Annotated in this window: 171 protein-coding genes and 4 pseudogenes; 74 read left to right on the top strand and 101 right to left on the bottom strand. The window is 70.2% G+C overall.

Translation table 11 applies throughout. From position 1 onward, the window contains the following. Nucleotides 1-56: 56 nt before the first annotated feature. Complete coding sequence (locus ACFWSK_RS09655) at nt 57-1,424, top strand: FAD-dependent oxidoreductase (protein ID WP_383783352.1); 1,368 nt, start codon at nt 57-59, stop codon at nt 1,422-1,424. 21 nt (nt 1,425-1,445) lie between these two features. On the opposite strand, the gene hemE is transcribed toward ACFWSK_RS09655, so the two are convergent. Continuing rightward, nucleotides 1,446-2,519, bottom strand: a complete 1,074-nt coding sequence (hemE, locus tag ACFWSK_RS09650; protein ID WP_383783314.1) for a uroporphyrinogen decarboxylase — start codon at nt 2,517-2,519, stop codon at nt 1,446-1,448. Nucleotides 2,520-2,610: 91 nt separating this feature from the next. Between hemE and ACFWSK_RS09645 the strand changes: the two genes are divergently transcribed. From ACFWSK_RS09645 to ACFWSK_RS09625, 5 genes are all read left to right on the top strand, one after another. Continuing rightward, complete coding sequence (locus tag ACFWSK_RS09645) at nt 2,611-3,270, top strand: DUF3000 domain-containing protein (RefSeq protein ID WP_383783313.1); 660 nt, start codon at nt 2,611-2,613, stop codon at nt 3,268-3,270. Between the two features lie 208 nt (nt 3,271-3,478). After that, entirely contained in the window at nt 3,479-4,141 is a 663-nt protein-coding gene (locus tag ACFWSK_RS09640; RefSeq protein ID WP_185297704.1) for a response regulator transcription factor, read from the top strand. Between the two features lie 119 nt (nt 4,142-4,260). Continuing rightward, nucleotides 4,261-5,535 (top strand): HRDC domain-containing protein, encoded by a 1,275-nt coding sequence (locus ACFWSK_RS09635; protein ID WP_383783312.1) that lies wholly within the window; start codon nt 4,261-4,263, stop codon nt 5,533-5,535. A 317-nt stretch (nt 5,536-5,852) separates the two neighbouring features. After that, nucleotides 5,853-7,073: an acetyl-CoA C-acyltransferase gene (locus ACFWSK_RS09630; protein ID WP_328906474.1), complete on the top strand. Its 1,221-nt coding sequence runs from the start codon at nt 5,853-5,855 to the stop codon at nt 7,071-7,073. Then, nucleotides 7,070-9,199 (top strand): 3-hydroxyacyl-CoA dehydrogenase NAD-binding domain-containing protein, encoded by a 2,130-nt coding sequence (locus ACFWSK_RS09625; protein WP_383783311.1) that lies wholly within the window; start codon nt 7,070-7,072, stop codon nt 9,197-9,199. The genes ACFWSK_RS09630 and ACFWSK_RS09625 overlap by 4 nt, the downstream gene beginning before the upstream one ends. A gap of 106 nt (nt 9,200-9,305) precedes the next feature. Here ACFWSK_RS09625 and ACFWSK_RS09620 read toward each other — a convergent pair whose 3' ends face one another. The 7 genes from ACFWSK_RS09620 to galE all read right to left on the bottom strand — a co-directional run bounded on the left by ACFWSK_RS09620 (nt 9,306) and on the right by galE (nt 20,736). Then, nucleotides 9,306-10,061, bottom strand: coding sequence for an Ig-like domain-containing protein (locus ACFWSK_RS09620; RefSeq protein WP_383783310.1), 756 nt, complete (start codon nt 10,059-10,061; stop codon nt 9,306-9,308). A gap of 13 nt (nt 10,062-10,074) precedes the next feature. Further along, nucleotides 10,075-10,872: a rhamnogalacturonan acetylesterase gene (locus tag ACFWSK_RS09615; protein WP_383783309.1), complete on the bottom strand. Its 798-nt coding sequence runs from the start codon at nt 10,870-10,872 to the stop codon at nt 10,075-10,077. Further along, nucleotides 10,862-15,415 (bottom strand): glycosyltransferase, encoded by a 4,554-nt coding sequence (locus ACFWSK_RS09610; RefSeq protein WP_383783308.1) that lies wholly within the window; start codon nt 15,413-15,415, stop codon nt 10,862-10,864. The genes ACFWSK_RS09615 and ACFWSK_RS09610 overlap by 11 nt, the downstream gene beginning before the upstream one ends. Continuing rightward, complete coding sequence (locus ACFWSK_RS09605; RefSeq protein WP_383783307.1) at nt 15,412-16,584, bottom strand: CDP-alcohol phosphatidyltransferase family protein; 1,173 nt, start codon at nt 16,582-16,584, stop codon at nt 15,412-15,414. Before ACFWSK_RS09605 ends, ACFWSK_RS09610 begins: the two co-directional genes overlap by 4 nt. A 300-nt stretch (nt 16,585-16,884) precedes the next feature. Beyond that, nucleotides 16,885-18,468, bottom strand: coding sequence for a hypothetical protein (locus tag ACFWSK_RS09600; protein ID WP_383783306.1), 1,584 nt, complete (start codon nt 18,466-18,468; stop codon nt 16,885-16,887). A gap of 40 nt (nt 18,469-18,508) precedes the next feature. Then, nucleotides 18,509-19,609 carry a hypothetical protein gene (locus ACFWSK_RS09595; RefSeq protein WP_383783305.1) on the bottom strand — a complete coding sequence of 367 codons (1,101 nt, stop codon included), beginning with the start codon at nt 19,607-19,609 and terminating at the stop codon, nt 18,509-18,511. 140 nt (nt 19,610-19,749) lie between these two features. After that, on the bottom strand, nt 19,750-20,736 hold the full coding sequence (gene galE / locus ACFWSK_RS09590) for a UDP-glucose 4-epimerase GalE (protein WP_383783304.1): 987 nt from the start codon (nt 20,734-20,736) through the stop codon (nt 19,750-19,752). A gap of 181 nt (nt 20,737-20,917) precedes the next feature. Here galE and ACFWSK_RS09585 point away from each other — a divergent pair, with 181 nt between their 5' ends. Both ACFWSK_RS09585 and ACFWSK_RS09580 read left to right on the top strand, forming a co-directional pair. After that, entirely contained in the window at nt 20,918-22,033 is a 1,116-nt protein-coding gene (locus ACFWSK_RS09585) for an LCP family protein (protein WP_383783303.1), read from the top strand. Nucleotides 22,034-22,081: 48 nt separating this feature from the next. Continuing rightward, the gene (locus tag ACFWSK_RS09580) at nt 22,082-22,498 is read left to right on the top strand and encodes an NTP pyrophosphohydrolase (RefSeq protein WP_383783302.1); all 417 of its coding nucleotides are present in this window, start codon (nt 22,082-22,084) and stop codon (nt 22,496-22,498) included. Here ACFWSK_RS09580 and ACFWSK_RS09575 read toward each other — a convergent pair. The 9 genes from ACFWSK_RS09575 to ngcE all read right to left on the bottom strand — a co-directional run bounded on the left by ACFWSK_RS09575 (nt 22,491) and on the right by ngcE (nt 34,768). Beyond that, nucleotides 22,491-23,972: an amino acid permease gene (locus ACFWSK_RS09575; RefSeq protein ID WP_383783351.1), complete on the bottom strand. Its 1,482-nt coding sequence runs from the start codon at nt 23,970-23,972 to the stop codon at nt 22,491-22,493. The genes ACFWSK_RS09580 and ACFWSK_RS09575 overlap by 8 nt on opposite strands. Nucleotides 23,973-24,245: 273 nt before the next feature. After that, entirely contained in the window at nt 24,246-26,174 is a 1,929-nt protein-coding gene (gene dxs / locus ACFWSK_RS09570; RefSeq protein ID WP_383783301.1) for a 1-deoxy-D-xylulose-5-phosphate synthase, read from the bottom strand. Nucleotides 26,175-26,377: 203 nt separating this feature from the next. Next, nucleotides 26,378-27,667, bottom strand: a complete 1,290-nt coding sequence (locus ACFWSK_RS09565) for a sugar ABC transporter permease (RefSeq protein ID WP_383783300.1) — start codon at nt 27,665-27,667, stop codon at nt 26,378-26,380. Next, the gene (locus tag ACFWSK_RS09560) at nt 27,664-28,452 is read right to left on the bottom strand and encodes an ATP-binding cassette domain-containing protein (RefSeq protein ID WP_383783299.1); all 789 of its coding nucleotides are present in this window, start codon (nt 28,450-28,452) and stop codon (nt 27,664-27,666) included. Before ACFWSK_RS09560 ends, ACFWSK_RS09565 begins: the two co-directional genes overlap by 4 nt. 282 nt (nt 28,453-28,734) lie before the next feature. Continuing rightward, nucleotides 28,735-29,847 (bottom strand): substrate-binding domain-containing protein, encoded by a 1,113-nt coding sequence (locus ACFWSK_RS09555; protein WP_383783298.1) that lies wholly within the window; start codon nt 29,845-29,847, stop codon nt 28,735-28,737. A gap of 120 nt (nt 29,848-29,967) precedes the next feature. Continuing rightward, the gene (locus ACFWSK_RS09550) at nt 29,968-31,167 is read right to left on the bottom strand and encodes an ROK family protein (RefSeq protein WP_383783297.1); all 1,200 of its coding nucleotides are present in this window, start codon (nt 31,165-31,167) and stop codon (nt 29,968-29,970) included. Between the two features lie 184 nt (nt 31,168-31,351). Next, entirely contained in the window at nt 31,352-32,278 is a 927-nt protein-coding gene (locus ACFWSK_RS09545; RefSeq protein WP_383783350.1) for a carbohydrate ABC transporter permease, read from the bottom strand. Nucleotides 32,279-32,296: 18 nt separating this feature from the next. Next, nucleotides 32,297-33,220, bottom strand: a complete 924-nt coding sequence (locus ACFWSK_RS09540; RefSeq protein WP_383783296.1) for a carbohydrate ABC transporter permease — start codon at nt 33,218-33,220, stop codon at nt 32,297-32,299. Between the two features lie 96 nt (nt 33,221-33,316). Continuing rightward, the gene (ngcE, locus tag ACFWSK_RS09535; RefSeq protein ID WP_383783295.1) at nt 33,317-34,768 is read right to left on the bottom strand and encodes an N-acetylglucosamine/diacetylchitobiose ABC transporter substrate-binding protein; all 1,452 of its coding nucleotides are present in this window, start codon (nt 34,766-34,768) and stop codon (nt 33,317-33,319) included. Nucleotides 34,769-35,299: 531 nt separating this feature from the next. Here ngcE and ACFWSK_RS09530 point away from each other — a divergent pair. The 3 genes from ACFWSK_RS09530 (at nt 35,300) to ACFWSK_RS09520 (ending at nt 40,758) form a co-directional block, all read left to right on the top strand. Then, entirely contained in the window at nt 35,300-39,160 is a 3,861-nt protein-coding gene (locus tag ACFWSK_RS09530; RefSeq protein ID WP_383783349.1) for a GH92 family glycosyl hydrolase, read from the top strand. Between the two features lie 229 nt (nt 39,161-39,389). Continuing rightward, nucleotides 39,390-40,055 carry a hypothetical protein gene (locus ACFWSK_RS09525; RefSeq protein WP_383783294.1) on the top strand — a complete coding sequence of 222 codons (666 nt, stop codon included), beginning with the start codon at nt 39,390-39,392 and terminating at the stop codon, nt 40,053-40,055. Between the two features lie 55 nt (nt 40,056-40,110). After that, on the top strand, nt 40,111-40,758 hold the full coding sequence (locus ACFWSK_RS09520; RefSeq protein ID WP_383783293.1) for a class F sortase: 648 nt from the start codon (nt 40,111-40,113) through the stop codon (nt 40,756-40,758). Nucleotides 40,759-40,839: 81 nt separating this feature from the next. On the opposite strand, the gene ACFWSK_RS09515 is transcribed toward ACFWSK_RS09520, so the two are convergent. Continuing rightward, a complete protein-coding gene (locus tag ACFWSK_RS09515) occupies nt 40,840-41,466 on the bottom strand; it encodes a histidine phosphatase family protein (RefSeq protein WP_383783292.1) in 627 nt (208 codons plus the stop codon). Between the two features lie 177 nt (nt 41,467-41,643). Between ACFWSK_RS09515 and ACFWSK_RS09510 the strand changes: the two genes are divergently transcribed. Next, nucleotides 41,644-42,216, top strand: a complete 573-nt coding sequence (locus ACFWSK_RS09510; protein ID WP_383783291.1) for a hypothetical protein — start codon at nt 41,644-41,646, stop codon at nt 42,214-42,216. Nucleotides 42,217-42,315: 99 nt separating this feature from the next. On the opposite strand, the gene acnA is transcribed toward ACFWSK_RS09510, so the two are convergent. Then, on the bottom strand, nt 42,316-45,039 hold the full coding sequence (acnA, locus tag ACFWSK_RS09505) for an aconitate hydratase AcnA (protein WP_383783290.1): 2,724 nt from the start codon (nt 45,037-45,039) through the stop codon (nt 42,316-42,318). A gap of 315 nt (nt 45,040-45,354) precedes the next feature. Here acnA and ACFWSK_RS09500 point away from each other — a divergent pair. From ACFWSK_RS09500 to ACFWSK_RS09490, 3 genes and pseudogenes are all read left to right on the top strand, one after another. Then, a pseudogene (locus tag ACFWSK_RS09500) lies at nt 45,355-46,029 on the top strand (TnsA-like heteromeric transposase endonuclease subunit); the annotation flags it as partial. Beyond that, the gene (locus tag ACFWSK_RS09495; protein WP_383783348.1) at nt 46,017-47,027 is read left to right on the top strand and encodes a TniB family NTP-binding protein; all 1,011 of its coding nucleotides are present in this window, start codon (nt 46,017-46,019) and stop codon (nt 47,025-47,027) included. The pseudogene ACFWSK_RS09500 and the gene ACFWSK_RS09495, both read left to right, overlap by 13 nt. Further along, a complete protein-coding gene (locus tag ACFWSK_RS09490; protein ID WP_383783289.1) occupies nt 47,024-47,725 on the top strand; it encodes a hypothetical protein in 702 nt (233 codons plus the stop codon). Before ACFWSK_RS09495 ends, ACFWSK_RS09490 begins: the two co-directional genes overlap by 4 nt. Before the next feature lie 571 nt (nt 47,726-48,296). Here ACFWSK_RS09490 and ACFWSK_RS09485 read toward each other — a convergent pair. Further along, nucleotides 48,297-49,127 carry a hypothetical protein gene (locus ACFWSK_RS09485; RefSeq protein ID WP_383783288.1) on the bottom strand — a complete coding sequence of 277 codons (831 nt, stop codon included), beginning with the start codon at nt 49,125-49,127 and terminating at the stop codon, nt 48,297-48,299. Between the two features lie 968 nt (nt 49,128-50,095). Here ACFWSK_RS09485 and ACFWSK_RS09480 point away from each other — a divergent pair. The 5 genes from ACFWSK_RS09480 to ACFWSK_RS09460 all read left to right on the top strand — a co-directional run bounded on the left by ACFWSK_RS09480 (nt 50,096) and on the right by ACFWSK_RS09460 (nt 54,054). After that, nucleotides 50,096-50,506: a VOC family protein gene (locus ACFWSK_RS09480; RefSeq protein WP_383783287.1), complete on the top strand. Its 411-nt coding sequence runs from the start codon at nt 50,096-50,098 to the stop codon at nt 50,504-50,506. Nucleotides 50,507-50,713: 207 nt separating this feature from the next. Further along, a complete protein-coding gene (locus ACFWSK_RS09475) occupies nt 50,714-51,181 on the top strand; it encodes a helix-turn-helix transcriptional regulator (protein ID WP_383783286.1) in 468 nt (155 codons plus the stop codon). A gap of 2 nt (nt 51,182-51,183) precedes the next feature. Next, nucleotides 51,184-51,816: a glyoxalase gene (locus ACFWSK_RS09470; RefSeq protein ID WP_383783285.1), complete on the top strand. Its 633-nt coding sequence runs from the start codon at nt 51,184-51,186 to the stop codon at nt 51,814-51,816. Nucleotides 51,817-51,908: 92 nt separating this feature from the next. Next, on the top strand, nt 51,909-52,367 hold the full coding sequence (locus ACFWSK_RS09465) for a pyridoxamine 5'-phosphate oxidase family protein (RefSeq protein ID WP_383783284.1): 459 nt from the start codon (nt 51,909-51,911) through the stop codon (nt 52,365-52,367). A 157-nt stretch (nt 52,368-52,524) separates the two neighbouring features. Beyond that, entirely contained in the window at nt 52,525-54,054 is a 1,530-nt protein-coding gene (locus ACFWSK_RS09460; RefSeq protein ID WP_383783283.1) for a helix-turn-helix domain-containing protein, read from the top strand. A 276-nt stretch (nt 54,055-54,330) separates the two neighbouring features. Here the strand turns inward: ACFWSK_RS09460 and ACFWSK_RS09455 are convergent. Next, a pseudogene (locus ACFWSK_RS09455) lies at nt 54,331-54,521 on the bottom strand (IS982 family transposase); the annotation flags it as partial. Nucleotides 54,522-55,507: 986 nt separating this feature from the next. Here ACFWSK_RS09455 and ACFWSK_RS09450 point away from each other — a divergent pair. The 5 genes from ACFWSK_RS09450 to ACFWSK_RS09430 all read left to right on the top strand — a co-directional run bounded on the left by ACFWSK_RS09450 (nt 55,508) and on the right by ACFWSK_RS09430 (nt 58,512). Further along, a complete protein-coding gene (locus ACFWSK_RS09450; RefSeq protein WP_383783347.1) occupies nt 55,508-55,987 on the top strand; it encodes a hypothetical protein in 480 nt (159 codons plus the stop codon). Between the two features lie 14 nt (nt 55,988-56,001). Next, entirely contained in the window at nt 56,002-56,649 is a 648-nt protein-coding gene (locus tag ACFWSK_RS09445) for a hypothetical protein (RefSeq protein ID WP_383783282.1), read from the top strand. Nucleotides 56,650-56,703: 54 nt separating this feature from the next. Beyond that, complete coding sequence (locus ACFWSK_RS09440; protein ID WP_383783281.1) at nt 56,704-57,501, top strand: hypothetical protein; 798 nt, start codon at nt 56,704-56,706, stop codon at nt 57,499-57,501. Nucleotides 57,502-57,509: 8 nt separating this feature from the next. Beyond that, nucleotides 57,510-58,145: a hypothetical protein gene (locus ACFWSK_RS09435; protein WP_383783280.1), complete on the top strand. Its 636-nt coding sequence runs from the start codon at nt 57,510-57,512 to the stop codon at nt 58,143-58,145. 184 nt (nt 58,146-58,329) lie between these two features. After that, a complete protein-coding gene (locus ACFWSK_RS09430) occupies nt 58,330-58,512 on the top strand; it encodes a hypothetical protein (RefSeq protein WP_383783279.1) in 183 nt (60 codons plus the stop codon). Between the two features lie 227 nt (nt 58,513-58,739). Here ACFWSK_RS09430 and ACFWSK_RS09425 read toward each other — a convergent pair whose 3' ends face one another. After that, nucleotides 58,740-59,039: a hypothetical protein gene (locus ACFWSK_RS09425; protein WP_383783278.1), complete on the bottom strand. Its 300-nt coding sequence runs from the start codon at nt 59,037-59,039 to the stop codon at nt 58,740-58,742. A gap of 230 nt (nt 59,040-59,269) precedes the next feature. Here ACFWSK_RS09425 and ACFWSK_RS09420 point away from each other — a divergent pair, with 230 nt between their 5' ends. Continuing rightward, nucleotides 59,270-60,064: an inositol monophosphatase family protein gene (locus ACFWSK_RS09420; RefSeq protein WP_383783346.1), complete on the top strand. Its 795-nt coding sequence runs from the start codon at nt 59,270-59,272 to the stop codon at nt 60,062-60,064. Between the two features lie 22 nt (nt 60,065-60,086). On the opposite strand, the pseudogene ACFWSK_RS09415 reads toward ACFWSK_RS09420, so the two are convergent. After that, nucleotides 60,087-60,502, bottom strand: a pseudogene (locus ACFWSK_RS09415) (M15 family metallopeptidase). A gap of 307 nt (nt 60,503-60,809) precedes the next feature. Between ACFWSK_RS09415 and ACFWSK_RS09410 the strand changes: the two are divergent. Then, complete coding sequence (locus ACFWSK_RS09410; RefSeq protein WP_037908938.1) at nt 60,810-61,013, top strand: cold-shock protein; 204 nt, start codon at nt 60,810-60,812, stop codon at nt 61,011-61,013. A gap of 56 nt (nt 61,014-61,069) precedes the next feature. Here ACFWSK_RS09410 and ACFWSK_RS09405 read toward each other — a convergent pair whose 3' ends face one another. From ACFWSK_RS09405 to ACFWSK_RS09395, 3 genes are all read right to left on the bottom strand, one after another. Continuing rightward, nucleotides 61,070-61,336: a hypothetical protein gene (locus tag ACFWSK_RS09405; protein WP_383783277.1), complete on the bottom strand. Its 267-nt coding sequence runs from the start codon at nt 61,334-61,336 to the stop codon at nt 61,070-61,072. A gap of 71 nt (nt 61,337-61,407) precedes the next feature. Further along, nucleotides 61,408-61,551: a hypothetical protein gene (locus ACFWSK_RS09400; protein ID WP_383783276.1), complete on the bottom strand. Its 144-nt coding sequence runs from the start codon at nt 61,549-61,551 to the stop codon at nt 61,408-61,410. 78 nt (nt 61,552-61,629) lie between these two features. Further along, nucleotides 61,630-63,687 carry a phosphocholine-specific phospholipase C gene (locus ACFWSK_RS09395; protein WP_383783275.1) on the bottom strand — a complete coding sequence of 686 codons (2,058 nt, stop codon included), beginning with the start codon at nt 63,685-63,687 and terminating at the stop codon, nt 61,630-61,632. Between the two features lie 826 nt (nt 63,688-64,513). Here ACFWSK_RS09395 and ACFWSK_RS09390 point away from each other — a divergent pair. From ACFWSK_RS09390 to ACFWSK_RS09350, 9 genes are all read left to right on the top strand, one after another. After that, nucleotides 64,514-65,680 (top strand): glycosyltransferase family 4 protein, encoded by a 1,167-nt coding sequence (locus ACFWSK_RS09390; protein ID WP_383783274.1) that lies wholly within the window; start codon nt 64,514-64,516, stop codon nt 65,678-65,680. After that, nucleotides 65,677-67,173, top strand: coding sequence for an exopolysaccharide biosynthesis polyprenyl glycosylphosphotransferase (locus tag ACFWSK_RS09385; RefSeq protein WP_383783273.1), 1,497 nt, complete (start codon nt 65,677-65,679; stop codon nt 67,171-67,173). The genes ACFWSK_RS09390 and ACFWSK_RS09385 overlap by 4 nt, the downstream gene beginning before the upstream one ends. 68 nt (nt 67,174-67,241) lie before the next feature. Then, the gene (locus ACFWSK_RS09380) at nt 67,242-68,561 is read left to right on the top strand and encodes an O-antigen ligase family protein (RefSeq protein ID WP_383783345.1); all 1,320 of its coding nucleotides are present in this window, start codon (nt 67,242-67,244) and stop codon (nt 68,559-68,561) included. Further along, nucleotides 68,558-70,348 (top strand): murein biosynthesis integral membrane protein MurJ, encoded by a 1,791-nt coding sequence (gene murJ / locus ACFWSK_RS09375; RefSeq protein WP_383783272.1) that lies wholly within the window; start codon nt 68,558-68,560, stop codon nt 70,346-70,348. Before ACFWSK_RS09380 ends, murJ begins: the two co-directional genes overlap by 4 nt. Then, on the top strand, nt 70,338-71,150 hold the full coding sequence (locus tag ACFWSK_RS09370; protein WP_383783271.1) for a polysaccharide deacetylase family protein: 813 nt from the start codon (nt 70,338-70,340) through the stop codon (nt 71,148-71,150). Before murJ ends, ACFWSK_RS09370 begins: the two co-directional genes overlap by 11 nt. Further along, the gene (locus ACFWSK_RS09365) at nt 71,147-72,259 is read left to right on the top strand and encodes a glycosyltransferase (RefSeq protein WP_383783270.1); all 1,113 of its coding nucleotides are present in this window, start codon (nt 71,147-71,149) and stop codon (nt 72,257-72,259) included. The genes ACFWSK_RS09370 and ACFWSK_RS09365 overlap by 4 nt, the downstream gene beginning before the upstream one ends. Before the next feature lie 64 nt (nt 72,260-72,323). After that, entirely contained in the window at nt 72,324-72,986 is a 663-nt protein-coding gene (locus tag ACFWSK_RS09360) for a lipopolysaccharide biosynthesis protein (protein WP_383783269.1), read from the top strand. After that, on the top strand, nt 72,986-74,134 hold the full coding sequence (locus ACFWSK_RS09355) for a GNAT family N-acetyltransferase (RefSeq protein ID WP_383783268.1): 1,149 nt from the start codon (nt 72,986-72,988) through the stop codon (nt 74,132-74,134). Before ACFWSK_RS09360 ends, ACFWSK_RS09355 begins: the two co-directional genes overlap by 1 nt. Before the next feature lie 116 nt (nt 74,135-74,250). Next, entirely contained in the window at nt 74,251-74,547 is a 297-nt protein-coding gene (locus tag ACFWSK_RS09350) for a chaplin (RefSeq protein WP_383783267.1), read from the top strand. 75 nt (nt 74,548-74,622) lie between these two features. Here the strand turns inward: ACFWSK_RS09350 and ACFWSK_RS09345 are convergent, their stop codons facing one another. Then, nucleotides 74,623-75,483, bottom strand: coding sequence for a tyrosinase family protein (locus ACFWSK_RS09345; protein ID WP_383783266.1), 861 nt, complete (start codon nt 75,481-75,483; stop codon nt 74,623-74,625). Nucleotides 75,484-75,502: 19 nt separating this feature from the next. Next, nucleotides 75,503-75,988: a tyrosinase family oxidase copper chaperone gene (locus ACFWSK_RS09340; RefSeq protein WP_383783265.1), complete on the bottom strand. Its 486-nt coding sequence runs from the start codon at nt 75,986-75,988 to the stop codon at nt 75,503-75,505. A gap of 161 nt (nt 75,989-76,149) precedes the next feature. On the opposite strand from ACFWSK_RS09340, the gene ACFWSK_RS09335 reads away from it, so the two are divergent. From ACFWSK_RS09335 to ACFWSK_RS09325, 3 genes are all read left to right on the top strand, one after another. Continuing rightward, nucleotides 76,150-77,421: a cytochrome P450 gene (locus ACFWSK_RS09335; protein WP_383783264.1), complete on the top strand. Its 1,272-nt coding sequence runs from the start codon at nt 76,150-76,152 to the stop codon at nt 77,419-77,421. A gap of 154 nt (nt 77,422-77,575) precedes the next feature. Then, nucleotides 77,576-78,766, top strand: a complete 1,191-nt coding sequence (locus tag ACFWSK_RS09330; protein WP_383783263.1) for a glycoside hydrolase family 26 protein — start codon at nt 77,576-77,578, stop codon at nt 78,764-78,766. Nucleotides 78,767-79,110: 344 nt separating this feature from the next. Continuing rightward, nucleotides 79,111-80,658: a sugar transferase gene (locus ACFWSK_RS09325; RefSeq protein ID WP_383783262.1), complete on the top strand. Its 1,548-nt coding sequence runs from the start codon at nt 79,111-79,113 to the stop codon at nt 80,656-80,658. A 58-nt stretch (nt 80,659-80,716) separates the two neighbouring features. Here the strand turns inward: ACFWSK_RS09325 and ACFWSK_RS09320 are convergent, their stop codons facing one another. After that, nucleotides 80,717-81,700: a GDP-L-fucose synthase family protein gene (locus tag ACFWSK_RS09320; RefSeq protein ID WP_383783261.1), complete on the bottom strand. Its 984-nt coding sequence runs from the start codon at nt 81,698-81,700 to the stop codon at nt 80,717-80,719. A 110-nt stretch (nt 81,701-81,810) separates the two neighbouring features. Here ACFWSK_RS09320 and gmd point away from each other — a divergent pair, with 110 nt between their 5' ends. The 5 genes from gmd to ACFWSK_RS09295 are packed head-to-tail and all read left to right on the top strand — an operon-like array spanning nt 81,811 to nt 89,387. Then, a complete protein-coding gene (gene gmd, locus ACFWSK_RS09315) occupies nt 81,811-82,824 on the top strand; it encodes a GDP-mannose 4,6-dehydratase (protein WP_383783260.1) in 1,014 nt (337 codons plus the stop codon). Beyond that, nucleotides 82,821-85,610 carry a LamG-like jellyroll fold domain-containing protein gene (locus ACFWSK_RS09310; protein WP_383783259.1) on the top strand — a complete coding sequence of 930 codons (2,790 nt, stop codon included), beginning with the start codon at nt 82,821-82,823 and terminating at the stop codon, nt 85,608-85,610. Before gmd ends, ACFWSK_RS09310 begins: the two co-directional genes overlap by 4 nt. Then, complete coding sequence (locus ACFWSK_RS09305; protein ID WP_383783258.1) at nt 85,607-87,862, top strand: LamG-like jellyroll fold domain-containing protein; 2,256 nt, start codon at nt 85,607-85,609, stop codon at nt 87,860-87,862. The genes ACFWSK_RS09310 and ACFWSK_RS09305 overlap by 4 nt, the downstream gene beginning before the upstream one ends. After that, nucleotides 87,862-88,563 (top strand): hypothetical protein, encoded by a 702-nt coding sequence (locus ACFWSK_RS09300; RefSeq protein ID WP_383783257.1) that lies wholly within the window; start codon nt 87,862-87,864, stop codon nt 88,561-88,563. Before ACFWSK_RS09305 ends, ACFWSK_RS09300 begins: the two co-directional genes overlap by 1 nt. Continuing rightward, nucleotides 88,560-89,387: a glycosyltransferase family 2 protein gene (locus ACFWSK_RS09295; RefSeq protein WP_383783256.1), complete on the top strand. Its 828-nt coding sequence runs from the start codon at nt 88,560-88,562 to the stop codon at nt 89,385-89,387. The genes ACFWSK_RS09300 and ACFWSK_RS09295 overlap by 4 nt, the downstream gene beginning before the upstream one ends. 1 nt (nt 89,388) lies before the next feature. On the opposite strand, the gene ACFWSK_RS09290 is transcribed toward ACFWSK_RS09295, so the two are convergent. After that, the gene (locus tag ACFWSK_RS09290; protein WP_383783255.1) at nt 89,389-90,549 is read right to left on the bottom strand and encodes a glycosyltransferase; all 1,161 of its coding nucleotides are present in this window, start codon (nt 90,547-90,549) and stop codon (nt 89,389-89,391) included. Between the two features lie 109 nt (nt 90,550-90,658). Here ACFWSK_RS09290 and ACFWSK_RS09285 point away from each other — a divergent pair, with 109 nt between their 5' ends. Next, nucleotides 90,659-92,122: a hypothetical protein gene (locus ACFWSK_RS09285; protein WP_383783254.1), complete on the top strand. Its 1,464-nt coding sequence runs from the start codon at nt 90,659-90,661 to the stop codon at nt 92,120-92,122. Here the strand turns inward: ACFWSK_RS09285 and ACFWSK_RS09280 are convergent. Genes ACFWSK_RS09280 through ACFWSK_RS09270 form a run of 3 tightly spaced genes read right to left on the bottom strand, consistent with a single transcriptional unit; the run spans nt 92,091 to nt 96,267 of the window. After that, complete coding sequence (locus tag ACFWSK_RS09280) at nt 92,091-93,335, bottom strand: hypothetical protein (RefSeq protein WP_383783253.1); 1,245 nt, start codon at nt 93,333-93,335, stop codon at nt 92,091-92,093. The genes ACFWSK_RS09285 and ACFWSK_RS09280 overlap by 32 nt on opposite strands. Further along, nucleotides 93,332-95,008 carry a lipopolysaccharide biosynthesis protein gene (locus ACFWSK_RS09275; protein ID WP_383783252.1) on the bottom strand — a complete coding sequence of 559 codons (1,677 nt, stop codon included), beginning with the start codon at nt 95,006-95,008 and terminating at the stop codon, nt 93,332-93,334. The genes ACFWSK_RS09280 and ACFWSK_RS09275 overlap by 4 nt, the downstream gene beginning before the upstream one ends. Next, a complete protein-coding gene (locus ACFWSK_RS09270; RefSeq protein WP_383783251.1) occupies nt 95,005-96,267 on the bottom strand; it encodes a glycosyltransferase in 1,263 nt (420 codons plus the stop codon). Before ACFWSK_RS09270 ends, ACFWSK_RS09275 begins: the two co-directional genes overlap by 4 nt. A 155-nt stretch (nt 96,268-96,422) precedes the next feature. Here ACFWSK_RS09270 and ACFWSK_RS09265 point away from each other — a divergent pair, with 155 nt between their 5' ends. Continuing rightward, the gene (locus ACFWSK_RS09265; protein WP_185297793.1) at nt 96,423-96,869 is read left to right on the top strand and encodes an adenylyltransferase/cytidyltransferase family protein; all 447 of its coding nucleotides are present in this window, start codon (nt 96,423-96,425) and stop codon (nt 96,867-96,869) included. Here ACFWSK_RS09265 and ACFWSK_RS09260 read toward each other — a convergent pair. The 9 genes from ACFWSK_RS09260 to ACFWSK_RS09220 form a co-directional block, all read right to left on the bottom strand. Beyond that, the gene (locus ACFWSK_RS09260) at nt 96,838-97,572 is read right to left on the bottom strand and encodes a CDP-alcohol phosphatidyltransferase family protein (protein ID WP_383783250.1); all 735 of its coding nucleotides are present in this window, start codon (nt 97,570-97,572) and stop codon (nt 96,838-96,840) included. The genes ACFWSK_RS09265 and ACFWSK_RS09260 overlap by 32 nt on opposite strands. 111 nt (nt 97,573-97,683) lie before the next feature. Next, on the bottom strand, nt 97,684-98,037 hold the full coding sequence (gene mnhG / locus ACFWSK_RS09255; RefSeq protein ID WP_383783249.1) for a monovalent cation/H(+) antiporter subunit G: 354 nt from the start codon (nt 98,035-98,037) through the stop codon (nt 97,684-97,686). Next, a complete protein-coding gene (locus ACFWSK_RS09250) occupies nt 98,034-98,375 on the bottom strand; it encodes a monovalent cation/H+ antiporter complex subunit F (protein ID WP_383783248.1) in 342 nt (113 codons plus the stop codon). The genes mnhG and ACFWSK_RS09250 overlap by 4 nt, the downstream gene beginning before the upstream one ends. After that, nucleotides 98,372-99,001 carry a Na+/H+ antiporter subunit E gene (locus ACFWSK_RS09245; protein WP_383783247.1) on the bottom strand — a complete coding sequence of 210 codons (630 nt, stop codon included), beginning with the start codon at nt 98,999-99,001 and terminating at the stop codon, nt 98,372-98,374. The genes ACFWSK_RS09250 and ACFWSK_RS09245 overlap by 4 nt, the downstream gene beginning before the upstream one ends. Then, nucleotides 98,998-100,647 carry a Na+/H+ antiporter subunit D gene (locus ACFWSK_RS09240; protein WP_383783246.1) on the bottom strand — a complete coding sequence of 550 codons (1,650 nt, stop codon included), beginning with the start codon at nt 100,645-100,647 and terminating at the stop codon, nt 98,998-99,000. The genes ACFWSK_RS09245 and ACFWSK_RS09240 overlap by 4 nt, the downstream gene beginning before the upstream one ends. Beyond that, on the bottom strand, nt 100,644-101,255 hold the full coding sequence (locus ACFWSK_RS09235; RefSeq protein WP_383783245.1) for a Na(+)/H(+) antiporter subunit C: 612 nt from the start codon (nt 101,253-101,255) through the stop codon (nt 100,644-100,646). Before ACFWSK_RS09235 ends, ACFWSK_RS09240 begins: the two co-directional genes overlap by 4 nt. After that, nucleotides 101,252-104,152: a Na+/H+ antiporter subunit A gene (locus tag ACFWSK_RS09230; RefSeq protein ID WP_383783244.1), complete on the bottom strand. Its 2,901-nt coding sequence runs from the start codon at nt 104,150-104,152 to the stop codon at nt 101,252-101,254. The genes ACFWSK_RS09235 and ACFWSK_RS09230 overlap by 4 nt, the downstream gene beginning before the upstream one ends. 368 nt (nt 104,153-104,520) lie before the next feature. After that, nucleotides 104,521-104,922 (bottom strand): RidA family protein, encoded by a 402-nt coding sequence (locus ACFWSK_RS09225; RefSeq protein WP_383783243.1) that lies wholly within the window; start codon nt 104,920-104,922, stop codon nt 104,521-104,523. Further along, entirely contained in the window at nt 104,919-106,046 is a 1,128-nt protein-coding gene (locus ACFWSK_RS09220; protein ID WP_383783242.1) for an acyl-CoA dehydrogenase family protein, read from the bottom strand. The genes ACFWSK_RS09225 and ACFWSK_RS09220 overlap by 4 nt, the downstream gene beginning before the upstream one ends. Nucleotides 106,047-106,137: 91 nt before the next feature. On the opposite strand from ACFWSK_RS09220, the gene ACFWSK_RS09215 reads away from it, so the two are divergent. From ACFWSK_RS09215 to ACFWSK_RS09200, 4 genes are read left to right on the top strand one after another with little or no spacing between them, the layout of a single operon-like run. Further along, nucleotides 106,138-107,796, top strand: coding sequence for an AMP-binding protein (locus tag ACFWSK_RS09215; protein ID WP_383783241.1), 1,659 nt, complete (start codon nt 106,138-106,140; stop codon nt 107,794-107,796). Between the two features lie 9 nt (nt 107,797-107,805). Continuing rightward, nucleotides 107,806-108,624: a PaaX family transcriptional regulator C-terminal domain-containing protein gene (locus ACFWSK_RS09210; protein WP_383783240.1), complete on the top strand. Its 819-nt coding sequence runs from the start codon at nt 107,806-107,808 to the stop codon at nt 108,622-108,624. Nucleotides 108,625-108,677: 53 nt separating this feature from the next. Further along, nucleotides 108,678-109,502 carry a GNAT family N-acetyltransferase gene (locus tag ACFWSK_RS09205; RefSeq protein ID WP_383783239.1) on the top strand — a complete coding sequence of 275 codons (825 nt, stop codon included), beginning with the start codon at nt 108,678-108,680 and terminating at the stop codon, nt 109,500-109,502. Next, entirely contained in the window at nt 109,499-109,984 is a 486-nt protein-coding gene (locus ACFWSK_RS09200) for a hypothetical protein (RefSeq protein ID WP_383783238.1), read from the top strand. Before ACFWSK_RS09205 ends, ACFWSK_RS09200 begins: the two co-directional genes overlap by 4 nt. Here the strand turns inward: ACFWSK_RS09200 and ACFWSK_RS09195 are convergent. Then, nucleotides 109,971-112,253 carry a bifunctional salicylyl-CoA 5-hydroxylase/oxidoreductase gene (locus tag ACFWSK_RS09195; RefSeq protein ID WP_383783237.1) on the bottom strand — a complete coding sequence of 761 codons (2,283 nt, stop codon included), beginning with the start codon at nt 112,251-112,253 and terminating at the stop codon, nt 109,971-109,973. The two genes, ACFWSK_RS09200 and ACFWSK_RS09195, sit on opposite strands and share 14 nt — an antisense overlap. Nucleotides 112,254-112,257: 4 nt before the next feature. Then, complete coding sequence (locus tag ACFWSK_RS09190) at nt 112,258-113,085, bottom strand: enoyl-CoA hydratase family protein (protein ID WP_383783236.1); 828 nt, start codon at nt 113,083-113,085, stop codon at nt 112,258-112,260. Between the two features lie 245 nt (nt 113,086-113,330). On the opposite strand from ACFWSK_RS09190, the gene ACFWSK_RS09185 reads away from it, so the two are divergent. Then, nucleotides 113,331-113,795 (top strand): ATP-binding protein, encoded by a 465-nt coding sequence (locus tag ACFWSK_RS09185; RefSeq protein WP_383783235.1) that lies wholly within the window; start codon nt 113,331-113,333, stop codon nt 113,793-113,795. A 1-nt stretch (nt 113,796) separates the two neighbouring features. Here the strand turns inward: ACFWSK_RS09185 and argF are convergent, their stop codons facing one another. From argF to ACFWSK_RS09135, 10 genes are all read right to left on the bottom strand, one after another. Next, nucleotides 113,797-114,813, bottom strand: coding sequence for an ornithine carbamoyltransferase (gene argF, locus ACFWSK_RS09180; RefSeq protein ID WP_383783234.1), 1,017 nt, complete (start codon nt 114,811-114,813; stop codon nt 113,797-113,799). Nucleotides 114,814-114,895: 82 nt separating this feature from the next. Next, on the bottom strand, nt 114,896-116,128 hold the full coding sequence (locus ACFWSK_RS09175; protein WP_383783233.1) for an arginine deiminase: 1,233 nt from the start codon (nt 116,126-116,128) through the stop codon (nt 114,896-114,898). 56 nt (nt 116,129-116,184) lie between these two features. Next, nucleotides 116,185-118,752: a polynucleotide kinase-phosphatase gene (locus ACFWSK_RS09170; protein WP_383783232.1), complete on the bottom strand. Its 2,568-nt coding sequence runs from the start codon at nt 118,750-118,752 to the stop codon at nt 116,185-116,187. Next, entirely contained in the window at nt 118,749-120,245 is a 1,497-nt protein-coding gene (locus ACFWSK_RS09165) for a 3' terminal RNA ribose 2'-O-methyltransferase Hen1 (protein WP_383783231.1), read from the bottom strand. Before ACFWSK_RS09165 ends, ACFWSK_RS09170 begins: the two co-directional genes overlap by 4 nt. 43 nt (nt 120,246-120,288) lie before the next feature. Then, on the bottom strand, nt 120,289-121,236 hold the full coding sequence (gene mmuM / locus ACFWSK_RS09160; RefSeq protein WP_383783230.1) for a homocysteine S-methyltransferase: 948 nt from the start codon (nt 121,234-121,236) through the stop codon (nt 120,289-120,291). Between the two features lie 105 nt (nt 121,237-121,341). Then, on the bottom strand, nt 121,342-122,265 hold the full coding sequence (locus tag ACFWSK_RS09155; RefSeq protein WP_383783229.1) for an LLM class F420-dependent oxidoreductase: 924 nt from the start codon (nt 122,263-122,265) through the stop codon (nt 121,342-121,344). Between the two features lie 92 nt (nt 122,266-122,357). Then, complete coding sequence (locus ACFWSK_RS09150; RefSeq protein ID WP_383783228.1) at nt 122,358-122,876, bottom strand: DUF6099 family protein; 519 nt, start codon at nt 122,874-122,876, stop codon at nt 122,358-122,360. Nucleotides 122,877-123,000: 124 nt separating this feature from the next. Then, complete coding sequence (locus ACFWSK_RS09145; protein ID WP_383783227.1) at nt 123,001-123,360, bottom strand: nucleotide pyrophosphohydrolase; 360 nt, start codon at nt 123,358-123,360, stop codon at nt 123,001-123,003. A 104-nt stretch (nt 123,361-123,464) separates the two neighbouring features. Next, nucleotides 123,465-123,869, bottom strand: a complete 405-nt coding sequence (locus tag ACFWSK_RS09140) for a cell division protein SepF (RefSeq protein ID WP_383783226.1) — start codon at nt 123,867-123,869, stop codon at nt 123,465-123,467. Between the two features lie 115 nt (nt 123,870-123,984). Next, complete coding sequence (locus ACFWSK_RS09135; protein ID WP_383783225.1) at nt 123,985-124,785, bottom strand: DeoR/GlpR family DNA-binding transcription regulator; 801 nt, start codon at nt 124,783-124,785, stop codon at nt 123,985-123,987. 203 nt (nt 124,786-124,988) lie between these two features. Here ACFWSK_RS09135 and ACFWSK_RS09130 point away from each other — a divergent pair, with 203 nt between their 5' ends. After that, entirely contained in the window at nt 124,989-125,873 is an 885-nt protein-coding gene (locus ACFWSK_RS09130) for an SIS domain-containing protein (RefSeq protein ID WP_383783224.1), read from the top strand. Between the two features lie 122 nt (nt 125,874-125,995). Here ACFWSK_RS09130 and ACFWSK_RS09125 read toward each other — a convergent pair whose 3' ends face one another. The 8 genes from ACFWSK_RS09125 to ACFWSK_RS09090 all read right to left on the bottom strand — a co-directional run bounded on the left by ACFWSK_RS09125 (nt 125,996) and on the right by ACFWSK_RS09090 (nt 133,315). Beyond that, nucleotides 125,996-126,535, bottom strand: coding sequence for a hypothetical protein (locus ACFWSK_RS09125; protein ID WP_383783223.1), 540 nt, complete (start codon nt 126,533-126,535; stop codon nt 125,996-125,998). A 65-nt stretch (nt 126,536-126,600) separates the two neighbouring features. Then, a complete protein-coding gene (locus ACFWSK_RS09120) occupies nt 126,601-127,665 on the bottom strand; it encodes a FecCD family ABC transporter permease (RefSeq protein WP_383783222.1) in 1,065 nt (354 codons plus the stop codon). Then, nucleotides 127,662-128,699: a FecCD family ABC transporter permease gene (locus ACFWSK_RS09115; protein ID WP_383783221.1), complete on the bottom strand. Its 1,038-nt coding sequence runs from the start codon at nt 128,697-128,699 to the stop codon at nt 127,662-127,664. The genes ACFWSK_RS09120 and ACFWSK_RS09115 overlap by 4 nt, the downstream gene beginning before the upstream one ends. 35 nt (nt 128,700-128,734) lie before the next feature. Next, entirely contained in the window at nt 128,735-129,784 is a 1,050-nt protein-coding gene (locus ACFWSK_RS09110; RefSeq protein WP_383783220.1) for an iron-siderophore ABC transporter substrate-binding protein, read from the bottom strand. Between the two features lie 139 nt (nt 129,785-129,923). Then, complete coding sequence (locus ACFWSK_RS09105; RefSeq protein WP_383783219.1) at nt 129,924-130,871, bottom strand: amino acid ABC transporter permease; 948 nt, start codon at nt 130,869-130,871, stop codon at nt 129,924-129,926. Beyond that, complete coding sequence (locus ACFWSK_RS09100) at nt 130,868-131,533, bottom strand: amino acid ABC transporter permease (RefSeq protein WP_383783218.1); 666 nt, start codon at nt 131,531-131,533, stop codon at nt 130,868-130,870. Before ACFWSK_RS09100 ends, ACFWSK_RS09105 begins: the two co-directional genes overlap by 4 nt. A gap of 92 nt (nt 131,534-131,625) precedes the next feature. Then, entirely contained in the window at nt 131,626-132,477 is an 852-nt protein-coding gene (locus ACFWSK_RS09095) for a glutamate ABC transporter substrate-binding protein (RefSeq protein WP_383783217.1), read from the bottom strand. A gap of 58 nt (nt 132,478-132,535) precedes the next feature. Then, nucleotides 132,536-133,315 carry an amino acid ABC transporter ATP-binding protein gene (locus ACFWSK_RS09090; protein ID WP_383783216.1) on the bottom strand — a complete coding sequence of 260 codons (780 nt, stop codon included), beginning with the start codon at nt 133,313-133,315 and terminating at the stop codon, nt 132,536-132,538. A gap of 352 nt (nt 133,316-133,667) precedes the next feature. Between ACFWSK_RS09090 and ACFWSK_RS09085 the strand changes: the two genes are divergently transcribed. Beyond that, nucleotides 133,668-134,915: an esterase/lipase family protein gene (locus tag ACFWSK_RS09085; RefSeq protein WP_383783215.1), complete on the top strand. Its 1,248-nt coding sequence runs from the start codon at nt 133,668-133,670 to the stop codon at nt 134,913-134,915. Nucleotides 134,916-134,999: 84 nt separating this feature from the next. Continuing rightward, on the top strand, nt 135,000-135,158 hold the full coding sequence (locus ACFWSK_RS09080; protein ID WP_383783214.1) for a hypothetical protein: 159 nt from the start codon (nt 135,000-135,002) through the stop codon (nt 135,156-135,158). 22 nt (nt 135,159-135,180) lie between these two features. On the opposite strand, the gene ACFWSK_RS09075 is transcribed toward ACFWSK_RS09080, so the two are convergent. After that, on the bottom strand, nt 135,181-136,161 hold the full coding sequence (locus ACFWSK_RS09075; protein WP_383783213.1) for a GlxA family transcriptional regulator: 981 nt from the start codon (nt 136,159-136,161) through the stop codon (nt 135,181-135,183). A 123-nt stretch (nt 136,162-136,284) separates the two neighbouring features. On the opposite strand from ACFWSK_RS09075, the gene ACFWSK_RS09070 reads away from it, so the two are divergent. Further along, a complete protein-coding gene (locus tag ACFWSK_RS09070; protein WP_383783212.1) occupies nt 136,285-137,217 on the top strand; it encodes an NADP-dependent oxidoreductase in 933 nt (310 codons plus the stop codon). Between the two features lie 47 nt (nt 137,218-137,264). Here the strand turns inward: ACFWSK_RS09070 and ACFWSK_RS09065 are convergent, their stop codons facing one another. The 12 genes from ACFWSK_RS09065 to ACFWSK_RS09010 form a co-directional block, all read right to left on the bottom strand. Further along, complete coding sequence (locus tag ACFWSK_RS09065) at nt 137,265-137,561, bottom strand: hypothetical protein (RefSeq protein ID WP_383783211.1); 297 nt, start codon at nt 137,559-137,561, stop codon at nt 137,265-137,267. 298 nt (nt 137,562-137,859) lie between these two features. Further along, complete coding sequence (locus ACFWSK_RS09060; RefSeq protein WP_383783210.1) at nt 137,860-139,614, bottom strand: ABC transporter ATP-binding protein; 1,755 nt, start codon at nt 139,612-139,614, stop codon at nt 137,860-137,862. After that, nucleotides 139,611-141,350, bottom strand: coding sequence for an ABC transporter ATP-binding protein/permease (locus ACFWSK_RS09055; RefSeq protein ID WP_383783209.1), 1,740 nt, complete (start codon nt 141,348-141,350; stop codon nt 139,611-139,613). Before ACFWSK_RS09055 ends, ACFWSK_RS09060 begins: the two co-directional genes overlap by 4 nt. Continuing rightward, nucleotides 141,347-142,666 carry a nitroreductase gene (locus tag ACFWSK_RS09050; RefSeq protein WP_383783208.1) on the bottom strand — a complete coding sequence of 440 codons (1,320 nt, stop codon included), beginning with the start codon at nt 142,664-142,666 and terminating at the stop codon, nt 141,347-141,349. The genes ACFWSK_RS09055 and ACFWSK_RS09050 overlap by 4 nt, the downstream gene beginning before the upstream one ends. 9 nt (nt 142,667-142,675) lie before the next feature. Continuing rightward, on the bottom strand, nt 142,676-144,067 hold the full coding sequence (locus ACFWSK_RS09045; protein ID WP_383783344.1) for a YcaO-like family protein: 1,392 nt from the start codon (nt 144,065-144,067) through the stop codon (nt 142,676-142,678). Further along, nucleotides 144,058-145,581 (bottom strand): CocE/NonD family hydrolase, encoded by a 1,524-nt coding sequence (locus tag ACFWSK_RS09040; protein WP_383783207.1) that lies wholly within the window; start codon nt 145,579-145,581, stop codon nt 144,058-144,060. Before ACFWSK_RS09040 ends, ACFWSK_RS09045 begins: the two co-directional genes overlap by 10 nt. Then, complete coding sequence (locus ACFWSK_RS09035; protein ID WP_383783206.1) at nt 145,578-146,420, bottom strand: hypothetical protein; 843 nt, start codon at nt 146,418-146,420, stop codon at nt 145,578-145,580. The genes ACFWSK_RS09040 and ACFWSK_RS09035 overlap by 4 nt, the downstream gene beginning before the upstream one ends. A 79-nt stretch (nt 146,421-146,499) precedes the next feature. Then, on the bottom strand, nt 146,500-146,631 hold the full coding sequence (amiA, locus tag ACFWSK_RS09030) for a streptamidine family RiPP (RefSeq protein WP_383783205.1): 132 nt from the start codon (nt 146,629-146,631) through the stop codon (nt 146,500-146,502). 58 nt (nt 146,632-146,689) lie between these two features. After that, complete coding sequence (locus ACFWSK_RS09025) at nt 146,690-147,592, bottom strand: ABC transporter ATP-binding protein (RefSeq protein ID WP_383783204.1); 903 nt, start codon at nt 147,590-147,592, stop codon at nt 146,690-146,692. A gap of 41 nt (nt 147,593-147,633) precedes the next feature. Then, on the bottom strand, nt 147,634-148,623 hold the full coding sequence (locus ACFWSK_RS09020) for a FecCD family ABC transporter permease (protein WP_383783343.1): 990 nt from the start codon (nt 148,621-148,623) through the stop codon (nt 147,634-147,636). An 80-nt stretch (nt 148,624-148,703) separates the two neighbouring features. Beyond that, nucleotides 148,704-149,687 carry a FecCD family ABC transporter permease gene (locus ACFWSK_RS09015; RefSeq protein WP_383783203.1) on the bottom strand — a complete coding sequence of 328 codons (984 nt, stop codon included), beginning with the start codon at nt 149,685-149,687 and terminating at the stop codon, nt 148,704-148,706. A 65-nt stretch (nt 149,688-149,752) separates the two neighbouring features. Continuing rightward, entirely contained in the window at nt 149,753-150,733 is a 981-nt protein-coding gene (locus tag ACFWSK_RS09010) for an ABC transporter substrate-binding protein (RefSeq protein ID WP_383783202.1), read from the bottom strand. A gap of 151 nt (nt 150,734-150,884) precedes the next feature. On the opposite strand from ACFWSK_RS09010, the gene ACFWSK_RS09005 reads away from it, so the two are divergent. Beyond that, entirely contained in the window at nt 150,885-152,132 is a 1,248-nt protein-coding gene (locus ACFWSK_RS09005) for a hypothetical protein (RefSeq protein WP_383783201.1), read from the top strand. 66 nt (nt 152,133-152,198) lie between these two features. Here the strand turns inward: ACFWSK_RS09005 and rpsN are convergent, their stop codons facing one another. Next, entirely contained in the window at nt 152,199-152,504 is a 306-nt protein-coding gene (gene rpsN / locus ACFWSK_RS09000) for a 30S ribosomal protein S14 (protein ID WP_383783200.1), read from the bottom strand. Then, complete coding sequence (gene rpmB, locus ACFWSK_RS08995) at nt 152,504-152,740, bottom strand: 50S ribosomal protein L28 (protein ID WP_383783199.1); 237 nt, start codon at nt 152,738-152,740, stop codon at nt 152,504-152,506. Before rpmB ends, rpsN begins: the two co-directional genes overlap by 1 nt. 298 nt (nt 152,741-153,038) lie before the next feature. On the opposite strand from rpmB, the gene ACFWSK_RS08990 reads away from it, so the two are divergent. Together ACFWSK_RS08990 and ACFWSK_RS08985 are read left to right on the top strand one after the other, a co-directional pair. Next, a complete protein-coding gene (locus tag ACFWSK_RS08990; protein WP_383783198.1) occupies nt 153,039-154,121 on the top strand; it encodes an endo-1,4-beta-xylanase in 1,083 nt (360 codons plus the stop codon). Nucleotides 154,122-154,171: 50 nt separating this feature from the next. Further along, nucleotides 154,172-155,560 carry an endo-1,4-beta-xylanase gene (locus tag ACFWSK_RS08985; RefSeq protein ID WP_383783197.1) on the top strand — a complete coding sequence of 463 codons (1,389 nt, stop codon included), beginning with the start codon at nt 154,172-154,174 and terminating at the stop codon, nt 155,558-155,560. Between the two features lie 85 nt (nt 155,561-155,645). Here the strand turns inward: ACFWSK_RS08985 and ACFWSK_RS08980 are convergent, their stop codons facing one another. Genes ACFWSK_RS08980 through ACFWSK_RS08965 form a run of 4 tightly spaced genes read right to left on the bottom strand, consistent with a single transcriptional unit; the run spans nt 155,646 to nt 161,222 of the window. After that, complete coding sequence (locus ACFWSK_RS08980) at nt 155,646-158,123, bottom strand: beta-glucosidase (protein ID WP_383783196.1); 2,478 nt, start codon at nt 158,121-158,123, stop codon at nt 155,646-155,648. Further along, entirely contained in the window at nt 158,120-158,941 is an 822-nt protein-coding gene (locus ACFWSK_RS08975) for a carbohydrate ABC transporter permease (protein WP_383783195.1), read from the bottom strand. Before ACFWSK_RS08975 ends, ACFWSK_RS08980 begins: the two co-directional genes overlap by 4 nt. Further along, entirely contained in the window at nt 158,938-159,885 is a 948-nt protein-coding gene (locus ACFWSK_RS08970) for a carbohydrate ABC transporter permease (RefSeq protein ID WP_383783194.1), read from the bottom strand. The genes ACFWSK_RS08975 and ACFWSK_RS08970 overlap by 4 nt, the downstream gene beginning before the upstream one ends. A 32-nt stretch (nt 159,886-159,917) precedes the next feature. After that, nucleotides 159,918-161,222: an ABC transporter substrate-binding protein gene (locus ACFWSK_RS08965; RefSeq protein WP_383783193.1), complete on the bottom strand. Its 1,305-nt coding sequence runs from the start codon at nt 161,220-161,222 to the stop codon at nt 159,918-159,920. A 140-nt stretch (nt 161,223-161,362) separates the two neighbouring features. Between ACFWSK_RS08965 and ACFWSK_RS08960 the strand changes: the two genes are divergently transcribed. The 4 genes from ACFWSK_RS08960 (at nt 161,363) to ACFWSK_RS08945 (ending at nt 165,191) form a co-directional block, all read left to right on the top strand. Next, nucleotides 161,363-162,397 (top strand): LacI family DNA-binding transcriptional regulator, encoded by a 1,035-nt coding sequence (locus ACFWSK_RS08960; protein ID WP_383783192.1) that lies wholly within the window; start codon nt 161,363-161,365, stop codon nt 162,395-162,397. A 112-nt stretch (nt 162,398-162,509) separates the two neighbouring features. Beyond that, nucleotides 162,510-162,983 (top strand): MarR family winged helix-turn-helix transcriptional regulator, encoded by a 474-nt coding sequence (locus ACFWSK_RS08955; protein ID WP_383783191.1) that lies wholly within the window; start codon nt 162,510-162,512, stop codon nt 162,981-162,983. Between the two features lie 67 nt (nt 162,984-163,050). Next, nucleotides 163,051-164,643, top strand: a complete 1,593-nt coding sequence (locus ACFWSK_RS08950) for an MFS transporter (RefSeq protein WP_383783190.1) — start codon at nt 163,051-163,053, stop codon at nt 164,641-164,643. Nucleotides 164,644-164,906: 263 nt separating this feature from the next. Beyond that, nucleotides 164,907-165,191, top strand: a complete 285-nt coding sequence (locus ACFWSK_RS08945; RefSeq protein ID WP_383783189.1) for a hypothetical protein — start codon at nt 164,907-164,909, stop codon at nt 165,189-165,191. 13 nt (nt 165,192-165,204) lie between these two features. Here ACFWSK_RS08945 and ACFWSK_RS08940 read toward each other — a convergent pair whose 3' ends face one another. From ACFWSK_RS08940 to ACFWSK_RS08930, 3 genes are all read right to left on the bottom strand, one after another. After that, nucleotides 165,205-166,269: an NlpC/P60 family protein gene (locus ACFWSK_RS08940; RefSeq protein WP_383783188.1), complete on the bottom strand. Its 1,065-nt coding sequence runs from the start codon at nt 166,267-166,269 to the stop codon at nt 165,205-165,207. 160 nt (nt 166,270-166,429) lie between these two features. After that, entirely contained in the window at nt 166,430-169,366 is a 2,937-nt protein-coding gene (locus ACFWSK_RS08935) for a BTAD domain-containing putative transcriptional regulator (protein ID WP_383783187.1), read from the bottom strand. 202 nt (nt 169,367-169,568) lie between these two features. After that, entirely contained in the window at nt 169,569-170,516 is a 948-nt protein-coding gene (locus ACFWSK_RS08930; protein ID WP_383783186.1) for a hypothetical protein, read from the bottom strand. A 213-nt stretch (nt 170,517-170,729) separates the two neighbouring features. On the opposite strand from ACFWSK_RS08930, the gene ACFWSK_RS08925 reads away from it, so the two are divergent. Both ACFWSK_RS08925 and ACFWSK_RS08920 read left to right on the top strand, forming a co-directional pair. Then, the gene (locus ACFWSK_RS08925; protein ID WP_383783185.1) at nt 170,730-171,242 is read left to right on the top strand and encodes a hypothetical protein; all 513 of its coding nucleotides are present in this window, start codon (nt 170,730-170,732) and stop codon (nt 171,240-171,242) included. A gap of 8 nt (nt 171,243-171,250) precedes the next feature. Next, the gene (locus ACFWSK_RS08920; RefSeq protein WP_383783184.1) at nt 171,251-172,456 is read left to right on the top strand and encodes a DUF418 domain-containing protein; all 1,206 of its coding nucleotides are present in this window, start codon (nt 171,251-171,253) and stop codon (nt 172,454-172,456) included. Nucleotides 172,457-172,468: 12 nt separating this feature from the next. Here the strand turns inward: ACFWSK_RS08920 and ACFWSK_RS08915 are convergent, their stop codons facing one another. After that, on the bottom strand, nt 172,469-172,876 hold the full coding sequence (locus ACFWSK_RS08915) for a DUF4913 domain-containing protein (RefSeq protein WP_383783183.1): 408 nt from the start codon (nt 172,874-172,876) through the stop codon (nt 172,469-172,471). A gap of 290 nt (nt 172,877-173,166) precedes the next feature. On the opposite strand from ACFWSK_RS08915, the gene ACFWSK_RS08910 reads away from it, so the two are divergent. Then, a complete protein-coding gene (locus tag ACFWSK_RS08910) occupies nt 173,167-173,985 on the top strand; it encodes a hypothetical protein (RefSeq protein WP_383783182.1) in 819 nt (272 codons plus the stop codon). Nucleotides 173,986-174,079: 94 nt separating this feature from the next. Here ACFWSK_RS08910 and ACFWSK_RS08905 read toward each other — a convergent pair whose 3' ends face one another. From ACFWSK_RS08905 to ACFWSK_RS08870, 8 genes are all read right to left on the bottom strand, one after another. Then, nucleotides 174,080-175,885 (bottom strand): type IV secretory system conjugative DNA transfer family protein, encoded by a 1,806-nt coding sequence (locus tag ACFWSK_RS08905; RefSeq protein ID WP_383783181.1) that lies wholly within the window; start codon nt 175,883-175,885, stop codon nt 174,080-174,082. Continuing rightward, complete coding sequence (locus ACFWSK_RS08900) at nt 175,882-177,732, bottom strand: ATP/GTP-binding protein (protein ID WP_383783180.1); 1,851 nt, start codon at nt 177,730-177,732, stop codon at nt 175,882-175,884. The genes ACFWSK_RS08905 and ACFWSK_RS08900 overlap by 4 nt, the downstream gene beginning before the upstream one ends. Next, entirely contained in the window at nt 177,729-179,222 is a 1,494-nt protein-coding gene (locus tag ACFWSK_RS08895; RefSeq protein WP_383783179.1) for an SCO6880 family protein, read from the bottom strand. Before ACFWSK_RS08895 ends, ACFWSK_RS08900 begins: the two co-directional genes overlap by 4 nt. A gap of 84 nt (nt 179,223-179,306) precedes the next feature. Further along, entirely contained in the window at nt 179,307-180,539 is a 1,233-nt protein-coding gene (locus ACFWSK_RS08890) for a hypothetical protein (protein WP_383783178.1), read from the bottom strand. Nucleotides 180,540-180,570: 31 nt separating this feature from the next. Next, nucleotides 180,571-181,374 (bottom strand): hypothetical protein, encoded by an 804-nt coding sequence (locus ACFWSK_RS08885; protein WP_383783177.1) that lies wholly within the window; start codon nt 181,372-181,374, stop codon nt 180,571-180,573. Between the two features lie 20 nt (nt 181,375-181,394). Then, on the bottom strand, nt 181,395-181,676 hold the full coding sequence (locus ACFWSK_RS08880) for a hypothetical protein (protein ID WP_383783176.1): 282 nt from the start codon (nt 181,674-181,676) through the stop codon (nt 181,395-181,397). Nucleotides 181,677-181,794: 118 nt separating this feature from the next. Continuing rightward, nucleotides 181,795-182,070: a hypothetical protein gene (locus tag ACFWSK_RS08875; RefSeq protein WP_383783175.1), complete on the bottom strand. Its 276-nt coding sequence runs from the start codon at nt 182,068-182,070 to the stop codon at nt 181,795-181,797. Further along, nucleotides 182,067-182,705, bottom strand: a complete 639-nt coding sequence (locus ACFWSK_RS08870) for a DUF6668 family protein (RefSeq protein ID WP_383783174.1) — start codon at nt 182,703-182,705, stop codon at nt 182,067-182,069. Before ACFWSK_RS08870 ends, ACFWSK_RS08875 begins: the two co-directional genes overlap by 4 nt. Nucleotides 182,706-182,911: 206 nt before the next feature. On the opposite strand from ACFWSK_RS08870, the gene ACFWSK_RS08865 reads away from it, so the two are divergent. The 3 genes from ACFWSK_RS08865 (at nt 182,912) to ACFWSK_RS08855 (ending at nt 185,969) form a co-directional block, all read left to right on the top strand. Next, entirely contained in the window at nt 182,912-183,733 is an 822-nt protein-coding gene (locus ACFWSK_RS08865; RefSeq protein WP_383783173.1) for a transglycosylase SLT domain-containing protein, read from the top strand. A gap of 121 nt (nt 183,734-183,854) precedes the next feature. Next, the gene (locus ACFWSK_RS08860) at nt 183,855-184,451 is read left to right on the top strand and encodes a sigma-70 family RNA polymerase sigma factor (RefSeq protein WP_383783172.1); all 597 of its coding nucleotides are present in this window, start codon (nt 183,855-183,857) and stop codon (nt 184,449-184,451) included. Between the two features lie 279 nt (nt 184,452-184,730). Beyond that, nucleotides 184,731-185,969 carry a PP2C family protein-serine/threonine phosphatase gene (locus tag ACFWSK_RS08855; protein ID WP_383783342.1) on the top strand — a complete coding sequence of 413 codons (1,239 nt, stop codon included), beginning with the start codon at nt 184,731-184,733 and terminating at the stop codon, nt 185,967-185,969. A 202-nt stretch (nt 185,970-186,171) separates the two neighbouring features. On the opposite strand, the gene ACFWSK_RS08850 is transcribed toward ACFWSK_RS08855, so the two are convergent. From ACFWSK_RS08850 to ACFWSK_RS08830, 5 genes are all read right to left on the bottom strand, one after another. Beyond that, on the bottom strand, nt 186,172-186,525 hold the full coding sequence (locus ACFWSK_RS08850; RefSeq protein WP_383783171.1) for an STAS domain-containing protein: 354 nt from the start codon (nt 186,523-186,525) through the stop codon (nt 186,172-186,174). 1 nt (nt 186,526) lies between these two features. Next, entirely contained in the window at nt 186,527-187,798 is a 1,272-nt protein-coding gene (locus tag ACFWSK_RS08845; protein ID WP_383783170.1) for a PP2C family protein-serine/threonine phosphatase, read from the bottom strand. After that, nucleotides 187,798-188,658 carry an alpha/beta fold hydrolase gene (locus tag ACFWSK_RS08840; protein WP_383783169.1) on the bottom strand — a complete coding sequence of 287 codons (861 nt, stop codon included), beginning with the start codon at nt 188,656-188,658 and terminating at the stop codon, nt 187,798-187,800. Before ACFWSK_RS08840 ends, ACFWSK_RS08845 begins: the two co-directional genes overlap by 1 nt. 327 nt (nt 188,659-188,985) lie before the next feature. Beyond that, nucleotides 188,986-189,189, bottom strand: a complete 204-nt coding sequence (locus ACFWSK_RS08835) for a cold-shock protein (RefSeq protein ID WP_056786685.1) — start codon at nt 189,187-189,189, stop codon at nt 188,986-188,988. Between the two features lie 403 nt (nt 189,190-189,592). Further along, nucleotides 189,593-189,928, bottom strand: coding sequence for a MerR family transcriptional regulator (locus ACFWSK_RS08830; RefSeq protein ID WP_383783168.1), 336 nt, complete (start codon nt 189,926-189,928; stop codon nt 189,593-189,595). Nucleotides 189,929-190,821: 893 nt separating this feature from the next. Here ACFWSK_RS08830 and ACFWSK_RS08825 point away from each other — a divergent pair. Continuing rightward, the gene (locus ACFWSK_RS08825) at nt 190,822-191,214 is read left to right on the top strand and encodes an ATP-binding protein (protein WP_383783167.1); all 393 of its coding nucleotides are present in this window, start codon (nt 190,822-190,824) and stop codon (nt 191,212-191,214) included. Between the two features lie 309 nt (nt 191,215-191,523). On the opposite strand, the gene ACFWSK_RS08820 is transcribed toward ACFWSK_RS08825, so the two are convergent. The 3 genes and pseudogenes from ACFWSK_RS08820 to ACFWSK_RS08810 form a co-directional block, all read right to left on the bottom strand. Continuing rightward, entirely contained in the window at nt 191,524-191,697 is a 174-nt protein-coding gene (locus tag ACFWSK_RS08820) for a hypothetical protein (RefSeq protein WP_383783166.1), read from the bottom strand. Between the two features lie 327 nt (nt 191,698-192,024). Then, nucleotides 192,025-192,165: pseudogene (locus tag ACFWSK_RS08815) on the bottom strand (LuxR C-terminal-related transcriptional regulator); the annotation flags it as partial. Between the two features lie 359 nt (nt 192,166-192,524). Continuing rightward, a complete protein-coding gene (locus ACFWSK_RS08810) occupies nt 192,525-193,136 on the bottom strand; it encodes a TetR/AcrR family transcriptional regulator (RefSeq protein ID WP_383783165.1) in 612 nt (203 codons plus the stop codon). A 66-nt stretch (nt 193,137-193,202) separates the two neighbouring features. Between ACFWSK_RS08810 and ACFWSK_RS08805 the strand changes: the two genes are divergently transcribed. From ACFWSK_RS08805 to ACFWSK_RS08785, 5 genes are all read left to right on the top strand, one after another. Beyond that, a complete protein-coding gene (locus ACFWSK_RS08805; RefSeq protein WP_383783164.1) occupies nt 193,203-194,639 on the top strand; it encodes a DHA2 family efflux MFS transporter permease subunit in 1,437 nt (478 codons plus the stop codon). Then, nucleotides 194,636-195,376, top strand: a complete 741-nt coding sequence (locus ACFWSK_RS08800) for an SGNH/GDSL hydrolase family protein (protein ID WP_383783163.1) — start codon at nt 194,636-194,638, stop codon at nt 195,374-195,376. Before ACFWSK_RS08805 ends, ACFWSK_RS08800 begins: the two co-directional genes overlap by 4 nt. Before the next feature lie 430 nt (nt 195,377-195,806). Next, a complete protein-coding gene (locus ACFWSK_RS08795) occupies nt 195,807-197,123 on the top strand; it encodes an RHS repeat-associated core domain-containing protein (protein ID WP_383783162.1) in 1,317 nt (438 codons plus the stop codon). Continuing rightward, nucleotides 197,104-197,490 (top strand): hypothetical protein, encoded by a 387-nt coding sequence (locus ACFWSK_RS08790; protein ID WP_383783161.1) that lies wholly within the window; start codon nt 197,104-197,106, stop codon nt 197,488-197,490. Before ACFWSK_RS08795 ends, ACFWSK_RS08790 begins: the two co-directional genes overlap by 20 nt. Before the next feature lie 60 nt (nt 197,491-197,550). Further along, a partial coding sequence (locus ACFWSK_RS08785; protein WP_383783160.1) for a transposase occupies nt 197,551-197,882 on the top strand: 332 nt, incomplete at its 3' end.

Below are 197,882 nucleotides of genomic sequence, written 5' to 3'. Positions count from 1 at the left end.
TTGGGGGGGGCCCCCTGACCCGCTCGGTGTGGGCACCCGGTTGGGCAGGGGCGCTAGTGGTCGCCTGGGGGGGCGCGGGGGCGGGCATGTCCGCCGCGTCGCAGGCCCGCAGGCTCAAGGGGCCCCACGAGCTGAGCATCGTCGTCTTCGAGCGGGGCCACTTCACCTCGTACTCCGCCTGCGGCATCCCGTACTGGGTGGGCGGGGACGTCGAGCAGCGGGACGACCTCATCGCCCGTACGCCCGAGGAGCACCGGGCCCGCGCCATCGATCTGCGGATGCGCACCGAGGTGACGGAGATCGACGTCACGGGACAGCGGGTGCGCGCCGTGGACCGGGACAGCGGCGAGGCGTCCTGGACGGGCTTCGACAAACTGGTGATCGCGACGGGCGCCCGCCCGGTCCGCCCGGATCTTCCGGGGATGGACTCCGCCGGTATCCACGGGGTGCAGACCCTGGACGACGGGCAGGCGCTGCTGGACTCCCTGGACCGGGCGCGGGGCCGGCGCGCGGTCGTCGTCGGCGCGGGTTACATCGGTGTCGAGATGGCGGAGGCGCTGCTGAACCGCGGCTTCGAGGTCACGGTGCTCAACCGCGGGGCTCAGCCGATGGCGACGCTCGACCCGGACATGGGCCGTCTCGTGCACGAGGCGATGGACGGGCTCGGCATCACGACGGTGAGCGGCGCCGCGGTCACCGAGATCCTCACCGGCCCCGACGGCAGGGTCACGGGCGTCGCCACGGACGCGGAGACCTACCCGGCCGATGTGGTGGTGCTGGGGATCGGCGTCACGCCGGAGACGACGCTGGCCGGTTCGGCGGGCCTCCCGCTCGGCGTCCACGGCGGCCTGCTGACGGACCCGTCGATGCGTGTCACTGGCTACGACAACATCTGGGCTGGCGGCGACTGCGTAGAGGTCCTGGACCTGGTCTCGGGACGCCTGCGCCACATCGCGCTCGGCACCCACGCCAACAAGCACGGCCAGGTCATCGGGGCGAACGTGGGCGGCGGCTACGGGACGTTCCCCGGAGTCGTCGGTACGGCGGTGAGCAAGGTCTGCGACCTGGAGATCGCCAGGACCGGGCTGCGCGAGAAGGACGCGAAGGCGGTCGGGCTGCGGTTCGTCACGGCGACGATCGAGTCGACCGGCCGGGCGGGCTACTACCCGGGGGCGCAGTCGATGACCGTGAAGATGCTCGCGGAGTACCGCACGGGCCGGCTGCTCGGCGTGCAGATCGTGGGCCGCGAGGGGGCGGCGAAGCGCGTGGACATCGCGGCGGTGGCGCTCACCGCGCGGATGACCGTGGACCAGATGACGGCACTCGACCTCGGCTACGCCCCGCCGTTCTCACCGGTCTGGGACCCCGTCCTGGTGGCGGCCCGCAAGGCGAACGCGGCGGTACGGGCGGCAGGCTCCGCCTGACGTACCGCCGCGCGAACGCGGTCAGCGCGCCGTCTGCGTGTGCACGTACTCCACGAGGCGGGTCAGCGAGTCCGGGTCGGTCGTCGGCATGACGCCGTGGCCGAGGTTGAAGACATGGCCTTCGAGACCGGCGGCGGCGTCGAGCACCTCGCGGGCCTTGGCCTCCACCGTCTCGGTGGGCGCGAAGAGGACCGCGGGGTCGAGGTTGCCCTGGAGCGCCTTGCCGGGGCCGACCCGGCGTGCGCCCTCGTCCATGGGGACCCGCCAGTCGACACCGACGACGTCCGCGCCGGCCTCGCCCATCAGGCCGAGGAGCTCACCGGTGCCGACGCCGAAGTGGATGCGGGGCACGCCGTACGGGGCGACGGCGTCGAAGACCTTCGCCGAGGCCGGCATGACCGAGCGCCGGTAGTCGGCGGGGGCCAGGGCGCCCACCCAGGAGTCGAAGAGCTGGACCGCGGACGCCCCCGCCTCGATCTGGACCTTCAGGAAGGCGCCGGTGATCTCCGCGAGCCGGTCGAGCAGGTCGGCCCAGAGCTCCGGGTCGCCGTACATCATCGCCTTGGTGCGCTCGTGGTTGCGGGACGGGCCGCCCTCCACGAGGTAGCTCGCGAGAGTGAACGGTGCTCCGGCGAAACCGATGAGCGGAGTGGACCCCAGCTCGGCGGTGAGCATGCCCATGGCCTCGGTGACGTACGGGACGTCCTCGGGCGTGAGATCGCGCAGCCGGGCCAGATCGGCGCGGGTACGGATCGGCTCGGCGATCACCGGGCCGACGCCGGGCCTGATGTCGAGGTCGATGCCGATGGCCTTGAGCGGGACGACGATGTCGCTGAAGAAGATCGCGGCGTCGACCTTGTGGCGGCGGACGGGCTGCAGCGTGATCTCGGTGACGAGCTCCGGCATCATGCAGGAGTCGAGCATCGCGATGCCCTCGCGGACCTTCAGGTACTCGGGAAGCGAGCGCCCCGCCTGGCGCATGAACCAGACCGGGGTGTGCGGCACGGGCTCGCGTCGGCACGCCTTGAGGAACGCCGACTCATGGGTGGCGGATGACTTCGTCTGCTGGCCCGAGGGGCGATCGTTGGCACTCACGTCAAGAATCTTCGCACGAAGCCGTAAGGAGCTTGTGCCGCCCGGGTGTCCCTCCCTGCGCGAGGCTCCGGTTCCGCCTACTCTTCCCCGCATGGCTCCGGCTCAGGGACAATATTCCGATCATTCCGATGGCGCTGACAGCAAGGACAGTACGGAGGAGGCATCCGTCCCGCCCGCGTTCCGGTCGGCGGTCGACGCGTTGCGCTCCGCGCGGCTGCGCCCAGAACTCGAGGTCGAGCCGACGAAGCCGCCTCAGCGTCTCGCTCCGCACGCGTACGCCCTGGAGGCGGCGGTCGTCGACGGCGAGGACGATCTCGCCGACGGCCGTCTCGTACTCCTTCACGATCCGTCGGGACACGACGCCTGGCAGGGCACCTTCCGTCTGGTGACGCTCGTGCGGGCTGAGCTCGAGCCGGAGATGGCGGCCGACCCGCTGCTGCCCGAGGTGTGCTGGTCCTGGCTGACGGGGGCCCTGGACGCGCGCGGGCTGTCGTACGGGGAGGCAGGCGGCACCGTGACACGTTCCGGATCGCACTACTTCGGCGCGCTCTCCTCGCGCCGGCCCGAGACCCAGATCGAGATCAGGGCCTCCTGGACGCCCCGTGAGGGGCGAGGCGGGGCGCCGGACGCGGCGGCGCACCTGGTGGCGTGGGGGGATCTGCTCTGCCAGATCGCCGGACTGCCGCCGTCGGGAATGTCCGACGCGACGGTGGTGACACTGCCTCAGCGACGCGGACCCCAGGTTTCGTAACACTGCGTCACATTGCTCGCACATGCACCGGCTCTCTTTTCGTACAATCGATCGCGCGTCCTATTTGCCCGAATTGTTACTCACCAAATCGTGATCTTCCTCTAAAGGAGGACGGGTCTGCTGCCGAAGAGGTCAATGACCCTTCAAGCACGGTTCGCCCCGGCTTCATCCCCGAGCCGGCCCGTCCCGCCACTCCCCAGGAGGCCTGGTGTCCGTTCTCCTCGAGCAGCCCGCAAGCCTGGTCGCCTACCGCCCGAACAAGCCGACGGCCATGGTCGTCGTCGCCGACCCCCGTGTCCGTTCCACCGTCACCCGGCACCTGTGGGCACTCGGAGTTCGTGACGTCATCGAGGCGTCATCCATCGCGGAGGCCCGTCCCCGAATCGGCAACCCGCGCGACATCTGCGTTGCCGACGTCCACCTGCCCGATGGTTCCGGGCTGACCCTGCTGTCCGAGACCCGAGCCGCGGGCTGGCCGAACGGCCTTGCCCTCTCCGCCGCCGACGACATCGGTGCCGTACGCAACGCCCTCGCGGGCGGCGTGAAGGGCTATGTCGTCACCGGCACCCGTACGAACATCGGCCACCCCACCCGCCCCGGCGTCGCACCGATCGGAGCCAATGCCGCCCGTATGCACCGTCGGCCTCCCGGTTCCCCGAGCCACCCGGGCGGCTACCGCGAACTGTCAGGCCGCGAGGTGGAGGTGCTCCGCCTGGTCGCCGAAGGCCAGTCCAACAAGGCCATCGGCGTCTCGATGGGCCTCTCCGCCCTGACCGTCAAGTCCCATCTCGCCCGCATCGCCCGCAAGCTCGGCACCGGAGACCGCGCAGGAATGGTCGCCGTGGCCCTGCGAACGGGCATCATCCACTGACCGCCACTCCCCCGGCCGCCACGTGCACGGATGCGGCCCCGGCTGGAATACGTGCATCAGCGCCCGTCGACGGATCATTCCGTCGACGGGCGCTGTGCATACACAGATACCCTTGACATGTGACCGACGCCCAAGAGACCGCAGAAGACACTTCACTGCGAACCACCGGGGGCGCTCCCCCGGACGACGTCGCCCCGGCGCCGATCCCCTTGCTCGAACCGCGCGAGGGCATTCCCCCGGTGGTGGCGTCCGACGACGCCCTCGCCCAGGTGGTCTCCGCCTTCGCCGCGGGCACCGGCCCCGTGGCCGTCGACGCCGAGCGTGCCTCCGGGTACCGCTACGGCCAGCGCGCCTACCTCGTACAGCTGCGCCGCGAGGGCGCGGGCAGCGCCCTGATCGACCCGGTCGGCTGCCCGGACCTGTCCGGGCTCGGCGCCGCCCTGTCCGACAGCGAGTGGATTCTGCACGCCGCGACCCAGGACCTCCCCTGTCTGCGCGAAATAGGCATGGTCCCGACCGGGCTCTTCGACACCGAGCTCGCCGGCCGGCTGGCGGGATTCCCCCGCGTCGGCCTCGGCGCGATGGTCGAGAGCGTGCTGGGTTACGCGCTGGAGAAGGGGCACTCCGCCGTCGACTGGTCCACCCGCCCCCTTCCCGACCCCTGGCTGCGCTACGCCGCTCTCGATGTCGAGCTGCTGATCGATCTGCGCGACGCCCTGGAGGAGGAGCTCGACCAGCAGGGCAAGCTGGATTGGGCGCGGGAGGAGTTCGAGGCGATCGCCTCGGCGCCGCCCGCGCCCCCGCGCAAGGACCCGTGGCGTCGTACGTCCGGTATGCACAAGGTGCGCCGCCGCCGTCAGATGGCCGTCGTGCGGGAGCTGTGGAACACCCGGGACCAGGTCGCGCAGCGCCGTGACATCTCCCCCGGCAAGATCCTCGGCGACGGCGCGATCGTGGAGGCGGCGCTGGCGCTCCCGCTCACCGTGCAGGCCCTGACCGCCCTGCCGGGCTTCGGCCACCGCATGGGCCGCCGTCAGCTGGAGCAGTGGCAGGCCGCCATCGACCGGGCCAGGGCACTGCCCGAGTCCGAGCTCCCGCAGCCGGGCCAGCAGCTCGCGGGCCCGCCGCCGCCCCGCTCCTGGGCGGACAAGGACCCGGTGGCCGCGGCCCGTCTGTCGGCGGCCCGTGCCGCGGTGACGGAGCTCGCCGAGCGGCTGAACATGCCGCAGGAGAACCTGATCACGCCGGACACCGTGCGCCGGGTCTGCTGGGAGCCGCCCCAGAGCATGACGCCGTCCTCGCTGGAGGACACGCTCGCCGGTTACGGGGCGCGACGCTGGCAGATCGGACAGGTCGCCCCGCTCCTGTTCCGGGCGCTGAGCACCGAAGCCTGATCCCGCCCCTCCTCGAACACCGACACCCCCGGCCGGCCGGCCGGGGGTGTTCCGCTGTCCCGGGTGGACACGGGAGGGGCAGGACCACCGTCGCAGAGGATCGAAATCACGCCAGGTTGACGGCGTCGCGTGCTTGCGGACGGACGGGCGGGATGATCACTGCCCGTGACCGCCGAACGCGTCCGGGCGTGTGACGTTCACCGCTCCGGTGGTGGGGGGTGGGCAGTCTGGTTACCCGCAAGTAGCATGTGGGAGGCGGCGCACTTCCCGAGCGCGCCCCGCAGCAGTGCCACCCCGCACCCTGGAGGAGAGCCACCGTGCCTCGTACCATCCGGGACGTCGTCTTCGTCGATGGCGTCCGCACCCCGTTCGGCAAAGCGGGCCCCAAGGGCATCTACCACGAGACCCGCGCCGACGATCTCGTCGTGAAGGCCATCCGGGAGCTGCTGCGACGCAACCCGGATCTGGACCCCGCGAAGATCGACGAGGTCGCCATCGCGGCGACCACGCAGATCGGCGACCAGGGCCTGACGCTCGGCCGTACCGCCGGAATCCTGGCCGGTCTGCCGCAGTCCGTCCCCGGTTACTCGATCGACCGCATGTGCGCGGGCGCGCTGACCGCCGTCACCTCGACGGCCGGCTCCATCGCCTTCGGCGCGTACGACGTCGTCGTCGCCGGTGGTGTCGAGCACATGGGCCGCCACCCGATGGGCGAGGGCGTGGACCCGAACCCGCGCTTCGTATCGGAGAAGCTGGTCGACGAGTCCGCCCTGTTCATGGGCATGACCGCCGAGAACCTGCACGACCGGTACCCCACGATCACCAAGCAGCGCGCCGACGAGTACGCGGTGCGTTCGCAGGAGAAGGCCGCCAAGGCGTACGCCGACGGCAAGATCCAGCAGGACCTGGTGCCGGTCTCCGTGCGCCGCACCAACGCCGAGGCCGGTGAGACGGGCTGGGGCCTGGTCACCGCCGACGAGCCGATGCGTCCGGGCACCACGATGGAGTCCCTGGCCGGTCTGAAGACCCCGTTCCGCGCCCACGGCCGCGTGACGGCCGGTAACGCCGCAGGTCTCAACGACGGCGCCACCGCCTCGCTGCTCGCCGCCGAGGACGTCGCCCGCGAGCTGGGCCTCCCGGTCAAGATGCGCCTCGTCTCGTACGCCTTCGCGGGCGTCGAGCCGGAGGTCATGGGCTACGGCCCGATCCCGGCGACCGAGAAGGCCCTGTCCAAGGCGGGCCTCTCCATCTCCGACATCGGTCTCTTCGAGATCAACGAGGCGTTCGCCGTGCAGGTGCTCGCCTTCCTGGAGCACTACGGCATCGCCGACGACGACGCCCGCGTGAACCAGTACGGCGGAGCGATCGCCTACGGTCACCCGCTGGCCTCCTCCGGTGTGCGTCTGATGACTCAGCTGGCCCGCCAGTTCGAGGAGCAGCCGGAGGTCCGCTACGGCCTGACGACGATGTGCGTCGGCTTCGGCATGGGCGCGACGGTCGTCTGGGAGAACCCGAACTTCAACGGAGGCAACAAGTGAGCTCCACCACTGAGCTTCTGAAGGGTGCGGCCGAGCTGTTCCCCGGCGAGGTCGTCACCCAGGCGCACGTGCGCCACCTCGACCTCCCGGCGGGCGCCGGCAGGTTCGCGCTGATCACGCTGGACAACGGCCTGGACCACACCAAGCCGACCACCTTCGGACCGCAGTCGCTGGCGAACCTGAACGCCGCCATCGACCAGGTCGAGAAGGAGGCCGCGGACGGCGCGATCACCGGTATCGGCATCACCGGCAAGCCGTTCATCTTCGCGGTCGGCGCCGACCTCAAGGGCGTCGAGCTCCTCAAGGAGCACAAGGACGCGCTGGCCATCGGCAAGGGCGGCCACGACGTCTTCCGCCGGCTCTCCGGTCTCGCGGTCCCGACGTTCGCCTATTACAACGGCGCCGCCATGGGCGGCGGTGTCGAGGTCGGTCTGCACTGCTCGTACCGCACCGTCTCCAAGGCGCTCCCCGCCTTCTCGCTGCCCGAGGTCTTCCTCGGTCTGGTCCCCGGCTGGGGCGGCTGCGCGCTGCTTCCCAACCTGATCGGCGCCGACCGCGCCGTCACGGTGATCATCGAGAACTCGCTCAACCAGAACCGCCAGCTCAAGGGCAAGCAGGTCTTCGAGCTCGGGATCGCCGACGCCCTCTTCGACGGCGCCGACTTCCTGGAGCAGTCGCTGATCTGGACCGCGTCCGTGCTCAACGGCACGGTCACGGTGGAGCGCCCCGACGTCGACCGCGGTGACGCCTGGGACCAGGCCGTCGCCCGCGGCCGGGCCATCGCCGACTCCAAGGTGCACGGGGCGGCCCCGGCCGCGTACCGCGCGCTGGACATCATCGCCGCGGCCAAGGACGGCGACCTGAGCGCCGGCTTCGACGCCGAGGACCAGGCCCTCGCGGACCTGATCATGGGCGGCGAGCTGCGCTCCGGCATCTACGCCTTCAACCTGGTGCAGAAGCGCGCCAAGCGCCCGGCCGGTGCCCCGGACAAGGCGCTGGCCCGTCCGGTCACCAAGGTCGGCGTCGTCGGCGCGGGCCTGATGGCCTCGCAGCTGGCGCTGCTGTTCCTGCGCCGCCTGGAGGTCCCGGTCGTCCTCACGGACATCGACCAGGCGCGGGTCGACAAGGGTGTGGGCTACGTCCACGCCGAGATCGAGAAGCTGCTCGGCAAGGGCCGCATCAACCAGGACAAGGCCAACCGCCTCAAGGGCCTGGTCTCCGGTGTGCTGGACAAGGCCGAGGGCTTCTCCGACGCCGACTTCATCATCGAGGCCGTCTTCGAGGAGATCGGCGTCAAGCAGCAGGTGTTCGCGGAGGTCGAGGCGGTCGCTCCGGCGCACGCGATCCTCGCCACCAACACCTCGTCCCTCTCGGTCACCGAGATGGCGTCGAAGCTGAAGAACCCCGAGCGGGTCGTCGGCTTCCACTTCTTCAACCCGGTCGCGATCCTGCCGCTGCTGGAGATCGTCCGCGGCGAGCAGACCGACGACGCCTCGCTGGCCACGGCCTTCGGTGTCGCGCGCAAGCTGAAGAAGACCGCGGTGCTGGTGAAGGACGCCCCGGCGTTCGTCGTCAACCGCATCCTGACCCGCTTCATGGGCGAGATCCAGAACGTCATCGACGAGGGCACCCCGGTCGCCGTCGCCGAGAAGGCCGTCGAGCCCCTCGGTCTGCCGATGTCCCCGCTGGTCCTCCTGGAGCTGGTCGGCCCGGCCATCGGCCTCCACGTCTCCGAGACCCTGAACCGCGCCTTCCCGGAGCGCTTCACGGTCTCCGAGAACCTGGCCGCGGTCGTCAAGGCCGGCAAGCGCGGCTTCTACGTCTACGACTCCGGCAAGCCGGAGCTGGACCCCGAGGTCGCCGCACTCCTGAAGCAGGGCGATGTCGTCCTGACCGAGGAGCAGGCCCGTGACCGCGTCCTGGACGCGGTGGCGCAGGAGATCGGCCTGATGCTGGACGAGGGCGTCGTCGCCGAGGCCCAGGACATCGACCTCTGCCTGATCACCGGCGCGGGCTGGCCCTTCCACCTGGGCGGCATCACGCCGTACCTGGACCGGGCGGGCATCTCCGAGCGCGTCAACGGCAAGAAGTTCCTGGCACCGGGCGTGGCGAGCGTTCCCGCGTAACGTCCCTGGCGCCAGCAGGAACGGATACGCGAGCGGGCCGTACGGGAATCCTCCCGTACGGCCCGCTTCCGTCTGCCCTGAACTACGACGCGTGAAGGGTGGCATGTCACATGCCGGGCACCCAGGCCGCTCCCAGGATGCCTGGTATGACTCCCAGGTCGCCTACGTGGACGGTCACCCGGCCGGAGGCCAGCCGGCCCTCTCCGGCGTCCAGTACGTAGTCGAACCAGTCGTAACCGAGATGGTCGCGGAACGGGCTGTACGTCACCGCGCCGTCCGCCTCGGCACTGGTCACCCCGTGCCTCGCCGGACCGACACCGACCAGTCGCACCCCGTCCCCGAGGCCGTCGGTGAGGCTCCGCAGCACGCCGCGCTGCCCCGGCATCACGGCCATGCTGCGGCCCAGCGGTGGCAGCGCGGCGATCCGGAAACCGTGGTTCTTCAACGAGAACGTGGTGGAGGTGAGACTTTTGCCGCCGTCGGCGATGATGCCCGCTCGCAGGACCGGCACGAGGAAGGCGTCGGGAGCCGCGTGCTTGTGCACTTCGAGAGTGAATCTGGCGATGCGCTCGGTGCCCGGACCGGTGGAGGTGGCGTACCGTCCGCCGCCCGGCAACAGGCTCATGCCGGTCATCCGCCCCATCACGGCTACCTGGTCGAACGAGTTGGCCATGAGGTATCCGTAGTACCGCGTGCCCTCGCCCTCAGGGGTGAGGAGCAACTCGAAGCCGATCTGCTGTCCCGGCCGGACGGGCCGGCGCGGGTCCGCGTCGGCCCGGAGCTCCAGGTGGCAGACCATCGAGGGATTGTCTTCCTGGATGCTCCGCATACGGGCGATGGTGAAGGAACTCGTACCGCTCATACTCATCCGACTCTCAGTTCTGACCGACGGTTCGCGCCTCGGTCAGCGCGGCGTGGGTTTCGTCGTCGAGCCAGACCACCCATTCCGGAGGAAATTCCGCACGGTCGAGGTTGACGGCCCAGTGCGGCGGAATGATCTTCTGCGCCACCAGCGAGTAGGCGACATAGCGGGCGCAGGCGATGGCGCCGGCCGGTACGAGATGGCCCGGATCGTGAAACCCCTCCGGGTAGTTCGGGTGCTCATTCGGTTCGAGATGGACGAAGAAGGGCCGGATTCCTTCGGGTCCCAGCTCCTGCCACCAGGCGAGACTCTGGTCGTAGAGATTGATGTACGGAACACTCGCCTCGACCGAGAGGTCTCGCATGGCCATCGCGTACTCGGTGATGCTGCGCGGAAGATTGCCGTGCACATCATGGGTGTCCCGCTCGTGCGGACTGACCAGGACCGGGTGCGCGTTCCGCTCGCGCGCACCGTCGACGAACTTCCGGAGGTGATGAGGGAAGTCTCCGTATGCCTCCATACGGAGCCATTTCTCTGGCTTCGAGTCATTCGTCCCGAAGGAGGCGAGGAGATAGTCACCGGGACGGATGTTCTCCAGGATCCACTCCAAGCGGCCACGCTCACTGAACGTTCGGGCGCTCGCTCCGGCACGGGCACAGTTGACTATTTCGACCTCGGGCCCGAAGAAGAAATGAAACACCTGCCCCCAGCCGGCCATGGGGGCCTTGCTCTGCTCCCGGTGGACAACCTCCGAACCGCCCGCCAGGAAGATGCGGCACGGGCCCCGTTCGCCGGTGACGTCAGACTGCACGTTCCCACCCTCCGTCACGCATACCGCTTCCGTCCGGCATCTCCGCGCGGTCGTTGCCCGGAAGCACCTGCGCGGGGACGCTCCGAGCACCCCCGGCGGATACCGGCAGCGCGGCCACCGGTCCCCTCGGCCCCAACTGGGCGGCACTCGACCTGCCGAGCGCGTCGATGGCTTCGTACACGCGCCGGCAGTTCCCGTCGCCCCGGTGGGCGAAGAAGTGCTCGGCACGTTCACGGTACGGGCTCTCCACCGTGAACTTCCTGCTCATGGCAGCGATGATCTCGTCGACCGCCCGGTCGACGGTCCGGCAGACCGGCCCGAAGCCGTGCTCGGCGAGGTTGAAATAGCCGCGCTTGTAATGGCGGCCGTAGAAGTCCTCCTCGTCGAAGGGCACATAGACGAGCGGTATGCCCATGTACGCCACGTCGAAGAACACCGAGGAGTAGTCGGTCACCATGAGGGAGCACTCCTTCATGGCGTCCTGCACATTCCTCCCCTTCGGGTCCGCGACCTTGATGACCGAGGACTCGATCCGGAAGTTGTGCAGATAGGGGCGAATCTCGTAGTGCGGGAAGAATTCGAGATCGACCCCGTAGTGCTCCAGCGCCGCGACAAGCCTGCGGTCGGAAAGAAGGGACCGGTAGAACCTGAAGTACTCGGACTGCGTGAACGCCGTCTTGGCCGGGCCCGAGGACTTCTTGTACGAGGCTGTCACGATCCACTGCCGCCACGTCGGCATGAGCAGGATGCGAGGCCGCTCCGTCCGCTCCCGGTGCAGCGCGTCGAACCGGGGCAGCCCGGCCAGCACCGCGCGGTCGCCGAAGCCCGCCTCCTGCGCCAGGTACTCACGCTCCTGACGTCCGGTGGTGACGATCATGTCGTAACTGGTGATCCGCTGGTCCACGCCGGTGGTCACGTCGTTGTAGATGATTCCGTGCTGCAGGAAGACGCGCTGATACTTCAGCAGTTCGCCGAAGCGATGCAGGAACAGAACCTTCCGGTAGCCCTCGGGCAGGAGGTAGGACTCCGAGTCGTACGAGCCGATGAGCTTGGTCGCGTGCAAGAGGTACATGCGGTGCTTGAACGACCCGAGCTTGATCACTCTGCCGTAACGCGCGACCTTCGCGTAGTCCGGGGCGTTCCTGTCGATGACGTAGTAAGCCTTGCGCCGCTTGCGCTGAGTCCGCATCCACTTGAAGAAGTGGTAGGAGTTGTCCTGCGCGGTGTCCGAGCGCTCACCGATGAGCCAGATCTCGCGGGAGTTGAGGAACGGGTAGACCAGCCAGTAGGCCAGGCGCATCCGCCAGCCCGGGTTCCGCGTTTTGAGAATGCGCACCTCCCGGGCGAAGCGCCACACCGCGTGTTTGACCCTCGCGCCGACCGTCCGGTCGACGAGGCGCAGGTGCAGCGCCTCCTGACCTCCGATGGTGAGCATGTAGGGGTGGCCGGCTATGCGGCCGGGGCCCTTCAGCCGGTGCAGCGGCAGTCGCGCCTTCATGACCACGTTGCGCTGCCGGGAACCGTCCTCACGATGGACGCGGAGCCGGAAGTCGCCCACTCCGAATCCCCCGCGTGCCAGGTCGGCGACCGGAATCTCCGCATACCATCCGGCGTACAGATCCCGTTCGTTACGGGCGTTCCACAGGTCGCGGCGGGCGACCTGCCTCAGCGGGACGGCGATCTTGGCGCGAGCGGTCTGGTAGACGAACTCCAGACCGTTGCGCAGCGGACCGCTCACGTCCATGCCGGGGAATGCCAGACAGCCCTCAACGACCAGGACATCGCCTCGCGTGCGTACCGACTCCACCACGACATTGGGATCGTTGACACGCGCCGTACGAGTCTCGACGAACCCTCCGTCGAAGGTTCGGTAGAAACCCTCGTCGTCGATCTCCAGAACCAGTTCCGCGTTCTCCAGGGCGGGTGCCGGGTTGCAGAAGAGCTCGAAGTTGCCGCTCTTGGCGGCGTAGTGATCGAGCTGCTGGACCGAGTTGGTCGCGTATTCCAGGATGACGTCGTCAGGGATCTGAGCGTAGTGGCTGCGGAGGTCCGGGAACATCTCCGCCAGCTGGGATCTGGCCATCACGTTACGGGCGTTGCACAGGAATCCCTTGTACGTGCGCGTGACGTAGCGGTGGAACATGCGCTGGATATCCGCACGTTCTCCCGCCGTGTAGTTCAGCAGGAAGTGGTTGAGCCTCAGATGGTCACGGTAGTTCGCCGGCTTGCTCCACAGGGAGTCCATGATGGAGGAGCCGTCCGGGCGGCCGCGGTAGTAATAGACCGGCTCGTCGACAATGCTGATCGCGTTCGCCCGCAGCATGGTCGGAAGCGTCACCCAGGAGTCCTCGAAGTGGACTCCCTCGCCGAAGCGCACTCCCAGCCGCCTCAGCAGACCGGTGCTGAACAGCTTGTTGCAGGCGGAGCCACTGAAGATGAGATCCGGAACGGTGGCGAGGTCGCGGATGACCTGGTCGCCCTTGCCGAAGTACTGCTTCCACGGGCCGTACGGACGATCGGGGAAGTTCACCAGGTCCCCGACGACCACTTCGGACTCGTCCCGCCACGCTGCCTGAAGCATTTTCGACAGCGCGTCCTCGCCCAGGATGTCGTCCGAGTCGAGGAAGGTGACGTAGGGCGCGGTGACCTGGTCGAGGCCGTTGTTGCGCGCGTTCCCGAGGCCACCGTTCTGCTGGTGGACCACGGTCACGTTGGCGTAGTACTCGGCGAAGCGGTCGAGGATCTGGGGCGTCTCGTCGGTCGCGCCGTCGTCGACCAGGATGACCTGCGTCGCCGCGAAGCCCCGCTGCGCCGCGATGGAGCCGAGACAGTCGTCCAGATACTTCGCCACGTTGTAACACGGCACGACGACAGCCATCTCGAAGGCGTAGTCGAGCGTGGCGATGGGCGGGTGAAGCAGGTTCCGCCACCACATCCACGGTGCGTTCGGGTCGTTCTGCGCGGTCTCGAAGGTCCGGCGGCCCGCTATCGCACACCTCAGCGCGAGGTTTCCGCTGACGGTGCGGTAGCCCTCGAGCTCCTCGTCCTGCGCCTCGAACGTCAGCCCGGAGAGCTCGATGTCCCGTACGTTGAGCGGCGAGCGGGACCGGCTCCGGTTCCACTCGACGATGACCGACACGTTCCAGACGGTGCTGTCGGAGAACGTCTTCCCGAGCACGGTCGAGAGGTCCACCGTGCCGTCGAAACTGATGAAGCGCTCGTCGACGTCCGAACGGGGGATCGGTACCGTGACGTCCTGCTTGGAGTGCCGGTTCCGCACGGCCAGCGTGAGTTTGAGATCGTGCCCCGGGTCGATCCAGCCGAACCTGTTGACGAGCCGTCCCTCGAACCGGAGCTTCACCCCGTTGACCGACCAGCTGTCGAGCTGTGCGAAGAGGGGCACCTGCGAGAGCTTCGCCGCCGAAAGCCCGAGCTCCGTGACGTCGAGCATGCGCCGGGCGTCCGGCAGATGCAGATGATCTCCGGACCAGTACACGCGCCCGTCTTCCTCGACGAGGAAGGACGAGAGCATGCTCTTGCGCTGGGCGTAGTCGAGGGTCGTGAGGGCGGCTTCGGTCTCCTGATACATCAGGAGATAGGCGCGTACCCGGTCGATCGGGTCGCACAGCTCGAACGCCTCTTCACTGATCGTGAAGAGATAGCTGCTGGCGATCTCCGCGAAGCCCTGCTGGAACTGCGGGTCGCCCTCCGCCAGGGCCCGCATGTACAGACGCAGGTCGTGAGCGAGGAACTTGGAGTCCTTGCGGACCTTGAGCGCCCACAGGCCCCGCTCCAGGAGGAAGGCGTCGGTGGCACGGTGCACGGCGACGCGGTCCGTAATGCTTCGCAGTTCGCCGGTGCGGCCCGTGATCGAGTCGCCCTCGGGTTCCCACATCCACCGGTACACGGGGTCCGTGATGACGGTGATCCCGTCGGCGAGGCAGCCGGCGACGGTCGAGAAGTAGGTGTCCTCGTAGAACACGCCTTCCGGGAACCAGACCCCGCCGTCCCGGAGGAAGTCGACGCGGTACAGCTTCGCGGCGGCGATGGGGTCGGTGAGCATCAGCGGGAACTCCGCGAGACCGGTCACCGTGCGCCGCATGGCGTAGACCTCGGGTGCCCAGCCCTCGGTCTCGCTGGTGGCCCGGTTGACCCGCACGGCCTTGCCCGCGGTGATGTCGCTGCCTGTCTCCAAGGCACTCGTCAGCAGCAGCTCACAGGCGCGCGGGGGCAGTTCGTCGTCGGAGTCCAGGAACATCACGTACCGGCCGGCCGCCTGGGCTATGCCCATGTTGCGGGGCGCGCCGACACCACCACTGTTGGTTGGGCGGCGCAGCACGCGCACGCGCCCGTTGTTACCGGCGAAGCTCTCGACGATGTCCAGCGTGTTGTCCGTCGAGGCATCGTCGACGATGACGACCTCGACCCGCTCGTACGTCTGGTTGACAGCGGACTGGAGAGCCTTTCCGATCGTCGTCGCCGCGTTGTAGGCGGGAATGACGATCGTCACCCATACATCAGGGGTGTCCTGTTCAAGCCTCATCGGTTGCCTTCTCGGTCGCCCAGGTATCCGTTCTGCTCCGGCAGGGGGGCGTGGGGGGCGGCGTACAGCCGCTGGCCCTGATCCGGATATCCGTAGGTCCGGCCCGTCTGCTGATACGTTCCGGCAGACGGCCATTCCTCGTGCTGCGCGTACTGCTCATTCGGCGTGTAGGCCGGGAACGGCTGCGGGTAGGGCTGGAAGCCCAGATCCTCGTCGGGCTGCTGCTCCAGCAGCCGCTGCGCCTCGAGCAGCCCTTCTTCGACGCCTCGACGGTGACGTCCCCGGTGCAGATGGGGGGAGATCGTGCCGGCCGTGGAGGGAGCCACGCTCAGACCGGCCATCACCGCGGTGAAGTCACGGGTGGAGAGCCAGAACTTGTACATGATGATCAGCTCGAAGATGCCGAGCAGAACCGCGGAGACCACCGTCGTCCACAGGATCTGACCAATCAGCGGCCCGACGATGAAGACGAACATCTGGAACTCGATGCCGCTGATCAGGTGCGGTCGGATGCGACTGCGCAGCAGGGCGTGCCTCACCCGCTGGTACCACGGGAAGCGGTGGCGGAACTGCGCATGCAGGTCGACGACATGGGCGGCTTCGGCCTGTTGCTTGAGTGTCTCCGCCTCGGCCTCCGGGTTCTCCCGGAGCAGATCCTCCATGAACCGGATCTGCTTCCCCGGCGGCTCGGCCGGCACCTGACCCGCTGCCGCGTACGCCGCGGCGGCCTCCGCCGCGGCCGCGCTTTCGGCCTCCTGCTTCTCCTGCGTGACCTTCTCGATCTTCGCGCGCATCGACATGCGCATCTTGTAGATCTGCAGGGCATCGACGTAGCGCAGCATGTCGAGGAAGACGACCATCAGAGCAGCGAGGAGATAGCGCTCGTCTCCGTCGCGCAGATACTGACCGCCCATCAGGGCGAGGGCGCAGAACAGCACTCGGATGCGGTCGAAGACGTAGTCGAGCCATCCGCCGAACACGGTGCCGTTGCCCTTGAGCCGGGCAAGCTTTCCGTCGATGCAGTCGAGGATGAAGCTCAGGTGGTACAGAGCCGCGCCGATGGCAAGGGACAGCATGTCGCCCTTGAGGAAGAACCCGGCGGAGCCGAGTCCCACGAACAGCGCGGCCCACGTCACACGGTTGGGCGTGATGAAACGGAACCGTGCCATGACGATCAGCATGCGGGTCGCGACGGGGTCCACCAGGACCACCGTCCACCAAGCGTCACGCTTCTTGCATGTCAGTTTCTGAACAGCACGCAGGGACAGCTTGGCCATAACCCCTCAGTCACGAGAACACCAGCAAACAGCCCTCGCTCATGCATGGGCAGACACGAGGCGCCTCCATGTTCACGAGGTACCCCCCGGTCCTTCACATGAAAGATTCACAGACTTTATCAAGAGATGAACTGACCAAGAGCAGCTTCGCTATCATTCCGAACCTCTTGGATCATCCCCGGCCAAGAAATGTCACGCTGTGTACCAGGAACCGAATTCGAAACCGCCGGTTCGTGACTCTCGGTGCGCGATCGCCAACTGCGCTCCGGCCGTGAGGGACGCCAATGTGACCATCCCGGTACGGGCCCGCAGAGCAGCGGCCGTGAGTGGAGAGCTCGCACCTGCTTCGTTCCACCACACACCCTGATCGGGGCGCCCTTCGGCATACGCCCCGACCACGCCCATGCCGCCCGGCCCACCCCTGACAAGGAGCGTGTAGGCCCAGCCGTCCACCTCGACTCCGGGGGCGCCGCCCAGAGGGCCCTCACCCTCCGATCCGCCTAGCGGCACGGGTGCGGGAGCTCCCGGCCACCAGATACCGGGCTCGTTCGTCAGCAGATCCCTGAAGAGGACAGTGCCGGGCTCGGGTCCGGCCGCCATGGAGCCCGGCCGGGGCGAGAAGGGAACGTTCCGGTCCTCTGTCCAGTCCCCGTCCGGGCCGGAGCGGTACCAGCGCACCACAGCCCCGGATTCGCGGGTACGGGCCAGGAGTTCGACCTCACCCTGCGGCGTGGTGACCGCGACGAGGTCGTCCGCGACCCGCTGGCCTCGCAGGTGTTGCCAGGGGGTGGTCCATACCCCGTCGGGCGCCTGGCGGCGATAACTCACGCTGTGGCCGAAGTTGCGCACGAAGACGAAGAAGTTTCCCGCCCGGTCGAAACCGGCCGCCGGGAAACCGACCTCTCTGCTCTTGTACCGGTCTCCGGGGTTCGGGGAGCCGAGCGAGTGCCACGGTGTCAGTGGCCGTCCGGTGCCGTACTGCGCGGCATGCACGATCTCCACGTCGTCACCGCCGTCCTTGCGCGCGGTCCGGCGCAGGGCGAGCAGGTGCACGAACCCGTGGAGATCCCGCACCACGGACAGACCGGGCATCAGCCGCGGGCCCGGCAGGAGCTCCGGCCCCTGCCATTCCGGCCTGCCGGCCTCCGGCTGGAACCATCGCACCACGCCTGCGGCCGACGGCAGGAACGCGGAGAGCCGCCCGTCGAATCCCTCGGTCAGCCAGTTCGCCGTACGGGGATAGCGTGACGCCGACGCGGCACCGAGTTTCTCGTCCGCCGCCGCCCTGCGGCAGTCGACGAAGACCGGGACGCCCGACTCCAGCTGATGCGTACGCGCCGCCGCCAGAGCGTCCAGTGCCGCAGCCGCCAGTCGAGGAGGCTCATCGTGTACCGGTATGCCCGTTTCCGGGTCGTATGTGGCACGCTCCGGGTCGGGGTCCGTCAACCGCACCCACCTCGGGCGCAGTTCCCTGAGCTCTCTCACCAGGGCTTCGCGGCAGTCGCCGCCCTCACCGCGGAGGAAGACGGGACTGCCGCCGGCCCGGCATCCGCGCCGGACCGCGTCGTCCAGCGCGCGGTCCAGTACGGCGCGGTCCTCCTTGCCCCCCTCGCCCACGCAAATGACGCTGATCTCCGCCCCTGCCACCTCGGCCGAGACGAGAAGCGCGGCGTCGCGCGGCGTGGCGGCGATGACCGCCACGCTCTGGAGGTCGTCCCGCGCGGCTCCGCCGGCCTGAGCCTTCCTCACCGAGTCGCCATCCGTCCTGCGGGCCATGTCTTCCCGTCCTTCCGAGGCACACCGGGCGCCACTGTGCTCATATCCGGCGCCAGTCGCTGAGGGCCAGGCCCTGACCGTCCACCTGTCGCGCGACCGCCGGACGGCCGTCCTGGCCGATGACCGCCACGCCCATCCGTCCAGCCCCGTCGACGGCGAGCGAAGGGTCGCCCGCACAGCGCATACCGGTGTCGGTCCACCACACGCCGGCCTGCTCCCCCTCCGTCGCACAGGCGCCCAGAGTGAGGGTCCCGCCCGCGCCCCTGAACGCCAGCACCGTGCAGTCGAGTCCGTCCAGCATCGTGCGCACGGCGCTGATGGCCCCGTCCCCCGGCTCGCCCCCCAGGGGCACCGGCCAGTGACCCGCCCGGAAAGCCGCGACACCCCCGCCCCGCACATCGGTGAGGTAGTACGTCAGCCGGCCGGGGGCCGTCTCCAGGGAAGTCACCGAGCCCGGCAGGGGGACAGCGCCCACCTCGTAGCCGGGCACGAGAGGCCCGGCCGGCTCCTGCTGGCACAGGTGGAGCGCGCCCGTGCGCGTCGGAACCAGCACCTCGACGAGACCCGACGAGGTCACGGCGGGTGCGGGGCGGTCGGTGACACCCGCAGCCGGAAGCTTCCGCCACGCCTCCCACTGACCACGCTTGTCCTCACGACGCAGCGCGAGGCCACCCAGTCCCGTAGGGACGCACACGTGGAGGGCGCCGTCCGGGGTCACGGCCGCGGCGGGGGCGCCGGCCTCCGCACCCTGGCCGACGTCCTTGGACGGATTCCCCAGCGAACGCCACGCCGTCACCGGACGACCGGTCTGGAACTGGGTCGCGTGCATGATGTCCACCGCGGACCGGTCCTCGCCGTGCGGCCGTTCCCGGCGCCCCAGGATGTGGGCGTAGCGGTTGCGGCCCTGGACCACGGTGAGGTGCGTGATCCCCGTGGCCGAAACGGCATCCGGACCTGCCCAACGGCCGGAGCCGGTGGCCTCCTCCGTCCAGCGAAGGACCTCACCCTCCTGGTGCACGTACACCGTCAGCCGGCCGTCGTGGCCGGTCAGCAGCCAGGGCCCGCCGAGCACCCGGCCGGACTGCCGCCGCGCGGCGGACGCGCGCGTCGGTTCCGCTTCGGACGGGAAGGCGCCTCGCATGGTGTGTTGTCACCCTCCCAACGGATGAGGCCCCCATCGAGTGAGGGTGTAGGACCGAGACATCATAGACAGCGACAGAAACGTTGATGCGGGGAGAAATCCGTTGATGCGGGGAGGAATCGACGGGCCGGTGGCCGCTCTCAGCGACGCGCACCCGGGTGCCGCAGGCACCATCCGTCCCACGCCGAGGCCACCATCTCGCGAGCGTCGTGCCGGGCGGACCAGCCCAGCTCTTCGCGAATCCGGTCCGCGGACGCGACGACCCGGGCCGGGTCCCCCGCCCTGCGGGCGCCGTGCACGGGAGTGGCCGCGGCTCCGTAGCCCGTGACCTCCGCGATGAGGTCGATCATCTCCCGCACCGAGACGCCCTGCCCCCGGCCGATGTTGAGGGTCAGATCCGTCCCCGGCCCGCGCTCGGCCAGCGACCTGGCCGCTGCCAGATGCGCCGAAGCGATGTCGTCGACGTGGATGAAGTCACGTACGCAGGTGCCGTCCACGGTGTCGTAGTCGTCGCCGAAGACCACGGGAGCCGTGCCCTCGGTCAGTTTCTCGAAGACCATGGGGACGAGGTTGAAGACACCGGTGTCGGCGAGCTGGGGCGTGGCCGCCCCCGCCACGTTGAAGTAGCGCAGGGACGCGGTGGCGATGCCGTGGGCACGGCCCGTCGCGCGCACCATCCACTCGCCGGCCAGCTTGGTCTCGCCGTAGGGATTGATCGGGGCGCACGGAGTGTCCTCGGTCACAAGACCGACGTCGGGCATGCCGTACACAGCGGCCGATGAGGAGAAAAGGAAAGTCCCGACTCCGCTGTCGACCGTGGCGTCCAGAAGGGTCCGGAGACCGTCCACGTTCTCGCGGTAGTAGTACAGCGGCTGTTCGACCGACTCGGCCACCTGCTTCTTGGCCGCCAGGTGAACCACGCCGCGCACCGACAGCTCTCGCATGGTGCTTCGCAGGTGGGCGCCGTCCAGCGTGGATCCCCGCACGAACGGGACATCCTCCGGGACCCGCGCGCGGTCCCCGGTGGAGAGGTCGTCGTACACCGCGACCGGCTCACCGGCCTCCCGCATCGCCCGGAGCACGTGCGCTCCGATGAACCCCGCCCCACCCGTGATCAACCAAGTCATGAACGAATAGTAGTTCGAGGCGGACAGGGCTCGAACCCAGGTATCAGAACGTACACTCCCACGATTAGCTGTTCTATAGTGCTCGGTCAGTCATGCATTCACGGACCGGTCACACCCCCCACCCGAGTCCCACGCACTCCGCCGCCCGTCCCGGGCAATGAGATATGAGGACTCGAGCAGGATGAGCCACGACGCCATGACACCGGGCACGCCCAGCAGCCATGCCGCTCCGCGTGGAGGGGGGCGCAAGCGCAAGCGCAACGAAGGCGCCCCGCGCAAGCCGCGTCGCGGACTCAAGATCGCCCTCGGGATCTTCCTCGTACTCCTGCTCGCCGGCGGCGGCACCGTCTACTGGATGTACAGCAGCCTCGACGGCAACATCAAGGGCGTCGACATCGACAAGGCCCTCGGTGAGGACCGCCCCGAGAAGCTCCCGACCACGGGGCAGAACCTCCTCGTCCTCGGTTCGGACTCACGGGCCGGTGCCGAGAACAAGGAGCTCGGCGGGGGCGGCAGTGTCGGCGGAGCGCGTTCCGACACCGCGATGGTGGTGCACATACCCGAAGGCCGTACGAAGGCCGTCGCCGTGTCCATCCCCCGCGACACCCTGGTGACCCGGCCCGAGTGCACCAAGCCCGACGGTTCGACGACGTCGTCCGCGAACCGCGTGATGTTCAACTCCGTCTACTCGCTGGCCGGTCCCGCCTGTGTGGTCAAGACCGTCGAGAAGATGTCCGGCGTCCGGATCGACCACTACCTGGAGATCAACTTCGCCGGGTTCAAGGACCTGGTCGACGCCATCGGCGGCGTCACGGTCGACGTCCCCCAGGACATCAACGACAAGGCGTCCGGCCTGAGCCTGACCGCCGGCCCGCACAAGCTCGACGGCACCGAGTCGCTCGCCTACGTCCGTACGCGGCACGGCATCGGTGACGGCAGCGACCTCGGGCGCATCGGGCTCCAGCAGCAGTTCATGATGGCGCTGCTGAGCGAGATCAAGTCGCAGGACCTGCTGGGCAGCCCGACGACGACGTACAAGATCGCCAGTTCCGCCACCAAGTCGCTGACGACCGACGAGGGTCTCGCCTCGCTCAAGTCGCTCAGCGACTTCGCGCGTTCGATGAACGGCGTCGACCCGGCCTCGATGGAAACGATCATGCTGCCGGTCGCGTACGACAAGCAGGACCCGAACCGGGTGGTGGCCGCTCAGCCGCAGGCCGACACCCTCTGGAAGGCGCTCCGCGAGGACACCTCGATCCCGGAGTCCGCGAAGAAGTCCCCCGCCACCGGCGGCTGACGGACCGTGAGCGGCGGCGGCCCGTGGCATTCTGCCAGGATGCCCGGGATGCCGACCGAGAAGACGCTGCCGCTGGTGATCGTCGACGCCGCCAACGTGGTGGGGTCGGTACCGGACGGCTGGTGGCGGGACCGGCGCGGGGCGGCCGAGCGGCTGCGGGACTCGCTCGTCCCCTACGCCAAGGACGGCCTGGCCACGGCCCCCGGCCCCGTCGAGCTGGTGCTGGTCGTCGAAGGCGCGGCGCGCGGCACCGGTCCGGTGCCCGGCGTACGCGTGGAGACGGCGCCCGGCAGCGGTGACGACCTGATCGCCGGACTCGTCGCGACAGAGGCGGCCCGGTCTCCGGGCCGCCTCTGCCTCGTGGTCACTGCGGACCGGGGACTGCGGCAGCGGGTCGAGGCGCACGGGGCGAGGTGCGTGGGACCCCGTGCCGTACGCCCCGCACCGCCGGCCGGGCTCAACTGACCTGCTTGCGCTCCCCGCTCTCGGTAACGCGGCTGTGCCTCTGCCCGTACAGGAAGTAGATGGCGATACCGATCGCCATCCAGACCCCGAACCGCACCCAGGTCTCGGCCGGCAGGTTCAGCATCAGCCAGACCGAGGCGGCCACCGAGAGGATCGGGACCAGCGGGACCCACGGGGTGCGGAAGGCGCGGTGCAGATCGGGCCGGGTGCGGCGCAGGACGATCACGCCCAGGGCGACGACGACGAACGCGAAGAGCGTGCCGATGTTCACCAGCGTCGCCAGTTCGTTGATGCTGGTGAAGCCCGCGATGATCGCGATGAGCACGCCCAGCAGGATCGTCGGCCGGTACGGCGTGCCGAACTTCGGGTGCGTCACGGAGAAGAACCGCGGCAGCAGCCCGTCCCGGCTCATCGCGAAGAACACCCGGGTCTGGCCGAGCAGCAGGATCATGCAGACCGTGGTGAGGCCGACGGCGGCACCGAAGCTGATGACGCCCGCGTAGAACGGGTGCCCGACGGACTTGAAGGCGTCGGCGAGCGGGGCGCTCACCGACAGTTCGCTGTAGTGCTGCATGCCGGTGACGACGATGGACACGGCCACGTAGAGCACGGTGCAGATCAGGAGCGAGCCGAGGATGCCGCGCGGCATGTCCCGCTGCGGGATCTTGGTCTCCTCCGCTGCGGTGGCGACGACGTCGAAGCCGATGAAGGCGAAGAAGACGACGGAGGCAGCGGTGAAGATGCCCATGATGCCGAAGTTCGTGGGTTCGTAACCGAACATCAGCTGGACCAGCGGTGCGTCCAGGCCCGCACCGGCGGGCTGCCTCACGGCGTCGGGGATGAACGGCGAGTAGTTGTCCGCGTTGATGAAGAAGGAGCCCGCGATGATCACGATGAGGACCACCGTCACCTTGATGGCGACGACGATCGCGGTGACGCGTGCGGAGAGCTTCATGCCGAGCACCAGGATGACGGTGAGCAGCAGGACCAGCACGAAGGCCAGGATGTCGAAGCCGAACCCTTCGGCCACATCGGGCCCGGAGAGCGCGTCGGGCATGGTCCAGCCGACATTGTCCATCAGCGAGCGGACGTAGCCGGACCAGCCGACCGCCACCACGGCCGTGCCCAGCGTGAATTCCAGGATCAGGTCCCAGCCGATGGTCCAGGCGACCAGTTCGCCGAGTGAGGCGTACGAGAAGGTGTACGCGGATCCGGCCACCGGGACCGTCGAGGCGAACTCCGCGTAGCAGAGCGCGGCCAGCGCGCAGACGATGCCCGCGGCGACGAAGGCGAGGGCCGTGGCGGGCCCCGCCGTCTCCTTCGCCACCTTGCCCGTGAGGACGAAGATGCCGGTGCCGATGATGACTCCGACGCCGAAGACCGTGAGGTCCAGCGCCGAGAGGGATTTCTTGAGTTTGTGCTCCGGTTCTTCCGTGTCCCTGATCGACTGTTCGACCGTTTTCGTCCGGAACATTGTGCTCACCGGTCTGCCTCCGTGATCGTTCGTCTCGTCCGTCGCCGGGGCCCTCGCGTTACCCGAATCACGGCCATGATCGAGAGGGCGCGCGGCATGCGGGCGGTCGAGCGGGGCGATTCACCCGATGGGGCCCGGGAGAGGGAAGCCCACTGGGCCGTACGGAGTAGAGGGGAGCCCCCTGGCGTCGCCGGACGGCCGGAGCGCGGGACACGACTGCGCCCCCCGGTCCGGTGGGACCGAGGGGCGCGGACGGGTGACGCGGTGGTGCGGTCAGTCGCGTGCGGGCTCCACCGGACGCGGCTCGGCGTCCCGGCTCTCGTACCGGCCGTCGAGCTTGGCCACCAGACCCGTGACCTGACGGGCGATGTCCGGGGCGGTCAGCCCGATCTCGGCCATGACCTCCTTGCGCGAGGCGTGGTCGAGGAAGACCGGCGGGATACCGAAGTCCCGCAGCGGTACGTCGACACCGGCGTCGCGCAGCGCCTGGGCGATGGCGGAGCCGACGCCGCCCGCGCGGCTGTTGTCCTCGACGGTGACGACCACCCGGTGCTGCTCGGCGAGCGGGGCCATGGCCTCGTCGACGGGCTTGACCCAGCGGGGGTCGACCACAGTGGTCGAGATGCCCTGGGCCTCCAGCAGCGTGGCGATCTCCAGGCACATCGGGGCGAGCGCTCCGACGGACACCAGCAGCACGTCGGGCCGCTTGGTGCCGGCCTCGCGCAGGACGTCCATCCCGCCGGCCTTGCCGACGGCCTTGACCGCCGGGCCGACCGCGCCCTTGGAGAAGCGGACCACGGTCGGGGCGTCGTCGACGTCGACCGCTTCGCGCAGCTGGGCGCGGACCTGGTCGGCGTCGCGCGGGGCGGCGATCCGGAGGGTCGGCACGCACTGGAGGATCGACATGTCCCACATGCCGTTGTGCGAGGCGCCGTCCGTACCGGTGACTCCGGCGCGGTCCAGGACGAAGGTGACCCCGCACTTGTGCAGGGCGACATCCATCAGGACCTGGTCGAAGGCGCGGTTGAGGAAGGTCGCGTAGACCGCGAAGACAGGGTGCAGTCCGCCGGTGGCGAGGCCAGCCGCGGAGACCGCGCCGTGCTGCTCGGCGATGCCGACGTCGTAGATCCGGTCCGGGAACGCCTCCTCGAACCTGCCGAGGCCGACCGGCTGGAGCATGGCCGCGGTGATCGCGACGATGTCCTTGCGCTCCTTGCCGAGCTTGACCATCTCCTCGCCGAAGACCGAGGTCCAGTCGAGGCCGGAGGTGGAGATCGGCAGGCCGGTGTCCGGGTGGATCTTGCCGACCGCGTGGAAGCGGTCGGCCTCGTCCTCGAGGGCCGGGGTGTAACCGCGGCCCTTCTCCGTGAGGCAGTGGACGATGACGGGGCCGCCGAAGCGCTTGGCCCGCTGGAGCGCGGACTCCAGGGCCTCGATGTCGTGGCCGTCGATCGGGCCCACGTACTTCAGGCCGAGGTCCTCGAACATGCCCTGGGGGGCGATGAAGTCCTTGAGGCCCTTCTTGGCGCCGTGCAGGGTCTCGTACAGCGGCTTCCCGACGACGGGAGTGCGCTCCAGGAGGTCCTTGCCGCGGGCCAGGAACCGCTCGTACCCGTCCGTCGTGCGGAGGGTGGCGAGGTGGTTCGCGAGGCCGCCGATGGTCGGGGCGTACGAGCGCTCGTTGTCGTTCACCACGATGACCAGGGGGCGGTCCTTGGCGGCGGCGATGTTGTTCAGCGCCTCCCAGGCCATCCCGCCGGTGAGGGCACCGTCTCCGATGACCGCGACGACGTGGTCGTCCTTCTCCAGTACCTCGTTGGCCTTGGCGAGGCCGTCGGCCCAGCCGAGGACGGTCGAGGCGTGCGAGTTCTCGATGATGTCGTGCTCGGACTCGGCCCGGGAGGGGTAGCCGGAGAGGCCGCCCTTGCTCTTGAGCTTCGAGAAGTCCTGGCGGCCTGTGAGCAGCTTGTGCACATAGCTCTGGTGGCCGGTGTCGAAGAGGACCTTGTCCCGTGGCGACTCGAACACCCGGTGCAGGGCGATGGTCAGCTCGACCACACCCAGGTTGGGTCCGAGGTGTCCACCGGTCTTGGACACCGCGTCGACGAGGAACGTACGGATCTCCCCGGCGAGCTGCTCCAGCTGCTCAAGGCTGAGCCGGTCCAGGTCGCGCGGTCCCCCGATGCGGGTCAGCAGATCCACCCGTGCCTCCTTGCGTTTGAGCTGGTCGAGCGTGCCGATCCGATGAGTCTAATGTTCCGCCCGCGTGCGCCGTCAGCGGGCGGTGCATTCTGCGCCACCCGATCGGATGACGTATGACATCGCACACCTGTGCGCACCATGGGAACGCGGACACGCACGAGCCCGGCACCTCGGAGGATGCCGGGCGGGTGCGTGGTCGGGGGTCAGGCGCGACCGGCCGACTTCTGGGTCTTGCGTGTGACGGAGTCGATGACGACCGTGATGAGGAGGACGCCGCCGGTGATCATGTAGTTGATCGGGGTGGCGATGCCTTCCAGGGACAGTCCGTACTGGATCGAGACGATGACCATGACGCCGAGGAGCGCGTTCCAGGTCCGGCCGCGTCCGCCGAAGAGGCTGGTGCCACCGATGACGGCCGCCGCGATGACGTTCATCAGCAGGTCGCCGGTGCCGGAGCCCTGGTTGACCGCCGCGATCTTGGAGGCCCAGAACAGACCGCCGATCGCCGCGAAGGTACCCGCGATGGCGAAGACCGAGACCCGGATCGCCGTGACGTTGATGCCCGCGCGGCGGGACGCCTCGACGCTGCCGCCGAGCGCGAAGATCTTCCGGCCGTAGGCCGTGCGGCGCAGGACGAAGTCCGTCGCCACCAGGACCACGAGGAAGAGGACCAGGGCCAGGGGCAGGCCCCGGTACTGGTTGAACATGATCGCGGCGGCGAAGGCGAACACCGCGAGCACGACGGTGCGCACCACGATGTCGGTGAGCGGCCGGGCCGGGATGCCCGCGGCCTCGCGGCGGCGGCTGTCCAGGAACGCGGAGAGGAAGTAGCCCACGACGGCCACCGCGGCGAGGCCGTACGCGGCCGCGACATCGGAGAAGTAGTACGTGGTGAGGTGACCGACGACGCCGTCGCCGTCAAGGTTGATCGTGCCGGTGTCACCGAGCAGCTGGAGCATGAAGCCCAGCCAGAACAGCAGGCCGGCGAGGGTGACGGCGAAGGCGGGCGCGCCTATCCGGGCGAAGAAGAAGCCGTGGATCGCGCCGATGACCGCACCGCTGACGATCGCGATGAGGACGGCCAGCCACTCGTTCATGCCCTGGGTGACGCTCAGTACGGCCACCAGCGCGCCGGAGACGCCGCTGACCGAGCCGACCGACAGGTCGATCTCGCCGAGCAGCAGGACGAAGATGATGCCGACGGCCATCATGCCGGTGGCGACCATCGCGACGGCGATGTCGCTGAGGTTCTTCGCGGAGAGGAACTCCGAGTTCAGGCTCTGGAAGACCACGCAGATGATGACCAGGCCGATGATCACGGGGATCGAGCCGAGGTCACCCGCGCTCATCTTGCGCTTGAACTCGGTGAGGTATCCGCCGAGGCCCTGCTCGCGCACGAGCAGCCGGGGGTCGACCGCGGTGGCCGCGCCCTTGGCGGCGTCCGGGTTCACCACGGGAGCGCCGGCGGGGGCGGCCGTCTTGTCGGTGTTCACTTCTGAACCTCCGCGTTGCGCGCCGCACGACGGGTCACGGCGTTTTCCGTGGCGCCGGTGATGGCGGAGATGATCTCTTCCTGCGAGGTGGTCTTCACGTCGAAGACCCCGTTGTTGCGGCCCAGCCTGAGCACCGCCACCTTGTCGGCGACGGCCTTCACATCGGCCATGTTGTGGCTGATGAGGATGACCGCGTGGCCGCGCTCGCGCAGCCGCTCGACGAGGTCGAGGACCTGGGCGGTCTGCTCGACACCGAGGGCCGCTGTGGGCTCGTCGAGGATGACGAGCTTGGGCTCACCGAGCATCGACCGGGCGATGGCCACGGTCTGGCGCTGACCGCCGGAGAGCGAGGCGATCGGGATGCGGACGCTGGGAATGCGGATCGACAGCGTGCTGAGGAGCTCGAGGGAGCGGCGCTCCATCTCGACCTCGTTGAGCACGCCGAACTTGCGGAGTTCCCGGCCGAGGTAGAGGTTCCCGACGACATCGATGTTGTCGCACAGCGCGAGGTCCTGATAGACGGTCGCGATGCCCAGGTTCTGGGCGTCGTGCGGCTTGTTGATCTGGACGGCGTCGCCTTCCCACTCGATGACTCCGTCATCGATCGGGTGGACACCGGCAATCGTCTTGACCAGCGTTGATTTACCGGCGCCGTTGTCGCCGACCAGGGCGACCACCTCGCCGGCGTGGACCTCAAGCTGTACATCGGTGAGCGCCTGGACGGCACCGAATCGCTTGGAGACCCCTCGCAACGCCAACACGGGCGTAGCGGACACGTGAACCATCTCCTTCGCCGCCTGACCGGCGGGGATGCCGCGCCTGGGGGAAGGCGCGGTGGGTCGAGCAGAAGAGAACAAGGGGGGCGCGGCAGAGGCCGCGGGGAAGTGTTCCATCCGGTGCCCCGCCCGGCAGCGGGACAGTTGGTGGGCGGGGCACCGGACAGGCTTCGTGGGCGCAAGTCGCTTGTACGTCAGCGGACTTGCTGCCGGTGGACGGCCGTCGCACCGTGCGATCACGGTGGCCGGCCGGCCGCGGGTCCGGCCGGGTGCGGCCGGACCCTCGACGGACTACTTGAGGCCGAGCTTGTCGCAGGCGGCCTTGTACTTGGCCGTGCAGATCTCGTCGACCGTGTAGATGCCGTCCTTCAGGACGGTGTCCTGGATGTTGGCCTGGGTCAGCGAGACGACCGGGACCAGGACGGTGGGAACGCCCTTCTGGGTGGGGCTGTCCACCGTGGACGTGGCGATCGAGTCGAGCTTCTCGCCCTTGGCCAGCGCGACGGCCATCTCGGCCGCGGCCGCACCCTCGGGGGCGTACGGCTTGTAGACGCTCATGAACTGCTCACCGGCGACGATGCGCTGCACACCGGCGAGTTCGGCGTCCTGGCCGGTGACCGGCGGGAGCTTGGAGAGACCGGCGGCCTTGAGGGCGGTGATGATGCCGCCCGCCATGCCGTCGTTGGCGGAGTAGACGCCGACGATCTTGTCCTTGCCGAGAGCCGTGATCGCCGCCTCCATGTTGGCGTTGGCGTTCTCCGGCTTCCACTCCTTGGTGTCGTACTCCTTGCCGTACTTGACCTTGCCGTCGAGCTCGGCCTTGGCGCCCTTCTTGAAGAGGGCGGCGTTCGGGTCGGTGATCGCGCCGTTCATCATCACGATCGTGCCGCCGTCGGCCTTGTCGCCGAGGGCCTCCAGCAGGGCCTTGCCCTGGACGTGGCCGACCTCTTCGTTGTCGAAGGAGGTGTAGGCGTCGATCGGGCCCTCGGCGAGGCGGTCGAAGGCGACGACGGGGATGCCGGCGTCCTTGGCCTTCTTCACGCCGTTGGCGATGGCCTTGGAGTCCACCGCGTCGATGATCAGCGCGTCGACTTTGTTGGTGATCATGGTCTCGACCTGCTGCGACTGCAGTGTGGCGTCCTGCTTGGCGTTGGCGTAGATGACCTTCGCCTTGCCGTTGGTGAGCTCGCTGACCTTCTCTTCGATGAGCGGCTTGTCGAACTTCTCGTACCGGGCCGTCTGATTCTCGGGAAGGAGCAGACCTATCTTGAGGTCGTCGCCCTTCTTCGCCGAGCTCTTTTCGGCCTTGTCGCCGGACTCCTTGGCACTGCCGCAAGCGGCAAGCGAGACAGCCATGGCGGTGGCGGCAACGGCAACGGCGGCACGACGCATACGCGTGTTCATTCTCGAACCTCCCTGACGAGGCCGCGACGTTGCGGCCGAGGTGGCTGGAAGTCAACTCGGCCGCGACGTCAGCGTCAAGGAGTAAATCCTTAACGAGATGACAACGGTGCCATTCGTTATCTAAGTGAAGGCAGGGGTCGCCGTGGAGAGCGTGCTCTCCAAAAGGGTTGAATCACCCATCTCGTTCAGTACGAGGGCCAGCGCGCCCAGCACTTCCGCCCGGCCGCCGAGGGCTCCGGGCAGCACCGACAACTGCCGTGCGGCGCTCGGAATGGCATACCGGGAGACCGAGTCGCGGATCGGTCCCAGCACCAGCTCCCCCGCCTCCGCGAGGGACCCGCCGAGCACCACCCGGCTCGGGTTCAGCAGGTTGCACAGGTTGGCGACACCGCTGCCGATGTGCCGCCCGACGTCCCCGATCACCCGACGGCAGCCCGGATCGCCCTCACGGGCCAGCTGGACCACGCGTTCCATGGTCAGATCGGCCCCGTGGCTGGGCTGGAGCAGGGGCAGGACGTACCGGGCGGCGGCGAAGGTCTCCAGGCAGCCGCGGTTGCCGCAGCGGCACACGGGGCCCGACTCGTCGAGCGTGATGTGCCCGATCTCGCCGGCCGTGCCACCGGGGCCCCGGTAGATGGAGCCGTCGATCACCAGACCGGCGCCGACACCGCTCGCGACCTTGATGTACGCGAGGTCCTTGACCCCCCGCCCGCTCCCCCAGACCAGCTCGCCCAGCGCCCCGAGGTTGGCGTCGTTGTCGACGTACACCGGCACCCCCAGGCGTCCGGCCAGTTCCTCGCTGGGGTTGATGCCCGTCCAGCCCGGCAGGATCGAGGTGGAGCCCAGCGTGCCGGACTCCACGTCGATCGGTCCGGGCACGCCGAGCCCGACACCGATCACCTTGTCCGGAGCGATCCCGGTGGCCTCGATCAGCCGGTTCACCAGCTGTTCCGCCCGGCCGAAGCCCTGCGCCGACGAGGCGTCGACGTCCAGCGGCTCGGACTCCTCGGCAAGCACCTGGTGGGCCAGGTTGCCGACGGCCACCCTGAGGTGCGTATGGCCGAAGTCCACGCCGACCACGATGCCCGCGTCGCCGCTGAGCGACACGCTGCGCGCCCTGCGGCCGCCGGCCGATGTCGGCGTGACCTCGACCGTGCCGCTGTCCTTCAGCTCGCGAACGATATTGGAGACGGTGGCCGCGGAGAGGCCAGTGCCCCTGGCGATCTCCGCCTGGGTGAGCGATCCCGCCATTCGTACGGCCCGTACGACGCGCTCAAGATTGGCCCGATGCAGAGATGTCTGCGACCCCGGAGTCTCCATCGACTCTCTCACTCCTGCCGTTTTCTCTAACATGTGAACTCTAAGCAGAGTCTTAGGGACCACCTCCCGTCAAGACCTGAGCGGGGAGGGCCTCGGTTGAGCGGGCCAGCGGGAAACGCGGAACGCCCGGGTCCCGCCGCTTGAAGCAGCTGGACCCGGGCGTTGCCGGAGCGGACGTGGCGTACTACTTCATGGCGCCCGCCGTCAGACCGGCCTGGACCTGGCGCTGGAAGATGAAGTAGACGACCAGGACGGGCAGCATGGCGATCATCATGCCCGCCATCAGTGCGCCCCAGTCGTTCTCGTAACCCTGCTGCAGGGCGATCATCGCGAGGCCCTGGGTCAGCACGTAGTCCTTCTCCTCCTGGTTCAGCACCATGGGCAGCAGGTACTGGTTCCACTGCCCGAGGAAGTTGAAGATGCCGATGCTGATCAGGCCGGGCTTGGCCATCGGCAGCATGACCTGGAAGAACGTCCGGGTGTGCGAGGCCCCGTCGATCATCGCCGCCTCGGCCACCGAGGTCGGCAGCGTCCGGAAGAACGCCGTCATGAAGAAGACGGTGAACGGCAGCGAATAGGCGATGTAGACCAGGATCATGCCCTGGTACGTGGTGAGCAGCGACCCGGTCGGGAAGTCCCGCATGACGAAGAAGAGCGGGATCACCAGCATGAAGACGGGGAAGGACATGCCCGCCACGAACAGGTAGTAGATGAAGCGGTTGCCCGGGAACTGGAAGCGGGCCAGGACGTACGCGGCCATCGAGCCCAGCACCATCGTGCCGATGACCGAACCGCCCACGACGATCACCGTGTTGATGAAGTACTGGCCCATGTTCGCCTTGTTCCAGGCGTTGGACCAGTTCTCCCAGTGAAGGGTGGTGGGCAGGCCCCACGGCTCGGTGAGGATGCCGTTACTTGTCTTGAAGGAGCTCCACAGCACCCACAGGAGCGGGACTCCCACCATCAGCGCCCAGACGACCAGCATGCCGTGGGAGAAGACGTTGAGTACGCCGCCCTCCTTGCCGCCCTTGCCGCTCTTGGCGCCCTTGGGGGAGCTCGGCTTCCTCGCGCCGGGTACGACGCCCTGCGTCGGTGTCTCGTCGGTCTTGATCGTCATCCGCCCGTACCCCTAGAACTCGATCCGCTCACGCCGCGCAAAGCGCATGGTGAGCACTGCGAACGTCATGGTCACGACGAGCATCGCGACGCCCATCGCCGAGGCGTAGCCGAACTGGCTGTCGCGGAAGGCCGTCTGGTAGAGCCTCAGCGGCATGACGTCCGTGGCGCCGTCCGGTCCGCCCATGTTCACCGACATGATCTGGACCAGGGCGAACGCGTCGAGGGCGCAGATGCCCATGTAGACCCAGCCGGTCTGGACGGTGTCCCACAGCAGCGGCAGGGTGATCCTGAAGAAGGTGTGGATGCGGTTGGCCCCGTCGAGCAGGGACGCCTCGTAGATCTCCCGCGGGATGGATGCCATCGCCGCGGAGAAGAGCACCACGTAGAAGCCGACATTGGACCAGACCATGACGGCGCTGATGCAGATGAGCGCCAGGCTCTTCTCGCCCAGCCAGGCGTTCTGCAGGCTTTCGAGACCCACCGCTCCCAGGAGGGAGTTGAGCATGCCGTCCTGGGGGTCGGGGTTGTAGATGTTGAACCAGATGACCGCGATGATCGTGATGGAGATGACCTGCGGGAAGAAGAAGATGAGCTTGTAGAACTTCGACCCCGTGACACCGCCGACCACTTCGTTCTTCTTGCGCCGGCCGCCGACGTTGAGCATGAAGGCGAAGAAGAGCCCCATGCCGAGGGTGACGACCGGGATCGCGGCCAGCATGTAGATGTTGTGACGCAGCGCGTTCCAGAAGTCCTCGCTGTGCCAGAGCCGCTCGAAGTTGTCCAGGCCGACGAACTTCGAGGTGCCGACCAGTCCCGACCAGTCGGTCATCGAGATCTGGAACGCCTGGATGAACGGTGAGATCACGAAGATCGCGTAGATGATCAGAGGCAGGGCCAGGAAGCCCGCTATGAATCGGTATTTGCCGTGTTGCATGGTGCTTCCCGGCCCTTCCCCTCGTCGGTCTTCTACTGCCAGGTGCGGAAACGGAACCGTGGACTCATGAACCGCGGTTCACGACACGCGGGCACGTCAGGCCGTGCGCTTGAACTTCTTGACCGAGCTGTCCCGTGCGACGTCGTCGCAGTACTTCTGGGTCTTCTTGATCCAGTCGGCGGCCTTCAGGTCGCCCGTGAGGAGCTGGCCCGTGAGGCCGCCGATCTTCTCGTCGGTCAGCGCCGGGTACCACTCCTGCAGCTGGAGGCTGATGAGGTTGTCACCGGCCTCGCCGAAGACCTTGCTGGCCGAGGCGAGACCCGGGGAGAGGGTCATGCCGTCGGTGGCGCCGGTGACACAGGTCAGCGACTTCACCTTGGTGGCGAAGTTCTGCGCGTGCTTCTTCGAGAGCATGATGCGCAGCAGCTCCATGCCGCCCGCCGGGTTCTTGCCCTTGCTCGGGACGATGAACGGCTCACTGGGCTCGGCGCGCAGCGAGGCGGTCGGCATCTTGTCGCCCGCACCCCCGTCGAAGAGCGCGCCGACGGCCATGCCGAAGTCCTTGGGCGTGGTCGTGGCGGCCTCGTTCTCGACCCACGAACCGTTCGGGATGAACGCGGCCTTGCCCTTGGTCCAGGCGGTCTGCGACTGGATGTGGGTCAGGCCCTGGCTGCCTTCCAGGAAGTACTTCTTGGCGGCCAGCTCCTCGTAGTGCTCGACGACGACCTTGACCGCGTCGTTCTTGGCCCAGGCGTTCGGCTCGAGGTTGTCGATCTCGATCCACCCCGGCATGCCGCCGATCTTGGCGATCTGCGCGAAGAGGTTGAAGTGGACGTAGTACGGGAACTTGCCCGCGTACGTCCAGGGCGCGATGCCCGCCTTCTTGATCTCGGCGCAGGTCGCGACCATCTCGTCGAGGGTCTTGGGGTACGCCCAGCCCTTGTCCGCCAGCAGCTTCTGGGAGTACCAGGTGCCGTAGATGGTGAAGGCGTAGTACAGGACGTCGAAGACGTCGCCGTGCATGCCCTTTTCGAGCGTGCTCGGGTGAATGGTGTCGCGGATCTTCTTGGCCGGGTCGTCCATCGACGCCGCGTCCAGAAGGACACCGAGGTCCTGCAGCTGGCCCTGGGTGGACAGCTTGTTCATGTCCAGGTGGTCGGCACCGGAGTTGTCGATGACGTCCGGCGGGTTGCCGCCGGCGAAGCGCGGGGTCAGCTTGGGGCCGACCTGCTGCGTGCCGGTGTGCTTGACCGTGGCGCCGTAGGTCGCCTTGTAGTCGGTCTCCGCGTCGATGGCGTACTGGTCGCCCAGACCGCCCTTGAAGATGAACGCCTCCAGCGGGGCGCCCTTCTTGACGCCGAGCGGGTTCTTCGCCGACTTCTGGCCCTCGGGCTTCTTGGTGCCCTTGTCTTCGGTGCCGCCACCGCCGGTGGCGCAGGCGGAGAGGAAGCTCATCGTCGGAATGGTGACCAGACCGAGTGCGGCAGACCGCTTGATCAGACTACGACGGCCAAGGCCCTCATTGTTGTGGGCGGAGGTGGATCCCATGCTCAAGTCCTCGCCTTCTTCAGGACTCAGGCGGTGTACCGGTCACCCGTCGATATCGCCTCAGGCGAAGGGCCCCGCCACCGCGGTCAGTTGCGCTTGGGTCATGCGAATTTCCGAAAACTACTGTGCAGTGGGGGTGTCGGGAGACCGTACAGCTTCGGACGCCCCAGGCGTCTCCCGCGGCCATCCCCCGTGCCCCCGAGTGCGCAGCCGCGTGAAGCGGCCGTGCAGATGCCGACAGGTATAGTCCACTTGTCGCCAACTGAGCAAGATCGAGTGCATGTTTGCACGGCAGTCTTTCCCGAGTTGAGACCTCACGGATACCTGGGCTCTCCCCGTTCGGATCGCGCCGGACCCCGCGCACCACCGCCGCGCGGTATCAATTTCCCCAAGACGGTCGAATCCGGTGCGGTTTCTCGCGCAACACCCTTGACACCACTGTCCCCTTACATCCCTACTGGACCCTGCGAATCATGAATGACAACGTTGTCTATCGCCCTTCCAGGGGAGGAATCGCTCGGGATGCTCCGGATGATCGGGATCAAGAGAGTCCATGCGGTCGCCACAAGAGTCCATACGAGAGCCCACGTGGCGGCCTTGGTGGCGGCCGCTTCGCTTCTTGTCGTGACGGCCCCTTCCGCCGCCATCGCCCGGCCCGCCGCTCCGGACCAACCGGCCAAGGGCGGACAGGAGTTCAGCACCTCGTTCGAAGCGGACGAAAGGCAGCCGGACTGGCGCAACACCGTCGAAGAGGGGTCTGACGGCAACAAAAGGTCGTCCGGCGTCGATGGCGGATTCTCCGCCGGAATACCGGGCAATGTCACCGACAAGGTGACCGACCTGCGTGCCAGCGGCGAGAACACCGGCGGCGGAGAGGTCAAGGAGAATCTCGTCGATGTCGAGTCCGGCACGAAGTGGCTGACCTTCGCACCGTCCGGATGGGTCGAATTCGACCTCGCCGAACCGGTCAAGGTCGTGACTTACGCGTTGACTTCGGCCAACGACCACGACGAGCGCGACCCCCGCGACTGGACGCTGAAGGGCTCCGCCGACGGCACCACGTGGAAGGACCTGGACACCCGGACCGGCCAGACCTTCGCCGAACGTTTCCAGACCAAGTCGTACGATTTCACGGCGGACACGGCCTACCGCCACTTCCGTCTGGAGATCACGAAGAACAACGGCGCGTCGGACGCCCTCCAGCTCGCCGACGTCCAGTTCTCCGACGGTGACACCTCCGCACCCACCCCGGACGAGATGCGCAGCCAGGCCGACCGCGGCCCGTCCGGCTCCCCCACCGCGAAGTCGGGCGCGGGGTTCAGCGGGAAGAAGGCGCTGCGCTACGCCGGTACGCACAAGCCGGACGGCCGCGCCTACTCGTACAACAAGGTCTTCGACGTCGACACGGCCGTCACGAAGGACACCGAGCTCTCCTACCTCGTCTACCCGCAGATGGGCGAGACGGACCTCGACTACCCTGCGACGCACATCGCGGTCGACCTCGCCTTCACCGACGGTACGTACCTCAGCGGACTCAAGGCGACCGACAGCCACGGCGGCGCGCTGACCCCGCAGGGCCAGGCCGACGCCAAGCGGCTGTACGTGAACCAGTGGAACAAGGTCGCCTCGCGCATCGGCACGGTGGCGGCGGGCAAGACCGTCGACCGCATCCTGGTGGCGTACGACTCCCCCAAGGGCCCGTCGAAGTTCCAGGGCTGGATCGACGACGTCAGGATCGCGCCGAAGGCCCCCGAGAAGCGCAAGGCCCACCTCGCGGACTACGCGCTGACCACGCGCGGCACCCACTCCAGTGGAGGGTTCTCGCGCGGCAACAACATACCGGCCACCGCGGTCCCCCATGGCTTCAACTTCTGGACGCCGGTGACCAACGCCGGCTCGACGAGCTGGCTGTACGACTACGCCCGGGGCAACAACGAGGACAACCTGCCCGAGATCCAGGCGTTCAGCGCCAGTCACGAGCCGAGCCCCTGGATGGGTGACCGCCAGACCTTCCAGATGATGCCGTCGGCGGCCGAGGGCACCCCGGACGCCTCGCGCTCGGCGCGGGCGCTGCCGTTCCACCACGAGAACGAGACAGCGAAGCCGCACTACTACGGTGTGACATTTGACAGCGGCCTCAAGGCCGAGATGACGCCCACCGACCACGCGGCGCGCATGCGGTTCACCTACCCCGGTGACGACGCGACCATGGTCTTCGACAACATCTCCAACGCGGGCGGGCTGACCCTCGACGCGAAGTCCGGTTCGTTCACCGGCTTCTCCGACGTGAAGAGCGGCCTCTCGACCGGAGCCACCCGGCTCTTCGTATACGGCGTATTCGACGCTCCCGTCACCGGCAGCGGCAAGCTGAGCGGCGGTGGCGGCGCCGACGTGACCGGCTACTTCCGCTTCGACGCAGGGGCGGACCGTACGGTCGGGCTGCGCCTCGCGACCTCCCTCATCAGCGTGGACCAGGCGAAGCAGAACCTCGCCGACGAGCTCCCGGAGTCGGCCTCCTTCGAGCAGATCAGGGACCGGGCGCGGAGTGCCTGGGACCGCATCCTGGGCAAGGTGGAGGTCGAGGGAGCCAATGCGGACCAGCTGACCACGCTCTACTCCAGCCTCTACCGGCTCTACCTGTACCCGAATTCGGGCTTCGAGGAGGTCGAGGGGAAGAGCAAGTACGCCAGCCCCTTCTCCCCGAAGACGGGCCCCGACACCCCGACCCGCACCGGCGCGAAGATCGTCGACGGCGAGGTGTACGTCAACAACGGCTTCTGGGACACCTACCGGACGACGTGGCCCGCCTACTCCTTCCTCACCCCGAAGAAGGCCGGCGAGATGGTGGACGGCTTCGTCCAGCAGTACAAGGACGGCGGCTGGGTCTCCCGCTGGTCGTCCCCGGGTTACGCGGACCTGATGACCGGCACCAGTTCGGACGTGGCGTTCGCCGACGCGTACGTCAAGGGCGTGAAGTTCGACGCGAAGGCGGCGTACGAGGCGGCGCTGAAGAACGCCACCGTGGTTCCGCCGTCCTCCGGCGTCGGCCGCAAGGGCATGGAGACCTCACCCTTCACCGGATACGCGAACACGTCGACGCACGAGGGGCTTTCCTGGTCGCTGGAGGGCTACCTCAACGACTACGGCATCGCGCAGATGGGCAAGGCCCTCTACAAGAAGACGAAGAACGCGCGCTACAAGGAGGAGTCCGACTACTTCCTGAACCGCGCCCGCAACTACGTCAAGCTCTTCGACGACAAGGCCGGCTTCTTCCAGGGCAGGAACGCCAAGGGCGACTGGCGGGTCCGTTCGGACCAGTACGACCCGCGGGTCTGGGGCTACGACTACACCGAGACCAACGGCTGGGGATACGCCTTCACTGCCCCGCAGGACAGCCGCGGCCTGGCCAACCTCTACGGCGGGCGTGACGGCCTCGCCGAGAAGCTGGACACGTACTTCGCCACACCGGAGACCGCGGGACCGGAGTTCGTCGGTTCGTACGGGGGCGTCATCCACGAGATGACGGAGGCCCGCGACGTACGGATGGGCATGTACGGCCACAGCAACCAGGTCGCCCACCACGCCACGTACATGTACGACGCGGCCTCGCAGCCCTGGAAGACGCAGGAGAAGGTCCGCGAGGTCCTCGGCCGCCTCTACACGGGCAGCGAGATCGGACAGGGCTACCACGGCGACGAGGACAACGGCGAGCAGTCGGCCTGGTTCCTCTTCTCCTCGCTGGGCTTCTACCCGCTGGTGATGGGCAGTGGCGAGTACGCGATCGGCTCGCCGCTCTTCACGAAGACCACGGTGCACCTGGAGAACGGCCAGGACCTCGTGGTGAAGGCCCCGAAGAACAGCGCGAAGAACATCTACGTTCAGGGCTTGAAGGTCAACGGCAAGAAGTGGAAGTCCACTTCACTGCCGCACGACCTGCTGGCCAAGGGCGGCGTGCTGGAGTTCGACATGGGTTCCAAGCCCTCCGCCTGGGGCACCGGCAAGAACGCGGCGCCGGTCTCGATCACCCAGGTCGACGAGGTGCCGAACCCGAAGGCCGACGCGCTGAAGGGCGAGGGAGCCCTCTTCGACAACACCTCGGCCACGAAGGCCACGGTCGATTCGGTGGACCTGCCGGTGGCCTCGGCCACCAAGGCACTGCAGTACACCCTGACCTCCTCCGCGGCGGACGAGGCCCCGGCCGGCTGGGTCCTCCAGGGCTCGTCGGACGGCACGACGTGGACGGACCTCGACAAGCGGTCCGCCCAGTCGTTCGCCTGGGACAAGCAGACGCGGGTGTTCTCGGTCGACCGGCCGGGCTCGTACGCGACGTACCGGCTGGTTGTCGACGGCACGGCGACGCTGGCGGAGATCGAGCTGCTCAGCCAGAAGTAGTGGGTTGAACGCTCAACTGATGTGAGGGGTGCCCCTTTCGGCGAGGTCCGCCGGGAGGGGCACCCCTCTGTTCTGGTCCGTACGCGCGGTTTCCACTCCTGCGGCATCAGCCGATCAGGGAACTTCTGACACGTTCTCGTGTCTTATCTGACTTTTACGACAATTCATGGCATCTCTTAGGCGATCAGGTGGTCAGTACGACAATCATCTCGGCTTGAAGGAGCCCTTTATGCGTATCTCCGCGTCCGTCCGCTCCCGCAGCGTCCGCACAGGCACCACGGTGGCCGCCGCTGTCGCCGTCGCCGGCGCCACCCTGGCCGGAGCACCTGCCGCCTACGCCCTCCCCGGTGACAGCGGCGACATCGACATCCGTTCGGTCAGCTGGCACTCGCGCGGCGACCGTGACGGGGTCGAGGTCTGCAAGTTCGTGCTCGTGGCGAACAACTTCGAGTCGTTCCCCTCGGTCCCCTGGACGATCACCGAGCAGCCCCCGACCACGCCCCCGGGCAACACACTGCTCGCGACCCTGCCGCTCGTGGACGGCAATGCGCGCAGCCAGGCGTATGTGCTCCCGGAGGGTACGTACAAGCTGGTGTGGATCGTCCCGGCGGGCCCGAAGCAGAAGAGCTTCAAGGTCGAGTGCCCCGAGCGCGGTCAGGACCGGGGTCAGGGTCAGGGCCAGGGCCAGGAGCAGGGCCAGGGCGGCAGCAAGCACTACAAGCCGTCCGGCGCGGTGCCCGCCGGCGGCGGCGGCGTCCCGGACATGGAGCCCATCAGCTCCGAGAGCGGCTCGAACGCCGGGACCGCCGCGGCACTGGTCGCCGGGGCGGCCGGAGTCGCGGGCCTGATCATGGTTCGCCGGTCCGCACGTCGCCGTGCCCGTGGCGAGGCGTAACGCCCGCTGCCGACGGCGACGACGACGAGGACCGACGCGCGCATGCCGTCTCACCATGACGCTGTTCGTGACGTTCTCACTGGTGACCGGCATCGTCTGGGTGTCCTCGGACTCCTCCGAGGACACCCCGTCGGTCGCCGCCGCCCGCGGCAGCGACGCCGCGGGCGGCGGGCCGGCGCCGTTCCAACGGGCGCCGCACACACCCCAGGAGAAAGTGCCCGCCTCGCACGCCCCCCTGGTCCCGTCCCGCCCCCTGAAGGTGGCCATTCCCGCCATCTTCATCGAGGCGGCGGTCACCGGCCTCGGTCTCGACACGAAGGGCCGGCTCGAGGCCCCGCCGCTGAGCAAGCCCAAGCTGACGGGCTGGTACGAGAAGGGGCCGTCACCCGGTGAGAACGGAACGGCCCTGCTCGTGGGCCACCGGGACACGAAGACCGGCCCCGCGATCTTCCTCAACCTCAACGCGCTGCGCCGGGGCGACAGGGTCAACGTGGTGCGCGCGGACCGCAGGACCGCGGTGTTCACGGTCGATGCCGTGAACACGTACACGAAGGACAAGTTCCCCGACGACAAGGTGTACGGGGCGACCGGGCGGCCCGAACTCCGGTTGCTGACCTGCGGCGGGCGCTTCGACGAGAAGGCCGGCTACTCGGCGAACGTGGTGGTCTTCGCCCACCTCACCTCGCTGAAGAAGGCGGCCTGACTCCGCCCATGGGCTCCGGCCGGTACCTCGGGGGCGAGGTACCGGCCGTCCGTACGGCCGGGGGCCCGGCGAGCAGCGCGCTCAGACCTGCACCGCCCTGAACAGCCTTTCCGGCAGGGCCATGTTGAGCGCCGTGATGACGGGCTTGCCATGTTCCTTGCCGAGCCGGGAGACCGCCCCCGTGGCGAGCTGGAACAGCTCACCGCTCGCGGGGCTCAGCCGCAGATAGCGGGCGGTGAGCACACGCAGGAAATGGGAGTGCGCCACCAGGGCGATGTCGGCGTCCCCGAGGTGCGACGCCGCTGCCGCCACCTCCGCGAGCACCCGGTCCGCCCGGGCGCCCACCTCCTGCGGGGTCTCTCCCGGGTGTTCGGCAGGTCCGGGGGCCACGCCGTCGGTCCAGAGGTTCCAGTCGGGGCGGGTGCGGCGGATATCGACCGTGGTCACACCCTCGTACGCCCCGTACTCCCACTCGTGCAGGTCGGGCGTCTCGCGGGGTGCGGGCAGCTCGGCCAGTTCGGCGGTGCGGCGGGCACGGATGTACGGACTGGTCAGGGTGAGACCGATGTGACGCTCGGCGAGCAGCGGAACGAGCGCCTTCGCCTGACGCTCCCCGAGCTCCGTCAGGGGCAGATCGGTATAACTCGTGTGCTGCCCGGAACGGGACCACTCGGTCTCTCCGTGCCGGATCAGGATCAGCTCACCCATGGTGCTTCCGCTCTCTTGTATCGGTTGCGCGGCAGTCGCAGGTGCGAGCGCGCGGGCCCACGATCGCACTTACGGACGGGCGTTGCCCGATCACCCCCTGCGGCACCCCGTTCCTGCTACGTGCCCGTGCGCCTACCGTAGGGGTCCTGCCTGCACGTTTTCCCGAGGGGGGACCTCATGCCCGACAGCTTTCCGCCGCCACCGCCGCCCCATCAGCAACAGCAGCAGCAGCCGTGGGGGACGCCGCCCGGATGGGGCGGGCCGCCGCCGCGCAAGAGTAATACCGGGCTGATCGTCGGGCTGTCCGTCGGGGGCGCGCTGCTTGTCCTGGCCCTCATGGGCGGGTTGCTGTACGTCCTGGGCAAGGCCGTTACGGACTCCGCGGGACCGCGTGCGACTCCGTCGGCCGAGGCGATGCCCGACCAGGAACGGTCGGTCACGCCCACACCGACGCCCGCCGGCACGGACGCGGAGGAGGACGTCCGGATCGCCGGGTGCGCGGTGGACTCGCTGACCTCGTGGCCGGCCGCCCGGATGGAGATAGTGAACGGCTCCGGGAGCGCGGCGGACTACTACGTGACCGTGGGGTTCGTGGACAGGGACGGCGCCCGGGTGGCGGACGGGATCGTCGGGGTGGTCGGTCTCGCGCCGGGCCAGACCGCGAAGAAGGAGGCGCAGGGGCTCGACGCGGCCCCGAGCGACATGAAGTGCCGGATCACCGAGGTGCGGCGCACCCCGTCGGTCGGCTGACCCTCTCCGCAAGCACCGGCACAGACCGGGGCACCGGAACAGACCGAAGGGCCGCACCCCGTACGACGGGGTGCGGCCCTCAGTGGTGTGCGGTGCGCTCTAGTTGCGGATCAGGCTGCGGAGCACGTACTGCAGGATGCCGCCGTTGCGGTAGTAGTCCGCCTCGCCGGGGGTGTCGATGCGGACGACCCCGTCGAACTCCACACCGGTGTCGGTGGTGACCTTCACCGTGCGCGGCGTGGTGCCGTCGTTCAGCTCGGTCACGCCGGTGAAGGAGAAGGCCTCCTCGCCGGTCAGGCCGAGGGACGCGGCCGTCTGGCCCTCCGGGAACTGGAGCGGCAGGACGCCCATGCCGATGAGGTTCGAGCGGTGGATGCGCTCGTAGGACTCGGCGATGACGGCCTTGACGCCCAGGAGCGCGGTGCCCTTGGCCGCCCAGTCGCGGGACGAGCCGGAGCCGTACTCCTTGCCCGCCAGGATGACGAGCGGGGTGCCCGCGGCCTGGTAGTTCTGCGAGGCGTCGTAGATGAACGACACCGGCGCACCTTCATCGGACCGGGTGAAGTCGCGGGTGAAGCCGCCCTCGGTGCCCGGCGCGATCTGGTTGCGCAGGCGGATGTTGGCGAACGTGCCGCGGATCATGACCTCGTGGTTACCACGGCGCGAGCCGTAGGAGTTGAAGTCACGGCGCTCGATGCCGTGCTCCGTGAGGTACTTGCCGGCCGGGGTGTCGGCCTTGATCGCACCGGCCGGGGAGATGTGGTCGGTGGTGACCGAGTCGCCGAGCTTGGCCAGCACGCGGGCGCCCGTGATGTCCTCGACCGGGGTCGTCTCCATCGTCATGCCCTCGAAGTACGGGGGCTTCCGGACGTAGGTGGACTCGGCGTCCCACTCGAAGGTGTTGCCGGTGGGGATCGACAGCGCCTGCCACTGGGCGTCGCCCGCGAAGACGTCCTGGTAGGACTTGTTGAACATGTCCTCGCCGATGGAGTTGGCGACGACGTCGTTCACCTCGGCCTCGGAGGGCCAGATGTCCTGGAGGAAGACGGGCTTGCCGTCCTGGTCGACGCCGAGGGCGTCCTTGGTGATGTCGACCTTCATCGAACCGGCGATGGCGTACGCGACGACCAGCGGCGGGGACGCCAGGTAGTTCATCTTGACGTCGGGGTTGATCCGGCCCTCGAAGTTACGGTTGCCCGAGAGCACCGAGGTCACGGCCAGGTCGTGCTCGTTGACCGCCTTGGAGACCTCGTCCGGCAGCGGGCCGGAGTTGCCGATGCAGGTGGTGCAGCCGTAGCCGACGAGGTTGAAGCCGACCTTGTCGAGGTACGGGGTGAGGCCCGCCTTGTCGAAGTAGTCGGTGACGACCTTCGAGCCCGGGGCGAGGGTGGTCTTGACCCACGGCTTGCGGGTCAGGCCCTTCTCCACGGCCTTCTTCGCGACGAGCGCGGCGGCGACCATGACGTACGGGTTCGAGGTGTTGGTGCACGAGGTGATCGCGGCGACGGTGACGGCGCCGTGGTCGAGCTCGTACGTCGTGCCGTCGGGGGCGGTCACGGTGACCGGGTTCGACGGGACGCCGTCGGGGGACACGGCCGGGGAGTCGGAGGCCGGGAAGGACTCCTTGCTCGCCTCCATGTCGTCCACGACGTAGTTGCGGACGTCCTGGGCGAACTGCTCCTTGGCGTTCGCGAGGACGATGCGGTCCTGCGGGCGCTTCGGACCGGCGATGGAGGGGACGACCGTGGAGAGGTCGAGCTCCAGCTTCTCGGAGAAGTCCGGCTCGGCGGCCGGGTCCAGCCAGAGGCCCTGCTCCTTGGCGTACGCCTCGACGAGCGCGACCTGCTGGGCGTCGCGGCCGGTCAGACGGAGGTACTTCAGCGTCTCGTCGTCGATCGGGAAGATCGCGGCGGTGGAGCCGAACTCCGGCGACATGTTGCCGATGGTGGCGCGGTTCGCGAGGGAGGTGGCGGAGACGCCCTCACCGTAGAACTCGACGAACTTGCCGACGACGCCGTGCTTGCGGAGCATCTCGGTGATGGTCAGCACGAGGTCGGTGGCGGTGGTGCCGGCCGGGAGCTCGCCGGTCAGCTTGAAGCCGACGACGCGCGGGATGAGCATGGAGACCGGCTGGCCGAGCATCGCGGCCTCGGCCTCGATGCCGCCGACGCCCCAGCCCAGCACGCCGAGGCCGTTGACCATCGTGGTGTGCGAGTCGGTGCCGACGAGGGTGTCGGGGTACGCCTGGCCGTTGCGGACCATGACCGTACGGGCCAGGTGCTCGATGTTGACCTGGTGGACGATGCCGGTGCCCGGGGGGACGACCTTGAACTCGTCGAAGGCGGTCTGGCCCCAGCGCAGGAACTGGTAGCGCTCCTTGTTGCGGCCGTACTCCAGCTCGACGTTCTGCGCGAACGCCTCGTTGGTGCCGAACTTGTCGGCGATGACGGAGTGATCGATGACCAGCTCGGCCGGGGCCAGCGGGTTGATCTTCGCCGGGTCGCCGCCCAGCTCCTTCACGGCCTCACGCATGGTCGCGAGGTCCACGACGCAGGGAACGCCCGTGAAGTCCTGCATGATCACGCGGGCCGGCGTGAACTGGATCTCCTGGCTGGGCTGGGCCTGCGAGTCCCATCCACCCAGCGCCCGGATGTGGTCGGCGGTGATGTTCGCGCCGTCCTCGGTGCGGAGCAGGTTCTCCAGCAGAACCTTCAGGCTGTAAGGGAGGCGCGCGGAGCCCTCGACCTTGTCCAGCTTGAAGATCTCGTACGACTCGTCGCCCACGCGCAGCGTGCTGCGGGCGTCGAAGCTGTTCGCCGACACGACAGTCTCCTTCTTCAATGTGCGCGTACTACCGCGCCGCGCCTCATTGGCGGCCGGCGCCGCGTGGTGCCGCCTACGGCCCCCACCATCCGCTAAGGTAAGGATTAGTTAGGTAACCCTTACCGAGCGGCGGCTGCGGTACGCCTCGGCAGATATCTCGATGTCGAGATAACTCTAGTACATCGCCGCCGCGCGGTCATGCCCGGGCGCCGTTGTCCTCTGTCATCCAATCGAGTCGTTTGACAGCGAACCCAGTCGTTTCGGCTTCCTTGCCAGCGAACCTAGTCGTACGAGGTAACGCGCTGGGGGTGCTGGGTGGCCGTACCGGTCGGGGTGAATCTTGCAGAGCCGTACATCGAGCTGTCGTACGTGGATGCTGTACGCAAGCGTCGGCGGCGTCCGTTGCTGGACTGTGTGACGGCCCGGTTCGAGGACGTCCCCGCGGTACGGCCGTTTCGCTGGTCGCGTGGTGAGCGTCACTTCTCCAGCTGGTACTGGGCGGCAACGACCCGGCAGCACGTCGGTTTCGAATCGTGGCTGGAGCGGGACCGGCTTTCGCTGATGGACTTCGATCCTGAGGTGGTGGGGATCGCCTCGCAACCGTTCTGGCTGCACTGGCACGACGGCGAGCGGGAGCGTCGGCACGCTCCGGACTACTTCGTGCGCCGCACGGACGGCTCGGCGGTGGTCGTCGATGTCCGCGCCGATGAACGGATCGAGCCGCAGGACGCGGAGGCGTTCGAGGTGACGCGCCTGGCCTGCGCTCAGGCCGGATGGGGGTTCGAGCGGGTGGGAGTCCCGGAGGCAGTGCTGCTGGCGAATGTCCGTTGGCTGTCGCGCTACCGGCACCCACGATGCCTGCACGGCCCGGCCGCGGACCGGCTGCGGGAGGTCTTCGCGACGCCGGGCCCGCTGCTGGCTGGAGCCGATGCAGCCGGGGAACGGCTCGCGACGCTACCCGCGCTGTTTCATCTGCTCTGGCTCCAGGAGCTGGCGGCCGAGGGGAACTCACCACCCTGGACGGGTGGCGAAGGTTCGTCGACGGCCCACCCAAGCCCCCGACGTTGTTGTCCCCCGGTGGTCTGCGACGACTGTCCACGACCGACCGGGCCCTCTACGACGAGGACCGGCTCGACCATCACGCCCGCATGCTCGTGGTCGCCACCTCGTTCGTCGAGAAGACGGTGGTCTGCGGCCGCAGGCTGGTCCTGCTCAACCGGCATGCGATCAGCGCCCGCCGCGGTCTAATGGTTTCCGGACTTCCCGGCACGGGCAAGACCAGCGCCATCGCCCAACTCGGACTCGCCCACGAACTCCTTGACCGAGCTCGCCACCCGAACGTCCACGACCGCATCCCGGCGCTCTACATCACCGTCCCGCCCGCAGCGACCGCCCGCATGGTCGCCGCGGAGTTCGCCCGTTTCCTCGGCCTGCCAGTCCGGGCCCGGTCGAACATGACAGACATCATCGAGGCTGTGGTCGGTGTCTGCATCGACACTCGAACCGGCCTCGTGCTCGTCGATGAAATTCACAACATCTCGCAGATCACCCGGGCTGGCGCCGAAGTCTCCGACACGCTGAAGTACTTCTCTGAGCGCATCCCCGCGACGTTTGTCTACGCGGGCATCGACATCGAACACAGCGAGCTCCTGGCCGGCACCCGGGGTGCCCAAATCGCGGGCCGCTTCACCCTCGTCCCCACCCGCCCGTTCCCCTACGGCGACGAGTGGAAAGGACTGGTCGCGACCATGGAGGACACCTTGCTCCTGCACGATCATCCGCCGGGCAGCCTGGTCAAGTGGGACCGCTACCTCCACAACCGGGCCGACGGCATGATCGGAGCGTTGTCTCACGCCATCCGAGGGGCCGCGATCGACGCGATCCTCAACGGCACCGAACGCGTGACCAAGGAAGGGCTCGACGCGATCCCCCTGGACCACGCCGCGGAAACCCCAAAGACGCCGCTGAGGAAGGCGGCCACACGGTGACCGAAGCGCTCCCGGGACGGCTGGCCCGGCTCCCCATCCAGGTCTCACCCCGGCTCGGTGAGGGAACCGACTCCTTCATCCGACGCCTGGCTCGCGCCAACCACCTCAGGCCCAGCTATCTGCACGGATACCTCTGCGGACCGCCGCTCTGGTTCGGCAAGCCCCACGTTGAACGCCTCGCGGACGCCACCGGACGCACCACTTCGCAGCTGGAACGGGCCCTGTTCGACGTGAGCACGCCGCGACTTCGCTACCGGACCGGGTCAGGTCGATCCCACCTCGCGCACAGACAGCCGGACCTCTACGTCCAGCTGCAGAACGCCGCCCGCGACGAGGGCCTGACCGTCCGCGATCTCGCCCATCGCCACGACATTCCGATATGGCTCGTCCGGTGCGCTCTCGTCAGCAACAAGCCCCTGCCCCGAGACCTTCCCGCCCGTCAAGCACCTGTCACCCGTCCGATTGCGCCTCTGATCGACTCGATGCTGCATGCCGGCCTCGGGACCCGAGAGATCTGGACCGCGCTGATGGACCAGCACAACAGTTCGGTGTCCTCCGGAACGCTCAGCCTCTACATCTCCAAGAGACGTCGCGAATCGGAATGGCAGTCCGAGCACTACAGGCTCCTGCGAAAAGCCTCTCCTGGAACTCCGCGCTCGTTCCAGCGGTGTCGCTGCGGTTTGTGCCGCGGAACCTAGTCGGCACAGTTCAGAAGGCTTGATTGCCCGACCGACTGTCGCATGATCCGGCAGACTTCCGCCATGGACTCAGCATGGCCCACGGTGATCGGATCAATAGCAAGCGGGGGACTCGTCGGCGTTACAGCCCTCATAGCCGCATACTGGACCAAGCAGAGCCAAAAGGTGCAGCTCGACGCACAGATCGAGCAAGTCAAGCTCCAGATCAAGGCCCAAGCCTTGGAGCAACGCCGGGAGCCGCAGTCGCCACTACGCCGAGTTCGTCAACGGCATCGACATGCTGCTGGAGCACCTTGACGATCACTGGCTCGGAACTAACATGCCCGCGGGTGCGGACGAACTGGCGACTGGCTGCATAGGGCATAAGCAGGAACGATTGGTTGCGGATTTGAAAAACGACCAGGCGGGTGTTGGCCTGTAAATGTTGGTGAGAAGTAGGAACAGCAGGACGCTGTGTCTCACGATGCGTCGTCTGGATGCGTCGGGGCTCCGGGCTTTGCCCATGCGGGATGAGCGCCCCTCATGGACAAAGGGCACCTGTGGCAGTTCGACCGAACCCGCTCGGGCGAATTCACGCAGTGACGAGCACCATGATCAAGGCGAAGGTGAAGCCAAGGCCCAAGCACAAGCAGCCCAGGGAGAGGACGATGTACCCGACAGTACGAAGCCCTGAGCGGCGAACGACCACGTTACCCGGATTCTGCGGGTCGTAGGCGACGTGAATGGTCCAGGCGCCGGCGCTGCCGGACACAGTGCGGCTCACGCCCACAGTGTCCGTGTAGACGTACGTACCCGAGGCGCGGAGCTTGCCGGGTGCACCGGCGGTCCTCTCCGCCTCGACGGTGATGCCGTGCCGGGTCACGTGCCACCCCCTGCACGCCGACCACAGCCCCGCAGCGCCGCCCGCGGTGGTCACCGAGGCCATCGTGCCGCCGAACAGGGTGGTGACTGCCAGCATGAAGCCGTCAATCCCGCCTTCACGGATCCCGAAGGTCACGGCCAGGGCGACGATCACCAAGGCAGCGGTGAGCGCTCCCCGCTTGAAGAGGCGCTGTCTCCTCTCCGCCGGGGATTCGGTCAGGACGTGCGTGATGACCAGCCCGGAGCCGTCGACCGCCACGTCCTCTTCGGCACGCTCGGGCAGCGCACGGTTCACGGCATCCGCGAAAGCTCTGGCGGCTGCCTCGCTCACACCGCCGACCCGGCGGACGGCCGGCGTCGCCCCGCCCGCGGCAGTCAGCTCGACGGCTACGGACCGGCCCTCGGCGCGTACCCGTTCGATCGCCATCAGAGGAATGCGCAGCTCCTCGTGCGGGCGGCTCAGGAGCAGTGCCCTGCCGTCGGAACGCAGAACAGTGTTCTTGCTTCCCTGCAGGACGGGTATGGGCGATGTGATCGACATGATCGCGATCGTAGAGCGCATCCCGCAGCTTCGGGTACCGCCGATATCGGGGCCCTCCGTGAGGACTCGGAGTCGATGCCGTACTTCGGCATGAGCAACGGCAGAGACATGCCGGTGGCGAGGCACGGCAGACCGCGGCGTTCAGATTCGGCAGCATGGGCGCTCTCCCGCCGTGCAGAGCACAACCGTGGTCCCGGAGCAAGCACCGAGGTGTTCCCGAAACTCAGCGACATCACTCCCCCGAGGAACAGCACGTTCCTACCACTAAGCAACAGACGTTCCCGAGAATCCCCTACAAAGCCAGGCGACAGTGCGCGAAGAAGTTCGGCGCCAAGAACGCGAGCTCCACCGAGTGTGGTCCAGAGTTGCGGTGGAAGGAACCGCCAGCGCCGCGACCGCCGGGGCAGAGGCGCTCGAGGCCATCGGGAGGATCACCAGGTGCCTTGGACGCGACCTACGTGGACGACGTGCTGATCCCCCGGAGGACGTGACACCGCGCCTGACCCGGCGAGAGTTGTGGAACGCGGTGGAGGAGTCACAGGACGCATTCATCACCGCGGCCCGACGCAGTCTCCAGGACGACGGAGTCCGCAGAATCCGGCGGACTCTGCCGGCTGAGCGCCATCCCGATCAGGACTGAAGGCACTCATCAGACGATCGCTTGCCATCCAATCCAGTCGATGCAGGTCAAGGCGAGCCAAGCGACTAACTTCGCTGTCAAGGGACAGCCGTCGATATGCCGCGGCGTGTTCGGCCCGCGCTTCAACTTGGCCTCCGCCCCGCGCGCCGCCGGGTTCGCCGTCGACGAGACCGTCGGCCTTCCGCCGGCCTCCCGCAGGCCGACGAGGCGCTCTTCACAGATGACATGAGGACGTGATCCACCGGTAGGCAGCCCCCTGGGAAATCAGGTCGCGGATCGGTCAGGAATCAAGAAGCGCGGCCTACGGGCCACGCCTAGCATGATCGTCATGGACATCACCATTCACACGACCGCGCTCCCGCACGACGACCCGGACGCGTCCCTGGCCTTCTACCGCGACGCCCTCGGCTTCGAGGTCCGCAGTGACGTCGGACAGGGCAAGATGCGCTGGATCACGGTCGGTCCCGTCGGCCAGCCCGGCACGTCCATCCTGCTGGCGCCGCCGGCCGCCGACCCCGGGGTCACCGATGACGAGCGCCGCACCATCGCCGAGATGATGGCCAAGGGCACCTACGGCTGGATTCTGCTTGCCACGCCGGACCTCGACGGAGTGTTCGAGAAGGTACAGGCCGGCGACGCCGAGGTCGTCCAGGAGCCGACCGAGCAGCCGTACGGCATCCGCGACTGCGCCTTCCGCGACCCCGCGGGCAACCTGATCCGCATCCAGGAGCTCCGCTGACCGGTCAGGTCACCCGTCCCGGGCGTCGACGCAGCCCTTGACGGCCGGTCGCTACCACCTGCGCACCGTGCGACGGCCAGGGCTTCCGGGCCGCCGCCCCGACCGGCTCTTCGACTCCGAGGAGCCGGTCATCGCCATTGAGCGCCCCGCCGCCCCCTCTCCCTGCGACCCGGGTGCTCACGGACATCGACGAAGAGGAGTTCCCGCATGTGTCACCCCGCGTGGGGCCGAGCCCGCGCCGCGGCGCAACGTCTGAGCGACTTCGCGCGACTGCGCCGCGTCCGCGACCGGATCGACCGCGAGTACGCGCGGCCGCTGAACGTCGAGGCGCTGGCCCGCGACGCGAACATGTCCGCCGGGTACCTCAGCCGCCAGTTCCGGCTGGCCTACGGCACGTCGCCGTACGCGTACCTGATGACACGTCGCATCGAGCGCGCGGCAGCCCTGCTGCGCCGTGGCGACCTCAGCGTCACCGAGGTCTGTTCCGAGGTCGGCTGCTCCTCACTGAACACCTTCAGCACGCGCTTCACCGAGCTCGTCGGCATATCACCCAGCGCCTGCCGGCGCGGTGCGACGGGCACTGCGGCGGGGATGCCGCCGTGCGTGGCCAAGCAGGCGACAGGACCGGTCAGGAATCGAGAAGCGCCGGTCCCCGCACCCCAACTAGCGTCATGACCATGGCATCCATCGAAACCATCACCCTCGACGTGGCCGACCCGACGGCCGCCGCGCACTTCTACTCGACGGCCTTCGGCCTGGACTCGCAGATCCGTCTGCGGGCCTCCGACGCACCCACCACCGGCTTCCGCGGGTTCACACTGTCCCTCACGGTGTCCCAGCCGTCCACCGTCAACAGCCTCATCGAGTCCGCCCTCGACGCCGGCGCCACGACGGTGAAGCCTGCCGCGAAGTCGCTCTGGGGCTACGGCGGTGTCGTCCAGGCCCCGGACGGGACGATCTGGAAGATCGCGACCACGGCGAAGAAGGACACCGGGCCCGCCACCCGGCAGATCGACGACATCGTGCTCCTGCTGGGCGTCGCGGACGTGACCGCCAGCAAGCGGTTCTACGTCGGCCAGGGCCTGGTCGTGGAGAAGAGCTTCGGCCGCATGTACGTGGAGTTCGCCGTGGGGTCGAGCCCCGTCAAGCTGGCGCTGTACCGGCGCCGCGCCCTCGCGAAGGACGCCGGGGTCTCCCCCGACGGCACCGGATCGCACCGGCTCGCGATCGGCGGCGACGGCGGGCCGTTCACCGACCCCGACGGCTTCGCCTGGGAAGCCACCGCACCCTCGCCCGCGCCCGCGACCTGAGACGCCGGCCCTCGGCCCCGGCACACCGACGGATGACCGGACGGAGCCCCTCCTTCCCGGGAGGGGCCCGCCCCGAAATGACTGGAGGAAGCATGACGGACGCACCGCCGCGTGGACTTGAGGAGCGCCTGCGGGACACGCGCGCGAGGCTGGAGAGCGATGTCGACCTCTGGGTCGCCACCTCGGGCACCCCCGGCGGGGTCCACCTCATCCCGCTCTCGTTCCTCTGGGACGGCACCGCGTTCCTCGTCTCGACGCCACGCACCTCGGTCACAAGCCGCAACCTCCTGGCGGACGACCGGGTACGGCTCAGCCTCGGGCCGACCCGCGACGTGGTCGTGGTCGACGCCACCGCCGAACCGGTGGACCTCGCCGACCTCGCCCCCCGGACGGGCGAGGCGTTCGCGAACAAGACCGGTTTCGACCCGCGCGAATCCGACGAGCAGGACTACCAGTTCTTCCTGATCCGCCCGCGGCGCATCCAGGCATGGCGCGAGGCGAACGAGCTGCGGGGGCGCCACCTCATGCGCGACGGCCGCTGGCTCGGCTGACCGCCGCCACCTGAACGGACGCACTCGGCGTGCCGCTCCCCCGAACCCGACAGAGGATGCGGATGGAGATGCGGAAGGGGCGGGACCGCGGCCATCGGTTTCGCGACACCCCACCCCCGCCGCGATCTTCATCTCATATTTGAGATAACGTGCGGGCATGGAAGACGACTACCTCGTACGCATCGGCAAGCTCATCCGTGACGCCCGTCAGCACCGGGGCTGGACACAGACGCAGCTGGCCGACGCGCTCGGCACAAGTCAGAGCGCGGTCAACCGGATCGAGCGCGGCAACCAGAACATCAGCCTTGAGATGATCGCCCGTATCGGCGAGGCTCTCGACAGCGAGATCGTGTCCCTCGGGTACGCCGGCCCCATGCACCTCCGCGTGGTGGGCGGTCGCCGGCTCTCCGGCTCCATCGACGTCAAGACGAGCAAGAACGCGTGCGTCGCGCTGCTCTGCGCCACGCTCCTCAACAAGGGCCGTACGGTGCTGCGCCGGGTGGCGCGCATCGAAGAGGTCTTCCGACTGCTGGAGGTGCTGAACTCCATCGGGGTCCGCACCCGCTGGATCAACGACGGCGTGGACCTGGAGATCGTCCCGCCCGCGCAGCTCGACCTCGCGTCCATCGACGCGGACGCCGCGCGCCGGACCCGGTCCATCATCATGTTCCTCGGTCCGCTGCTGCACCGGGTCGACCAGTTCACCCTCCCGTACGCGGGCGGCTGCGACCTCGGTACCCGCACCATCGAGCCCCACATGATCGCGCTGCGCCGGTTCGGTCTGGAGATCGCGGCGACGGACGGGCTCTACCACGCGCAGGTCGACCACTCGGTCGCCCCCGACCGCCCCATCGTGCTGACCGAACGCGGCGACACGGTGACCGAGAACGCGCTGCTGGCCGCCGCCCGGCACGACGGCACCACCATCATCCGCAACGCGTCCTCCAACTACATGGTCCAGGACCTGTGCTTCTTCCTGGAGGCCCTGGGCGTCAAGGTCGAGGGCATCGGAACGACGACGCTGACCGTACACGGCGTCCCGCAGATCGATGTGGACGTCGACTACTTCCCGTCCGAGGACCCGGTCGAGGCGATGAGCCTGCTTGCCGCCGCGGTGGTGACGGAGTCCGAGCTGACGATCCGCCGGGTACCGATCGAGTTCCTGGAGATCGAGCTCGCGGTGCTGGAGGAGATGGGCGTCGACTGCGACCGCACGACGGAGTACGCCGCCGACAACGGCCGCACCCGGCTGGTGGACCTGACCGTCCGGCCCTCCAAACTGGAGGCGCCGATCGACAAGATCCACCCGATGCCGTTCCCCGGCCTCAACATCGACAACGTGCCGTTCTTCGCCGCCATCGCGGCCTCCGCGCACGGCCAGACCCTGATCCACGACTGGGTCTACGACAACCGGGCGATCTACCTCACGGACCTCAACCGCCTCGGCGGCAGGCTCCAACTCCTCGACCCCCACCGTGTTCTGGTCGAGGGCCCGACCCGCTGGCGCGCCGCGGAAATGATGTGCCCGCCCGCACTCCGGCCGGCCGTGGTGGTCCTGCTCGCGATGATGGCGGCGGAGGGCACGTCGGTCCTGCGCAACGTCTACGTGATCAACCGCGGCTACGAGGACCTGGCGGAGCGCCTCAACTCGGTGGGCGCGCAGATCGAGATCTTCCGCGACATCTGACCGGCGGGGTGTTGTGCCCCTCGGGCCCAAGGGGCACAACACCGCAACATGCAATCCGACCTGCGAATACTCACCTTCACGGCCCTTCACTGATCACTGTTGCTTTTCAGCACCTTGTGCAACGCACGTGCAAGATGATCTTGAATGACTGACGGTACGTCAGAGACGTCTGGGTACCCGTCAGCCTTCACGGAGGGTCGTCGCCGAGGTGGCCTCGCAACGTCCGATGTCGGTCGTGTCACGCCGACCGCGTCTGGTCGACGAGGTGAGCCGCTATCCGCCGCGGCCGGTGAGCAGGCCGGGCTGGACCTCGAACAGCGCCAGCAGCGTCTCGCGCTTGTCGGCTTTCGCGCCGGTCAGCGCGAAAGCGTCGGGCAGGCCGCGCAGAGTGCACACCAGGTGCAGCCGCAGCCCCAGAAGAACCGCGAGTGACTGGGGCAGTAGCCGTACTCAGCCCATCCGGGGATTCGTCACGCCCGCTCCCACCTGCTTCATCTATTGCCGTACCTGCCGAACAGCCCGGCTACAACAAGCGGCTGCGGAAGGCTGACGCCCGCCCAGACTGGTGGGCAGGGCGGACGTCGGTCAGTGACGGGTCAGGAGGCAATGGCAATGCGGCCGTCGTGGCCACGGTCGCCGGACTGAGCGGGCCCCAGGGCAGCACCGCCGTCGCCCGTTCCTGTGGGACAGGGCGGTGTCGGCGTGTCGGCTGCCGCCCCCACCCTTGCCGGCAGAGCCATCTCCGAAGACCTTGCTCGATTGACCATTGCCTCCCTCGATGCGAGGAGCACCACCAGCGCACCGGGCGTGGCGGGTCAGACAGGCGACGACGATCGGCTGGGCGCATGTCAGGCCGAAGCCGACGTTCGTGGGGCGACGCCTGGTCGTGGACAGGCCGTCCGGGAAGCCGTACGACAGCCGGACGGCGTCCGTGCCCTCGATGGGCGTGGCCTGCAGGTCCACGCCGGGGCAGAGGTCGCCCATCCAGGCGTTGACCTGGTCGAGAGGCCGATGCGAGGCCGCCTTCGGATGGCGCATCGGACCGTCGGAAACGTCGTCGCGGGCGTGGTGCCGGGAAAATTTGACGGTGTGTTCCCCCGTACGCCGAGGAACTCTCGCCCGATCACCATGTGGTGCTCCCGGGGCTAACACTCGGACGGGATGATCCGGTCGGCGTGGAGGTACTGGAAGCCGCCGGTGAAGTAGCCGGGGACGGGAGCTGAAGCGCTGGGTGAACGTGCGGGCGGCACGCAGTGGCAGGCCGCTGGGAGCCGTGGGGGTGACGAGGGTGGTCATGAAGGCCACGGTGGCGCGGACCGGCGCGGGTCTCCAGATCAGCGGGTCGTACGGTGAGCGGGCGTACGGATGCGTGCCGGGTGCAGAGCTCGAACGCTCCGACGCGTCAGCAACTCCTTTCATAGACTGTGTGGTTCACACCGGAACAGGGGGAACGGTGACATTCGAAGACGAGTGGGTGCAGCTCACATCAGATGCACGGGATCGCCGGTCCGCACAGATGCGACTCAATGCAGCCGGGACAACACCGGGTGGGTCCGGAACCTACGGGGACCTGGTGGTCCACCAGGACGACCTGGGCGCTGTCGGCAATGAGGCGTTTCGGGTCCATGGAGCACTGCAGAAGAGCGCCGATATCGCCGGAGCCGGGATGGACAAGGCGGGCGCCGGGACGACGGCCCGCGCCGCGGCGGAGTTGCAGAGTCGGAATTTTGACGTGGGCACCGAGCTGTACACCACGCTCGAGGTTTGGACCTCGCAGGTCAAGACCGTGCTGCAGATGTGCGCACACATCTCCAACCACTTGGACTACTCGAAGAAAAGTCACGCCAAGGACGAGGCGGAGATCGCCGCCGCCTTCACGCGGAGGGACGGCTCCGCAGTCCCGGTGTCCGAGCTGCTCAAGTACGTGAAGTGAGCGGGTCGGACCCCATGGGAACGTTCAGCTATACAGATCTCGTCGAAGTCGACCTCAGGAAGCTGAGTACCGCCGCCTCCGACTGGAAGTCCACGGCCGCGAGCCTGGAGAAGCTGAGGGCCGAGGTCTACAGCGGTCTTCTCCTGCTGTCGGACGGGGCTCAGTGGGCGGGCCTGAATGCCTCGGTCACCAAGGAGTTCGTCCGGAAGACGGCGAAGGAGGTCGCGGATCTGCACCTGGAAGCCACCAGCATCTCCGCTGTGCTAGAAGACGCCCACGCCGAGCTGACACAGATCCAGAGGAAGGCCCAAGATCTTTCCGCGGAAGCACGTCGGGGAAATCCCACTCGCCAAGCGGGCCCGGATCCAGGCCAGGTGGTGACGGACGGCCCCAACGGCACGGTAAAGGTGACAGAGGCCTTCTGCGATGCAGATGGAACCTCACAGCGGACCAAGGACTTGATGCAGTGGTACGCGGATACCCTCACAGGGTTTGTGGCCCATGCGGCCGAGGTCGACGCAGCGGTGACTCGCGCACTGAAGCGCAGCCACGGCGGTGACCCGCACAACGCAGGGCATGCGACATACACCTCGCTGGACGAGGACCAGTTGCCCCGTGCCACGAAACTCGCGTCGCTCGGCGACGACGCGAACACCGCGTAGCGTGCCGAGCTACGGCGGCTGTGGACGTCTTTGAGTCCCCGGGCTCGCGGGGAGTTGTGGGCAGGACACAAGGACGACCTTCTGGCCGCCGGGTTGCTCGCTCCGTCGGTCAAGCAAGCCGCTGCCGACCGGGGCTCCGGCCCGTACGCCGTCGAGGAGCCGGGCGCGGAGGAGCGCAGGAACCGGGAGAAGATGAACCTGGTTGCCGAGCTGGCCGACTGGAAGGGTGACAACGACGCCGCCCGGCACATGGCTCACTACTTGGGCAACAGCGGAACGGACATGGACCTGCCCATCGACAAGATGATGTCCGAGGTACCCGAATTCCGCTCGCACATCGACCGCACTGTCACGGATCACCAGGACGCATGGCGTGACCAGGCACTGGCAGAGTTCAGGAGGAACGGTGGGCAGCCGGTGTCGATACCCGTGGAGACCGAAAACCGGGACTTCAGCTTCACCCCGGATGTCAATGAGAACTGGTTCTACGCGGTGGGTTCGACCAGGTCGAACGTGACCGGAGTCGTCACGGTCGAGCCTGATGCGAACGGAAAGCCCGTGGTCGACCTCGACTATCAGGCCAACGCGTGGGATCGCTACAACTGGGACGAGGACAAGGGAGTGACAATCCCCGTTCCGGGAGTCGACGACATGAGCATCCCGGATGGTCAGATGGCACGCTTCCACACCACCGGCATTGCCCGCGAATTCGACATGGCAGGCAGCAGTTCGGTCAAGCACTACGATCTGGGCGTGTCCGCCCCGCACCAGGGCCCGCTGCCGCAGCCCGACGAGCCGGGACGTGCAGGCGATCGCACAGATCCCGGTCGTGAGCAACAGGAAGGGCGATAGAGACTCCTATGAACGGTCCCGGTCATGAGGTCGAGGGTGGACAGCCCAAGCCTCCACGTCGCCTGTGGGTCCCACTCGCCATTGTCGCTCTGGTGTTCTGCGTCGGTGGCGCGGCCGTGGCCGGCGGGTTGTGGTGGGTGACCGACCGCGCGGAGTCGGATCTGCTGGCCCAGGAGATGAACTGCTGCTGGGAGGAGGGGGCGACCCCGGCCTGGATGAGCGAACAAATGGGCATCCGCTTCCCGGAGCAGGCATCGGACCGGCGCGCGGGCTACAAGGTCGGGCAGCGCTACGACACGGGACTGCTTTCCTTCGTGCTGCCGAGTGAAGAAGCTCAGACGTACACGGACCGGCTCGTCCCGGATGACATCAAGATGTCTGGAAACACCCTCATCAAGGGGAAGGACTACCGCCCTGCGGCTACCTTCACTCATCTCGGGCTGCCGGAGCCGGAAACGTTCATCCAGGATCTTCGGAGGACCAGCCTCTGCCCCGAAGGGCTCGACACCCCTGAAGGCGCACAGCTTCAGCGCTGCATCGACCTGTTCGTCCACGAGTACAAGCCGGGCACGACGCGGATATACGTCCGGTCGACCATCGAACCTTCCGTGACGCCGCCGCCGGCGGCGGGCAACGGGCAGTAGGTGTGCGCACACCCCTGAGCAACGCTTAGGACACGGGGCAGCACCCTCCGGCCTCGGCTCTTCGGAGGTGAGTCGTCCGGTAGATCCGGGCCCATTTCTCGAGCAGGCCGAGATCCGTCAGGATATCCCGATCGACCGAGTGCGATACGTCCGAGCAGCGGCCACACAGGACAGAAACGCGCGCTTGGCGATCGACCTCATCACGCGTGACGAGAACTTCCGGTGGCTCTTCCACGCCGACATTTCGACAACACTCAAGTGGACTCGCTGGCCGCCACGCTCGCCGAGTGGTGGCGATCCGGACGTCGAGCGCGCTGAGCTTCAACAACGGCCCTTCGCCTCCATCGAGGCGGGCGGGAAGAGCTGACTCGCACGCAGGTACGAGGAATGACAGTCCCCCGTAGGCAGGCCGTGCTAGCCAGTCAAACATCGTGATCAACGGCCACCGCAGGGAATGCAGTTTGATCGATTTGACTATGCGTCACGGCGCCTACCAACGTTCTGCATCTCGGAACAACCGGGAACAACTCGGGGGTTGGCAATGGACGTCATTACACCGCGTCGAAAAGTCGTGCGCAGGGGCGAGACGGATGGTCAGTGTTCTTCCGGCACCCGAGTCGACTTGATCCGGCGACCGGTAAACAGGGGCGGCGTGTCCGACGAGGACTGGGAACGAGCGTCGACGAGGAGGCCGACGCCCTCGTCGACCAACTGAATCAGATCCTTCAGGACGAAGGACTGTGGGAGTCGCAGGCCTGGTCCAATGCAATCGCGCTGTACGACCAGCGGATCGTCGATGTCTTCTACGACGGGCTCGAAGCCACCCGCACAGACTTCAGAGGACTGCGCGAAGAATTTCTGCCTCTGCCGACCCTTGCTGATGGATACCCCCATGTCTTTGCCGTCATCCGCACGCCCTGGAGGTCGCGCCGGGCCGCGGTCACGCCTGATGGCCGCCCTGGTCGTCGCCGACGCAGTGCAAGCTGCCCGCAGCGCCGCACTCTCCACACTCGCGCCCTGCCCGAGCGGCGGAGACCGGCCGGCGAAGGAAGGTACGACGGAGGACTGAGCCGGTGCCGGTGCGCACCATGGGCACCGGCCGCTCCGCCGATACTCTGTACGGCGTGATCAACTCGTATGCGGGCCTTGACGATACCGAGGTGGCGATAGCCGCCGCACGCGCCGGCGCCGACGTGGTGCGCGGGATGTACGGGCGGCGGCTCGCCCGTATCGACAAAGGTGCCGGGGACTTCGCCACCGCCGCCGATGTCGAGGCCGAGAAGGCGATCCTCGGCGTCGTCCGCGCCGCTCGCCCCGATGATGCGGTGCTCGGCGAGGAAGGCGGGGACCAGGGCGCCGCCGGGGCCGTACGCCAGTGGCTGGTGGACCCCCTGTGCGGCACGCTGAACTACGCCGCAGGCACCATGGTCGTGGCCGTGAACGTGGCGCTGCGCGACGGGGCGGCGGCGGTGGCCGACCCGTTCGGCGGCGACGTGTTCTTCACCGACGGCGAGCGCGCCCACGTACGGCACGAGGGGGTCGACGCCCCGCTGGCACCCACGTCCGCCACCGGCCTCGTGGACGTCAACCTGGACCCGCCGTTTCCGAACGCTCCCGGCTTCCGCGCCGTGGAGCTGCTGGGTCACCCCGGATTCGTCGAGCGGTTCCGGCCACGCGTCGTGTCCACGACGCTGGCGCTGGCCTGGGTCGCGGCGGGCAGGCGTGCCGCGTACGTCACCGATGGCGGCGACCTGTCCGGGAGCGTGCACTTCGCCGCCGGGATCGCTCTGTGCCGCGCCGCCGGATGTGTGGTCACCGGGATCGACGGCGGTCCCATCGGGGGCTCGGGCCGCGGACTTGTCGTGGCCGCCGACGCCGCGACCCACGGACTGCTGATGTCGCTGATCCGCGGCCGCTGATGTCGCTGATCCGCGACCCCGATCACCCGCGCGGGGTGATCTCCCTGGCACCGTAGAGCGCGGCCGCCGCCCCCGTGGCAAGCGCCCAGTAGCGGTCGCCGAAGGACCACTGCCACCATTCCGTCGGGTAGTTCACCAGCCCGGCACCGGCGAGCACGGACCCCAGCAGCTCCCGATGGGCGCGGGCCTCGTCGCTGATACCGGCCGCGTCCGTGTAGCAGGCGCCTCCGCTCTCCTCCGGGTCCGCGTTCATCCGCGTGCCGAGGTCCAGCTCGCGCCCGTCCGCGTCGGCAACGTCTGAGCCCTGACCAGCCGCTCCAGCACGCCTTCCCGCAGGTAGGAGAACGCCCCTGACGGGTCTTCCTTGCGCGGATCGACCAGCAAGGCGCCCGTGCGGCGGACGTCCACGAGAGGCTCGCCGCATTCCGCGACGGGTATCGCGGCGACCTACGGGTCCGACATCAGGATCATCTCGTTCATCGCGCAATCATCCCGCACGGCTGAATCCCGGCGAGGGCTCTTTGGGCCTGGCAGGTGACTTGCCGCCACCGGTCGGGGCGTCGTTCGTGGCGTGGGCCGAGGAGGCTGTGTAGCGTCGGGTCCAGCTGTCGTGGTTCGGAAGGAGCGGCCCGTGGACGCGAGTTCGCGGGCGTTCTGCTGTTCAGCATCTCTGAGGACCATGGCGATCACCTCCGGCGCCCGTACGGTGCGGGCGTCGATTTCTGTGTCTGCTTGGAGGACAAAAATGGCCAGTGGAACCGTGAAGTGGTTCAACGCGGAAAAGGGCTTCGGTTTCATCGAACAGGACGGCGGTGGCCCGGACGTGTTCGCCCACTACTCCAACATCGCCGCCCAGGGCTTCCGCGAGCTCCAGGAGGGCCAGAAGGTGAACTTCGACGTCACCCAGGGCCAGAAGGGCCCGCAGGCGGAGAACATCACCCCCGCCTGATCGCCCGGGATCTGAGCGGGCCCTCGCCGTTCGGCGGGGCCCGCTCGCCCGGGCCGTCACGGTTGCGCGGTCGACGCGCTGCCCGGATTCGTCTCCTCGATGGCGTCCAGGAGATTCCTGCGCTTGCGGCGGGACAGGGAGTCGCCGTCGACGCTGCTCATCGCCCAGGGGATGGCACAGGGCCCCTCGTGGGAGGGGTCGGGGCACAGCACGTCCGCCATCCGGTCCATCAGTGCTTCGTGTTCGGCCGCCGTCGCGACGATGGCGATGCCCACGTGCCGCAGCCGGGGCAGGTCAGCGGATTCCGTGGTGGGCTCGGACATGAGGCGGTCCCGTCTCTGAGGCCGGAGGCAGAGGTGCCGGCCCGGCCGGCGCACCGCTCTCGCGGGAACCGTCAGATGCCGAACCGGATCGCGATCCCGTTCAGGACGCAGTCCTGGCCCGTGTCGAACGCCCGGCTCGCGTCGTCCTTGCGGGTCGCCCGCTCAACGTAACGCCTGTACGTGGGGCAGTGGCCGGTCTCCATCAGATACGTCATCTGCGGCGCCAGGCCGCGAGGTGCCGCTCCGGGAGGGGTGACCCACCCGGAGCGGTCGGGAGCGCCGGTTCAGCCGGTTCAGCCGGTGATGATCGCCGGGTCGCTGCGTCCGGGTGCGCCCGTCTCCACGTGTCCGGCGAAGCGCCGCCGGAAGGTGCTGTTCCCGTCGGAGAGCACGGACAGGTCGTACCAGCGCGCGCTCGCCCGCAGGTCGACCGTGTGGTTCACCGTGGTTCCCCTCACCACCTTGAAGGTCTGCGAGGCGCCGCCGTAGGCGTTGCTCAGGGTGAGGTTGACGTCCGTGGCGCCCGGATTCCTCATCGTCAGCACCACCGTGCCGGCCACGTTGTCGTGGCGGGCTGTCACTTCGGGGCCCGTGGCCGCGCCGGGTCCGCGGAAGGTGCGCAGGAAGCCGTTGGGACCGTAAACCCAGAGGTCGTACACGCCCTTCGAGTAGGTCGTGTTCCAGGTGTCGCTGAGCGTCTTGCCGCCCTCCACCGTGTACGTCCACGGACCGTCGGTGCGGTTCGGGGACGTGACGTGGAAGAACGCGCCGGCCTTCGCACCGGCGCCGAAGGACAGTGTGAAGCGGCCCGTGGAGGGGGTCGCCGTGCCGTCGGTCACCAGGGTGTACGGCAGCGGCCTGGCGGGGCGCGCGCCCGCTTCCTGGACGGGCAGGGTGCCGACCGCGGGCGGCTTCGGTACGTAGCTGGGGTGCCGGTCGCCGTCCGGCGGCCGGTAGCCGTCGGTGCCGGGGAGCGAGGCGGGTGTCGTGTCCTTGAGGCCGAAGTCGAAGACCGAGGTGAGGTCGCCGCAGACGGCACGCCGCCACGGCGAGATGTTCGGTTCGCTCACACCGAAGCGGCGCTCCATGAACCGGAGGATCGACGTGTGGTCGAAGACCTCCGAGCACACGTAACCGCCCGTGCTCCAGGGCGAGACGGCGATCATCGGAACCCGCTGGCCCAGGCCGTAGACACCGGCCGCGTACTTGGCGTTGCCGGGGAAGAGATCGAGCGCGGTGCTCACGGTGGAGAGGCCCTGGGCGGCGGAGGACGGCGGGTACGGCGGGATCAGGTGGTCGAAGTAGCCGTCGTTCTCGTCGTAGGTGACGAAGAGGGCGGTCCTGCTCCAGACCTCCGGGTTGGAGGTCAGTGCGTCCAGGACCTGGGATATGTACCAGGCGCCGTAGTTGGCGGGCCAGTTCGGGTGTTCGGTGAAGGCTTCCGGCGCCGCGATCCAGGAGATCTGCGGCAGCTTGCCGGCGCCGACGTCGGCGCGGAGGACGTCGAAGAGGCCGTCGCCCTTCGACACGTCCGTGCCGGTGCGGGCCTTGTCGAACAGCGGGCTGCCGGGCCGGGCGTTGCGGTACTGGTTGAAGTACAGCAGCGAGTTGTCGCCGTAGTTGCCGCGGTAGGCGTCGTTGATCCAGCCCCAGGACCCGTTCGCGTCCAGGCCGTCGCCGATGTCCTGGTACACCTTCCAGGAGACCCCGGCCCGCTCCAGGCGCTCGGGGTACGTCGTCCAGCTGTACCCGGCCTCCTCGTTGCCGAGAACGGGACCGCCACCCCTGCCGTCGTTACCCGTGTGCCCCGACAGCATGTAGTAGCGGTTGGGGTCCGTGGCTCCGATGAAGGAGCAGTGGTAGGCGTCGCAGACCGTGAACGCGTCCGCGAGCGCGTAGTGGAACGGGATGTCCTCGCGGGTCAGATACGCCATGGTGCCCGCGGACTTGGCGGGGATCCACTGGTCGTACCTGCCGTTGCTGAACGCCCTGTGGCCGCCGGCCCAGTCGTGGTTGAGCCCTGCGATGAACTGCATGCCGAGGTCGTCGGCGTCCGGGTGATAGGGCAGGACGTCCTTGGCGCCGTCCGGCTGATGCCAGACCGACTTCCCGCTCGCGAGCGTCGTGGGACGCGGATCACCGAATCCGCGTACGCCCTTCATGGAGCCGAAGTAGTGGTCGAAGGACCGGTTCTCCTGCATCAGCACGACGATGTGCTCGACGTCCGCCAGCGTGCCTGCCACACGCTGGGCGGGGATCGAGGCGGCTCGGGCGATGCTGTCCTGCAGGGCCGACAGGCCGGCGGTCGCGCCCGCGATCTGCAGGAAGCGGCGGCGATTGAGTTCAGGCATGCGGTGAGGACCTCTTCGGAGTCGGGGGCGGTGCCTTCGGTGGCGGTTCCCAGAGCAGCTGGCTGAAGGGGCATCCGGGCGTCACCCGGGTCACGACGGGCCGTACACGTCAGGAACGGCCGGGGGCCGGCCCGCTCCATGACGGTGCGTCAGCCTAGGGCTCCCGCGGAGCGGAGGGGGCGCGAGCGTCGAAGAGTCCATGGAGACAGCAGCGAAGTCCATGCCTCGCCATCTCCCCCACCCTTGCGCACATACGGGGTAGGGGTATACATGTCCCAGCAGTCCGCCTCGATGACCCTGCACATGATCCTCTTCGGCCACAGCCCGAAGGAGCTCGGCAAGGCCCTCGCGTTCTACGGAGCCGCGACCCCCGCGGGCGGCACGGCCGGTGTCTCCCACCGCCCCGACTCCGCTCACACGCCAGGCCCGCACCGCGTCAGGTGCGGGACGGACGCATGTCCGTCAATTTCACAGGGCCATTCGATGGAAGGGAGTAGGGCATTTATGTTCGACGAGCAGGCGATCGAATATCTGAAATCCCGTCGAGCTGTGTTTGTTTGGCCCGAAATGACTCCCGCAAGGGGTCAGGGCGACCATCCAAACGAGTGTGCCCCACATGGCCCCATGAGCGAGTCTCACGTGTTTTCCGGTCAACTGTCTGCCAAAGTGCACTTCTGTTTTACCCACTTGATCAGTCCTTGGAATCCAGCCGCCCACCTTCATATTTTCGATGACCGGGCTTCCCATAATAAAATTCCCTGCCGTCGGAGCCTTTTCGGGCCCGTCCTTCGGGGGGCACGTGAGAAGAGAGCCATGCGTGCGGCAAATGAGCTTTTCTGAAGAACGACAAGTGACGGTTCTCCACCTGGTCCAGCCGGTGGAGGGCGGGGTCGCGCGCGTCGTCACCGACCTCGTCAGGGCCCAGGCCCTGGCAGGACTGCGGCCCGTGGTGGCCTGCCCGCCCCGGAGCCGGCTGGCGGCCGGAGCCGAAGCGGCGGGCGCGGACGTGCTCGCCTGGCCGGCCGTGCGCAACCCCGGCCCCGCGCTCGCCGCGGAAGTCACCACCGCGGGCCGACTGGTCCGCCAGTGCCGTCCGCAGATCGTGCACGCCCACAGCGCCAAGGCGGGGCTCGCGGGCCGGCTCGCGGTCCGGGGCCGCATCCCCACGGTGTTCCAGCCGCACGCCTGGTCCTTCGAGGCCGTGGAGGGCGGGACCGCGCAACTGGCCCTCAAATGGGAGCGGTTCGGCGCCCGATGGAGCGACCGGATCCTCTGCGTCAGCGAGTCCGAGCGCCGTACGGGCGAACAGGCGGGCATCTCGGCCCGGTGGTCCGTGATCCACAACGGCATCGATCTCGGGCACTTCCGTCCGGGCGGCCCGGCGGAGCGCGCCGCGGCCCGTGCCGCGCTCCCCCTGCCGGACGGCATCGCCCCCGGCGCGCCGCTGGTCGTGTGTGTGGGCAGGCTCAGCCGGCAGAAGGGTCAGGACGTGCTGTTACGCGCCTGGGACCAGCTGCGCGTCAGGGGCGCCCGGCTGGTCCTGGTCGGAGACGGACCCTACGAGCGGCGGCTGCGTGACATGGCACCCGCCGATGTGGTGTTCACGGGGGCGAGTCAGGACGTCCGCCCGTGGCTCCACGCCGCGGACGTCCTCGTGCTCCCTTCCCGGTGGGAAGGCATGGCGCTGGCCCCGCTGGAAGCCATGGCCTGCGGCAGACCGGTCGTGATGTCCGACGTGAACGGGGCCAGGGAGAGCCTGCCCCCCGGCCACGACGCCCACTGCCTCGTACCCCCCGAGAACCCGACGGCCCTCGCGGCCGCACTCACAGCCCTCCTGACGGACCCGGCGCTGAGGGAAGAGCTGGGCCGTACCGCCCGGACCCACACGCGATCCGTCTTCGACGTCCGGAAGACCGCAGGAGCCGTCCACCGCATCTATCAGGAACTTGTCGGCTTGTCCCGGCCCACGACGAGAGAGTGCACCGACCGATGACTACGGAGAGAGCCCCCGCACCCCGCGCCGCCCAGGCAACAGCCGAACCCCCCAAGGTCTCCACCGTCCATCCGCCCCGGCGGGGAACCAGCCAGCGCACCTCCCGGACCACCGGACGCCGCGTCCGCGGATTCGCCCCCGGCTGGCGGCTGTTGGCCGCCGACGTGCTGGCCCTGGGTCTCACCCTGGCCGTGCTGCCCGCGACCCCGTGGCCGCCGGCCGTGATCGCCGTGCAGGTGACGGTACAACTGCTGCTGCACGCCCACCGGGGGCTGTACCGGCCGGGGCTTTCCCCGTCCTGTCTCGCGGAACTGCCCGCACTCCTCGGTCTCACCCTGATCCAGTGGTTCGCGACCGCGGAAGCGCTGACCGCGTACGACCCCCGCTACTCGGTCAGCTGGCCCGCGCTGGGCCTCGCGGTCCTCACCCAGACGCTGCTGTGCTGCGCCGCCCGCGCGCCGGCGCACCGGTCGCGCCTCCGCTCGGCGGCCCGCAACCCCCGGTCGGCCCTGGTCATCGGGCACGGGCCGGTCGCCCAGGAGGTCACGGCCGCCCTGCACGGACACCCCGAGTACGGGCTCCGGCCGGTCGGCCGGGTCGATCCCACGTTCTCCACGGCCGACACCCCGGCGCCCTCCCAGGCCGGGGCGGCCCCGCTGCCCGTCCTGGTCACCCTGGAGGACGTCGGCCGTGCGGTCATCCAGAACTGCGTGCGCGACGCCCTCTTCACCACCACCCCGGGATCCACCCGCGACGGGGAGGCGCTCTTCGCGCTGCTGGCCCGACACGGCTGCCGGATGTGGCTGATCAACGGCCCGGCGGCCGGCGCCTTCACCCCGCACCTGACCGCCGCGCGCCCCGACCACCTGTGGGGCTTCGCCGCACACGCCCTGCACAACGGGGGCGAGCGCCCGGTGTCGTACGCGGCCAAGCGGACCATGGACGCGCTGCTGGCCGCGCTGGCCCTCCTCGCGGCGGCGCCGCTGCTGGCGGCCTGCGCCCTGGCCGTACGGCTCTCCGACGGGCCCGGTGTGATCTTCCGGCAGGAACGCGTCGGACGGCACGAACGGCCCTTCGTCCTCCTCAAGTTCCGCACGATCAGGCCGGCCGACGCCCACGAGTCCGCCACCCGGTGGAACGTCTCCGCCGACCGGAACATGAGCCGCGTCGGACGTCTGCTGCGCCGCACCTCCCTCGACGAACTGCCGCAGCTGTGGAACGTGCTGCGCGGAGACATGAGCCTGGTCGGTCCGCGCCCCGAACGCCCGTACTTCGTCGACCAGTTCAGCCGTCTGCACGCGGGATACGGGGCCCGCCACCGTATGCCCGTAGGGATCACGGGACTGGCCCAGGTGCACGGGCTGCGCGGCGACACGTCCATCGAGGAGCGGGCCCGCTTCGACAATCGCTACATCGAGACCTGGTCGCTCTGGCAGGACGTGTGCCTGCTGGCCCGCACCGCCGGTTCCCTGTTCCGGCCGGGAGGCAGCTGACCGTGGCCACCACCTGGACCGCCGGACCCGACGTCGCCGCCATTCCGCATCCGCGGGTCCACACCGGGGTGGTCACCCCGCGGGCGCGGCGGTGGACCCGGCACTGGCCGTTGCTGCCGCTGATCGCGACCGTGCTCCTGCTCACGCTTCCGGTCACGGACGCGGGGACCGGGGACACGCAGGTCATGCGCCCGGCCGACCTCGCGTCGGGGCTCGCGGTCCTGGTCTGCCTGGCCCGTTCGCTGTACCTCCGGCAGCGCCCGCTGACACCGTTCGCGGCCCTCGTCCTGGGGCTGCCCACTCTGGGGTTCGCGGTGGCGACGGTGACCGCGGCCGACCCCTCCGCGGCACTGCCGGGGTTCGTCCGCTACCTCCAGGTCTTCGTTCTGGTACCGGCAGCCGTGTGCCTCCTGATCAGGGACGCCCATGGATTCCGGATCGTGGCCGGCGCCCTCGTGCTGCTGGCGCTCGTCCAGGGCGTGACGGGCATTCACCAGTACGCCACCGGCACGGGCGCCTCCTACATGGGCGAGGATGTCCGGGCCGTGGGCACCTTCGGTCCCGGCGACATCATGGGGATGGCCACCGTCGTCGCCTTCGGTCTGCTCGCCACCGCCACGTACGCGCTCCGCACGCCCGAGGGTGCTCCCCGGTGGCTGCGTCCCTGCGCCCTCGGCGCGACCGCCGTGCTGCTCGTGGCCCTCGTGCTGTCCTTCAGCCGCGGCTCGTGGATCGCCACGGCGATCGCGGCGCTCGCCCTCATCGCACTGACCGGACTGCGCCAGGCCGTACGCGCCCTGGCGGTGCTGTGCGCCACCGGCGTCGTGCTCGTCGGCGGATTCGGTGTCGGCTCCGAGATGGTCTCCCAACGGCTCACCAGCATCACCGAGGTGACCGCCGCCCCCGACCAGTCGGTCACCGACCGGTACACCATGTGGGCCGCCGCGGCGAGCATGTGGCGCGAGGAACCGGCGGTGGGCGTCGGCCTCAAGGGCTTCCCCGCACACCGCGACGGGCACGCCTCGATCGCGCTCTCGGCAGGCAGCGACACCGCGGGCGCCGGTCAGGACTTCCGCAAGCAGCCGCTCCTCTCCCCGCACAACATGTATCTGCTCGTCCTCGGCGAACAGGGGCTGATCGGCCTCACGGCGCTCGTCGGCAGCTGGCTGGCGGTCCTCGTCGGCGGGGTGCGCAGAGTGGTCATCGGCCGCGCGAGCAGGGACACGGCGGTGGACTGCGGGCTCGTCGCGGCGGGGCTGATGGTCTGGCAGACCGTCGACTTCCTGTACGCGGACATCGGCGGCCCCTCGACCGTGCTCACGGGCATCGTGCTCGGTCTGGCCGCCTGGTGGGCGCTGGCCGAACCGGAGAGGGTACGGACCGCGTGAACAACACCGGTATCGAACCGGGCCCGCCGGTCGAGGTGCTCCCCGAAGCCGCCCCCGCCCCTCCCGCACCACGGGAACAGGCCGTCGCACCCGGCCCCGGCCCGGAGACGTCCGGGGGCCTGGCGACGTCCGGGGGACAGGCGACGTCCGGGGCCGTAGAGGCACCCGGGCGCGCGGAGACACCCGGGCTCGGCCGGTTCCTCGCCCGTGCCGCCGCCGTCACCGCAGGGCTGACCGTGGCCGGGGCCCTTCTGGGGCTCGTACGCGACCAGGCCATCGCCCATCTCTTCGGCGCGAGCGGTGCGAGCGACGCGTTCCTGATCGCCTGGACCGTGCCCGAGATGGCCGCCACCGTACTGATCGAGGACGGGATGGCCCTGCTCCTCGTCCCGGCGTTCAGCCACGCCCTGGCCCGCAGGGCAGCGGCCGACGGACGGAAGGAGGGCTCCGCCACAGAGGGCGCGGACGACCCCGTGCGGGAGCTGATCTCCGCCACCCTGCCCCGGCTGTTCGCGTTGCTGGCCTGTGCCGCGGCGCTACTGGCCCTGGGCGCTCCGTGGGTCGTGGGAGTACTGGCCCCCGGGCTGAGCGATCCGCGACTCGCCGTGGAATGCACCCGCCTGACGTCCGTCACCGTGCTCACCTTCGGCCTCACCGGCTATCTCAGCGCGGCCCTGCGCGCCCACCGCAGCTTCCTGCCGCCCGCGGGCGTGTACGTGGCGTACAACGTCGGCATCATCGGCATGACCTTCGCCCTGCACTCCCTCTGGGGCGTGCGGGCGGCGGCTGCGGGAGTCGCCGTCGGCAGTGTCCTGATGATCCTCACCCAACTCCCCGCCTTCGCACGGCTGGTGCCCGCCCGGGTCCGCAGGAGCGGCCGAGGTGCGCGCTCGGCCGCCAGGCGGCGCTTCGCCGGCGCGGCTCCTCCGCTGCTGGGTGCCACGGTCCTCGCCCCGGTGGTGATCTTCGTGGTGAGCCGTCAGGCGCAGGTCCTGGTCGAGCGTTTCCTCGCCTCCTCGCTGCCGGCCGGTGCGATCTCGCATCTGAACTACGCGCAGAAGGTCGCGCAGATGCCGATGGTCCTGTCCCTGATGATCTGCACGGTGACCTTCCCCGTCGTCGCCCGCGCCATGGCGAACGGCGACCGGGAGAAGGCCCGGGACCGGGTTGAACGCGACCTCGCGCTGGCCGGCATGGTCGTCCTCGCGGGGACCGCGATGGTGCTCGGGTACGCGCCCCAGATCATCGAAGTCCTCTTCCAGCGTGGCGCGTTCGACGCGTTGGACACCAAGGCGACGGCCGACGCGATGCGTGTGTACGCGCTCGGGCTCCTCGGCCACTCCCTCGTGGGGGCGCTGAGCCGGCCGTACTTCTCCGCCGGGCGGCCCACCTGGTTCCCGGTCTTCGCGATGGCCACCGGCCTGCTCGTCACCACCGGCGCCGGATTCGCCATGACCCACCGCCTCGGCGTCAACGGCATCGCGGCGGCCAACGCCATCGGGATCAGCACGGCAGCGATGCTGCTCCTCATGGGGCTGGGTACGCGGGTGGTCACCATCCGGGTCCGGGCGGTCACCCTCTCGCTGGTCAGGCTGGCGGGCGCCGCCGCGGTGGCCGGGACGGCCGGGTGGCTGGCGGCACCGCTGGTGTCCGATCCCCTCCTGAGCGTGGCCGGCGGCTGCGTCCTCGTGCCGGTCCTGTTCCTCCTGGCCGGGCTCGCGTTCAGAGCTCCGGAAGTCGTTCATCTGCTGACCCTCATCCGACGGAGGTTGCTTCATGGCCGCTGACCCATCGGCTCGTGCCGACTCGCGCTCCTCCAGGTTCCGACCGCCCGCGGCCGGCCGGCCGTGGATCCTGACGTACCACTCCGTGTGCGAGCGGACGAGCGACCCGTACGGCATCACCGTCTCCCCCGAGCGGCTCGACCGGCAGCTGACCTGGCTGCGGCGCCGCCACTACACCGGCGTGAGCGTCGCCACGCTGCTGCGCACCCCCGTGGAGGGCCGGCGCGGACTCGTCGGACTGACCTTCGACGACGGCTACTCCGACTTCGTCCACGAGGCCCTTCCGGTGCTGCTCCGCCACGGCTGCTCGGCGACCGTGTTCGTCCTGCCCGGCCGGCTCGGCGGATCGAACGAGTGGGACCGGCCGGGGCCGCACAAACCGCTCCTCACCGCCGCCGGCATCCGCGCCGCCGCCGACGCGGGGATGGAGATCGGCTCGCACGGTCTGCGCCACCGGGACCTGACGTCGCTGGCCGGCGACGCGCTCCGCCTGGAGACGCACCGAAGCCGGGAGTTGCTGCACGACATCACCGGTGTCACCCCCGAGGGGTTCTGCTATCCGTACGGTTCGGTCGACGAGCGGGTGGTCGATTCGGTGCGCGAGGCGGGATACGGCTATGGCTGCGCCATCACCCCGGGGTCGCTGCTCGGCCCGTTCACCCTGCCCCGTACGCACATCAGTCACGCGGACCGCGCGGTACGCCTCCGGGCGAAGGACGTGCGCCACCGGCTGCGGTACCGGGCGGAAGCCGCCCCCGGCCGGCTGCCCGAGACCGTGACCGCGGTGTCCGGTGAACGCCGATGAGAGCCCTGCACATCATCACCGGCCTCGGTATCGGCGGTGCCGAGCAGCAACTGCGCCTGCTGCTGCGCCACTTGCCGGTGCCCTGCGACGTCGTGACGCTCACCAACCCCGGCGCGGTGGCGGACGGGCTGCGGGCCGACGGCGTCCGCGTCACGGATCTGGGGATGAAGGGCAACCGCGACATCGCGGCGCTGCCGAGGCTGGCCCGGATCATCCGGCAGGGGAAGTACGACCTCGTCCACACGCATCTGTACCGGGCCTGCGTCTACGGGCGGATCGCCGCCCGGCTGGCCGGGGCCCGCGCCACCATCGCCACCGAGCACTCACTGGGCCGGGCGGAGATCGAAGGACGTCCCCTCACCCGCTCCACGCGCGCGCTCTACCTGCGGACGGAACGGCTCGGATCGGCCACGGTCGCCGTCTCCTCCACCGTCGCCGGACGGCTGCGCGACTGGGGTGTGCCCGCGGCACGGATCCACCTCGTACCCAACGGGATCGACGCGGAACTCTTCCGGTACGACGACGGGCGGCGACGGGCCACCCGGGCGCTCCTGGGCATCCCCGACGACGCCTTCGTGGTGGGGGGTGTCGGCCGGCTCGTCCCCGGCAAACGCTTCGACGTCCTGGTCCGAGCCGTCGCGGCGCTGCCGGGCGCCCGCCTCCTGCTGGCCGGGGACGGGCCGGAACGCGGCCCGCTGACCGCGCTCGCCGAGCGGCTCGGGGCGGCAGACCGGGTCCGGCTGCTCGGCGAGTGCGACGAGGAGCGGCCAGGCGCGGGACCCGGCGTCCCGGCGCTCCTCAGCGCCATGGACACCTTCGTCTCGACGTCCCGCGAGGAGTCCTTCGGCCTGGCCGTCATCGAGGCGCTGGCCGCCGGGCTGCCGGTACTGCACGCCGCCTGCCCGGCGATCGAGGATCTGCCCACCGACCAGTCCTCGGGCACCACCCGCATCACCGGCCACGCCGAGGAACTGACAGCGGCCCTGCGGCCGCGGATACATGCGGGACCGAACAGACTGCCGCCGCCCCCGGCCGTCGGCCATTACGACATCAGGCGCAGCAGCGAGCACCTCATGGACGTCTACGAGCGCGCCCTGTGCGGGCGCTGAGGTCCTCAGCCTTCCCCGTCCGAAGCAGACACCTGCCACCACCCTTCCGACAGAGAGCACCCTCATGACCGAGTCGCCCGAGCAGCGGCCGGCCGTCCCCGGACGGTTCAGCCGGCTGCGTTCCCTTCCCCCGCTGCCCCTTTGGTGGCCGCTGCCCGCCGGTGTCCTGCTCGGCGCGGCGTGCGGTCTCTCCTACGGGCTGCTCACAGCCCCGCAGTACACGGCCACCGGTTACGCCATGGCCGTCACCGACAAGGGCACCGACTCCGCGGCCGCCCTGGGCTTCGCCCAGTCCTACGGCCGGCTCGCCACCAGCGACTCCACCCTCACCTATGCGCACGGGGCCGCCGGGGAGTCGGTGAGGGATCTCCGCGCCCAGGTGCGGTCGGAGACCTCGCCCGACTCGCCCATGATCGCGGTCACCGGTACGTCCGGCTCCCCGCGCCGGGCCGCGGAGATCGCCAACGCCGTCGTCGAGGCCGTCATCGTCAGCAGCGGGCACGTGGCCAAGGACACCGGCGTGAAGCTCATCAAGTTCGGCCATGCCGTCCCGCCGGACGAGCCCGTCTCCCCGTCCGCCCCGCTGGGGACGGCCGTGGGAGCGAGCGCGGGCGGGCTGCTCGGCGGACTGGTCCTGCTCGTGCGGCCGCGCCGGGCGAGGCGGAACCCGGAGGCTCACGTGCCGGCCCCCGCCCAGACGACCGCCGACGAGAAGGAGCTCGTGTGATGGGCGCCGGTCACCGGGAAGGTCTGACCGTCACACTCTGCCGCGACTTCGGCGAGTTCGCCGGGGTCGCGGACGAGTGGGACGCGCTGCACCGCCGCTGCCGGACCGCGACCCCGTTCCAGAGCCACGCCTGGCTCCACTCCTGGTGGCTGTCGTACGGACACTCCGGCCGACTCCGGGTGGTGCTGGCCCGCCGCGGCGGCCGTCTGATCGGCGCCGCTCCGCTGATGCTCGTCCACCGTCCGATGCCGCTGCTCGTGCCCATGGGAGGGGTGATCTCGGACTTCTTCGACGTCCTCGTCGACGAGGAGGAGTCCAAGGACGCGCTCGTGGCCCTGGAGCGGGGTCTCGACCGGGCCGCCCGGCACGCGGTGATCGACCTGCGGGAGGTGCGGCCCGATGCCTCGGCCCAGCTCCTGTACGAGCGGTGGACGGGCGCGCGCACCCGGCTCGACGACTCGACCTGCATGGAGCTGCCCGCCGAGCCGATCGGCACACTGCTCCAGCGGCTGCCGGGATCGCGGGCCCAGCGGGCTCGGGCCAAGCTGCGCAAGATCGACGCCCTGCCGCTCCGCTGCCGTTCCGTGCCCGCGCGCGACGTGCCGGGCGCGGTGGGCCGGCTGCTGCGCCTGCACGAACTCCAGTGGACCGGCCGCGGCGTCAACCCCGAGCATCTGCGGCCGCGCTTCTCGGCCCATCTGGTGCGCGCCACCCGGCGGATGGTCCGTGACGGTGACGCCGCCCTCACGGAGTTCCTGCTGGACGGCGAGGTGGTGGCGGTCAACATGTCGCTCCAGTCGGGCCATCTCACCGGCGGCTATCTGTACGGGGCCCATCCCTCGCTCAGGGAGCGGAAGGTGGACGTGGCGACGATGCTGATGCGCGAGGTGGCCCAGCAGGCCGCCGACACCGGGCGCACCGTGTTGAGCCTGCTACGCGGCTCGGAGCAGTACAAACACCACTGGGAGCCCGTCCCCGTCGTCAACCAGCGGCTGCTGCTGGCCCGTTCCGGACTCGATCCGCTGCTGCGGCTGCGGGCGTCGCAGCTGAGTGCGCGGGACCTGGCGGCGGAGACCGTCAAGACCCGGTTCCCCGCCGCCCGCGACTGGCACAACCGGCTGAACGCGCTGTCCGTCGGCGGACGGTGATGTCGCACCCGGGATACGACTTTTGTGCCAGTCCGTTACCGTCTGTCGATTTTTACGTTGTCAGGTCACACGGGGTCCGATGCTCCGTGACACACCACACCTCACAAGGAGAACTGATGTCGCGTATCTCGAAGGCAGCCGCTGTCATGGCAGGCACCGGTGCCCTTATCGCCGGCGGTGCCGGCATGGCTGCCGCCGACGCCGGAGCCCAGGGCGTCGCCGCCCACTCCCCCGGCGTCCTTTCGGGCAACGTTGTCCAGGTGCCGGTTCACGTTCCGGTCAACCTCTGCGGCAACACGGTGAACGTCATCGGCCTGCTGAACCCGGCCTTCGGCAACACGTGCGTCAACGCCTCCGGTGGCCACGGTGGCCCGGCGGACCACGCGAACGGCGACTACGGCTACGGCCACTGATCCACGCACGGTGAAGCGGCTGGGTCTCCCCCTGCTCCGGAGGGGAGGCCCAGCCGCTTCCGCGTGCCCGGCCGCTCAGACGTACCGGTACAGGCGGCTGTGGTCGAGGAGCTTCGAGGGGGCGACGTCCCAGGGCGGCATGGGCTCGTCGAGGCCGAAGACCCGGTCACGGTCCGGGCCCTGCTCCCGGCTCCCGCTGCCCGGCTGGTACCGGGACCGCGGGTGGACCTTCTGCCAGCGGTCCCAGAGCAGGTCCATGAAGGCGTGGTGGAACCAGAAGACGGGGTCGTTCGGCGAGGCGGCTCCCGCCATGAGACCACCGACCCAGCTGTGTACCTGATTGTGATTGCTCACTCCGCGCGAACCCCTGATGCCCCAGCCTTCGATCCGGTTGCGGAAGCCGGTCCTGCTGACGCTGTTCCACGGGGCGGCGTCGTACACCGGGTCGTTCAGGGCGCCGGCCACGTCCTTCTTGCCCGGCAGCGAGACGGGGGACGAAGGGCGGCCGAAGTTCCTTGTGAGGAAGGGCCGTTCGGTGACGCCGTCGTTGATGGTCCAGTTCCCCTCCGCGTAGGCGAACGGCCCCGTCATGACCTGCCGGTCGCCGGATCTTCCGTTGCCCCCGAGCAGGTCATCGGCCCAGAGCGAGGCACTCGGGGTGTTGTCGGACGTCCAGTCCCAGTACGGGATGGACACCCCGGGGTCGATCTCCCGCAGAGCCCTCTCGAACTCCAGGAGGTACTGCCGGTGCCATGGGAAGAAGGAAGGGGCCATATGGGCGGGCCTCGGCCGGTCCTCGCCGTCGGAGACGTAGAACTCCCGGTGCAGGACGACGAAATCGTCATACCGTCCCGAACGCTTGAGCTCCAGGATCGCGCCGACCAGACGCCGCTTCTCGGTGCGCGTGAGATTCCGCTGGTTCTTACGGTTGTACACCCGTGCTGGTCCTCCCGTTTCAGATGCCGTGCCGCGGCGGGGCCGCGGACAGCTGTGCGGACCCGAGCTCGTCGACCGCGGCGCGAGCCGTGGCCAGCAGCGTCGGGAACGACTCGTAGTGGTTGGCATCGCTCACGTAGCTGCCGTCGGCGCGCCGCATGATGTGCAACGGCCGTCCGTCAACGCGTACTTCGAGATGGGCCGCTTGGGGCGCCGCTTCGGCACCGGCGACCCGGACCGCGCCGCCGGGACCGCCCGGCGGCACGCCGACCATCGCGCTGCCCCGGATGTCCCGGCCGCGGTACATCTCGGCGAACCGCTCCGGTTCCGTGCCGCCCGCCTTCGCCGAAGGGGCCACGGAGTCCTGCCCTCCCGCGAGCACGGGGCCGAGCGCCGCCGCCGTGCCCGCGGTCACGCCCACCGTGAAGGCGGTACGCAGCACGATCCGGCGGGACAGTCTGCGCCGCCCGGCCCTCGTGCCTCTCGCGTCCGTGGTCTGGCCCATGGTGTGCGCACCCGCCTCTCGTCCACTCTTCCGAGGTGTTGACGTATCCGACGTTGACAACGAGACACCGACGGAACAGTTCTCGTACGAGCGGCGCGCCGATCACACCGAATGTCCCGAATCGCGTCAGCATGGCCGTCCCGGAATGTGGAGGTTGTGCAATGACTGTTCCCAGGCAGGGAAGCAGGGACCGCGCGTTGCGGCCGGAGGACGTGGATCTCGCCGATCCGGCCTTCTGGACGCTGCCACGTCCCACGCGGCTGGAGGCGTTCGCGCTGCTGCGGCAGCTGGACACCCCGGCGAGGTTCACGGCGCGCACCGGGTCGGGCGAGGCGTTCTACGCGCTCGTGAAACACGCCGACGTGAAGGCGGCCAGCCGGCAGCCGCAGCACTTCGCCAGCGCCCCGGGCGTCACGACGCCGGAGCCGGCCGGCTGGGCGAAGGCGGTCTTCGGGAACTCCATGGTCAACATGGACGGCGAGGAGCACGCCGCCCTGCGGCGGATCATCTCGCGCGCCTTCACCCCGCGACTGCTGGCCGGGGCCGAGGAGAACATCCGTGGGCTCGCACGCCGCCTGGTGGACGAGGCGATCGCCGAGCGCACCGACGACTTCATGCCCTCGGCCCCCTCCCGGCTGCCGCTGGAGGTCATCTGCGACCTGATGGGCATTCCGGAACACCACCGGCCGCGGATCTCCCAGCAGATCGATCACGCCTCCGCGTACGTGGGAGTGCGCCGGCGGGGACGGGCCCGCCTGCGGGTGCCGGGCCGCGGTCTGCGCTCCCTGGCCCGGATGCACCTGGTGATGGCGCAGCTTGCCCGTGAGCGGCGCCGCAACCCCGCGGACGACCTCATCTCGGCCCTGGTCCGTGCGGACGTGGACGGACAGGCGCTGACCTCGCGCCAGCTCGGCTCCTTCTTCTCCCTGCTGCTCGTGGCCGGTGTGGAGACGACGCGCAACGCGATCGCCCACGGCATGTACCTGCTGTCCCATCACCCGGAGCAGCGGGCCCTCCTGGAATCGGACTTCGACCGGTACATCGACGGTGCGATCGACGAGATCGTCCGGCACTCGACGCCGATCATCCAGTTCCGCCGGACGGTCAGGGAGTCGTGTTCGCTGGGCGGCCGGAGCTACGGCCCCGGCGAGAAGGTCGTGCTGTTCTACGCGTCGGCCAACCGGGACGAGTCCGTCTTCACCGATCCCGATGCCTTCGACATCACCCGGAGTCCCAATCCCCATCTGGGATACGGCGGGGGCGGCCCTCATCACTGTCTCGGGGCGCATCTGGCGCGGCTGGAGATGAAGGCGCTCTTCCAGGAGTTGCTGACCCGGCTGAACACACTGGGGACGGTCGGCGATCCGCAGCTGGTCGACTCGAATTTCGACAACCGGGTACGTTCGCTGCCTTTCTCCTTCGACCGCTCCTGACGGCCCCGGAGCTCCCGGATTTCACCCGAACGGCCCGGCTTGAATCGCGATGCGTCGCGAATGGCCCACGCCGGAGTGCCGGGACCGCCCCGTAAAGAAAATGTCTCCCTATTGTCGAACTGCTCGGAGGGAACGCCGGAAAGAAGGAGGAGCCGTGCCCGCACAGCGCCGTCTCATCAACATCTGCGTCGGGACGGCTGCGCTCAGTCTCCTCGTCGCCGGGGGAATCGTCGGAACGATCTCGTCCGGAACGGACACCACAGACGGTGTCCCACCCGGGCGCGCAGGTTCGGAGGGCACCACCGCACACGGCGCCTATGTGGGCTACGGCCCCGAGGGCGTGCGGAGAACGGGGGAGCTGTCGCGCTGGCTGGGCGGCGCGGAGCTGCGGGCCGGGCACAGTTATCTGCCGGGCGACCTGTGGTCGAACATCGAGGGCAGACCCGATTTCCTGCGCTCCTGGGCAACCTGGCGGACCGCCGAGCGGGACCGGATGTTCGTGCTGAACGTGCCGATGCTGGAGCGGAACGAGGAACGGGTCGGCGATGCCGAGGTCCGTACGCTGCTGAAGGCGGGCGCCGCCGGTGACTACGACCACCACTTCCGGAGGCTGGCCGAGCGGCTGGTCCGGCTGGAGATCCCGGACACCGTGATCGTGCTCGGCTGGGAGATGAACGGCACCACGTACACGCATCGCTGCGGTCCCGACCCCGTGTCGTGGAAGGCGTACTGGAATCGCATCGTCACCACGATGCGTGCCGTCCCCGGGCAGGAGTTCCGCTTCGATTTCGCCCCCAGCCGGGGGACGGACGCTGTTCCGTGGACACAGTGCTATCCCGGTGACGACGTCGTGGACATCATCGGGATGGACACCTACGACCAGCCGCCTGGACGGAGTTTCGACGAGCAGGTGAACGGTCCGTACGGTCTGCAGAAGCACGTCGACTTCGCGGCCGAGCACGACAAGCCGATCTCCTTCCCGGAATGGGGACTGTTCCGCAACGGCGACAACTCCGCGTACATGCGGCGCATGCTCGAATGGATCGAGAAGCACGACCCGGTGTACCAGACGATCACGGACTACTGTCCGCACGGCGTGTGGCAGTGCTCGGAGAACCCGGAGTCCTCGCGGACGTACCGGTCGATGATGAGCAAGAACGCGGCCCCTGCGGCGACACCGACGCCCACCCCGACGGCGCCGGCCCAGCCCACCCCGAAGCCGGACAAGCCCACGCCGGCCGTCCCCGCCCCGGAACCGAACTCCCGGAAGTGGTGCATCACCCTCCCGCTGAGCGACTGGTTCGGCCAGTGGCTGACGGACCGCAGGTTCTGCGTGCGCTACTAGGCCGTGTGCCTCGGCCCGGACAGGTTCTCAGCATGTGACATGCTCCACCCTCTTCTCCGCACAGGACCGCCCAATCTCACACCTGCGTACGGTGGTTACGCCCCGATTTGTCCGGTCGGCAAGCGCTTGCCGAACCCTTGGAAAGCCGAACAGGCGTGCACAGAAGCCGAGTTCCCGCCCGGAACGGCCGAGATGCGAACCATCCGACCTGTCTGAACTTCACTGGAACTCCAGCGAAATGGCACGTGTGTGGATATCGTGCACCGAGCGAGGGCGCATCCGTCAGTCCATGGGATCGACGGATGCGCCCCGTTTGTGGGGATGCGACTTGGGCTGGGGGGTTCATGGGGCATGTCGAAATACCTGACACAGAGATATCCGGGCACGTTGGACTGGCGGGTGCGCCACGACCACGCACCGCGGCGTCCAGGAACCGGAACGCCGCTCTGGAGCAGCTGTGGAGGACACCGACCGCGGATCGGTCGCACACCGAAAGGCCCCGGGCCAGGAAGCGGGCCGGCCGTCACCTGCCGCTGCTCGTCCTGACCGATGTGCTCGGACTGGGGGGTCCGGCCTGGCTCGTCCACGAGGCCGGGGGCCGGACCGCACCGCTGATCACCGCGGCGCTGTCCGCGCTGGTGTGGGCCGTCGTCCGCTCCGCGCGCGGCCGGTACGCGCGGCGGCTGCCCGGGCCCTCCGGGGGCGTGCCGGGAGCCGCCGGTGACTGGCTGCTGCTCCTGGGCGTGCTCGCCGTGCTGCTCACCGTGTCCGGCGACTCCGGCGACCCGGCGATCGCGGTGTTGGCCCTCGTACCGGGCCTCGCGGTGACTCTCCTCGTGACGGGGCTGGGGCAGTGGATAGCGTCCGTACGGCGGCGGCCCGCGTCGCGCCGCGTGCTCGTGGTCGGCCAGTCGGCCGGCGTCGACCGGGCGGTGAATCTGCTCAACTCCCGCAAGGACCACGCCTATACGGTGGCCGCCGCGATACCCGTCGGCACCACCCCGCTGAGCTGCGACGCACCGGTTCCAGGACGGCTCGCCGCCACTCCGGCGGAGGACGACCTCTCCACCGTGCTGGGCGGGGCCTTCGCCCACGACGCCGATCTCGTGCTGGTGGCTCCCGGGCAGGAGCTCGCTGACGAGCGGCTGCGACGTCTGTCCTGGGGGCTGCACGACAGCGGAGTGCCCCTGTGCGTGCTCTCGGAACTGTCGGAGACCGCGGCGAACCGGGTGCGGCTCTCCTCCGTGGCGGGACTGACCCTGCTGCACATCGCCCCGCCGCTGCGCAGCGGGCCGCAGCCGCTGCTCAAGACCCTGGTCGACCGGGCCGGTGCCGCGTTCGGACTGCTGTCCCTGGCCCCGCTGCTGCTCGTGATCGCGATGGCCGTGCGGCTCACCTCGCCCGGCCCGGTGTTCCATCGCCAGACCCGCCACGGCCAGCACAGCCGGCCCTTCACCATGTGGAAGTTCCGCACGATGGTGGCGGACGCCGAAGTGCGCAAGGCTCAGCTCGGCGCGGCGAACGAGGCCGAAGGCCCGATGTTCAAGATGCGCAGCGATCCGCGGGTGACGCGGGTGGGCCGGGCGCTGCGCCGGGCCTCGCTCGACGAACTCCCGCAGCTCATCAACGTACTGCGGGGCGAGATGTCGCTGGTCGGCCCCCGCCCGCCGCTGCCGGAAGAGGTGTCCCGTTACGACGAGCGGGAACACCGGCGGCTCGCCGTCAAACCCGGGCTGACCGGCCTGTGGCAGGTCAGCGGGCGCTCGGACCTGTCCTGGCAGGAGACCGTGTCGCTCGACCTCTGGTACGTCGACAACTGGTCGGTGGCCACGGACCTGGGGCTCCTCGCCCGCACGGTCCGCGCCGTCACCGACGGCCGCGGGGCCTACTGACGTGGGCGGCGAACCGATGCGAGGAGCCCGTGCGCGCGGTGACGGCCGGCCGGCGCCCTCAGCTCTGCGGGGACCGCTGTCCGAGCCACCAGGCGTAGGTACGCGCGATACCGTCACGCAGCGGGATCTGCGGCTTGAAGCCGAGGGAGGTGAGGCGGGAGACGTCCAGGAGCTTGCGCGGGGTGCCGTCCGGCTTGGACGTGTCCCAGGCGATACCTCCCTGATACTCCGTCACCTCACGTACGGTCTCGGCGAGTTCCCTGATCGTCAGGTCGTCCCCGCAGCCGATGTTCACGGGGTCCTCCCCGTCGTACGAGTCCAGCAGCCGGACACAGGCGGTGGCGAGATCGTCGACGTGCAGGAACTCGCGGCGAGGGCTGCCCGAACCCCAGAGAGTCACCTCGGGCGCCCCGTCCTGCTTGGCCTCGTGGAAGCGGCGGATCAGGGCGGGCAGAACGTGCGAGGTCTCCAGGTCGAAGTTGTCGCCGGGGCCGTACAGGTTGGTGGGCATGGCGCTGATGTACGCGGCGCCGTACTGCCGGCGGTAGGAGCGGACCTGCGTGATTCCGGCGATCTTGGCCAGCGCGTACGCCTCGTTCGTCGGCTCCAGCGGGCCGGTCAGCAGGGAGTCCTCACGGATGGGCTGCGGGGCGTGCTTGGGATAGATGCAGGACGAGCCGAGGAAGAGCAGCCGCTCGGTGCCGGCCGCGTGCGCCCCGGCGATCACGCTGAGCTGGATGCGCAGGTTGTCCTCAAGGAACTGCACCGGACAGGTGCTGTTGGCCATGATCCCGCCCACCTTGGCGGCGGCCAGTACGACGACGTCCGGGCTGACGTCGCGCAGATACGCCTCGGTCGACGCGCCGTCGCGCAGATCGAGGAGTTCCCGGCCGCGGGTGAGCACCTCGTGGCCGTCGGCGGCGAGGCGGCGCACCAACGCCGAGCCGACCAGACCTCGGTGGCCCGCGACGAATATGCGGGAGCCGGGTCGTAGCAGGGGGCGGACGGATTCCTGGGGAGGGCCGGGGAGATCAGTCGTCATGGCTCGGATTCTGCCAGGAGCCGTGCGAGTCAGTGACCTTTACCGCAGAACACTCAAACTCTGAAATTTCGGTGAACGACCGCCTCTCAGGCGGTAAGAAGGGGGGGACCATGGCGAAGACCGCGCTCATCACCGGCGTGACCGGCCAGGACGGTTCGTATCTGGCGGAGCTGCTGCTCGAGAAGGGGTACACGGTCCACGGCCTGATACGCCGCTCGTCGAGCTTCAACACCGAGCGGATCGACCACATCTACCAGGGCCCGGAGGAGGCGGGGCGCTCCTTCGTGCTCCATCACGCCGATCTCGCGGACGGCGTCGCGCTGGTGAACCTGCTGCGCGACATTCAGCCCGACGAGGTGTACAACCTGGGGGCGCAGTCGCACGTCAGGGTCTCCTTCGACGCACCGCTCTACACCGGAGACGTCACGGGGCTCGGCGCGATCCGGCTCCTGGAGGCCGTCCGCGCCAGTGGCATCGACGCCCGGGTCTACCAGGCGTCCTCGTCCGAGATGTTCGGCGCCAACCCGCCGCCGCAGAACGAGCGCACGCCGTTCCACCCGCGCAGCCCGTACAGCGTCGCCAAGGTCTACGCGTACTGGGCGACGGTCAACTACCGCGAGGCGTACGGGATGTTCGCGGTCAACGGCATCCTGTTCAACCACGAGTCCCCGCGCCGCGGCGAGACCTTCGTGACCCGGAAGATCACCCGTGGGGTGGCCCGGATCAAGGCCGGGCTCCAGGACCGGCTGCACCTCGGCAACCTCGACGCCGTACGGGACTGGGGGTACGCCCCCGAGTACGTGGACGCGATGTGGCGGATGCTCCAGTGCGACAGTCCGGACGACTACGTGGTGGCCACCGGGGAGGGCGTGAGCGTCCGGCAGTTCCTGGAGTGCGCCTTCGAGCACGCCGGGCTCGACTGGCGTGAGCATGTGCGCTACGACCCGAAGTACGAGCGTCCCAGCGAGGTCGACGCGCTGATCGGGGACGCGTCCAAGGCGGAGGAACTGCTCGGCTGGAAGCCCTCGGTGAAGTCGCGGGAGCTGGCCCGGATCATGGTCGACGCCGACATCCGCCGGCTGGACGACCAGCTCAGCGGAGCAGCGGCCCGGGTGCACCGATGAGAGGGCCGGGACTTCTCGGACGCGACCGCTGCGGCGCGTTCGCCGCGGTGCTCGCCCTCACCTCCGGTGTGCTGTCCGCCGCCGGGGCCGTCGCGCCCCCGGCCGCCGCACTGACACCGCCGGTCGGCTTCACCGCCGACCACCTCTCCACCTACCAGACCAACGGCATCGTCTGGGCGCTGGCCGAGGCGAACGGGGTCGTCTACGCCGGCGGCACGTTCTCCAACGTTCGGCCGGCCGGCGCCCCCGCCGGAACCAGCACGACGCCCGCCGTGAACTTCGCGGCCCTCAACGCGGCCACCGGTGCGCCGACCGGCTGCTCGCTCTCGTTCACCCGCGGCAGCGGCACGGCGACCGTGCGCGCGCTCGCGGTCTCGCCCGACAAGTCCACGCTGTACGCGGGCGGTTACTTCAGCGCGGTCAACGGCGCGAGCGCCAACGGCCTGGTCGCCATCGACACCGCGACCTGCCGGACGCGTCCGGGCTTCTCACCCGACTTCAGCGCGACCGTAAGGGCACTCGACGTCGCCCCGAACGGCACGGTCTACGCGGGCGGTGACTTCCAGTCCGTCAACGGCCAGACCCGGCGCTTCTTCGGCGCGGTCACCGCCGCCGGGGCCCTCACCGGATGGAACCCGGACGCGGACGCGCCGGGCCGGGCGCTGAAGGCCACGCCGGACGGGCAGAGCGCTCTGATCGGCGGGGACTTCTTCACCGTCGGCGGCGCCGACTCGCACGCGCTGGCCGTGACGAGCGCCGCCACGGGAGCGCTCACCCGGGCATACAGCGGCGGCTTCATCCCGTCGACCGCCGTCATCAAGGACATCGTCACCGACTCGGCGTCCGACGGCTGGTACGCGGCGGGCGAGGGCCGGGGCGGCGCGTCCTTCGACGGGCGGCTGGCCATGGAGCTCGACTCCTTCGACCAGCGCTGGCGGGACACCTGCCAGGGAGCCACCCAGGCACTGCGGGTCTACGAAGGTGTCCTGTACGCGGGCAGCCACGTCCATGACTGCTCCACCATGGGCGGCTTCCCCAACCAGGCCCGCAAGCACCTCACCGCCCAGTCCGTCGACGACCCTGCCCTGCTGGGCTGGCTCCCGGACACCAACGACGGCATCGGCGAGCCGGTCGGGCCCCGGGCCCTGACCGTCTCCTCCCGCGACGGCCGCGACTTCCTCTGGGTGGGCGGCGAGTTCACCACCGTCAACGGGGTCGGCCAACAGGCCCTGACACGGTTCGCCAACGGTCCCGACACGGGCGCGCCCGGCGCGCCCGCGGTCAGTGTCTCGGCGCCCAGGGCCGGCCAGGTCAAGGTCAGCTGGCGTTCCTCCCTCGACCTGGACGACAGCCTGCTCACGTACCGGGTCTACCGCAACGGCGGTGCGACCCCCGTGCACACCACCACCGGCTCCTCGCTGTTCTACAGCCGGCCGCAGCTGACGTTCACCGACACGAACGTGGTGGCCGGACAGACGTACAGCTACCGGATCACGGCGAGCGACGGAACCAACACCAGCGGCCTGTCCGCCGCCGTCTCCGTCACCGCCGCCTCCTCCGCGTCCCCGTACCAGGAACGGGTGCTCGCGGACGGTGCCGGGCTGTACTGGCGCTACGACGAGGCGGGCGGGGCGTTCGCCGCGGACGCCTCGGCCACCGACAACGGCGGCGTGTACGTGAACACACCCACGTACCGCGCCACCCCATCGGCGGTGGCCGGTTCCGCCGCGCTCTCGCTCAACGGGAGCGACGAGTACGTCTACAGCGACCGTATGCACCGCTACTCCTCGCCCACGCCCTACTCCATCGAGACGTGGTTCCGCACAACCTCGACGAGCGGCGGGCGGCTCGTCGGATTCGGCAACCGCGTCGGAGTCGCCCAGGGACACACCAGCAGCATCTCCGACAAGCTCGTCTATCTGACGGGCAACGGGCGGCTGGCCTTCGGCGTCCAGACCGGGAGCAGCACCTCCCGGCCCACCATCACCACCGGGGCTTCCTACAACGACGGCGACTGGCACCACGTCGTCGCCACCCAGGGACCGGCCGGCATGGTGCTGTACGTGGACGGGGTGGCCGTCGGCACCAACCCGGCGACCGGGAACCGCTCGTACAACGGTTACTGGCGGGTCGGCGGCGACGCCATGAACAACGCCTGGCCGAACCTGCCCGCGAGCACCTATCTCGCCGGCCAGGTCGACGAGACCGCGATCTACCCGGCCGCGCTGACCGCCGCCCAGGTGGCCGCCCACCACGACCTGGCGGACGCCACTACCCCGCCGGGCGGCACCACCGTCACCCTCGCACCGGCCGAGGACGCGTACGTCAACGGCGTGGCCGGGAACACCACGTACAACGACAGCCAGCTCGCGTCGCGCGGCAGCACGCCGTACGTGGGCTATCTGCGCTACTCCCTGCCCGCGGCCCCGCCCGGACAGGTGCTCACCGGCGCCCGCCTCGACTTCCGCACCTCGTCGGACGCGACGGCGGGCTCCACCGACAGCCACACCCTGGTACCGGTCACCGGCGCCTGGACCGAGTCGGCGGTCACCTACAACACCCGGCCGGCGCTGTCCGCGTCCGTGCTGGGGACCATCACGGACGCGGCCTCGGTCTCCACCGACTACTCGGTGGACCTGAACGCGACCGCACTGGGCGGAGCGCTGGGCTCCGCCTACTCACTCGCCCTGACCAGCAGCGGGACGGACAGCCTGCGTATCTGGTCGAGCGAGGCATCATCCGCGGCCTACCGGCCGCAGCTCGTTCTCACCTTCGGAGCTGAATGATGAACGGAAGTACGGGGCAGAGATCCGGGGGGCCACGTGGCCGGGTGCGAGCCGCATCCGCCACGCTGTGCCTGCTGGCCGGAGCCCTGACCGCCACCGCGGCGGGAGCCGCACCGGCTGCCGCACTGACACCGCCGGTGTCGATCACCGCGGACGACCTCACGACCTGGCAGACCAACGGAATCGTCTGGTCGATGGCCGCGACCGAAGGAGTCGTGTACGCGGGAGGAACCTTCTCCACCGTGCGACCGCCGGACGCGGCGCCCGGCACCGGCGAACAGCCCGCGGTGAACTTCGCCGCGTTCGACGCGGGCACCGGGGCGCCGACAGGGTGCACCCTGTCCTTCACCCTCGCCTCCGGGACGGCGACCGTACGGGCGCTCGCCCTCTCCCCGGACGGCAACACCCTCTACGCGGGGGGTCAGTTCGGCTCGGTCAACGACGTCGGTGTCAGCAACATCGCGGCGATCGACACGGCGACCTGCACCCCGCGCCAGGACTTCAAGATCAGCATCTCGGCGACCGTACGGGCCCTGGCCGTCACCGCCGACACCGTCTATGTGGGCGGTGACTTCAACAGCGTCGGCGGGCAGACCCGGAACAAGTTCGCGGCGGTCACCACGGGCGCCGACCTCCTGCCGTGGACGGCGAACGCGGACGAGGTGGCGCGGGCCGTCGAGGTCACGCCGGACGGGCAGCACGTCCTGCTCGGCGGTGACTTCTTCACCGTCAACGGCACCACCTCGCACGCCCTGGCCGTGGTCGACGCCACCACGGGGGCGCTCACCAAGAGCTACCCCGGCTTCATTCCGAACACCTCCACGGTGCAGGACCTGACCACGGACGCCACCGGCTTCTACACCGCCAACGAGGGCACCGGAGGCGGCGTCTTCGACGGCAGGATCGCCGTCGACCTGGACGACTTCCAGCAGCGCTGGCGCGACACCTGCCTGGGTGCCACCCAGTCCGTACTGGTCCACTCCGGGGTGCTGTACAGCGGCAGCCACGCCCATGACTGCTCCAGCATGGGCGCGTTCCCCGACCAGCCGCGCAAGCACCTGCTCGCGCAGTCCGTGGACGATCCCAAGCTGCTGCCCTGGTTCCCGGACACCAACGACGGCATAGGCGAGCCGGTCGGGCCCCGGGTGATGTCCCAGACGGACAGCGGAGGCCGGCACTACCTGTGGGTCGGCGGTGAGTTCACCACCGTCAACGGCGCCGGCCAGCAGGGTCTGACCCGGTTCGCCGACGGTCCGGACACCGGCGCCCCGTGGGTGCCCAACGTCAGCCTGTCGACGGTCACTCCGGGGAGGATCGACGTCAACTGGCAGACCAGCTTCGACACCGACGACGGCGAGCTGACCTACCGGATCTACAAGGACGGGGCGGCCACCCCCATCCACACGACGACGGGCTACTCCGTCTTCTGGGACCGCCCGCAGCTGCGCTGGACCGACACCGACGTGGCGCCGGGCGAGACCCACTCGTACCGGATCACCGCGAGCGACGGCACCAACACCAGCGCCAAGTCCCCGGCCCAGTCCGCGACCGTCGCGGCCACGGCCGAGGCGTATCCGGCGCGGGTGCTCAGCGACGGTGCCTCGCTGTACTGGCGGTACGACGAGGGGTCGTCGACCTTCGCCTCGGACACCGGAACCGGTCTGGACAACGGCTTCCTGCGCAACGGGCCCGCCTATCAGCAGACCCCGGCCGCCGTCGCGGGCGATTCGACCGCGATCGGTTTCGACGGGACCGCCGACTACGCGTACAGCAACGAGCGGCGCCCGGCGCCCGCCCGGTTCTCGGTGGAGACCTGGATCAAGACCACCACCACACGGGGCGGGAAGATCATCGGGTTCGGCAACCGGGTCATGCAGAACAGCTCCTCGTACGACAAGCACGTGTACATGCGCAACGACGGGAGGCTCGTGTTCGGCGTCTACAGCGGCGGGGCCAGGACGGTGACCTCGCTCGGTACCTACAACGACGGCAACTGGCACCACGTCGTCGCCACCCAGGGCACCGGCGGTATGGCGCTGTACGTGGACGGGCAGCTGCGCGCGTCCAACTTCCTGTTCACCGGCAACGAGACCAGCCCTGGCTACTGGCGGGTCGGCGGGGACAACCTCGGCAGCTGGCCGAGCCGTCCGACCAGCAACTTCTTCGCCGGACAGCTCGACGAGACCGCCGTCTACCCGACCGCGCTGAGCGCATCCCAGGTCAGCGCGCACTACGCCCTGAGGACGGGCTGATGAAGTATCCGTTCCTGGCCGGCGCCGCCGTCGTCGTACTGACGGCGGCGCTGGCCGCCTGCGGCTCGTCCGCCGACGGGAACGGGCCGCAGGCCGCGGGTGCCACAGCACCCGCGGCCTCCGGGCCCACCGCCGCCGGACCGTCGGCCGGAGCCCCGCAGGAGCCGGGCCCCGACGCCTCCGCGAGCGAGACGAGCGAGGCGCCCAAGGTGCCCGCGGACCGGATCACCCCGGCCACCGGGTCGTTCACGAAGAAGCAGAAGGAGTTCCTGGTCGACCGGGTGCCGGAGGGCATGGACCCGGCCGCGGTGCTCCAGACCGGGCAGGAGACCTGCGACAAGCTCCGCTACCTCGTCAAGGTCGACCGGGACACCGCCGTCGGCTCGATCGTGACCGGCGAGATCCCCGACGCGGAGCCCGCCGTCGCCCATCTGTGCACACAGCACCAGGAGTTGGTGGACGAGGCCGCCCTGAGCTACGCCGACGGCACCCATACGGGCAAGAAGCTCCGAGCAGGCGGCTACCGCTCGGCCGCCCCCACCAAGGACTGCACCTGGCAGATCGAGGACGGGGCGGGCAAAGCCCTGGATTCGGGCTCGTCCGACACCGGGAAGCCGACGCGGATCACCATTCCCCGCACGGCGCGCACCTTTACCTCCACAGGCTGCTACGCCTGGCTGCCCGAAGGAGAAAACGGATGAGCAAGCTGCCGATCGCCGTCGCGATCCCCACGAAGAACGAGGGCCTCAACATCGCCGAGGCGGTGAAATCCGTACTCGGCCACTTCGAGGCGGTCGTCGTGGTGGACTCGCACAGCACGGACGACACGGCGAAGATCGCCGAGGAGTGCGGGGCCGAGGTGGTCACGTACACCTGGGACGGCGGCCATCCCCGCAAGAAGCAGTGGTGCCTGGACCACGTCCGCACCGACCTGGACTGGATTCTGGTGCTCGACGGCGACGAGCGGCTCAGTCCCGGGCTGCTCGCGGAACTGCGGGAGATCTTCGCCGATCCGGCCGCGGAGAAGCCTGCGGCGTACGACATACCGCTGGGTTACTGGTTCTCCGGGAAGCGGCTGCGGCACGGGTACACCATCCGCAAGCGGTCCCTGACGGACCGGACCCGCTGCCACTATCCGGAGGTCGGCGATCTCGACGCCCCCGGGATCGGCGAGGTGGAGGGGCACTACCAGCCGGTCGCCCCCACGAGCGCCTCCCTGGTCAACCCGATCGAGCACCAGGACCTCGATCCCGTCACCGCCTGGTTCGAGCGGCACAACCGCTACTCGGACTGGGAGGCGTGGCTGGAGCAACACCCGGACGTCAAGGAGCAGGTACGGAAGGTGAAGTCCCGCCAGGGCCAGCTCTTCCACAAGGCGCCGTTCAAGCCCCTGGTGTCCTTCGCGTACATGTATGTCTACCGGCGGGGCTTCCTCGACGGCCGGGCGGGGCTCGACTTCGCGCTGGCGATGAGCTTCTACCGGTGGCAGATCGCGCTGAAGTCCCGTGAGGGAAAGACGGGTTGAGTTACCGACGGCTCCGGCGGACCACGTCCTCGTAGGTCCGCCGGAGGGTTCCGGTCACGGCCTCGATGGTGAAGTGGTCGTTGACCAGACCCCAAGCAGCCTTACCAGCGCGCTCGTTGGCCTCCGGCTCCAGCAGCTCCAGGACGGCCAGCGCGACCTTCTCCGCGTTGGCGGCGTCCTCGCCGGGGCGGCTGTCGACGACCCGGCCGGCGCCCGCCTCGGCCACATCGGGCCCGAGCCCGCAGGTGCGGGTGATGACGACGGGGGTGCCGACGGACATCGCTTCGAGGACGGAGACGCCCAACGGCTCCTCGATCGAGGGGAGTACGTACACATCGGCCTCCCGTCCGGCGGCGAGCACCTCCTCGTGACCGAGAGGACCCACGTGGTCGAGCGAGTCCGTCACACCCAGCCCGCGGGCGAGCGCGAGGGTCCCGGGCAGCGCACCGGTGTCCGGGCCCGCCAGGACGAAACGCGCGTCCGGATACTTCGCGAGGACCGCGGGCATCGCGGCGACGAAGTCCTCCGGGCGCTTGCGCTCCTGGACGCGGGCGAGGAAGAGCACCGTCGGGGGCCTGCCGGGCTCCCGGGCGGGCTTGCGCTCCTGCGGGCGGACCCCGTTGACCAGCCGTACGGTGCGGGTGAGCGGGACCGGGGCGGCGACGGCGTTCACATCGAGGCGCTCCCTCTCCGTCAGATACAGGACGGCGTCGGCCTCGCGCAGCACCTTGCGGACGCCGAGCAGGTCGGTGAGCTGGGCGACGCGCTTCTCCGTCGGGTCCACCATGCCGTGCGTCTGGACGACCAGCGGTGTGCGGGTGGCCAGGGCGAGCAGGGCCGCGGGCAGAGTCACGAGGTCGCGCATCAGATGGACGTGCACGAGGTCGGCGCCCCGCATCATGCGTCGCGCGGCGCGCAGCAGCGCACCGGAGGTGATGCCGCTGACCTCGAACATGGGAAGCACATGGCGGGCCTGGAACAGATGGACCGGAACTCCCTCGACCGTGGCCGGGAGTTCACCGTCGAAGCCGTCGCCCAGCGCCATGATCCGGGCGTCGTCGCCGTGGGCGCGCTGCACCTTGGACAGATTGAGCGCGACTCTCGTCGGACCACCGAACGCGTGGTCCGGGGTGTGCAGCGTAACGACGTGCAGGATCTTCACCAGGGTCCCCCTCAACCTCGGCCGACTGTTCACAGACTAGTCATCGCATCCCCCCAAGTACGTTGATTCGTTAGAGTGTTCCCAGGTCGGTCCACGGAGCGGGGAGCGCATGACGTCCGTGCAGGTCGAGTCCGTCGCGAAGCCCATGTCGTGGGCGATGCTCTCGCGGGCGCTCGCGGTTCCGATGATTCTCGGCCTCGTCTGCTTCCTTCCGGCGGTGATCGTCGCGCAGCCGGGCACCGGTGTCCGCGACAACGCGTTCTGGATGCAGCTCGTCCTCACCTGTTACGCGGGGGCGCGGCTCGCCACGATGATCCTGTCCACGGGGCGACGGCTCCTGCAGGGCGTCTTCTGGATGTTCGTCTACATCGCCATGGGTGTGGCGCCGCTCGCCCAGGCGGTCATCGGACAGACGCCGACCCCGATGGTCGGCCCGCGGTCCGACCTGGTGACGGCCATCGCGCTGATCCTGCTGGGCTGCGCCGCCTTCGACCTCGGCGCGCTGCTGGCCTCACGGCGGCCCCTGCGCCGGCGCCCGGGGGCGCAGGGCAGGGTGGGCCCGACGGCGCACCAGGGCCGGCTCACCCTGCTGGTCGTGATCGCGTTCGTGGCCGGCGGGTACTACATCCTGAAACTCGGCGGACCCGCCATCTTCTTCAGCAGCCGGCAGGAGATCAGCGCCTCGGTGGCGGAGAGCGGGGTCGTGTCCACCGAGTCCAATGTGGGGTCGGCGTTCCTGAAGGGCTTCGGCACCGTACCGGCGCTCATCGCGCTGCTCTTCTACACACGCCGTCTGGCGACCTCGCGCAGGGCCCGGCGCTCGCCCTCGACGGTCCTGGTGTGGGTGGCGCTGGTGGCCCTGAACCTGGTCGTGAACAACCCGATCTCCAACGCCCGTTACTGGTTCCTGACCGTGCTGGTCTCGCTGCTGTTCACCGCGTTCCCCAGCAGCGCGGCGATCTACCGCTCGGTCCTGGCCATGGGCGTCGTGGGCGCGCTGGTGCTGTTCCCGTACGCGGACCGGTTCCGGTACGACGACGAGGGCTACAAGCCCGTGCAGTCGGCCTCCGTCTTCGAGCCGCTGGCCACGAAGGACTACGACCAGACGGTGATGTTCGCCAACACCATCTCCTGGGTCGAGACCCGCGGGCACACCTACGGCCGCCAACTGGCGGGCTCCGGGCTCTTCTTCGTGCCGCGCGCGGTGTGGAGCGGCAAGCCGGAGGACACGGGTGTCCGGGTGGGTCAGTGGATGGGGATGAGGATGACCAACCTCTCGGCACCCCTGTGGACCGAACTCTGGGTCGACTTCGGGGCCGCCGGGATGGCCGGTGGTCTCGCCCTGGTCGGCTACGGGGCCGCCCGTACGGACCGCAGATACGCGGTCGCGGTGACCAGGGCCGGGCCCGGGCCGGGCAGTGTGCTGGCCATCGCGGCGCCGCTCATCGCCGGGTACACCTTCATCCTGCTGCGCGGTCCGCTGCTGCAGTCCGCCGGGAAGTTCGCCATCGCCGCGCTCTGCCTGCTGCTCGTCACCAGTTTCAGGAACCGGAACGGACAGCGTTCGCGCTGACGGGCTCCGGACCCGCCGTCTCCCCGCCGCGCAGCCGCACCACGCGGGTCCAGGTGGCCACCGCCTTGCAGACGGACCCCAGACACAGGCCCCAGGCGGCTCCGGCGACACCACCGAGTGCGTAGCCGCCGGCCAGGAAGGCCACGGCGGCCAGCGAGAACACCACCTGGATGGACAGGGTGGTGCGGGGATCGAGCATCCGCAGGGCGAGCAGGCCGCAGGTGCCCACGGCCATCGCCGCGTACTGGCTGCCCGTCGCGGGCAGCAGGGCGGCGGCCGTGGGCCAGGTGTCGCCGAGCAGCTCGCGTCCCGCCGCGTCGGGCAGCAGCGCGAGTGCGGTCGCCCACAGGGCCGCGGTCGCCGCGAGGACGGCGCCGAGTCCTGCCGTCGCCCGCACCTGCCGTCGCTGCGAGCCGAGGCGGCCGAGCAGCGGGGGGCCGAAGCTGGTGGCCGAGGTGTAGAGCACGTTGAGCGGCCCGAAGAGCGTGGTCGCCCCCCGGAGCGCGCCCACCACCAGGGGGTTGCCGACGGCGCCGAGGCCCAGCACCGAGAGCTGGCTGGTCGCGTTGCCGACGCCGAACTCCACGACGAACCGCCGCCCGAGGTGCCCCCGCCGGAACTGGGGGCGGAGGTGCAGGGGCGTCCCCGCGGTCCGCCGGTACAGCAAGACGGCGGAGAGCAGCAGGGCCGGGAGCGCGGAGAGCCCCCAGACGGTGACGAGGCGCGCCGCCCCGGCTCCGTACGGCTGCACGGCCAGGGACCCCAGCACACAGACCAGCCGCAGGACGTCGCTGCCGAGTGCGAGGTGCGGCAGACGGAGGGTCGAGAAGGCGTAACGCATGGCGTCCTGGCCGAGGACGGCCGGCAGGACGAGCCCGAGCATCATCACGGCGCGCGCCGTGTCCCCGGGAACGAGCAGACAGACGGCGGCGAGCAGCCCCCCGAGCGCCGTGGCGGCGAGCAGGGTGAAGGCGACGGCGGACCGGCAGGCGCCTCGTGTGTCGTCGTTCTCGGCACGCCGCAGCACCAGCGGCTGCCCGGTGTAGGCGCCGGATGCTCCCAGCAGGACGGTGAAGACGAGGTAGACGGCGGAGAAGCGCGCGAAGTCGGCGACGGTGGAGAGCCGGGCCGCCGCCACCAGCACCAGGATGTTGGTGAGGGCCGTGACCCCCTGGTCCGCGACCGAGCAGACGATCGCGGTACGTGCCTTCACCGGCGTCCCGCGGAGGCGTCGAAGGCACGCAGCCCGAGCGTCTCGGTCGGGTCGCCGGTGATCTCCGGTTCGTCGGGGCCATCCGTCCTGGCGACCGGGCCACCGCGCCGCCTCGGGGACTTCTTGCGCTCCTTGGTGCCCAGGCGGCCACGGCTGGGGTGCAGGAGGACGCCGAGCACCGAACCGCCCGACGCGCTGATGATCTCCCGGATCCGCTCGACGTCGCTGCGGTGCACCTCGCGCGGGTCGCAGACGATCATGACGCACGCCACCCGGTCGACCAGGGCGACGGCGTCGGCGTAGGCCAGGACGGGCGGGGCCAGCACGATGACGACGGTGCCGGGGCGGTCGGCCTCGGCGACGATCCGGCCGACGGGGGCGGAGGTCAGCGCGCGCGGCACGTTGTCGACGCGCCTGCCCGCGACGAGGGTGAAGGCGCCGGAGCCCGGCACGTCCACGTTGGAGCGGCTGCCCGAAGGCCAGGTGCCGTCGTCGTCGGCGGCCCAGCGGGGCGGCCGGGCCTCGTGCGCCGCCGACCCCAGCTCGCGGGCCAGCGACGGCGTACGCAGATCGGCCTCGACCAGGAGGACGTCGCGGCCCATCTCGGCGAAGGCGGCGGCCAGGTTCGCGGCGGCTCCGGCCGCGGCGGCGTTGTCGCCGCGCGGCGCCGTGACGAGCAGGCGGCGGCTCTCCGCGAACGCGGGGTCGTAGGCGAGGCGGAAGGCCACGGCCCGGTACTCCTCGGCGAGTCTGCTGCCGCTGCGCCCGATGGCGAGCAGGCCGTCCGGCGCTCCGCGCTCCCGGGGCAGTGTGCCGAGCAGCGGAGCGCCGATGGAGCGGACGAGCTCGCGGGTGGAGCGGACGGAGGGGTCGAAGACGAGGCGCACCCAGGACAGGAGCAGCCCCAGGGCGAGGCCCACCACGCCGCCGAGGCCGAGGAGCATGGGCAGGCCCGCGCCGGTGGGTTCCTTCGGAGCGACGGGCTTCTGGTTGAGGTAGCCGGGGGTCGCGTCCAGGGCCCGCAGCTCGCTTATCTTCCGGCTGAGTTCGGAGATGGAGACGATGAGGTTGGCGCGGGCGCTGCTCACGTCGTCGGCCCCGCTCGCACCGACCTGCTCCTCCAGCAGGTCGCGCTTCTCCTCCAGCGGCTTGAGCTGGGCCCGGTAGCCCTGCGCCATGTTCTCGATGCTGTCCTCGGTGCGTTGCCTGCGGTGTTCGAGGTAGGCGTCGGCGAGGGCTTCGGCGCGTGATCTGGCCTGCTCGGGGGTGTCGCCCGTGTAGGAGAAGCGCAGGGTGAGCGTGTTGGGCGGGTTGGTGACCTGGAGGCCGGCCAGCAGGTCGCCGGCGTCGACCGGGTCGGCGTCCTTTGCCAGGGCGCGGGCGGCCAGTTCGCCCACGGTGTCGCTGACGGCGGTCTGCCGTTCGGAGCCGATGTTGATGCCCTTGTCCGCCGAGGCGCCGGTGGCGAACGGGTCCGCGGTGGCGGAGCGGACGAGCACCACGCCTGTGGCGGTGTAGGTCTCCGCGCCGCTGAGCGCGAGATAGCCGCCGCCGATGAGTCCGACGACGACGCCGACGGCGAGGAGCGCACGGTAGCGCAGGAGCTGGCGGAACTGATCCCGCAGCAGCGCCGGTTCGTCCTGGTCCTCCAGGGCGCGGATCGGATGGGTCATCGCTGTGGTCTCCCTTGGGCGTTCCCGAGGACCTCGGTGAGCAGGGCGTCGAAGCGGGCGAGTCCCGCCTCGCGGCCCAGGTGGTGTGCGACGTACCGCGGGCCCTGGGCGCCCAGTGCGTCCGCCGCGGCGGCGTCCTCGGTGAGCTTGCGTACGGCCGCGAGGAGAGCGGCGGGGTCCTCCGGCGCGACCAGGACTCCGGCGCCCGAGCGGCGCACCTCGTCGGCGGTGCCGCCCTCGTCGGCGACGGAGGCCACGACGGGCCGTCCGGAGACGAAGTAGGAGGTGAGCTTGGACGGCACGCTCATGTCGAGCACGGAGGCCCGCTGGGTGACCGCGAGGATGTCGGCGGCGGCGAGGATGTCCGTGAACTCCTCCGGACCGGCCGGCGGCAGGAAGTCGATGTTGGGGAGGGAGCCGGCGAGGGCGCGGAGTATGTCGCGCTGATTCCCGTCCCCCATCAGGACGACGCGGACGTCCGGGGCGAGCCGGGCCGTGTCGACGAGGACGTCGAGGCCCTGCTTGAGTCCCATGTTCCCGGAGTGCAGCAGCACCGGGGTGTGGTCCGGCCAGCCGAGCCGGGCGCGGGTGGTGGCCCGGTCGGCGGAAGGGGGCTCCACGTGCGTCCAGTTGGGCACGATGCGGATGCGGTCCGGGTCGACGCCGAGGGCGGTGACGCCGGGTACGAAGGTCTCGTGGATGACGCCGACGAGGGCCGCGCCGCGCAGGGCGTACCGCTCGGCCGCGGCGGCGAGGGCCGCCGCCCGGTCGCCGCCCCTGATGCCGCTCTGGGCCGCCGCGGCGCCCATCAGGTCCTGGACGACGGGTATGTACGGGACGCGGTGGCGGCGGGCGATACGGGCGCCGATGACTCCGCCCGCGAGGCTCGGCATCTGGGCGATCACGGCGTCGGGGCGGCCCGGTGGCGGCGCCAGGAGCCCGTGCGCCAGCACGGTCGCCTCGAACGCGGCTCTGCGCAGGGCTGTCTGGCGGGGCGGCACGTAGTGTCTGCGGCGGTGGACGGCGACTCCGGCGCGGGTCTCGCGCGTACGCCAGACTCCCCGGTAGCGCTCGTCGAGCCGCCAGGACGGGTAGTGCGGCATGCCGGTGAGCACCTGGACCCCGGCTCCGGACGCGGCCCAGTGCTCGGCGAGCTGGGTGGCGTACGGGCCGATGCCCGTCAGCTCCGGCGCGTAGTTGGTCGAGACCACCAGCAGCCTGCGGTCCTCGAACATTCGGTGATCTTCGGCAGCGGACATCGGTTCGGTCGCCTTCCCCCCGGAACAGCCACTGCTCCTCCCAAGGAACAGTCCCCCGGGGTGAGCTTATCCGTTCACGGCTTGCACAAGTGTTCTTCACAGTAAGGTCGTTGGAGATCCACACCGATACCGATATTTCCGGGGGGAGACAGCGGATGGTGCACAGAGTCGGATATGCGCCGGGTGTGTACGACTTGTTCCATGTCGGACACCTGAACATCCTGCGGCATGCGCGCAGTCAGTGCGACTACCTGGTCGCCGGGGTCGTCTCTGACGAGATGGCCGCGCTGGCCAAGGGCCACAAGCCGGTGATACCCCTGCCCGAGCGGCTGGAGATCGTCCGGAGCGTCCGTTTCGTGGACGCCGCGTTCGTCGAGACCGTGCCCGACAAGGTCGAGACCTGGCAGCAGGTCCGGTTCGACGTGATCTTCAAGGGCGACGACTGGCGGGGCACGGAGAAGGGGCTCCGGCTGGAGCGCGACTTCGCCGAAGTGGGCGTGGAGGTCGTCTACTTCCCCTACACCGTGCACACCTCCAGCACTCAGCTGCGCCGGGCTCTCGACGTACTCGTCAGTCCGCCCGGAGCGCTCTCAGCTCCCTGAACCACTTGGCGAAAAACGCCACGAGGAACAGGGCGTGCACGGCGGCGAGCGCGGCGTACCCGGCCAGGAAGATCCCGGGCGCCCCGGACAGCAGGAACACCAGGCAGAACACCCCGTAGTCCGCGGGGAGGAGCGCCACGGCCCGCACCCGGGAGACCGGGCCCGCGGGCCCGCCCGCGGGGGCCGGGCGTGCCACGGCCGCCGCCTTGCCGAGCTGCTCGCGGAGCAGCCCGGCGCAGAAGGTGAGCACCGCGACGAACAGGAAGCCGAGCGGCAGCAACAGCCAGCCGTCCGAAGGCAGTTCGGCGAAGCGGTAGAACGAGACGAGTACGGCGGTGTGGACCAGGATCATCTTCGCGCAGTCGACGACATGGTCCAGCCATTCGCCGTCGGGGCCGCCCTTCCCGGTGAGCCGGGCGAGCTGGCCGTCCGCCGAGTCGAAGGCGAAGCCGATGGCCAGCCCCGCGTAGACGGCCGCGCCGAGCGCCCACGAGGGCTCGGCGAGCGCGACCGTCAGGATGGCGGCGAGGGTGAACGCTGCGCTGACCAGGGTGACTTGGTTGGGAGAGAGCCCCACCCGGTAGGCCCCGGCCGCGAGCACCCTCCCGGCGGGCCGGTTCACGTGGCGCGAGTACAGCGACACGCCCTTGGCCGTCTTCTGTGCACCGCGCAACTCGCGCAGCACCGTACCTGTGCTTCCCATACGCCCCCCAGCGTCCAGCGGTGCCCGCATCATGGCATGCGGAGATCCTTCCCGTGGGCCGTGTTCGCGTTTGGGCGGCCTGCGGCCTCCCACCCGTACGGGCAGGCCCCGTCAGCGCTCCTCGGTCAGCTGCTCGTCCAGTTCGTCGAAGAGCAGTTGCTCGTGGTCGACCTGGCCGGTGCGGTAGGCCGAGCGGGCCACCAGGTGGGCGGCGACCGGGCCGGTCATCATCTGGAAGAAGACGACCAGGCCGAGGGTGGCCATGTCCATGCCGCTGCGCAGCCGCAGCCCGACCCCGATCAGCACGAGCAGCATGCCGAGGGTCTGCGGCTTCGTCGCGGCATGGCTGCGTGACAGGACGTCGGGCAGCCGCAGCATGCCGATGACACCGAGCAGCGAGATCGCCGCCCCCAGGAGAACGAGGACGGCGCCGGCCGTGTCGGCGGTCTGGGACCAGGCGCTCACTCGGTCCCCTCCTTGCTGCCGGTGGGTGCGGAGGGCGGCGGAGTCCCGTGGGGCGTCGGCCGGTCACGTACGGCGATGAAGCGGGCGATGCCCACCGAGCCGGTGAAACCGAGGAACGCCAGCACCATCATGATCGGGAAGTAGTAGGGGTCCCTGGAGAACGCGGACTTGGCGCCGAGACCCGCGATGATCAGGGCCGCGCACACATCCAGCGCGATGGCCCGGTCGAGCATGGAGGGACCTCGCCGGATGCGGATCAGCAGCAGCATCCCGGCGACGACGATCATCACCACGGCGGCGGTCAGCAGGATCCGGTCGAGGGTCTCGGGAGCGCTCATGCCGTACCTCTCCCCGGACCGGAGCGTGCGGGGCCGGGGGGTGGCTGGCCGACGCGGTCGATCTCGTCGCGGGTGCCGAAGGCCCGTACCGTGAGCTCCTCCATGCGCCAGACGGAACGCCGTGCCGCCTCCAGAGCGGCGGGTCTGTCCGCGTCGAGCACATGCAGGAAGACCGTGGCCGTCGCACGGCGTACCTCGACGATGGAGCCGCCCGGCACGTTGGACACGGCGACGGCGGTCGCGGCGAGCATCAGATCGCTGCGGCAGCGCAGCGGGACACCGATGACGGCGGCCCGGTGGGCCTCCCCGTCGAAGATCTGGCGGGTGACCCGCACTCCCGAGGTGTACATGTCGTAGAGCAGGTACCCGGCGAGGCACAGGATGCCCCAGGGGTGCAGCCGCAGTCCGAGGTCGACCCTCGGCAGCGGGAAAGCCAGACACACGGCCACCGATACGACGGCGCCGGTGATGACGTTGGCCCAGCTCAGCGTGGACCACAGCAGGACCCAGATGAGGGTGAGCCAGGCGAGCAGCGGCAGGTCGAGGACGCGCCGCCGCTCACCGAACTCGCAGCTGAAGGGCGGAAGTTCCTTGTTGCGGAAGGACAGGGTGAGTACCCGCTTCATCGTCCGAGCACCTCCTCGACGTAGGGGGACCGTTCGATGAGCTCGGCCGCGGCGCGGCCGGCGTACGCGGTCAGCGGTCCGGCGAGCACGGTGAACGCCAGCCCGAGGGCGACGGCTCCCGCGGTCGCCGCCGTCATCGTGCGCGACAGCCGGGTCGTGGTGGTGACCGCGTGGCCGTGCAGGGTGGCCGCCACCACCCGGCCGGCCGGGTGGTGCCCCCGCACTCCTTCGTCCCCGGTGCCCAGCATCCGGTCGGGGCCCGCGTCGGCGTCGTCGTCGGACTCGTCGTCGGTCTCCAGGACCGTGCCGTCCTCGGCCTGGCCGGGCGGGGCGGCCCGCCAGAACGCCAGGTTCCAGACCTTCGCCATCACGTACAGCGTCAGCAGACTGGTGACCACCGACCCGGTCACCAGGACCCGGGCCAGGACACCGCCGTCGGCGACACCGGCCCGCATGAGACCCAGCTTCCCGATGAACCCGGACAGCGGCGGGATCCCGGCGAGATTCATCGCGGGGACGAAGAAGAGGACGGCGATCACCGGGGCGACCTTGGCGAGGCCGCCGATCCGGGTGAGTTCGGTGGTGCCCGTGCGCCGTTCGATCAGCCCCGCGACGAGGAAGAGCGTGGTCTGCACGGTGATGTGGTGGGCGACGTAGACGATCGCGCCGCCGTACGCCTCGCGGGTGGCGAGACCGATACCGAAGACCATGTAGCCGATGTGGCTGATGAGGGTGAAGGAGAGCACCCGCTTCAGGTCGGTCTGGGCGACGGCGCCCAGGATGCCGATGACCATGGAGGCCAGTGCGGCGATCATCAGCAGATCGCCGAGCCGGTTGCCGGGGAAGAGCAGGGTCTCCGTCCGCAGCATGCAGTAGACGCCGACCTTGGTGAGGAGCCCGGCGAAGACGGCGGTGACGGGGGCCGGTGCGGTGGGGTAGGAGTCGGGCAGCCACGCGGCGAGCGGGAACACGGCGGCCTTGACGGCGAAGACGGTGAGCAGCGTGACGTGGATCAGCGTCTGGACGCCGACGGGCAGTTCACCCAGCCGGCCTGCCAGCTGGGTGAAGTTGGCGGTGCCCGTGGCCGCGTACGTGGTGGCGATGGCGATCAGGAACACCATCGACGAGAACAGCGAGATGATCACGTAGGTGGAGCCCGCGCGGACGCGGGGCCCGGTGCCGCCCAGGGTGAGCAGGACGAAGCTGGCCACGAGCATGATCTCGAAGCCGACGTAGAGGTTGACGAGGTCTCCGGCGAGGAACGTGCAGGAGACCCCGGCGACGAGGATGAGGTAGGCGGGGTGGAAGACGGCCACCGGGGTCTCCCCGTCCCGGTCGGCCATGCCCTGGCCGAGGGAGTAGACCAGCACGCAGAGCGTGACGGCCGAGGAGACGGTGAGCATCAGCCCGGACAGCCGGTCGGCGACCAGGGTGATGCCGAGCGGCGGGGCGAAGTCGCCGAGGTGGACGGAGAGCGGGCCGTCGCGGTCCGCGGCGATCATCAGGGCGACGGAGAGAGCCAGCACCGCGCTCAGCACGGTGACGCTGATGAAGCGCTGGAAGCGCTTGAGCCGGGTGCCGAAGGCGAGGCTGAGGCCGGTGGCGCAGAGCGGCAGCAGCACCGGCAGCGGGACGAGCGTGTTCATCCGGTGGCTCCTCGGTCGGGTTCTTCGGGTCCGTCGCCCCGCCTCTCGGCCGCGTAGTCCTCCGGGTCCGCGCCCAGCACGTCGTGCCAGAGGTCGCCGGATGCGTCGCGGCCGCGGGCCTGCAGGGCGCGGTCGGCGCGCAGCTTCTCGCGCAGCCGCCGGTGCTCGTCCCGGTAGCGGGTGCGCTCTCCCCGGGTGGGCGGGGAGCCGCTCCGGAACTCCTCGCGCAGCTGGGCCCGCTGGCCCATCACTTCGGTACGCAGCGCGATGCGCCGGTCCTCCAGGTCGTCGTGGACCTCGTCGGTGCCGGTCAGCTGGTGGCTGCGGTAGGCCATGGCCAGGAGGAACGCGGTGGTGGCGAGGGTGATGACGATGGCGGTGACCGCGATGGCCTGCGGCAGCGGGTCGGTGACCCGGTGCAGGGGTACGCCGTAGAGCAGCGGCTCCCGGCCGGCCGAGCCGCCGGCGGTCAGGACGAGCAGATTGATGCCGTTGCCCGCGATCACGGCGCCCAGCAGGATGCGGGTGAGAGGCCGGGTGAGCATGAGGATGCCGCCGACCGCGCAGAGCACCACGGCCGGGACGAGGAGCGAGAGGCTGACCGTCATCGGCCGGAACCTCCCGCCGGGCCGTCGGCCGGGGCGAGCGCACCCGCGGCCCGTTCGATCTGCCGGTCGATCTTGGCACCGAGCGCGCGCACGATGTCCAGGACCACTCCCAGGACGAGCAGATAGACACCGAAGTCGAAGAGGACCGTCGATCCGAGGTGGTAGTCGCCGAACACGGGCAGGTGCCCCTTGTGCGTCCAGGCGAGCAGGACCGTGCCCTTGGCGAGACCGAGCAGCGCGACCCCGGTGGAGATGAGCAGACCGAGGCCGGTGAAGAGTCCGGGCTGGAGCGGCGCCGCCTCGGCCAGTTCGAACCGGCCGCCCGCCAGATAGCGGGTGATGAGGGCGACCCCGGCGACGAGCCCTGCGACGAATCCGCCGCCCGGCATGTTCTCGGCGCAGAACAGCAGGTAGACCGAGAGGATCAGGATGGGGTGGAAGAGCAGCCGCGCCATCACTTCGAGGACGACGGAGCGGTGCTCCGGCGCGAGCGTCTCCCCGGCGGCCAGCCAGCTCCTCTCGGGCGCCGCCTCGTCGCCCTGCGGCAGTCCGGTCAGCGGTGGGGCGGACAGCGACCAGGCGGTACGGCCCTCCAGATCCGCCTGCGCCATCGTTCCCTCGCTGCGGCGGTGCAGGTAGATCAGACTGGTCACCCCGATCGCCGCGGCGGCGAGCACGGCGGACTCCCCCATGGTGTCCCAGGACCGCAGGTCGACGAGGATGGTGGCCACCACGTCCTTGAGCCCGTGGCGGGCGGTCTCCTCGACCATCGCGGCGCCCGCCGGTGGTGCCGTGCGTGCGGACGCCGCGGCCCACACGACCACGCCGACCGTCGCCGCCGCGGCCAGCGCGAGCGGGATGCGTACGGCGCGCCGCCACGTACTGACCGACTCCTCGAAGCGCACCGGCATCCTGCGCAGGACGAGCACGAACACGACCATCGACACGGTCTCGACGCAGAACTGGGTGAGCGCCAGGTCGGGGGCTCCCTGGACGACGAACAGCAACGCGGCCCCGTAGCCCGTCAGTCCCGCCAGGACCACGGCCTTCATCCGGCGGCTCACCGTCAGACAGAACAGCGCGGCCCCGCACGTCAGCACCGCCACCGCGCCCTGGAGCGGGACGTCCCACAGGTGCGGCGCCGCCGCCCCGCGCCAGGGCCGGTCGGTGGCGAGCACGGCCAGTTGCCCGGTCAGTAGCACCGCCAGGACGGTGGCCAGATAGACGGAGAGCGAGCCGCGCTGTACGAAGCCGGTGACCTGGAGGGCGAGGCGTTCCAGGCCGAGGAGGAGGTGGCCGAAGACGCTGTCGGCGGTGGGCCAGGCGATCCGCCGGGAGAGCCGGGTGACGGCGGAGCGCCGGGCGAAGAGCAGGGCACCGCCCGCCCAGGCGAGCGCCGACAGCAGCAGGGCCGTGCCGAAGCCGTGCCAGAGGGCGAGGTGGTACGGCTCCCCGGACGCGGGGAACGTGTCCGCGTAGGCGGCGAACAGCCGGTCGGTCAGGCCGACGCCGGGGCCCAGCACGAGCCCGCCGACGGCGAGGAGCGCGGGCGGCGCGAGGAAGGCCGCGCCGACCCGGTGCACGGGGGTGTCGGCGACGCCGGGTTTACGGGCGAAGGCCCCCCAGACGAACCGCACGGTGTACGCGGTGGTCAGCGCCGAGCCCACGACCGTGGCGGCCAGCGTCCACCGGTCCGCGAGGTCGCCCTCCAGCAGTGCTTCGAAGGCCGCTTCCTTGGCTGCGAAGCCCAGGAGCGGGGGCAGCGCGGCCATGGAGGCGGCGGCCAGCACCGCGACCGCGCACACGTGGGGCAGTGCCCGGCCGACGCCGGAGAGTTTTCGCAGATCGCGGGTGCCCGCGGCATGGTCGACGATGCCGGTCACGAGGAACAGCGGGGCCTTGAACAGGGCGTGCCCCAGGATCATGACGGCGGCGGCGAGTGCCGCGTCGCGGTAGCCGGCCCCGGCGAGGACGGTGAGGAAGCCGAGCTGGCTGACGGTCCCGTAGGCGAGGACGAGTTTGAGGTCGTTCAGGCGCAGCGCGCGCCAGCCGCCGAGCAGCATGGTCGCGGCCCCCAGCACGAGGACGACGGGCCGCCAGACCGGGACGTCGGCGAAGGCGGGTGCGAGCCGTGCCACGAGGTAGACCCCGGCCTTGACCATCGCGGCGGCGTGCAGATAGGCGCTGACCGGGGTGGGCGCGGCCATCGCGTTCGGCAGCCACAGGGAGAACGGCCAGATCGCGGACTTGGACAGTGCGCCGCACAGCACCAGGACCACGGCGACCGAGACGGCGAGCGTGGGCTCGGGCGGATCGGCCACGATCGTGGAGATCCGGTAGGTACCGGCCGCCTGACCGATGATCAGGAAGCCGATGAGCATCGCGAGGCCGCCGAACGTGGTCACGGTGAGGGCCTGGAGGGCGGAGCGGCGGTTGTGCTTGTGCTCGCTGCCGTAGCCGATCAGCAGGAAGGAGAAGACCGTGGTCAGTTCCCAGAACACATAGAGCGAGATCAGGTCGTCGGCGAGGACGAGGGCGAGCATGGCGCCCGCGAAGGCCAGCAGGTTACCGGCGAATCCGGCCAGGCCCGGGGCGTCGTCGGCGAAGTACGACGCGCAGTAGAGCAGCACCAGCGTGCCGATGCCGGCCGCGAGCAGCACCATCAGTTCGGCGAGCGCGTCCAGGCGCAGGGCCACCGAGACGTCGTACGCCGGAATCCACTGCCACGACCAGGTGACCGACTCCCCGGCCGCGGCGCCCTCCCACCGGACGGCCGCCCAGACCGTGGCGGCGGCCGGGGGCAGCGCGAGCACGAGGAAGGCCCGTCTGCCGAGCCGGCGCACCAGCGGGGCCGCGCAGGCCGCCAGCACGAAGTGGCAGACGATGAGCGTGGTCATGAAGCGAGGTCCTGAACGGCTTCCTGGACAAAGGGCACTGATTACAGATATATCGCCCAGCCCTGTTCACCCGTACGCCGCGCCGCGCCCGGCGCGGTTCGCTTCCGCTCCGGCTCCGGCTCCGGCTCCGGACATCGGGGACCTCGTCCGGGAGACCGTCGGTGCGGCGGTAGCTGCGGACCCGGCTGTACGGCGACCGCTACCGCCCCGAGTACACGGATTCGCCGACTGGCGGGTCACCGTGGCACGTCTGAGACCGGCCCTGCCACCACGTCGGAGGAGGACGAGCTGCTGAAGTCGGCATCCCGGGGGCGGCGCACGTGCTGGCGCAGCCGTAACGAGCGGATGAGGCCGGCCGGGTGGCCGGTTCAGTCGAGTGCCGCCACCCCGTCGAGCTCGACCAGCGCCTGTTCGTCCCAGAGGCGGACGGCCCCGACCACCGCCATGGCCGGATAGTCGCGGCCTGCCAGGCGCCGCCAGATCCGGCCCAGTTCGGGTGCGTGCGCCCGGTAGTCGGCGACGTCCGTGGCGTACACGGTGACCCTCGCCAGACCGGCGGGGGTGCCGCCCGCCGCGCGCAGGGCGGTGAGCAGATTGCCGAGGGCCTTCTCGAACTGCTCGGGCAGGGTGCTCCCGACGACCTTCCCGGCCTCGTCGAGCGCGGTCTGTCCGGCGAGGAAGACCAGGCGGCCCCCCGTGACGGTGACGGCGTGCGAGAACCCGGCGGGCGGGGAGAGTTCGGCGGGGTTGATCCGGTTGACCGGGTTCATGCGGACGGCTCCTGGGTCGCGTACAGCTGCTTGGCGATGATCGTGCGCTGCACCTCGCTCGCGCCCTCGTAGATCCGGGGCGCACGGACCTCCCGGTAGAGGTGTTCGAGCAGGTGGCCGCGGCGCAGGGCGCGGGCGCCGTGCAGCTGGACGGCCGTGTCGACGACGTACTGCGCGGTCTCGGTGGCGTACAGCTTGGCCATGGCTGCGCGTCCGGGGACGCCGCTCTCGCCCGCGTCGTACGCCGCGGCCGCCGCGTACACCAGGAGCCGGGCGGCCTCGGTGCGGGTCGCCATCTCGGCGACCTGGTGCGAGACGGCCTGGAGGTCCTTCAGCGGTCCGCCGAACGCGGTGCGCTCCGCGGTGTGTACGACGGTGGCGTCGAGGGCGGCGCGGGCCATGCCGACCGCGAAGGCGCCGACGCTCGGCCGGAAGAGGTTGAGGGTGTTCATCGCGACCCGGAACCCCCGGTCGGGCTCGCCCAGGACGTCGTCGGCGGTGACGGGCACGGCGTCGAAGTCCAGTGCGCCGATGGGGTGCGGGGACAGCATGTCCAGCGCCGTCCCCGTGAGCCCGGGGCGGTCGGCGGGGACCAGGAACGCGGTGACGCCGCGGGCTCCAGCGCCCTGCGTCGTGCGGGCGAAGACGGTGTAGAAATCGGCCTCGGGCGCGTTGGAGATCCAGCACTTCTCGCCGGTCAGCCGCCAGCCGTCCGGGGTGGGCCGGGCGGCGAGTGCGAGCGCGGCGGCATCGGAGCCGGCGTTCGGCTCGCTCAGCGCGAAGGCGGCCACGGCGCGGCCCGCACGCACCTCGGGCAGCCAGCGCTCGCGTTGGGCGGGCGTGCCGGCCTGGACGAGGGGGCAGGCGCCGAGGCCCTGGAGCGCGAGGGCGGTCTCGGCCTCCGTGCAGCCGCGGGCGAGTGACTCGCGCAGCAGGCAGAGGTCGAGCGCGCCGGAGCCGAAGAGCCGGTCGAGGAGCCCCAGCTCGCCGAGTGCGGCGAGCAGTGGGCGGTTCACCCTGCCCGGCTCGCCCTTCTCGGCGAGCGGCCGCAGCTGGTGCACGGCCGCCTCGTACAGCTCCGCGCACCAGGCGGTCCGGGCCGGGTCGAGCGAGAATGCGTTCATGGCGGCGCCTCTCTTGTCACGTCTTATCGCGAACCGTTGACTACCGTCACCCAAACGATACGCTCCAAGGGCGACAAGGGGGCGATCCTTCATGGAGCCGATTTCCTCGCCGGACGCGTCCGCGCACGGTGCCACCGCACACACCGATACGTTTCCCCGCGACCAACTGCCACCGGCCGCCCAGTGGCCCGAGCTGGTCTTCGACCGGCCCGAGCTGCGCTACCCGGGCCGGCTGAACTGCGGATACGAACTCCTCGACCGCACCATCGGCCGCTTCGGTCCCGACCGCCCCGCCTTCCGCGAGGCCGACGGCGGGGTGTGGAGCTACGGGGAGCTGCGGGACCGGGTGGACGGCATCGCCCACGTCCTCACCACCGGCCTGGGCGTACGACCGGGCAACCGGGTCCTGCTGCGCGGCCCCACCACTGCCTGGCTGGCCGCCTGCTGGCTCGCGGTCATGAAGGCGGGCGCGGTCGCCGTCACCGTACTGGCGCAGGCGCGGTCCCGGGAACTGGCCACCATCTGCTCACTCGCCCGGGTGAGCCATGCCCTGTGCGATGCCCGGTCCGTCGAGGATCTGGTCAAGGCCCGGGTTCCGGAGCTGCGGATCACGGAGTACGGGGGTGACACACCCGACGATCTGACGCGCCTGGCGGAGTCCAGGACCGGGCCGTACGAGCCGGTGGACACCGCGGCCGACGACGTCGCTCTGATCGCCTTCACCTCGGGCACCACCGGGCGCCCCAAGGGCTGTATGCACTTCCACCGCGATGTGCTGGCCGTCGCCGACACCTTCTCGCGTCACGTCCTGCGCCCGGAGCCGGATGACGTGTTCGCGGGGAGTCCCCCGCTCGGCTTCACCTTCGGGCTGGGCGGACTGGTCATCTTCCCGATGCGCGCGGGCGCTTCCGCGCTCCTGCTGGAGCAGGCGGGACCGAAGCAGCTGCTGCCGGCGCTCGCCGCCCACCGGGTCTCCGTGGTGTTCACCGCACCGACCGCGTACCGGGTGATGCTGGACCACCTCGACGGGCACGACCTGTCCGCGCTGCGCCGGTGCGTCTCCGCCGGGGAGAATCTGCCCACCGCCACCTGGGAGTCCTGGTACGAGCGGACCGGTCTGCGCATCATCAACGGCATCGGCGCCACCGAACTGCTGCACATCTTCATCTCGGCCGCCGACGACGCCATCCGCCCCGGCACCACCGGGAGGCCCGTGCCAGGCTGGCAGGCCCGGGTGGTGGACCCGGCGGGCGAGGAGCTGCCGGACGGCGAACCGGGGCTGCTGGCCGTGCGCGGCCCGGTCGGCTGCCGCTACCTCGCCGACGAGCGGCAGACGCACTACGTGCGGCACGGCTGGAACATCACCGGCGACACGTACGTCCGCGAGCCGGACGGCTACTTCCGCTACGTCGCCCGCGCCGACGACATGATCATCTCCTCCGGCTACAACATCGCGGGCCCCGAGGTGGAGGACGCCCTGTTGCGCCATCCGGAGGTGACCGAGGCGGCGGTGGTGGGCCGGACGGATGAGCTGCGCGGGCAGATCGTCGTGGCGTACGTGGTGCTGCGCGAGGGCTCCGCCCAGACCGCGGACTCCCTGCGGCGCTATATGAAGGGCGAGCTGGCTCCGCACAAGTGCCCGCGCGTCATCGAGTTCCTGGCCGCGCTTCCCCGGACCGCGACCGGCAAGCTCCAGCGCTTCCGGCTGCGCGGGGGCGCGGACCGGCACGGCACGGCGGACGGGCTCTAGAGTGATCACGTGGCCGAGCTGCACACTCCCCGTTCCCTGATCGTCAGCCTCTACGGCGCGTACGGTCGCTCCCCCGGCAACGAACCGCTGCCGGTGGCCGAGCTGATCCGTCTGCTGCGCGCCGTCGGTGTCGACGCGCCCTCCGTACGCTCCTCCGTCTCCCGGCTCAAGCGCCGCGAGCTGCTCGTCCCGGCCCGCACGGCGGACGGGGCGGCCGGTTACGCGCTGTCCGCCGACGCCCGGCAGCTGCTGGACGACGGTGACCGGCGCATCTATCAGCGTCCGGAGCCCCGGGCCGCCGACGGCTGGGTGCTCGCCGTCTTCTCCGTACCGGAGGCGGAGCGCCACAAGCGGCATCTGCTGCGCTCCCGGCTGGCCCGCCTCGGTTTCGGCACGGCCGCACCCGGGGTGTGGATCGCGCCCGCCGGGCTGTACGAGGAGACCCGGCACACCCTGGAACGGCTCGAACTCGCCTCGTACGTGGACCTCTTCCGCGGGGAACACCTCGGCTTCGCGGCGACGAAGGAGTCGGTGGCGCGCTGGTGGGACCTGGACGCCATCGCCCGTCTCCACCTGGACTTCCTGGAGCAGCAGGAGCCGGTGCTGAAGACGTGGGAGGCGCGGTCCCCCGGGAGCGCCCCGGACCCGGAGGACGCCTACCGGGACTACCTGCCGGCCCTGGACTCCTGGCGGCGGCTCCCGTACGCGGACCCGGGACTGCCGGAGGAACTGCTGCCGAAGGACTGGCCCGGGGGCCGCTCGGCAGAAGTGTTCGGACTGCTGCACGCGATGCTGCGCGACGCCGGGGAGCGCTTCGTACGACCGTGAACGGCGCCCGGAATTCGGGTGACTGCCGGACTGCGCAACCGGCAGGATGAGGCATGACCTGGACTTTCACGGATGATGTCGACGTTTTTCTGGATACGGCGGGTGAATGGCTGGCCGCCCGCCCCGCGGACAACACCCTGGTGCTGACCGTCACCGCGTCGCTGCGCCGCGATGGCCGGCACGCCTATGGCGGGGGCGATCCGGTGCTCGGCTGGTGGCGGGGGGCCGGCGGCGAGATCGCGGGGACACTGGTGCACACTCCGCCGTATCCGCCGTTTCTGGGCGTGACCGCCCCGGAAGCAATCACTCCGCTCACTCTCGCCCTCCCTCTGACCCGTATCAACGCGGACCGCGCGACCGCCGAGGCGCTGGTCGCGCACTGGCCCGGCCACCGGGTCGAGGAGGAGCAGCGGCTCTACCGGCTCGGGACGCTCGTCCCGCCCTCCCCGGCCCCGGCGGGCCGGCCGCGGACGGCGACGGCCGCCGACCGGGAGCTTTTGCTGGACTGGCACTTCACGTTCGCCGAGCAGGTCGGCCAGCCCGGCACTCATGTCGAGCGGCTCGTCGACGACCGGACGACGTACGGCGGGCTGACGCTCTGGGAGGACACGGGTGTGCCCGTGGCGATGGCGGGCGTCTCCCGGAACATCGCGGGTGTGGTGCGGGTGACGACGGTCTACACCCCTTCGGAGTACCGGGGCCGGGGATACGGGGCGGCGGTGACGGCGGAGGTCAGCCGGGCGGCGCGGGAGGCGGGCGCCGAAGAGGTGCTGCTCTTCACGGACCTCGCGAACCCGACGAGCAACGGCGTGTACCGGCGCATCGGCTTCGAGACCGTCTCGGACCGGCTGTTGGTCAGTGCGGTGGCGCGGGCATGAGCGAGAACGCGGGCATGAGCGAGGACGCGACGCCGGAGGAGGAGCCGGAGCTGGAGCCGCGGTGGCTGATAGCGGCGAACGTGGTGCGGTGGCGGCGGTACGGGAAGGGCGGCCAGGAACTGCGGCCGGGGACCAAGGCGTGCCGGGGCGGCTCGAAGGTGTACGTGATCGGCTACCGTCCCGGTGGCGCCGACGTACTGACCACCATCGGGCGGGGGCGCCACACCGGTACCTACATCACGCTCGACCTGGCGACGCGCCATCTGCACACCTTCCGGGCCGCGTTGGTCCGCAGCCCCGTGGTTCTGCGGCGGGACGCGGAGGACACCGCGGGCCGTGACTGGGAGGGCCGGGAGCTCACCGAGGAGCGTGCGGCCCGGTTCGAGCGGCAGGCCGCCGAGGAGCGCCTCGCCCGGTGGCCCGGTATCCCCCACCCCACCCCCTGCCGCTGCCACGAGTGCCTGACGCTCAGCTCAGCGTGAGCCGTGGTCTGGGCGCGTCGGTGCGGCCTGCGGGCGGGGTGCGGCTGCCCGCGCGGTACGGCGGGGGCCAGGAGGCGCCGGGTCCGCGGTAGCCCTGCTCGGCCGCCGCGTGCAGGGTCCAGTGCGGGTCGTAGAGGTGGGGGCGGGCCAGGGCGCAGAGGTCGGCGCGGCCCGCGAGCAGCAGCGAGTTGACGTCGTCCCAGGAGGAGATGGCGCCGACCGCGATGACGGGGACGCCGAGGGTGTTACGGAGCCGGTCGGCGTACGGGGTCTGGTAGGAGCGGCCGTACTCGGGGCGTTCGTCCGGGACGACCTGCCCGGTGGACACGTCGATGGCGTCGGCGCCGTGTTCGGCGAAGGCCCTGGCGATACCGAGGGCGTCCTCGGCGCTCGTTCCGCCGTCGGCCCAGTCGGTGGCGGAGATGCGCACGGTCATGGGCCGGTCGGCGGGCCACTGCGCGCGGACGGCGTCGAAGACGTCGAGGGGGAAGCGGAGCCGGTTCTCCAGCGGGCCGCCGTACGCGTCGGTGCGGTGGTTGGTGAGCGGGGAGAGGAATCCGGAGAGCAAGTACCCGTGGGCGCAGTGGAGTTCGAGGAGGTCGAAGCCGCAGTCCGCGGCCCGGCGGGCGGCCGCGGTGAACTCCTCGCGGATCGCGTCGAGTCCGTCCCGGTCCAGCGCCTCGGGCACCTGGCTGACACCGGGCGCGTACGGGAGCGGGGAGGCGGCGGACACCGGCCAGTTGCCCTCGTCCAGCGGCTGGTCGATGCCCTCCCACATGCGTTTGGTGGAGCCCTTGCGGCCGGAGTGGCCGAGCTGGACGCCGATCGCGGCGCCGGGGGCGCTGTGGTGCACGAAGTCGGCTATCCGGGTCCAGGCGGCGGCCTGTTCGTCGGTGTAGAGGCCGGCGCAGCCGGGGGTGATGCGGCCTTCGGGGCTCACGCAGACCATCTCGGTCATGGTGAGTCCCGCGCCGCCCAGTGCGCGTGCGCCCAGGTGGACGAGGTGGAAGTCGCCGGGGACGCCGTCGGTGGCGGAGTACATGTCCATGGGCGAGACGACGACCCGGTTGCGCAGTTCCAGTCCGCGCAGGCGCAGCGGGGTGAACATCGGCGGGGTGCCGGGCGGGCAGCCGAACTCCTCCTCGACGGCACCGGTGAAGGCGGGGTCGCGCAGCCGGAGGTTGTCATGGGTGACGCGGCGGCTGCGGGTGAGGAGGTTGAAGGCGAATCTGCGGGGCGACTGGTCCACGTACGTGTCCAGCTCCTCGAACCAGCGCAGGCTGGCCGCCGCCGCGCGCTGTGTCGATGCGACGACCGGGCGGCGCTCCGTCTCGTACGCGTCGAGTGCCGTACGCAGGCCGGGCTGTTCCTCGATACAGGCGGCCAGCGCGAGGGCGTCCTCGACGGCGAGCTTGGTGCCGGAGCCGATGGAGAAGTGCGCGGTGTGGGCGGCGTCGCCGATGAGGACGGTACGGCCGTGCGACCACCGCTCGTTGACGACGGTGGTGAAGGTGAGCCACGAGGACTTGTTGGAGCGCAGCGGCCGGCCGTCGAGGGCGTCGGCGAACGTCTTGGCGCAGCGTTCGGTGGACTCGGCCGCGTCGCACCGGTCGAGCCCTGCGGCCCGCCACACCTCCTCGCGCATCTCGACGATGACGGTGGAGGCGTCGGCGGAGAAGGGATAGGCGTGCAGTTGCATCACGCCGTACTCGGTCTCCACGATCTCGAAACGGAAGGCGTCGAGTGCGAAGTCCGCGGCGAGCCAGACGTAGCGGTTGCGGTGCGTGGTGAGGTGCGGGCGGAAGACGTCTGCGTGTGCCTCGCGGGTGGCGCTGTGCACACCGTCGGCGGCGATCACCAGGTCGTACGCTGCGGCGAGTTCGGCGGCGGGCGGCGCCCCGGTGCGGAAGTGGAGACGGACGCCGAGGGAGTGGCAGCGGGCGTGCAGGATCTCCAGGAGCCTTCGGCGGCCGAGCGCCGCGAAACCATGCCCGCCGGACGTCTCGGTGCGGCCCCGGTGGACGATGTCGATGGTGTCCCAGCGGACGAACTCGTCCCTCAGTGCCGCGTACACGACGGGGTCGGCGTGCTCGATCCCGCCGAGGGTCTCGTCGGAGAGGACGACACCGAAGCCGAAGGTGTCGTCCGGGGCGTTGCGCTCCCAGACGGTGATGTCGCGCCCGGGGCCGAGCCGCTTGAGCAGCGCCGCCGCGTACAGGCCGCCGGGGCCGCCGCCGATGACCGCGATCCGCATCGAGTCGTCGGACATCGCGCTACCTGCCCTGCCACTTCGGCGGGCGCTTCTCGGTGAAGGCCGCGTGGAACTCGGCGTAGTCCTCACCGTTCATCAGGAGTGCCTGGGTGGCGGCGTCCATTTCGACGGAGGCCGCGAGGGGCATGTCGAGCTCGGCGGTGAGGAGCGCCTTCGTCTGCGCGAGTGCGAGCGCCGGTCCGTCGGCGAGTCTGCGGGCGAGCGCCGCCGCGCGGGCATCGGCCTGTCCTTCGGCCGTGAGCTCGCTGATCAGGCCGATGCGTTCCGCCTCGGGGGCGTGGACGGGGTCGCCCAGCATGAGCAGCCGCGTGGCGTGGCCGAGTCCGACGACGCGTGGCAGCAGATAGGCCGCGCCCATGTCGCCGCCGGAGAGGCCGACCCGGGTGAAGAGGAAGGCGAAGCGGGCGGTCGGGTCGGCGACGCGGAAGTCGGCCGCGAGTGCGAGAACGGCCCCGGCTCCCGCCGCCACGCCGTGTACGGCGGCGATAACCGGGAAGGGGCATTCACGAAGGGCGCGTACAACCTGTCCGGTCATCCGGTTGAAGTCGAGGAGCTCGGCGGTATCCATCGCCAGTGTGGCGCCGATGATGTCGTCCACATCACCTCCGGAACAGAAGCCGCGCCCCTCACCGGACAGTACGAGGGCGCGCACGGAGCGTTCGCGGGACAGTTCCGCCAGGAGGTCGCGCAGGTCGGCATAGGCGCCGAAGGTGAGCGCGTTGAGCTTCTCGGGCCGGGCGAGGGTGACGGTCGCGACGCCGTCGTCCCGGGCCAGCCGCAGATGGTGCCAGTCCTCCGTACGTGGGGCGGAACTGGGAAAAGGGCTCATGGGAGGTGGTCCCCTTCAGCCGACGGGCCGCTGAGCCTGCCCGCTCCGGGCGACTCGATCCACCTCGAAGTTATCACTCATATGTGACCGCCGTCAGGAGGGCGCGATAACCCAAACATGCGAGCGTTGTGGCGAAGGTCCCTTTCGTGCCGGTCCACCGCCTCTATGACTGCGCCACCCCACTTCGTATGGTTGAACGCAGGATTTGTCGATACCAGGAAGTCCCGCCCGGAACGGAATCAGCTGTGCCCCCCGATGTCCCCATTCCCGCGTCATGGCGTATCGCCCTGCCGCACTCCACGGCAGCCGTGCCGATCGCCCGCGCGCTCATCCGTACCGCGCTCACGGACATCGACGCCCCCGCTGACAGCTACACCGCGGAACTCCTCACCGCCGAACTGGTCGCCAACGCCGTCGAGCACACGGACGGCGACGAGCCCATCGAACTGGTCGTGGAGCTCATGGCGGCCGGCTGCCAGGTCGAGGTCCACGACCGCGACCCGTCCCCGCCGGGCGACCTCTCCCGCCCCGCCGCGGGCAGCACTCCCGATCCCTGGCAGGAGCACGGCCGCGGCCTCCTGCTGATCCGCACGCTGAGCTCCGCCTGCGGTCACCGCACGACGGAGCAGGGCAAGGCGGTGTGGTTCACCCTGCCCGCGATCCCCGCCCAGCCGTCCCCTCCCACGCGGCACGCCCGCGCGGCGGAGTGATTCAGGCGCCGGACCCCGCGGGGGCCATCGTGGCCACGAGCACGGCCTTGATGGTGTGCATGCGGTTCTCCGCCTCGTCGAAGACGACGGAGAACGCGGACTCGAAGACCTCGTCGGTCACTTCCAGCTCGGTCAGGCCGTACTCCGCGTGGATCTCGCGGCCGACCTTGGTACCGAGGTCGTGGAAGGCCGGCAGGCAGTGCAGGAACTTCACGTCGTCGTTGCCGGTGGACCGCAGGACGTCCATGGTCACGGCGTACGGCGCGAGCGCGGTGATGCGCTCGGCCCACACCTCCTTGGGCTCACCCATCGAGACCCAGACGTCCGTGGCGACGAAGTCGGCCCCGCGCACACCTTCGGCGATGTCCTCGGTGAGCGTGACCGTCGCCCCGCTGACCTGGGCGAGCTTCCTGGCCTGCGCGACGATGTCCGCCGCCGGCCAGTACGCCTGGGGAGCGACGATGCGGATGTCCATTCCGAGCAGGGCGCCGGTGACGAGATACGAGTTGCCCATGTTGAAGCGGGCGTCACCGAGGTAGGCGAACACCATCCCGTCCAGCGGCTTCGCGCTGTGCTCGGTCATCGTGAGCACGTCGGCGAGCATCTGGGTGGGGTGCCACTCGTCGGTCAGACCGTTGAAGACGGGAACACCGCCGTACGCGGCCAGCTCCTCGACCGCCCGCTGACTGTCGCCGCGGTACTCGATGCCGTCGAACATCCGGCCGAGCACCCGGGCCGTGTCCTTCACCGACTCCTTGTGGCCCATCTGCGAGCCGGAGGGGTCGAGGTACGTCGTGGACGCGCCCTGGTCCGCGGCGGCGACCTCGAACGCGCAGCGCGTGCGCGTCGACGTCTTCTCGAAGATCAGCGCGATGTTCTTGCCGCGCAGCCGCTGGACCTCGGCCCCCGCCTTCTTCGCGGCCTTGAGCTCGGCGGCCAGGCCGATCAGGCCGCGGAACTCCTCGGCCGTGAAGTCCAGCTCCTTGAGGAAGTGGCGGCCTGTGAGGTCTGTGGCCATGTGACTGCTCCTGGTCGGGCGAGGGTCGCTTGAAACGCTAACCCTGGAAGTCTATACGAAGCCCCGCATCGCTATACAGCGCCTATACGGGATCGCGGACCACCGGGCAGCTCATGCACCGGGGACCGCCGCGCCCGCGCCCCAGTTCGCTGCCCCGGATCTCTATGACCTCGATGCCCTGCTTGCGCAGATACGTGTTGGTGGTGGCGTTGCGCTCGTACGCGACGACGACCCCGGGCTCCACGGCCAGCACGTTGCAGCCGTCGTCCCACTGCTCGCGCTGCGCCGCGTGCACGTCCTGGACGGCGGTGAGCACCCGGATCGACTCCAGGCCCAGCGCGGCGGCGATGGCCCGGTGCATGTGCTCGGGCGGATGGTCGGTGACCTTCAGCTCCCGGGGACCGCTGCCGGGCTCGATGGTGTACGAACGGAGCATCCCGAGCCCCGCGTACTGGGTGAACGTGTCGCCGTCGATCATCGTCATCACCGTGTCGAGGTGCATGAACGCCCGGTTCTTGGGCATGTCCAGCGCCACGATCGTCCGGGCCGATCCCGCGTCGAAGAGCCCCTGGGCCAGCATCTCCACGGCCTGCGGTGTGGTGCGCTCGCTCATCCCGATCAGCACGGCGCCCCGGCCGATGACCAGCACGTCGCCGCCCTCGATGGTCGACGGGTAGTCGTCCTGCCCCTGCGACCAGTGGTGGAACACGCCCGCCTCCGGACTCGTGAAGAGGGGATGGTGACGGTAGATCGCCTCGAAGTGGACGGTCTCGCGCTGCCGGGCCGGCCAGCGCATCGCGTTGATGGACACCCCGTCGTAGATCCAGGCGGAGGTGTCACGGGTGAAGAGGTGGTTCGGCAGCGGCGCCAGCAGGAAGTCGTCCAGATCCATCACATGGAACCGCACCGAGGTCGGCTCGTTGTGCCGCTCCAGGAACTCCCGCTTCGTCATCCCGCCGACCAGCGCCTCGGCCAGTTCGGCGGTGGACAGTTCCTCGAAGGCGGCCCGCAGATGCTCGGTGGCGAGCGGACCGTACTCCTTCTTCTCGAACACCCGGTCAAGGACGAGCCGTTTGGCGACCGGGATGTCCAGCGACTCCCGGAGCAGATCACCGAAGAGATGCACCTCCACACCCCGGTCGCGCAGCACGTCGGCGAACCCGTCGTGCTCCTGCCGGGCGCGGCGCACCCACAGCACGTCGTCGAAGAGCAGCGCGTCCTTGTTGCCGGGGGTGAGCCGCTTGAGCTCCAGATCCGGGCGGTGCAGGATGACTCGGCGCAACCGCCCGGCCTCGGAGTCGACATGGAATCCCATGCCTCCATCCTCACCGCACGGAGCGCCGTTCACCCGGCGAATCGCTCCCCTCGTTCCTACAGCCTCGGGTCGACCGGCTCCGACTCAAGGGCCAGCACCGCGAAGACCGCCTCGTGGACCCGCCACAGGGGCTCCCCGTCGGCCAGCCGGTCCAGCGCTTCCAGACCCAGCGCGTACTCCCGCAGGGCCAGCGACCGCTTGTGGCCCAGGAACCGGGAGCGCAGCCGCTCCAGGTTCTCCGGACGGGTGTACTCGGGGCCGTAGATGATCCGCAGGTACTCCCGGCCGCGCACCTTGATGCCCGGCTGGACCAGCCTGCCCTTCTCGTCCCGTACGAGCGCCCCGAGCGGCTTGACGACCATGCCCTCGCCGCCCCGGCCCGTCATCTCCAGCCACCAGTCGATGCCGGAGCGCACCGATTCCTCGTCGCCGGTGTCGACGACGAGGCGCCGGGTGACCTGGAGCAGCCCGGTCGGGTCGTGCTCGACCAGCCGGTCCAGCCATGCCAGCTGTTCGTCGTGCGGTACGGAGGCCAGGGAGCGGCCCTGCACGGCGAGGATCTGGAAGGGCGCGAGCCGTACGCCGTCGAGCCCTTCGGTGCTCCAGCAGTAACGGCGGTACGCGCGTGTGAACGCGGCGGCGTCCTGTGCGCGTCCGCGCTGGCGGTCCGCCAGCGCGCCCACGTCGACGGAGCGGGCGGCCGCCGCTTCGAGGGCGGCGACGGCGGCGGGGAGGACCGCGCCCGAAGCGGCGCCGACCGCCGCGTACTGCGAGCGCAGCAGTCCGGCCGCCTTCAGCGACCACGGCATCAGTTCGGCGTCCAGGAGGACCCAGTCGGTGTCCCACTCCTCCCACAGCCCGGCGGCGGTGACGGCCGTGCGCAGCCGGTCGAGGACCGCTTCGGTGAGCGCGGGGTCGTCGAGGAACGGCCGGCCGGTACGGGTGTGCAGGGCGCCGGTCGGGCCTTCGGTGCCGAAGCGCTCGCGCGCCGCCTCCGCGTCGCGGCAGACCAGTGCCACGGCCCGCGAGCCCATGTGCTTCTCCTCGCACACGACCCTGGTGACACCGTCCGCCCGGTACTGGGCGAACGCCTCCGCCGGGTGCTCCAGGTAGCCGTCCTCCTGCGAGGTCGCGGTCGGCGCCATGGTCGGCGGGAGGTAGGCGAGCAGCCGGGGGTCGACGGCGAACCTGCTCATGACTTCGAGCGCCGCCGCGGCGTTCTCCTCGCGCACCGAGAGGCGGCCCATGTGCCGGGTCTCCACGATGCGCCGGCCCTGGACGTCGGCGAGGTCCAGCGGACGGCCCTCACGGCCGCCGGGGGCCCCGGACCCGAGCGGCTTGACCGGCTCGTACCAGACCTTCTCCGCGGGTACGTCGACGAGTTCGCGCTCCGGCCAGCGCAGCGCGGTCATCTTCCCGCCGAAGACGGCGCCGGTGTCCAGGCAGATGGTGTTGTTGACCCAGGAGGTGCTGGGGACGGGCGTGTGGCCGTAGACCACGGTGGCACGGCCCCGGTACTCCTCGGCCCACGGATAGCGCACGGGCAGACCGAACTCGTCGGTCTCACCGGTCGTGTCCCCGTACAGCGCGTGCGAACGCACCCGCCCCGAGGTGCGGCCGTGGTACTTCTCGGGCAGCCCGGCGTGGCAGACGACGAGCTTTCCCCCGTCCAGTACGTAGTGGCTGACGAGGCCGTCGATGAACTCCGCGACGCGTCCGCGGAACGCGGGGTCGACGGCGTCCTCGCGTTCCAGCTGCTCGACGGTCTCGGCGAGACCATGGGTGTGCTGGACACCGCGGCCCTTGAGGTAACGGCCGAGCTTGTTCTCGTGGTTTCCCGGTACGCACAGGGCGTTGCCCGACGACACCATGGACATGACGCGGCGCAGCACGCCTGGGCTGTCGGGGCCGCGGTCGACGAGGTCGCCGACGAAGACGGCGGTGCGCCCGTCGGGGTGCGCCCCGTCGACGTATCCGAGGGTCCCGAGCAGGGTCTCCAGCTCGGAGCTGCAGCCGTGGATGTCGCCGATGATGTCGAAGGGGCCGGTGAGGTGGCGCAGGTCGTTGTAGCGGCGCTCCAGCACGATGCCCGTGTGCTCGGCCTCCTCCTCGGTGCGCAGGATGTGCACCTTGCGGAAGCCCTCGCGCTCCAGACCACGCAGCGAGCGGCGCAGTTCGCGACGGTGGCGCTGGATGACGTGGCGCGGCATGCCGGCCCGGTCGGGGCGCTTCGCGTTGCGCGCGAGACAGACCTCTTCGGGCAGGTCGAGGACGATCGCGATCGGCAGCACGTCGTGCTCGCGGGCCAGCCGGACGAGCTGCTTGCGGCTCTCGGGCTGGACGTTGGTGGCGTCGACGACGGTGAGACGCCCGGCGGCGAGACGCTTGCCCGCGATGTAGTGCAGGACGTCGAAGGCGTCGCCGCTGGCGCTCTGGTCGTTCTCGTCGTCGGCGACGAGACCGCGGCAGAAGTCCGAGGAGATGATCTCGGTGGGCTTGAAGTGCTTGCGGGCGAAGGTGGACTTGCCCGATCCACTGGCCCCGATGAGCACGACGAGGGAGAGGTCGGTCACCGGCAGCGTGCGCGAGGTACTGGGGGTATCGGTGGTGCTGATGCTGCTCATGCGGCCTTCGCCTCCTTCTTGGTCCCGTGCGTAGCGTTCTTGGTCTCGTCCGCCGCGTTCACCGTGAACACGGCCATCTGCGTCGGCGGCCCGACCTCGGGGTCGTCCGGTCCCACGGGCACGAAGACCACCTCGTATCCATGGCGCTGCGCCACCTCCTCGGCCCACTGCCGGAACTCGGCCCTGGTCCACTCGAAGCGGTGGTCGCCGTGGCGCGCGTGCCCCGCGGGGAGCGTCTCCCAGCGGACGTTGTACTCGACGTTGGGCGTGGTCACGAGCACGGTGCGCGGCCGTGCCGAGCCGAACACCGCGTACTCCAGGGCGGGCAGTCTCGGCAGGTCGAGGTGCTCGATGACCTCGCTGAGCACCGCCGCGTCATACCCCTTGAGCCGCTTGTCGGTGTAGGTGAGCGAGCCCTGCTGGAGCGTGACCCGGCTCGCCTGCCGCTCGCCCATCCGGTCCAGCTTCAGCCGGCGCGAGGCGATGGTCAGGGCGCGCATCGAGACGTCGACGCCGACGATCTCGGTGAAGGCCACGTCCTTGAGCAGGGCCTGGACCAACTGGCCCTGGCCGCAGCCCAGGTCGAGCACCCGGCCCGCCCCGGCGGCGCGCAGCGCCTCCAGGATCGCCGCACGCCGCTGCTCGGCGAGGGGTACCGGCTTCTCCTCGGTGTCCTTCGTCTCGTCCACCGCGTTGTCCACGGAGGCCACGTCGAGGTCGTCCGACTCCGCGAGCCGTACGAGTTCGAGCCGCTCCATGGCCTGCCGGGTCAGCCCCCAGCGGCGGGAGAGGTACCGGCTGGTGATCAGCTTCTGCTCGGGGTGCTCGGCCAGCCACCCCTCACCGGCCCGAAGCAGCTTGTCCACCTCGTCCGGGGCCACCCAGTAGTGCTTGGCGTCGTCGAGCACCGGCAGCAGGACGTACAGCTGGCGCAGCGCGTCCGCGAGCCTCATCTCCCCCTCCAGCACCAGCCGTACGTAGCGCGAGTCGCCCCACTCCGGGAACTCCTCGTCCAGCGGTACGGCCACGGCCTGCACGCTCGTCCAGCCGAGCGGGCCGAAGAGCTTCTGCACCAGCTCGACGCCACCGCGCGCGGGAAGCGCGGGCACCTCGATCCGCAGTGGCAGCGACTGCTCCGCCCGCTCGGGCATGGCCCAGCACGCCCCGCCGAGCGCGGACTTGAAGACCGTGCTCATGGCGACGGAGAGCAGCGAGGAGGCGGCGTAGGGCCGGTCGTTGACGTACTGCGCGAGCGCCGCGTCCGGGGCGCCGCCCCGGCCCTTGCCCTTGCCACGCCGCACCAGCGCCACACTGTCCACCTCCAGCAGCAGGGCTGCCGTGCAGCGCTCCGCGGATGCCTCGGGATAGAAGACATGCGCGGTGCCGTGCGAGGTGGAGAACGTCTGCGCCTTCTCGGGATGCTTGTGCAGCAGAAAGCCGAGATCGGTGGCGGGACGCTCGGGGGTGCCGGTTGTACTGATAGTCAGGAACACCTGCCCGAGTATGGCCCCGGCACCCCGCTCCCACCAGGCATTTTCACGCTGGCAGCAGTTCTCCCAGCTCTCTGATCCGCCCGGGGCCGATGCGGCAGCACCCGCCGACCAGCCGTGCCCCGGCCTCCTGCCACCCCCGCACCCGCCCGGCGTCGAAGGTGCTGTCTCCCGCCCAGGCCCGGCGCTCGGCGTCCCACCGCTCGCCGCTGTTCGGATAGACGACGACCGGCTTGCCCGTGACCGCGGCCGCCGTCCCCACCGCACGGTCCGCGTCGGCCGGATCGCAGCAGTTGACCCCGACGGCCACCACCTGCCCGTTCCCCGCGGCCACCCCGAACGCCTCGTCCAGAGGCTGTCCCGCCCTGGTCCGGTGCCCCGCCACGCTGTACGAGAGCCACACGGGGAGCCCGAACTCCCCGGCCACTCGGAGCAGGGCCTCCGCCTCGTCCATGTCCGGCACCGTCTCCAGTGCCAGCGCGTCGGGCCGCGCCGCGGCCAGCGCCGCCACCCGGGGCCGGTGGAAGCGCTCCAACTCCCCTACGGAGAGCCCGTAGCGCCCCCGGTACTCGCTGCCGTCCGCGAGCATCGCCCCGTACGGACCGACCGAGGCCGCGACCCAGATCTGCCGCCCGGCCCCCGCTCCGGCCCTCCGGGCCAGTTCCACACTGCCGGCCAGCAGCTCCGCCGCGCGGGCCCGCCCGATCCCGCGCCGCTCGAACCCTTCGAACGTCGCCTGGTAGCTGGCGGTGATGAGCACCTGCGCGCCCGCACGGACGTACGCCGTGTGCGCGGCCTCGATCTGGTGGGGCGCGTCCGCCAGCAGGCGGGCCGACCAGAGCGCGTCCGAGAGATCGCAGCCCTGTGCCTCCAACTGGTTGGAGAGTCCGCCGTCCAGCAGGACGGTCCCTTCGGCGAGGGCCGCGCCGAGCGTGCGAACCGGCGGGTCCTGAACGGGACCTGCTGAACCGTGCGGCGGCCGGTCGGGGTGCATGTGCGCTCCTCCTCGTGCTGTCAGGAGGGACCCGGGCGGGGGCCGGTCCTCCTGTGACGTCAGGTGCCGTAAGGCGCCGTCAGACCAGTCGGTTCCTCGGGCCAGTCAGGCGAGCTGCGACTGGACCTGGGACGAGATCAGTTCCAGATGGTCGAGGTCGTCCAGGTCCAGGACCTGGAGGTAGACCCGGGACGATCCGATCGCGCCGTACCGGCCGATCTTGTCGACCACCTCCGCGGGCGAGCCCGCCAGTCCGTTCGCCTTGAGCTCCTCGACCTCCCGGCCGATGGCCGCGGCCCGTCGCGCGACCTCCGCGTCGTCCTTGCCCACGCAGACCACCAGCGCGTTGGAGTACACCAGCTCGTCCGGTCCCCGTCCGGCCGCCTTCGCGGCCTCCCTGACCCGGCCGAACTGCTTCTCGCTGTCCTCCAGCGAGGCGAACGGGATGTTGAACTCGTCCGCGTACCGCGCGGCGAGCCTGGGAGTGCGGGTCGCCCCGTGCCCACCGATCAGGACCGGCACCCTGGCCTGCGCCGGCTTGGGCAGCGCGGGCGAGTCGGTCAGCTGGTAGTACGTACCGTCGTAACTGAAGGTCTTGCCGGTCTCGGTCGCCCACAAGCCGGTGACGATCGCCAGCTGTTCCTCCAGCCGGCCGAACTTCTCCTTGGGGAACGGAATGCCGTACGCCTTGTGCTCCGCCTCGAACCACCCCGCTCCGAGGCCCAGTTCGACGCGTCCGCCGGACATCTGGTCGACCTGTGCGACCTGAATGGCCAGCACGCCCGGCAGCCGGAAGGTGCCCGCCGTCATCAGCGTCCCGAGCCGGATGCGCTTGGTCTCGCGCGCCAGCCCGGCCAGGGTGATCCAGGCGTCGGTGGGGCCGGGAAGTCCGTCGCCCGATCCCATGTGCAGATAGTGGTCGGACCGGTAGAAGGCGTCGAAGCCGAGGTCCTCAGCGGCCTTGGCCACGGTGAGCAGGGTGTCGTAGCTCGCCCCTTGCTGGGGCTCGGTGAAAATTCGAAGATCCATGCATCCATCCTGCACCTTCGAACACCGGCCGTCCCAGCTCCTCCGCCGCCGGGCCGGTCGGCCGAATTCCCGTCAGCCCGGGGCTTCCCGCCTCATGGCGGACCCGTCGCCGAGCCCGCCGGGCCGTGGAGCACTCCGAACGGACCGTCGCGCTCACGCTCCCTCTCCGCCTCCCGCTCCGCGAGCCGTCTCAGCATGCCGTGCACCCTGTCGACGGACTCGTCCGCGGCGTCTATCGCCTCGATGCACTGCCAGTAGAGGCCCTCCTCGTCGGTGTCGCACGCGACCCCGACCAGTGCGATGCCCACCTCACCGAGCAGAGTCACCAGCGCCGTCAACGACCGCTGCACATCGGCCACTTCGGTGAGCTGTGAGGCCCGTGTCCCACCAGCGAGCACCATCGGATGGTCGAGCGCCGAACCGCCCCGCCCGCCCGCTTCGCTGAGGCCGCGCGCCTCGGCACGCAACTCCACGGGCCCGCTCAGGACCAGCCTGCTGCCGACCGTCCCGGCGAGCGCCTGGGCCTGCCATGCCTCCGCCATCACGTTCAACGCCCCCCGGCTCTCGGCAAGAGCACGGCGGCCTGCCTCGATCAGTCGCTCCGCTTCCATGTCATTCCCCCGTCAGTACGAAAACCCGGTCACCTCTTTCATTACCCACAGTGAGGTGGCGAGCACCGAAAGAACAGAGGAATTCGGAAATCTGTGGACACCAAATCGACTGTGGACAAGTCGATCACTCCGAAGAGTGACCATTTTCGGGTTCTTGGCGCCCCGGGACCGGGAAGCGCACCTCGTTCCGGTCGATCTTGGCCGCCAGGGCGGCCAGCGGATCGACTCCCAGCACTTCGCAGAACTGCAGCAGATAAGCCAGCACGTCCGCGACCTCGTCGGCGACGCGGTGCGCCGTTTCCGGCTTCTCCATCACCCGCGCCGACTGCTCCGGTGTCAGCCACTGGAAGATCTCGACCAGTTCGGACGCCTCGACACTCAGCGCCGCCGCCAGGTTCTTCGGGGTGTGGTACCGCTCCCAGTCCCGTGCGGCGGCGAACGCGGCCAGCCGCCGCTGAAGTCCTGCTACATCCAGTTCGCTCACGGCCCCAGGTCTACCACTGCGGACCACCGCGGCTCCGGGCGCCTCACGGGCCTGCGGCACTGCCGCACGACCGTCCCCACATCGTGGGGCGCCCGGCGCTCCTTCTAGGCGTGGGGGACGCCCGTCGCCGCGACTCCCTCGACCTCCATGCCGACCGGTGCCAGCAGGAACACGTTGCGGTCGACGCGGTGCATCGCGCTGCCGAGCCCGAAGACCACACCACTGCTGAAGTCGAGGATGCGCTTGGCCACATCGGCCTCGGCAGCGGTCAGATCCAGCAGTACCGGAATCTGGGCGACCAGATACTCCGCCACTTCGCGGGCGTCCGCGAAAACCTGCACCCGCAGCACGACCAGCCGCCGCTGTTCGACCACCGGCTCGTCCGGGACCGTGCGGTGGTCGACCCGCGAAGGCCACTCGTTGCGGCCGCGCAGCGGCACGACCTGGGCGAGCCCTTCCCACTGTTCGTCGGTGGCGTCGTACCTGTCGTACCTGTCGTACCTGCTCACAGGGCCACCCCGTCCGTACGCCGGTCGACTGTGTGCCGGCTGCGCTCACTGTTCATCAGGCAAGTCTCTCGTCTCTCACCCGTTCGGCGTACCACCGACACGGGCACAGCACGACTCAGACAGCGATGACGGTGACTCCCGCCTCTGTGAAGCGGGCCGTCGCCTCCGGCGTGATATCGGAGTCGGTCACCAGCACGTCGACCTGTCCGAGATCGCAGACGCGGGCGAAGGCCCGCTTGCCGATCTTCGAGGAGTCCGCGGCGACGACCACACGCTGCGCCCGCTCGGCGAGCAGCCGGTTGATGCTGGCCTCGCCCTCGTGGTGGACGTACGCGCCGCGCTCGATGTCGATCGCGTTCACGCCCAGTACCGCGACGTCGAGGGTGATCTCGCTCATCACCCCGCTGGCCAGCGGGCCCGTCAGCTCGTACGACTGCGGCCTGGCCACCCCGCCGGTCACCACCAGTTTGATCTGTGGACGGATCACCAGTTCGTTGGCGATGTTCAGTGCGTTGGTCACCACGGTCAGCGTCGGCTGACCACCCGCCGACGCCCCTGTCTCGCCCACGATGTCCGGGCGCAGGGCCAGGGCCCTGGCCACCTCCGTCAGCGTGGTGCCGCCGGTCAGGCCCACCACTTCGCCCACGGCCACCAGTTCGGAGGCGGCGCGCCCGATCGCCTGCTTCTCCGGAGCGTGCCGGCCGGCCTTGTAGCGCAGCGCCAGTTCGTACGAGACGCCATGGGCGATGGCGCCGCCGCGGGTCCGGGTGAGCAGGTGCTGCTCGGCGAGCTGATCGAGATCGCGGCGAATGGTCGCCGCCGACACGTCCAGTGCCGCGGCGGCGTCCTCGACCTCAACCCGGCCGTTCTTTCCGACCAGTTCCAGCAATGCGTCCCACCGGGCGTCCCTGGCCACGAGTGTGCTCCTCACCTGTCCTGCCTGCGGCACCACGTTTCCCGGGAACGCGGTCGCCGGGCCCCGGACAGCGCAAGCGTCGCACAGGCCGTACGCACCCTTGTCCCCTACCGCACCGCATGCTTGTTTTTGCTCGATGTAAGCCTGTAACGTGCAAATTCAAGCATGGCATTCCTCGTTCACCACGACCCGATGGAGCAGACGTGTCCTTTGCAGCGAGCGAGACAGCCAGCCAGCCCGCGTGCTGGCGCCGCGCCGCGGAACTGGCGGCTGACCGGGCGGACGCCCTGCCCACCACCGGCGAACGCATCGCGGTCGTCGGCTGCGGCACCTCCTTCTACATGGCGCAGTCATACGCCTCGCTCCGCGAGGACGCCGGGCAGGGCGAGTCCCACGCGTTCGCCGCCTCGGAGTTCCCCTCCGGCCGCAGCTACGACCGGGTCGTCGCCCTCACCCGCTCGGGTACGACGACCGAGGTGCTGGAGCTGCTCACCCGGCTCAGCGGCACCACCCGCACCGTCGCCATCACGGCGGACCCGGCCACTCCGGTCATGACGGCCGCCGACGACGTCGTCGTACTCGACTTCGCCGACGAACAGTCCGTCGTGCAGACGCGGTTCGCGACCACCGTGCTCACCCTGCTCCGCGCCCACCTCGGGCTGCACACGGAGCAGGCGGTACGGGACGCGGAGACGGCGCTCGCCGAGCCGCTGCCCGAGGGGCTCCTGGACTGCACGCAGTTCACCTTCCTGGGCCGGGGCTGGACCGTGGGCCTCGCCAACGAGGCGGCGCTCAAGATGAAGGAGGCGTCGCTGTCCTGGACGGAGTCCTACCCGGCGATGGAGTACCGCCACGGCCCCATCAGCATCTCGACCACAGGGACCGCCACCTGGATGTTCGGTTCCGCGCCCGAGGGCCTGGCGCAGCAGGTGCTCGACACCGGCGCCCGCTGGATCGACAGCGACCTCGACCCGCTGGCCGACCTCGTGCGCGTGCAGCGCCTGGCGATCGCCCGGGCGCTCGCGGGCGGGCTGGACCCGGATCTCCCCCGGCACCTGACGCGCTCGGTGGTCCTCAGCCAGGGCTGAGGACCACCGGACGTCGGGGTGAGCCGGTCCGGACCTCACGGAACGGTGGTCCGGACGTCAAGAAACGCGGGGTGGGAAGGCAGACAGGCCGCCTTCCCACCCCGCACACGGCCGGCCCTGGTTCAGGACTCCTCGAAGTAGGCGTCCAGCGCCGCGTCGAGCCGCGCCGGCCACTCCTTGAGTGCGCTCCGCGTGGCGGCCTCCACCTCGGCGTTGAACCAACGTCGGCTCGACACATGCACGGTGACGGTGAACCGGCGCCCGAAGCGCGCGGTCCTGACCTCGACCGCGCCGATCTCGTCCCAGGTGAAGTCGGCCTCCTGGTCGTCCAGACGGAAGCGGATTCCCGCACGGTCGGCCCTGATGGAACCGCGACGGTCGCTGACCTCGAAAACGGGACCGTCGTCCTCGGCCGGGCGCTCCGCCGCGTCCAGCGCGGCAGCGTCGTCGGCCTCCGCCCCGGGTCCGGCCTCCGGTTCCGCTGCCGCTTCCACAGCCTTGTCCGCCGGTTCGGCGACGGCGGCGTCCTCGGCGAGGGAGTCGGCCGGCTCCACGTCTTCCTCCGTCCGCGCCGTGACAGGGGCCGTGAGGCCGGGGATGAACGCCGGGTCGGTGCCTGCGGCGAACTCGGGTTGGGTCTTCGAATCTATGCGCTGCTCCACGGCGGGCAGTATGGACGACGAACCTGTACGAGGCCAGTGGGGACCACCGGACGGCGATGCGGAAGCTATAGAACTCCCCTCCTCCACTCACGGGTCAGCAGGTAGCCGAGGTACGCGCCACCGATGGCCATCGTGTAGATGCCCACGGGAAGGTTGTCGAAGAGGGGCAGCTGCTGGGCCGCGAGATCGGCCAGGACGAGCAGCAGCGCGCCGGTCAGCGCGGACAGCAGGAGATGCGGCCCGGAGACCCTGGTGAGGCGCTTGGCGACCTGAGCGGCGGTCAGCGAGATGAAGGCGATGGGGCCCGCCACGCTGACGGCACCGGCGCAGAGGACGATCGCGAGGACCACGGCGAGGGTCTTGGTCCGCTGCGGCTCGGAGCCGAGACCCGCGGCGATGTCGTCGCCCATCTCACCGATGTCGAGCCGCCGGGCGATCAGCGCGCACAGCGGGGCGGCGACGAGCAGCACCAGCCAGATCGTGCTCGCGTCGTCCCAGGCCCTCGCGGAGAGGCTGCCGTTGACGTAGGCCGAGAGGACCGCCGCCCGGTCCCGCTCCATCGCGTAGACGACGTACTGCGTGACCGCCGTACAGATCGCGGCGACGCCGATTCCCGCGACGACGAGCCGGGCGGGGTTGCGGAAGCCGGTGCCGGTGGACACGTAGACCAGCACCATGGCGAGCACCGCTCCGAGGAGGGCCCCCAGGGACACCGGCACGGTGTCCGGCAGCATGAGCGCGGCGATGGCGGCGCCCGCGCCCGCCCCGGACCCGAGCCCGATCACATCGGGGCTGCCGAGCGGGTTACGGGTGACGGACTGGAACAGCGCCCCCGACAGGCCCAGTGCCGCTCCCGTACCGAGGGCGACGACGAGCCGGGGTCCGCGCAGTCGTTCCAGTACGAACGCGTCCTTGCCCTCCGCTCCGCCCGTGAGCGCCCCGGCCAGGTCGGCGAGCGGGATGCCGAGCCGGCCGAGCGACAGCGTGGCGACCGCAGCCCCTGCCGTCAGGAGCAGGAGGACGAGCGCGGTGGCCACGGACACCCGCCGGACGGGCACCGCGACGGTGCGGCCGAGGGTGAGGAAGCCCCGTGGTGAGGCGGTACGGAAGCCCGCCTGGTCCGCCGTCATGTGCTTACCCTCATTCTGCGTACGGCAAGGAGCAGCGCGGGCGCTCCGATGAACGCGGTCACGACGCCGACCATCAGTTCCTGCGGGCGCAGGACGAGGCGGCCCACCACATCGGCGGCCAGCAGCAACGCGGGTCCCGCGATGGCCGAGAACACGATCTGGAGGCGGAAGTCCACCCCGACCAGGGCGCGTACGACGTGTGGAACGGCCAGGCCGACGAAGGCGATGGGGCCGACGGCCGCCGTCGCCGCGGCACTCAGCAGCGTGGCCGCGAAGAGCCCGCCGGCCCGCACGCGTGCCGGATGCGCGCCGAGAGAGGCCGCTGTGGCATCGCCCAGGGCCAGTGTGTTGAGGCTGGGGCCCAGCACGAGCGCGATGACGAATCCGACCGCCGCGAACGGCAGGACCGCCGTGAAGACGTCGAAGTCCCGCCCGCCGAGCGCGCCGACGACCCAGTAGCGGTAACTGTCGAACACCTTGGGCCTGCCCAGGGTGACGGCCTGGATGTAGGCCATCAGCACGGCGGAGAGGACGGCGCCGGCGAGTACCAGTCGCACCAGCCCCGTACTCGCTCCGGAGGAGCCGATGATGTGGACGAGCACTCCGGCGATCAGCGCTCCGGGCAGGGCCCACCACATCGTGGCGGTACTGCCGGTGGCCCCGAGGAAGGCCGTCGCGGTGACGATGCTCGCCGAGGCGCCCGCGTTGATGCCGAGCAGTCCGGGGTCGGCGAGCGGGTTGCGGCTGACGCCCTGCATCAGGGTGCCCGCGACGGCCAGGCAGAGCCCGGCCAGGACGCCGAGAGCGGTGCGCGGATAGCGGCTCTCGATGATGGTGGTGATGTTGGGGTCGGCGGTGCCGGAGAGGACGTCGATGACGTCGCCGAACGAGGTCGACCTGCTGCCGAACATGACACTCGCGCACATGGCGAGCGCCAGGACGGCAACTCCGACGATCAGGGTCAACGCACGCCGAGCGGCGCCGGTACGCGAGGTACCTGCGCCGCTCGGCGGTGCCTGTGCGGTGGTGGTCATACGGATGCCCGCAGAGTCCTGCCTGTCTTCGGTTCCTACTTCTCCGCGGCGGCGACGGCCTTGTCGATCAGCGGGAGGTAACGGTCGATCACCCAGGGGACGGTGAGCGGGTTGATGATCGAGGACGCGGTGACGAAGGGGTTGTCGTTACTGGCGACGACCGCACCCTTCTTGATCGCCGGGATCGCGGCGTACAGCGGCTGCGCCTCGATCTCCTTGCGGCTCTTCTCGTCCGTGTAGAACGTGAAGACGAGGTCGCTGTCCTTCAGCTTCTCGGCGTTCTCCAGGCCGATGAGCGCCGAGTCGGTGCCCTCGGTCTCCTTGAACGTGTTCACCACCGGGTCGACGGTCAGCCCGAGGGACGAGACCATCTTGACGCGCTGCTCCTCGGGCTTGAAGACGCCGAGGGTGCCGGGGCCGGTGTTGTAGATGTACGAGAACTTGAGGTCCTTGTAGTTCGGCCGGGTGGCCGCGGCGTCCGCGAGCTGCTTCTCGATCTTCGTCTTGAGGCCCTTGGCGTCGTCGGCCTGGCCGAGGGCCTTGCCGATGATGTCGATCTGCTGGTCCCAGTCCGTGCTCCACGCCTGGTCCGGGTAGGCCACGGTCGGCGCGATGTCCTTGAGGATGTCGTACTGCTCCTGCGTGACACCCGACCACGGGGCGAGGATGACGTCCGGCTCGAGCTCGGTGATGGCCTCGAAGTCGATGTCCTCGCCGCCGGTGAACTGCTTGGGCAGCTCCTCGCCCGACTTCTTCACGGCCTCGTTGATCCACGGGAGGTAGCCGCTCTTGTCGCTGCCCCACTCGTAGCTCTCGATGCCCACGGGGGTGGTGCCGAGCGCGATCGCCGTCTCGGCGGAACCCTGGCCGAGGGTGACGATCCGTTCGGGCTTCGCGTCGATCTTCGCGGTGCCGAGGGCACTCTTGATCGAGACGGGGAAGGCGCCCGTGCCCTTCGCCGAGGACTCCGTCGTCTTCTTCTCGCCGTCGCTGTCGGACGAGCAGCCGCCCAGGACAAGCGCGAGAGCGGCGGCGGTGGCCGAGGCTGCGATGGTGTGACGACGCACGCGGGTGGACCCGAGCATTGGTGTTCCTCATGATTGGCGAACGGTGATAGTTAGGCAAGCCTAAGCTAATCATGTTTCGCCGTGCCGGCGGGGTCCCGTTATCGAATAGCCACCAAGGGCATCGGGGGACGCTCGCACCGGCCTCGAGCCGCGGACCCTACTTCTTACCGCCTCTGGAACCGCCTCCGGTCCCTCCGGCGCCCCCGCCCTTGCCGCCCGGCACGATGTGCTCGCCCGGTGTGGCCAGTTCCTCGACGGCCTCGGCCCCTACCACCGCTCCGGTCGACTTCTTGCCGCGCCGCAGCCTGCCCTCCAGCCGGCTCGCGAAGGTGGTGAGGGCGAAGTTGATGACGACGAAGATCACCGCGACGAGCGTGAAGCTCGCGATGGTGTTGGCACCGTAGTTGGCGCTCATCGGACGCACCGACGCCAGCAGCTCGGAGAAGCCGAGCATCGCGCCGCCGAGCGCCGTGTCCTTGACGATGACCACCAGTTGGCTGACGAGCGCGGGCAGCATCGCTGTGACGGACTGCGGCAGCAGCACGTGCAGCATGGTCTGCCCCTTGCGCATCCCGATCGCCTTGGCGGCGTCGGTCTGACCACGGGGCAGGGACAGGATTCCGGCGCGCACCACCTCGGCGAGCACCGAGGCGTTGTAGAGCACGAGCCCGGTGACCACCGCGTACAGCGGGCGGGTTTCGGGGCTGATGTCGGTGAACTCGGAGAACGCGGCGTTGGCGAAGAGCATCAGGATCAGTACGGGAATGGCGCGGAAGAACTCCACGATCGTGCCTGCCGTGCCGCGCACCCACCGGTGTTCGGAGAGCCGGGAGATGCCGAGGAGCGCCCCGAGGGGCAGGGCGATGACCATGGCGAGGGAGGCCGCGACCACGGTGTTCTGCAGGCCGGGCAGGATGTACGTGCTCCAGGCGCGGGAGTCGGTGAGGAGCGGCTGCCACTTGGCCCATTCCAGCTGGTTCTTGTCGTCGAGGCTCCGGTACACCCACCAGAGGAGTACGGCGAGAGCCACCAGGAACAGCAGCGTGTACAGGACGTTGCGCCGCTTGGCGCGTGGCCCCGGAACGTCGTACAGGGGGGAGGTCATCGCCGCACCGAGACCTTCTTGCTCACCCAGCCGAGGAAGAGCCCGGTCGGCAGTGTGAGACAGACGAACCCGGCCGCGAACACGGCGGAGATGAGGATGAGCTGGGCCTCGTTCTCGATCATCTCCCGCATCAGCGCCGCGGCTTCGGCGACCCCGATCGCGGCGGACACCGTGGTGTTCTTGGTGAGCGCGATCAGGACGTTCGCCAGGGGGCCGACCACGGAACGGAACGCCTGCGGGAGGATGACCAGCCGCAGGGTCTGGGTGAAGCTCAGCCCGATGGCACGCGCCGCCTCGATCTGGCCCACGGGCACGGTGTTGATGCCGGACCGCAGCGCCTCGCAGACGAACGCGGCGGTGTACGCGGTCAGACCGAGCACGGCGAGCCGGAAGTTGATGGCCGTGAAGTCCTCCGCGCCCAGGCTGACACCGAGCGTCTGGAAGAGTCCCAGCGAGGTGAAGATGATGATCACCGTGAGCGGGATGTTCCGCACGACGTTGACGTAGGCGGTGCCGAAGCCGCGCATCAGGGGCACGGGGCTGACCCGCATCGCGGCCAGGACCGTTCCCCAGACGAGGGAGCCGACGGCGGAGTAGAGGGTGAGCTGAACCGTCACCCAGAAGGCCCCGAGCAGGTCATAGCCTTCAAGGAAGTCGAACACGATGTCCCGCGCTTTCGCGTGTGGGGAGGGCCCGGTGCGCCGCCCGAGCCGCGGCGCACCTCACCGGCCCAACTGCCGGACCGGGGACCGCCCTACTCGACGACGTTGCCGATCTTCGGCGCGGGCTCGTTCTCGTAGTTGGCCGGGCCGAAGTTCTTCTCGACGTACGCGTCCCAGGAGCCGTCGGAGACCATCTTCTCCAGGGCCGTGTTGATCTCGGCCTTGAGTTCGCTGCCCTGCTGGACACCGATGCCGTAGTTCTCGTTGCTCAGCTTGAAGCCGCCCAGCTTGAACTTGCCCTTGAACTCGTCCTGCGCGGCGTACCCGGCGAGGATCGAGTCATCGGTGGTCACCGCGTCGATGATCTCGTTCTCGAGGCCGGTCAGGCACTCCGAGTAGCCGCCGTACTCCTGGAGTTGCGCCTGGGGTGCGAGCTCGTCCTTGACGTTCTGCGCGGAGGTGGAGCCGGTGACCGAGCAGAGCTTCTTGTTGTTCAGGTCCTCGGGCTCCTTGATGGAGTCGTCGTCGGCCCGGACCAGGATGTCCTGGTGCGCGAGCAGATAGGGACCTGCGAAGTCGACCTTCTTCTCGCGCTCGTCGTTGATCGAGTAGGACGCCGCGATGAAGTCGACGTCGCCGCGCTGGAGCAGCGTCTCGCGGTCGGCGCTCTTGGCTTCCTTCCACTTGATGTCGCCTGGCGCGAAGCCGAGCTCCTTGGCCACATAGGTCGCCACGTCGACGTCGAAGCCCGTGTACGTGCCGTCCGGGGTCTTCAGGCCGATGCCGGGCTGGTCGAACTTGATGCCGATGGTGATCGTTTCGGCGCCGCTCCCGGAACCACTGCCCGCGCCGACGGCCTGGGCCGCTCCGGAGCCGCCGACCACGGTCGTCAGGGAGAGCGCGAGTGCGGCGGCGGCCGCTGCGGTTGTCCTGCGAACGTTCATGGTGATCATCCCTGGGGATCTCGGTGGAGCCTCGACGAGCGGCCGGTTCCCGGCCCGCTCAGTGCTTGAGGATCTTCGACAGGAAGTCTCTGGCCCGGTCGCTGCGCGGGTCACTGAAGAACTGCGCGGGCGTCGCCTCCTCCACGATCCGCCCGTCGGACATGAAGACCACGCGGTTGGCGGCCGACCGCGCGAAGCCCATCTCGTGGGTGACGACGGCCATGGTCATGCCGTCCCGGGCGAGCTGCTGCATGACCTCCAGCACCTCGTTGATCATCTCCGGGTCGAGCGCCGATGTGGGCTCGTCGAAGAGCATGACCTTCGGGTCCATCGCCAGCGCCCGTGCGATGGCCACGCGCTGCTGCTGGCCACCCGAGAGCTGGGCGGGGTACTTGTCCGCCTGCGAGGAAACACCTACGCGTTCCAGGAGGGAGTGCGCCCGTTCCTCGGCTTCCCGCTTGTTCTTCTTACGGACCTTGAGCTGGCCCAGAGTGACGTTCTGGAGCACGGTTTTATGGGCGAAAAGGTTGAACGACTGAAAGACCATGCCCACATCGGCCCGCAGCGCGGCCAGCTCGCGGCCCTCGGCGGGCAGCGCCTTGCCGTCGATGAAGATCTCGCCTGAGTCGATGGTCTCCAGTCGGTTGATCGCCCGGCACAGCGTGGACTTCCCGCCTCCCGAGGGGCCGATGACGACGACCACTTCACCCCGGCCGATGGTGAGGTCGATGTCCTGGAGCACGTGCAGCTCGCCGAAGTGCTTGTTGACGTCGTTCAGTACGACCAGGGCATCTGTGCTGCCCGGCCCTTCGCGTCTCGTATCCGCTGAACGGCCCATCTGCTTCATCGTCCGCCGTCCGCGAGCACGTCGCACTCCGGGAGGCCGGCCGGCGAGGCGGGTGCCACGGGCCGGGCCGTGCCGGACCCCGCGAACCGGCATGATCCGAAGAGGGGCCTGGAGCGTGTTGTGAGAGTGCTGGTCTGAGGGACCCGGCGCGCTCCGCCGTCCGATACGAGGCTGTGTTCCAGTGGTCACCCGGATGGGCGACAGTGCCGACGGTTTCGTGGTCATCGCGGGCTCCGCCGCTCTCCCCGCTCCCACCCTCCACAATCACCCGCGCCGGATTGAGGCATACTCTCCGTGTTCACACAGCAACACTTCGTGATTGCCCTATGGAGGGGACCCGTCCATGAGTGAGCAGGCCACCGAGCAGCAGATCCGCGAAGCCTTCGCCGCCGCTCCGCCGATCGTCCTGGCCCCCGGCCCCAAGGGGCCGCCCACCCAGACCCCACCGGCTCCGAGCGACGTCTGGGAGCTGCCGGGCGGCACCGCCTGGGTCTATTACGCCGAAGGCAGGGACCGGCTGACCAGGCCCGTGATCCTCTCCGACGGGTTCAACGTGGGGCCGAGCAACATCGACATGCTGTGGCAGGGCCTGGAGTGGGGGGAGTACGCCTTCTTCAGCGAGCTGCGCCACCGCGGCCACGACCTCATCCTCCTCGGCTATGACGAGCGCAGCGCTCCGATCCAGCAGAACGCCGAAGCCGCGATCGCAGCGATCCTCCAGGCCGTCGCCATGCGCGAGGGTGACCACCGGCTCGCCGTCGGCGGCTTCAGCATGGGCGGCCTCGTCACCCGCTATGCCCTCACCAAGATGGAGCACGAGCGGGTTGACCACCAGACCGGCCTGTACTGGTCGTACGACACCCCGCACCGCGGCGCCTGGATCCCTCTTGGCCTCCAGGCGTTCGCGCACTACTCGCGGAAGCTCAATGACGGATTCTCCAACCAGATCAACAGCCCGGCCGCCCGGCAGCTGCTGGCCTGGCACCTTGCGGAGTGGGACGGCAAGCCCCGCGTGGACGAACTCCGCGAACAGTTCCTCGCCGAGCTGGAACGGATGGGCGACTGGCCCGCGATCCCTATGAAGATCGGCGTCGCCAACGGCGTCGCAACCGGTCAGGGCAACGGCATCAAGCCCGGCGACCACGCGGTCAAGGGAAGGGGCCTGACCATTCTGGGCACCAACCTCTACGCCCAGCGCGGCGGCGACAACCAGCTCGTTGCGAACCTGCGGCTGGTGACCCCGCCGCCGGCCAAGGAGGTGCGGACGGACGACCTGCCCGAGATCGACGGTGCCCCCGGCGGCACTCTGGAAGGCTTCGGCATCCTGGCCGACAAGCTCAACGCGCTGCCCCCGATTTTCGGGCTCAAGACCAACGCCCCCATCCGCCACCACTCGTTCGTGCCGTCCGTCAGCGCCGTCGCCGTCCGCGGCGTGACCACCGACGCCGACCTGTACGTCGACATCGACGGCCTCGCACCGGAGACGAGCGAACTCGACGACTTCAGGCTCGCCTCACAGAACCAGCCGCACACCCTGATGACCGCGGAACTCGGCGGCTGGATCGTCGAGCAGATCGAGAACCTGGGATAGGGCCTCTTGCGAGCGAGGATCTTGGTCGTGAGTGATCATCCCTCGTGGAACGCGGAGATCTGACGAACGGCCACTGGGCCCGGCTTGAGCCGGTTCGACAAAGACGACTACAAGCAGCGGCACGCGGTCGAATGCGGCATCAACCGCCTCAAGCGCCACCGCGCGGTCGCCACGAGATACGACAAACTCGCCGTCCGCTGCGAAGCGACAGTGCTGGTCGCCGCCATCAGCGAGTGGTTGTGACCAGCACTTTCACAACACACCCCTAGAGGGCGTCGGCCCGGGCGGCGCGTCCGACGCGGAACGTCTGCCGGTAGACCGAGGGCGGCACGCCGATGCCTGCCGCCAGGTGCTGCCGGAGGGAGGCGGCGGTCCCGAAGCCGGCCTCCTCGGCGACCCGGTCGACCGGCAGATCGGTCGTCTCCAGCAGCCGTCGCGCCCGCTCGACCCTCTGCTGGGCCAGCCACTGCCCCGGCGTCACTCCCACCTCGTCGCGGAAGCGGCGCGAGAACGTCCGTACGCTCATGCGCGCGTGACCCGCCAGCTCGGCCAGCTGGAGAGGACGGTGGAGCTCGCCCAGCGCCCACGCACGGGTCGCCGACGTGGTGGCCGCCGAGAGTTCGGGAACAGGCCGTTCGATGAACTGGGCCTGCCCGCCGTCCCGCCACGGCGGCACGACGCACAGCCGCGCCACCCGGTTGGCGACCTCGCTGCCGTGGTCCCGGCGCACCAGGTGCATGCACAGGTCCACCCCGGCAGCGACCCCGGCCGCGGTGAGCACGTCGCCGTCGTCGACGAACAGCACGTCCGGGTCGACCCGGACCTGGGGGAACATCCGCTGGAACCGCTCCGCCTCGTTCCAGTGGGTGGTCGCGGGGCGGCCGTCGAGCAGCCCGGCGGAGGCCAGGACGTACGAGGCGGTGCAGATCGACACGATCCGTGCACCCGGGCGCAGTTGGCCGAGCGCCCGGGCCAGCGGCGCGGGCAGCCAGTCACGCTCGCCTTCGGGCCCGCAGGCGAACGGCGGGATCACCAGGGTGTCCGCCGTCGCGATCGCCTCGGCCCCGCGCTCGACACCGACGGTGAAGTCGGCGCTCGACCGGACCGGCCCGCCGTCCAGACCGCAGGTGACCACCTCGTACAACGGTTGCCCGTCCGCGCCGACAGCGGTCCCGAAGATCCGTACCGGGATGCTCAGCTCGAACGGATAGACGCCCTCAAGGGCCAGTACGACGACACGATGCATGGCCAGATCCTTCCACATCATGGCCATCCGGTCACTCGAAGCGGCCGGGCGACTGCCGCAGTGTTGGACCCGCAGTCACCACTCACCCCGCACAACCGTTCACCCCGCACAAGGGAGCAGCACATGCGCGCCATCGGTCAGGACTCACTCGGCGGACCCGAGGTACTGAAGCTCATCGAGGTGGACCGCCCGGAGCCCGGCCCCTCGGAAGTCCTCGTCCGCGTCCACGCGGCCGGCGTCAATCCGACCGACTGGTGGCACCGCGCCACGGGCGGACTGCTCGGTGCGCCCGTCCGGCTGGGCTGGGACGTCTCGGGCACGGTCGAGGCGGTCGGCCTCGGAGTGACCATGTACCGGCCCGGCGACGAGGTCTACGGGATGCCGCGCCTCCCGCAGCCCGCGGGGACCTACGCGGAGTACGTCACCTCGCCCGCCCGGCACCTGGCCCGCAAGCCCCGCACCCTCTCCCACGTGGAGGCCGCGGCGCTCCCGGTGGCCGCGCTCACCGGTCTGCAGTCACTCGTGGACACCGCCGCGGTACGTCCCGGCCATCGGGTCCTCATCCACGCGGCGGCGGGCGGGGTGGGCCACCTCGCCGTCCAGATCGCCAGGTCCCTGGGCGCCCACGTCATCGGCACGGCCAGCGGCGCCAAGCACGACTTCGTGCGGTCCCTGGGCGCGGACGAGGTCATCGACTACACGACGACCGACTTCGCCCTGGCGGCCCGGGACATCGACGTGGTGATCGACACGATCGGCGGGGAGTACGGCCCCCGCTCCCTGCGCACCCTGCGGCCCGGCGGCATGGTCGTCTCCCTCGCCTCCCCGGCGGAGGCCCCGCTCGCCGACGTGGCGGCCGAGTCGGGCCTGCGCGCGGGCTTCACCATCGTGGAGCCGGACCACGCCGGACTGAAGGCGATAGCGGAACTCGCCGACGCGGGCACGCTCCGCCCCCACATCGCGGCGGTACTGCCCCTGGCGGACGCGGCCAAGGCCCATGAACTCGGCGAGTCGGGGCGCACGACCGGCAAGCTCGTGCTCAGCGTCGTGGAGTGACCCGCGCGAGCCTTGTGGAGTGACCCCGCGCTGCGGCGGGCGCTGGATCAGTGGTCGTCCCAGTGCCCGGCGTGCCCGGCGTGCCGGTGGCCGTCGTGCACGTAGTCGGTGTGGCCGTCGTGCGGAACGGCGACATGGCCGCAGCCCTCGCCGTGCTCGTGCACATGGCCCTCGTGAGCGGCGTGCGCACCGGTCCGGCATTCGTCCGCGTGGCCTTCGTGCACGCGGTGCACATGGCCGTCGTGCGCGTAGTCCACATGGTCGCCGTGCGGGAAGGCGACGTGCCCGCAGCCCTCGCCGTGCTGATGCGTGTGGTCGGTATGAGGAGCGTGTGCCGTGGTCATGGCTCTCTCCGATTCCGTGGCCGCTGGTGGTTCCGGGGGCGGCCGCATGCTGCGCATGTACGTCGCTGACCCATTTTCCTCCCCGCCACGCCGATCCGCAGGGGCGTCACGACACAGGTCACTCGGTATGGAATCCATTTCCATGTGCGTCCGGAGCCGTTCGTTCACCGAGGTACGGAGGAGACTTCATGGCTGTCCCGGCACTCGCGTCCCGTAACTGAAGAGAACGACAGCCCCCCGCAGGCCCGGCGCGCTCCCCCGCACCGGGCCTGCGGTGTTGCTCCGGCCCGCTCCGGGCCTACAGGGTGGTCCCGGCCCGCTCCGGGACCACGGCTTCCGCGAAAGCGCCTCCCTGGGAGGAGAGCTGCTCCCAGGTGCCTTCCTGGACGATGCGCCCCGCGTCCAGGACGGCGATGCGGTCGGCACGCCGGATCGTCGCCGGGCGGTGGGCGATCCAGATCGTCGTACGGGTGGAGGACGCGGCCGCCAGTGCCGCGGCGAGTTCGGCGTCGCCTGCCGTGTCGAGGTGGGCGGTGGTCTCGTCGAGGACCAGGACCCTGGGGTCGGAGAGCAGGGCGCGGGCCAGGGAGATACGGGCGCGCTGGCCCCCGGAGAGGGTCGTGCCGCGTTCCGCGACGTGCAGGTCCACGCTCTCCACGAACCGGTCGATGCCGCAGCGGCGGACCGCCTCGGCCACCTCGCTGTCGCTCGCGTCGGGCGCGCCCAGGCGGAGGTTGTCCGCGAGGGTGCCGTGGAAGAGTGGCGTTTCCTGGCCGACCACGGAGACCGCTCCGCGCAGCTCCGCCTCCGCGAGGTCCCGCAGGTCGACCGGTGCGGAGCCGTCGGCCGGCAGCAGTTCGACCGTGCCCGCGGAGGGGTCCCAGAAGCGGGCGAGCAGATGGGCGCAGGTGGACTTGCCGGCCCCGGAGACGCCCACGAGGGCCACGGTCTCCCCGGCCCGTACGGTCAGGTCGACGCCGTCCAGGACGCTCCGCCCGCCGTAGTCGAACCGCACGTCACGCAGCCGCACACCCAGCGGACCACCAGGGACCGTCCTCGGTACGACGGGTTCCACGGCGCCCGCCGGGGCCTTGATGGCCGCCCCCACCCGGGCGGCGGCCGGCCTCAGCCCGCCGGACCGGCCCAGCGAGGCCGCCGCGTCGGCGGCCGGCGCGAGCGTGCCGAGTGCCAGAGCCATGGCCGCCGGGGCCCAGGCTCCGTCGAGCCGTCCGGCGGCGACCGACTGCGCCGCGATCGCCACGACTCCAGTCACGGCCGCGACCACCAGCGCGTCGCGGACGGCGGCGGCCGCCGCCTCCCAGGACTGCTCGGCCCGCTGCGCGTCGGCCAGCCCGCGGCCCGCATCGGCCAGTCGCGCACGCCTGTCGCGCAGGGCGCCGAAGCCGAGCAGTTCACGCAGCCCGTCCACGCTCTGCACGGCCTCCGCCGACAGTTCGGCGGCCGCGTCACGGGTCCGGGCCCCCCGCCGCGTCCGCCCGCGCCCTTCCAGCAAGGGGGCGCTGACGAGGAGGGCCGCGACCGGAAGCACGGCGATCAGCATCCGAGGCTCGACGACCGCCAGCGTGGCGGCGCCCGCACCGAACACCGTTGCCGACGCCATGAGTTGGGCGATGGCGTGGGCGTAGAAGAACTCCAGCGCCTCGACGTCCCCCATCGCCGTCGCCGCCAGGTCGCCACTGCGGCGGCCGCCGATCCGGGCCGGTGCGCTGCGCGCGAGCCCGTCGAAGATCCGTACCCGCAGCACGGCCAGGACCCGGTAGGCGAGGTCGTGGCTCAGGTCCATCTCGCGCCAGGTGGCGAGCGCCTTGACGAGGACGAGTGCGATCAGCGCCGTCACGGTGGCGCCTGACGGAGGGTGCCCCTCGATGACGGCCGCGCCGGCCGTGTGGGCGGCCAGCGTCCCGAGGGCGACGAGTGCCGCCTGGCCGGTGAGTGCGGCGGCGCAGGTGCGCGCCGCCATGAGCCGGTGCGCGCCGAGCGCGGGCAGCAGTCCCCGGAGGGCGCCGCGCTCCTCGGTACGGAGGGTCGTCATGCCGCTCGCCCCGCTTCCTTCGTCCGTCCGGCCTCGACCAGTGCCGCGTAGAGCCCGTTCTCGGCCATGAGGGTGGTGTGGTCGCCGATGGCCCGCACGCGTCCGCCGTCGAGGACGACGATGCGGTCCGCGTGGCGTACGGCGTCCAGGCGGTGGGCGATGACGACGCAGGTACGTCCGCGCGCGGCCTCGGCCAGGGCCTTGCCGATCCGGGCCTCGCCGCGTTCGTCCACCGCGCTGGTCGCCTCGTCGAGGACGAGGACGCGCGCGTCGGCGAGCAGCGCGCGGGCGAGGGCCAGGCGTTGGCGCTGGCCACCGGAGAGGGTGGCGCCCCGCTCGCCCAGCACGGTCAGGTAGCCGTCCGGCATGGCGGCGATCTCGTCATGGATGCCCGCGGCGCGTGTGGCGCCGCGCAGTTCGTCCTCGGTGGCGCCCGGGCGGGCCAGGCGGAGGTTGTCCGCGACGGTGGCGTGGAAGAAGTACGTCTCCTGCGACACGACGGCGATGCCCCGGCGCAGGGAATCGAGGGCGTAACGCGCCGCCGGGACGCCGTCGACGCGCACCTGGCCGTGTCCGGGGTCGTGGTGGCGGGTCAGCAGGGACAGAAGAGTGGACTTCCCCGCCCCGGAGGGCCCGACCACAGCGGTCGTACGTCCTGCCGCCGCCGTGAACGTCACACCGTCCAGTGCGGGCCGCGTGGCCCCCTCGTACCGGAACGTCACGTCGTCGAACGTGATCTCCGGCCCGGTGGACCAGTCGGCCCGCCGGTGGCCCTCGTCGGGTACGCCGCCCCGGGCGGTGCGCAGGGCGGCGATCCCGTCGGCCGCGGAGACCCCGAGGTAACCGGCGTGCCATTCCCTGGAGAGGTCGCGCACCGGGCGGAAACACTCCGAGGCGAGCATCAGCAGCAGATAGGTGCCGGTCGCCGTCGTGTTCCCGGAAGCCGCGGAGGCGCAGGCCACCAGGGCGGCGGCGACCGTCCCTCCCTGGATCGCCAGATCGGTGAGGCCGGTGTCGACGAGCGAGACGCGCAGTTTGGCGACGGTGGCCCGGTGGAGGGCGTCCGAGCGGTGTTCCAGCCGCGCCCGGGTCCGCCCGACCGCGCCGGCCGCGCGCAGGGCGGGCATGCCCTGGAGGGCTTCGAGATAGTCGGCGGCCAGGGTCTCGTACGACTCCCAGTGCTCGCGCCCCCGGCGTTCGAGCAGCCGGTCCCACCAGCGGGGTGCGAGCAGCGCCAGGAGCAGGGCGGGTACGAGGGCCAGGAGCGCGTAGGGGGCGAGGGCGGCGACGGCGATCAGGAGCAGCGGCGGGACGGCGCAGGTGATGAGGAGCTGGGGCAGATAGCGGGAGACGTACGCGTCCACTCCTTCGACGCCGTCGACGAGTGTGGCGCGCACGGCGCCGACGCGTGTGCCCTGGACGTGGGAGGGGCCCAGCCGGCCCAGGTGTTCCAGCAGCGCGTCGCGCAGACCGACGCGTACCCGGGACCCGGCGTGCACGGCGGTACGCCGTTGCCACCAGCTCAGGCCCGCACGGGCCACGACGGCGACGAGCACCCCGGCCAGCAGCGCCGGGAGGTGACGGGCGTCTCCGCGGGCGATGGCGGAGAGCGCGACGGCGAGAAGCGCCGCCTGTGCGAGATGCGTCAGGGCCACCGCCCCGAGCAGGGTGATGGCGCCGAGCAGCGCGCCGCGCGCATTGCGGGCGGCGCGTGTCAGCTCCGGGTGAAGCATCACGGCTGATCCCCTCTTCCCAGGGCGAGTCCATGGACGATCCAGTCGCGGCCGGCCGGGCCGCCGAGCGCCGCACCGAGGTCGGCCCGCTGCCACGAGCCGACCGGACGTGACGTCAGGTTCAGCTCGGCCGCGGTCAGTTGAGCGAGGCCGACGGAGTGTCCGGCGGTCAGGTGATCGCGGCGTATGCCTGGCGCGTCCGCGTCCTCGGGGCAGCCGTACGCGAGGAGCACGGCCCCCGCTTCCGCGATCCAGCCCTGACCGGCGGCCCAGGCAGCGAGCGTCGGCCGGGCGTCCCCGGACGCGAGCCGGTGAAGCACCGGACGGTGTGCCCGCCCGGAGCCGTCGGGTGCGAGGTGCAGCAGCCCGGGGTGCGCCCCGCCGGTGGCGACGCACCACCGGGGCCCCGCGGGAAGTACCCCGGCCGCGCGGGCGAGGACCTGGGCGAGGTCCTCGGGCGACGGTGCGCCGCTGAGCGGCGGCGGGGCGCTGCGCCGGGACAGCAGGGTGCTGTCGGGTGTACGTGCCGTCGGCGTCGTCCACTCCCCCGGCCCGGTGGCCGACGCGGCGGCGTCCAGGGCCCGCCAGGTCCGTTCCAGCGCGGGGGATGCCGCCTCGGCTCCGGGTTCCGGCTGCGGGGCTTCCCCGGGTGGACATGCCGCCCAGCGCGCGAGGGCGGCCCCGGGGTCCCCGCCGTCCGGGCCGATGGCGACTGCGGCCAGGGGGTGTTGGGGTGTGGTTCCGGGCCAGGCGTCCTGCCACCGGGCGGGGCCGGGCAGGCCGGCCGCTGCCGACAGGAGGGCGCCGTCCGCGTCCAGGCTCATGCCGGCCGCTCCGGCCGACACCAGTGCGGCCACGGCATGACCGGCGTCCAGGAGCAGCAGGGGCAGCGCACGGTGCCCGTAGTGCGAGACGGTGCGCCGGGCGTTCACCGTGAGGACGACGAGGGTTCCGTCCGGTGGGCCGGCCGGGGCGGGTCCTCGCCGGTGCACCCGGTGGCGTACCGCGTCATAGGCGTAGCGTCCGGGCGGGAGCGCGCCGCCCGAAGCACCCACCAGGAGGTGCGCGTCGACGGGGTACAGCCCGCCGGCCGAGGGTGCGGGCCTCAGCCGCCCGCCGCCCTCCCCGGTCGGGGTGACGGCGAGTGCGTGTCGCAGGACACGGTCGAGGTCCGGTGCGGTCCGTGCGGTGAGCGGCGTCGCCCGCCCGGTCCAGCGCGGGAAGGGTCCGGCCGGGGTGTCCGGGCCGGGCGGCGCGCCGGACCGGGCGAGCGCGAGAGCCGCGCGGGCCGTGTCGTCCGGGGTGGGTGGTGCGGGCACGTCGTTCCCCTACATGTGTGGCGGCGGTATGAGGGTGAAGTCCTGCGGTCCGGACGGCTCCGTCGACCGCCAGCCCCTCGACAGGGCCGCTTCGGCGAATCGTGGGCTGCCGAAGTAGGCGAACGCCGCAGGGGCGTTGGGGACGAGGCCGGAGACGAGCACGCGCGCCACTCTGAGCGGCGTCGCCCTGACGTCCTCGGTGGTCAGGTCGAAGGTGACCACCCGGTGCCCGCCTGCCGCGAGCCGGCCGTCGAGAGCGCCGCGGCTGCCCGGTGCGACGTCCGCGATGTCCACGAGGCCGTGCGCCGGTTCGGTGAACCGCGTGGCCAGCGGGGTCACCCGGTCGTCGAGCCACACCTGGACGTGTGCGCCGAGGTCGCGCACGGCGGCGAAGTCGGTGCCGCAGTCGTCGAGGTATCGCCGGTCGGCCCGGTGTTCCAGATAGAGGCCGGGGGCGAACATGCCCGCGTCGATCGCCTTGAAGACCCAGCCGTCGCGTTCGACCGCTCCCTGGGTGAACACCCAGGTGTGTACGGCTTCGAGTACGGCCTTGCGGGCCGCCTCGGCCGGGTCGTAGCGGCAGGCGAAGCCCGCGGCGTGGATGCCCCGGCGCGGGTCGTGCACGAGCGCAGCCATGCAGGGGGCGAACTCCGAGGGCATCTCGACGATCCACACGTCGAGGTCGCAGCCCTCCAGGTCGGCGGTCAGTCCGGGGACACTGGCCGGGTCGATGCCCCGGGCCGGCCCGTCGAGGTGCCACCACAGTTCCAGGGCGTCGCGCTCGACGATCTCCAGCAGGCCGCGCTCGACGGCGTCGTCGAAACCCTGGCCGGTGGCTATGCCCGCGTAGTTGAGGTGGTGCGTCCGCGGCAGTGAACGCAGTTCCCCCTGGCGCCAGTTGAGGTGGGTCAGGGCGACGGGCGCCCAGCATTCCCCGCCGCCTTCGTCGCCGACGGTCCACAGGGCGGGGGTGTCCGCGAGCAACGGGCGGTAGGGGAAGTTCCGGCGTGCGTACTGCCAGGGCGCGTATCGGGGAAGGTCCTCCGGACCGTACAGCCGCTTCCCCTCGTCGGTGAGCTGCCGGGCCGTCGCGCGCCGCGGCGCCCCGAAGTGCCCGGGCGGCGGCAGCCGGTTGCCGCAGTAGCGTTCGACCGCTTCGGCGACGGCTGCGATCCGGGCTCCCACGGGATCACCGAAGGTCGTCCCGAGCGCGACCCGGTCCGCGGGCCAGGCCCCGAATCTCCGGGCATCGGCCACCTCGGCGGTCATGGCGGTGTAGCGGGGTGGCGCTCCCGCCGGGTGCTCGACGGGCTCCACCGCGCGGATCAGTCCGCAGACGGGGTCCACGAGATCGTCCGGGGTGAGGGGGGCGGCCGGAACGCTGGTGCTGGTCAACGGCAGATCTCCTGGGCGGGATGGACGCGCGCGGCACGGTGCCGGGCTGCGACGACGGGCAGGGCGAGTGCGCTGTCCTGAAGCCGCACGGACCGGCGCGAGGACCGCAGCCGGGTCGCGGTGACCGGGTCCTCCCCGGTGTGCGGATTGCGGGCGTGGGCGGGAAAGTGGTGCCCGCCGACTTCGACGCGCAGACGGGTTCCGGCGGGCAGGCGCCGGGACAGGTGGCCGAGCGGGACCGAGAACCGCACCGTCTCGTGCGCGGGGTCGGTGCGCCGTACGACACCGGTCGCCAGGTGGTCGGCGACGCCCCGGGGGTCCAGGGCGACGAGGCGTACGACCCAGTCGGCTCCTGGTGTGTCCGCTGCGGCGGTCAACCGGGCACCGGCGCTGCCCAGCAGGTCCAGCGGCCTGGGGAGCGGCGGCGTGATCAGCAGGCAGCGGTCCGCGCGACCGGCCACCGGTACGTTCAAGTGGTCGGAACGCAGGGGATGTTCGGGGTCGGCAACGAAACCGGGCCCGCCCAGCAGACGCAGGGCGGTGGCGAAGGGGTACGCGGTGGCTTCCGGTCCGTCCGTCACGGAGGCCCACCAGCCGCTGCCTCCCAGCGCGGTGACACCGCGCCGCCCGGCGGTGAGACCTCCGGCCAGTGCCGCCTCCGCCCAACGGACGTACAGACGGCCGAGGTCGAGCCGGTGCTGCGGCCGGGCCTCCGGGCCGGGGGACGCGGTCAGCGCATGCCCCCAGGGGCCCATCAGCAGCCGGGCGGGGCCGCCCCACTGCCGCCACAGCTCCACCGTGTCCTCACGGAACGGGTCACGCGTGCCGCCCACGGCCAGCAGCGGGAGGCGGGCGTCCGCCGCGCGGGCGAGCAGGCCACCGTCGCGTTCCGCCGCCCACAGGTGCGGCCAGGAGGGCAGAGCCCGCCCCAGCCTGGACGGAAGTCCGGCGACGGGGAGGTGTTCGAACAGGCGCGGGTCCTGCGCGAGGGCGTCCCGCAGGGCGTTCTCGTCGGACGTACGGCGGTCCCCGTGCGCGGCCCACCAGCCGGCGCGGGCCAACAGCCGTTCGGGACCACCCGGTTCGCGCGCAGTCTCGGCGTGCCCGAGCGCGGGCACGGCCGCGACGACGGCGTCCGGGCGGCCGTCCGCCGACGCTCCGAGCGCGGCCGCCAGCGCGCAGTGCGCGCCGTACGAACTCCCCTGGGCCACGACCTGGCCGTTGCTCCAGGGCTGCTCGCGCAAGCGGCGCACGGTCGCGGCGCCGTCCGCCTCCTCGCTGCGGTAGGGGTGCCACTGCCCCTCCGACGCGTACCGCCCCCGTACGTCCTGTGCCAGGGCCGCGAAGCCCGAGGCGGCCCAGGCGCGCAGCTCGGCGCGGTGCCGGCGACGGTCGTACGGTGTGCGGATCAGGACCGCCGGGAACGGCCCGTCGCCCGCCGGGAGGCAGAGGTCCGCGGTGAGCCGTGCCCCGTCGGCCGTACCGACCAGCAGAGTGGTGGCCGCGCCGGACGCGGTCATCGGGGCGCGCCCCGCCCGTGGACCGGGGCCACGGCGGGCACCGGCAGAACAGGGTGCTCACTGACCGTCAGGTCGCGCAGGTCCACCCGGCGCAGACGGCGGCGTACGGGCAGGCGGCCCGTCGTGTGCTGTCCGGTGGCCCAGGCGATCAGGTCTGCGGTGAGCAGTTCCACGATCAGTGCCGCCGACGCCTCGGTGCCGCACCCCGGGGTCCCTGCCGTCCGGTGACCGGCCCAGTACGCGGCGAGTTCGCGGTGCGCCGGGGAGGCGGCGAGCCGTCTCAGGCGCACGTGCGCCGAGGTGACGTCACCGGCTTCGGCGGCGAGGGGTTCGATCCACGCCTGGAAGCCCTCGCGATGGCAGCGCAGCCAGCCGATCCCCTGTGCGGGGAGCCGGTCGGCCGCGTCCCACAGGCCCTCGGGGACGGGCCTGTCGAGGCACCAGACGACCGCGGCCGGCATCCCGTGGGCGAGGCCGGCGCCCGCTTCGGCAGGCGCGGTGAGCTCGTCGGCGCCGGGGCGCGTGACCTCGGCGCCTTCCGCGGCGGCCCGGCGTGCCAGGGCGCCCGCCAGCGGCTCGTCGCCGAGGACGTGTACGGCCCGGCCCGTCAGCGGTCGCGCGATGCGCTCCCCCGCGTATCCGGCGTCCTCGAACGCCGTCACGAGCTCATCCAGCTCCGGGCTCCCTGCCCGGCCGCCTTCGAACCTCGCCACCAGTTCCTCCGCCGCCACCTGCCCGGTGTCGACGCGCAGGAACTCCCCGTCCTGCGTGCGCACCGCGAGGCCCTGTCCGGGCACGGCGACGAGTTCGACGCCTGGTGCGAGTCTGCTGACGGTCACGAGTGGGCTCCTAGCTGGGGGTCGGCTGCGCAGACGGAGCGGGCCCGCCCAACGACTGGGCGGGCCCGCTCACTTGGCTCTACTTGTCGTCGCCGTCGGCGAACTCGGCGTCGTCGAAGGGGTTCTCGACGAGGGCGTTGGAGTGGGTCGCCGACAGGTGGGCCAGCTGACCCTGCTCGGCGATCGGGCTGAACACCTTGTTCTGCTCCATGAGAAGTCTCCATTCGCTTGTGGGACCGCGGCACCTGGTCGGCGCCGCAGCACAGACACTAATGAATACGATTATCATTCCGCAATAGCTCTTCGGGGGGCAGAGGGTGATCTGGGTAACACACCGGCCACCCGCCGACCGGGTCCGTGCCCACCCGACCCGCCACGCCCAGCACTTCGGCGAGCAGGCCGGGTGTGACGATGCGTCCGGGCGGTCCGTCGGCAGCCACCCGGCCGCCCCGCAGAGCGACGATGCGGTCCGCGAAACGCGCCGCGTGGCCCAGGTCGTGCAGCACCATCACCACGGTCAGGGAGCGCTCCTCCCGCAGCCTCACCACCGTCTGCAGCACCTCCAGTTGATGGCGCAGATCGAGGTAGGTGGTGGGCTCGTCCAGGAGCAGTACGTTCGTGTCCTGCGCCAGGGACATGGCCAGCCGGACCCGCTGACGCTCACCGCCCGAGAGGGAATCGACCATCCTGTCCGACCAGTCGGAGACCCCGACGTCGGCCAGCGCCCGCGCACAGACGCCGTCGGCGCCCTCCCGGAGCATGCCGAGGGGGCCCCGGGCCGCGTACCGCCCCTGCCTGACCAGTTGACGCACCGTCATGCCCGGTACCGAGGGCGAGGACTGATGGAGCAGCGCGACGCGTCGCGCCGTGGCTCTGCGGGAGAGCCGTGCCACGTCCTCGCCATCCAGCAGGACGCGCCCGGACGAGGGCCGCAGCAGCCCGGCGACGAGCCGGAGCAAGGTGCTCTTCCCGCAGCCGTTGAGGCCGACCAGGGCCACGGATTCGCCCGGGGCGACCCGCAGACGGATGTCCGCGAGGACCGTACGTCCCGGATAGCCGAAGCTCACTCCGTCCACGGAGACGGCGTCCCGCGTCGCTGCGCCGGCGGGGCCCCCAGGATCTGCCGCACCCTTCTCCCGTACGCCCTCGTCCGAGGTCTGTGGAATGATCATCCGTCCTCCTGAATGCACTGGGGTGTCATCTGCCGCACCGTTCACACCTGTCCCGCCCCGTGGCGTCGGGCCACGACGAGCAGGAGCACGGCGCCCACACACGTCGTCAAAGCCCCGGCGGGCACGGTCATCCGCTCGGCGCCCAGCCCTTCCACCAGGACGCGGGAGAGCACCTGCGCCCCCGCGTCCGCGCCGCACACCACCACCGCTCCGATCAGCGCGGCCCCCGGCAGCGTGGCCCGCAGGTCGGCGCCGAAGACCGCGAGCGCCAGATGCGGCACGAGCAGCCCCACGAAACCGAGCGCCCCGACGGCGGAGACCGCACCGGCGGTCAGCGCGACGGCGCCCACGAGTGCGGCTCCGCGCGCCCTTCCGGCCACCAGTCCCGCCGCCGTCGCCTGCTCGTCCCCGCACCGCAGCAGCGTCAGCGGTGCGGCCAGCGCGCAGGAGGCGACGCCCCACACCAGGGCCCAGGGCCACAGGAGCGTCCAGTGCTCCCACACCCGGCCCTCGGTCGAACCGATCAGCCACTGCACGACGCTGCCGAGCTCGCCCGGCGCGACCAGCAGCACCATCGAGGTGAGCCCGGCGAGCACGGCGGACACCAGCACCCCGTGGACCGCCGTCTCCTCGGGGTCGCTCCTGCGGCGCCCGGCGAGGAGCCACAGCAGTCCCGCTCCGGTGAAGCCGCCCAGGCACGCGGCGACGACGACCGCCGTCGGGGATTCCCAGCCCGCCAGCCCCAGTCCGGTCGCCGTGACGGCTCCGAGCACGGCGCCGGGGGTGACGCCCGTGACCTCCGGTCCGGCCAGCGGATTGCGCAGCGCCGACTGGAGCAGGAGGCCCGCCAGTCCCAGGCTCGCCCCGGCGCCGAGTGCGACGAGCGCGCGCGGCACCCTCAGCCGCAGGACGATGTGCCGGGCGGTGGGGTCGCCCTGGCCGGTCAGCACCTCCCACACCTGGCCGGCGGAGGGGCTCCGCCCGGCGAACAGGCAGGCGCAGAAGGCGACGGCCACCAGTGCCGCCAGCAGGCAGAGCTTCGCTCCCGCCCCCCATGCGAACGGCGCGCGCGGGGTCCCGGGCGGCCGTGCCCGTACAGCAGTCGGTGCGCTCACCGGTCTCCTCCCGCCATGACGTCACGTCTTCCGGATGCCTGTCGCGGGGGCTCGTTCCGCCGGATTCTCAACAGGGCCACGCCCGCGGGAACCCCGAGCAGCGCGGTCCACGCACCGACCGGTGTCTCGATCGGTGCCAGGGCGAGCCGGGCCGGCTGGTCGGCGCACAGCACGACCAGCGCGCCGCACAGGGCGGACCACGGAAGCAGGTTCAGCGCGTCCGCCCCCGGGCTCATCCTTCGCGCCAGCTGCGGGGCGAGGAAGCCCGCCCAGGCGACAGGTCCACAGACCGCCACGACGGGGGCGATCAGTACGATCGCGAGGGCGAGGGCGCCGAAGCGGGCCCACCGGACCCGTACACCCAGGGCGCGGGCGTCGTCGTCCCCGAGACGCAGCACGCCGAGGACCGGAGCACACAGCACCAGTGCGGGCGCCGCGACGAGCAGCCAGGGACCGAGTCCCACCACGTCGTCCCAGGTGCGGGCGGACAGACTGCCCAGCAGGTAGCGGTAGATCAGCTGGAGGTCCAACTGGTCGGCCAGCACCATCAGCACCAGGAGTCCGGCCTGGAGAGCCGCCGACACCGCCGCTCCGGTCAGGAGCACGGCGGAGGGGCTGCGCCCGAACCCCGCGGCCACGAGGGTGAGGACGCCGCCGAACACCGCACCGCCGAGCGCCAACAGGGGCTGCACAGCGGCGGGGACCGAGAGCGCCAGCACCAGCGGAGCGGCGACGCCGAGCGCCGCGCCCGAGGAGACGCCGATCATCTCCGGCACCGCGAGGGGGTTGCGCAACGCTTCCTGGAGCACCAGGCCGGCGGCGCCCAGACAGGCTCCGGCGGCGAGCGCGAGCACCAGCCGCGGAAGCCGGAGTTCGGTGAGGACGACCGCCTCCAGGCCGTCACCGCCCAGGGCCGCGGGCAGCCGGTGCGGCGCCACGAACGGCGTGCCCAGGCAGAGTGCGACACCGGCTGTGGCCACCAGGAGGGCCAAGGCGCCCGCCAGTTGACGTATCACCGCAGCGCGGCCGCTGCCTCGTTGACGTATCACCGCAGCGCGGCCGTTGCCTCGTCGAGGACGATGCCGAGCGAACGGGTCCCCCGCCCCTTGGCCCACACCTCGGAGTTCACCTCGACGACCTTGTCGTTCCTGACGGCCGGGATGCGGGACCAGAGCGGGTTGTCGGACAGCTTGGCGGAGAGCTTCCCGTCCGAGGCGCCGAAGGACAGCGTCTCGACGAAGAGCACGTCGACATCGCGGGCGAGGATCTCCTCCAGGCTGTAGCTGCCCTCGACCCCCCGCCCCTCCCACGGGTACGAGGAGATCTTCGGGAAGAGCCCGGCGGCGACGTCGTTCTTCGGCGTAGCGACGCCGAAGTTCTCGTCGCTGCCGAAGATGATCAGGGCGGTCTTTCCGCTCTTCTCCCCCTCCGCCGCGGCGAGCTTCGTGCGCAGGCGCTTCTCGGCCGCCTCCGCCTGCTCCGTACGCCCGGTCAGCGCGGCCAGGTTCCGCAGATAGCCGACGCTGTCCTCCCAGGTGGAGGGCTGGACCGGCCAGAAGGTGGTCGCGCCCTTCAGCGCGGGGGCGAGCTTCCCGTGGGTGTCTTCGAGGCCGATGACCAGATCCGGCTCGTGGGAGAGGATCGCTTCGGCCTCCGGGCTGAGGAAGCCGCCGGGTACCACCGGAATCCGGCCCGCCCGCTCCGGCCCGAGGAACGCCGGGTGGGCGAGCAGCGTGGAGTTGGTGGCCGTCGGGGTCATACCGAGCTCCGCGAGCATGTCGTCGCACAGCGCGACGAGGCACACCACCCGCTTCGGCGGCCGCTCGGCGGTGATGGTGACGCCCTGCGCGTCGGTGATCGTGCTCGACGCCTTGACGGGCCGGACGTCCACCGCCGTCCTCGGGCCGGCGCCATCCGCTCCGGCCTTGCCCGACGCGGGCTCCTCGGTGGCGCCGCATCCCACCAGGAACGACCCCATCACGATGGCCGCCGCCCAACGGCGGATTCCTCTCACTGCGCGCGACATGACGTGCCCTCTGTTCCTGTTGTCGGCCGGGGGGTGACGAATCGGTACCGAGGGGGCCGTCCCGGACCCGGCCTCTCCTCACCGCGATTTAGACATGATAATCATTATCAAAGCAACCCCTGCCCGCCGCCCCAGCCCCGGAGACCGCCCCATGCCCCTCGGACCGCGCCTGATCGTCGGCGACCAAGTAGCCGGACACATACGGGTCGTTGACCTGCGCGACGGACGTACGACGGCCCGGCTCGTCGGACGCCATCCCGCCGAGCACGCGGGCTTCCTCGCCCTTCCGCGCCACCGCACCGCGTGCGTCGACGACCGGGCAGGCGAGCTGCTGATCCTCGATCCGTACGGGCCGGAATCGGGTCGCCCTCTCATCGAGCGCCGGGTACCGGTCGCGGTGCCCGCCGAGCACCTTGCCGCAGATTCCACGGGCCGCCGGATCGCCGTCACCACCGGCCTCGGCCGCAACTGGTCTGCCTGGTCGGACCAGTTGACAGCCGTCGATCTGGAGGCCGAGGGAGATGCCGGCGCGGTGCGCGTACGGACCCGCGTGGGCGAACCGGGTGTCACCGTGGCCGGACCGCCCGAGGACCCCCTCGTCGTGCTGCGCCATCGGGAGCCGGGCGAACTGACGGCCTACCGGCACTCCGCGCTGATGAGGGCAGCCCCCTCGTGTCCGCCCGCCGAACCCGTATCGGCACTCTCGCTGCCCGATGACGACGGGCACGGCGACGCCTACGACCCGCCGACCGGCCGGCTGTTCGCGGCCGCCGGGTCGGGCGTCCACACGGCCCGCCCCGACGGCGGCGGGCTCGTGGCCGGGGAGACCATCCCGTGGGCGGCCGGCGGACGCGGCGGGGGCCGCGGCTACTACCTGCGGCTCGATGCCGCGCACCGGACGCTCTGGTCGTGTGTACGGAGCGGGCCCGAGGCCGCCGAGAGCTGGCCGGACTGGGCCAACGACGCCTGGTGGCACCATCTCGACTCGGCCACGACGGGCCGACTGCGCCTCGGGCCCGGCCTGGTCTTCCGCCTGGCGGTGGCGGCGGGCCACGTCGCCTTCAGCCGCGTCCACCCCGACGGCGACGAACTCCTCCTCGTCTCCACCGGGGACGGCCCGCCGGCCGTGACCGCGCGGCTGCCGCTGCCGCCCATGGCGGGCGCACCGCGCAGGGGCGGCACTCCGTGGGACGGCGTCCAGCGGCGGGCGACAGCGGCCTCGCCCGGCGGGTCCCTGGTCGCCGTGTCACGCGGGGGCCACGGCGAAGTCCATGTGTTCGACGCCGCTACGGCCCGGCAGACGGCGCTCGTCACTGTGGAGACCCCGCTCGACGAGGGCGGCCTGCTGGCACTGATGACACCCGACGACGAGGCCCACCTCGATCCGGTCGGCCGCTGACACAGTGGCCCGCGTCCCCCGCCGCGGGGAACGCGGGCCACACCCTCGGGCAGGGCCCGTACGTCGCTACCAGGACGACTTGGTGACTCCGGGCAGGAACCCGGCGTGCGCCTGCTCGCGCATCCGCACCCGCGAAAGCCCGAACTTCCGAAGGTGCCCACGGGGCCTGCCGTCCACGCTGTCCCGGTTGCGCACCCGGGTGGCACTGGCGTCACGGGGCTGGGCACGCAACTCCGCGACGGCCGCCGCCCGTTCCGCCTCCGTCGAGGACGGCCGCCGGACGATCCCCTTCAGCCCGGCCCGCCGGGCCGCGTACCGGGCGACGACCACCTTGCGCTTCTCGTTCTGCGCGATCTTGCTCTTCCTGGCCATCAGACCTTCACTCCCCGCGCGCGGATACGGGCGACAGCGGCCTCGATCCCGATGATGTCGATGGCCTTGATGGCCCTGGCGCTGAGGGTCAGCCGGACATGGCGGCCCTCGCTCGGAAGCCAGTAGCGCTTGCGCTGGATGTTCGGGTCGAAGCGGCGCGAGGTGCGCCGGTGCGAGTGGGAAATGCTGTTACCGAAGCCCGGCCGGGCGCCGGTCAGTTGGCAGTGGGCGGACATGGGGGGCTACCTGCTCTCTACGGACGACAGCTTAACGATAATGGAAACCATTCCCATATAGTAGCCGCCGGGCCCGCGGGCCAACGGGCGCGCGCCGCGACCGAGCGGCGCGCGATGCGCATCGATTCGGACCGAAATTGTTTCGGTCATGACGCGCCATTGTTTCGATGACATGTATCACTCAGGATCTCTTGGGAGCCACCTTTCCGTGCGACAGACGGGCAGGGGCGGGCCGGTCGGTCCTGAAAGCTTTCGAGCCGGCCCGCCCCCGCCTGTCTTCACTTCCCAGGAGACCTCCATGCCCAGACGCACCGTCCACGCCCTGACCGCGGCGACTGCCGCCGTGCTCGTGCTGGGAGCCGCCACCCAGACGGCGTCCGCCCACCCCGGCAAGCACGACAGGACGCTGCGCGCCCTGGCCGAGCGCCCCGACCTTCGGATCGGCACGGCCGTCGACACCGCCGCCCTCGCCGCCGACGCCCCGTACCGGGCCCTCACCGCAGGCGAGTTCGACTCGGTGACCGCCGAGAACGTCATGAAGTGGGAAGCGGTGGAGCCCAGTCGCGGCACGTACGACTGGTCCCAGGCGGACCGCCTGATGGCCTTCGCCAAGAAGCACGAGCAGGAGGTCCGCGGCCACACACTGCTCTGGCACAGTCAGCTCCCGGCCTGGCTCACCTCGGGGGTCGCCGACGGTTCGATCGAGACGGACGAACTGCGCCGGATCCTGCGCGCCCACATCACCGCCGAGGTCACGCACTTCAAGGGCCGGATCTACCAGTGGGACGTCGTCAACGAGATCTTCAACGAGGACGGCACCTACCGGGACTCGCTCTGGCTGCGGGAGCTGGGCCCGTCCTACGTCGCCGACGCGTTCCGCTGGGCGCACGCCGCCGACCCCGGGGCGACCCTCTTCCTCAACGACTACAACGTCGAGGGGATCAACGCCAAGTCGACCGCGTACTACGACCTGGCCCGAGAGCTACTCGCCGAGGGCGTTCCGGTCCAGGGCCTCGGAATCCAGGGGCACCTGGACATCCAGTACGGCTTCCCCACGGACGTGCGGGCGAACCTGGAGCGCTTCGCGGCGCTGGGTCTTGAGACCGCGTTCACCGAGGTCGACGTCCGTATGACCCTGCCGGCCGACGCCCCGGACCTGGCGCGGCAGGCCGACGACTACCGCAGACTCCTCGCCGCCTGCCTCGCGGTCCGCTCCTGCACCTCGTTCACCGTATGGGGCTTCACCGACAAGTACTCCTGGGTGCCCGGCGTCTTCGACGGCCAGGGCGCCGCCAACATCCTCGACGCGGACTTCGCCGTGAAACCCGCGTACACCGCACTCCTCGCCGAGCTGCGGACGGCCGCCCGCACCAAGCGGTAACACCCCCCTCATCCACCCGTACGGTCCGTCAACAGAAGGAAGAGATTGTCATGATCAGCACAACTCGAAACACTCCCGGGGAAGGCCGCACACCCCTGCGTGCCTACGCGCACAGGGCACTGGCCCTCTCCGTCACAGGGCTGCTCACCGCCACCGGCGTCGTCGCCCTGTCCGGCACCGCGCACGCGGCGAGCACCCTCGGCGAGTCGGCAGCCGCCAAGGGCCGCTACTTCGGCACGGCGGTCGCGGCGAACCATCTCGGCGAGGCGCCCTACGCCGCCACGCTGAACACCGAGTTCAACTCGGTGACCCCGGAGAACGAGATGAAGTGGGACGCGCTGGAGCCGTCCCGGGGATCGTTCACCTACGGGGCCGCCGACCAGATCGTCAGCCACGCGCAGGGCCGCGGGATGAAGGTGCGCGGGCACACCCTCGTCTGGCACTCCCAACTGCCGGGCTGGGTCGGCTCGCTGGGCGCGAGCGACCTCCGATCGGCGATGAACAACCACATCACCCAGGTCATGCGGCACTACCAGGGCAAGATCCACTCCTGGGACGTCGTCAACGAGGCGTTCCAGGACGGCAGCAGCGGCGCCCGGCGCAGTTCGCCCTTCCAGGACAAGCTCGGCAACGGCTTCATTGAGGAGGCGTTCCGCACCGCGCGGGCCACCGACCCGGCCGCGAAGCTCTGTTACAACGACTACAACACCGACGGGGTGAACGCGAAGTCCAACGCCGTGTACGCCATGGTCAAGGACTTCAAGCAGCGCGGTGTGCCCATCGACTGCGTGGGCTTCCAGAGCCACTTCAACAGCAACTCCCCCGTCCCCGCCGACTACCAGCAGAATCTGCAGCGCTTCGCCGACCTCGGCGTCGACGTGCAGATCACCGAACTGGACATCGAGGGATCGGGGGCCTCGCAGGCCACCAGTTACGCCAACGCGGTGAAGGCGTGCCTCGCGGTGACGCGCTGCACGGGCATCACAGTCTGGGGCGTCACCGACAAGTACTCCTGGCGCAGCAGTGGGACCCCGCTGCTGTTCGACGGCTCCTACAACAAGAAGCCGGCCTACGACGCCGTGCTGGCCGCACTTGGCGGCACGAGCGGCGGCGGTGGCGGTGGCGGCGGGACCCGTACCTGCACCGTCTCGTACGCCAAGCAGGAGACATGGGGAGACCGCTACAACGGCAAGGTGACCGTGACCGCCGGGAGTTCGGCGATCAGCGGCTGGAACGTACGGGTGACCATCGCCTCCTCGCAGGAGATCTCGGCGACCTGGAACGGCACGCCCAGCTGGGACAGCACCGGGAAGGTGATGACGATGACACCGGCCGGCAACGGCAGCCTCGCGGCCGGCGGGACGACGAGCTTCGGCTTCACCGTCATGACGCACGGCAACACCGCACCGCCCGCCGTCAGCGCCTGCACCGCCTCCTGACCCCGGCGCCCGAATGAAGGAGGGGCCTTCGCGAGCGGCTGCTCCGCCGCCCGCGAAGGCCCCTTCCCGGTCCGCGTGTGCCGGACTATCCCGCGTCCGTCAGGATCTCGGTCACGACGTCCATGTGGAGCCGGCGGGTGTGGTCGACCGTGCGCACCGGGCCGGTGAGCGTGACGCGGGCCGTGAGTCGCGCGTCGGTGCTCGACGCGCTCAGCCGCAGTTCGAGATCGCCGGGCTCGACGATCCGATGACCTTCGCGGCCCGTGAAGGACGCGAGGTCCGCGGGTACAGTCGCCCGTACCCTCGCCGCCTGCCCGGGCAGGAGATCGAGGCGGACGTAGCCGATGAGGCGCTGCACCGGCTGGACCACGGAGGCGACCGGGTCGTTCAGATACACCTGCACCACCTCGGTCCCCTCCCGGGTACCGGTGTTGCGGACGGTGCAGGAAAGCGCGAACTCGCCCTCCGTGGATGCCCGTCCGCGCCCCACGACGAGGTCGCTCCACTCGAAGGTGGTGTAGGTCAGACCGTGGCCGAACCCGAAGGCCGGGGTCGGGTCGATGCTGGAGACATCGCTGGAGTGGCCGAGCCGCGCCGCCAGGTACGTGGAGGGCTGGGACCCCGGGTGGCGCGGCACACTGACGGGCAGCCGGCCCGACGGTGCGACCCGGCCGCTGAGCACCGAGGCGATGGCCGTGGTGCCTTCCTCGCCGGGGAAGAACGACTGCACGACGGCTGCGGCCCGGTCCGCCGCCCGCCCGAGGGCGTAGGGGCGTCCGGCGAGCAGGGTGACGACGACGGGGGTGCCGGTGTTGAGGAGCGTGTCGAGCAGCTGCTGCTGCACACCGGGCAGCGCCAGGTTCTCCGCGTCGCAGCCCTCCCCGCTCGTGCCGCGGCCGAAGAGCCCGGCCCGGTCGCCGAGCGCGACGATCACGAGGTCGGCGCCTCCGGCCAGTTCGGCGGCTTCGGCGAAGCCGTCGGTGGCGGAGCCGTCGACGTCCGCACCCCGGGCGGTGACGATCTCACTGTGCGGGAACTCGGCCGCCAACGCCTGCCGGAGGGTCGGCAGTTCGATCCCGAGCGGGGTCCCGGGGTGCTGACCTCCGACGTGGACCGGGAAGGCGTAGCAGCCGAGGACGGCGGTGGGGGTGTCGGCGTTGGGCCCGATCAGGGCGATACGGGTGGGGGCACCGGCGGCCGGTCCGGCGGCCAGCGGAAGCGTGCCGTCGTTGCGCAGGAGTACGACGGCCTGTTCGGCGACCCGGCGGGCGAGCGCGCGGTTCTCGTCGGTGTCGAGCCGGACGGTGCCGCGCAGTGCCCCGGAATCCCCGGCCGCGGAGTCCTCCGCGCCCGGTGCGGTTCCGGCGAGCGCCGGGGGCACCGGACTCCAGTCGGGGTCCAGCAGCCCCAACTGGGCTTTCTGGACGAGCACTCGGCGTACCGCACGGTCCACCAGGGCCTCGGGCACGAGACCCTCCGCGATCGCGTCGCTCAACGGCCGGCCGAACGCCTTGACGGTGGGCAGCTCCACGTCCACCCCCGCGCCGAGTGCGGCACCGGCCGCCTCCCCGAAGGTCCCCGCCACGCCGTGCAGCGTCTTGAGGAACGCGATGCCGAAGTAGTCCGCGACGACGGTCCCGCCGAAGCCCCAGGTGTCGCGGAGCAGTCCGGTCAGCAGCAGTCCGTCGGCCGCCGAGGGGATCCCGTCGGTGTCGGTGTAGGCGTGCATGACGGACCGTACGCCGCCTTCGCGCACGGCCATCTCGAACGGCGCCAGGATGATGTCGGCCCGCTCGCGCGCCCCCATGCCGACGGGGGCGAGGTTGCGGCCCGCCCGCGAGGCGGAGTACCCCGCGAAGTGCTTGAGCGTGGCGACGACACCGGCCGACTCCAGGCCCCGCACATAGGCGGTGGCGACCGTTCCGACGAGATAGGGGTCCTCGCCGATCGTCTCCTCGACGCGGCCCCAGCGTGCGTCGCGTACGACGTCGAGGACCGGGGCGAGGCCCTGGTGCACGCCGACCGAGCGCATGTCGCGGCCGATCGCGGCGGCCATCTCGCGGACCAGCGCCGGATGGAAGGTGGCGCCCCAGGACAGCGGGACCGGGTAGGCGGTCGCACCCCAGGTGGCGAAGCCCGCGAGACATTCCTCATGGGCGAGCGCCGGGATGCCGAATCGATTCGCCCGCGCGATCCGCTCCTGGGTGCGCGACAGCGAGAGCGCACCGACGGCCGGATCGACCGGCGCCGTACCGAACGGGCGGGTCAGCTGGCCGAGGCCGTGCGGGAGGAGGTCGTCGAGGGCGACGGCCTCCTCCATGTCGTGCTGGTACGGGGCGACTTCGGCGCCCTCGTCGGAGGCGCCCACCCAGACGCCGAAGAGCTGGGAGATCTTCTCCTGGAGGGTCATCGCGGCGATCAGGGCGTCGGCCCGGGCCTCGGGAGCGAGGGTCGGGTCGCGCCACGGCGCAGCGCGGGAAGCCCGGGCACCGGGGACAGGCGCGTGGGAGTCCGTGGCCTCGGCGGGTGTCTGCACGCCGGCGTTGTCGATGTTGGCGGTCACTTTCCTCCGACCCCCATCAGCCCCTGGACCAGGGCACGACGGGCGAACAGGTAGACGATCAGGATGGGGAGCATGGACAGGACGACTGCGGCGAGCAGGCCGGGGGTGTCGACTCCGTGTTCCGTCTGGAAGTCGTAGAGACCCATGGTGATCACCTTGGTCTCGGCGGACTGCGTCAGGACGAGAGGGAAGAGGAAGCCGTTCCACGCCTGGAGCGCGGAGAAGACGATGATCGTCGAGACACCGCTCTTCGACAGCGGCAGCACCAGCTGGAAGAACACCCGCCGGGACGAGGCACCGTCGATCGTCATCGCCTCGTACAGATCGGGTGTGATGTCACGCATCACACCCGTGAGGATCAGGGCGCACACCGGCATCGCGAAGGCCGCGGTCGGCAGGATGACGCCGATGAGGTTGTCGTAGAGACCGGCCTCGCTGATGACGAAGAACATCGGGACGATGACCGCCTGCGAGGGGATCGCCAGGCCCAGGAGGAACAGCCGGAACACCGCGGTGGTCGCCCGGCCGCGGCTCCTGACGATGGTGTACGCCAGGGGCGGCACGAGGAGCACGACGATGCCGACCACACACACGGTGACGATCACCGTGTTGAGGAAGTACTGCGCGAAGCCGCTGTTGAGGTCGTTGATGTAGTTGTCGAGCGTGAAGTGCTCGGGAAAGGCCAGCGGGCCGTTCGCCGCGTAGTCGGGGCGCGACTGGAACGTGGCGACGAGCATCACGTACAGCGGCAGCCCGACCACGAGGAGCCAGACCAGCGAGCCGAATCCGGCGAAGTAGTTGGGACGGCTCTTCCTCACAGTCCCTCCATGGTGCTGCGCATCTTGTCGTAGCCCGAGAGCCGCACCACGATCAGCGAGATGACCGTGGAGACGAGGACCAACAGGAGGGCGATGGCGGACGCCGCTCCGTAGTCGAAGCTCTTGAACGCCTTCTGGTACATGTAGTAGGCGCTGATGGTGGTGTCGCTGCCCGGTCCGCCCTGGGTCAGGATGAGGACGGTGTCGAAGGTCGTGAGTCCGCCGACCACCATCAGGATCATCGAGGTGATGATCGAGTTGCGCAGCTGCGGCAGCGTGATGTGGAAGAACTGCCGCACCGTGCCGGCGCCGTCGATCTGCGCCGCCTGGTAGAGGACCGGCGGCACCGCGCGCGCCGCGCCCTGGTAGATCAGCGTGTGGAGCGGCGTGAACTGCCAGGTGCTGACGAAGACGAGGACGCCGATCGCGCTGGACTGCATCCCGAACAGGTTGCCGTCGCCGAACAGCCACGTGGCTTGGGCGGGAACCCCGAAGTTGGGGTCGAGGACGGCGCGCCACAGCACGGACACGGCCGCGATGGACAGCAGCATCGGGACGAAGTAGATGGCGGACAGGACGGCCCGGTTGCGCTGGTGCCCCGCCGCCCAGACACCGAGCAGGATGCTGAGCGGTGTCTGGACGACGACCCCGAGCACGGTGAGCAGGACGCTCAGCCAGAGGCTCTTGATCATGACGGGGTCGTCGAGGAGCTTCTTCCAGTTGTCGAGGCCGGCGAACTCCGGGTCGCTCAGCCCGTCCCAGCTGGCGAAGGAGAGTACGGCGACCATGATGAGCGGGACGATGGCGAAGAGGCCGAAGAAGACGGCGGCGGGGGCCGCCCAGAGGAATCCCGGGCGGCCCGCTCCGATGCCTGACGGGCCGGCGGGCCGACCGGTCCGCCCGGCCTTCTCACTGTCCGCGGAGGCTGTGGCAGGTGGGGTCATGTGATGTGTTCCGCGTCCGGATGTCAGGGAGCTCACGAGGTCGGCAGAGCCTGCATGGCCTCGATGAAGGCGTCCTCGTCCATCGAGCCGTTGAAGAACTGCTGGAGGGACTGGTGCATCGTGGTGGCCGCAGACTGGGGGTACGCCTGGTCCCAGGACAGCTGGAACGCCGGGGCCGCCCTGACCAGGTCGTACTGGAACTTGGCGAACTCGGGGCTGGCGGCGGTGTCCAGGAAGCCTTCGGTGTTGGTCGTGGTCGGCAGGTTGCCGATGCCGAGCTGCGCCTTGACGAACTGGTCCGAGTACATGAGCTTCAGGAACTCGGCGACGACCTGCGGGTGCTTCGTCTTCTTCAGTACGGAGTAGAAGTTGTTGGTGTTGCCGACGATGTTCGCCTGGTCGCCCTTACCGCCCTCGACGGACGGGAACGCGCTGTAGCCGAGGTCGTTCTTCGCGAACTCGGGGTGCGCGTCCTGCTGGGTCGAGTACTCCCACGAGCCCATCAGCTCGAAGGCGGCCTTGCCGGTCGCCAGGAGTGTGGGTGAACCCTGGTCGGTGAACTTCACCGAGTCGTAGTTGGTGCCGAACGCCCCGGCGTCCACCAGCTCCTTGATCTTGCTCAGTGCCTTCCTGCTGTCGGGGCTCGCCCAGGCGTCCTGGTCGCCGTCCAGGGCCTTCTGGAAGAGCTCGGGCCCGGCGATGCGGTCGTAGAGGTACTCGAACCACATCAGCGTCGGCCACCGGTCGCCGCCGCCCAGCGCGATCGGGGTGACGCCGTCGGCCTTCAGCGTCTTGACGGCCGAGAGCAGGTCGTCCCAGGTCTTCGGCGCCTCGACACCGGCCTCCTTGAGGACCTTGCCGTTGTTGAACAGCAGCACGGGCTGCGTGCCACGCATGGGGACGCCGTACGACGTGCCGTCGAGCACCGCGCTGTTGAACACGGACGGCAGGAACTTCGCCTTGAGGTCGGGGTCCTTGGCGATGAAGCCGTCCAGCGGGAGCAGCAGGCCCGCGTCGACGAACGGCTTGATGCTGCCGCCGCCCCAGTTGAAGAAGACGTCGGGCGCCTGCTTGCTGCTGATGATCGTCTGCAGCTTGGCCTGGTAGTCGGCGCCCGGGATCGTATCCAGGACGACCTTCACCTTCGAGGTCTTGTTGAAGGTGGCGACGAGTTCCTTCTCCACCTTGTTCGTCGCGTCCCCGTAGACCAGGACGTGGACGGCGTCGTCCCCGCCGGCCGCGTCGGACCCTCCTCCGCAGGCGGACAGGGACAGCACCAGGGCCAGCGCGGCACCACCGACGACAGCGGACCGCAGGAACCGTGCGCGTTGCTTCATCGACTCGCCTCTCGAAACATTTTCGGTACGATTACCGAAACTTCCTGAGTCGGGACGCTAGGACTCCTCATCTGGGGGGTCAACCCTCGGTCACCGCGTTATCAAAGCGTTACGCCTCGGCGGCAGTTGTTTCGTGCTTTATGCTCCTCGCCATGCGCGATGACGAGGAAATGGGCCGCATCACCCTCGCCCAGGTGGCCCAGCAGGCCGGCGTCTCCATTTCGACAGTTTCGAAGGTCCTCAACGGGCGGCAGGACGTGGCGCCGCCCACGAGGGTCAAGGTGGAGCGTCTGCTGGAGGCCCATGCGTACCGGCGCACCACGCGGTCGGCCCGCGAGGCGCCGCTCATCGAGATCGTGTTCCACGAGCTGGAGAGCATCTGGGCGATGGAGCTGATCCGGGGCGTGGAGAACGTCGCCAAGGCCCACAACGCCGGGGTCGTCCTCACCGAGAGCGGAACCCGGCACTCGCCCAGTCCGGACTGGATGGAGGCGATGCTCCAGCGCCGGCCGCTCGGCGTCGTCCTGGTCTTCTCCGCACTGCCCAGCGAGGTGAAGCAGCAGCTCAGGGCGCGTTCGATCCCGTTCGTCATCATCGACCCGGCGGGCGACCCCGACCCCGACGTACCGTCGGTCGGCTCGGCCAACTGGAACGGCGGACTCGCCGCCACCCGCCATCTGATCGAGTGCGGGCACCGGCGCATCGGGATCATCACCGGGCCCGAGGACATGCTGTGCTCCCGGGCCCGGCTCGACGGCTACCGGTCGGCGATGAGCATGGCCGGGCTGGAGGTCGACCCCGAGCTCATCCTGTTCGGCGACTTCCACGTGGAGGGCGGATACGACCGCGCCGCCGAGATGCTGTCCCGGCCGCAGCGGCCCACCGCGATCTTCGCGGGCAGCGACCTCCAGGCGCTCGGCGTCCTGGAAGCCGCCCGGGTGAACGGGCTGCGCGTGCCGCACGACCTCTCGGTGGTCGGCTACGACGACGTGTCCATCGCCCGCTGGGCCAGCCCCGCCCTGACCACGGTCCACCAGCCGCTGCGTCAGATGGCGGAGGAGGCGGCGCAGATGCTGATGCGACTGCGGGCCCAGGAACCGGTGTCGACGCGGCTGGAGCTGGCCACCACTCTGGTCGTACGCAAGAGCACGGCGCCACCGCCCGAGGAGGACTGAGCCGTGCCGGGCCGGAACTTGAGGTGGCCCCGGACCGTTCCCCTAACGGCTCGGTCTCGGACCGCGTTTAGGTCCTTTGACATAGGTATCTCTCCATACTTATGATGCCCGTATGTCTGGCCCCAGCGCGTCCGAACAGGACATCCGGTCCATCGCCTCGGCGATGACCGCTGCCCTGCCCGCGCTGCACCGGGCGCTCGACCGGCGCCTCGCCCAGGACATCCCGTACCCCAAGCTCCCCGAGGGGCAGCTGGCGCTGCTGCGACTCGTCGGCGACCGCGAGGCCATCACCGTGCGCGCGGCAGCCGACGAACTGCTGATGAAGCCGAACAACGTGAGCGCACTGGTCACCCAGCTGGCGGCCCAGGGGCTGCTGGAGCGCAGGCAGGACCCGGCCGACAAGCGGATCGCCCATCTGCACCTCACGGCCGAGGCCCGGCGGCGCATCGCCGCCGTCGGGGCGCTCATGGACGGGTATGTGGCCGAGGCCCTGTCGGCACTGACCGACGGCGATCTCGATGCGATCGGCTCCGCCCTCGGTGCGCTCCAGGGACTGGCGCGGCACATTCACGCCGCCTCGCACTGACGACGCCCGCGCGGCCGTCGGTCCCTCTCCCGTCGCTCCACCCTTTTTCAGGAAGCAAGGCATCCGCATGCCCTCCACCACTGCCGTGGACCACTCCCCCCTGCCCACCCCCGACCGGCCCGATGCCCCGGCCGGCCGTCGCGGCAACCCCTGGCTGACGCTGATAGCCGTCGCCTTCGGGCTGTTCATGGTCGGCCTCGACGGTTCCGTCGTCGCGATCGCCAACCCGGAGATCGGCCGGGACCTGAACGCGTCCACCGCCGATCTGCAATGGGTCACCAACTCCTATCTCCTCGCGCTGGCCGCCGCGTTGATCCTCGGCGGAAAGCTCGGGGACCGCTTCGGCCGGCGTACGTACTATCTGGTCGGCGTCGCCGGCTTCACCGTGGCCTCGATCGCCATCGCGCTCGTCGGCTCCATCGAAGGCGTCATCGCCTTCCGTGCCCTTCAGGGCTTCTTCGGCGCACTGCTGATGCCCAACACGCTCGGTCTGCTGCGTGCGGTGTTCCCGCCGAAGAAGTTCGGCATGGCCGTGGGCATCTGGGCGATGGTGTCCTCCGTGTCCACCGCGCTCGGCCCGATCGTCGGAGGACTGCTCGTCGAGCACGTCACCTGGGAGTCGGTCTTCTTCATCAACCTCCCCATCGGCATCGTCGCGCTCGCGTTCAGCGCGTTCGTCCTGCCGCAGAGCAAGAACCCGGCCGGCGAGCAGCGCTTCGACGTCCCCGGCGTGATCCTGCTGGCGCTCGGTCTGCTCGTCCTCGTCTTCGGCGTCGTCAAGGGCGAGACGTGGGGCTGGAGTTCGGGCTCGACACTGGCCACCCTCGGTGCGGGTGTGGTCCTGCTCGTGGTGTTCTGCTGGTACGAGACCCGCGTGGCACACCCCCTGCTGCCCATGCGGCTGTTCCGCAGCCCCGCGCTGGCCATCGGCACGGTCATCACGGCGGTCAACTTCTTCGTCCTGCTCGGCGTGATCTTCTTCGTCATGCTGTACCTCCAGAACGTCCGCGGCTTCACCCCCGTCGAGGCGGGCATCCGGACCCTGCCGCTGAGCCTCGCCTCGGTCGTCGCCGCGCCCCTTGGGGCCAAGGTCACGGAGAAGTTCGGTGCCCGGCTGTCCATGCCGCTGGGCATGGTGCTCCAGGCCGCCGCCTCCTTCGGACTGCTGGGCTGGGGCGTGCACTCCTCGTACGCCGCTATGTGGCCGCCCTTCATCGCGCTGGGCCTCGGCGTCGGCATGGTGATGGCCGCCTCGTCCGATGCGATCGTGGGCAACGCCCCCGTGCGGGACGGCGGCGTGGCGGGCGGTCTGCAGGCCACCGCGCTGCAGGTCGGCGGGGCGCTCGGCACCTCCGTACTGATCTCCCTGATCAGCAGCCGGGTCGGCTCGACCCTGACCGGCGAACTCACCTCGGCCGGGGTCCCCGGTCCCATGGCCGAAGGACTGCACGAGGCCAAGGACGCGGTGGCCATGGGAGTTTCACCGGTCTCCGGTGACATGCCCGCCCAGCTGAAGGCCGCCGTGATCGAAGGCAGCGGGCAGGCGTTCATGAACGGCGTGCACACCGCCGCGCTCGTCACGGGCGTGCTCTGTGCGGCCGGCGCGGTCCTCGCCGCGGTCGGCGTCCGACGCGACCCGGAGGCTCCCGCCCCTCACTGAGGGCAGTGGGCGGGCGGCCCGGCCGGTGGTACGCGTTCGTGGGGACGGACACGCACCACCGGCCGGGCCTTTTCGCTGAGCCGGCCGTGCGGCCCCCGGGGCGATGTGTACCGGGCCGGGCCGGTATCCGCCGCGTGGATGCGAGACATCACGACATTGAATGGCCCGAACGGTTCCCACCGGGGGTCCTCCTGCCGCACTGTGTGATCCATCTCGCGTCCGGCCGTCCGGACGCCTCCGGAGCCCTCACCCAGGAGTCGACGATGACCACGCCCGCCACCCCAGCCAGAACCACCGTTCCCGCGCCTTCCGTGCGGGAACCGTTGATCAGTGGTCTGATCGGCGGAGCGATCGGGGCGGTGATGAGCGCGGGCATCAACTACCTGCTGGTGGGCATGCCGGACAGCGAAGGGGTCAACGCCGTCAACCACGCGATCTCGGGGCTGATGACGGGCTTCCTCGCCGGCTTCGCAGGACTGCTCGCGTATCAGCGCAAGGCGGCGGCCCTGGCCCGGAAGACGGCGGCCGAAGTCCCGCCGGAGCAGTGACGCGGCCTGCCGCTCAGGGGAGCTGGTCGGGGCGTACGACTCCGAGGATGTACATCGAGCCCGCGTCGGCGACGGTGATGTTCCGGCCCGGCCGCGGTGCGTGGATGATCGATCCGCCGCCGATGTACATGCCCACATGGCTGGCGTCCCGGTGATAGATGATCAGGTCGCCGGGACGCATGGTCTTGACTCCGATGCGCGGCAACTGGCGCCACTGTTCCTGCGAGGTACGGGGTATGGGCCGCTTCGCCGCGGCCCATGCCTGAGAAGTGAGCCCGGAGCAGTCGTAGGAATCGGGGCCCTCCGCGGCCCACTCATAGGGTTTGCCGAGCTGCTCGCCCGCGAACGCGACGGCTGTCGCACCCTGCTCACTCGCCTTTCCCCTGACGTCCTTGAGCGAGCCGGACCGCAGATACGCCGCGTGCGCTTCGTCCGCGGCGTCCTTCTGCATCTCCAGCAGCCGTCTGCGCTCCTTCTCCTCCAGCCGCGCCTCCAGTACTTTCGCCGTGGCGATGCGCTTCTCGATGCGCTTCCGGGCATCCGCCCCGGCCTTCCTGCTGCCCTGGAGCTTCTTCAACTGAGCCGATGCCGCCGCGGACTTCACGCGAAGTTCCTTCTGGACGCGGGTCTGCTCACGCAGCAGTCCGTCGACGCCGTGCTGGGCCTGGCGCGCCCGGCCGACCTCGTCGAGGATGTCGTCGGGATCGGCGCTCAGCAGCAGCTGGACATCGAGGGGCAGGCCACCACTGCGGTACTGGGCACGGGCGGCGGCTCCCATGCGTGACGCCAGCCGCTCCAGCGCGATCCTGCCCGCCGCGACGTCCTCGGCGAGTGCGGCCACCCGGGCGGACTGCTTGCCGGCCCGCTCCTCCGCCGCGTTGTACGAGTCCGTGGCCACCTCGGCGTCGTGGTACAGCCGGTCCAGCTCGTCGCGCACCTCGGCCAGGGTCGTGGGCCGGCCTGGGCCGGGGGCCGGCGAGGGCACCGCCGTCGCCGAACCCTGCGCCGTCGCGGCGACGAGGCAGAGGACGACCGCGGTCACCGCCGTCCGGCCACCCTTGCCGATGACTTTTCGCATCACCTTGATGACACTCCGTCACGAATAGGGGACGTGGGCGTCATGCCGCCGTGCGGCACAACGGGCCGAGCGGGTCGGGACGCCACCCGGCTCGCCCCTACAACGTGCCTGCGGGACACAGCGGTTCAAGGGACGGACAAACGGCTGCGAGGCGCCGGGATCAGCGGGCGTCTGCGACCTGCGGTCCGAGACTCGCGCGGAGGCGTGCCGCCTCGTCGGTCATACCCAGCCTCAGACAGAGGGCGAGCGACCGCTCCCAGCAGGCACGCGCCCACGAAGCGTGCCCCACCAGGTCCAGGGCGTCGCCGAGCATCTGGTTGGCATGGGCCTCGCCCCGCTCGAAGTTCATCTCCCTGGCCAGGGCGATCGCCTGCTCGGCGAAGCGGGCGGCCATCTGCGGCTGTCCGAGACTCAGGTACGCCTCGGCGCCCCTGATCAGGTTCGCGCAGCGCACGAAGGACTGCCCGTTCGGGCCGAGACGGGCCAGGCACTCCTCGAACCGGCTCAACGCCTCCGCCGGCCGCCCCAGACCGAGCAACACCTGACCGATGCGGTAGTGCGCGTAGGCCCAGCCCTGCTGGTCGCCAAGACTCTCGTACAGGTCCAACTGCCTCAGGGCAGTGTCGAGAAGCAACTCGTCCACCTGCCCGAGCTGCACGCGCTGCAGGATGACGTTGCCCATGGCGAGCGCCTCGACTGACCTGTCCTCCGCCGCACGTGCCTCGGCGACGGCGCGCAGTCCCAGCTCCAGCCCACCCCCCTCGTAGCCCCGCTTCCTTGCCAGGAGCCCCGCGACGTTCAGCGCCATGGCATGCACCGTGTGGTCCTCGGTCCCCACCGAGAGCTCCAGCGCGCGGCTCGTCACCTCATGCGCGTTCTCCAGTTCCTCCGTCTGCATCAGCGCACCGCCGAGCATGTAGCAGATCCGTCGCTCCGCACGCCGGTCGCCCGCTCGGCGTGCGGCGTCGGCCACGGTGCGGGCGACAGGGATGACATCGCGCCAGCGGTGCTCGGACATCAGCAGGGGGTCGAGGGCCAGAATCAGATCGGCGGCACCCGCCGGGGCCGTCCGGGCGATCTGTGCCACGAATTCCAGCGCCGGATCCAGCTGCCGGGCGCCCCAGGCGCCGGCCTGCTCCTCGTCGGAGAAGGTCACACCCCGGTGCTCCGTGGGGAGGAGCGACACGGGAACCTTGTGCCCCGGGCGGATCAGACTGTACGCATTGCGGGCCGTGGCCAGCAGCAGATCCAGCAGACCTGCCAACGCCCCCTCCCGCGCCGCGGCCGACTCCTCCTCCTGGGCGCGCTGGCGTGCGAACAGCCGCAGCAGATCGTGAAAGCGGTAACACCTGCGGGCCGTCGACTCCAGCATGCCGACATCGATCAGCGATTCGAGCAGCGACTCCACCTGCTCCTGGGGCCGGCCGAGCACGGCCGCCGCTTCGACCAGGGTGAGGAGACCGGGCGCCGGCAGGGACAGCAGACGGAACGCGCGCGCCTGTTCCGCGTCGAGTTCGCCGTAACCGAGCCGGAAGCACGCCTCGACTCCCAGGCCCTCCAGACGCAGCTCGCTGATGCGCTGCCGCTCGTCCTTGAGCTGGTCGACCGTATCGGTCACCGTCCAGTCCGGGCGGACCGCGAGCCTGCTGGCCACGATGCGCACGGCGAGCGGATGCCCGCCGCACAGGTCGACCACCCGCAGGATCGCGAGGCGTTCGCCCTCGGTGCGTGAGCCGCCGAGGATGCGGGTGAAGAGAGCCGCCGCCACCTGGGGCCGGAACACCTCGACAGCGACATGGGTGACACCGGAGAGGGACGCGAGCGCGGAACGGCTCGTCACGACGGCGGCGCAACCACCGGAGCCGGGCAGGAGCGGACGTACCTGCTCGGCGTCACGGGCGTTGTCGAGCACGACGAGGACCCGGCGCCCTGCCAGGACCGAGCGGTAGAGCGCCGCCCGCTCCACCGTGCTGTCCGGCATGCCCTGGTCCTTCTCCCCCAGGGCGCGCAGGAATCCGGCGAGGACGGCCGACGGGTCGGCCGGTGAGCCGTCCGCCCCGCGCAGGTCCACGTAGAGCTGCCCGTCGGGGAAGTGCCCGCTCATCGCGTGGGCCGCGTGCACGGCGAGTACGGTCTTGCCCGCTCCGCCCATGCCGGTGAGAACGGCGATCGGAACGGCCGTGCCGGACGTACCCGAAAGGGCCGCGGTCACGCGCGCGGTCTCCGTCTGGCGGCCGGTGAAGTCGGTGAGGTCCGAGGGTAGTTGGGCAGGCCGTACGGCAGCGGTCCGTGGTTCGGCCGCCGTTCGGGGTGCGGCGAGCGACGGGTCGGCCGCGAGGAGCTGCCGGTGCAGATCACGGACTGCCGGGCCCGGTTCGATGCCGAGTTCGGCGATCAGGATGCGCCGGGTGTCGTGGTAGACGGCGAGCGCTTCGGCCTGCCGGTCGCAGCGGTAGAGCGAGAGCATCAGGAGTAATCGGAGCCGTTCACGCAGCGGATGGGCCGCGGCCAGCGTGATCAGTTCCGGTACGACGTCGCTGTGGCCGCCCAGTTCCACGTCCAGTTCGACGCGGATCTCGGTCGCGCTGAGCCGCAGCTCGGTGAGCCGGGCCCGCTCCGCTTCGGCCGAGGCGCCGGGCACGCCGGCCAGCGGGTCCCCCTTCCAGGCGTCGAGCGCGGATCGCAGCAGGTCTCTCGCGGCCCGGTGGGCGCCCTGCGTTCTGAGCTCCCTGGCTTCGTGCAGCCGGGACTCGAAGACGGTGAGATCAAGCGCGCCGTCGGGGATGTGGAGGGCGTATCCGCCGGCCACCGAGACCAGGACGCCGGGCGGCCGGTTCTTCGCCCGGTCCGGTTCGAGCACCGCGCGCAGGCGGGAGACATAGGTCCGCAGTACGGATACGGCGCCCGTGGGCGGGTCCTCGTCCCATACCGCGTCGACGAGTTCGTCCACGGAGGCCGGCCGGCCCTGCCTGAGCAGCAGCAGCGCCAGCACGGCCCGCTGCTGCGGTGAGCCCAGCGGCACCGCGTTCTCGCCCCGCCATGCCTGAAACGGACCCAGGACCGTGAACCGGAGACCGGTAACGCCCGTTGCTGCCATTGATGTTCGCGCCCCCCACAGAAGCGATCTTCTGGGGGGACGTTAGCGGTCCGGTGAACCGCCGCAAGGGGGGCGTCTTCAGCAGGTTCGCCGCCGCGTGGGCGCAGAATGCCTCTTCAGCTCCATATGTCAGCACATTCGGTGTGCGGTGAGGGGGGACCGTGAGGCGATCGTCACAGAGCGCACGTGTCCTGCGACACTGTCACAGGGTGCACGCGTCCTGCGACACAGCAGATACCCCACCCGCTCCCACCCGGTCGTCGGCCTCCGGGCCGGCGAAGTACCGTCTGACCAGGCGCATCGCCTCGGCGTGCGGGGGGCCGAGCCGACGCTTCCCGGCCAGATGGGCCCACAGGTGGAGCAGTTCGCGGCCATGCGCCGCAGCGGCCCGCTCGTCGGGCAGCCGCTCCCACGCCGCTGTCGCGCGCAGGACGTCGTCCGCGGCGCGTGCGTCCCCCAGCCCGCAGCGAATCCGGGCGACGCCCATGGCCAGCGACGTGGCGAGGCGGTGGTCACCGGCGAGATGGGCGACGTACGCCTCCATCGCCCGCGCCTCAAGGGCCTCCGGATGCCCCGGCCCGTGGTCACTGGCGAGACGTTCGCGCAGTGCGGCGGCGAGGACACCCGCGTGTTCCGCGTCGCCTCCGTCGACGGTTTCCCTGATGCGTCGTACGCGCTCGGCGACCGGGGGCGGGACCGGTTCGGAACGGAATCCCGCGGCGCTTTCGCCGTAGACGTCGGCGTCGGCGTCGGCGTCGGCGAGGGCTGTCGCGGCGCTCTCGGTACGGCCGTGGCTCCCGCTCTCGCTCCCGTTCCGTTTCCCGTTCCCGTTCCCGTACTCGTACTCGTACTCGTCGGGATCGGGATCGGGATCGGGGATGCGGCTGGAGCCGTCCGGTGCCACTTCGATCCGCAGGGTGTGGGCGGCCGGGCGGTCGAAGACGGTGGCGCGCACCGGACCCCGGTGGTCGCGCGCGTGGCGCTGAAGGAGGTCGAGGATCGCCTCGTGGACGGACTGCCCCTCGCCCACGTCGACGCGTTCCCCGTTCAGGACGGCGGCGCGTTCGTCGGAGACGTACACGTCGAAGAGGAGGGGAGCGAGTGCGGGCTCCGACGGGCCGGGGCGGTCGAGGGCGGTGAGCTCTGGCATGCGGGAATCCCTTCGCCGGGTGTGAACGGGCGCTGTGGTGCGTTCACGCTCCTCGACGGATGTGCGGCGCCACCGGTTCAACGCGGCCTCGACGAACACGCGTCGCTCCTCCCGATGTCCTCGTCCGGCATTGAACCGGAAGCCGGGAGCGATGCGTGGTGGCTGTCCGACACCGGCCGTACGGCCCCGGACACCGAGACGTGGAGGCACATCGTGGCTGACCTGGAACAGCGGGAGGACCGTGCGTACCAGCGGGGAACGACGGGCTTCGTCCCCTGGCTGATGACCCTGATGGCCCTGACACCGTTGGTACTTGCCGCCGTCTGGCTGGGTGGCAGCCTCGGCGTCGCGCTGATCGGCGACGGCTGGAATCCGCCGCCGTTCGCCCTGGACTCCCTGTCCACTCTGGTCCATGGCGGTACGGCCGCACTGTGGCCCGGTGCTCCGACGGGTGCGGTCGTGGCGGGCATCGCGTCCCTGGCCGGCGCTCTGTTCGGGGTGGCCGCCCTGGGATTCTTCGCGGCGGACCCGGTGCTCGCGTCCGTCTCCGCCCGCAGGGCGGCGCAGGCCCAGGTGTCCGGGAACGGCACGGACGTCGCCGGCATGCCGCTGCCCGAACACCGGTCCGAGGCCGTCGGTGCGCCCTCCCCGGCCGAGCAGGTGGCGCGCGTGCCCGCACCTGACCGGGGCCCCGGCACCCGGGTGCCGGCCACTACCGTCTCCTGAGCCCGCGCGTGACCGCACCCCTCGGACCCTCCCCCGCCGCCCCACCGGTGGCCCGGATCGGTGACATCGACGTGCTGCGCGGCTTCGCCCTGCTCGGCATCCTGCTGATCAACGCACAGCTCATGGCCGGCCCCGCCACCACGCTCGGCGGCGGGGCGTCCGCCGGTCTCGCGGACCGGGGCGCCGCCTGGGTGGTGACAGCCCTGGTCGCCGGGAAGTTCTATCTGCTCTTCTCGTTCCTCTTCGGCTACGGCTTCACCTTGCAGCAGCGTTCCGCCGAGCACGCGGCCGTCGCGTTCGGGCCCCGCCATCTGCGCAGGACCGCCGCCCTGTTCCTGCTCGGCCTCGCCCACGCCGTGCTGCTGTACCCGGGCGACATCCTGATGACGTACGCGGTCCTGGGGCTCGTACTGTTCGCGCTCCGCGCGGTCCCGCCCCGGACGCTGCTGCGGATCGCGGCCGGGCTCCTCGGCACACTCGTCCTCCTGTTCCTCGTCCACGGACTGTTCGCCCTCGCGCTGACCGAACCTGAGCGGACCGGGGACGCCGCCACCACGACTGCGGGCCCCACGGCGGACCTCGTGGCGGCGTACCGGGGCGGCCCCGGCTCGGTGCTGCTGGCGAACCTGCGGCTGCTGCCGGAGTTCCTGGGCGCGAACATGCTCTACTCCGCCGATCTGCTGGCGGCGTTCCTCGTCGGCCTCGCAGCCGGCAGGTGGCGGGCGTCGGCCGACCCGGGCCACCACCGGGGCCGTATGCGGCGCATCGTCCGCCGCGGGCTGCCGTTCGGGCTGGCCGGCGGGCTCTTCATGGCGGCGTGCACGCACGGCCCGCTGGACAGCGGCTGGTTCCACATCGGCCGGGCAGCGGGCGTCCTGACGGCTCCCGCCCTCACCGCCGCGTACGCCTGCGGGGTGCTCCTGCTCGTACGCACCCCGGCCGGCCGGAAGCTCGCCCGGGCACTCGCGCCCGCCGGGCGGATGTCGCTCACCAACTATCTGACGCAGTCGTTCGTACTGGCCCTCGTCTTCACCGGCTACGGACTCGGTCTGTACGGCCGGATCGGCACCGCGACCGTACTGGCGGGCTGCCTGGTGCTGTACGCCGTCCAACTCGCCCTGAGCGCGCTGCTGCTGAAGCACCTCCGGAGCGGGCCGGCCGAGTACGTGCTGCGCGCGGCAACCCGGGGCGGCTTCCCGCAGCGAACGCGGTAGCCGCCCCGGGGATCATCCGCCGTAGGTGTCCGTCACGGGTACGTCCTTGGGCCGGTGCGCCCCGGGCTTGCAGCCTGCGAACGGACCGGAGGGGTCCCGCAAGGCCGACATCACGTGCGTGAGGTAGTCCCGGTGCCAGACGGCGGGGCCGGTCAGCCCGGCACCCGGGTCGGTGAGTTCCTGCCAGGCCATCCACAGCCCGTAGAGCTGCGCCACCGCCTCCTCGTGCTCCCACCACCGGGCGCACCAGGGCGCGGACGAGGTGGTCTCCCTGCCGTAGACCGGGATCAGCAGATGCTTCACCCACCGGCTCAGAAGAGTCAGCGCCTCGTCATGCATCGGACCGTCCATGTACACGATGAACTGGGGTCCCTGCTGTGTTGTCCCGGCCGGTTCGGCACTCTCGACGGCACTGGTCATCCGGGGTCGCCTCTCACAGGTTGCTGGGCACATCGGTGATCGATACCGGCACTACGCGCGGAACGCGCGGGCGGTTCAGTCCGGGCCGTTCGCGGGACGCGCACCTGAACCGCCATGGCCCGGTATCCGTCGTGTGCGTGCACACCAGCTCACGAGCAGCGCACCGGCTCCCGTGTCTCCGCCTCGGTCGCTGTGCCCTCCACTCAAGTGGTCGCACGCCATATGTGAGCCCCCGATGGGCCGGCCGTGCCAATCACCGCCCCACGTAGCCGACTGAAAGGAACACCGTCATGGTCGCCTCACAAGGAGACGGGGAGATCCGAGCCTCCGGTCCCGACCCCGTGAAGACGGCGGTGGAACTGATACTCAAAGACCTCCTGGAGCTCCAGGACCGCCTGAAGCACCAGGAGCGGCGCGGAGCGGTCCGCCCCGAGGAACCTGCCCGGACAGAGGAGAACGCGACCACCGGCCGCGGTACGAGTGCGCCGGACAACTCGACGTCCACCGACACCGAGAAGCTGATCGCGTACGTCATCCAGAAGCTCCGGGACATGCTCTCGCCTCCGGCGCGGCAACAGCCCGGACAGCAGCAGGCACCGGCTCAGGCCCCGGACCGGTCCGAGGAGCTCTACACCGACCAGAACAGGGGCAAGGCCGCGACCGTCGCCGAAGCGGTCGAGGCCATCCTGGCCGAGCACCCTGCGCTGGTGGAGATGTACCACAACGGTCAACTTCCCAGAACACAGAGGCTCGTCGAGCATGCGGCCCACCCCCCGAGCGAGCGCACCCAGATCTCGGCGGCTGCTGCCCTTACGTCGTCGCCGCCGGTCAGTGCCGTCGGCCCTCAGCTCGGCGGCGAAGACGCACAGGCCGACCCGGACGCGGGTCTCAGCTACCTCGCCGTCGACGACATGCTGGACGACTACTACGACACAACGCCTGACACCCCCATCGACCCGGCGTCTGATACCCAGCACTCGCAGGTCGTCCGAGCAGCGGCTCTCAGGGCTCCTGGCTCGCCTGGTTCGCCACCGGTCACGCCCGCCGTGCACACTCCCCCGGTCGCCGTCGCGCCGACCCGGCCGTCATCCGCTACGCCAGGCCATTAGACAACCGGATGGGCGGGAGCACCCCCACCAGGGTCCTCCCGCCCCTCCAGCCGTCTGCACGTGCCGCACCCACCCACGCGCCCGCCCGAAGGACTCAGACCGACTCCAGCGCCTCCCCCGCATCCCCCGCCTTCGTCAGGGCGACCTTCGACCACGACTGCGCGGCCCGGTCCGTGATGGCTGCCACCTCCGCCTTCGCCGCCGCCGAGATGCGGCCCGCGTCGGGCTCCTTGTACCAGGGGCGGAGCCGGATCAGCGCGGGCCGGACACCGGTAGCGAGCAGCAGTGCCGTGCCCTTCGGCAGGGCCCGTATCCGGTCCGGCGGCAGCACCTGCTCCTGGCGGTACGAGGTGGAGCGGGAGGACCCGTCCTTGCCCCTGGAGACGCTGACGGTGCTCACGTCGTGCTGGCCCACCAGTTTGGAGATCTTCTCCACGAAGTCCGCGTCGTCCAGCCCGGCGCCGAGCAGCTTCACCGTGGCCGCGCTCCACAGCGCGTCCATACCGGCATCGCCCCATACGCGCGCTCCCTGGCGGTAACTCTGCAGCAGAGTCACCACGTTGATGCCACGGGAGCCGAAGTGACTGTAGAGGTCCGGGAGATCGGCGATACGGCAGACGTTCGCCGCCTCGTCGAGCACCGCAGTCATGGGCGGGTCCAGCCGGCCACCCATCCGCTCGGCGGCGACGACCCCCGCGCGCATGGTGGCGTCGGCGAGGCCGGCGATCACTCCGGCCGCCGAGCCACCCCCGTCCTTGGACAGCAGATAGAGCGTGTCGCGCCCCAGCACGTGCTGCTCCGGCCGGAACTGCTCCACCCCGGGGTCCCGGGTCACCCACGCCAGGATTCCCGGGTCCAAGAGGCAGGAGACGCACTGCCGGGCCGTCTCGTAGATGCCGTCCCGGGTCTCCACCGCACCGCGCACCGTGCCCTGCAACTGCTCCGCCATGGCCGCCAGTCCGGCCTCGCGCAGCAGGTCGATCGGCGTGCGGTCGGCCGGGTCGGCGAGCCACCCCAGCAGATCGGTCACGGGGGCACGGCCGCGTGCCGCCGCCAGGAACAGCGCGGTCAGGGTGTTCTGCGCCGCCGAGATCCAGAAGTCCTTCTGCGAGGCGTCGTCGTTGACGGAGGCCACGAAGTGGCCCGCCAGCCGGCGGGAGCCCTCGATCGTGACGCACTCGGCGAGCATGTCCCACCACATCTCGCGCGGGGTGTGGGCGATGCCCTGGGGGTCGAACGTCCAGACGGTGCCGGTCTTCGCCCGCTCGGCGCGGGTGACAGCGTACACATCCGACTTGTTCGAGGTGAGGAGCACGGCCCCACGGGCGCGCAGTACCCGGGGGATGGCGATCCCGGTGGACTTTCCGGCGCGCGGCGCCATCAGATCCAGTTCCACGTCCTCGTACGACGAACGCAGTTCGGGCCCGGAAGGCTCCAGGTCGCCGAGCAGATTCCCCGTCTCGTCGGGATGGAGCTCCTTCATTCCCTTCAGGGTCGGGCGCAGTTCGCGGGCACGCGCGGCAATGCCCTTGGGGCCCATGGAGGCGAGCTCCTTCCGGCCGGCGAGGCCCGCGGTGTGCCCGCCCCCTCCCCCAGCCCGCAGCACCATCCGGACGACCGGTACGGCGAGGGCGGCGAGCACCGCGAGCAGGCCCACGATGCCGCCGTACACCCCGTACGGCGAGGCACCGGGCCAGAGCCGGCCGCCGCCCTCGGTGACGAGCGTGCCGAACGTCGACATGACGAACGGCGGCGGATTCCAGCCCGCTCCCGTCACCACGGCGCCCAGGGTGCCGCCCAGCCAGGTCACCCCGAAGAGGACCAGGGACACGGCGGCGAGACCCACGATCGCCCAGGGGGCGAGGTCGCTGCCCGGCCGGCCGCCGGGCTGCCCGCTCATACGGGCCACCCCGGGGCCTGGGCGGACAGATCGACCACGGGACGCGACAGATCCACGGCGGGGCCGAGCTCCGCGAGGCCGGGCCCGGGGCCGTTGGCGAGGACGGCCGCCTCCGCCGCGGCGCGCTCGGCGGCCCGCGCCTCGGCGTAACCGTTGGACGCCCAGCGGGTGTTGGTGTCGTGCAGCCCTCGCTCGGTGTCGGTGATCGCCACCTTGATCGGGATGCCGGGGCGTCCGCCTACCTTGATCAGGAACCGGCCGCGGCCCGGTGGTTCCTCGTCGGCCCCGGTGCTCGCCCAGCCCGGCGGCGACGACCAGGAGGAGACCAGCTCGATCTCGCGCTGCGACAGACCGACCACCCTGCCCAGGTCCTCCATCTCGGCCCTGGGGAGTCCGGCGACGACGACCATCCCGGCGCGCTCGACGAATCCCCGCGCCTTGGCCCGGTCCGAGTCCGTGCCCAGCGCCTCGGCGTCCTTGAGGGTGTGGGTGATCTTGGCGTCGCCCAGGCCGAGCGACCGGTTGAGCCGTGTCAGGGCGTCGATGCGGTCGACGATGCCGGACGCGGCACGCAGCGGACGCCACAGCTCGTCGAGGACGGTGAAGAACCAGCGCCGGGGCGCGAGCCCGGCGTCGGCCAGGGCGTGCGAGGCGGCGACCGTGCCGAGCCCGTCCGACCAGGCGGCGAGCATCGCCGCCGCCGTCAGCTGGGTGTCGGCCTCACCGATACGGGAGATGTCGATGCACACCGCCGTCGCGTCCGGGTTGATGTGGGTGGAGGTCTCCGAGGCGAAGGTGCCGCCCAGGGGCCCGTCCAGAATGCCCAGCAAGGAACGGTGCAGGGGATCGACGGCGTCCCGGTACCGGGCGTCGTCCCCCCGGTCCAGCGTGACCGCGCGGACCCGGGCGGGTCCCTCGTCGAGCACCCTGAGCAGGTCGGGCAGCAGCAATGTACGCCCCTTGGGTGTGCGTTCGCGCAGATGGTGGAGGCAGACGGAGAGCACCGACTGCTCGTGGTCGTCCATGGGCCGGCCGCGCACGATCGTGATCAGCGCGGCCACCATGTTGAGGACACGGCCGTGGGTCTCGGCGGCCAGTGCCTGGCCGGCCTCCCCGCCGATGCGGTCGGCGGCGGCGCCCATGGCGCCCGGGTCCAGGACGTTGATGCCGCCGACACCGCGCCCGATGGAGATCACCTGGCCGCCGAGTGCGCGCACGGTGTCCGCGTAATCCGGCTTGAGGTCGCCCAGTACCAGCGGCACCACACCCGTCGCGGACAGCCCGATGAGCATCCGGTTGATCAGCGTGGACTTCCCAAGACCCGGCATACCGAGCATGAAGAGGGAAGGGTTGGAGATGTACCGGGCCCTGGTGAACCAGGACAACGGGTCGCCGCACACGGTCGCCCCGGTGAACATGTGCTGCCCGAGCGGTACGCCGCTCATGGGCGCCCCCGAACCCGCGGCGAACGGCCAGAGCCCGCACGCCTGCACGCTGGTGGCGCGCCACATGGTGGGCGGGTCCAGGTAGCCGACCCGCCCGCCCCCGGGACCGGCCCACCCCCGGGAGGGGACGTACGCCTCGCGTGCCGGGCGTGAGCGCTCTCCCCTGCTCCCGCTCCTCCCCTTGCCGGTTGCCTTCCCCGCCTTCGCAGGCGTCTGGGCCACAACGGGCCCGGCGTCCTTCCGGCCCTGCTTCCGCCCTGCCTCGTCCGGCCCGGCCGCGTCCGCGTCCGCGAACGAGATGCCGCTGAGCGCGGTGGTGGCGCCCGAGGAACCGGCCGGCCAGTCGGCGCCCAGGTCGAGGACCCGCACCGACGTCGGGGTGCCGCTCACAGTGCCGCTCACAGTGCCTCCTGGAGCTCGTGCGGGATCAACGTCTGCTCCCACGGAAGGATGCCGACGGGCAGGGTGCAGCTGAACGCGGCAGCCTGCATCCGGTCGGCGGGCCGCATCGAGATGCGGGACGAGGCAAGGAGATTGCGTACGGTCACGTCCGCTTCGCCCAGCTGGTCGGCGGAGTCGACCGTGACGGTGAACATGAGCGAGAACTCGACCAGACCCGCACCCGACGCCTCCTCGGCCGCCGTCTGCTCGGCCGCCCGCACCTCGGAAGCCGCTCGCGCCTGCACCATCCCGCGTCCGGACGTGGCCATGAACTGGGCGCTGCGGCGGTCCGCCTCGACGATCCGCGCGGAGGTCGCCGGGTCGATGGGCCGGTAGAGGAGCGCGACCCGCTTGCGCCGCGTTCCCGGCGCGGCCTCCAGCATGCTGCGCAGTACGCCGGAGCGCACCGTGCCCCGGGGGGCCAGGGTGAGCAGCCAGCTCCGCGAGTAACCGGAGTCGTGCTGATAGGACTTGACCGTCTCGACACAGGCGGACGGACCGGCGTCGTCCCACTCCAGTCCCGTACCGCCGTGCTGGGCCCTTGCGCCGAGCACGTCCGCCGCGACGGCGGGGTCGTACGCGACCCGTACGACCTCGGCGATCCGCTCGGCCGAGAGCGCGTACGCCGAACCTCCCCCGGCGCCGACAAGTCCGTTGAGGAGAGCGGGAATGCGGATGGCGAGGTCATTGACGACCTCCTCGTGCTTCCGCCTCTGCCCCGGCGGGACGCCGTAGGTGAGGGTGATGTAGGTGTGCATCTCGGAGGAGGCGGACGGGTAGCGCTCGACGACCTCCTCCATCACGGCACGCGCGGCCGGCGGGGCGTCGGCGGTGATCCGGGGCAGCACCTCGGCAGCCAGCCGGGTGCCGGGGTCGGGGGCGGTCTCGACGACGACCGACGCACCCCGCAGCCCCGGCTCGTGCGAGAGCCTGGCCAGCCACTCGCCCCACATCGCCACCCATACGTCGACCTGGTCGGGGTCGACCAGGGAACCGCCGTCGGGCTCGCAGCCGAGCACGATGGAGTAGAGGTTGCGCCTGCGGTGGTGCAGCACGCCGAAGGGACGGTCGTACGCGTCCCTCCCCTCGCTTGCCGTCACCCGGTTCAGCAGGCCGGGCGGCCTGAAACGGCCGCCGGGGCGCTGCGACAGCGGACCGGACACATAGAGGTGCGCGCCCTTGGACTTACGGCGCAGCCAGCCGATGCGCAGGGTGAGCAGCTGGTAGAGGTTGCGGCCGTCCTGGGTGCGCAGAGCCAGCGGGGTGAGGACGACGACGAGCGGGACGAGGACCACCACGGCGGCGAGCAGCGAGATCAGCGATGAGAGCAGCACGACGACGAGCCCGCCGAAGACTCCGAACGTACCGATCAGGCCGAGTGGGCCGAGTCCCGGACGCCTGGGACGGCGCCAGTTCCCGTAGGTGGGATGCGTAACGGCTTCCGTAGCCATGGTTGTGCTTCCTTCCCTCAGTAGTGTGGTCGGGCCGAATGCCCGGTGGTTCGGCCGGCGGTTGCCGGATGCCCGGTGGGGCCGCTAGCGGTTGTGGCCCGCGTCCCCGTCGGCTCCGTCCAGCGCGCCACTCGCGATCCGGCCCGCGCCTTGGGCTGCGGCCATCACGGCGCCGAGCGCGGCTCCGGCCGGACCTGCGGCGGCTGCCGCGCCCGCACCACCGGCCGCTCCCGCACCACCGGCCGCGCCACCGCCGACTGCGCCACCCGCACCGGCACCGGCACCGCCTGCGCCACTGTGCTGACCGGCCGCACCGGTCCCGCCCGCGGCACTCTGCTGACCGGCCGCTCCCGTACCGCCCGGGCTCCCGGCCGCTCCGGCGCCGCCCGAGGCCGCCGGAGCTCCGGAAGGCCCGGACTTTCCAGCCGATCCGCCCCCGCTGCCGCCGCCGCTTCCCGAGGCGACGGACTTCGCTCCGGAGGCGACCGCGCCGCCCACGGCGGACACGCCCTCGCCCACTCCGTTCCCCCCGCCGAGGGCCGCCGTCGCGGGCACGATGAGTTTGAGCAGGGCGGGCAGCGCGACGGCGGAGAGGAGCATCACGCCGATACCGGCGATACGTTCCTGGACGCCGTTCACCTGGTCGTTCGAGATCATCGCGGAGCCGGCGTACATGACCAGTCCGGCCGCGGGTTTGTACAGCAGCCAGGCGATCATCCAGCCGATGTGCTTGCGCCACCAGCCGTTGCCCCAGTCCGTCATGGAGGCGGCGGCGGCCAGCGGCAGCGTGCCGAGCAGCACGATCATCACGCCGAGGCGGATGTAGAGCAGGATCGTGTGCAGGATGGCGGCGATCAGCAGCAGGAAGGCGAGGATGAGCAGCAGGAACGCCTCGATGCCCGTGGAGTCCTGGCACCCGACGTTCTGCCTGAGCTGCTCGTGCACCGCCTCGTCGAAGAGGTAGTCGGCGTACCGGTCGGAGAGTCCCGCCAGCGCGGTCACCACCGTGGCCGCCGCACCGGCCACGAGGATCACCCGGAACAGACCTTTGAGCGCGGTCGTGCCGGCCTCCCCGCGGCGTTCGATGGCCATCCGGATCGCGGCGAAGATCAGTGAGCCGACCGCCGTGTAGACGACCACCCACTGCGTCTGGCTGTTGACCTTTCGCGCCGTCGTGGTCGAGGAGAGCGTGGGAATCGACACGGTCAGTTCGCCGAAGGCCGCGATGGCCGCGGCGAGTACGGCGTTGGCGATGCCCGACACGATGGTGCCGATCGGGTCGTCCAGGAAGTCGAAGAAGCCCGTGATCGCATCCACCAGCGGGTCCCCTGTGGGGCAGGAGGGCACGTCACACCTCCCACATGGTGAATCCGTTGTTACCCGTCACGGTCGTCAGTGAGGTGTAGAGCGAGCCATTGGTCTTGGGCTGCACCTTCCAGTCACCGCCGTTCCAGGTCACGGTGACGAAGGTCGTTCTGTAGCCACCTGAACCGTTCTTGATGAGGAGTTGCACCGTGGCGGCGTCCCGGGAGTACGAGCCGAGCGCGAACCCCGCGTACGAGCCGGCCGCGCTTCCGTTGCCGGCCGATTCCAGGACGGTGCTCCGCTGAGCGACGAACAGGTCCCGCCCCCGTCCGGCCACGATCTGCTGGTCGCTGACGGCGCGCCAGTCCTTGCCGCTCATGCGGGCGGGAATCACGTGGGCGGCCAGCACCGCGCCCAGGGGCGTACGGGCGAAGCACCACATGACCGCACCGCTGGTACGGACCGGGCCCGCCGAGGCTGATACGGGAACCTTCGACATGCCCAGGGAACGCCACCCGAGATCCTCGGGCGACGCCGACGGAGGCGTCTGGTCGCTGTCATCGGTTAGGCAGCCACCGGGCCGCCCGGCACCGGCCACGTCGGCACCGGCCTCCCGAACACCGGTCTCTCCGTCATCGGGCTGCCCGCCCTCGGGCGCGGCCGAGGACAGCGGCCCCTTCCGGGCGGAGCCGCCCTGCCGGGCGGACGACGCGTCGTCCCCCGTCGACAGCCAGGTGATCCCGGATATGACGAGTGCTATGGCGAGAAAGGCCGCCGAGAGGAGCCATGCCTGTTGGTTCCAGAACGGCTGCTCCGTCCCGGTATCTCTCTGGTGACGTCCGAACATGATGTCCGCCCTCTTCTCGTCTACTTGAAGACGAAGGTGACGAGCGGACCCGCGGTGGCCACCAGCACGCAGCCGCCCAGCACCATGCCGAGGCGGCTCATGTGCTCGGAACTCTCGCCGCGCTTCATGGAGATGGCCATCATGGCGCCGGTGATCAGGACACCCGCCACGCCTGCGGCGGTACCCGCCCAGGCGGCGATACCGAGGACCACGTCGACCTTGTCGGTGAGCGCCTTCGGAGCACTGCTTTTCGGGGTGGGCACCTTCGAGGCGTGGAGGAGCGAAGGGATGAGCGCTTTCATGGCTGTCTCCTGGGAGGTCGTGCGCCACCGTGCGGTGGCGGTGAAAGAGGGAAAGGCCCAGGGCACTGCCCACGACCGGCAAGCAACTACCGTGCAGACCACGGGAGTTGATTGCCAGTCAGAGGGCGAGTGATCCGAGGGAGGACACGATCGGCCCGGCCGTGGAGGCGAGGACGCAGGCGAGCATGACGAAGAACAGCCCGCGGAAGTGCTCGCCGCCCTCCCCCGGCCGGCCACTGCGCAACTGGAGCGCCATCAGGGTGCCGACCGTGATGACGCCGCCCACTCCGGCGGCCGAGGCACACCAGGCGAGAAGACCGAGGACCTCTCCGGCCTCCGGCCCCGGCGAGAACGGGGCGGCGAACACGGCGCCCGCCGGGTGGATGCCGGTCACCGCGACTCCCCCGGCCCGTCGGGACGCGTTCCGGCCAGCGCGCCCAGCCTGAACAGCTCCTTGGGAAGCTTCCTCGTCTCCTTGCCCAGCCGCCAGGCATCGATCCACGGGAGCCGCCGCACGGGGGCGGCGGACCGCAGAATCCGGACGCGGTTGGCGAGTACGAAGGGGAGGCGGCCCGGCGCGTCCGCGACGAGCACCAGCGCCACCAGCTCCATTCCGGCGGGATGCCGGCCCTCGCGGAGGGCGTTCAGGGCCCGGGACGCCGCGCGCATTCCCTCGGCATGGGTGCGGGCGACCAGCATCACGCGGGCGGGTTCGCCCCGGGACGGGTCGGGCCACGCACATCCGAGGTCGGTGCCACCGAGCACCCGGGCCAGGGTGCTCGCGCCGGCACCGCCGTGCGCGCCGGCCCAGCCGATCCCTTCACCGGACAGGGACCCCGACCGTTCCCGGCGCGAGCGCTGCGGCCGTCCACCCCCGTCGGCAGGCCCCTTCAACCCCTGCGCCACCACCGGCCGCGGCATGGTCGTGGCCCCGTCCCCGGGAGTCGCGGGCTTCCCGGCGGGCTGCTGACGCGTAGGCCCTCGTACCCACATCTCCGGTCCGGCGGGCTCCGCTGAAGGGACAGTCATGCGTGCCCCACCCTCTCTTCTCACGATCGATTCCTGGGCGTTTGAACTGGTCTGCTCCAGAACCCGTTCTCATCCTTCGAGACCGCCGAGCTCCGTCAGACAGCCACAACGCGGGCCCCGCCCACACCGGTTCAAGGCATCGGCGACTCATTTCGAACCGACGGCCGCAACGGTCGCGAGCGACAGGGAGAGAGCGTGATCAGCTCATGAGTTCCGACGGTCCCGGCAACACGGCGAAGATCGCCATGGGCGCAGCGGGCGGCCTCGGCTGCCTGACCTCACCGGTCATACTCCTCGGCACGGTGATCGTCATCATCGTCATCGGCGGGCTCGGCGTTCTCCTGGCCCCGCTCATCCTCCTCATCCAACTGTTCGGAGGCGGCGGCTCGGACCCGGCCGTCGAGGCCGAGAAGGTCGTGGAGGTGTTCCAGGGGGACGGGAAGGGCGAACTCGACCCCGCTCAGGTGCCGTCGGATCTCCTGGAGCCCATCAAGGCGGCGGGCACACTCTGCGAGGCGATCGGTCCGGTGGTGATCGCCGCCCAGCTGGAGCGCGAGTCAGGCTTCGACCCGAATCTGGTCGGCCCCGACGGGGCGGAAGGTATCTCGCAGCTGCCCCCGGCGGTGTTCACGGAGTTCGGCGAGGACGAGAACGACAACGGCAAGGTCTCGGCGTTCGACGCCGCCGACTCGATCATGGCGCAGGGCCGCCACATGTGCGATCTGGCGGGAGAGGTCCAGCTCCTCATCGACAACGGCCGGGCCATCGGCACGGTCCTGGACCTGACCCTCGCGGCCTACAACACGGACATCGACGCCGTACGCCAGGCCGGCGGCATCCCCACCACGAACCGGTCCCAGGGATATGTCGTGGGCATCCGGGCGCTGCTCGCGAAGTACGAGGGAATCGGCGCCCCACCCCCCTCCTTCCCTCCGACCGCCACGCCCACTCCCACACCGACCCCCACCACCTCCACCCCCACCACACCCGCCCCCACACCGAACACCTCCACATCCGTCTCCCCATGACCCCGCAGTGAGACGGATGTACGAGCCGTCAATCGGCCGTCAACGCCCCGTGGATGCCGCCCCTCAAGACTCCCGGCAACGGCGAGCAGCCGCGACAACGGCGATCATCCAGGGGTACACGATGCAATGGTCCTTGATGGGATCGAGCGAGTCACAGGACACCGGGGAAAGCACCCTGCGCGCTCTGTACGAGGAGCAGGCCAACCCGCTGTACGCATACGTCCTGCGCCTGGTCGGCGGCGACCGCCACCGGGCCGAGGACATCATCCAGGAGACGCTGCTGCGCTGCTGGAGCAAGCGAGACCTGAACCTCGACGCGGCGCTACTGAGGCCCTGGCTCTTCCGAGTGGCCCGCAACCTGGTCATCGACGGCCACCGCCGACGCCTCGCCCGCCCCTGCGAGATCGACGGCAGCAACTGGCTGCGCGAGATGTCGACGGACGCGGACGAGATCGAGAACGTGCTCTCGTCGGTCGTGGTCGGCGAGGCGTTCAAGGCCCTGTCCGAGGCACACCGCGAGGTGCTGTACGAGACGTACTTCGTCGGCAGAACCACCCAGGAGGCCGCCACCGCCCTCAACATCCCCCACGGCACGGTCAAGTCCCGCGTCTACTACGCCCTGCGCTGCCTGCGCCTGGCCCTGGAGGAACGAGGCGTCTCGACGACGGACGCCTCCCAGCTACCGGCCTGCCGACAGGGGACCGCAGTGTCGGGCTGACCTGACTCGCGTATGCGACATGGTCCGTCCGACCGAGGGGGTCCCGGCGCCGGCGCAGGGCCTTTCGGCGCGACGGTCGGCCAACAGGCGCATCCGTGCAGGGCTCTGTGGTGCAATGACATCTGCCCGGGACCGGGCTTGGCCCCGACCCCTCGCGTACCCGGGACGGAGCCTGAGCGCCAGCGAGGAAGAGGAGTCACCGTGACCATAGGCGGGCCGGACGGGGAGGGTGAGCCGAGCACTCGTACTTCCGGGAACGCGGGTGGCCGGGGCAGCGCGATGACCTTGGCGAAGACGCTGGCGGCGGCGGAGACCGCGGCGCCCGTGGAGTCGCTCGACGTGGTCGCGCGCATGCTCAAGGAGCACCTCGGGGCGGCGTCGGTGTCGTTCCTCATCACCGACTTCACCGGAGGCTCGGTCGTACGGCTGGGGGCGGCGGGCAGCATCGATACGGAGGGACCCGCCCAGCGCATCATACTGCGGGGCACCTTGTACGACGACGTGATCCGCACCCAGCGGCCGAGCGTGGAGGACAAGGGCGAGGGCTCGCTGGTGCGGATCGTCGCCCCGGTGACCAACCGCGGGGACGCCATCGGGCTCCTCGAACTGTTCCTGCCCGCGGCGCCGGACGCGGAGGTGATGCGGGAGATCGGCGAGACCGCGCACGCCCTGGCGTACATCGTCATCGCGAACCGGTCCTTCACCGACGTGTACCAGTGGGGCCGCAGGACCATCCCGCTGAGCCTGGCCGCGGAGATCCAGCACCGGTTGCTCCCGGCCTCGTTGGCGTGTGAGGCGGCGCAGTTCGCGGTGGCCGGGGCGCTGGAGCCGGCCGACCACGTCGGGGGTGACACCTTCGACTACGTGATCGACCGCGACACCGTCCAGCTTTCCGTCACCGATGCCATGGGGCACGATGTCGGCGCCGCGCTGCTGGCCACCCTCCTGGTCGGCGCCCTGCGCCGGGCACGGCGGGCCGGTGCCGACCTCGCCGAACAGGCCCACCAGGCGGACCAGGCCGTGCGCGAGCACGGCCGCCGGGGTTACGTCACCGGCCAGCTCCTGCGCATCAGCCTGATCGACGGCACGACCGAGTTCATCAACGCCGGGCACCCCTGGCCGCTGCTGATGCGGAACGGACAGGTGCGGGAGGTCACTCCGAAGATCGATATGCCGTTCGGCGTCCACGCCCCTCGCACCTACCGGGTCCAGTCGCTCGACCTGCGGCCGGGCGACCGGCTGGTGATGCTGACCGACGGCATGCTGGAGCGCAACGCCAACAGCCTCGATCTGTCCGACCTGATCGTGCGCACCCGCGCGCTGCATCCCCGCGAGGCCGCCCGCGCCCTCGTCGCGACGATCGTCGACGCCAACGACGGCCACCTGCAGGACGACGCGACCGTCATGTGCCTGGACTGGCACGGCGTCGGCGAATCCCGGCGGGACGCCGACACCGGCGCCGACCTCGCCGGCGCCTCCGCACCGTCACGGACCGGGCGGACCGCGTCTGAGCGATGACTCGATGACTGCTCCGGTAGGGATGATCCGCCCCTTCGCCAACGCCTTCGAACGCGCATACGGCGCGGCACCTGGCCAGTACCGCCGCCACACCCAGGCGTCTGCGCGCACCTCCGCCGCAGGGCCCGCGAGGTAACCGTCAGCAAGCGGTCCGCGGCGGCGGAGCGCATCGTCAGCGCCGCGAGGGAACGCGTCGTGGTGATCAGCGGGCAGCGGAGCTGGGGTTGGTGGCTGTTGCCGTGTCGGGGTGAAGGGTGAAGACTCGGTCCAGGCCGGCGATACGCAGGATCCGGGCGGTGTTGGCGGGGACTGCGGCCAGGGCCACGTCGCCGCTCTGTTCCATAGCCAGGTTGCGTGCCACCAGCAGAGCGGTGATGCCGCTGGAGTCGCAGAATTCCAGGCCGGCCAGGTCCAGGACCAGCAGTTGCCCACTGGCCAGGATGACGCGGTCCACGGCCTGACGGAGTCTGGGCGCCGTCGCATGGTCGAGGTCACCGGTGATCTCCAGTACGGGACCGGTGGCTGCGTCTCGGGCAGTGATCGTCAGCGGGCGCATCTCAGGTCTTCACTCGCGGGGTGGGAAGCGGGGCGGGCACGCCGAGGGCGAGCAGCGCGGTGTCGTCGTCGAGTCCGTCGCCGAAGCCGGCGAGGAGCCCGCTCAGAGCGGTGATGAGGGCCTGGGGTCCCGTGGCGGACTGTTCGGCGGTGAAGGCACGCAGGGCTTCATCGCCGTAGAGCTCGCGCTTGGGCCCGGTGCGGGCTTCGGTCAGGCCGTCGGTGTAGAGCAGCAGGGTGTCGCCGGGCAACAGCTGGGTCCGGGCGGGTGTGAACTGTGCCTGGGGCAGGACGCCGATGAGCATGCCGCCGGGGGTGGGCAGGTAGTGCGCGGTGCCGTCGGCACGCTGGATCAGTGCGGAGGGGTGGCCGCCGGAGGCCAAGTGCACGCCGACATGGTCGCTCCCGGGGCGCAGGATGCCGAAAATCGCGGTGCAGTAGCGAGTATCGCCGCTGGTGTACCGCTCGTGCAGCACGGTGTTCAGGGTGGTCAGAACGGTGACGGGGTCCGGGTCGTGCAGGGCGGCCGCCCGCAGCGTGTAACGGGTCAGTGAGGTGACCGCGGCAGCCTGGGGGCCTTTGCCGCACACGTCGCCGAGGAAGAACGCCCACCGGTCCGCGTCGAGGGGGAACAGGTCGTAGAAGTCTCCGCCGAGAAGATCCGGAGAGGCGGTGTGATAGTAGGAGGCGGCTTCCAGGCCCGGAACCGTGGGCAGCTTGGCGGGCAGCAGGCTCTGCTGCAGGACGGCGAGGGCTTCCTGGAGTCGTTCGCGGTCGGCCTCGGCCTGCCGGCGCGCTTCTTCAGCCGCCTGACGTTCGCGCAGCAGCTCGGTCTCGTAGGCGCGGCGGTCTCGGGCGTCGAAGATCGTGGTGCGGACGAGCATCGGTCCGCCGTCGTCGCCGGTCTTGACCTTCGAGGTGACGAGCACGGGCATCCGCTGCCCGTCAGTGGCTTTGATGTCCAGGGCGATGCCGCTGGCCTCGCCGTTCATGTGCAACAGGGGGGCGAAGTGCGTCTCGTGGTAGAGCTTGCCGCCCACGGTGAGCAGATCGGCGAACCGCATCCGGCCTACCACCTGCCGCCGCGAAAGACCCAGCCACTCCAGAAGTGTGGTGTTGATCTTCGCGATGGTGCCGTCCATCAGCGTTGACAGGTAGCCGCAGGGCGCCTGTTCGTACAGCTCCTCCGCGCTGTCCTCCAGCAGGGAAGTAAAGGCCACGTCGGTGGCTTCCGTGTCTTGCTCCCCCTCCGGACATTGATCGCCGCGGCGCATCAGCGGGCGTATTTTATGAATTCGGTGATCGCCACCGCGGTGGCCTGCGGTGCGCTCAGTTGTGGACAGTGCCCCGTCGCCTCCAGCGTGACCAGGCGGCTGCCCGGGATCGCGTCGTTGACGTAGGCACCGACCTCGCGGGGGGCGATCACGTCCTGCTTGCATTCCAGCACCAGCGTCGGTACCGCGACCGTCTTGAGGTCTTCGCGGCTGTCGGACAGGAACGTCGCACGGGCGAAGACCCGAGCCATGTCCGGATCGGTCGCGCAGAACGAGGTGGTCAGCTCCTGGCCGAATTCAGGCCGGTCCGCGTTACCCATGATCACCGGAGCCATCGCCGCCGACCAGCCCAGATAGTTCGACTCCAGCGACTCCAACAGCTCATCGATATCGTCCGCGCTGAACCCGCCCCGGTACCCGTCGTCGTCGATGTAGCGGGGCGACGGAGCCACCATCACCAGGCGGGAGAACCGCTGGGGCGCCCTGGCCGCCGCGAGAACCCCGACCATGGCACTGACCGAATGCCCCACGAAGATCACATCCCGCAGGTCCAGCTCCTCGCAGACATCCAGCACATCCGAGGCGTAGCCCTCCAACGAGTTGTAGCGCTGCTCACTCCAGGCCGAAGGGTCCGAGCGGCCGGAGCCCACGTAGTCGAAGAGCACCAACCGGAAGTCCTCGGCCAGCATGGGGACCACCAGGCGCCACATGTTCTGGTCGCAGCCGAACCCGTGCGCCAGCAGGAGCACCGGCCCATCCACACGGCCAGTGACGGTGATGTTGTTCCTGCGACGGATATCCGTGCCCACCAGTTCCCCATCACTGCGGGAGGAGTGGTCGTCCGTAGGTACAGGGTTCATTGAGAACCTTCCTCGACAGGGCACGTATCAAGGAATTCCCGCCGCGCAAGAACAGTGCGGGGAACTCAAGAACGAGCCGAATGGAATGCGAAATTAAATCTGGCCTGCAGTGAATCCGGTACGGACGCAGGCGACGAAAAGAACGAAAAGGGTGGCGTCATGCAGACGTGAAATCCAGGACTTCAGGCGGGCACTGCTTCGAGGGAGGCCCGCGACCCTGGATAGCACCTGCGGGCGATGCTGTTCCCACGCGTGAGTCCCCTACGGGAAATCTGGCGCCCGCACCCCGAGAGATGCGTGCCTCCCGCCGCAGAGTGCACGTCGGCGTCAGGCGGGGACGATGTTCTCCGCCGTCGGGCCCTTCTGGCTCGGCGCGATGTCGAAGGTGACCTTCTGACCTTCGAGCAGCTCACGGAAGCCCTGGGCGGCGATGTTCGAGAAGTGGGCGAACACGTCGGCGCCGCCACCATCCTGCTCGATGAATCCGAATCCCTTTGCCGCGTTGAACCACTTCACAGTGCCAGACGCCATTTCACATCTCCTTCGGGGCAGTACGCCAGGACCCGCAATGCGCGGGCAGGGTCGCCGCGATGATGCCCCTCCCGGAATGACCGGAAATACAGAAACGCCCCAACGGCTGTAAGTACCGTTGGAGGCGCTTTAAGTTCGGGAACCAAGACTGCAACTGAGATCGACCGTAGCATGTCATAGCGGCCGGTGTGCGTTACACAATTCCATTCGGCTCGTTGCGGTAAAAACGCTCCCGGCGCGGCGCGTTGAACCCTCACCTCGCGCTCGTAGCTATTAAGCCACCCGGAGCGCAACTTCCCGGGAGGAACAATCGCCGTTCACGAACACGTCAGCGCCGCCGCCGTCCTGCTCGACGAGGTCGAAGCCCTGATTCGGCACAGCACCGGAACCCGGGCGCACCACCTCAGGACACGGGCGGGCCGGACGGCCCGGCGGTCCGGCGGTGTTCGGCGTTGATCCGCTGGGCCTCTTCGAGCTGGTCCTCGAGGATGACGATGCGGCAGGCGGCCTCGATGGGGGTGCCCTGGTCGACGAGTTCCCGGGCGCGGGCGGCGATGCGCAGCTGGTAGCGGGAGTAGCGGCGGTGGCCGCCCGCGGAGCGGAGCGGGGTGATGAGGCGGGCTTCGCCGATGGCGCGGAGGAAGCCCTGGGTGGTGCCGAGCATTTCGGCGGCCCTGCCCATGGTGTATGCGGGGTAGTCGTCGTCGTCGAGACGGCCGAACGAGTCGTTTACTGTCATCGCACCTCTCTGTGGAACGCGTGGAGGGGCCCTGGTGCCAGTACGGCACCAGGGCCCCGAAGGAACTGCTACACCATCTGCCGGCCCTGATACTGCGCCGGCCCTCTGTGTCCGCGGACCCGGCCTGAACGCTGCCGGGGATGCGGGGATCGCGGTTGCTCGACCGGAGACCACCTCACTATCGATGCCCTGCGGTACCCGGGTCCAAGACTTCCTCCCGGGCGATCCTGATGGCGCTCAACTCCTCCGTTCTTCCCTCGAATCAATCACTTACCGAGCGGAGCTTCGTACTGCTGGTGATGCGAACTACCCGGTGGCCTGCCGTAGCGCCACTCTTCGGCAGCCAGCCCCGTCGCCCGTCCTGCATCTGCTCTGGCTTGGAACCCCACTGCCGAACCTCCCGGTACGCGCGCCCGCAGCCGACGCCTTTACCGAGGAACCACTGACAACCACACTGCTGGTACTGCGAACTGCACTTACGGAACTGCTCCTGCGTGAACTGCGCTACTACTCTTGGCGGCCCCTGATCACTGCGGGCCACCCGGTCCGGCCGTCAGTCCCGTCACCGTCCTGCGAAAACAATGGCTCCGGAACTCCACTACCGCACCGTCCTGCGAACTACGTCTTGCACTGCCCGGCAGTTCATCTCTGCCGGGCCTCGCTCAATCTCGGCTACGAGAGAAACCATAACCACACCACCACTCAATGTCTACTCCGGCCGACATAGATTTTTGTGCGCTGGCCAGAGAGACAGTCGACCTCGACCACGGAGGGGGCGCGCGACGGCCCAGCTACAGCCGGAAGATACCCATCGGTTAACGCGCCGCAGGCCGGGGCACAAGCACTGGACAGACAGGATCGTGCAACGACGACGCGGAGACCGGGGAGGTCTGATGGACACGATGAGCGTCAACGTGGCACCCGTCCGCTCCGCCGCATCCATCGCCCGTGCACGCGAGAGCGCCCGGGCCTTCCTCGAACGTCTCGCGCAGCCGGCGATCGCAGCCGAGGCGGCTGAGACCGTGGTCCTGGTCGTCTCTGAGCTCGTCACCAACGCCCTGCGCCACGGCGGCGGCACCTGCACCCTGGACCTGACCGCGCACCCGGACAGCATCGAGGTGGCCGTCCACGACCCCAGCCCGCAGACCCCACGCATGCGTACCCCGGACCTGAACGGCGGCACCGGAGGCTTCGGCTGGCCCATGGTCAATCGCCTCGCCCGCGCCACCGCGGTGACCCGCCGGACGGCCGGCGGCAAGACCGTGAGCGCCCTTCTCGCCCGGTAGCACCAAGGCGCCGCTGTCGGCCCGCGACGGGTGACCTCCCCCAGGACTTGACTGCTGTTTCACCGTCCGTGCCGGTCGAGGGGACGTCCTTGACCTGCTTCCTGTCGATGGCGACATGCAGGTAACCGCGACTGACCGTCGCGTCGCCCAGAGGGACGAGCACCAGCCGGTACCGGGGAGGCCACCGCCGCGCGCGGCGGTGCGATGCGTGCCGGGGGCAAGCCGCCGCAGCGTCCGGCCCACCTGCGCAGCGCCGGACGCACGAACCCGCCCGGGCCTCGCACCGGCTCCGCCCACGACGTGGCGTGGTCAGCGCCTGAAGCTGCCCTTCGCCCTCTCCTTGATGTCCCGGGCCCTGCCCCGGGCCTCCAGTGCGGCTCCCTTGGCTGCGGCGGTCTCGTTGCCCACCGCGTGGGCCACCTTCCTCACGGCCTTCCCGACAACCTGCTCGGTCTTGGCCCTGGCCTTCTCTCCGGCACTCATGTCGGTCCTTTCGTAGGCACTCACTCGTCCGCCTGCCCCTGGCCCCGGAGCGGAAACCGAGGACATCGCAGCGCCACGCCCCCTCCGACGGCCGTGATCTCCAGCAGCTCCGCCGCAGCGATACCCACACACTCATTGTGTTCCCGACGGCGGTGTTGGCTTCGACCCGTCGCTTGTCCGGAAACAGGCCGGGCAGGCCAACACCATGCGAAGAACCCGAAGTCGGAGGCTCTTCTGAGCCGGCTCCAGAATCGCCACGCACTCCACGTGCGAGGTCATCCGCAGTCGCGGTACGAGGTGCGTACGCAGTTCATCGGTCTGTGCTTGTCATGCCGTGAGTCCCGCGTCGCGGGCAAGAAGTGCGGCTTGGACTCGGTTCGTGACTTCCAGTGTGGCCAGGATGCGGCTGACGTGGGCCTTGACGGTGCTTTCGCGCATGGCCAGGTGGGTGGCGATGTCCGCGTTGGTGTGGCTAGCGGGGGCCACCCGCTCGCCTTACCGCCACACCGCCCCGTACAGCATCGCGGCCGCCGCCTTGTGGGCCACCGCCGAAGCAGGCGCCGGCTACGCCGCAGCAACCTCGCTGCAGAAGGCTCTGGCTGTCGGCGGCCCCCTGATCGCGCTGGTCGCTGTCACCGGCGTAGGAGCAGTGGTCGTCCTGGGCAGAAGACGCCGTTGCTTCAACGTCACGGAAGGAAAGCTTCGCCTACTGCTCCGCGGCTCGGCGGACGGCCCAGAGCCTGGAGATCAAGACGCCCACCATGATGAGCACCGCTGCCGGCGGCGCGATCTGGATGGTCGCGGGCAGGAGTCCTCCTGCGCAGGGATCAGTCCGTCGAGGGGACGCCCAGGATGGCGTGCATACCGCGCAGCGCCCAGTCTTCCGTCTGGTTGTCACCGTGAAGAAGTCTCGCCGGGGTGATGCCGGCAGCCAGGGACTCCAGCCCGAAGACGACCTGGGGCGCGTCCGTCCGGTGCGGGAGATCCCCGGCGGCGACGGCGGCGTCGATGTCACGGCGAAGGGTGTCCCGCCAGCGGGCGCGGCCCTCGGCGATCCGGTCGTGCACAGCGCCGGTGCGACCGTCGTAGTCGTATGTGACCTGGGTGAGCAGGCAGCCCCCGGAGTAGCCGGGATCGACGGCGTAGCGCACCCAGGACGCGCAGACGGCCAACAGCCGCGGCAGCCCCGCATCGAGGTGGCGCACCGGTTGCCAGACCCGGGTGCGGACGTCCTCCAGGACCAGGTCCACCGTCTCCAGTTGCAGCTTCTCCTTGCTGCGGAACTGGCCGATCACCCCCGCCTTGCTCATCCCCAGCCGGTCCGCGAGCCGGCCGATGGTGACGCTGTCCAGGCCCTCCGCGGAAGCGAGTTCGGCGGCGGCGCACAGTACCGATCGCCGGGTTTCGAGCGCTGCCTGAGCCGATGCACGTCCTGCCATGCCCGCAGTTTAGCAAACGACCGTACGGCATTGACGTACGAACGATCGTACTCTTAAATCCTCGCCATGACGCCTTCCACCTCCACCCGTCGAGCCTCCGTCGCCCTGTTACTTGCCTGCGCGGGCACCTTCCTGAGCTTTCTCGACGCCACCGTGACCAACCTGGCGGTACCACCGATCGCCGACGACTTCGGCGTCTCGCTGACCACCGTCTCTTGGGTCGCCACCGCCTATGTGATCCCCTTCGCCGCGCTGCTCGCCCCGGCCGGGCCGCTGGCCGACGCGGTCGGCCGTGCCCGTCTGTTCCTGATCGGCGTCGCCGTCTTCACGGCGTCGTCGCTGCTGATCGCCGTAGCCCCGACCCTGCCCGTGCTGCTCGGCGCCCGCGCCGTCCAGGGCCTGGCGGCGGCTCTGCTGGTACCCGCCTCGCTGGGGCTGGTACTCGCGGAAATCCCCGCCGAACGCAGGCGCGCCGCGATCGGCATGTGGAGCGCTGCGGGCGCCCTGGCCGCTGCCGCGGGACCCGCCCTCGGCGGCGTCATGGTCGAAGTGCTCGACTGGCGAGCGCTGTTCTGCCTCAACCTGCCGGTGGGCGTCTGGGTGCTGATCGCCGGACGGAAGCTGCTGACCGGCGAGTCCCACACCGGCCGGGGGCCCGACCTCGCAGGCGGCCTGCTGCTCGCCCTCTGCGTCGGCTCGGCGGTGTACGGCCTGACGCAGGGCTCCGACCACGGCTGGTCCTCGGTGTACGTGCTGGCCGCCTCCGGCGTCACCGTGCTCTCGGGCGTGGCGACCGTGATGCGGGCGCTTCGGCATCGGCGACCGGCGCTGCGACTCGACCTCTTCCGCAGCCGGTCCTTCGCCGTCGCAAGCGGCGTCTCCCTCGCGTACGGCACCGCACTGTTCACCTCGATGCTGCTCGGCGTGCTCTTCCTGACCGACGCCTGGAACTACTCCGCCCTGGAGGCCGGCCTCGCGATGAGCCCGGCGGCGCTCGTCACCGCCGTGGTCGGCATCGGCATCGGACGGCTCCGCATCGCCCTCACTCCGCGCACGATGGTGGCGGCGGGCTCGGCCCTCATCGCCGCCTCAACGGCCGCCCTGGCCCTGCTGATCGACACCGAGCCACACTTCTGGACGCTCTGGTTCCCGGCCGGGACGGTGATGGGAGCCGGCGTCGGCATGGCCACCGTCGGCATCTCCAGCGCAGCCACCTTCTCCGTCGCGCCCCAGCACTTCGCCGCCGGGACAGGCATGGTCATGGCGGCCCGCCAGGTCGGCGGCGGCCTCGGCATCGCCGCCACGGCCGTGATCATCGCGGAGGTCTCGGGCACAGGCGCGGAACCGTACGCCGCCGTGTACTGGTTCGCCACCGCCGTCAACCTGGCCGCCGCCGCCGGCGGTCTCGCCCTGCGCATCGCGGCCCCGCCCCTGCCGCAGCCCGCAACCTCGGCCGACCATGCCCCGGCCGCCGCCCGAATCCTCGAAGGAGACCAGCGATGACCTCTCAGCCGGACCGGACCCCCGTCCAGGATCTGCCTGCCGACCCCGCCGCCGAGTTGTCCGACCCGTACTGCATGGCCCCGGACGCCGCCGCCGAACTGCTCCGCGATCTCCCATGGAACCGGCTGGCCGTGGCGGGCGACAGTGTCACCGCCGGCGTTATGGACCCCCTCCCGGGCTACCGCGACCGATCCTTCGCCGACCGCTTCACCGACGCCCTCGCCGCCACACGCCCCGGCTTTGCCGCGGTCAACCTGGCCAAGCCTTACCTGCTTCTCGACGAGATCCGGGACCAGCAGCTCGGCCCTGCCCTGGAGTTCGAGCCGGACGTAGTGATGGTGAGCGCAGGCGGCAACGACGCCTTCCGCGGTTTCGACCCGGAGACGCTGCGGGCCGAACTGACCTCGTTCCTGACACCCCTCGCCGAGAGCGGCGCCCTCGTCATCACCATCGGCCTGTTCGACCTCGCCCGGTCGGGCCTCGTCCCGCCGGAACACGCCGACGGCATGGCCCGCCGCTTCGACGAGCTCGACCGCATCACCGCCGGCCTGGCACGCGCACTCGGCGGCATCCACGTCGACACCCACCACCACCCGCTCGCCGCCGACCCAGGCATCTACTCCACCGACCGCATCCATGCCAACGCCCGCGGTCACGCGGTCGCCTTCGCCGCCATCGCAACCACCGTGGCTCAGCGCATCCAGAATGAAGTTCCCCCGACCTGCGGGAGGGGCTGATCAACGGATCAGTGCGGGGTTGACGGGGCTTCAGGTTCGTTCGTTCGGTGGTTGCCTGGTTGGCGTAGTACTCCTCCTTGAGGTCGGGGCTGAGGTAGCCGAGTCGCTTCCGGATGCGGCGGGAGTCGCAGAAACCGTCAGCATCCGGCGGTCTGCAACACGGCGTACTCGTATTGCCCGGCCCCGATCCGGCTGGTCGGGTTGCGAAAGATGAGTAGGCCTCAGGGCAGGCTGCACAGAGGGAAACAGGTCGAGCGACCTGCCCGTGGCCGCCCAACCGCAGGTCAGGCACCCTTTGCGACAGGCTCCAGAATCGCCACGCACTCCACGTGCGAGGCCATCGGAAAGATGTCATCGACGTAGCCGGCAACCGGACTTCGGTGACCACACCACGCCCGACGTCACCCTCGGCTACGACGACGCCGGACAGATGACCGCCCGCGCCAACCCGAAGATCTCCGAGGATTTCGTCTACAACGCGGTCGGCGACCTCACCAAGACCCGGGGCTTCGCCTATACCTACGACGCCGCCGGGCAGATGCTCACCCGTAAGTACTCCGACGGCAACACCATCGGCTACACGTACGACAACGACGGCCGCACCGCCACGATGACGGCCGACGGCGCCACCACGACCTACACCTCGGACCCGGCGGGCAACCTCACCAAGACGGCACTGCCCAACACGGAGACCGAGGAACGCACCTACGACCGGGCGGGCCAGGTCACCGCCGTCACCTCCGCCAAGGCGGGCACGATGGTCACCAAGACCGCCCTGACCCTGTCGGCGGCCGGCCTGCCCACCCGCGTCGACGTCACCCGGGCCGGAGTCGGCACCGGAGGCTACGACCAGACGTACGACACCGCAGGCCGCCTCACCTCCGGCTGCTACCCCCAGCCCTGGGTCACCGGCTGCGCCGCCACCCGCACTACGTCCTACACCTACGACAAGGTCGGCAACCGCCTGACCTCCACCCTCGGCGCCACGTCCACCAGCTACGCCTACGACGACGCCGACCAGCTCACCTCCACCACCGCCGGGGCCACCACCACCGCATACGAATACGACGCGGAAGGCAACCAGACAAGGGCCGGCGCCAACACCTTCATCTACGACCTGGCCGGACAGATCTCCGCCGCCACCGTCGCAGGCACCAACTACACCTACGATCACGACGCCAGCGGCAACCAGGTCGCCACGCTGAAAGACGGCGCGGTCACCAACCGCACCCAGTGGGACCCCAACGCACCCCTGCCGATCCTCGCCACCGAGTACGACAGCGCGTGGGCCGTCAAGCAGTCCTACCGCTACGACCCCCTCGGCCAGCCCGCAGCCACCAAAACCGGCACGGGCGCGGTCTTCTACTACCACCACGACACCCAGGGCTCCCCGCTCGACGTCACCAGCAGCACCGGCACCCTCCACCAGCGCTGGGCCTACGACCCCTACGGCACCCGCGTCCTGGGCACCGTCACCACCGGCGCACCCTCAAGCACCCCCACCTACACCGGCGCCCGCTACGAGACCACCACCGGCAACCTCGACCTCCACGCCCGCCAGTACACCCCCGCCACCGGCCGCTTCAACAGCACAGACCCGGTGACCCGCAGCACCTCGCCCCCATGTGTCCCCGTACGCATACGCCGACAACGTACCCACCCTCCTGACCGACCCGAGCGGCCGTACCCCCGAAGACCCGAACGACAGCGTCGACGGCATCGGCGACGTGCTGGGCATTTTCGGTGACGCCTTCGTCGACGTCGTCAAGTCACCGTTCGTGTTCCTCGGTGACGCGCAGGACGCCTTCACCGGCGAGAACGGCGGCGCCGGCGCCTTCCTCGACAAGTACCTCCCCGTCCGCCCCGCCTACCGCCTCTACCGCGCCGAGTACATGCTCCGCCAACAAGGCTGCGACGCACTCGCCGACCTGTACGCGGAAGCCGCCGACGAACTCACCCAGCAAGTGGCCCTCGTCGGGGTCGGCGGCCTCAGCGGCTGGAGGCGACAAGCGGTCGAGCCCGAGACGTCGGCCCTGGGCGCCGAAGGGCTAACCTCACGCTTTCATGAAGCGGGCCGTCCGACGGGTGGTCAGGTAAGCGAAAAGTGCCTCTGACCAGCAAGAATGAGGATTGTCGAGGTCCTTGTTCCTGCTCCAGTCGGAGGCACTTCTCAGGTGAAGAAGAGTATCGGGTCATACCCGCGTGTCCGCACCGAGGGCGGCGGCCGGGCGGTGGTCTCGCAGGCCGGGGGTGTGCTGTTGGTCGAGACGGTCCGCAAGGCCGGTTTGGACACCGCGATATCGGCCGGGCTGGCGCCGTGGCGGAAGGCTCGGGCGGTGCACGATCCGGGCAAGATCCTGCTGGACGTGGCCTTGGCGGTCGCGCTGGGCGGGGACTGCCTCGCGGATGTCGCCATGCTGCGGGCCGAGCCGGCCGTGTTCGGTCCGGTGGCCTCCGACCCGACGGTCTCCCGCCTGATCGACACTCTTGCCGCGGCCGGGCCGAA

This window comes from Streptomyces sp. NPDC058620, from assembly GCF_042717135.1.
Lineage (GTDB): Bacteria > Actinomycetota > Actinomycetes > Streptomycetales > Streptomycetaceae > Streptomyces.
The sequence above is the reverse complement of the archived record's forward strand: the minus strand, read 5'-3'. Positions and strand labels throughout refer to the sequence as shown.

Bases quoted from the DNA above. Each gene is read 5' to 3' on its own strand.
- mmuM (WP_383783230.1), bottom strand. From the start codon at position 121,236: ATGCACCCCGACCGGCCGCCGCACGGTTCAGCAGGTCCCGTTCAGGAC.
- ACFWSK_RS09170 (WP_383783232.1), bottom strand. From the start codon at position 118,752: ATGAGCAGCATCAGCACCACCGATACCCCCAGTACCTCGCGCACGCTG.
- ACFWSK_RS08965 (WP_383783193.1), bottom strand. From the start codon at position 161,222: ATGAAGCAACGCGCACGGTTCCTGCGGTCCGCTGTCGTCGGTGGTGCC.
- ACFWSK_RS08870 (WP_383783174.1), bottom strand. From the start codon at position 182,705: ATGACTGTCCCTTCAGCGGAGCCCGCCGGACCGGAGATGTGGGTACGA.
- ACFWSK_RS09470 (WP_383783285.1), top strand. From the start codon at position 51,184: ATGGCATCCATCGAAACCATCACCCTCGACGTGGCCGACCCGACGGCC.
- ACFWSK_RS09520 (WP_383783293.1), top strand. From the start codon at position 40,111: ATGACGCTGTTCGTGACGTTCTCACTGGTGACCGGCATCGTCTGGGTG.
- ACFWSK_RS09600 (WP_383783306.1), bottom strand. From the start codon at position 18,468: ATGGCCCGCAGGACGGATGGCGACTCGGTGAGGAAGGCTCAGGCCGGC.
- ACFWSK_RS09190 (WP_383783236.1), bottom strand. From the start codon at position 113,085: ATGAGCCCTTTTCCCAGTTCCGCCCCACGTACGGAGGACTGGCACCAT.
- ACFWSK_RS09085 (WP_383783215.1), top strand. From the start codon at position 133,668: ATGAGTGAGCAGGCCACCGAGCAGCAGATCCGCGAAGCCTTCGCCGCC.
- ACFWSK_RS09325 (WP_383783262.1), top strand. From the start codon at position 79,111: ATGGGGCATGTCGAAATACCTGACACAGAGATATCCGGGCACGTTGGA.
- ACFWSK_RS09360 (WP_383783269.1), top strand. From the start codon at position 72,324: ATGACCGAGTCGCCCGAGCAGCGGCCGGCCGTCCCCGGACGGTTCAGC.
- ACFWSK_RS09205 (WP_383783239.1), top strand. From the start codon at position 108,678: ATGACCTGGACTTTCACGGATGATGTCGACGTTTTTCTGGATACGGCG.
- ACFWSK_RS08970 (WP_383783194.1), bottom strand. From the start codon at position 159,885: ATGACCCCACCTGCCACAGCCTCCGCGGACAGTGAGAAGGCCGGGCGG.
- ACFWSK_RS09555 (WP_383783298.1), bottom strand. From the start codon at position 29,847: ATGAACACGCGTATGCGTCGTGCCGCCGTTGCCGTTGCCGCCACCGCC.
- ACFWSK_RS09480 (WP_383783287.1), top strand. From the start codon at position 50,096: ATGGACATCACCATTCACACGACCGCGCTCCCGCACGACGACCCGGAC.
- ACFWSK_RS09540 (WP_383783296.1), bottom strand. From the start codon at position 33,220: ATGCAACACGGCAAATACCGATTCATAGCGGGCTTCCTGGCCCTGCCT.
- ACFWSK_RS09300 (WP_383783257.1), top strand. From the start codon at position 87,862: ATGAAGTATCCGTTCCTGGCCGGCGCCGCCGTCGTCGTACTGACGGCG.
- ACFWSK_RS09355 (WP_383783268.1), top strand. From the start codon at position 72,986: ATGGGCGCCGGTCACCGGGAAGGTCTGACCGTCACACTCTGCCGCGAC.
- ACFWSK_RS09525 (WP_383783294.1), top strand. From the start codon at position 39,390: ATGCGTATCTCCGCGTCCGTCCGCTCCCGCAGCGTCCGCACAGGCACC.
- ACFWSK_RS09265 (WP_185297793.1), top strand. From the start codon at position 96,423: ATGGTGCACAGAGTCGGATATGCGCCGGGTGTGTACGACTTGTTCCAT.
- ACFWSK_RS08895 (WP_383783179.1), bottom strand. From the start codon at position 179,222: ATGGCTACGGAAGCCGTTACGCATCCCACCTACGGGAACTGGCGCCGT.
- ACFWSK_RS09395 (WP_383783275.1), bottom strand. From the start codon at position 63,687: ATGCCTGAACTCAATCGCCGCCGCTTCCTGCAGATCGCGGGCGCGACC.
- ACFWSK_RS08955 (WP_383783191.1), top strand. From the start codon at position 162,510: ATGTCTGGCCCCAGCGCGTCCGAACAGGACATCCGGTCCATCGCCTCG.
- argF (WP_383783234.1), bottom strand. From the start codon at position 114,813: ATGGCCACAGACCTCACAGGCCGCCACTTCCTCAAGGAGCTGGACTTC.
- ACFWSK_RS08845 (WP_383783170.1), bottom strand. From the start codon at position 187,798: ATGCGCCGCGGCGATCAATGTCCGGAGGGGGAGCAAGACACGGAAGCC.
- ACFWSK_RS08800 (WP_383783163.1), top strand. From the start codon at position 194,636: ATGACCTCTCAGCCGGACCGGACCCCCGTCCAGGATCTGCCTGCCGAC.
- ACFWSK_RS09025 (WP_383783204.1), bottom strand. From the start codon at position 147,592: ATGATCATTCCACAGACCTCGGACGAGGGCGTACGGGAGAAGGGTGCG.
- rpsN (WP_383783200.1), bottom strand. From the start codon at position 152,504: ATGGCCAGGAAGAGCAAGATCGCGCAGAACGAGAAGCGCAAGGTGGTC.
- ACFWSK_RS09150 (WP_383783228.1), bottom strand. From the start codon at position 122,876: ATGGAAGCGGAGCGACTGATCGAGGCAGGCCGCCGTGCTCTTGCCGAG.
- ACFWSK_RS09575 (WP_383783351.1), bottom strand. From the start codon at position 23,972: ATGTTCCGGACGAAAACGGTCGAACAGTCGATCAGGGACACGGAAGAA.
- ACFWSK_RS09225 (WP_383783243.1), bottom strand. From the start codon at position 104,922: ATGAACCCGGTCAACCGGATCAACCCCGCCGAACTCTCCCCGCCCGCC.
- ACFWSK_RS08935 (WP_383783187.1), bottom strand. From the start codon at position 169,366: ATGGCAGCAACGGGCGTTACCGGTCTCCGGTTCACGGTCCTGGGTCCG.
- ACFWSK_RS09510 (WP_383783291.1), top strand. From the start codon at position 41,644: ATGCCCGACAGCTTTCCGCCGCCACCGCCGCCCCATCAGCAACAGCAG.
- ACFWSK_RS09560 (WP_383783299.1), bottom strand. From the start codon at position 28,452: ATGGTTCACGTGTCCGCTACGCCCGTGTTGGCGTTGCGAGGGGTCTCC.
- ACFWSK_RS09530 (WP_383783349.1), top strand. From the start codon at position 35,300: ATGATCGGGATCAAGAGAGTCCATGCGGTCGCCACAAGAGTCCATACG.
- ACFWSK_RS09425 (WP_383783278.1), bottom strand. From the start codon at position 59,039: ATGGGGGTATCCATCAGCAAGGGTCGGCAGAGGCAGAAATTCTTCGCG.
- ACFWSK_RS08840 (WP_383783169.1), bottom strand. From the start codon at position 188,658: ATGAACCCTGTACCTACGGACGACCACTCCTCCCGCAGTGATGGGGAA.
- ACFWSK_RS08945 (WP_383783189.1), top strand. From the start codon at position 164,907: ATGACCACGCCCGCCACCCCAGCCAGAACCACCGTTCCCGCGCCTTCC.
- ACFWSK_RS08910 (WP_383783182.1), top strand. From the start codon at position 173,167: ATGGTCGCCTCACAAGGAGACGGGGAGATCCGAGCCTCCGGTCCCGAC.
- ACFWSK_RS09465 (WP_383783284.1), top strand. From the start codon at position 51,909: ATGACGGACGCACCGCCGCGTGGACTTGAGGAGCGCCTGCGGGACACG.
- ACFWSK_RS09460 (WP_383783283.1), top strand. From the start codon at position 52,525: ATGGAAGACGACTACCTCGTACGCATCGGCAAGCTCATCCGTGACGCC.
- ACFWSK_RS09105 (WP_383783219.1), bottom strand. From the start codon at position 130,871: ATGACCTCCCCCCTGTACGACGTTCCGGGGCCACGCGCCAAGCGGCGC.
- ACFWSK_RS09010 (WP_383783202.1), bottom strand. From the start codon at position 150,733: ATGTCGCGCGCAGTGAGAGGAATCCGCCGTTGGGCGGCGGCCATCGTG.
- ACFWSK_RS09485 (WP_383783288.1), bottom strand. From the start codon at position 49,127: ATGTCGATCACATCGCCCATACCCGTCCTGCAGGGAAGCAAGAACACT.
- ACFWSK_RS09070 (WP_383783212.1), top strand. From the start codon at position 136,285: ATGCGCGCCATCGGTCAGGACTCACTCGGCGGACCCGAGGTACTGAAG.
- ACFWSK_RS08825 (WP_383783167.1), top strand. From the start codon at position 190,822: ATGGACACGATGAGCGTCAACGTGGCACCCGTCCGCTCCGCCGCATCC.
- ACFWSK_RS08960 (WP_383783192.1), top strand. From the start codon at position 161,363: ATGCTCCTCGCCATGCGCGATGACGAGGAAATGGGCCGCATCACCCTC.
- ACFWSK_RS09115 (WP_383783221.1), bottom strand. From the start codon at position 128,699: ATGACCACCACCGCACAGGCACCGCCGAGCGGCGCAGGTACCTCGCGT.
- ACFWSK_RS08860 (WP_383783172.1), top strand. From the start codon at position 183,855: ATGCAATGGTCCTTGATGGGATCGAGCGAGTCACAGGACACCGGGGAA.
- ACFWSK_RS08885 (WP_383783177.1), bottom strand. From the start codon at position 181,374: ATGTTCGGACGTCACCAGAGAGATACCGGGACGGAGCAGCCGTTCTGG.
- ACFWSK_RS09090 (WP_383783216.1), bottom strand. From the start codon at position 133,315: ATGGGCCGTTCAGCGGATACGAGACGCGAAGGGCCGGGCAGCACAGAT.
- ACFWSK_RS09405 (WP_383783277.1), bottom strand. From the start codon at position 61,336: ATGTCCGAGCCCACCACGGAATCCGCTGACCTGCCCCGGCTGCGGCAC.
- galE (WP_383783304.1), bottom strand. From the start codon at position 20,736: ATGACTTGGTTGATCACGGGTGGGGCGGGGTTCATCGGAGCGCACGTG.
- ACFWSK_RS08810 (WP_383783165.1), bottom strand. From the start codon at position 193,136: ATGGCAGGACGTGCATCGGCTCAGGCAGCGCTCGAAACCCGGCGATCG.
- ACFWSK_RS09260 (WP_383783250.1), bottom strand. From the start codon at position 97,572: ATGGGAAGCACAGGTACGGTGCTGCGCGAGTTGCGCGGTGCACAGAAG.
- ACFWSK_RS09295 (WP_383783256.1), top strand. From the start codon at position 88,560: ATGAGCAAGCTGCCGATCGCCGTCGCGATCCCCACGAAGAACGAGGGC.
- ACFWSK_RS09610 (WP_383783308.1), bottom strand. From the start codon at position 15,415: ATGAGGCTTGAACAGGACACCCCTGATGTATGGGTGACGATCGTCATT.
- ACFWSK_RS08990 (WP_383783198.1), top strand. From the start codon at position 153,039: ATGCCCAGACGCACCGTCCACGCCCTGACCGCGGCGACTGCCGCCGTG.
- ACFWSK_RS09350 (WP_383783267.1), top strand. From the start codon at position 74,251: ATGTCGCGTATCTCGAAGGCAGCCGCTGTCATGGCAGGCACCGGTGCC.
- ACFWSK_RS09445 (WP_383783282.1), top strand. From the start codon at position 56,002: ATGGGAACGTTCAGCTATACAGATCTCGTCGAAGTCGACCTCAGGAAG.
- ACFWSK_RS09060 (WP_383783210.1), bottom strand. From the start codon at position 139,614: ATGACGACCCTCCGTACCGAGGAGCGCGGCGCCCTCCGGGGACTGCTG.
- ACFWSK_RS09215 (WP_383783241.1), top strand. From the start codon at position 106,138: ATGGAGCCGATTTCCTCGCCGGACGCGTCCGCGCACGGTGCCACCGCA.
- ACFWSK_RS09245 (WP_383783247.1), bottom strand. From the start codon at position 99,001: ATGAAGCGGGTACTCACCCTGTCCTTCCGCAACAAGGAACTTCCGCCC.
- ACFWSK_RS09410 (WP_037908938.1), top strand. From the start codon at position 60,810: ATGGCCAGTGGAACCGTGAAGTGGTTCAACGCGGAAAAGGGCTTCGGT.
- ACFWSK_RS09110 (WP_383783220.1), bottom strand. From the start codon at position 129,784: ATGCTCGGGTCCACCCGCGTGCGTCGTCACACCATCGCAGCCTCGGCC.
- ACFWSK_RS09220 (WP_383783242.1), bottom strand. From the start codon at position 106,046: ATGAACGCATTCTCGCTCGACCCGGCCCGGACCGCCTGGTGCGCGGAG.
- ACFWSK_RS09605 (WP_383783307.1), bottom strand. From the start codon at position 16,584: ATGGCACGGTTCCGTTTCATCACGCCCAACCGTGTGACGTGGGCCGCG.
- ACFWSK_RS09240 (WP_383783246.1), bottom strand. From the start codon at position 100,647: ATGAACACGCTCGTCCCGCTGCCGGTGCTGCTGCCGCTCTGCGCCACC.
- ACFWSK_RS09475 (WP_383783286.1), top strand. From the start codon at position 50,714: ATGTGTCACCCCGCGTGGGGCCGAGCCCGCGCCGCGGCGCAACGTCTG.
- ACFWSK_RS09285 (WP_383783254.1), top strand. From the start codon at position 90,659: ATGACGTCCGTGCAGGTCGAGTCCGTCGCGAAGCCCATGTCGTGGGCG.
- ACFWSK_RS09340 (WP_383783265.1), bottom strand. From the start codon at position 75,988: ATGGGCCAGACCACGGACGCGAGAGGCACGAGGGCCGGGCGGCGCAGA.
- ACFWSK_RS09305 (WP_383783258.1), top strand. From the start codon at position 85,607: ATGATGAACGGAAGTACGGGGCAGAGATCCGGGGGGCCACGTGGCCGG.
- ACFWSK_RS09155 (WP_383783229.1), bottom strand. From the start codon at position 122,265: ATGGATCTTCGAATTTTCACCGAGCCCCAGCAAGGGGCGAGCTACGAC.
- ACFWSK_RS09365 (WP_383783270.1), top strand. From the start codon at position 71,147: ATGAGAGCCCTGCACATCATCACCGGCCTCGGTATCGGCGGTGCCGAG.
- ACFWSK_RS09095 (WP_383783217.1), bottom strand. From the start codon at position 132,477: ATGAACGTTCGCAGGACAACCGCAGCGGCCGCCGCCGCACTCGCGCTC.
- ACFWSK_RS09390 (WP_383783274.1), top strand. From the start codon at position 64,514: ATGAGCTTTTCTGAAGAACGACAAGTGACGGTTCTCCACCTGGTCCAG.
- ACFWSK_RS09250 (WP_383783248.1), bottom strand. From the start codon at position 98,375: ATGAGCGCTCCCGAGACCCTCGACCGGATCCTGCTGACCGCCGCCGTG.
- ACFWSK_RS09550 (WP_383783297.1), bottom strand. From the start codon at position 31,167: ATGGAGACTCCGGGGTCGCAGACATCTCTGCATCGGGCCAATCTTGAG.
- ACFWSK_RS09005 (WP_383783201.1), top strand. From the start codon at position 150,885: ATGCCCCTCGGACCGCGCCTGATCGTCGGCGACCAAGTAGCCGGACAC.
- ngcE (WP_383783295.1), bottom strand. From the start codon at position 34,768: ATGGGATCCACCTCCGCCCACAACAATGAGGGCCTTGGCCGTCGTAGT.
- ACFWSK_RS09620 (WP_383783310.1), bottom strand. From the start codon at position 10,061: ATGAGCGGTACGAGTTCCTTCACCATCGCCCGTATGCGGAGCATCCAG.
- ACFWSK_RS08950 (WP_383783190.1), top strand. From the start codon at position 163,051: ATGCCCTCCACCACTGCCGTGGACCACTCCCCCCTGCCCACCCCCGAC.
- ACFWSK_RS09235 (WP_383783245.1), bottom strand. From the start codon at position 101,255: ATGACGGTCAGCCTCTCGCTCCTCGTCCCGGCCGTGGTGCTCTGCGCG.
- ACFWSK_RS09585 (WP_383783303.1), top strand. From the start codon at position 20,918: ATGAGCCACGACGCCATGACACCGGGCACGCCCAGCAGCCATGCCGCT.
- ACFWSK_RS09175 (WP_383783233.1), bottom strand. From the start codon at position 116,128: ATGGGATTCCATGTCGACTCCGAGGCCGGGCGGTTGCGCCGAGTCATC.
- ACFWSK_RS08865 (WP_383783173.1), top strand. From the start codon at position 182,912: ATGAGTTCCGACGGTCCCGGCAACACGGCGAAGATCGCCATGGGCGCA.
- ACFWSK_RS08830 (WP_383783168.1), bottom strand. From the start codon at position 189,928: ATGACAGTAAACGACTCGTTCGGCCGTCTCGACGACGACGACTACCCC.
- ACFWSK_RS09595 (WP_383783305.1), bottom strand. From the start codon at position 19,609: ATGCGAGGCGCCTTCCCGTCCGAAGCGGAACCGACGCGCGCGTCCGCC.
- ACFWSK_RS09370 (WP_383783271.1), top strand. From the start codon at position 70,338: ATGGCCGCTGACCCATCGGCTCGTGCCGACTCGCGCTCCTCCAGGTTC.
- ACFWSK_RS08805 (WP_383783164.1), top strand. From the start codon at position 193,203: ATGACGCCTTCCACCTCCACCCGTCGAGCCTCCGTCGCCCTGTTACTT.
- ACFWSK_RS08820 (WP_383783166.1), bottom strand. From the start codon at position 191,697: ATGAGTGCCGGAGAGAAGGCCAGGGCCAAGACCGAGCAGGTTGTCGGG.
- ACFWSK_RS09075 (WP_383783213.1), bottom strand. From the start codon at position 136,161: ATGCATCGTGTCGTCGTACTGGCCCTTGAGGGCGTCTATCCGTTCGAG.
- ACFWSK_RS08985 (WP_383783197.1), top strand. From the start codon at position 154,172: ATGATCAGCACAACTCGAAACACTCCCGGGGAAGGCCGCACACCCCTG.
- ACFWSK_RS08850 (WP_383783171.1), bottom strand. From the start codon at position 186,525: ATGCGCCCGCTGACGATCACTGCCCGAGACGCAGCCACCGGTCCCGTA.
- ACFWSK_RS09645 (WP_383783313.1), top strand. From the start codon at position 2,611: ATGGCTCCGGCTCAGGGACAATATTCCGATCATTCCGATGGCGCTGAC.
- ACFWSK_RS08795 (WP_383783162.1), top strand. From the start codon at position 195,807: ATGACCGCCCGCGCCAACCCGAAGATCTCCGAGGATTTCGTCTACAAC.
- ACFWSK_RS09435 (WP_383783280.1), top strand. From the start codon at position 57,510: ATGAACGGTCCCGGTCATGAGGTCGAGGGTGGACAGCCCAAGCCTCCA.
- ACFWSK_RS08915 (WP_383783183.1), bottom strand. From the start codon at position 172,876: ATGACCAGTGCCGTCGAGAGTGCCGAACCGGCCGGGACAACACAGCAG.
- rpmB (WP_383783199.1), bottom strand. From the start codon at position 152,740: ATGTCCGCCCACTGCCAACTGACCGGCGCCCGGCCGGGCTTCGGTAAC.
- ACFWSK_RS09400 (WP_383783276.1), bottom strand. From the start codon at position 61,551: ATGACGTATCTGATGGAGACCGGCCACTGCCCCACGTACAGGCGTTAC.
- ACFWSK_RS08905 (WP_383783181.1), bottom strand. From the start codon at position 175,885: ATGAGCGGGCAGCCCGGCGGCCGGCCGGGCAGCGACCTCGCCCCCTGG.
- ACFWSK_RS08940 (WP_383783188.1), bottom strand. From the start codon at position 166,269: ATGCGAAAAGTCATCGGCAAGGGTGGCCGGACGGCGGTGACCGCGGTC.
- amiA (WP_383783205.1), bottom strand. From the start codon at position 146,631: ATGGAGCAGAACAAGGTGTTCAGCCCGATCGCCGAGCAGGGTCAGCTG.
- ACFWSK_RS09310 (WP_383783259.1), top strand. From the start codon at position 82,821: ATGAGAGGGCCGGGACTTCTCGGACGCGACCGCTGCGGCGCGTTCGCC.
- ACFWSK_RS09270 (WP_383783251.1), bottom strand. From the start codon at position 96,267: ATGTCCGCTGCCGAAGATCACCGAATGTTCGAGGACCGCAGGCTGCTG.
- ACFWSK_RS09195 (WP_383783237.1), bottom strand. From the start codon at position 112,253: ATGTCCGACGACTCGATGCGGATCGCGGTCATCGGCGGCGGCCCCGGC.
- ACFWSK_RS08880 (WP_383783176.1), bottom strand. From the start codon at position 181,676: ATGAAAGCGCTCATCCCTTCGCTCCTCCACGCCTCGAAGGTGCCCACC.
- ACFWSK_RS09580 (WP_383783302.1), top strand. From the start codon at position 22,082: ATGCCGACCGAGAAGACGCTGCCGCTGGTGATCGTCGACGCCGCCAAC.
- gmd (WP_383783260.1), top strand. From the start codon at position 81,811: ATGGCGAAGACCGCGCTCATCACCGGCGTGACCGGCCAGGACGGTTCG.
- ACFWSK_RS09335 (WP_383783264.1), top strand. From the start codon at position 76,150: ATGACTGTTCCCAGGCAGGGAAGCAGGGACCGCGCGTTGCGGCCGGAG.
- ACFWSK_RS09230 (WP_383783244.1), bottom strand. From the start codon at position 104,152: ATGACCACGCTCATCGTCTGCCACTTCGTGCTGGCGGCCTGCGCGGCC.
- ACFWSK_RS08835 (WP_056786685.1), bottom strand. From the start codon at position 189,189: ATGGCGTCTGGCACTGTGAAGTGGTTCAACGCGGCAAAGGGATTCGGA.
- ACFWSK_RS09120 (WP_383783222.1), bottom strand. From the start codon at position 127,665: ATGACGGCGGACCAGGCGGGCTTCCGTACCGCCTCACCACGGGGCTTC.
- ACFWSK_RS08855 (WP_383783342.1), top strand. From the start codon at position 184,731: ATGACCTTGGCGAAGACGCTGGCGGCGGCGGAGACCGCGGCGCCCGTG.
- ACFWSK_RS09065 (WP_383783211.1), bottom strand. From the start codon at position 137,561: ATGACCACGGCACACGCTCCTCATACCGACCACACGCATCAGCACGGC.
- ACFWSK_RS09200 (WP_383783238.1), top strand. From the start codon at position 109,499: ATGAGCGAGAACGCGGGCATGAGCGAGGACGCGACGCCGGAGGAGGAG.
- ACFWSK_RS09515 (WP_383783292.1), bottom strand. From the start codon at position 41,466: ATGGGTGAGCTGATCCTGATCCGGCACGGAGAGACCGAGTGGTCCCGT.
- ACFWSK_RS09275 (WP_383783252.1), bottom strand. From the start codon at position 95,008: ATGACCCATCCGATCCGCGCCCTGGAGGACCAGGACGAACCGGCGCTG.
- ACFWSK_RS09320 (WP_383783261.1), bottom strand. From the start codon at position 81,700: ATGACGACTGATCTCCCCGGCCCTCCCCAGGAATCCGTCCGCCCCCTG.
- ACFWSK_RS09385 (WP_383783273.1), top strand. From the start codon at position 65,677: ATGACTACGGAGAGAGCCCCCGCACCCCGCGCCGCCCAGGCAACAGCC.
- ACFWSK_RS09040 (WP_383783207.1), bottom strand. From the start codon at position 145,581: ATGACCGCGTCCGGCGCGGCCACCACTCTGCTGGTCGGTACGGCCGAC.
- ACFWSK_RS08930 (WP_383783186.1), bottom strand. From the start codon at position 170,516: ATGCCAGAGCTCACCGCCCTCGACCGCCCCGGCCCGTCGGAGCCCGCA.